Genomic DNA, 230686 nt, shown 5'->3' with positions numbered 1-230686 from the left:
CGTGATTTTGCTCGGTGAGCTGTCGAACAACTCCACGCGAGACCGCACCGAAGGCGTGAAGGAAATCCTGAAAAAATACCCCGACATCAAGATTGTCGAGCAGCAGGAAGGCGCCTGGGGACGGCAGAAAGGCATGGACATCACCAACAATTGGTTGACCCAGGGCAAAGACTTCAACGCCGTGGTCTCCAACAACGACGAGATGGCCATTGGTGCTGCCATGGCCCTCAAACAGGCTGGCAAGAAGCAGGGTGAGGTGTTTGTGGCGGGTGTTGACGGCACGCCTGACGGGCTGAGCGCAGTCAAGAAAGGGCAACTGACCGTGTCGGTGTTCCAGGATGCCAAGGGTCAGGGTGAAGGCTCCATCGACGCCGCCGTGAAGATGGCGAAGAAGGAAGCGCTGCCACAACAGGCCATCGTGATTCCCTTCAAGCTGATCACGCCGGAAAACGTCGACACCTTCAAATAAAAACCGACTGCCCGGGAGGGGCGCCTTGCGCTTTTCCCGGGCCACTGTCGTCCAGGAGCCTGTGATCATGTTTGCTTCCGCCACTGCTTCGAGCAACGCCAGCACCGACGCTACCGCCGACGCGGGCGTGCTGAACGCCGAATCGCCTTACCTGCTTGAAATACTCAACGTCAGCAAAGGCTTTCCCGGTGTGATCGCGCTCAACAACGTGCAACTGCGGGTCCGGCCTGGCAGCGTATTGGCGTTGATGGGTGAGAACGGCGCGGGTAAATCGACGCTGATGAAAATCATCGCCGGTATTTATCAGCCTGACGCTGGCGAGATTCGCCTGCGCGGCAAGCCGGTGACCTTCGATACGCCGTTGTCGGCACTGCAATCGGGCATCGCCATGATCCATCAGGAACTCAACCTGATGCCGCACATGAGCATCGCCGAGAATATCTGGATCGGCCGTGAACAGCTCAATGGCTTTCATATGGTCGATCACCGGGAAATGTACCGCTGCACCGCTGCGTTACTTGAGCGGCTGCGCATCGACCTCGACCCGCAGGAAATGGTAGGGCACCTGAGCATCGCCGAGCGGCAGATGGTCGAGATCGCCAAAGCTGTGTCTTACGATTCCGATGTGTTGATCATGGACGAGCCCACCTCGGCCATCACCGAAACCGAAGTGGAGCACCTGTTTTCGATCATCGCCGACCTGCGCGCCCAGGGTAAGGGCATCATCTACATCACCCACAAAATGAACGAAGTGTTCAGCATCGCCGATGAAGTGGCTGTGTTTCGCGATGGCGCTTATATCGGCCTGCAGCGCGCCGACAGCATGGACGGCGACAGCCTGATTTCGATGATGGTCGGGCGTGAGCTGACGCAGTTGTTTCCGGTGCGCGAGACGCCAATCGGCAGGTTGCTGTTGTCGGTGCGTGATTTATCGCTGGAGGGTGTGTTCGACGGCGTGTCATTCGACTTGCACGCCGGGGAGATCCTGGGCATCGCCGGCTTGATGGGCTCGGGCCGTACCAACGTTGCCGAAACCATTTTCGGCATCACCCCAAGCACCCGTGGCCAAATCCACCTCGACGGTCAGAGCATCCGGGTCAGCGATCCGCACTTCGCCATTGAGAAAGGCTTTGCGCTGCTGACCGAGGACCGCAAGCTCACCGGGCTGTTTCCATGTCTGTCGGTGCTGGAAAACATGGAAATGGCCGTCCTGCCGCATTACGCCGGCAATGGTTTCGTCAACCAGAAAGCCTTGCGAGCACTGTGTGAAGACATGTGCAAAAAGCTGCGGGTCAAGACGCCTTCGCTGGAGCAGTGCATCGACACGCTGTCGGGCGGCAATCAGCAAAAAGCCTTGCTGGCGCGTTGGCTAATGACCAACCCGCGAATATTGATTCTCGATGAACCCACACGCGGCATCGACGTGGGCGCCAAGGCGGAGATCTATCGGCTTATTTCGTTCCTCGCCAGCGAAGGCATGGCGGTGATCATGATTTCTTCGGAGCTGCCTGAAGTGCTGGGCATGAGCGACCGGGTCCTGGTCATGCACGAAGGTGAACTGATGGGCACCCTTGACCGCGCCGAAGCGACGCAGGAGCGCGTGATGCACCTGGCGTCAGGCAATTCGGTTCACTGACAGCCGCTTCATTGAAACGCTGTCCTTTGACGGGTCAGCCAACGGGCAACTACCCGACAAGAATAAGAGGCACGCATGAAGATGAACGCGATTCTGGACAATAAACCCGCCACCGCACCGAGTAAACACAAGCGCCGGTTGCCGACCGAACTGAGTATTTTTCTGGTCCTGATCGGCATCGGTCTGATCTTCGAGCTGTTTGGCTGGATCGTTCGCGATCAGAGCTTTTTGATGAACTCCCAACGCCTGGTACTGATGATCCTGCAAGTGTCGATCATTGGCCTGCTGGCCATCGGCGTGACGCAGGTGATCATCACCACCGGCATCGACCTGTCCTCGGGCTCGGTGCTGGCGCTGTCGGCCATGGTCGCGGCGAGCCTGGCGCAGTCTTCCGATTACACCCGGGCGGTGTTCCCGTCGCTGACCGATCTGCCGGTATGGATTCCCGTCGTGGTGGGGCTTGCCGTCGGGCTGCTGGCGGGGGCGATCAACGGCAGCATCATTGCCATCACCGGCATCCCGCCGTTCATCGCGACACTGGGGATGATGGTGTCGGCACGCGGGTTGGCGCGCTTCTACACCGAAGGTCAGCCGGTAAGCATGCTCAATGATTCCTACACCGCCATTGGCCAGGGCGCTATGCCGGTGATGATCTTTCTGGTGGTGGCGGTGTTTTTCCACATTGCCCTGCGTTACACCAAGTACGGCAAATATACCTACGCTATCGGCGGCAACATGCAGGCGGCGCGGACCAGCGGCATAAACGTCAAACGCCATCTGGTGATCGTCTACAGCATTGCCGGTCTGTTGGCGGGTCTGGCTGGCGTAGTGGCCTCAGCGCGTGCCGCCACCGGGCAGGCGGGGATGGGCGTGTCTTATGAGCTGGATGCGATTGCGGCTGCGGTCATCGGCGGCACCAGTCTGGCGGGCGGTGTGGGACGTATCACCGGCACTGTGATCGGGGCACTGATCCTGGGAGTGATGGCAAGCGGGTTTACTTTTGTCGGGGTCGACGCGTATGTTCAGGACATCATTAAAGGTTTGATCATCGTGGTGGCGGTGGTGATCGACCAATACCGTAATAAACGCAAACTCAAGCGCTAGGGCTGATGGAGAGACAAAAGGGCCTGGATTGGCCCTTTTTGTTTTGTAATGGGTTTGAACCGACTGGGTGGTGTCGAGTCAGACATTGCCACCCAGACGTAGGTTTTGCTCAATGCCACCGGGGTTTTCAGGGGGCATTGAGCGAATCTCGTTCAATTAGGTTGCCGAGCCGTGAACCCGGCCTTAGACTGCCGCCCCTCGTAAATTGAGTGCCAGGTGGCGCTTGGAGACTATGGCGCTTTTACGGCTACGCTGAGCCGCTCCTTTAATTCGCCTTAATGCACGTTTTTTTTATAGAGAAATCAATGACCAAGGAAAAGTTGCTGGCGATGCCGGCCGATGATTACATGAACGCCGAGCAGCACGCTTTCTTCGTCGAGCTGTTGCAGTCCATGAAAGTGGAAATCCACGGGCGCATCGAACAGAGCCGTATCGCCATCGAAAGCCTGGAGTCGCCGGCCGATCCTGCCGATGCCGCGTCTGTCGAGGAAGAGCGTCACTGGCTGGTGAATGTCATCGACCGCGACCAGCGCATGCTTCCACAGCTGGAAATGGCCCTTTCGCGCATTGCTGACGATACGTTTGGCTGGTGTGATGACAGCGGCGAGCCTATTGGCCTGAAACGTCTGCTGATCAGCCCTGCCACCAAATATTGCATCGAAGCGCAAGAGCGGCACGAACAGATCGACCGTCACCAGCGCCAGGCCTGACGCTACGCTGGCTTGCCCTGCGCCATAGCGGCTTCATTCCCGATGGTTGTTCAGCACACACTGTGTGCAAGTACACAGCAATCGACGAGTGAAGCCGCTTTTTCCGTTTATGGCCCCTTCCGTATTCGTTTTGAGAAAGTGTTGAGCGCGGCTTTATTACGCTCATGTCTAAGTACTTGCCCATTGCTCTGTAAGAGTTTGCTTTAAGCCCTGTTTGTTAATACATCAGTTTGCGTGGGAATCTTCTGAAACTAAGGTTGGAGGGTTGACGTAAGTGCAGTTACAAGCAAGCTGTATTGAATATGCCTGAATGTTTTTGTTCAACATCAGCTTTCAATACAGCATGCAAGGGATCTGCAATATGACTAATGAAAAAAACAACACTTTAAAACCGGATATTTCGCTAAATGCGTCACTGGCAGTCACTCTGCGCCTGGGCATATTTTTTGACGGCACAGGCAACAATCGCATCAACAGTCAGATCGGTGCGGATTGCCGGGCCATGGCGGAAATTTATCACCACAAACACATCAAAGAGTGCGGCGGACGCCACTCTGACCCCAACAGCAGCTATGCCAATGAGCTGACCAATATCGCTTTGCTGGCCGATCTATACAAAAAACAGCCTGTCGCAAGAAATAACGGCGATGGGCTCAGGGCTTATCATTCCATTTATGTCAGCGGTATCGGCACAACATCAGGAGGGCGAGACTTTATATCCGGGCTGAGTTTCGGTCGCGGCCATACCGGTGTTGTTGCAAAAGTTGTGATCAGTGTAAAAAAGATCCTGAAAGTGTTAGGCGAGTTTTCTGCGCACAACCCGGGTTGTGTCATTGCCGCGCTGGAACTGGACCTGTTCGGTTTTAGCCGCGGTGCTGCGGCCGCCCGTCACCTCGCCAACGAGGTACTCAAACAACACAATGGTCTATTCGAAAAAATCATGGCGCGGCGGGGGTTACCATTATCTGAAGCGTTCACCTGGGCCAATGCGTGTATTCGCCTGAAAGTGATTGGACTGTTCGACACGGTGGCGGCCATCGGCAGCATTTGTGACTTGGGGTCTGTCAGTGATTCGGTCAATAAGCGGGTCAATCTGTTTTTGCCTCCCGGTTGTGCGCAGGAAGTCATTCACCTAGTGGCGGGGGATGAGCAGCGGCGCAATTTTTCCCTGAACAGTATCGCGCCAGGGTGGGAGCGGGAAATCACAGTGCCAGGTGCGCATTCTGACGTCGGTGGGGGCTACCCGGCGCAACTGCAGGAGACACTCCTGTTGACGCGACCCCGGCGCAGCCAAGTGAGTTTGCAGACGCTCAGCGAGGACACTCATGCCTTTCGCGAGACCCAGGCAGAGCTTCAGGCCATGGACCGCCTCCGTTGGCTCGATCCGCGTGATGCCGAGGCACATCTGCAAGTGAAATGCTGGGAGCGTCACAGCCATTCGACCCGTGGCATGAAAGAGGTGTGGGCAGCGGTGAGCCTTGAACGAACGGTGTTTGGTCATCTTTCGCGGGTGTACTTACGGTTGATGCATGCGCTGGCGCTGGAACAGGGCGTCCCGCTGGTAGCAGTTCCGGCAACAGACGTGCTGAGTATTCCGCCGGAATTACGGGAAATTTCGCTCAGGTTGATCGAGCAAGGGCAGAAAGGGCGAATCGTGCTGAGCGAGTATGACGCCCGTGTTTTGTCCCGGCGTTATATCCATCGCTCCGCTCACTGGAATACCTTTGTAGGGAAGTCAACATTGTGGAGTGACAGTTTTTTCATTCATGCGCCCGGCAGTGAAGGGCGCACGAGGTTTCCAAATGACCAGCAGCCGGGCTATCCGCAATAGGCAGATAGCGGGCGGCGCCGGTGCCGTGGACCCTTGCCTGTTGGCTGAAACCTATTTGGTTTCGTGCAACAGTGCATTGAGTTCGTCCACCGCTGGCGCCCATTCGGCGTCCAGTTGCATCTGGTCTTTCAGAAACTTCTGCTGTGTAGGGGTCCAGAAATCGGCTTCCGAGACCTTCACGTCGTCTGCCAAAGGACCGTGTTGCTCGACGAACGCGTCGATGCTGGCCTGATCGGAGTCCAGACCCAGTTGGTCGAACAATGTTTCAAGTGTCGGTGTGGTGGTGTCCATGCTATCTCCTCGCCGGGCATGTCGCCCGCACTGGCATTTACGGTATGTTCAGGCCTGTGCTGCATGTGAGTCGGCTACCTGTCGAGAGTTCGACCTCTTTGTACGCATGTGCCCGCACGCCACGGATGCACTCAGCGCCGGTCGCAAGCACCCGGAGTGAGCCATGGCGGCGCAAATCCGGGGCGTAGTGGACGAAAGGTATATATCGCACAATGACCGCTAGCCGGTAGAATCCTCCGCGTGCCAGCGCCCGGCACGCAGGGTGCATCGTGTGATCGCCATCTATATTTGTTGCCTGGCGGCATGGCCGGGCGGGTTTCTTTCAGGTTGGGAGTTTGTACATTGGCAGTAAGTAATCTGGATACCCATGCTTTATTTGTGCTCGGTGATCTGCGCGCTAAATTGGTGAAACAGTTCCAGGCGCGTTTTGTTTATGTCCTGGAGCAGTCCGCCGAAGGCATCTACATGGCCGAAATCGACACCCAAAGCGCGTTGGTGGTGGACGATAAACCACGTCTTGAGCTTAAGGTCGGCGATCATTTCCGCGCGGCTGTACTGCCCAGTCGGGAAGGCGGCAAGTTCGAGTTAAAGTTTCGCGAGATCAAAATGACCGTTTACGGACTGGGCGAATACGCCTATGTCGACACTGCGGAAGGGCACGGGATTGTCTTCAAGGAGTCGCAAACCATTTTCATGGTGTTCGCGGCCAGCGAGCAGATCGCCAGCGGCCTGAGCAAAGTGCTGAAAGCAGCCGCCGGCAAAGCCGCCAAATGGCGCAAAGGCGAGCTCAATTTCAAACCGAGCGAATAAGCCGTTTCCAGCGCGAGGCTGTGGTGCGCTTGAAAGCTCCGGCAACTGCACCCTGCCGCGCTTTGGCTGCTACAGATCCGCCCGCTGCTATCAATTGCCGTCATGTTGACCGTTGCTGACTTCTGGCGGCACGTCGTCGCCGGCCATGCGCTGGCGGAATAACCCGGTGCGCGCCAGCAGCAGCGTGGTGACGGGAACCGTGATCGCCAGCAGGACCGGAATCAGCCAGGCGTGAATCACCGGGCTGGCTTTAAGCGCTGAGAAATACACGATCGAGGCCAGCGCAACGCACCACGCGCCGATGGTGGAAGCGAGCGCAGGCGGGTGCATACGCTGGAAGAAATCCTTCATGCGCAGCAAGCCGACGGCGCCGGTCAGCGCAAACAGGCTGCTGAGCACCAGTAAAATGGCTGTCAGCGCTTCCGCCCAAAAAGGCAACACATCCGGCGCATTCATTCGATCACCTCGCCACGCAACAGAAATTTGGCCAGCGCGAACGACCCTACAAAGCCAAACAGCGCAATCAGCAACGCTGCCTCGAAGTAGGAGTCGCTGGCGTAACGGACGCCCAGCACCAGCATCGTCAGCATCGCCAGGATGTACAGATAATCCAGCGCCAGCACCCGGTCCTGCGCGGACGGACCTTTGAACAGGCGGATCAGCGTCAGGACCATGGCGACGGCGAATATAAACAGGCTCAACAGAATCGCATTGGCAAGCAGAGCGCTCATTGGAAAATCTCCATCAACGGGCGTTCGTAGGCGGACTTGAAGTGCGCGATAAACGCCGCTTCGTCTTCCAGATCAAACACATGCATCAGCAGCACGCTGCGGTCCAGCGCGAGTTCGGACCAGACAGTGCCGGGCACCACCGTCGTAATCATCGACAGAGCCGCCAGACCGTTGGCATCGTGCAGGTCCAGCGGCACTTTGACGAACACCGAGCGTGGCGGCTTGTGCCCGGCGAGCCAGACCGTTCGAGCGACTGCCAGATTCGACACGATCACATCGCGGCCCACCACCATCAACAGCTTGAGCGCCACACCGGGTTTGCGCATGCGCACGGGCAGCGGTCGTAACGGCGCAAACATCAGCGGTGCGGCAACCCCGAACAACGCGCCTAACAGCAGGTTGCCGGGGCTCAGCGAAAGATTGAGCACCAGCCACAGCGCCCATAGCGTCAATGTCAGCAGCGGGGCGGGGAACAGTCGCTTCATGGCTGCACCCCCGGCGTCATGCTGGACGGGCCTGGCACAGGCTTCGCTGCCATTACTGACAACACGTACTGGCGCGGGTCATGCAGCGCGGCAGCCGTATCCTGAGTGTAATGCAGCAAGGCCTGTGCCTTGAAAGTCATGGCCACGCACAGGCCGAGCAGGATCACGATCGGAATGCATTCGTAGCGGCGCAGCGCTGGCGACGGACGCTCGTGAGGGGTCCAGAACCGCTGAACACCAATGCGGGTGAACGACAGCAATGCCGCGAGCCCGGAAAATATCAGCAGCGCAATCAGCCCCCAACTGGCCCCGGCAATCGGCTCATCCTGAGCGACATCCAGCCCCAGAGGATTGAGCAGCGCGCTGATCAGCGTCAGTTTGCCCAAGAAGCCCGACAGCGGCGGCAGGCCGATGATCAGCAGCGCACACACCACAAAACTCAGGCCCAGAAACGCCATCGTCCAGGGAATCACCTGACCGACGAGGGCTTTCTGCTGGTCGTCCAGATTGATGCCCGGAACCGGTTGCAGCGCCTCCATCGCCTTGGGCAATTGATCGGCGTCCTCTTCCAGCGGGATCTCGTTGGCCGAACGCGAGCGCTCGATCAGCTCAGCCAGTAAAAACAGTGCGCTCAACGCCAGCGTCGAACTGACCATGTAGAACAGTGCGCCAGCGGTCAGGCTGGGTTGAGCAAAGCCAATCGCCGATAGAAGAATCCCGGCTGACACCAGAATGCTCAAGCTGGCCATACGCTCCAGTCGCTGAGCGGCGATGATCGACAGGGCCGCCACCAACAGCGTCGCCATCCCGCCGTAAATCAACCAGTTGCCGCCGAAAAATGCCGAAGCCCCGGCCTGACCGGAAAACAGCAGCGTCCACAGTCGCAGCAAAGTGTAGGCGCCGACTTTGGTCATGATCGCGAACATCGCGGCCACCGGCGCACTCGCCGCAGAATAAGCAGGCACCAGCCAGAAATTCAGCGGCCACATGCCGGCCTTGGCCAGAAACGCCACCGCCAGAATCGCTGCGCCGGCGTGCAGCAGCCCCAGATCCTTCTCGGCCACCAGCGGGATCTTGACCGCCAGATCGGCCAGGTTGAGGGTGCCGGTCACGCCGTAGATCAACGCTGCGCCAATCAGAAACAGCGACGAAGCCAGCAGATTAACGGTGATGTAGTGCAGGCCCGAAGACACCCGCGCCCGACCGGAACCGTGCAGCATCATCCCGTAAGAGGCGGCGAGCAATACTTCGAAGAACACGAACAGGTTGAACAGATCGGCGGTCAGGAAGGCGCCGTAAAGCCCCATCAGCTGGATCTGGAACAGCGCGTGAAAGCTGGCGCCGGCCCGGTCCCAACGCGCCATTGCGAAAAGCAGCGCGCAGAAAGCGATGATCCCGGTAAGCACCAGCATCAGCGCCGACAGGTGATCGACCACCAGCACGATGCCGAACGGTGCCTCCCAGTTGCCCGGCAGATAAACCCCGATCGAGCCGGTGGTGCCGCTCTTTTGCACCCACAGCATCAGGCTGATCGAGATGACCAGGCCCAGTGCTGTCGACAGCAGGTTGATTCGCGCCTTGAGCGGGCGGTGTTTTTCGCCCAGCCAGAGCATCAAGGCCGCGGTGAGGACGGGGAGCAGAATCGGCGCGACGATGAGTTGATTCATCCACGTCATTCGCTGGGCTCCCGACCGTCCACGTGGTCGTTACCGGTCAAGCCGCGCGACGCCAGCAGCACTACCAGAAAGAGCGCGGTCATGGCGAAGCTGATCACGATCGCCGTGAGCACCAGCGCCTGGGGCAGCGGGTCGGTGTAATTGAGCAGATCCTGCGGGACGCCGTCCTTGATGATGGGCTCCTTGCCGATGAACAGGCTGCCCATGCTGAAGATGAACAGATTGACGCCATACGACAGCAGGCACAGGCCCATGACCACTTGGAAAGTCCTTGGGCGCAGAATCAGCCAGACGCCCGAGGCGGCGAGGACTCCGATGGCAATGGCAATGACTTCTTCCATCAGGCGACTCCTTTCACGTCGATTGGTTTGGGCAGCGAAGTGGGGCGATGGCTGCGCACCGACTGGTGAGCCAGCGCAGTGAGGATCAGCAGCGTCGAGCCGACAACCACCGCGTACACGCCGACATCAAAAAAAAGCGCGCTGGCGATGTGCATATCGCCGAGCAACGGCAGGGTCAGGTGAGCGGTGTGGGTGGTCATGAACGGGTAGCCCAGCACCATGGATCCGATGCCGGTGGCGAGGGCGAAAAACAGCCCGGTGCCCATCCAGCGCAAAGGGCGCAGGCTCATCTGCGCTTCGACCCACTGGGTGCCCGCCACCATGTATTGCAGAATGAAGGCCACCGACATCACCAGCCCGGCGACGAATCCGCCACCCGGCAAATTGTGGCCGCGCATGAACAGGTACATCGACACTATAAAAGCGATCGGCAACAGCAAACGCACCAGCACGGCCGGGACCATCATGAACCCCAGTGCGGTATCACTGGCGCTGCGCGGGTTGACCAGGTCGGTGACCACGTCCCGCGCGAGCAAGCGCTGCTGGGTGGGCAGCAGAATGCTTTCCTTGGGCGGGCGGAAGCGGCGTAAAAGTGCGAATACGGTCAGCGCCACAGCCGCCAGCACGGTGATTTCGCCAAACGTATCAAAGCCACGGAAGTCCACCAGCATCACGTTGACCGTATTGGTCCCCCCACCCAGCGACAGCGCGCGACTGAGGTAAAACTCGGAGATGGCGTTTGGCGTGGGGCGCGTGAGCATCGCGTAGGACAGCAGCGCCATGCCGCCGCCGACTCCCACGGCCAGAACGAAATCACGGATACGGCGGGCGCGTGCGCGATTGCGCGAGCGCGGCCCGGCGACGTTTTCATTGCGTCGCGGCAGCCAGCGCAGGCCGAGCAGAATCAACACCGTGGTCACCACTTCGACCACCAATTGGGTCAGGGCAAGGTCTGGCGCGGAAAACCATACGAACGTCACGCACGTCATCAGGCCGCACACGCTGACCATTGTGACCGCAGCAAGACGGTGATACTTGGCCTGCCAGGCTGCACCGACCGCGCAGGCAATCGCAATCAGCCAGAGGATGACGAACACCCCCGACCCCGGAATTTTTGGCCGATCTCCCCACGTCAGGCCACTTGAGTACATCGGGATGAAGCCTGCGAGCAATGCCGCGAAGACCATCAGAAACAGCTGCGCCTGCAAACGACGCGTTGTCAGCAGCCGTTCCAGGCGCTGCGCCAGACGCATGATGATCACCATCGAACGCTCGAACAGACGTTTGCCATTCAGCCGCCAGACCAGCGGAGGGCCGACGAACCGCTCGCGCTTGAGCGGTTTGCGCAACAGCAGATACAGCAGGATGCCTGCGCCCATGGCGATCAGGCTCATGATCATGGGCGCGTTCCAGCCGTGCCAGATCGCCAGGCTGTACTCAGGCAGCGTGCCACCCACCACCGGTTGTGCCGCGGCGGCAAGCAACGGCCCGACCGATTGCGCTGGAAACACCCCGACGATCAAGCACGCCAGCACCAGAAACTCCACCGGCGCACGCATCCAGCGCGGCGGCTCATGGGGCGTATGAGGCAGATCAGTGGCCTTGGGGCCGAAGAAAACATCCGCCGTGAAACGCAGGGAGTACGCAACGCTGAACGCGCCAGCGAGGGTAGCGATCACCGGCAGCGCGATCTCGACCCACTCGGTGGCGCTGATGAACACGGTTTCGGCGAAGAACATTTCCTTGGACAGAAATCCGTTGAGCAGCGGAACGCCCGCCATTGCGGCGCTGGCCACCATCGCCAGCGTGGCGGTGTAGGGCATGAGCCTTATCAGCCCGCTGAGTTTGCGGATGTCGCGCGTGCCGCTTTCATGATCGATGATGCCGGCCGCCATGAACAGCGAGGCCTTGAATGTGGCGTGATTAAGGATGTGAAACACCGCTGCAACGGCGGCCAGCGGGCTATTGAGGCCCAGCAACAAGGTGATCAGCCCCAGATGGCTGATGGTGGAATAGGCGAGCAGGCCCTTGAGGTCGTTTTGGAACATCGCGGAATACGCGCCAATGATCAGCGTGCAGGCGCCGGCGCCACTGACGATCCAGAACCATTGCTCGCTGCCGGACAGCGACGGCCAGAGCCGCGCCAACAAAAACACCCCGGCCTTGACCATGGTCGCCGAGTGCAGATATGCAGAGACTGGAGTGGGCGCCGCCATCGCGTGGGGCAGCCAGAAATGAAACGGAAACTGAGCGCTTTTACTTAGCGCGCCAATCAGGATCAGCGTCAGCAGCACCGGGTACAGCGCGTGCGCGCGGATCACATCGCCGGCCGCCAGCACGCGGTCCAGGTCGTAACTGCCGACCACATGGCCCAGCAGCATCATGCCGACCAACAACGCGAGGCCGCCTGCACCGGTGACCATCAGCGCCATGTAAGCGCCGCGTCGGGCGTCTGCGCGGTGGTGCCAGTAGCCGATCAGCAAAAATGAAAAAATGCTGGTCAGTTCCCAGAAAAACACGATTTGAATGAGGTTGCCGGACATCACCAGGCCCAGCATGGCGCCCATGAAGGCCAGGAAAAAAGCAAAGAAGCGCGGGACAGGATCGTCGGGTGACATGTAATAGCGTGCGTACAGCGATACCAGCGTGCCAATGCCCAGGATCAGCATGGAAAACAGCCAGGCGAAGCCGTCCATGCGTAACGAGAAGTTGAGCCCCAGACTCGGCAGCCAGAAGAACTCCTGCCGGATCACGCCTCCGTCGGCGATCTGCGGGTACCACAGCGCCACTTGCACGGCGCCGATCAGGGCGATCAAGCCAGCAAGAATCGATTCACTGTTACGGGCGTTGTGCGGCAAAACCGCTGCGATACAGCTGCCGATAAACGGCAGAAGCAGTAGAACTATCAGGGACATAGGCTTCTAATCTGCGGACAAATGTCAAGGATCATACGTTGCGCTCCCACGATCACCAAACGACAAGGTGTCGCAGAATCCTACAGGCTCTGTAGGTGCCATCTAATTGACAGCAGTAAAAGTATTCCGTTGGCGCGAGCGTTGTTCAGTCGCAGCCAGACCGGCGTCGTTTGGCGCCTTCCCTTATTTGAGCGACAATGCCCGCCAGTTTTTGGAGCGCCTTATGCCTGATTCCCTCGAAAGTCTGTCCGCCGACGCCGTCCTCGATGCCACCGGCCTCAATTGCCCTGAACCGGTAATGATGCTGCACCAGAAGGTACGCGACCTGCATGCCGGTGGTGTGCTGAAGGTCATTGCTACCGACCCCTCGACCCAACGCGACATCCCCAAATTTTGTGTGTTTCTGGGCCACGAGCTGCTTGAACAACGCTCGGCAGAAGGGGTTTACCTGTATTGGATTCGCAAGAAGCTTGACTGAGCGTCCCTCAAGATCGCGGCGTTCTGCGCTGTGGCGCTGGCCCGGTCTGGCGCCAGCGCCTACACTGCCGCGACTTCAGGGAGCTCACCATGCGCATAGTTGCTGACGAAAACATTCCAATGCTCGACGCCTTTTTTGAAGGTTTCGGTGAGATACGCCGCTACCCGGGACGTACCATCGACCGCGCCGCTGTCGCCGACGCAGACATTCTGTTGGTGCGCTCCGTGACCCCTGTCAGTCGGGAGTTGCTCGAAGGCTCAGCGGTGCGTTTCGTGGGCACCTGCACCATTGGCACTGACCATCTCGATCTCGATTATTTCGCCCAGGCGGGCATCCAGTGGTCCAGCGCACCTGGCTGCAACGCCCGTGGTGTGGTGGATTATGTAATAGGCAGCCTGTTGACCCTTGCTGAAATCGAGGGTGCCGACCTGAGCCAGCGCACCTACGGCGTGGTCGGGGCGGGACAAGTGGGCGGGCGGCTCATTGAAGTGCTGCGCGGTCTGGGCTGGAAAGTGCTGGTCTGCGATCCGCCGCGTCAGGCGGCCGAAGGCGGGGACTACGTCAGCCTCGACGAGATTGTTCAGCGCTGCGACGTGATCAGTCTGCACACGCCCCTGAGCAAGACCGGCGATCACCCGACCTGGCATCTGTTCGACCGCCCACAGCTTGAGCAACTCAGGCAGGGCGCGTGGCTGATCAACGCGGCGCGCGGCCCGGTGGTCGACAATATCGCCCTGCGCCATGTGCTGCTGGCGCGTGAAGATTTGCAGGCAGTGCTGGATGTCTGGGAAAAAGAGCCGTACGTCGACCCCGCGCTGGCGGAGCTGTGCGTCATCGGTACGCCGCATATTGCCGGTTACAGCCTCGATGGCCGGCAGCGTGGCACTGAACAGATTTATCAAGCGCTGTGCAAACATCTGGGCAAGCCCGCCGAGGTGAGTCTTAGCCAGTTGCTGCCCAAGCCATGGCTGGCACAGGTAACACTGGATGCCGCAACCGACCCGACATGGGCGTTGAACATGGTGTGCCGCGGCGTTTATGACCCACGCCGCGATGACGCTGATTTCCGTCGCAGTCTGGTAGGGGATGCCAACACCCAGCGCCTGGCATTCGATGCGCTGCGCAAGCACTACCCACCGCGTCGCGAGATAGAGGGGTTGCCGGTGATGCTCAATGGCGAGAACGCCGAACTGCGTCGACTGATCGAAGCCCTTGGCGCCGTCGTGGTGAGTGGTTGACTCAGTCGACGTATTTTTTGATGTATGACCACAGCGTGTCCGGCAGTCGCGGTGGCACCTGCTGCCAAAAAGCTCGCATGCGGGCGAGCGCGGCGTAGGCCTGATGCCAGGCCTCGGCGCGGTCGTTCGGGTCCTCGACCCGCCCATGTGTCAGCTCAGCGAAGCTCTTGAAGCTGCACGCCAGTGGCAGCAGCTCGCTACGCTCAATGCGGTGCGTCTGTTCTTCCAGCGTGACCATCGTGCCGTCTTCATTGATGAAGGCGATTGGTGTCAGGGTCTGGACCTTGTTGCAGCGACTGCTGCAGAGCAACTTTCGACTCTTGAGCATGCCGAATCCTCGTTCATACATCGAGATCTGTGAGCCGCTGACCCGCATGCAGGCTGTCTCGAAAGCGTTGAAAATAACCTCGGCGTTCTCGATGCTGGCTTCGATGCTGCCGATGTCGACAAAGCGCTCAAGCGTTTCATTCTCCAGGCTGTCGAGCGCCCGCTTGATAGTCGACATGTGCACAAAATCTTTTTTACAGCCGATCAGGTGCACATCGAATTGATAGTCAGCCAGGTCGGTGCCTGCAATGACAGTGGCGAAGGCTTTGGTGTCGAGCGCTGTCTCCAACACGATATTGAATTTGTTTTCATGGGCATGTTTGAAAACCCGGCTACACAGTTCCCAGATAAACGTCTCGGTGTGTTTATAACGATGAGTAACGCCTTCGTTAGCCATCTCGTTATACCGGGGGTGCAGTTCGCGATAGTTCTCCAGGTACAAGCGCACGTAGTTGGAATAACGGGGTTGTTTGAGCAGGGTATTGTTCAGCATGTAGGTCTTGCCGGAGCCTTGCACGCCGGCAACCACGAGGATTTTCGGACTCGGGTTACCGTCATCTCCAATGTCTTTTCTGACATTGAACAAGGTCCCTTCGAGCTGGGTGTAGGCATGGTCCATTTCTGCATCTGTGTACGGGTAATGAAGAGCAGTGGAGAGCATTTTTTCTTCCTTGATGGTCATATTGTTGATTGGATTACTTGAACCTTGGCGACGTAATCGCAGTAAAAAGCTGCGTGCAATCTGATAACTGTTGCCGGACATTGCGGTACATCCATTTCAACGACAGACCGTTCAAGGACACATTATTTACGGACAGAACGTTCAGTGGGGGACAAATTCAGCGCAGAAAAAACCCGGCGCGTTGGCCGGGTTCTCAATGAGGTCTAGCATCAATCTTGTTTTTCAGGCTTGACCCAATACTTTTCGCATTCCAGGCACGCTTTCTGGACCATCTCTTCGGTGATCAGGACTTCTTTCCCGTTTTTATCGAGAATCGCGCCGCCCACGTTGAGGTTGGGGTTTGCCTGTACGGCTGCTGTGTGATTGCTGCTTTCATGCAAGCTCATGGCCTGTCTCCTCATCAGGTTGTGCGCTTTCGAAACTACTCATGCTTGATGACCACACCGTGACATCGCTTCGCGCCCACAAGCACTCAATCAGCCACCGGAAAATACCGAAATCCACCATCCCCGGCGTGAGATCAATCTTGTCTGACGAGACTGCCCTGCGGTCATAAAATAACCGACTGAGATCAATTCCCCGAGTTCAGCGCAAGGCGACGAGCGTGCGGCACCGTGGCGGGTGTAGGCTCTGCGTTCGAGTTATTTCCTCAAGGCAGTTCTCTTTATGGTTTCAGTGCTCAACGGTCGCCAGCGCCATGCCATTCGTCTGGCGATGCGCATGATCGCGCCTTATCGCAAGCAGGCCATCGGTGCACTGGTGGCGTTGATCGTGACGGCCGGAATCACCTTGTCGATGGGGCAGGGCATCCGGTTGATGGTCGATCAAGGCTTCATGACTCGCTCGCCGACGCTGCTCAATGAAACCATTGGTCTGTTCATGCTGCTGATCCTGGCGCTGGCCGTCGGCACGTTTGCGCGGTTTTACCTGGTGTCCTGGATCGGCGAGCGGGTGGTCGCCGACCTGCGAAAGCAAGTCTTCGATCACTTGATCAATCTTCATCCGGGGTTTTACGAAAACAACCGCAGTTCCGAAATCCAGTCGCGGCTCACGGCCGACACGACCCTGCTGCAATCGGTGATCGGCTCATCGCTGTCGATGTTTTTGCGCAACGCGCTGATGGTCATCGGGGGCGTGATCCTGCTGTTCTTCACCAACCCCAAACTCACCAGCATCGTCGTGGTGGCGCTGCCGCTGGTAGTGGCGCCGATTCTGATTTTCGGCCGACGCGTGCGCAGCCTGTCCCGGGAGAGCCAGGACCGGGTTGCCGATGTGGGCAGCTATGTGTCCGAAGCCTTGGGCCAGATCAAAACCGTGCAGGCCTACAATCATCAGGCGCAGGACAAACAGCGCTTCGGCAACACGGCGGAACAGGCGTTCGAGACGGCGCGCAAGCGAATTTTGCAGCGCTCATGGCTCATCACCCTGGTCATCGTTCTGGTGTTGGGCGCGGTGGCGGTGATGCTTTGGGTGGGCGGGATGGATGTCATCGCCGGGCGGATCTCCGGTGGCGAGCTGGCGGCGTTCGTGTTCTACAGCCTGATCGTAGGCAGCGCGTTCGGCACATTGAGTGAAGTGATCGGTGAACTGCAGCGCGCCGCCGGTGCGGCCGAGCGCATCACAGAGCTGTTGCAGGCGCGCAGTGAAATCACGGCGCCGAGTAAGGACCTGCTGCGCTTGCCTGAACGGGTTAGCGGGCGCCTGGCATTGCAAAACGTGACCTTTGCCTACCCCTCGCGCCCGGAGCGGAACGCGATCGACGCGTTGAGCCTGGAAATCGAGCCCGGAGAAACGGTTGCGTTGGTGGGACCGTCGGGTGCAGGCAAATCGACGCTGTTCGACTTGCTGCTGCGCTTTTACGACCCACAGCAGGGCCAGGTACTGGTCGAAGGCATGTCGGCGGATCGTCTGGACCCCCTGGACCTGCGACGTTGTTTTGCCTGGGTCTCGCAGACGCCAGCGCTGTTTTTCGGCAGCGTCGAGGACAACATTCGTTACGGCAACGCCAATGCGAGCTTCGCGCAGGTCGAGGCCGCGGCAAAAATCGCTCACGCTCATGAGTTCATTCAACAGTTGCCCAAGGGCTATCAGACTCATTTGGGGGACAGCGGCATGGGGTTGTCTGGCGGACAGCGGCAGCGCCTGGCGATAGCGCGCGCGTTATTGGCCGATGCGCCGATCCTGTTGCTGGACGAGGCGACCAGCGCGCTGGATGCACAGAGTGAGCATTTGATTCAGCAAGCGCTGCCCACCCTGATGGAGGGTCGGACCACGCTGGTGATCGCGCATCGCCTGGCAACGGTGCAGAACGCGGATCGTATTGCGGTGATTGATCAGGGGCGTTTGATTGCGGTGGGAACCCACCAGCAATTGATCGCCACCAACGCGCTGTATGCGCGGTTGGCAGCGCTGCAATTCAATCAGGGGATAGAGCGGGTGTGATTTTTTACTTCAACTTTTGCGATCAGTGGTATTCGCACAAGTAAGCGGTGTCTACCGTGACTTTGAGCTGGAATTTGCTCTCGCCCGGCACTTCGAACGACTCGCCGGCGGCGAAGGTTTTCCAGTCACTGCTGTCCGGGAGCTTGACAGTCAGTGAGCCCGATACGACCTGCATGGTTTCAGGCTGGCCGGTGCCAAACTCATATTCACCTGGAGCCATGACGCCCACAGTGGCTGTTTTCCCTTCGATGGGCGTGAACGCAATGGACTTGACGGTGCCGTCGAAATACTCGTTGACCTTGAGCATGAAGGGTCTCCTTGGAAGGGCTTTAAAGGGCTTGAAAAGGCAGGACAGTATGCCGAACAGGTAAATGGGCGTCATCCGCTTTGAACAATGCGTCGCGTCTACGTTGCCATGATCAGCGGCAACAGGCGTGCGGTGTTGCGTGCGTCGTTCAAAGCGCGGTGCTGCTGGCCATTGAAGTGCATACCCGCCAGTTGAAGCGCGCCATTAAGGCCAGGCGCCTTCTGCAAATGACGCGCCTCGGCAAACCGTTGTTTGAGGTTGAGGTGGGGCAGGGTGCTCAGCGCGCTGGTCAACTGTTGCTGTCGCCATTGGAGTTCCAGTTGCTGACGATCATAATCGCCCCAACTGGCCCAGCCCGCGAGCTTGTGCTGGTGGTGACCCAACCAGCGCTCGAACTGCGGCCAGACCGTGCCCAAGGTCGTGGCGCTGTCTATGTTGCTCTGAGTGATGTGCGTCAACTCGCGGCAGAACAGCGTCAGCAGGGGGCGGCGCAATGGTCGGACGAAGCGTTCGAAATGGTCCACCTCGCGCCCGTCCTGATTGACCACGGTAGCGCCGATCTCGATGATTTCCATTTCTGCGACGGGCCACCCGCCTTCCTCGGTGGTGGCCTCCAGGTCAATCACCAGCCAATGGGGCATGTCGAACTCCAATTTCAACCCAGTACTCATGACCCGTGTTCACGAACTGAAGCGTAGTCATATTAAGCCCGCGTCGTCCAACCGCGATGCAGGCCCTGCTATTGTCGGACTCATCCCACACGCCATGGTTTGCGACGGCACGGGTTATTTTTGAGAAACAGTTGTTTTTTAGCGCTGAAGGCCAGCTTTCCTGACGGCTGGCATCGGCAGAGATTGCTGCGGGAAGTGTTTTCAGGCTTGATTCGGCTTAACAATCGCGGCTGATTTTGCGAAAGCTAAACTCGGCTTTATTTGATCATTGTCTAATTGTGTCGAAGCGCCTAATTTATCGGGATTCGATTCGCCAGAGGTGCTTTGTGTTGAGGTCTACGTCCCTGCGGATGGCTGTTAAAACGTCGTTAACAGTGCTCTTCAAAAGTTCGCTCCTGGCGATTGCAGCGCTCTGTGCGGCGCAGGCAGGCGCTGCGCAGTTGGTGCGTATTGGCGCGGCCCATTTCCCGCCGTACGCCATACGCCCTGAACGAGGCGCAGACACAGGTCTGCTGCCGCAACTGATTGTCGCGCTCAATGCGATGCAAAAAGATTTCCACTTTGAAATCGTGCCGACCTCGATCCCTCGTCGCTTCAGGGATTTCCAGCAGGCGCGGTTTGACATGGCGATTTTCGAGAACCCCGAGTGGGGCTGGAAAGACTATCCGCACGTGGCGGTCGACATGGGCCTGGAAGACGCCGAGGTGTTTGTCACCCACCGCATCAAAGGCCGCGATCAAAGTTACTTCGATCAGGTCAGCGGCAAACGGCTCGCCTTGTTCAGCGGTTATCACTATGCCTTTGCCAAGTTCAACGCCGATCCCAAATACCTGGCCGAGACTTACAACGCGACATTGACGTACTCCCACGACAGCAACTTGCTGATGGTGCTGCGCGACCGTGCCGATATCGCCTTGGTCACGCGCTCTTACCTCAGTGCTTTTATGGCAAGCAATCCTGATGATGCGGATCAGTTTCTAGTGTCTGACCGGGTTGATCAGGTCTATCGACACTTTGCGCTGTTGCGCCCGGACGGGCCTATTACCGGGGATCAGTTCAGCGCGTTGTTGCAGCGGCTGCGTGACAATGGCGAAATGTTCAAGATATTCGAGCCCTACCGGATCGCCGTCATGGCGCAGGCCAGCCATCGTGCAGTGGCAATAGATATGGGGGGGGAGTGAGCGCGAGTGGCTGCTGATGGCGAGGCAAACCTTCAGGCGTTTTGCCTCCTGGATTGGTCGTGGACCGGATGGGTTGACGAGGCCGCTGACCGGTTTAACCCGATTGCTGCCTCGTCGGTAGCGGACTCTTAGGGAGCCTTCGATTATCGGTCCCGAGCTTCTTTGGCATCCATCTCAGCGTTGCGCTCATGGACGCGTTTGAGTTGTTCTTCGGTCAGGGGCAGCTTTTTGGCTGAGTCTTTGAGCATCATCAGGCCGCCGACGATCGAACCGATTGCAACTACCAGAATTAACCAGGCATACCAGGGCATTTGGGCTCTCCTCTTGTGATACCTGTTGGAACAGCGGCGCTGTCCAGTGGTTCAATTGTAGGTGCCCGATGACAGGCCCGCGTCTTTTCGAGGCGGGCCTGTTTGCCACTCCGGATGTCAGAGGCCAGTAAGCATCGCGTCGGCAGGCGCTGCGGCGCGTGAACGTGCGGTGAGCAGGAAGTAGATGAAGCCCACCGCCATGAACGCCAGGAATATCAGACCGATCAATGCGTTGAACCACGCCATCGCGATCAGGCAAACCATTGCCAGAGCCAGCGCAATGCCCGGCACGACCGGGTAGCCCGGTGCACGGAAGGTGCGTTCGAGCAGCGGTTCGGTCTTACGCAGCTTGAACAGGCTGAGCATGCTCATGATGTACATCACAATTGCGCCGAACACGGCCATGGTGATCATGGCAGCGGTAAGCGTCATGCCGCTGAGGTTGATCAAACCGTCGCTGTAGATCGCTGCGATACCGATAAGACCGCCGACGATGATCGCCCGATGCGGCGTCTGGAAGCGCGACAGCTTGGCCAGCGAAGCCGGCAGATAACCTGCGCGGGCAAGGGCGAAGAACTGACGCGAGTAGCCGAGGATGATGCCGTGAAAGCTCGCCACCAGACCGAACAAGCCAATCCACACCAGCATGTGCATCCAGTTGGAGTTCTCGCCGACCACCGCTTTCATGGCCTGTGGCAGCGGGTCATTGATGTTGGAAAGGGTGCGCCAGTCACCGACGCCGCCGGCAAAGAACATCACACCTATCGCCAGCAGAACCAGAGTAATGATGCCGCTGATATAGGCCTTCGGAATCGTGCGCTTGGGGTCTTTGGCTTCTTCGGCGGCCATAGCGGCGCCTTCGATGGCCAAAAAGAACCAGATCGCGAACGGAATCGCAGCGAACATCCCCGCGATGGCGCCAGGGCCGAAGGTGTCGGACCCAGCCCAGCCGTTGAGCGCAAAATTGCTGAAGCTGAAGGCCGGAGCGACCACGCCCATGAACACCAGCAATTCCAGGACCGCGAGCACACAGACCACCAGTTCAAAGGTGGCTGCCAGTTTGACGCCGAGAATGTTCAGGGTCATGAACACGATGTAGGCGCCGACGGCGGCATGTTTGGGGTCGAGCCCAGGAAATTGCACGTTCAGATAGGCGCCAATCGCCAGCGCGATGGCCGGTGGCGCGAAGACGAATTCGATCAGCGTCGCCATGCCTGCGATCAATCCGCCTTTTTCACCGAAGGCCCTGCGGCTATAGGCGAATGGGCCGCCTGCGTGTGGGATGGCGGTGGTGAGTTCGGTAAAACTGAAAATGAAACAGGTGTACATCGTCGCGACCATCAACGAGGTCACCAGGAAGCCGAGCGTGCCGGCAACCCCCCAGCCATAGCTCCATCCAAAGTATTCGCCTGAAATGACCAGCCCGACGGCTATCCCCCACAAGTGAAGCGTACCCAGTGTGGGCTTTAGTTGCGTATTCATGCGTCTCTCCCTGGAGTCATTGGATCATTGGGCAAGTTGTTGCAGCGGTCATGCCAGTGGGCCGCAGGTAGGTCGTTATGTTTCAAAACCTGTCGCTTGCAGAACGTTTGTTACTGGATGTAAGCGTAGACGATCGTGATTGGTGCGCTCTGTGCGCATGGGTAGTGCAGAATCTGCCGCATCCAAGCCGCGCAGAATTCCCGATCATTGGGTCCCGCGCTCCGACATGTTCAGCTACAATGCGCGCCGATTTCGACTTGCCAGAGAACCCGCTCATGTCCGTCTGCCAGACCCCCATCATCGTCGCCCTGGATTTTCCTACCCGTGAAGCTGCGTTGAATCTGGCCGATCAGCTGGACCCCAAGCTGTGCCGGGTCAAAGTGGGCAAAGAGTTGTTCACCAGCTGCGCGTCCGACATTGTCGAGACCCTCAACGCCAAGGGCTTCGAGGTGTTCCTGGACCTCAAATTTCACGACATTCCCAACACCACCGCGATGGCCGTCAACGCCGCAGCGGAAATGGGCGTGTGGATGGTCAACGTGCATTGCTCGGGTGGACTGCGGATGATGGCGGCCTGCCGTAATGTGCTGGACCAGCGCAGCGGGCCAAAGCCGTTGTTGATCGGCGTGACCGTGCTGACCAGCATGGAACGTGAAGACCTGGCCGCCATCGGCCTGGACATCGAGCCGCAAGAGCAGGTGTTGCGCCTGGCAGCGTTGGCGCAGAAGGCTGGTATGGACGGTCTGGTTTGTTCGGCACTTGAGGCGCAGGCTTTGAAGCACGCACATCCATCGCTGCAGTTGGTCACGCCGGGGATTCGTCCAGCGGGCAGTGCGGTCGATGACCAGCGCCGTATCCTGACGCCGCGTCAGGCGCTGGATGCAGGTTCTGATTACCTGGTCATCGGCCGCCCGATCAGCCAGGCGGCCGATCCCGCCAAAGCACTGGCTGCAGTGGTTGCAGAGCTGGCGTAACCACGCCCGTTTTTCGAATCGCGTCCGCGTTACGGACTGTCTGGTTTCTGTAGGGGCCAACGTGTTGGCGAGGCGTCTTCCGGGTTGAATCCCGATTCAGGCCCCGCGAATCACTTCGGCCCCACAGGGTTTAAGATCAGAAGCCGTTGCGCTTGAGGATCGCGTCGATGCTTTCTTTTGCAGGCCGACCGTAAAACTTCAACAGCTCGGACGTCCTATTGGTGAAGAATCCGTCCACGCCATTGCTGCTGATCGCCTTGAAATCCACTGCTTCGTCGACGGTATACGGGTGCACAACCATGCCGCGGTCGTGGGCCATCTTGTTCATCCACGGCTGAACCAGGTCCATATAGCTCTGGTCACCGCCGTTTTTCAGGGCTGATGCGGGGCCGGTCCCAACCGCGCCGTGTGCCTTCGCCCAGTCCATCCAGCTCGCAAACTCTTCCTTGGATTTCACCTGTTGGCTGGCGTAGAAGGCGGCTTTGTCCTTGGCTCCCGACGTCTTGAACGTGGCATCTGAACTGGCTGCAATCGAGCCATCGCCCAGCCACAACAGCAGAACCTTCGGCACATTCGGCATGCTCTTCTGCAACAGCTCAAGGCTCGGTTTCTCGAACGTCTGCAGGACCACGCGGCCCGGCATGTGCGCTGTGTTCACATAACCCTTGGCTGCCGCCGGGCGCTCGCTCAACCAGCCACGCTGCTGCAGTTTTTTCTGCAGGTCTGCTTCGATGCCGGGAAACTGCGCCGGAACTTTGGTTTCGATGTACAGGCCAGGCTTGTTCTTGCCACCTTCTGCGATGTCGATCACTTCATCGAGCGTCAGGATTTTCAAACCGGCGTAACTGGCGCGAGCGCGATCAGGGTGGGCTTTGTTGAACCACGAGCCAGCGTCCAGACGCTTGAGCTCGTCGAGCGTGAAGCTGCTCAACGGCTGCCTGGCGCGATCAGGGAAAACATCGGCGATGTTGGTGGTGCGCTCCAGCGTGTCGTCGTGCAGCGCAATCAACACACCGTCCTTGGTGCGCTGAATGTCCATTTCCAGGTAGTCGGCGCCCAGCTCACGGGCCAGGGTGTACGAGGGGACGGTTTCTTCGGGCGCGTCGAACGATGCGCCACGGTGGGCAATGACCGCAGGCCACGGCACGCCGATCTGCTGCGCGATGGCCTTGCCTGGCTCGTTGGCCGCCATCGCTGCTCCCGATGACAGAAGTACACCGGCCAATGCGGCGCCGCCTAATGTTCTGGAAATTCGGTTGAACATGGTCTCGACATTCCTTATGTGCACGATTGATTCATGTAGGGGCAGGCCGTGAGTCATTCACTCTCCCCGGACGCTCCTTCAGAGCATTAGCAGCTACGCCACCTTCGAGCAACCCGGCTGGCATTGTGAGAGTGCCTCTTTCGCTCGGCAGGTGTTCTGCAAAGCGCCTGCAGCCCCAGCCCCTTAAACGCCCTCAAAGCTTAGTCCGAGCATGTTTCGATCCGATGTAACGTGAAATCGGGTCAGCGGTCTGCCAAAGCGTTCTGACTCGCGTTACTGTCTGCGTCATCGATTTTTTGTACGGAGCGGGGCGATGTCAGCGACAGTTTTGGTGTTGGTCGAAAGCGTGAATGAGTATTTGCCGATCCTTGAGGACGCCGGTTTTCGTTTGATTCTGGCGCCGACTCCAGCTACGCGAGCCGAAGCGGTCGCACAAGGTGGCGATCAGATTACGGCGGTGCTGACCCGTGGGCCGCTGGGTTTTTTTGAAGAGGAAATGGCCGCGCTGCCCAATCTGAAGATTATTTGCGTGATCGGTGCCGGCTATGAGCAGGTCGATTTGCCGGCAGCCGAGGCGCGCGGGATTACCGTCACCAATGGCGCCGGGGTCAACGCGCCCACCGTCGCTGATCATGCGATGGCGCTGCTGCTGTCGATGGTTCGCGACATCCCGCTGGCTGATGCGTCGGTGCGTCGCAGCGAATGGCGCAAGGTCACGCGGCCCACCTTTGCCAATAAGCGCATCGGTATTCTCGGGCTGGGTGCCGTGGGCCTGGCGATTGCCAAGCGTGCTCAGGGTTTTGACATGCACGTCAGTTACCACAGCCGCACGCCGCGCACAGGCGTTGATTTCGATTACTGCGAGACCCCTTTAGCGCTGGCCCACGCCTCGGATTTTCTGATCGTTGCCACGCCGGGCGGCGCAGGCACGCGGCACTTGATCGACAAAGCTGCGCTGGCGGCACTCGGGCCAGAAGGATTTGTTGTCAACATCGCGCGCGCCAGCGTGATCGCCACCGACGATCTGATCGATGCGCTTCAGCACGGGCGAATTGCCGGTGCAGCGCTGGACGTTTTTGACGATGAACCTCAAGTCCCTGACGCGCTGAAGACGCTCAACAACGTTGTGCTGACCCCACATGTTGCGGGGTTGTCGCCGGAAGCGTCACGCGGAACGGTCCAACTGGTCGCCGACAATCTGCTGGCGTTCTTTGCAGGCAAACCAGTGCTGACGCCGGTTCACAGCTGATCGAGCCATTTATTTCGCTGTTATTGAATATGTCTTTCAACAAAAACAAGGATCCCTTCATGTCCACATCCAACCCCACGAAAGTTGCGCTGGTCACGGGCGCTGGCAGCGGTATCGGTCGCGCGGTCGCTAAACAGTTACTCAAGGACGGATTTACGGTGGTGCTTGCCGGGCGTCGTATCGAGCCGCTGAATGAGCTCGCCGAGCAGGCTCGGGCTGCGGGCCAACAAGCATTGGCGGTGTCCACCGACGTGCGCGATCCGGCGAGCGTCGAGGCGCTGTTCGCACAGATCGAGCAGACCTGTGGCCGGCTGGACGTTTCTTTCAATAACGCCGGTATCGGTGCGCCAGCGGTGCCGATGGATGAGCTGTCATTCGAACAGTGGAAAAATGTCATCGACACCAACGTCAACGGGGTCTTTCTGTGCGTGCGTGCGGCGTTCGGCCTGATGCGTCGTCAGGTGCCGCAAGGCGGGCGGATCATCAATAACGGGTCCATTTCATCGCACACGCCACGGCTCTTCAGTTCGCCCTACACGGCAAGCAAGCATGCGGTGCTGGGGCTGACCAAAAGCACCGCGCTGGACGGCCGGCAGTACAACATCGCGTGCGGGCAGATCGACATCGGCAATGCCCTCACCGAAATGACCGAGCGCATGACCCATGGCGTGCTCCAGGCCAACGGGGTACTGGCGGTGGAGCCGACCGTGGACGTGCAGCATGTGGCCGAAGCGGTGAGTTACATGGCCGGGCTGCCGTTGTCGGCCAACGTGCTGAACATGACCGTCATGGCCAGCAGCATGCCCTTCGTAGGGCGCGGCTGATCGCGCAGGCGTTGGGTGGCGAGGGCTGAAACAAACACCGTTGTTTCGTCCAGCTATCCGAGGGTTCTGTCCAGGTTGTTGCCCGGAAATCCCTTCACACTGGCGCCATTACGATCACCGTCCATTGAGGAAAGACCATGAGCGAATTCGTCATCGCCCCCGTTGCCACGCCGTCGCTGGCTGTTGAAGGCACGTCCAGCCGTTTTCCGATCCGTCGTGTGTTTTGCGTGGGCCGTAATTATTCCGAGCACGCCCGGGAGATGGGTCACGACCCTGATCGCGAGCCGCCGTTCTTCTTCATGAAGCCCGCAGACGCCGTTGTCCCTGCTGAGGGCGATATCGCCTATCCGCCGTTGACCGAGGATTTGCACCACGAGATCGAGCTGGTGGTCGCCATCGGCAAAGATGGCGTCGATATCAGCCCTGAGGACGCGTTGAACCATGTCTGGGGCTATGGGGTTGGTTTGGACCTGACGCGGCGTGACCTGCAAGCCCAGGCGAAAAAGATGGGGCGCCCCTGGGAGTTCGCCAAGGCCTTTGACGCCTCCGCGCCCGCCACGCCATTGCGGCCAGTGAGCCAGATCGGTCATCCTGCGAAAGGCGCTATCTGGCTGGACGTCAATGGCGAGCGTCGGCAGCGTGGCGATCTGTCCGACCAGATCTGGGCCGTGCAGGACGTCATTGCTTACCTCTCGCAGTCGGTCGGTCTAAAAGCAGGCGACCTGATCTACACCGGTACACCGGCGGGCGTGGGTGCGCTGCAACAGGGTGATGTCGTTACCGCAGGCGTCGAGGGTGTGGGTGAACTGAGCGTGACCATCCGTTGATTTTCAGGTGCTTTCAATGACGGCGACTCAGTCCCGGATTCCCACATACGGCATGCAGCAACGCAGTGACCGCATGGATTTTTACATCCGTGACAAGTCTGCGCGGCCGGCACTGACCTCGCCGCACCGGCACGAATACTTCCAGATCCAGATCAACCTCGGTGGCGACACGGTGCAGCATATCGGGGGCGCAGTCAGGCCGTTTGCGAGCAACACTCTGGCCTTCATCCTGCCGCATCGGCTGCATGTGATTCCGCACCCTGAGGACGGCAATTTCGTACTGATCAATTTCGCCCAAGCGTTTCTGCTGCCGCACGTGCAATGCGACCCCATGGATCTGGAAGACATTGCCATCAGCCTGGCGCCGGAACTGGCGCCGTTTCGGTTTCAGGAGCATTTGGATTTTGTGCTTGGCGATGATGACTTCTCGCACGTTCTGGCGCTGCTGATGCAGATGCGCGAGGCCGATCAATCCCGGCAACTGGGCTCGGGGTCGATCCTGCGTGGCTATCTTCTGCAACTGATCGGTACGGTGTGCAATGTGTTCGAAGACGAGTTGCTGACCCTGGCGGCGAACAAGGCAGAGCGCAGAGGGCGGCGCGACGCCCTGGCGCGGGTGATGGACTGCATTCGGCAGAGGATCGCCGATCCGGGTTTGAGCCTGACGGAGGCTGCGGCTGCGGCGTTTCTTTCGCCCAACTACCTGACCCATCTGTTGCGCAAGGAAACCGGCAGCACGTTCTCTGAACTGGTGAGCGAGCGCCGCATGCGCCTTGCGCGTACGCAACTGATCAACAGCGACAAACCCCTGAGCCATATAGCCGAGGTCTGTGGATTTACCGATGAAGCTTATTTTTCAAGGCGTTTTCGCAAAACCCACGGCCTGCCGCCGGGACAGTTTCGGCGCGAACAGCGAGGCGGTTGAGTTTCGCAGGTGGGGGCGTCTTTGTAGGCATCATCGCGAGCAAGCTCCGTCCCGCAGCTCAAAATCCTGGAGACGCCGCCAATACCCTGTAGGAGCGCACGAGCACCGCGAGGCCGCGATGGGCTGCGCAGCGGCCCCGAAACCGGACGCCTCGGTCTTCCTGGCGCAAAGCCTTGTCAGCACCCGAGCGTCACGTCAGCGCAATCGGATGGCTTGGGTCAATTCGCCAAACAAGGTCGACACCGAGCGCAGTGCTCGGCAGTCGGGGCGCGTCAGCAGCCACAGCGCTGTGTCGTGGCCCTCTAGCCGCATACCGAGTTGCTCGAGCTCATCGCCACGCAGCAAAAAATCAGGCAGCGCTGCCACGCCCATGCCTGCCCGGACCAGTTGCGCCACTGCCAGCATCGAACTGCATTTATAGGCCGGATTGATACCCGGCCAGTGCTGGCGTCGCCAAATGACGGTGGGGTGATCGGGCAGGAAATCATCCGGCGCGATCCAGTGCATCTTCTCCAGATCCACAGACTCGGCACGGCGCAGATAGTCGGCGCTCGCGCACACTTGATACGACACCGTGCCCAGTTGCGAACCCACCAGGTGCTCGGGCGGACGATTGGTCAGGCGCAAGGCGATGTCTGCGTCACGGCGGCTCAGGTTGGCGAAGCCGCTGGACGTGTTGAACTCCAGCTTGAGCCCCGGGTAGTCGGGCATGAAACTGCTCAACGCCGGCAACAGCAGGCTTTGTAAAACCGCCTCGGTACACGTCAAACGGACCGTGCCGCTGACGATGTGCTGGCCTTGTTCAAGGCTGATCTGTGCCAGCTCAAGCGCCTGTTCGGCGCTTTGTGCCTGCTGCGCGAGGACCAGTGCGACGCTGGTCGGCGTATACCCGCTGCGACTCTTTTCGAACAGCGCCGTACCGAGCGACGTTTCTAGCCTGCGCACCGAACGAAACACCGTCGATACGTCGACTTTCAAGCGTTCCGCCGCCCGCGCCAGCGTTTTGCCGCGCACCAGCGCGAGGATCAGCGAGAGGTCTGAATGATTGATTCGATAGTGCATGGCTGCATTGATCACTTGCCTGAACGCCAATTTTTATTGCAGAGACGCAAGCTTATAGTGCCGTCCAGACACGCGGTAAAGCATTTTTATCTTCAAGGAGCGGTGATGAATCATCAGCAAGCTATACGCATTGCACTGGTTGGCGATTACGACCATAACGTGCCAGCGCACCAGGCGATTCCGGTAGCGCTAGGGCGCGTCAAGGAAGAACTGCGCGTGGATCTCACATGGCACTGGTTGCCGACCGTCGAGGTGGGTGATGGCCAGGGCTTGAAGGAATTCGACGGTATCTGGTGCGTACCGGCCAGCCCGTATCGGGACATGAACGGCGCGCTGACTGCCATCCGCTTCGCCCGCGAAAAACAGGTGCCGTTCCTCGGTACGTGCGGCGGGTTCCAGCATGCGCTGCTGGAGTACGCACGCAACCAATTGGGCTGGATCGACGCTGAGCACGCAGAGACTGCGCCGGACTCGGACCGCGCCATCATCACGCTACTCAGTTGCTCACTGGTGGATTCGTTCGCGCCGATTCGATTACTGGCCGGGTCACGCATCGCCGATGCCTACGGCGCGCTCGATGCCGAGGAGCGCTACCGATGCCGTTACGGCCTGCGGGAAGAACTGCAAGGCGAGATGTTTGCAGGACCGCTCACGGTTTGTGGCCGAGACCAGGCCGGTGAGGTTCGGGCGGTCGAACTCAAGGGGCATCGTTTCTTCGTGGCGACCTTGTTTCAGCCCGAACGCGCTGCGCTCAAAGGATGCACGCCGCCCCTGGTGAGGGCTTTCGTGCAGGCGTGCACGAGCAAGAAAGGAGCGTCTGATGATCATCGATAACGTATCCGCACCCTGCTACGCGGTGATTTTCACCTCGATCCGTACCGACGAAGACCCTGAGGGCTACAGTCTGGCAGCGCAACGAATGCTTGATCTGGCACGCCAGCAACCGGGATTTCTGGGCGTTGAATCAGCGCGTGAGGAAGGCGGTGTGGGTATCACTGTCTCGTACTGGTCCAGCGAGGCCGCAATTCTGGCGTGGAAACACCACCCCGAGCATGCGGTGATTCGTGAACGCGGGCGCTCGACCTGGTATCAGCGCTGCACTACTCGGGTGGCGAAGGTCGAGCGCCATTACGGCTATAACGCCTAGGGCACGCCTCTAAGGCATGACCGGCGGTATGTACGCCAGCGTGGTGCCCAGCGCCCAGAGCAAGAACAGCACCAGCGGCGTATGCACCAATAACTGCACGAAGGAGAACCCGATCAGATCCCGAGCCTTGAGCCCCAGTACGCCGAGCAACGGCAGCATATAGAACGGGTTGATCAGGTTGGGCAGTGCTTCGGCCGCGTTGTAGATCTGCACCGCCCAACCAAGGTGGTACTTGAGGTCGTTGGCGACCTGCATCACGTACGGCGCCTCGATGATCCATTTGCCGCCGCCGGACGGGATGAAGAAGCCCAGAATCGCCGAGTACACGCCCATCAACAGCGCATAGGTGTCGTGCGAGGCGATGCTGGTAAAGAACAGGGAGATGTGGTGCGCGACCGTTTGCGCATCGCTGCCCTTGACCGTGGTCAGCAGTGCGGCGATGGACCCGTACAACGGAAACTGGATCAACACGCCGGTGGTGGTCGGCACGGCACGCGCCACTGCATCGAGGAAGCTGCGCGGACGCCAGTGCAGCAGCGCGCCGACCATGATGAACAGGAAGTTATAGGTGTTCAGGCCGGAAATCGCCGTGATGGCCGGCTTGGTGGAGAACTCGTTGAACAACCAGCCAGACGCCAGAATCACCATCAGGATGATCAGCAGCGGGCTGTATTCAAGCCATTCGCCGGGACGGGTGCGCGGGGGCAACGGCGGCAGGCTGAAGGCTGGATCGACGCCGCAATCCTTGGCCTCGCGTGCGCTGTTCGGGCCGGGTGCCGTGGCGTACGCGACGATGATCGAAACCACGACCAGCGCCAGCAGCATCACGCCCGATTGCCACAGGAAAATCGTCTGGGTGAACGGTATGACACCGGTAATCGCCAGGATCGATGGCGGCAAGCTGGCCGGGTTGGCCTGCAACTGCGCCGCCGACGACGACAGGCCCAGCGCCCAGACAGCACCAAGGCCCAGATACGCAGCAGCGCCGGCTGCGCGATAGTCCATTTTCAGATCGGTGCGACGGGCGAGGGCACGCACCAGCAAGCCGCCAAACACCAGCGACAGCCCCCAGTTGAGCAGCGACGCCACCATCGAGATCAACGCAACCCAGGCCACCGCCGAGCGGCCGTTTTTCGGGATGCGTGCCAGGCGGTCGATCAGCTTGACCGCAGGCGGGGAGCTGGCGACCACGTAACCGCCGATCACGACGAAGGCCATCTGCATGGTGAAAGGGATCAGGCTCCAGAAACCATCACCGAAAGCCTTCGCGGCGTCGGTGGGTTTGGCGCCTATCACCAGCGTGGCCACTGTCACGATCACTACGGCAAGCGCGGCGAACACCCAGGAATCAGGGAACCAGCGTTCCGCCCATTTGGCGCAACGCAGGGCAAAGCGGGCATAGCGGCTTTCTTCGATATCAGCGGCCACGTGTGTTACCTCTTGGAATTATTGTGTTGGTGCTATTGAGATAGCTGTTTTTAGTGTTGGCGGTGGTGCGAAAAGGGTGTGTCTCAGATACAGCAAAGCCCCTTCATTGCTGAAGGGGCTGATGTCGCAAGCCCTGTAGAGCCAACTTGTTGGCGAGAGGGCAACATTCGGTGTGTCAGGTTCCGCCTCGCGAACAAGTTCGCGCCTACAGTTTTCGTTCGTATTCGGTCCGAATCTGGGGTGGTGCTGATTAAAACGTCATTTCAATCACGTCATCCGGCACGATCAGCTTGCCGGCGGTCTTGGCGATGATTTCTTCAACGGTCACGCCAGGCGCTGTCTCGCGCAGGATGAAGGCGCCATCTTCGATCTCCAGATACGCAAGGTCAGTCAAGACCTTGCGGATACAGGCGGCTCCGGTCAGCGGCAGGCTGCACAGTGGCAGCAGCTTGGACTCGCCGTCTTTGGAGGCGTGGGTCATGGTGACGATGATGTTGTCGGCACCGGCTACCAGATCCATCGCGCCGCCCATGCCTTTAACCAGCTTGCCGGGGATCATCCATGAGGCGATGTTGCCCTGAACGTCAACCTCGAACGCCCCGAGCACGGTCAGGTCGACGTGGCCGCCACGGATCATCGCGAATGATTGCGAGGAATCGAAAATCGAGGCGCCTTTGCGCGCCGTCACCGTTTGTTTGCCGGCGTTGATCATGTCGGCGTCGATGGTTTCTTCGGTGGGGAATTCGCCCATGCCCAGCAAGCCGTTTTCCGATTGCAGCATCACGTCGATGTCGTCGGGCACGTAGTTGGCGACCAGGGTCGGGATGCCGATGCCCAGGTTCACGTAGAAGCCGTCTTGCAATTCGCGCGCAACGCGCTGTGCCATTTGTTCGCGGGAGAGTGCCATTGTCTTGGGTCTCTTTTATTGTGTCCGGCCGCTCGGTTGGCCAGATTGTTTCAAGTTGAAAGCGCCAGGTTCAAAGCGCCTGGTAGAAACGCTTCGAGAACGACGAGCGCTTAGGCTTCTTTGAGCGTGCGTTTCTCGATGCGCTTCTCGAAGGTGCCCAGAACGACGCGGTCCACATAAATGCCGGGGGTGTGGATTTCGGTGGGCAGCAACACGCCGGGTTCGACGATTTCTTCCACTTCAACGACGGTAATTCGGCCTGCGGTGGCAACCACCGGGTTGAAATTTTGCGCGGTGTGGCGGTACACCACATTGCCGAAGTGGTCGGCTTTCCAGCCTTTAACGATGGCGAAGTCGCCGGTGATGGCTTCTTCAAGGATCACGTTGCGGCCGTTGAACTGGCGGGTTTCCTTGCCATCCGCGACGGGGGTGCCGTAGCCGGTGGCGGTATAGAAAGCGGGGATGCCGGCGCCGCCTGCGCGCATTTTTTCAGCGAGGGTGCCTTGGGGGGTGAGCTCGACTTCAAGTTCGCCGTTGAGCAACTGACGCTCGAACAAGGCGTTTTCGCCGACGTAGGACGCGATCATTTTGCGGATCTGGTGGTCTTCCAGCAGGATGCCCAGGCCGAAGCCATCGACACCGCAGTTGTTGGAGACGACGGTCAGGCCCTTGACGCCGAGGCGTTTGATCTCAGCGATCAGATTTTCCGGGATCCCGCAGAGACCGAAACCACCGGAAAGCACGGTCATGTTGTCGGTCAGCCCCGCGAGGGCCTCTTCATACGTTGCCACTCGTTTGTCGAGTCCAGCCATGATCAATCCCGCCTTTTTATAGTTGTCCGACAATCTGGCAGTCGGTACGCGTTCATCGCATCTTCTCTCGGGCTCAGTGATTTGTTAATTTTGTTTTTTTCATTGATTGATAAGAAAAGTAAATAAATGAATGTGAAGCAGCTTCGCGCTTTTCTGGCGGTCGCTCAGTGCCTGAGCTTTGCCCAGGCCGGGGAACGGCTGCACCTTTCGCAACCGGCACTAAGCCTGACGATCAAGGCCCTCGAGGAAGACCTCGGCGGTCAACTGCTGACCCGCACCACGCGCAATGTGAGCCTGACCCCTGAAGGCGAAACCCTGCTGCCCATTGCCCGCCAACTGCTGGCCGATTGGGACAACACAGAAGAACTGCTGCGCCAGCGCTTCACGTTGCAACTGGGCAAGGTCTCGGTGGCGGCCATGCCTTCATTCGCGGGCAATCTGTTGCCGGCTGCGCTGAAGGTGTTCCGTCAGCGTTACCCGAGGGTCAATGTCGCGGTGCACGATGTGATCAACGAACAGGTGCTGGAAATGGTAGACCATCGGCGCGTGGAACTCGGTGTCGGTTTCGAGCCGGAATCGAGTAACACGTTGTCGTTCACGCCGTTCTACACAGACCGGTTTGTGGCGGTGGTGCCGATGGATTCAACGCTCGCCGAGAAGGGGCTGGTGACCTGGGATGAGTTGCTGCACCACGACTTCATTACGTTGCAGCGACCTTCCGCAGTGAGATTGTTGCTGGAGCAGGACCTGCGCGTTCAGCACGGCAGGTTGTCGGTGGCCTTCGAAAGCCACCAGTTGTCCACCGTGGGCAGAATGGTTGCCAACGGTCTGGGCGTCAGTGCAGTGCCGTCGCTGTGCATTCAGCAAATGCAGGAACTGGGCGCGCGCTGCATCGCGCTGGAAGGCCCGATCATCGAACGGCGCATTGGTTTGATGACGCTGGCCGACCACAAAATGTCGGCCGCCGCGCAGGCATTGCGCGATGTGTTGATTGAGTGCGCGCAGGTTACTCAGGCCTTGTAGGAGCGCGCTTGCCCGCGAATGCGTTGTGTCAGGTCCATAGTTGTCATCAGACAGAATGCAAACGCGTTCCTAAAGATGGCCGTGAGACCCTGACCACACAGCTTCGCTGTCAAAAGTTTCACTGCGGCGCAATGTCGCATCCGGTATCGTTTGGTAAATTGATACAAGTTGTTTCGCTAGTGCTGATTACCACCAAATGATAAGGAGTCCGCTGTTGGACGCTTCTTCTGCTGTCTGGGTGTTGCACGACACCCAATTGATCGTCTGCTGCCTGATCGCAATCGCCACCATCATTGTTCTCATCAGTGCCACCAAACTCCCGCCGTTTCTGTCGATTCTGATCGGTACGTTCATTGCCGGGATCGGTGCCGGGCTGCCTGCCGAAGCCGTGGCCAAGGCGTTCAGTAAGGGCGCTGGCGGGATACTCGGCGAGGCCGGGATCATCATTGCGCTAGGTGCCATGCTGGGCGCGTTGATGGCGGAGTCCGGCGCTGCAGACCGGATCGCGTCCACGTTGCTCGGGCTGGGCAAGGGCAAGGCGCTGCCGTGGGTGATGGCGTTGGTGGCAATGGTCATTGGCCTGCCGCTGTTTTTCGAGGTCGGTCTGGTAATGATGGTGCCGATCATTTTCGTGATGGCGCGCCAGTCGGGTCAGCCGCTGCTGAAGATTGCGATTCCGGCACTGGCCGGGATGACCACGCTGCACGCGTTGATGCCGCCCCATCCTGGGCCATTGATTGCGGTCAGTGCGCTGCATGCCGACCTTGGCCTGACGATGTTGCTGGGGTTTTGTATCGCAGTGCCGGCGGTGATTCTGGCCGGTCCGCTGTATGGCAACTGGCTGTCAAAACGCATGCACATCCAAGCGCCTCCCGAGCTGGGGGAATTGTTTTCCGCCAAGCCCGGTGTCACGCGGCAACCGGGTTTTGGCATCTCTTTGCTGATCATTCTGCTGCCGGTGATGTTGATGTTGGGCAGCACGCTGGCCAAGATCGCCATGGCGCCTGAAAGCAGCGTTGCGTTGACGTTGAAATTTCTTGGCGAGCCATTGGTAGCGTTAGGTATCGCGGTACTCGCTGCGGTGATTTGCCTTGGCTGGGCCAACGGACTTTCCCGGGAACATGTGGGTGGGACGCTGCGCAAAAGTCTGGCGCCGATTGCGGTGCTGCTGCTGACCATTGGCGCAGGCGGTGGTCTGAAACAGACATTGCTGGACGCGGGTGTCAGCCAGACCATCAGCAAGGTGGCGGAGGGCGCACACATGCCCTACATCGTGCTGGCCTGGCTGATTGCGGTGGCGCTGCGTCAGGCCACTGGTTCCGCGACTGTTGCAACCACCACGACGGCAGGGATTCTGGCGCCTTTGATGGCCGGACTGGCGGCGACGCAAAGCTCGCTGGTGGCCTTGGCGATTGGTGCGGGGTCGGTGTTCTTCTGTCACGTCAATGACGCGGGCTTCTGGATGGTGCGTGAGTACTTTGGCTTGCAGCTCAAGCAGACGATCTGGGTCTGGTCGGTGCTGCAGACCATCGTCTCGGTTGTGGGGTTGATCGGCACGTTATTGCTTTGGCAATGGCTGACGTGAATTGATGCGGCAGGAGGGATCTGGAACAGCCATTGGAGCAAGGACTGCGCACCTGTTGAGCGAGGCTTGCCCGCGAAGCGTTTTGCCGGGCAGGTCATGAACGAACACGCTGTGGAGACCTCTTCACAGCCAAACCCCGCTCCAACGCCAAGTGACAATAGCGACTATCGAGACGGTTGATTTTTGCTGGACGGGCCTCAAGCGTAGCCTTGCATCCATTCCAGAAACGAGCCGAATGGAGGCTCTCATGAACCGTCTTGTTGCCCTTGCCCTGTTGCTTTCAGTCACCGTCGTATCTGGCTGTGCCGCAGGTAATCATCCCGAATCGCGTGCGTACACCCCGGCAGAAACCCAGCAACTGGCGCTTGAAGACCTGAACCGGCGCGGTCTTTCCTACGATGAATACCAGGCCCGTAAAGCCCGGCTGATGGCGCAGCCCGAACTGCAGCGGGTTCATGCATTCGATAACCGCGGCGAGTACAACGCCGAAGTCAATCTGCCCAATCGAGTCCGTCAGGGTTAAGGGATCGTCCTCAGCGGGCTGCCCTCTTGGGTAAATAACAGTTTCTAGAAATTATCTTTATTAAAAAACTGTACTGGCGAAAGTCAGCATCACTGTGCGTGTGTTTTGAGTCCCCGCTTGCGTAGCGTGGGGCCTTCGAATCGACCCGTTGATGGACTGCACATGTTTACCGCCGAACTGCTTGTTGCCTTCGTTTTATTTGCCTTCGTTTCATCGATCACTCCCGGCCCGAACAACACCATGCTGTTGTCGTCAGGGGTGAACTTCGGTTTCAACCGCACCGTTCCGCACATGCTCGGCATCAGTTGCGGTTTCGCCGTGATGGTCCTGGCAGTGGGTTTGGGGCTTGGCGCGGTGTTCAAAGCCTATCCACTGCTTTACACCGTTTTGCGCTACGCGGGCGCCGCGTATTTGCTTTATCTGGCTTACAAAATTGCAACGTCCGGCCCCGTTCGGGATACCGGCGGCCAGGAAGGGCGGCCCATGAGTTTCCTCGCCGCCGCTGCATTCCAGTGGGTCAATCCAAAAGCCTGGGTGATGGCGATTGGCGCCATTGTTGTGGCTCAATATTTGTGGACCATGATGTAGGAGTTTCAACCTAAGGAAGCATCATGGGATTTCGGGTCGTCAGCGCTGAAGAAAAGGCCGAGGCAATACGCTTGGTCGTCGAGATGAAATACTCAATACCCAAGGCATGCGAGCAGACAGGCGTTGGGCCCACTGCACTGCGGCGATGGGTTTGGCGATGGCGCAAGGAGCAGATAGGAGCGGCGCAAACCGCACGCCCGCAAGATCAGGATCTGATCGATTCGTTGCAGGCCAGACTTGCGCTGCTGGAGGCCGAAAATGATGTCCTAAAAAAGCAGTTGCCCTCTCATCTAAAGGTGCTGTTTGGCCGAAGACCATGATCGAGGGCGCGGGACAAGGTTTATCGGTTCGCCACAAATGTCGTGTGCTGGGTGTGCCCCGCAGCACCTATTACGCCCTGCGCCGCCCCAAGCCTCCAAGGCGCATTGATCGACAGCTTGAAATCAAAATCCGTGGTTTGCACAAAGACCACCGTGGCGCGTTGGGCAGCCGTGGCTTTGCCAAAGCGCTGAAGATCGAGGGTTTCGTAATCGGGCGCCATCGCATGCGCGGTTTGATGAAGAGCCTCGGGCTGGTCAGGCGTAAAGCGCAGTACAAGCATTATCGTCGTGTGACAAAGCCGTCCAGTGTTGCGCCGAATGTGCTCAAGCGCCGCTTCAACCCAGCACGGCCTAATACATTTTGGGCGGGCGATATCACGTACATAAGGGTCGGGGGCAGTTGGTTGTACCTGGCGGTCGTGATGGATCTTTTCTCACGCAGAATCGTTGGCTGGGCGTTTTCGAGAACAGCCGATACCGAGCTGTCGTTGCGGGCATTGAGGTTGGCAGTGGGGATGCGCAGGCCTTCCCCGGAACTGGTTTTTCACTCGGACCAGGGATGTCAGTACACCGCTGATCGATTTGTGGCCTATCTGAGGGAGAAGAAGATCGTGCAAAGCATGAGTAGACGCGGAAACTGCTGGGACAACGCCGTGGTGGAGCGTTATTTCAGATCACAGAAGCACGACTGGTCACCTGAAAATGGTTACACCAATCACTTTGAGGCAGAGCGGGACGTGATGGATTTTATTGCACACTACAACCATCGTCGTTGCCACACTGCCGCAAAGAACCTGCCGCCTGCTATTTTCGAAAAGCTGGCGGCCTAATACTCCTACGTAATGGTCCAAAAAAACTGGACCAGTACACATCAGCACCTACACGCCCATGAACGGCTACTTCACCAATGTGGCGATCATCGCGCTGGTGTTCGGCGTCGTGAACCTGCCCGCCGTGAGCCTTTGGGCGGGGTGTGGCAGCTTGTTGCGCAATGTGCTGCGCGATCCTTTCTGGCTGCGGGTATTCAACGGTGTGATGGCCGTTTTGCTGGTGCTGTCGTTGTACCCGTTGCTGGAGGGCTAAGGCCTTTTACAGCGCCAGTTGCAGGTGCCCGCCAGCGTCTTTGTGTCGTGCATGCGTGCGGTGCTGCAAGCTCAGTTGAAAATGTTCCAGACCTTCATGCAGCCGCTCGGTGAGTAGCTCATCGAGTTCGCCGCCCTCTGGGTGTGCTTCGTTGTAGCTGATCTGGCTGTCAATGGCATAAATGCCATGCAGCACTTCCTGGCATTTGAGTGCGGACAGTACCGGCTTGAGCGCGTAATCCACCGCCAGCATGTGGGCGATGCTGCCGCCGGTTGCCAGTGGCAGAACGACTTTGCCATGGAGTGAGCGCTCCGGCAGCAGGTCGAGCAGGGTTTTCAGTGCACCGGAAAACGACGCCTTGTAGACCGGCGTGCCGATCAACAGACCGTCAGCCTGTTTCACGGCTTCGACGAAGGCCACCACTGCCGGGCTGTCGAAGCGAGCGAACAACAGGTCCTCAGCGTTGAAATCATGGATGCGCACCGGGCTCACTGTCGCGCCACGGTCTTCCAGCCAGCGGGCTGCGTGTCTAAGCACTACACCGGAACGCGATCTTTGCGACGGACTGCCTGCAATTGAAACTACCCGCATAGTTTGAATTCCCTGGATCAAGTCATGCCTTTGCCGGGCGCGCCGTGCAACGAGGCATGAGTGCGAAAAAATGTCGTGATGAAAATCAACCCAGTACAGTGCTTAGCAGCATGCATGCCAGCGCGATCAGCAAGCTGGATCGCCCGAAAAAGCGGGTGTGCGCGCGGTTGGCTGGGTGTGGTGTGCCGGGGTAGGTGTGCAGAAGTCGGGTAACTGTTGATGGGGTGTGTCTCCAGCAACAGCAGGGGATGGTTTTTACGATGGCTGCGTAGCGGCGTTGAAACCAGACACCGCGGTTGCGCCTGATCAACCGCATGCGCAGGTTTTACTGCCGCTGCGCAACAGATCGCGAACAAGTTCACTCCTACAGCCCTTCGGGCAGAATCAACATCCCAAGCGCTCCGGGTAGCATCAAAATCCCGAACGCTGCGGACCGCACCAAAAATCCCAAATTCCGGTCAAAAAAAATCCCCGCAGCCTGCGCTTGCGAGGATTTTTCTGTTGCGTTCATGCCGTTAAATCTTGCGTTTACCGCGCCTCAATTCTTGAACATCGCGCCTGTCTGCACGATGTTGTTGGAGCCCAGCAACTGACTGATGAAGCGGTTCCAGCGTGTGATGTTGGCCGGACCGACGAACACCACGTCCTGTGCTTGGAGCTCGAATTGTTTGGCGAGGAGGTAGCCGGTGGGCTTCACGGCGTTCAGGTGGTAGACCGTCGATCCGTGGGTGGCATCCTCGCCTGCACGAATCACATACACCGCGTCGCCGTCGGCCGCGTCCGGGCTGAGGCCGCCTGAACTGCCCAAAGCCTCAAGCAATGTCACGCTGGTGGTGCTGAAGGAAATCACCTGTGGTCTTTGCACTTCACCCAAGACGTAAATCTTGTTCTTGGAGTTGCTGTTGAGGTGAAGGTAGTCGCCGTCCTTGAGGAAAATCCTGCTCAGTTGCGAGTCTTTGCGGTTGAGCGAATCCACATCGATCACGTAGTCCTTGCCGTCGCGGCGCAAGGTCAGGCCCGCGAGGTTGGCGTCTGTCAGGTCCATGCCCGCCTGACTGATCGCCTGCACCAGGCTCAGCGGAACATTGGTGATCGGTTGCGGACCTCCGGTCCTGAATGCACCGGACAGCAATACGCGCTGGCTGTTGTAACGCAGCACTTTGACGTCGACTTTGACCTCGGTGTATTGCGGCAACAGGCCCATGCGCAGTTGCTCACGGATCTGCGCAACGGTCTTGCCAGCGGCTTGCACACGGCCCACGTACGGGAAGAACACCGTGCCGTCGTTCAGGACCTCACGGCTGTTGGCGTCCAGTTGGTCAGTGGATCCAGGCGCTGTCAGTTCAGGGTGCTCGAACACCGTTACCAGCAAAGTGTCGCCTGGGCCAACCACGTATTCAGGGGTCTTGTAACTGAGCAATTGGGGGGGTAACGGTTTTGCCAGGGCGGCGGCACGCTGCTGTTGCTGTTTCAGCGTGGCGGGAGTGATTTTGATCAACGTGACATTCGGGCCGTCCGGGTCTTTTTCGGTGACTTCATCCAGGGTCATGTGCTGCCCTGGTGCAAATGCACAGCCTTGCAAAATCAGACTGGAAAGCAGCACAACAGCTAACGTTACTTTCATATGACGTTCCTTCCTATTAGGCGCGTTCTGGCACCACAGTGATTTCATTGCATCCCTTACAAACACCGAACTTCTGATTACAGGTACTCATGCAGGGGGTCACCTGCTGCAGAGCGCGTTACGTCCCGGCTGTTGTTGTTTTGGGTGAGGGTTGATCGACGCGATGAATGACGTTGTCGCTAAAAAGCGTTCTTGTTGACGAAGCCTTTGAAGAGCGTCAGCAGGATGATTTTCATGTCCAGCCAGACCGACCAGTGCTCGATGTACTGCAGGTCGAATTCCACGCGTTTGCGCATCTTGTCCAGGGTGTCGGTTTCGCCCCGCCAGCCATTGATCTGTGCCCAGCCAGTGATCCCCGGCTTGACCTTGTGTCGCAACATGTAGCCGGCGACCTGTTTGCGGTACTGCTCGTTATGCGCCACGGCGTGGGGCCTCGGGCCAACGATGGACATCTCGCCACGCAGCACATTGAAAAACTGCGGTAGCTCGTCCAGCGACGTCCGGCGCAGCAATGCACCCAGCGGCGTGATGCGGGCATCGTTGCGCGTGGCCTGAGTGACCCGTTTGTCATTTTCCTGAACGCTCATGCTGCGAAACTTCCAGACCATGATCGGCCGGCCGTCCAGCCCGTATCGACGCTGGCGAAACAGCACCGGGCCTGGCGAGGTGAGCTTGATGGTCGCAGCAATCAACAGCAGCGGCAGGGCGATCATGGTCAGGATGATGCTCGACAGCACGATGTCTTCGGCGCGCTTGACCATGCTCCAGGCACCGTCCATGGGTGAGTCGAAAATGCTGATGCTGGGCAGGCCGTTTATGCTTTCACTGCGAGCGTGCAACAACTCGAACATGAACACGTCCGGGATCACATAGACCGACGCGGTGGTGTCGCTCAACCCCCTGATCAACTGTCCCAGTCGGGTCTGGCTGTCCAGCGACAGGGTGATGTAGACCTTGTCGATCCTGCCTTTGCGTGCATCGATGAGCAGTTGGTCAAGCCCGCCCAGCACCGGGACCCGGCGACCGATTCGCGCCAGATCCATCTGCTGCGGCTGGTCATCGTAAAAACCCAGCAGGTCGAGGCCCATCCATGGCGCGCTTTCGATGGATCTGGCCAGCCGCTCGCTGCAATGGCCGGTGCCCACTACTGCAACACGGCGAATGTTGAAACCCTGACTACGCAGTCCTTGCAACAGGCTGCGAATCCCCAGTCGATAACCGCACAATGCGAGCAGCACCGTTGCAAACCAGGCCAACTGCGCGTGATCACGGACGCCGGTGTGGTTGAGCAGCAGGTAATCGGCGCTCAGCAACACCGCGAAGGTCAATGCCCAGTAATTGAGGACCTTGAGCAGTTCGCGGCCAATCCGTTCGCCACGCCATGAGCCGTAGAGCTGGTGACATTCCCCCAGCCAGTGAAAGACCAGCACCGCAAGCAAGATCTGAGTCCACGCCTCGGCGGTCAGTGCCATACCGTTGAAACGGGCCTGACAGGCGCCGCCCAGGACGATCACCGTCAGGTCCAGTAGACGGTGAGCGACCGAAAGCGACGATTGATGAGCCTTTAGGATGCCGCGCAACGGTGTGCTCATGACGGTGCTCGCTCAAACGGATTTGATCTGAACTACCCGGCCGCTCAGGTCGTTGCTGACCAGCGTCGGCCCCGCTTGCGGAGCCCGGGCCGCCGCAGGCACCCGGGACTGGCGGGCAACACTCAGGCGCTGTTCGACGAATTGGTGCATCTCGGTCTCGAAGCGTTCTTCGCTGAAGCGTTCGGCGTTGTTTCGACACGCCTGGGCCGTGATCCGCGCGCGCTCAGTCTCGAACTCGCTCACGGCGGCCACCAGCGACTCCACCGTCTGATGCTGGTAGAACACGCCGGTTGGTTGCGGGTGGTCCAGGCCGCAGACGGTTTCCAGCGCGCCGCCCTTGCCGAACGCAATCACCGGTGTCCCGCACGCCTGAGCCTCCACCGGGCTGATGCCGAAATCTTCTTCAGCGGCAAAGACGAACGCTCGAGCATTGCGCATGTGCTCCAGCAGCACCGCGAACGGCTGATAACCGAGCAAGGTGACGTTGGGCGCATGAATGGCTTTGGCCCTTTCCATTTCCGGACCATCGCCAATCACGATCAGGCGCTTGTCCGGCATCGCCGCGAACGCCTCGATGATCATTGGCATCCGCTTGTAAGGGACCATGCGCGACGCCGTGAAGTAGTAGTCCTGCTTTTGCTCTTGCAAGGTAAAAGCCTGGGTGTTCACCGGCGGGTAAATCACCGTGGACTCGCGGCGATAGGCTTTGGAGATACGCCCGCCGATGAAATATGAATTGGCGACGAAATCATCGACGCCGGCCGCCGTGCGCTGATCCCACATGCGGATGTAGTGCAGGATCATCCGCGCCAGTTTGCTTTTCAGGCCGCGCGCCATTCCTGACTCCTGCAGGTACTGGTGTTGCAGATCCCAGGCGTAGCGAATGGGGGAATGCACATAACTGATGTGCAACTGGTCTGGCCCGCTCAGTACGCCTTTGGCCACGGCATGGCTGCTGCTGATGATCAGGTCATAGCCGGACAGGTCGAGTTGTTCGATGGCCATCGGCATCAGCGGCAGATAGCGCTGATAACGGGTTCTGGCTTTGGGCAGGCGCTGAATAAAGGTGGTTTTAGCGACTTTGCCACCCAAATGGGCACGGTCTTCGTCGCTCAGGAAATCGATGACGGAAAAAAGGTCCGCCTCAGGCCAGATGTGAATCAGCGACGCCAGTACTCGTTCGGCACCGGCGTAAGTCACCAGCCAATCATGGACGATTGCAATTTTCATTGGAGTTCTCTGCTTTAGCGGCCGAAGAAAAGTTGCGCACGTCGAGCGGTGCTCGCGCGCAACCTCCCACTTCCTGTAGGTTTGCAGGCGCTACTTCAGACGCTCACAATCTGCGTCTTGGGATTGCGGTTATTGAGGCGTCTACCCAGCTGAATAAACGGTGTTTCGATCAGGCGAAAACTCAGGTGGGCAAACCCCAGGGTTAGCACAGTGGCAAATAGCGCAACGATCAGCGGCGAAGCGCCGGTGGGTTCGAGCAGCCAATGGCTCAGCATCAACATCGAGGGGTGCAGCAGGTACAGCGAGTAACTCACAGCGCCCAGCCATACCAGCGCTGGGTGATGCAGGCGAACGCTTCGCGTCAATAGCAGGAAACTGCTGATGGCCACGAAGTAGGTGAACAGGTAACGGCCCCAGGTCTCGCCGGTGCCCATGTCTTTGTTGTAAGCCATGATCAGCGTGGGCGGCAGCAACACGGCGAACCCGACCAGCAACAGCAGCAGATTGCGTGTGAGCTGGCGGCTGTGTTCGCCCAACAGCCACTGGCGCCACACCGAGCCAAAAAACATCAGCGACAATGCCAGCGGCAGGGCCACCGGCAGCTTGCGTTCGGTCACTGCGCGCACGGCTCCCATCGCCAGTGCCATCAGCAGAAACAGCAACGCGCAGCGGCTGCGGAACGCCACGTCGTCCAGCTTGCCGGCGACGAACAAGGCCAGGCACAGCGCGTAAAACACCACTTCGATGAACAGCGTCCAGTACAGGCCGATGACGTCATCAAAGCCCATGGCCGCTTGCACCATGCTCAGGTTGGCGATGACTTGCGGCCAAGCGGGCAGCGCACTGCCACTGATTTTGAGCATCACCAGAAACACCAGCAGCGATAGCCAGTAGGCGGGGTACAAACGCATGAAGCGGGAAATCAGGAACCGGCTTGGACCGTCGGGGCCGGGTTTGAGGCTGAACGGAATCACCACGCCACTGATCATGAAAAACCACAGCACCCCGAGTTTGCCCGGATCAATCAGGTAGTCGAGCACCCACACATGCCCGAGCAGCGGTGCGTAGAAGTGGGTGAACACCACCAGCAATGCCGCGATGCCGCGCAGTGCATCGAGATAGTCCAGACGTTTCATGCCCATGCCTCACAGCTTGCTCGACGAGGATTTGCGTTGCAGGTTGTCAGTGCCGCTGCTTGCACCGCGCCGGTCTTTGGCGGGGCTCGTCAGGAAATCGATGCGCTGCGAAACCCGTTGCGCCGAGTCTTCCCAGGAGAACCGCGCCACGTTGTTCAGGCCACGACGGCGCAGCGATCGGCGAAGCGTCAGGTCCGAGAGGATGCGCTCCATCGCCGCGGCGATATGGCTGACGTCCAGCGGGTCGAAATACAGCGCGCTGGCTTGCAGCACTTCGGGTATCGACGCCGCGTTCGCGGCCAGCACCGGGCAGCCACAGGCCTGTGCTTCCAGTGGCGGGATACCGAACCCTTCATAAAGAGAAGGGAACACAAATGCTTTGGCGCCCTGGTACTGGGCAATCAGCTCGGTATCGCTCAAGCGCCCCAGAAAACGAATGCGCGGGTCGCGCGATGCGAGGCTTTGCAGACTCTCGTCCGCGAAAATTTCGCTGGCGGCGCCGACGATGCGCAGCTCCAGATGGTCGTGGTCGCGCAGCATCAGGAAGGCCTGAATCATTCGGTTGAAGTTCTTGTGCGCGCTGGGCGATGACACTGCGAGCAAGTAGTGAGGTCCGTTCTTTACCTGAGCGCCAGGCTGAAAGGCAGCACTGACAGCGTTAGGCACCACGACTATTTTCTTTTCGGGGTAACGATAGAACTGCGAGATCTCCCCTCTGGAGAAGTTGCTCACCGTGAGCAGCGTTTTGATACGCGTCAGCATGATCGGCGTCATGGTCCGGTAAAGCAGGCGGAAGGAGCGGGTGTAACTCTGCGGATGCCGCACATACGTGATGTCATGGTGCGTGGCGATCTGGTTGCCGTACAGCAACGGCGCCGTGCTGCAGAGCGAGATCAGCAGCGGGCTGGCGTTGCGTTTGAGGTACAGCGGCAGGTCCAGCTGTTCCCACAGGTGGCCGCTGTTACGACCGATGCATTGCACGTCCAGGGCTTTGGCGCTTTCGTGCATTTTGATGCCGTGGGGCGCCACGAAAACCACGTCGTCGCGCAATTGCTTCAGCGCCAGGCAGGTTTGCTCGGCAAAGCGCTGTACACCGCGCAATTCCTGCGTGAGAAAACGTGCATTGATCACAATCATCGAGGGGCGACCTGTTGTAAAAAAAATGAGTCATTGCGAGAGAGCCCGGAAGAACATGGACACAGAATGTCGCTCTCGGCACGGACTGAAAGTCTTTTGACGCTGTCAGGGCAGGGCGAACAAGGCCGGCCGCGTACCGAGGGTTATGATTTTTGGAAACTCGGTGATGGGCACCTGCGCCGAGCAGCGACCTTCGTTGCACGACCACGGGATGCCGCTGTCGATGAGGCCGTCTTGCGGTTTTACGGTGTCGATGTACTTGACGTTTCCGCCCAGCACGCTGCTGGCTTCGACTTTTATCGGGCGCTCGAGGCCCGTCGTCCAGCCCACCAGGATCTGCTCGGAACCCTTGGCGAACCGCAGCAGGAATTGCGACTCTGTTTCTCGGCTTTTTTCTGCGTCGTAGCGAAACCCATGCAGTGTCGGGCTGATCGCCTTCAGGGTCAGGTACGCGGGTTTGACGCTGAGGTCCTGATTGAGCAAGCCGAAATTCTGTTCAGGGTCATGGCGGTCGGCGCCTTCGTTGAGCAAGCCGTTCCACCACAACCCCTTGATGTCTGGCAGCGTCTGGGCCAGGAAAAAACTGCGGGCCAGATAGGCCGATTGCAGCTGTTCACTGACGCCGCAATTGCCGTCGTTGCTCGGCCAGCCCATTTCCGTCAGGTACAGCGGTACAGGCCGGGCGGCGAGGGTTCGAAGATCTGCGTTCAACCAGCGCAACCAGGCGATCCATCGCTCCGGCGTGTGACGCTCCTCGTAGCGGCAATGCACGTACGGGTGCAGCGACAGGCCATCGACGTGTTCCAGAATGCCGGATTCGATCAGCCGATCAGCGAAACCCAGGTCCATGCCCTGACTGGTGACCGCGCCCGCAAGCACCACCATGGGCCGTTCGTTGGTGCGGATGCGCCGGACGCTTTCTTCGACCAGCAGGCTGTAGTCCCTGGCAAACGCTGGATCGACCGGGTTCTCCTTGTCCCACTCGTTCCAGATCTCATAAAAATCCACGCTGTCGGTCAGTTGCCGGGTCACGAACTGGACGTAGTTGCCGAACGCTTGCCTGACAGCCGGGACGCGCGGCTTGGCGTAGTTATCGTAAAAAGGGCTGCCATAGCCGAGCACCAGCAGGGGCCTCAAATGATGTTCCTGTGCTTTGCTCAAGTACGCTTGCCAGGCCGGTTCGATCCGCATCAAGCCTCGTCGGGGCTCGGCACTGGACCAGTAGGCGTCATCGCGCACCGAGTCCACGCCCGCAGCTTCAAGCATCTGCAACGCTTTGGCCGAAGTCGTGTTTTTGTTCATGAGGTGGGTATCCACACCGATGATGAACGATTCATCGGCAATCGCCGCACAGCTCAGCAACAAGACCAGCAGGAGAACCATCAACGGTTGTCGTGACGTTGTCAGGTACGTGTCGGGCATGGTGTGTCTCAATGAGGAGGCGCGGTCCGGAGCGCTTGCTCAGGTCAGTCTCGGGCCGTTGGCGAGAGACCGGCGGGGGTGCGATGCTTATTAAACGGTCTGGCTGGCGGTGTGGGGTGCCTGTCGGCTGTTGGTGCTCAGTACGGTCTGGTCGAAGATGCGCTGGTAACTGTCGAGCATCAGGTCCAGGTTCAAGAATGCAGCCACGCTGCCCCGGGCCTGAGCGCTCAAGCGCTGGAACAGGTCTGGCTGCTGATCCAGTCTGAGCATGGCGTGGCCCAGTGAGTGCGGGTCCTGGGGGTTGCACAACAATCCGTTGAGCGGCTCTTGAATGATTTCCGGTAAACCGCCCATCCGGCTCGCAATGACCGGCACCGAGTGCGCGCAGGCCTCGACCGCGACCATGCCGAATGGCTCGTTCCAGATCGACGGCACCACCGCGACATCAATCCCCCGGTAGAACGCGTCAGGCGTCTGATAGCCGACAAAACTGATTGCGGACGATGTCGCCAGCGCCTTGAGCTGCGCTTCATCGTCAAGCTGCCCGCGTCCTGCGATCTGCAGCGTGGCGTCGAACGGCAATCGCTGAAACTGCTCGATCAGCCAGCGCACGCCTTTTTGCTCGGACAACGTCCCCATGTAGCCGAAGCGCAGCGGCGTTTTTTTCAGTGCCGGGTTCGCCTGCCTTGCTGCGGCTCGAATATTGACCGGCGCAGCGTAAGGACTGGCGTTGTGCACCACGTAACCTCGCGCACCGTTGAAGTAGCCCTGCTTCTGAAGCTTTTCCAGCATGAAGTTGCTGACCCCGACCACCGTCGACACCTGCGCGGAACGGGCATCGTGGCTTCTTCGAAACTGCTGGCAACTGGCGCATTGTTGCTGGCAGCACTGGCCCTTTTTGAACATGTTGCTGCTGGGACACATCAAGTACATGTCGTGCAGTACCTGAACGATGGGCAGTCCTGACGCGGTAATTTCATCCCACACCGAGACCGACCAGCCCGCCAGGTTGTGGCACACGACTACCTGCGGTTGTTCCTTTTCGATGACCTGCCTGACGTAGGCCCGCATGGCGCCGTTGTAGCGGTCGCGCAGGTGCCAGCCCAGCCGGGCGAGACGGCCTGGACGCTGGTTGCTGAACTGCCAGTAGAAGTTATGCAGCCCGGCGCGGTAGACCTTGACCTGATTGATTACCTCGACTGCCAGCCCAGCGTCGGGACCGGTCGCGAGCACGCTGACCTCGCAGCCCCGCTGTTGCAAGCCTTCGGCGGTGCGTTGAAGAATGATCTCCGCGCCGCCGCCGATGTGGGGCGAGTACAGGCTGTTGATGAACAGTATTTTCATAAGGGGTACGACTGATTCAGACCCAGTACACCGGACTCACCGTCGCGGATGGCTTTTTCAATCAGGCTCAGGCGCGCTTCGGCACCGCGCCGCTTGGCGATCAGGCGCAGCAGGCGGAAGAACACCCAGCGGTTGAGGCCATAGAGCACCGAGGAGTTGGACCAGATGTTCTTGTCGAACCAGGCCTGGTTTCTCGCGCCGTAATAGGCCCGCAGATCCGAGCCACCCAGTAAAAAGCTTTCGTAAATGTTGTTGGTGCGCGCCTTGATGTTCCAGGAGCTTTCCAGATCATCGAGCAGTGCGTCTGGCACCAGGAAAATCCTGCCGCCGCCTGCGGTGATGCGCCAGGTGTATTCGCTGTCGTCTGCGTAGAGCATCAACGCGTCCAGCGGCAGACCGATGCGCCGATAAAGTTTTCGGTGGGCCAGCAAGCCGCCGTAGGTCGCGAACGGCAATTGCACCAGCGCCAGCTTGCGCTCCGGTTGCTTAGGCGCGCCCCACGGCAGTCGGCGCCAGATCTTGTACGGCAACTGCGCGATATGAAAACCGAAAAAGCTCGAGCGGCGTTGAATCGCGAAGCGGTTTGGCACACCTGCAGCAATGTCGGCTTGATGGGTGGGGCGAAAACCCAGCACGGCGGCTTTGTCTTGGCCGTCGATGGTTTTGCGCTGTTCAAGCACCTCATGCAGGGTGGCGATGGCGTTGATGGTCGGGGCGTTGTCGTCGTCCATCAGCCAGATGTGTTCGGCACCTGCATCCAGCGCCGCCTGTATGCCCACTGAGTAACCACGCGCCGAGCCGGTGTTTTCGTTCAGGTAAATCACGCTCACCTGGCCCGGCCAGATACGCTGCAGGGTGTCCAGCGGTGCGGTCGATGCGTTGCTCACGATGATCACGCGATCAATCAACGGACTTTCCAGCGAGCGGCTGACCAGCGTGTGCAGGTAATTGAAACGATCACCATAGGTGAGCGTCACCAACGTCGTTTTTTGGGTCATGGTGATTTTCCGGGGCGAAAGCGGACGAGGCGCTGTGCGGCTGCACAGCACCAGACAATCAGTAAGAGGTGAGGCGTGGTGTCTAGAGCGGGTGGACTCTCACGCCCGGGCTTCGGCGCGGGTCAGGCTACTGACAGGAAGTGTCACTTTCTGCTCACGTTGAAGGAGGTTGAGCAGAATCACTGCGCGTTCATCGCCGTCTGCCGTCAGAAAAATGGCTTCCACGTCGTTGAAACCTTCCGCCGTAATACGCACCGTCTCACCTTGCTGAAACTGCAGCTTGGGCGGCGGTGTTATCAGACGCTGGCGGATTTGATCGATCAACACATCCTGAACCGGAACGGGCATGCCGCCGAACGTCACGATGCGCGCAACGCCTCGGGTCGAGCGGATGGGATACCAGTTGTCCTGTGCCTGATCCATGCGGATGAACAGGTAGCCCGGAAACAGCTCTTCCTCGACAGCGGCACGCGATCCGCGTTTTTTCTCGCCCATCTTGATAGGCCTGTAACACTCGAACAGCTGGCGCTGCAAATGCTCCTCCGCACGGGCTTCCTGCCGAGGTTTGGTTTGAATCAAATACCAACGCGCTGGTTTATTGGCTTGAGACATGTTTATCACTCCACTGCAATCCGGTTCGACAAGGCAGAAGCACCGCCTGGATATTGTGCCATTCCGTGCAGCAAGTCCGGGTTGGCCACTGGCCTGTTTTTGTCCAGTGAATAACAGGTAAGCAATTGCTGGACCTGTTCGACAGAGTTGAACATCAGCACATCAATGATCGACAAGTTAGCGACGAAAGGCTGTCTGAACTGCCGGTAAATTACCGGGTTCATCCGGAAAAACCGCACCAGCAGCCGGTTGCGCGCAAAGTAATCGCGATCGTACTGCACCGACCCGCCTTCCGGGTTGATGAAGGTCGTTGCCTCAAGCATATGAGCGATGCGAACCATGCGCTCCTGTCGGTCGGCAGGCTGGCCCAGAATCAGCTCGGAACCGCGCATGATCGGCGTACCGATATCAAGAAAAGTACACATCGCGCGGATTGTATGCTCGGTATACAGCGCAATGTTGGGTTGTGCAAACCGTATCAAGCGTTCGATCAGCGGCATCACCTGAGCAAAATACGGCGCCTTGATGTAACAGGAGGTGATGAGCTTGATCAGACGTTCGGCTTCATCTTCGAAGTTGTCGCAGAGTTGCCGCTGATTAACCGCCAACTGGAAGCGGTCCTTCTTGAGCGGGAAGGTAATCAGCTTGGCTTCGTGATGATGCAGTATGCGGTTGCGGTTGACCCAGCCAGACCTTACGTACGGCAGATCGTCTCCCAGAACAAAAACGTCTGCTGCGGCAATCAGCTGGAAATAACCCAGATAGGGGAAGAGGTAGGGTTGCATCACTGCGACGGTCCTGGTCATTTACGTCTCCATGTTTTCTTCAAATACTGTTGTTGAGCTGTGGCGGGAACTTTTTTGTGAGGGCGCGGAGGTTAACGTGCGGCCGGATTACTTGCGAGCCGTTGTGTAGTCGTAACCGTAGGTAGCGCAGTCGTAGTCCGCCGTCGATGCCTTGCGCAGCACGCCGTTGAAAATAGCACCCTTGATGACGATGCCGTTCTGGCCCAGGCGACGCTTGCATGCTTCGATTTCTTTGGCGGTGGTCAGGCCGAAGCGTGTCACCAGCAAGCAGGTGCCTGACTGGCGACCGACCAGTGCCGCGTCGGTGACCGCCAGAACCGGCGGCGTATCGACCAGCACCAGGTCGTAGAGCGGCGCGAGGTCGCTGATCAGCTTGTTGAAGTTGTCGTGCATCAACAGCTCCGACGGGTTGGGCGCGGCAAAACCACAGGAGATGAAGTCCAGGTTGCGCACTTCGGTGTGGTTGATCACCTCTTTGCTTTTCAGGCGAGCGGCCAGCGCATCCGACAGGCCGTGTTTGGGCGTCAGATTGAACACTTTATGCAGGTAGCCTTTGCGCATGTCGGCATCGATCAGCAATACGCGCTTGCCGGTCTGGGCGATGATGACCGCCAGGTTGCTGGACACGAACGACTTGCCCACGCCCGGCGTAGGGCTGGTAATCATCAGCACGTTGTTGCGTGCTTCGAGCATCGCGAAATGCAGGCTGGTGCGCAGGCTGCGCAGCGACTCGATGGCCAGCTCCGTCGGCGCGCTGACACTCAACAGTGCGCGTTCAGGGTTGGAGCGGCCGCTCTGGGTGGTCTTGTCCATGCGCTCTTGCTGACGCGAGAACGGCAGCGATGCGTACACCGGCATACCCAGGTTTTCGATGACCTCCGGGTTGTCGACGCCACGGTAGAAAGCCTGGCGCACAAACACCGTCGCGACGGCAATCAGCAGGCCCACAAGGGTCGCGATAATAACGATGACTTTCCTCATCGGTTTTGCCGGCTCTTCGACGTTGACGTCGGCGTTGTCGATGATCCTGACGTTACCGATGCTGCCGGCCCGCAGAATGTCCTGCTCCTGGCTCTTGTCGAGCAGCAAGGTGTAGGTTTGCGTTGTCACTTGCATGTCACGTGTCAGGCGCAGCAGTTCTTGCTGAGTGGCAGGCAGCGCCTGGATCTTCTTCAGCAGCCCTTGTTTTTGCGACTCGATCTGGCCGATCTGGGTGACCAGTGCCCGATATGTCGGGTGTTCCGGGGTGTACAGGCGTTCGACTTCAACGCGCTTCATTTTCAGTTCGGACAAGGTGCCGTCGAGTTTCACCACCTGATCGAGCACTGCCTTGGTCTCGATGCTCAAATCCACCGATTTGGCGCCGGTCTGAAAGTTGTTGAGCGCGGTTTCCGACTGCTCCAGCTGTTTGCGCACAGCGGGCAATTGCGAGCGCAGGAATTCAAGCCGCTGGGCCGCTTCGGCCGAACTGCGCTCAACGTTCTGACGGACGTAAAGGCGGCTGACTTCGTTGAGAATACGTTTGGCCAGTGCCGGGTCGGGGTCTTGGATAGTCAGATAAACGATCCCGGAGTCCTTGCCGGCTTCGGCGATTTTCAGGCGGTCCTGATAATTCAGTGCGGCGGTCAGCGTGCGCTGGCGGACTACGCTGAATTCAGTGCCGGGACGCGCATTGAGGTTCGCGACCTGAATCTTGATGCCACTGCCTTCGACGCTTTGGTTGGTGGCGCCTTTTAGCAGCAGGTTTTTGTCGTTGTCGTACAGCGAAAACGTACCTGGCTCGTTCGCAATCAGGGTCATTCTGGCGCCAAGCAGGGCTTCGGGCACGTCCAGCTGGAAGATGTCCAGCTTCTCGCCGCCCCACGCGTAGCTGTTCAGTCCGAACATCGGGCTGGCCAGCGCGCCCTCATGATCGGGTTTGAAATTGCGGGCCAGGTAACCGCCGATGACCGGCGCGTAGTTGGGCTTTTGCACGATGTTGAGCTTGAGGTCGTCGACCACCTTGCCCAGAACGGCGCGGGACTTGATCAGCTCGATTTCAGTGGTCGCCTGCGACACCGACAGCGGCTTGCTGTTGACCTCGGTGCGGCCCTCGATGCCGATTTTTTTCGGCTCGATCTGGATCATCGCGTTGGCCTGGTAAATAGGTATTGCGAGGATGGCGTAAGTCAGCCCCAGCAGGGCGCACAGGCCGACGATCGATGCAATCATTCCCTTGTGATCGAATAGTGTGCGCAAGATAGTCGCCAAATCGATTCGGGAGTCTTGAAAGTCCTCCAACGAACTACGGTTCATGACGGTCATTTATCTTGATTCTCCTGACTGAAGATAAGGAAGCCAGTCGTCGACGCAACGCGAGAGCTGCTCGTAGGTCTGTTCAAAGGCCAATTTGGGGCGCCGGTAGGGGTCGGCTATTTCCAGTTCTTGCCATTTGCCAATCAAAAACGTTTTGCCGCGCACCTCTGGAGCGAGGCTGAGCACGCTTTGCAGCTGTTGCGGTTCCATCACCAGGACCAGGTCGGCCTGGTGCAGCATCTCGACGTCCATCTGACGGCTGCGGTGTTTGTAAACAGGCACGCCGTTGACCTTCAAGACGTCCTGGGCAAGCGGGTCCATGCTTGAGCTGAGCATGGCGTGGGTGCCCGCTGATGAAATCGACACGCCCTTTGTGCCGACGCGTTGCAGGAGCATGGCTTCAGCCATTGGGCTACGGCAGATATTGCCGACGCAGACCACTAATACGTTATTGAACATGACCTTTGCTTAATGTGGGCACCAGCCGTTTGCTGATGTTTGTGCTGAAATTAAGGGCGACTTGCGACAGCGCAATCACTTTGTTTTGTGGCGTCATGGCTGACAGTGAGTAGCCCACCAGTTGCATCAGAAAGTACTCATAGAGTTCCTGATTGCCCAAGCGGTTGTAATAGTTGGCCAGTGCGCCTGCGGTTTGCAGGCTCATGTGCAGTTTGCGTTTGTTGGAACGCATCGAGAATACGCCACCAGGGTGCAGCCGGTAGGCAGCCGGTTTGATTTCACCGAGAAACTTGCCCTTGCCAAACGCGCCCAGTAACGACCACCACACCAGATCATTGAGCGGTGCAGCCAGCAATTCCGGGGGCAGCGTATCGAAGACGTTGCGAAAGCAGGTGGTCAGGGTCGAAATCGGCCGGGCCTGCTGCAGTTCGAGCGCAGTGGCATCCCTGCGCAGTTTGCCCTGCAGTTGAACGCCGTACTGGCCATCTGCATCGAAGGATACGGCATCGTGGTACGTCAGCACGTAATCGGGGTGACTTTCCAGGAAGTCCACCTGGATTTGCAGCTTCTGCGGGTCGGTCCAGTAATCGTCGCCTTCGCAGAAAGCGATGTAGCGGCCTCGGGCAACCCCAAACAGGCGGGGTACTGACGGCTTGCCTTGCGAGTACTGATTCACTTGGCTGTAGAACGGACGGATGAGTGAGGGGTAGCGCTGCGCATAGTCAGCGATTACCCGCGCGGTGCCATCGGTGGAGGCGTCATCGTTGACCAGAATTTCGATCTCGAACGTGGTCTTCTGCGCCAGAAACGCCTCCAGCGTTTGTGCGATATAGGCTTCCTGGTTGTAAGCGGGGCAGACAATGCTCACCAGCGGGGCGGCTGACGGCTCGGCTTGGGTGTTCGTACGGGTAGCATCCATGGCTCATGTACTCAATTTGCTGAACAGGACTGAAATTTTTGTCACCAGCGGCTTATAGCTCGCTGCTACCACGATCAAGGTAATCAGGCCGGTGATCGCAAGGCCCATGAAGGTCGTCAAGCGGTCTTGACCGGCGACCAGTCGAAAAACCGGCTCGCTGATGACAAGGCCTACGGCGGTCATCACGCTGATGCGAATGACGTCTCGCAACCATTGGCCATTAATCTCCGGCGCCAGCTTCTGGTGAATGAAGGCAGGCCAGATAGCGAACGAAATCAGGCGCAAGACAAACCAGGCGATGGCGGCCCCGAGCGCGGCGTAGTAATGAATCGCCACAAACATCACCGGTACGGTAATCAGCGCTGAAATCACGCTGTATCTCATGTGCAGGCGCATCTGGCCATAAGCGTATTGCAGGTAAAACTGGAACGCGCTGGCGGCCATTATGGCGCTGCCCAGTGCGTACCACGGCAGGATCGAGCGGCACCACTGCGCAGCGGCCAGGTCGCCTGACCATGCGTAGACCAGTGAATCGGCGTGCAGTGCGATCAGCGCCGCCAGCGGGAACAGGAACGTGCAGATAAAGCGGTGCGCTGCCAGAAACAAAGCGTGCATCTCGTCCCGGCGGCCCTCGGCCATCAACACGGTCAGGCGTGGCAGCAGGGTCTGCGCGACCGGGTTGCTCAACATCATGATGCCGGTGGTGATCAGCGCCACCAGCGAAAAATAACCGTACTCGTGCAGCGGTAGCAGTTCCGACAGCAGCACTTTGTCGATCTGAGTCAGCAGAATCCACAGGATCGCGGCGCCTGACATATTCGCGGCGAAGGGCAGAATCGGTTTGACCAGCGCCCAGTCAAAGCCCGTATGCCAGGTAGGTGTCGGCATTTGCTGGTAAGCACGTGCGGCGAAGATCAAGGCTTCGATCAGGCCGACCAGCGCCTGGAAAACAAAAAAATCGATCGGGTCTTGCGAGTAGGTGCTCACCAGCAGTAACCCGCCGAAGTAGCGCAGGGTGGCGATGATCACGTTGGCCGCATTCAGCCACGCGTGTTGTTCCAGACCCTGAATGCCGCTTTTATAGAGGGTCGAATACAGGCGCAGCGCAATGATCACGCCCATCAGGGAGATGCAGTCGATCAGCGTCTGTGGGCTCATTTGTCTGGCGTTGAGCCAGTGAACGGCGATCCAGTCGCTGCCCAGGTACACCGCAATGCAGCACAGCGAGGCCAGCGGTAGAAAGATCACTTCAAACGAGCGCAGCAACCGGCCCGTACTGCGCTCCTGCGCTGGCGTGCCCTGTTGATGCGCCACTGCGCGCACCAGACTGGGGGACAGGCCCGCATCCAGCAGTTGCAGCCAAGCCTGGATCACGGCGAAGAATCCGATCAGCCCGTAGGCCTCGGCACCCAGATGGCCGAGGTAAAACGGCATGATCAGGATACCCACCAGTAACGCGTACGCCTGGCCTGCATAGCTCAGTGCAGTGTTGCGCACGACTGAACGTCTGGCGTCCCGGGTAGATCGGATCTGCATGACAGTCAGATGACCTGAGCGAGTGTGGGCACCTGGTAGTGCGCTTGGCCCAGGCTGCATTCGGCGATGATCGTGTTGATCACGCGGTCCTGATCTTCGCGTTTCAGGCCTGGGTAGATCGGCAGGCACAGCACGCGTTCGCTGAGTGCGCGCGAAGCGGTCTGTGCGGCCTGTGGCTGCAGGTATTCAAGGGTATCGAGCGAGGGATAAAAGTAGCGGCGGGGGTTGATGCCGTTGGTGTTCAGCGCCGCACGCACACGCAATAACTGCTGCTCATCAGCCAGCCCGATCGGGAAATAGCTGTTATTGAGTTCGCTGTCGGCTTCAGCGCGTTGCAGGTCAACGTAGTCGCTGAGCCGGCTGACGTAGTACGCGGACATTTCAGCGCGCTCCTGGAGGATATTCTGGATGTCGTCCAGAATGCACAGACCCATCGCGGCCGAGAACTCGTTGAGTTTGGCGTTGATGCCAAGCCCTTCGATCTTGTCCACACCCGTGATGCCGAAGTTGCAAAGCAAGTGGGCACGGCGTGCTGTTTCATCGTCGTTGGTGATGATCGCACCGCCCTCAATGGTGTGAAACAGCTTGGTGGCGTGGAAACTCAAGGTGCTGATGTCTCCCCAGTTCAGCACTGATTTGCCAGCGTGGCGCACCGCGAATGCATGGGCGCCGTCGTACACCACTTTCAGGTTGTGTTTGTGGGCAATGGCTTCAATGCGCTCAACCGCGCAAGGGTTGCCGAACACGTGAGTGCCGACGATGGCGGTGGTGTCGGAGACGATCCGGCTTTCTATATGGTCGGGGGAGATGTTCCAGGTGTCTGCGTCGATGTCGGCGAAGATCGGGCGGATGCCTTCCCACTGCAACGAGCTGCTGGTGGCCACAAAGCTGAAGGGCGTGGTCACGGCGCTGCCGCTCAGCCCCAGTGCGCGATACGCAACTTGTAGGGCGAGGGTTCCGTTGTTGGTGAGAATGACGTGCTTGACGCCCAGGTATTCGCGCAGCCGCGCTTCAAGCTCGAGCACCAGCGGACCGTGATTGGTCAGCCAGCCACGTGAATAGATGCCTTCCACATAGCCCTTGAACTTGTCGATATCGCCTAGATAGGTCTTGGTTACGTTAATCATCGAAGCCTCCATGTCGGACGAAGTGCGTAAGTCAGGTAGAGCGGCAAGTTTTGCTCAGGCTAGCCTTGGGTTGAAGCGGGTGGCTGACTGCCGGTCTTGTTGCTGATGCGTCGAGCGCGGCCCTGGTTGAACTTGAGGATCCAGCGCGTGGCCAGGCTGCCTGTGTGGGGATCGCCAAAATGAAACAACGCTGTGGCGCGCTTCACTTCAGGGCTGCACGCCTGATTGGCATGGAGGGTGCGATAACCCCAGAAAAAGTAGATGTTGCCGGGCTCCAGTTTCAGCACGTAAGGCTTGAGCCAGCCCTGATGCATGCCCTTGCAGATCAACCAGCGGGTGAAGCGGTTTTGCAACAGGGCCTTTTCAAGCACATTGAACAGCACCCAGCCGCGCACCCGGCGCAGGTTGGGAAACAGCATCAGGTCACCGCGCTCCGCGCCTTCAGTCGGGATAAACACGGGGATGAGCGCGGTCACCAGGCTGGCGTCGTAATGGAAGCAGTTGGATTCGCGTCGTCCGTGCACGCCTTGTACGCAGCGCAGCACCGGGAAGATCCGTTCGCTCGCAGCCTCGCGACTGGCGGCACGGCGATAGAGGCCCGCCAGCAAATGCTTGAGTTTTGGGTCGGCCCAGAACCCGGCAAGCACGCTGCCAGCGAGCTTTTGTTCACCGTGGTACGCGAAGTATTCACCATGATGTTGTCGCGCCTGGGCATCGGTCCAGTCGCGCAATTGTGCCAGCTCGTCATTGCTGACGGCGCCGGTCAGCTTTGCAAAGCCGTTGGCGTCAATTTCGTCAGCCAAGCGCTGAGCGTGCTGCTCATCCATGTCGAAAAGTAGTGGCATTGCATCGGTCTCTCGGGGGTAACTGGACACACGCTGGGAAGGTAATCAATGCGTGCAGTGGCGTCGGCGTCTCGCAAAGGCGTTAAGGCACGCTACCGCCCGAATCTGCAGACCCAGGGGGGCAGAGACAGCTTGTGCCAGGCGCTTGATTCATCCAGACGCTTGACTCATCGGGGGAGTGACTGCGAAACGATTCTTCAGGCAAAGCTACCGCCACGCCGAGCAAACTCAGTCAATATAGGAATTTCTTTTTCCAACACGTTTCCACCGGTGATCGGTGCGTGCCGTAGTAACTAACTTCGTGGGCAGAGCGAAAAGGTAATAACAGAATGAGGTCCGCACACTGCTCTAAGGCACTGCTGTTTTTCTGGAAAACATCTGACAGGTGTATATATCGGCGGCGGCGCTGATCCTGTCAAATTATTTCGCCAAGATTCTGTAATATTTTTAATAAGGCAGGAATTATTGAGATTAAGTCGTTGATTTAATAGGGCGTCAAAAAAACGACTTGGCCTCAGGTTCGGCGTTATGGCGTTATGGCGTTTTCAGGCGGTGTCGGGAGGCTAGCGGCAGGACGGTGGATAGACATTTTTCTAACGCCAGAAGATGGGCGTTTCTGGTCAGTAGCGGTTTTATGGCGCTCGTTAATTGAACTTGCGCAGAGGGTTTAATAATCAGATTCATGAATTATCGCGAAGCATTAGCAATAACGGGCGCGTGCGAAATTGTACCCGCCAGGTTGAAACAGCTAGTTGGTGCAGCGGCTGTTTATAGAGCGTACTTAAATGGATGTGTTTCGATAATATCCCGCCGAAAAGTAAAACTCTGGGCTGCGGGGCTTTTATAAGCGTGCTTCATTGCGCGCTGCACGGTTGCTCAGCCCACGGCGCTGCTCCATTATCCGATCCGGGCTACGCAAATTTGGGGCGGGAGAATCAATGAATATGCAGTCGAAAACCAATGGAGCGGTTGCCGAACGCCTGACGCGGGCGCGGGCCTTGATGAGTCGCGAGGGCATTGATGCCTGGCTTGTGCCATCGGCCGATCCTCATTTGTCGGAGTACCTGCCGGGCTACTGGCAGGGCCGTCAATGGTTGTCGGGTTTTCAAGGGTCGGTGGGCACGCTGATCGTGACCCAGGCCTTCGCAGGTTTGTGGGTCGACAGCCGATACTGGGAACAAGCCACCAAAGAGCTGGCGGGCAGTGGCATCGAACTGGTCAAGTTGCAGCCGGGGCAGTCCGGCCCTCTTGAATGGCTCGCTGAGCAGGCCAAACAGGACTCGGTCATCGCAGTCGATGGTGCGGTGATGGCGGTAGCGGCCTCTCGTACGCTGGCGAGCAATCTATATGCACGTGGCGCACGTCTGCGTACGGACCTCGATCCCCTGATCGAAATCTGGCGCGACCGACCGGCATTACCTGCGCAAGCGGTTTATGAGCATAAAGCGCCTCAGGCCACGGTATTGCGCCCCGAGAAGCTTCAGCGGTTGCGTAGCGCGATGAGCGAACGAGGCGCTGACTGGCATTTCATTGCGACCCTGGACGATATCGCGTGGCTATTTAACGTGCGTGGCGCTGACGTTTCCTACAACCCGGTGTTCCTGTCGTTCGCGCTGCTCGGACCTGACAGCGTCAGCCTGTTCGTCGCGTCCGACAAAGTTGACTCCGCGCTGCGTCAGACGCTCGCAAGTGAAGGCATCACGTTGCGTGAGTACACCCAGATTGGCGCAGCATTGCGTGAAGTGCCGGTGCAGGCACGCTTGCTGGTGGACCCGGCTCGGGTGACCTGTGGGCTTCTCGATTACCTCGATAGTGAAGTGACGCTGGTTGAGGGGTTGAACCCGACGACGCTCTTCAAATCACAAAAAACCGAGGCGGACGCCCAGCATATTCGTCAGGCGATGGAGCAGGACGGTGCGGCGCTCTGCGAGTTCTTCGCGTGGCTCGACACTGCGCTGGGTCATGAGCCTGTGAGTGAGTTGACGATTGATGAAAAACTCAGCGCCGCTCGCCAACGCCGTCCGGGGTACATCTCCCCCAGTTTTGCTACGATTGCAGGCTTCAACGGCAATGGCGCCATGCCGCACTACCGCGCTACAGAGGCAGAGCACGCGCAGATCGAAGGCGACGGTCTGTTACTGATCGATTCGGGCGGACAGTACCTGGGTGGTACCACCGATATCACGCGTATGGTGCCGATCGGTCAGCCCACCGCTGAGCAAAAGCGCGATTGCACACGCGTGCTCAAAGGTGTGATTGCCCTGTCCAAAGCCCAGTTTCCGCGTGGAATTCTCTCGCCATTGCTTGATGCTATCGCCCGCGCACCGATGTGGGCCGATGGCGTCAACTATGGTCATGGCACCGGTCACGGCGTCGGCTACTTTTTGAATGTGCATGAAGGCCCGCAGGTTATCGCCTACCAGGCGCCGGCGACCCCTCAAACAGCGATGCTGCCAGGGATGATCACCTCGATAGAGCCGGGAACTTACCGTCCGGGGCAGTGGGGCGTGCGAATCGAGAATCTGGTGATCAACCGCGAAGCTGGCAAAACCGAGTTTGGCGAGTTTCTGTCATTTGAAACGTTGACGCTGTGCCCCATAGACACGCGATGCCTTGAGGTCGGTCTGCTCACGCAGGAGGAGCGGATCTGGCTAAACGGCTATCACCATGAGGTGCGTACGCGCTTGAGTCCGCTGCTTGGAGGGACTGAGCTGGCGTGGCTCGAGGAGCGGACCGAAGAGGTCTAGCTACTGATGTGGCGCGGTCTGATGGCCGCGCCCTTGGCATCGTCGGTGTACCGATGATCGTAAGCTAAGCATCTGCGCTCGATCAGGGCGAGACCGGCTTTTTGCAGATGATGATCATGCTGCGGCTGGTATAACCGGCAGGATTGAGGCCAAAAGGGTAGTCGCCCGGGTCTTCGGATGCATCGCCAGACTTAGCGATGACCCTGTAGTTTTTCGACTCGCACGAGTCAGTTGCCAGTTCGTAGCAGCGATCCCAGGAGGAGGAGAGCCCGGAGCAGTTGATATGGATGCCGCGCTTGCCCTGCTTTATCGGTTTGGAAGTCGCTGCACATCCTGCGATGGATGCTATGGCTAGCATTATTATGATGTATTTCATTCTGTCCCTTACCTGACCCGAAGCACGGGCCAGCATCTAGCTTGAATTCGCTTACCTTGCCTAAGCCAACAATGCTGCCCATCGCGATTTTGCCAGCGTGGAAGTCGCAGTGGGCGTAAACATGGCCTAACAGCGTTACAAATGCTAGTGACATCGTGTAACGGGTTCGATTTCGCTTTTATTCCGATCAAGGCGTGGAAGGCGCATCGCAACGGCAGTCGGCCGATGAACTCCACTGCAACATCTATCGCCAGTGGGGTCCTGCTGATAGCTATATATAGAAGATACATGGTGAGACTTGCCAGTCCAAGGTGCACAGCACTTGCAACCTCAACGTCGATAAGGGCAGCGGGGCCCTGGCCAGGGGAAGCATTAACCCTCGTGTTGACGTTTTACTAGGCTGATGACTCAAATATGTGAACTTCTTGAATTAGGGGTTGACGGCCCTCAGGATCTGTCTATAATTCGCCCCACTTCCGGCGCGGACGAAACGGAAAACTCTTTGTTAATCAATGAGTTGGACGAAGTAAACGGTGAGGAAGTGCTTCGATTGAGTGGTTCGAATCGAAGGTGCAGAAAGGGGGTTGACAGCAGATTGTAACGCTGTAGAATTCGCCTCCCGCTGACGAGAGACGCTAAGTCGCTCACGGCGCAAGTGGTTGAAGTTGTTAAAGATTTCCAAGCGAAACTTTGAAAGCTTCTGAAAATAACCGCTTGACAGATACACGGGGCGCTGTAGAATGCGCGCCTCGGTTGAGACGAAAGATCTTAACCAACCGCTCTTTAACAACTGAATCAAGCAATTCGTGTGGGTGCTTGTGCTGTAAGACTGATGTCAACTGATTATCAGCATCGCAAGTTACTCCGCGAGAAATCATGGTTTAACCAACGATTGCTGAGCCAAGTTTAGGGTTTTCTCAAAACCCATGAAGTAATTGAACTGAAGAGTTTGATCATGGCTCAGATTGAACGCTGGCGGCAGGCCTAACACATGCAAGTCGAGCGGCAGCACGGGTACTTGTACCTGGTGGCGAGCGGCGGACGGGTGAGTAATGCCTAGGAATCTGCCTGGTAGTGGGGGATAACGTTCGGAAACGGACGCTAATACCGCATACGTCCTACGGGAGAAAGTGGGGGATCTTCGGACCTCACGCTATCAGATGAGCCTAGGTCGGATTAGCTAGTTGGTGAGGTAATGGCTCACCAAGGCGACGATCCGTAACTGGTCTGAGAGGATGATCAGTCACACTGGAACTGAGACACGGTCCAGACTCCTACGGGAGGCAGCAGTGGGGAATATTGGACAATGGGCGAAAGCCTGATCCAGCCATGCCGCGTGTGTGAAGAAGGTCTTCGGATTGTAAAGCACTTTAAGTTGGGAGGAAGGGCATTAACCTAATACGTTGGTGTCTTGACGTTACCGACAGAATAAGCACCGGCTAACTCTGTGCCAGCAGCCGCGGTAATACAGAGGGTGCAAGCGTTAATCGGAATTACTGGGCGTAAAGCGCGCGTAGGTGGTTCGTTAAGTTGGATGTGAAATCCCCGGGCTCAACCTGGGAACTGCATTCAAAACTGTCGAGCTAGAGTATGGTAGAGGGTGGTGGAATTTCCTGTGTAGCGGTGAAATGCGTAGATATAGGAAGGAACACCAGTGGCGAAGGCGACCACCTGGACTGATACTGACACTGAGGTGCGAAAGCGTGGGGAGCAAACAGGATTAGATACCCTGGTAGTCCACGCCGTAAACGATGTCAACTAGCCGTTGGGAGCCTTGAGCTCTTAGTGGCGCAGCTAACGCATTAAGTTGACCGCCTGGGGTACGGCCGCAAGGTTAAAACTCAAATGAATTGACGGGGGCCCGCACAAGCGGTGGAGCATGTGGTTTAATTCGAAGCAACGCGAAGAACCTTACCAGGCCTTGACATCCAGTGAATCTGCCAGAGATGGCGGAGTGCCTTCGGGAACACTGAGACAGGTGCTGCATGGCTGTCGTCAGCTCGTGTCGTGAGATGTTGGGTTAAGTCCCGTAACGAGCGCAACCCTTGTCCTTAGTTACCAGCACGTTAAGGTGGGCACTCTAAGGAGACTGCCGGTGACAAACCGGAGGAAGGTGGGGATGACGTCAAGTCATCATGGCCCTTACGGCCTGGGCTACACACGTGCTACAATGGTCGGTACAAAGGGTTGCCAAGCCGCGAGGTGGAGCTAATCCCATAAAACCGATCGTAGTCCGGATCGCAGTCTGCAACTCGACTGCGTGAAGTCGGAATCGCTAGTAATCGTGAATCAGAATGTCACGGTGAATACGTTCCCGGGCCTTGTACACACCGCCCGTCACACCATGGGAGTGGGTTGCACCAGAAGTAGCTAGTCTAACCTTCGGGGGGACGGTTACCACGGTGTGATTCATGACTGGGGTGAAGTCGTAACAAGGTAGCCGTAGGGGAACCTGCGGCTGGATCACCTCCTTAATCGAAGACTCAGCTTCTTCACAAGTTCCCACACGAATTGCTTGATTCATTGAAGAAGACGATAGAAACAGCCCGAAATTGGGTCTGTAGCTCAGTTGGTTAGAGCGCACCCCTGATAAGGGTGAGGTCGGCAGTTCGAATCTGCCCAGACCCACCAATTTTGTGTGGGAAACGCCTGTAGAAATACGGGGCCATAGCTCAGCTGGGAGAGCGCCTGCCTTGCACGCAGGAGGTCAACGGTTCGATCCCGTTTGGCTCCACCACTTACCGCTGTTTCGTTGTTAGAGTTTAGAAATGAGCATTCCGCTGATGAGGCGGTGAATGTTGATTTCTAGTCTTTGATTAGATCGTTCTTTAAAAATTTGGGTATGTGATAGAAAGATAGACTGGATGGCACTTTCACTGGTGTTCATTCAGGCTAAGGTAAAGTTTGTGAAATGCAAACTTTCGGCGAATGTCGTCTTCACAGTATAACCAGATTGCTTGGGGTTATATGGTCAAGTGAAGAAGCGCATACGGTGGATGCCTTGGCAGTCAGAGGCGATGAAAGACGTGGTAGCCTGCGAAAAGCTTCGGGAGTCGGCAAACAGACTGTGATCCGGAGATGTCTGAATGGGGGAACCCAGCCATCATAAGATGGTTACCTTACACTGAATACATAGGTGTATGGAGCGAACCAGGGGAACTGAAACATCTAAGTACCCTGAGGAAAAGAAATCAACCGAGATTCCCTTAGTAGTGGCGAGCGAACGGGGACCAGCCCTTAAGTTGTATTGAGATTAGCGGAACGCTCTGGAAAGTGCGGCCATAGTGGGTGATAGCCCTGTACGCGAAAATCTCTTTGCAATGAAATCGAGTAGGACGGGGCACGAGAAACCTTGTCTGAACATGGGGGGACCATCCTCCAAGGCTAAATACTACTGACTGACCGATAGTGAACCAGTACCGTGAGGGAAAGGCGAAAAGAACCCGGAGAGGGGAGTGAAATAGATCCTGAAACCGTATGCGTACAAGCAGTGGGAGCCCACTTTGTTGGGTGACTGCGTACCTTTTGTATAATGGGTCAGCGACTTATTTTCAGTGGCGAGCTTAACCGAATAGGGGAGGCGTAGCGAAAGCGAGTCTTAATAGGGCGTCTAGTCGCTGGGAATAGACCCGAAACCGGGCGATCTATCCATGGGCAGGTTGAAGGTTGGGTAACACTAACTGGAGGACCGAACCGACTACCGTTGAAAAGTTAGCGGATGACCTGTGGATCGGAGTGAAAGGCTAATCAAGCTCGGAGATAGCTGGTTCTCCTCGAAAGCTATTTAGGTAGCGCCTCATGTATCACTGTAGGGGGTAGAGCACTGTTTCGGCTAGGGGGTCATCCCGACTTACCAAACCGATGCAAACTCCGAATACCTACAAGTGCCGAGCATGGGAGACACACGGCGGGTGCTAACGTCCGTCGTGAAAAGGGAAACAACCCAGACCGTCAGCTAAGGTCCCAAGTCATGGTTAAGTGGGAAACGATGTGGGAAGGCTTAGACAGCTAGGAGGTTGGCTTAGAAGCAGCCACCCTTTAAAGAAAGCGTAATAGCTCACTAGTCGAGTCGGCCTGCGCGGAAGATGTAACGGGGCTCAAACCATGCACCGAAGCTACGGGTATCATCTTATGATGATGCGGTAGAGGAGCGTTCTGTAAGCCTGTGAAGGTGAGTTGAGAAGCTTGCTGGAGGTATCAGAAGTGCGAATGCTGACATGAGTAACGACAATGGGTGTGAAAACACCCACGCCGAAAGACCAAGGTTTCCTGCGCAACGTTAATCGACGCAGGGTTAGTCGGTCCCTAAGGCGAGGCTGAAAAGCGTAGTCGATGGAAAACAGGTTAATATTCCTGTACTTCTGGTTATTGCGATGGAGGGACGGAGAAGGCTAGGCCAGCCTGGCGTTGGTTGTCCAGGTTTAAGGTGGTAGGCTGGAATCTTAGGTAAATCCGGGATTCTAAGGCCGAGAGCTGATGACGAGTGTCCCTAGGACACGAAGTGGTTGATGCCATGCTTCCAAGAAAAGCTTCTAAGCTTCAGGTAACCAGGAACCGTACCCCAAACCGACACAGGTGGTTGGGTAGAGAATACCAAGGCGCTTGAGAGAACTCGGGTGAAGGAACTAGGCAAAATGGCACCGTAACTTCGGGAGAAGGTGCGCCGGTGAGGGTGAAGGACTTGCTCCGTAAGCTCATGCCGGTCGAAGATACCAGGCCGCTGCGACTGTTTATTAAAAACACAGCACTCTGCAAACACGAAAGTGGACGTATAGGGTGTGACGCCTGCCCGGTGCCGGAAGGTTAATTGATGGGGTTAGCTAACGCGAAGCTCTTGATCGAAGCCCCGGTAAACGGCGGCCGTAACTATAACGGTCCTAAGGTAGCGAAATTCCTTGTCGGGTAAGTTCCGACCTGCACGAATGGCGTAACGATGGCGGCGCTGTCTCCACCCGAGACTCAGTGAAATTGAAATCGCTGTGAAGATGCAGTGTATCCGCGGCTAGACGGAAAGACCCCGTGAACCTTTACTATAGCTTTGCACTGGACTTTGAATTTGCTTGTGTGATAGGTAGGGGAGGCTTTGAAGCGTGGACGCCAGTTCGCGTGGAGCCAACCTTGAAATACCACCCTGGCAACTTTGAGGTTCTAACTCAGGTCCGTTATCCGGATCGAGGACAGTGTATGGTGGGTAGTTTGACTGGGGCGGTCTCCTCCTAAAGAGTAACGGAGGAGTACGAAGGTGCGCTCAGACCGGTCGGAAATCGGTCGTAGAGTATAAAGGCAAAAGCGCGCTTGACTGCGAGACAGACACGTCGAGCAGGTACGAAAGTAGGTCTTAGTGATCCGGTGGTTCTGTATGGAAGGGCCATCGCTCAACGGATAAAAGGTACTCCGGGGATAACAGGCTGATACCGCCCAAGAGTTCATATCGACGGCGGTGTTTGGCACCTCGATGTCGGCTCATCACATCCTGGGGCTGAAGCCGGTCCCAAGGGTATGGCTGTTCGCCATTTAAAGTGGTACGCGAGCTGGGTTTAGAACGTCGTGAGACAGTTCGGTCCCTATCTGCCGTGGACGTTTGAGATTTGAGAGGGGCTGCTCCTAGTACGAGAGGACCGGAGTGGACGAACCTCTGGTGTTCCGGTTGTCACGCCAGTGGCATTGCCGGGTAGCTATGTTCGGAAAAGATAACCGCTGAAAGCATCTAAGCGGGAAACTTGCCTCAAGATGAGATCTCACTGGAACCTTGAGTTCCCTGAAGGGCCGTCGAAGACTACGACGTTGATAGGTTGGGTGTGTAAGCGCTGTGAGGCGTTGAGCTAACCAATACTAATTGCCCGTGAGGCTTGACCATATAACACCCAAGCAATCTAGCGACCCGAGAGGGCACAGATTGCGGTGACTGTGAAGATGACAGACGCTGAAAGTTTGCAGTACACGAACCAAACTACCTGATCACATACCCGATTTGCCGAAGCGAGGCCCTGGCGATAGGTGCAGCGACTTGGTACCCGAATTTCTTGACGACCATAGAGCATTGGAACCACCTGATCCCATCCCGAACTCAGCAGTGAAACGATGCATCGCCGATGGTAGTGTGGGGTTTCCCCATGTGAGAGTAGGTCATCGTCAAGATTAAATTCCGAAACCCCATCTGCTTACGCAGATGGGGTTTTTTTTATGCGCGCGAAAAACTATGCACTTGGCCGGACGCTCAAGAAAGCCCAATCCAAGGTAAGCTTCTGACCAACACATCCCCTAAAGCTGATAGAGCCATCGCCTCCATTGAACCGAGGCAGTAGTTTTGCAGATGGTGTTCTCTGTAATGACTCACCGGCCATGTTTATGGTGCTTGTTATGCCAGCCTACGCTGATCAAAACTCCGCTGTCGTTTTATGCGCAGCTTCCAATAACGACCTGGAAGATCTGGTAGCCATCAGGATTGAGGCCATGCGCGAGAGCCTTGAACGGCTTGGACGATTTAATCCAAATCGTGCACGCGAACGATTTCTTGGTACTTTCGAGGCTACCAGCACACGCCGTATAGAGGTATCAGGTTATCTGGTCGGATTTGTCGTTATCAGAGACCATCAGAACGAGCTTCTGCTTGATCACTTGTATGTCATACCCAGTGCTCAGGGAGCTGGAATAGGCTCTCAAGTTCTTACTCAGATTTTCAGAGAGGCTGATGAGATCGGGCGTCCGATTAAGGTTGGTGCTCTTAAGGAAAGCGCTTCAAATCGTTTTTACACTCGCCATGGATTCGTGTTCGTCGAAAGCGGTGAATTTGATAATTATTATGTCCGGGCTAACGGCAATGCCGTTAATTTGGGCGACTAGGCAGTTCTTGATACGGTGCCTCGTCAGAGGTTGCACCTTTAGATTGGCATCCACCTGTGCGGCAGTAGGTCGGTAATCTCATTCGCCCGCTGCCTCGGCAGGTGCGTGAGAACATCCTTAAAATACGTGTATGGATCATGACCATTCCGCCGCGCAGACTGGATCAAACTCATGATTGCCGCCGCGACTCGGACTGAAGTCATACACCACGGCCTTGAGCGCCGAAAACGGCGTGGTGCAGTAAGCCCAGACATAAGCGCGGTGCGTTTTCTTCTCTCCGGGCTCAAGGATCTACAACGGCGTCTCATCGGCGTGCACAACTTGCTGCGCCAGTACGGCCTTTCGAAAGGCATCGACCAGCGGCAGAAGCTGTATACAGGTCTATCCGACCCATTGGGACAGCGTTGAGCGAGGAATCGCTAAACCGCGGCGCCCGAAGATTTTCTCCTGCCGATACAGCGGCAAGCGGTCAGCGAACTTCGCCGACATCAACTGCGGTTGTAGCCGCGCGCTTGGGTTGCTGGCGTTTCTTTTCTGGAGCGAAAGCTGTTAGGAGGGCCTACAACTCGGCGTCGATGGCCTCAAGATCCGTGTTAAGCACGTCGTCGAGCAAGTTGCCTTGGTTCAACCGCCGTTCAGCCAGCGAGGCACCAATCCCCTGATTAACCAGGACTTTCATTAGGTTAGCCCGCCGATTGGTACAGAGACAACCGCAGTGAGGCTTCGCCGCACCGAATACTGCAATCACTCTGGCCCACGCGGTCTCGGTACCTGCGTGGATACCCATGGTCTCGGTGGCGAGCCAGATGGCATCGATGCGGATCACTTGGCAAGTTCACGGACAAAACGAGCACACTGTCAGGATCTGAGGATGGCCACTTAGCAGTCAGTTTTTGCTGCGCGAAAGGAACCTCGATGTTGACCGGCACTTGCTGATCGGCCGGGTTGTGGACGCAAGTTTCATCGGAACAAAAGCAGGCAAAGATAGCGCCTGATTGTCACGATAAGCAGGCATCCACTTTCGAACGAGTGGCGTTAATGCTGTGACGCAGGGCCACGCCAGCCAACATCAGTCGCCGCGATAAACGCACCCACTCGTGCATGTCTCGTGAATCCTTATCGCCGAAAGCTCAGGCAGCAGTGGCTTTAGCTCATTCCATATCCATTTCACCAGAACTTCGCTGGTTGGGTTTTCAAGCCCCGGAATATCGTTCAGATAGTTATGGTCGAGCCGCTCATATAGCGGCTTGAAAATCGTCTTGATTTCGGAAAAGTCACGGATCCAACCAGTATGAGGATCCGGTTCGCCGGCAAGATAAATGGCGATGCGAAACGAGTGTCCGTGCAAGCGCCCGCACTTGTGCCCCTCGGGTACATGAGGGAGGCGATGAGCAGATTCGAAAGTAAACTCTTTGAATATTTCCACAGTGTTTTTGGCCCTGAAAATTGGCGATCGCCGAGGCGATAAATGCAGACGGCGAGTTTACCAGCATTGGTCTGACCGTAGGGCGATCAGACCTGACCGAACGGTTAGATCAGCGGCAACAAACGGGCGCCAAGGCGGCTTGATTCAGCCAACTCCAGAAACTCATCTCCCAAGCGTTTGCTCTCAGCCATCGCTTTGCGCCAGTAGGCCTGGCGCTCTTTGTCCTTGCCTAGAAAACGCTTGAAATCGCTCCTGTCAGGCAGCTTTCCCAGTGGCAACGTTTCCAGATACTCCCTGGAAGGTGAAAGCAGAATCACATCCTGAAGCCGATCAACATTGCCGCGCCGCCAAGGCAGCGCCTTGTCAAACCATCCCGGAATGATCTTGTCCGTGAAATGCGGATACAGGACGATATCGTCGCCTCGGTAGGGCAGGTCCAGATGGTAATCAAGCAATCCACCATCACGAAATGTGCCTGGTCCTGCACCGGGGATGTCAATCACCCCTTGCATCACCATTGGGATAGAGCCTGAAGCGAGAAGTGCCTGTCGCAGGTTGGATGTAGCCAAAGGCAGGCAGCGAGAAGGGAAGTCTTCAAGCGGGTCGAGCGGTGGGGATAGACGCGCGTCATGCATGATCAAGCGTTCAAAGTGCCGCGACAAGCGCTGACGTCCCACCAGGTTATCCGCGATGACTGACGACAACCCCACGCTAAGGCTGCCCCTATGGTCGCGTGCCAACAGCCCGTAGCTTTTCACGATCAGGATGTTCAAGCGGTAATACGGGGCCTCCAGCACGCTTGCATCGTGCCCTTGCATCAGATTATCAAGCATCCTCACGCAACTGGCGGTCACCTGCGCCATAGTCACGCCCTTGGCGAAGCTTTGCGCATTGTAGAGCTCACCCAGTCGTATGATCCCCTGCACTGGATCGGGCAGGCACGCGCTCGCCAAACGCCAAGATCCAATTGATGCGCCAATCAGCGATCGTTCGCGAGGCGCCCTTAGCAGCCAATCGCCAAACAATGCCAGATCAAGCCCCTGAATGCCCAATGCCTTGGGGCCGCCTGCAGCACCCGGAACGATACCCACGTCGGCGGGTGATAAACCACGCTCGCGCACTCGAACCATGGCACGCTTGCCGGCCCTGATCGTCAGTGCTGATGATTTGATGTGAATGGCGCTCATGAACGCTCCGTTTTCGAACAGTGGCGAATTATAGCGAGTGCAGCCTGTGCGCAAACTCGATTGCGTGACATGAATCTGGTGATGGCATGTAGCCAGAAAATTCAGTTTGAATTAAGTTGGGATGGTTAAGGTGGGTCCCGTAAACACTGAAAACCAACGGAGATACACCATGAAAACCCTGACCGCTTTTTTCACTGCATCCGCTATTGCCCTCTCGGCTGGTGGTGTTCAGGCCAAGGATCTAGGACCGGATGAAGCTCTGAGACTGCGTGATGCGGGTACTATTCAATCCTTCGAAAAACTCAACGCCGCTGCGCTCGCCAAGCATGCCAATGCGACAATCACCGACACCGAGCTGGAAGAGCAATACGGCAAATACGTTTATCAGGTCGAACTGCGTGATGCCAAAGGCGTTGAGTGGGATATCGAAGTGGACGCCGTATCTGGCCAGGTACTCAAGGATCATCAGGACACGTAATGAGGGCAAATAAGCGTCCCTACCAGTATCTCGGGCTGATCGCGCTATCAATTTCAGCGCTGAGTAACGCCCGGGATCTTAATCAGGATGAGGCGCTTGCCCTGCGTCAACGGGGCATTATTCTGCCCCTTGAGCAATTTATCGGGCAGGCATTGGGACGCTATCCCGGATCCAAATTGCTAGAGGCCGAGCTTGAGGAAAAGCATGACGTGCTGATCTATGAGATCGAACTGCTAACGGCCGAAGGCGTGGTCCGCGAACTGAAGTTCGATGCGCGTGACACACGTTTGCTCAATGACAAGGAAGATGACTGATGCGCTTGTTACTGGTGGAAGATCATGTCCCGCTTGCCGACGAGTTGATCAGCGCACTCGGACGCCAGGGTTATGCGGTGGACTGGTTAGCCGATGGGCGGGATGCGGTTTACCAAGGCGCAAGCGAACCCTACGATCTGATCGTACTCGACTTGGGCTTGCCAGGCCTGCCAGGGCTTGAGGTGTTGAAGCAATGGCGCGCCGGAGGGCTGTCGACGCCCGTGCTGGTGCTGACCGCGCGCGGGTCCTGGGCTGAAAGAATCGAAGGTCTTAAAGTTGGCGCCGACGATTACCTCACCAAACCTTTTCATCCCGAAGAGCTCCAGTTGCGCATTCAGGCGTTGCTGCGCCGCGCTCGCGGTCTCGCCAACCACCCCACGCTCCAGGCAGCAGGCTTGCATTTGGACGAAGGTCGCCAAACGGTTAGCCGCGATGGTCTGGCGATCCAATTGACGTCGGCCGAGTTTCGGCTGCTTCGTTACTTCATGCTGCACCCAGAGCAGATCCTCTCGAAAAGCCACCTCTCCGAGCATCTCTATGACGGTGAAAGCGAGCGCGATTCAAATGTGATCGAAGTGCACGTCAATCATTTGCGCCGCAAGCTTGGCAAGACGGTCATCGAAACCCGGCGTGGCCAAGGCTATCTGTTTGGCGGGCAAGTGGCTTGAGATCAATCCAGGCGCGACTCAGTCTCGGCTTGATCAGTGTCTTGCTGATTGTCGGTCTTGTGCTTGCACAGACCAGCCTGTGGTTGTTTGAGCTGGGTCTGCAGCGCTATCTCGAATCCGGTTTGCGAAACGACAGCGAATTGCTTCTTGTGGCGCTGGTGAAAGGACCGAATGGCTTGCAGTTAGATGAGCATCGCCTGTCACCTGGTTATCAGCGCCCGTACTCAGGGCATTATTTTCGTATCGATTTTGAGGACGGCCACTGGCGCTCTCGTTCGTTGTGGGACCTTGAGTTGCCGCAGCCAGACGAGGACGGACTTTATGCCAACCTGAAACTCGAAAAAAGTGCCCAATCCTTGCTGTTGCTGCACAAGGACTACCGCAAGTTCGGCCAGCAGATATCCATCACCGTTGCTCAGGATTACAGCCCGGTGAAAGCCAGCTTTCAGCGCGTTCAGCAAATCGGCCTCGGGCTAGGGCTCGCTGCACTGGTGCTGATCCTGATCCTGCAGCGCGTGACGGTCAGAAGGGCGCTTCGCCCGCTGGACAAAGCCCGAGAGCAATTGCTGCAACTGCAACAGGGCCAGCGTTCCCAGCTCGATACTCAGGTGCCGCTTGAACTTGAGCCGTTGGTGGCGCAGATCAACCACCTGTTGGCCCACACCGAAGACAGCCTCAAGCGCTCGCGCAACGCATTGGGCAACCTCGGACACGCCTTGAAAACGCCTTTGGCGGTATTGATCAGTGTGGCTGAAGGCAGACGTCATGACGTACCTGAGCCCGTGCGACAAACGCTGCGTGAGCAATTACAGCAAATCCAGCACCGTCTGGAGCGTGAGCTCAATCGCGCACGGCTGTCGGGCGACGCTTTGCCGGGCAGCCATTTTGATTGCGATAGCGAGCTGCCTGGCCTGTTTTCGACGCTGCAGATGATTCACGGTGAACACCTTGAATTGCACAACGAGGTAGCCCCAGGGCTGACGCTGCCTTGGGATCGGGAGGACGTCCTGGAGTTGCTCGGCAATTTGCTCGACAACGCCTGTAAATGGGCTGACAGCACCGTCAGCCTGGACATCAGGCATCAAGATCAACGTTACCTGCTGTTGATCAACGACGATGGCCCTGGCATCCCTGAAGTGCGCCGCAATGAGGTGCTGGGTCGTGGGAATCGGCTTGACGAGCAGGTCGACGGACATGGCCTTGGCCTTGGCATCGTTAAAGACATCGTCGCGTCCTGGGGCGGAGATCTGCAATTGGCCGACAGCCCATCGGGTGGTTTGCAAATTCGTATCGAGCTGCCAGACCGTAATATTCCCGACGCCTGATTACTCCCGCCTGCCGTAACCCGCCATCGTCAGTGTCGACCTCAACTTTTGCGCGTGCTCGCCGTTAACCCTACAAGCGCCCCTTGGGCGTTAAGCACACAATAAAAAAGGTCACGGTACTTATGCGTCTGAATCTGAAGGCCAAGTTGTTATCGCTGGCAGTCCTGCCGGTTTTGCTGTTCGCCGTAATCATCAGCGCCAGCACCGTTTATATGCTCCGCGACCAGGCCAAACGTGAAGTCGACGACACGCGTCAACACCTGCTCGCCGAAGCCAAGGAAACACTGCGCAGCTACGTCGCGGTCGCCATAGGCACGATCAAGCCGTTCTATGACGCCTCGGCGCCGGGTGATATGGACGCTCGAGCGCAGGTGATAAAGCTGCTATCACAAGTGTCCTACGCCAAAGACGGCTACTTTTTTGGCTACGACTCCCAAGCGGTCAGGCTGTTCAAAGGCAGCAGCCCCGACGGCATCGGCAAAAGCTTCAAGGACGCCCGCGACCCGAATGGCGTCTACGTCAACATGGGGCTGGTCGATGTGGGGAAAGCGGGCACGCATTACCTCGAATACTCCTCGCCCTTGCCAGGTACTACAGCGCTTGTACCCAAGCTGGGTTACTCCGAATACCTCGCCAAATGGGACATGGTGGTTGGCTCTTCTGTCAATCTGGAAGGAATCGACGCGAAGGTGGCCGAGGTCGAGAAAAACGTGAACGAGCGTGTGCACGACATCCTCATCAGCATCGTTGGCATCACCGCGCTGGTGTTGCTGGTGATAGCAGTGCTGGGCATCTGGACCGCCACCAGCATCCTCCGGCCGCTGCACCTCATGAAGGCCAACCTGGACGATATCGCCGCGGGTGAAGGCGACCTTACCCGGCGCCTGGCCGTCACCAGCAACGATGAGCTGGGCGATCTGGCGGGGTCTTTCAATCGTTTCGTCGACAAGATTCATGGATTGGTCCGGCAGATTGCTGAAATGACCACCCAACTGACCGGCCTGGTAAGTGAAGTTTCTGACCAGGCTCAACGCTCTGAACAGGCAATGGAGCGGCAACGGCACGAAACCGATCAGGTCGCCACGGCCATCAATGAAATGTCCGCTGCCGCGCAGGAAGTCGCCAAGAGCGCTCAAGGCGCCTCTGTTGCCGCGCAGCAGACCGACCAAGAGGGGCAGGCGGCCAAGCGAGTGGTTGATGGCAGCATCCAGCAGATCCACGCGCTGGTGAGCGACATTCGCAATAGTGGTTCCTCGCTGGACAGCCTGCAAAACGACGTCACGTCTATCGTGGGTGTGCTGGGGGTTATCCGCTCCATCGCCGAACAGACCAATCTGCTAGCCCTCAACGCCGCCATTGAAGCAGCGCGCGCAGGTGAGGCCGGTCGAGGTTTTGCGGTAGTCGCCGACGAAGTCCGCGCGCTGGCCAGTCGCACCCAACAGAGCACCCAGGAAATCCAGGGCATGATCACCCGCCTGCAACAAGGAACCCACGGCGCAGTGGAGGCCATGCGTCGTTCCAGCGAAGCTGGCGATGGCACTTCGGCCAAGGCCAACGAAGCCGGGGCGTCGCTGGACACCATCGGCCAGTTGATCGGCACGATTAACGCCATGAACGCGCAGATTGCCAGCGCCGCCGAAGAGCAAACTGCCGTTGCCGAGGAGATCAATCGCAGCGTGCATCAGATTGCGGTTGCGGTGGAAAACGTGGCCGATGAGACCCGCCACAGCGCCAACACGTCGCGGCAACTGGCGGACCTTAACCAGCGTCTCGGCATGCTGGTCGGACAGTTCCGCATCTGATCGTTCAGTTCTTCATCTTTAGAGGGGCATGGTTCACGCCTTGCCCTTTTTTTCGTTTGGCATCAGGTAAGTGATCTCTCCCTTCCTCAGCGCATACGCGGTGGCACTCCTGTTGCGAATGGCGGACTAAGCATCAAGACGCGCGCAAAGTGCGGCTCGATGGACACGGAAGAGAAATGAACGAAACCACGCTTCAATACAAAACACTGATGCTGCTGTTGGTGCTGGTCACCATCGCTTTTATCTGGATCATGCTGCCGTTTTACGGAGCAGTTTTTTGGGCGGTAATCCTCGGGATCATCTTTGCGCCGTTGCAACGCCGTTTATTGGCGAAGTTTGGCTGGAAAAGAAACACCGCTTCGTTGTGCACGCTGCTTATCTGTCTGGTGATTGCGATCCTGCCAGTGATCATCATCAGTGCCTTGATGGTTCAAGAGGGTGCCGCGCTCTACAAAGGTGTCGAAAGCGGGCAGTACGATGTCGCTAAATACCTGGCCGAGTTCAAGGTACTGCTTCCATCGCCGGTGCAGCATTTGATGGACCGCATGGGCATGGGGGACTTTGAAGGCCTGCGCGACAAAGTGGCCAAGGGCGCGTTGCAAGGCAGTCAGTACCTTGCTACTCAGGCTTTCAGCTTTGGGCAGGGGACATTCGATTTTGTGGTCAGCTTCTTCATCATGCTGTACCTGCTGTTCTTCTTTCTGCGAGACGGGCAGGAGCTGGTGCGCAAGATCCGGGTGGCGTTTCCCTTGGCCGAGCCGCAAAAACGTCGGCTGCAACTCAAGTTCAACCGCGTGGTGCGGGCGACCGTGAAGGGCAACGTGGTGGTCGCAATCACTCAGGGTGCATTGGGTGGTTTGATCTTCTGGATTCTGGACATTCCCAGTGCGTTACTGTGGGCAGTGTTGATGGCCTTTCTGTCGCTGTTACCGGCGGTGGGGGCGGGCATCGTCTGGGCTCCGGTGGCCGCGTATTTCCTGCTGAGCGGGATGATCTGGCAAGGCGTAGTGCTGGGTCTGTTCGGCGTGTTCGTGATCGGTCTGGTGGATAACGTCCTGCGTCCGATCCTGGTGGGCAAAGACACGCGGATGCCCGATTACCTGATTCTGATGTCCACATTGGGCGGGATGGCGGTGTTTGGGCTGAACGGATTTGTCATCGGTCCGATGATTGCCGCCTTGTTCATGTCGACCTGGGGTTTGTTTACCAGTGCCAAGAAGCCCCCTCGGTTGCCGGGGTAGCTTTTTGGCTTTGGCTTTGGCGCGTGCCGTACCGAGATTTCCTGAGCGCCACAAAGTGCGACTTTGGCGGGCTGGACACTGAAGCGAAACGGTTTGGTTACTTTGCCAGGACAAAGTAACGGGCCGTAACGGGGGCAAAGGTGAGTCAGCGCCACCTGCGCAAACGGATGTACACCCCCATCCCAAAGCCCCCGAAAAACGCCCACAAAAAAACCCTGCTAAAGCGCAGGGTTTTTTGTACCTCAGAGATCCATCACAAGCCGGCGTGCTGCACCAGAGTCAGCAGCGGTTGCGGATAAACCCCGAGGAAGAACGCCAGCAGCGCAATCCCCAACAGCATCACACCACCCGCACGCTGCGCCCAGTTGAACGGGGCGTCGTGGCGCTGGATCTTCGAATCCTGCAAATACAGCGTCACCATCACGCGCAGATAGTAGAAAACACCAATCGCGCTACCCACCACCAGCGATCCGGTCAGCCACCACAAGTGCGACTCGACGCCCGTCGCGATGATGTAGAACTTACCGATGAAACCCGCCGTCAGCGGAATACCCGCCAGCGACAGCATCATGACCGTCAACACCGCAGTCAGGTACGGACGACGCCAGAACAGGCCTCGGTATTCAAACATCGCGTCAGCGTCACGACCGCTGTAAGGCGACGACATCAGCGTGATCACACCGAAAGCGCCCAGGCTGGTCAGCACATAGGTCACCAGGTAAACGCTGATGGCTTCAACCGCCATGCCCTTGCTCGCCACCATCGCGATCATCAGGTAACCGAAGTGCGCGATCGACGAATAACCCAGCAGGCGCTTGAGGTTGGTCTGCGTGAGCGCCAACAGGTTACCCACCAGAATCGAAGCCACCGCGATAACAGACATCACATCCGTCAACACGCCACTGCTGGCCGCTGGCGAGATCTGAAACAACCGCACCATTACCGCGAACACCGCCACTTTACTGGCCGTGGCGAGGAAAGCGGCGACTGGAGCAGGCGCGCCTTCGTACACGTCCGGCGTCCACAGGTGGAAAGGTACGAGCGAGAGCTTGAAGCCCAGACCCACCAGCATCATGCCCAGGCCCAGCGATGCAAGCGTGCTTGGCATGCCGGTGGCTTCAATCGCCTTGCCGATACCGCTGAAGCTCAACGTGCCCGCGTCTGCGTAGAGCAATGCCATGCCGAACAGCAGGAAAGCAGAACCTGCCGCTGACAGCACCATGTACTTGATACCGCCTTCCAGCGAGCGCTTGTTGAAGAATGCATACGCCACCAGCCCGTAGACCGGCACCGACAGCAGTTCCAGGCCGATGAACAACCCGGCCAGATGCTGCGCCGCTACCAACACCAGCCCGCCAGCAGCCGCCATCAGGATCAGCAGGTAAAGTTCTTCGCGGTTACCGGGATAACCGGCTTTGCCCTCACCCAGATACGCATGAGCGAGGGTGACGCAAGCCAGTGTGGAAACCAGAATGATCGCCATATACAAACAGGCGAACGCGTCGATCTGCAGCAGGGGCGTCACCACCAGCGGCGCGACCTTGAGGGCCGGATAGATTGACAGCAGGGCCAGGTTGAGTCCTGCAACAGTCAGCAGGAATGATTGGGAGTGATTGCGACGCCATGCGATCCCGAGCATCACCACAACAATGGTGATGCTGGTAATCAGCAGCGGCGCCAGCGCAATAAAGTGTTGAATCGTCAGGTCCATAGCGCTCTTACCGGGCCGAAGCGAGTTGAGTGAAGGCGGTGCCGAGCCATTGCTGCACGCCGTGCATGGTTGCGGCGGACATGTCGAGGATCGGCTGCGGGTAAACCCCGAGCAGAACCAGCAACACCGCCAGACCGAGCACCATCGTCAATTCCCGTCCATCCATACCCTTCAAGACGTCATCCGATTTGGACGGGCCGAAGTAGGCGCGATGGATCATGATCAGCGAGTAGACCGAGCCAAACACCAGACCAGACGTCGCGATGGCCGAGATCCAAGGCGTCGCGACGAAAGCACCTAACAGAATCAGGAACTCGCCAACGAAGTTACCGGTGCCTGGCAGCCCGAGTGACGCGGCGGCAAAGAACAGGCTGATCGCTGGCAGATAAGCAATCTTGTTCCACAATCCTCCCATTTGGCGCATGTCACGGGTGTGCAGGCGCTCGTACAACTGGCCGCTGAGAATAAACAGCGCCGCCGCCGACAGGCCGTGAGCGAGCATTTGAACGACGACACCCTGCAGCGCTTGCTGGCTGCCTGAGTAGATGCCGATCAGGACAAAACCCATGTGCGAGACGCTGGAAAACGCGATCAGGCGCTTGATGTCGGTCTGCGCAAACGCCAGGAATGCGCCGTAGAAAATACCGATCAGGCCAAGGGTCATCGCAATCGGCGCAAATTCCGCCGATGCGTTGGGGAACAACGGCAGGGCAAAACGCAGCAAACCATAGGCAGCGGTTTTCAGCAGGATACCGGCCAGATCGACCGAACCTGCAGTAGGCGCTTGAGCGTGAGCGTCCGGCAGCCAGGAGTGCAGCGGCACAATCGGCAGCTTCACCGCGAAGGCAATGAAGAAGCCCAGCATCAGGATGTATTCAGTGCCGCTGGACAGTTTGGCCTTCAGCAACTCGGCGTAGCTGAACGTGATCACGCCGGTCTGGTTGAAGTTGACCAGCACCAGACCCAGGATCGCCACCAACATGATCAGGCCGCTGGCCTGAGTGAAGATGAAGAACTTGGTTGCTGCATAGATCCGGGTTTTCTTGCCGTCTGCCGAGCTGTGACCCCAGAGCGCGATGAGGAAATACATCGGCACCAGCATCATTTCCCAGAAGAAGAAGAACATGAACAGGTCGATGGCCAGAAACACGCCAACCACACCGCCCAGGATCCACATCAGGTTGAGGTGGAAGAAACCAACGTTACGCTGAATCTCCTTCCACGAGCACAGCACCGACAGCACGCCGAGCAGGCCGGTCAGCAGGATCATCAGCAACGACAGGCCATCAAGCGCCAGGTGAACGCTGATACCAAAACGTTCGATCCACAGGTGCTTGAATTCAAGGGCCCACGTAGGATCGGCGCCGGGAGCGGGTGCGTAACTGAAGTCTCCAGTGCTCCACAGCCACAGGCCCAAAGCCGTTTCGAGGGACATCGTCAACAGCGCAATCCAGCGCGGCAGGGTAGGGCCGAAGCGCTCACCTTGCCAGCACAGCAGGCCGCCGATAAAGGGGATCAGGATTAGCCAAGGCAGAATCATGACGGGCTCAATTCCTTTCGCAAATTCGCAAGGTTCATGTCAGATCGACTCATCAGACCAGCACAATCGCGCCGAGTACCAGAACGGCACCTGCGGCGATCGAAGCGGCGTACCAACGCAGTTGACCGGTCTCGGTGCGGCTCATCAGGACATGACCGCCTTTGACCAGACGAGGGATTACACCGATTGTGTGGTCGAGCGGGTCGCCACGCAGGAGGTGACTGATCGCCAGATACGGCTTGACGAACAGCTTGTCGTAGACCCAATCGAAGCCCCACGCCGCAAACCACCAGGCAGAAAGGAAACGACCCGGACCGCTGTTGGCGATGGCCGTGGCCAGGCGACGCTTGCCCAGGAACAGCAACGCTGCCAGCAGAATGCCAGCCAGCGCGATAGCGCCCGAGGCGATTTCCAGACTGTGCTTGGCTTCGCCGCCTGCATGTCCGACGCTCTGTGGCAGCACGCCGGCCAGCGGTGGATGAATCCACGCCCCGATGAAGGTCGACAGCACGATCAGCACGCCCAGTGGTAGCCAGTGTGCAATGCCGTGGCCCGCATGCGCTTCGGTCTTCGCTTCGCCGTGGAAGGCGATGAAGATCAGGCGGAAGGTGTACAGCGAAGTCATGAACGCGCCGAGGAGGCCGGCGTAGAGCAGATAATCATGACCGCTGGCGAAGGCTTCCCAGAGGATTTCGTCCTTTGAGTAGAAACCTGCGGTCAGCAGTGGCAGGGCAGACAGTGCGGCGCCGCCGACGATGAAGCTGGCGTACGCCAACGGCAGTTTCTTCCACAGGCCGCCCATCTTGAAGATGTTCTGCTCGTGATGGCAGGCAACGATGACCGCACCGGATGCAAGGAACAACAGCGCCTTGAAGAAGGCGTGGGTCATCAGGTGGAAGATCGCGCCTTCCCAAGCGCCAACGCCCAGCGCCAGGAACATGTAGCCAATCTGGCTCATGGTCGAGTAGGCGAGGATACGTTTGATATCGGTCTGCACCAGCGCGGCAAAACCCGCCAGCACCAGCGTCACACCGCCGACGATACCGACCAGGTGCAGGATGTCCGGCGCCAGGGCGAAAAGGCCATGAGTACGGGCGATCAGGTAAACACCCGCCGTTACCATCGTTGCTGCGTGGATCAGTGCCGAAACCGGTGTAGGACCGGCCATCGCATCCGCCAGCCAGGTTTGCAGCGGCAGTTGCGCGGATTTACCGACAGCGCCGCCCAGCAGCATCAGCGTCGCCAGCACGATCCAGAAGTCGCCGACCTTGAAGTGCTCGGGCGCACGCACCAGCAATTCCTGAATGTTCAAAGTGCCCAACTGCTGGAACAGGATGAACAGACCGATGGCCATGAACACGTCGCCGATACGGGTCACGATGAACGCTTTGAGTGCGGCATTGCCGTTGTTGCGGTTGCTGTAATAGAAACCGATCAACAAGTACGAGCACAGGCCCACGCCTTCCCAACCGAAGTACAGGAACAACAGGTTATCGCCCAGGATCAGGAACAGCATGCTGGCAATGAACAGGTTGGTGTACGCGAAGAAGCGCGAGTAGCCGTCTTCACCGCGCATGTACCAGGACGCGAACAGGTGAATCAGAAAGCCCACGCCGACCACGACGCCAAGCATGGTGATGGACAGCCCATCGACATACAGCGCGAAGTTGGGCGCGAAGCCGTCCACCGACATCCAGCGCCACAGCACCAGGGTCATGTGCCCGCCTTCAGGAGGCGAAACGTTGAACTGCCAGATGACGTAGGCGGCGACGATGGCCGATAGGCCAATGGAGCCGACACCGATCACGGCAGAGAGGTTTTCCGACCATTTGCCGCGTGAGAACGACAGCAGTAGAAAACCGATCAGGGGGAATACGAAAGTCAGAAAGAGTAGGTTCATCCGCGCATCTCGCTGGCAGCATCGATATCGAGCGTGTGGAAGCGGCGGTACAGCTGCAGCAGGATCGCCAGGCCGATACTGGCCTCGGCAGCGGCAAGGCTGATCACCAGAATGAACATGATCTGACCGTCTGGTTGCGCCCAGCGGCTACCCGCGACGACGAAAGCCAGCGCGGCAGAGTTCATCATTATCTCCAGGCTCATCAACACGAAAAGTATGTTGCGGCGTACCAACAGGCCCGCCAGGCCGAGGCAGAACAGGATGCCGGCGACTGCCAGCCCGTGTTCGAGAGGGATTGCATTCATGGCTTTACTCCTTCGCCTCGCGGCCGAGGTGGAACGCCGTCACCGCTGCGGCAAGCAACAGCATCGAGGCGAGTTCAACCACCAGCAGGTAAGGGCCGAACAGGCTGATGCCAACTGCTTTCGCGTCAACAGTGGTATGGCCGATACCGGCGCCGGTCGGGTTGGCGAACAGCACATACAGCAGTTCGGCCAACAGCAGACCGCACAGCAGGATGGGCCCAAGCCAGATGCCGGGTTTGAGCCAGTCGCGTTCTTGCTGCACCGAGGCTGGGCCCAGGTTCAGCATCATCACCACGAACACGAACAGCACCATGATGGCGCCAGCGTAGGCGATCACTTCCAGCACACCGGCAAACGGTGCGCCAAGAGCAAAGAAGGTCATGGCCACGGCGATCAGCGAAATGATCAGGTAGAGCAGGGCGTGCACCGGGTTGGTGTTGGTGATCACCCGAAAGGTGGCCACAACAGCAATACCGGATGCGAAATAGAAAGCGAATTCCATCTTTCTTCCTTAAGGCAGCAAGCTCTTGACGTTGATCGGCTGGGCTTCGTTCTGCGCAGAGCCTTTGGGCTTGCCAGCAATCGCCATACCCGCAACGCGGTAGAAGTTGTAATCAGGGTTCTTGCCGGGGCCGGAGATCAACAGATCTTCCTTCTCGTACACCAGATCCTGACGTTTGAACTCAGCCATCTCGAAATCCGGCGTCAGCTGGATTGCAGTGGTCGGGCAAGCTTCCTCGCACAGACCGCAAAAGATGCAGCGCGAAAAGTTGATGCGGAAGAAGTCCGGGTACCAGCGACCGTCTTCGGTTTCAGCTTTCTGCAGCGAGATGCAACCCACCGGGCAGGCCACGGCGCACAGGTTGCAGGCCACGCAGCGCTCTTCGCCGTCGGGGTCGCGGGTCAGGACGATACGGCCACGGTAGCGCGGCGGCAGGTAAACAGCTTCTTCCGGGTATTGCAGGGTGTCGCGCTTGCGAAAGCCATGACCAAAGATCATGACCATGCTGCGCAACTGGGTACCGGTACCCTTAATGATGTCGCCAATATATTTGAACATGGGTCAAATCCTCACTGAACCGAGCCCGCTGGCGTGTTCAACAACACGATCGCAGCGGTCACCAGCAGATTGATCAGGGTCAGCGGCAGGCAGAATTTCCAGCTGAAATCCATCACTTGGTCATAGCGCGGACGAGGGATCGAGGCCCGCAGCAAAATGAAGATCATGATGAAAAACGCGGTTTTCAGTACAAACCACATGAAAGACAGCTGCGGCAGGATGTTGAACGGGCCGTGCCAGCCACCGAAGAACAACGTCACCAGCAACGCCGAGATCAGGATGATGCCAATGTATTCACCGACGAAGAACATGCCCCATTTCATGCCGGCGTATTCAATGTGGTAGCCGTCGGCCAGTTCCTGCTCTGCTTCCGGTTGGTCGAAGGGGTGACGGTGAGTCACTGCAACGCCTGCGACAAAGAACGTACAGAAGCCGAAGAACTGGGGAATGATGAACCACAGGTTGTCCGCCTGGTAGGCAACGATGTCGCCCATGTTGAACGAACCGGCCTGAACCACGATGCCCATCAGTGACAGGCCCATGAACACTTCGTAAGACACGGTCTGCGCCGAGGCTCGCAAGCTGCCGAGCAAGGCGTACTTGTTGTTGCTCGACCAACCGGCGAACAGCACCGCATAGACCGACAAACCAGCCATCGCAAAGAAGAACAGCAGGCCGATGTTCAGGTCCGCGATAACCCATGTCTGGGTAATCGGGATGATCGAGAAGCAGATCAACAGGGCGCTCATGGCGACCACCGGCGCCAGAGTGAAGATCACCTTGTCGACGAAGGGCGGGTTCCAGTCTTCCTTGAAAAACATCTTCAGCATGTCGGCAGCAATCTGGAACATGCCGAACGGTCCGACGCGGTTCGGACCGTAACGGTCCTGCCACCAGCCCAGCAGACGGCGTTCGACGAAGCTAAGCAGCGCGCCGCAGACCACAACGGCCAGCAACACCACGATTGCCTTGAGGGCCGCGATGATCGAATCGATCACTTCAGGGGTGAACCACGTCATTGCGCTGCCTCCTGCAGACCGTCCACGGTTTTGCCGAATACGGCCGCAGGAATGCCCGCCAGACCCGATGGCAAACCAACCAGTCCCGCGCCCATCTCTTCATTGATGCGCAGCGGCAGACGCAAAGTCTGGCCCGCAACGTTGAGGCTTAGCAGAGCACCTTCATTGACGCCCAGGCGATCCGCTTCGGATTTGGCCAGAGCGACGTAAGCCTGAGGGATGCGTTCCTGAACCGGAGCCGCTCGGGAGGACATTTCGTCGCTGCCGAACAGGTGGTAGAACGGCACGACCTGCCAGGTGCCCTGCGCTGGCGCAAAAGCACGCGGCACGTTGCTGAACCAGCTCAGATTGTCGCCGCTGCTTTCGATCAGGCGCACGCCCGGATCGCCGGCTCGCAAGTGACCGCCGACTTCGTCTTGGAACTTGTTCCAAGCCTGTGGCGAGTTCCAGCCCGGAGACCAGGCGAATGGCACTTGCTGGCGCGGCTCGACCGAGCCCGAATAGCCTTCCATCGAGAACGAAAACGCCGAGTCGACGTCCTGCGTAGTCCGTGGCTCGTGCACGCTGATGTTGGCGCGCATGGCGGTCCGGCCGCTGTAACGCAGCGGTTCGCGGGCCAGTTTCAAGCCCTTGATGCGGAACGCAGCAGACGGTGCGGCACCGACGATGCCCGCCAGCTGCGTGTTGCTCTTGGCAACGGCAGCGGTCACGTGGTCGAGTTGAGTCCAGTCCACCGGTTGATTCAGCAGGGTGGCGCGCAGGGCATGCAGCCAGCGCCAGCCTTCGTGAATCTTGATGCTGGCGTCCAGATACGTCGGATCGTAAACCTGGAAGAAGCGCTGGGCGCGACCTTCCTGGCTGACCAGCGTACCGTCACCTTCGGCAAAGCTTGCAGCCGGCAGCACCAGATGGGCGCGGTCTGAGGTTGCAGTCTTCTGATGATCGGCAACGATCACCACCTTCGCAGCCTTCAGCGCAGCATCGACCGTTGCAGCATCAACGCGGGTGAACAGATCGTTCTCCAGTACCACAAGCGCGTCGGCCTTGCCCGAAATCACCGCTTGCAGCGCATCATCCAGCGAGTCGCCACCGAACAGGGCCAGGCCCATGCTGTTGGCTTCCGGCACGATCAACGTCAGAGAGCCTTGCTTGTCGCGCAGCTTCAACGCCTTGGCGATGTTGGCGGCCGCTTCGATCAGCGCGTTGGAACCCAGTGAACTGCCGGAGACAATCAGCGGGCGTTTGGCGTCGAGCAGGGCGGTTGCGATACGTTGCGCCAGCTCCAGCGCTTCGCTGTCCAGACCGACGACAGCAGGTGCGCTTGGGTCAATGGCGTGTGCAACGGCGAAGCCGATCCGGGCCAGATCCTCAGGCGCTGCATGAACGCATTCTTCGGCGATGTCATCGAGACGGGTTTCAGCCAGGCTGGCGATGAACAGCGGGTTGAGCTCGTGCTGAGCGATGTTCTTCACTGCAGCGTCGAGCCATGGCTGGACTTTCATCGCAGCGGCCATGTCTTCGGCTTTGTTTTTGACCGACTGACGCAAGCCCAGGGCCATGCGCGCAGCGGTTTGCGTCACGTCTTCGCCAAGAATGAAGACAGCGTCATGCTCTTCGATTTCACGCATTGTCGGAATCGGCAGCGGGCTGTCTTTCAGAACCTTGGCGATCAGGCGAATACGTTCCAGCTCACCGGCTTCGATGCCGGAGTAGAAGTGCTCGGCGCCGACCAGTTCGCGCAGGGCGAAGTTGCTTTCAAGGCTGGCGCGGGGCGAACCGATGCCGATGATGTTGCGACCACGCAGCAACTCAGCTGCTTTGTCGAGCGCAGCGTCGAGGCTCAGCTTGACGTTGCCGTCGGCCAGCATCGGTTGGCGAGGACGGTCTTCACGGTTGACGTAGCCATACCCGAAACGGCCACGGTCACACAGGAAGTACTGGTTCACCGAGCCGTTGTAGCGGTTTTCGATGCGGCGGATTTCGCCATAACGCTCACCCGGGCTGATGTTGCAACCGCTGGAGCAGCCGTGACAGATGCTCGGCGAGAACTGCATGTCCCATTTACGGTTGTAGCGCTCGGAGTGGGTCTTGTCGGTGAACACACCGGTCGGGCAGACCTCGGTGAGGTTGCCCGAGAACTCGCTTTCCAGCACGCCGTCTTCAACGCGACCGAAGTACACGTTGTCGTGGGCGCCGAAAACGCCCAGGTCGGTGCCACCGGCGTAGTCTTTATAGAAACGTACGCAGCGGTAGCAGGCGATGCAGCGGTTCATCTCGTGGGAAATGAACGGGCCGAGGTCCTGGTTCTGGTGCGTGCGTTTGGTGAAGCGATAACGGCGCTCGTTGTGGCCGGTCATCACTGTCATGTCTTGCAGGTGGCAGTGACCGCCTTCTTCGCAGACCGGGCAGTCGTGCGGGTGGTTAGTCATCAGCCATTCGACGACGCTGGCGCGAAACACTTTCGCTTCTTCGTCTTCGATGGAAATCCAGCTGCCGTCGGTGGCAGGGGTCATGCAGGACATGACGATACGACCACGGGTGTCGTTTTCGTCGGTGTACTGCTTGACCGCGCACTGGCGACAGGCGCCAACGCTGCCAAGTGCCGGGTGCCAGCAGAAATAAGGGATGTCGAGGCCCAGCGACAGACACGCCTGTAACAGGTTGTCTGCGCCATCGACCTCAAGCGCTTTGCCGTCTACGTGAATAGTAGCCATGGTTCAAAGTTCTTCGTTGGCCCGGTGTCAGGGGGCGTGGCTAATGGAATCTCGGTGCTACCCGACTCAAACAGCCTGTCAAGGCGTCATCGGGTACGAAGTCGGCCGCTTGATTGGCTGCCGACTTTTTCTATCTTGTTATGCGCCAACCACCGTCGGACTGCTGACTTGAGTCAGGCTGCCCGGACGTGCCGGGGCGATACCTGCTTCGAACTCAGACCGGAAATACTTGATGGCGGCGCCCAGTGGTTCGACGGCGCCCGGTGCGTGAGCACAAAACGTCTTGCCAGGGCCAAGGAAGTTAACCAGGCCCAGCAGCGTCTCGATATCGCCCGGTTGACCCTCGCCTTGTTCGATGGAACGCAGGATTTTCACGCTCCACGGCAAGCCGTCGCGGCAAGGTGTGCAGAAGCCACACGATTCCTGGGCGAAGAACTCTTCCAGGTTGCGCATCAGCGAGACCATGTTGACCTTGTCATCAACAGCCATCGCCATGCCGGTACCCATCCGCGTGCCCACTTTGGCAACACCGCCTGCATAGAACTGGCAATCCAGATGCTCAGGGAGCAGAAAGCCTGTGCCTGCACCACCGGGTTGCCAGCACTTGAGCTTGAAGCCGTCACGCATACCGCCCGCGTAGTCTTCGAACAACTCGCGTGCCGGCAAGCCGAATGGCAATTCCCACAGGCCCGGGTTCTTCACCTTGCCGGAGAAGCCCATGATCTTGGTGCCCATGTCTTCGCTGCCCGGACGCGCGATGGCTTTGTACCAATCGTTGCCGTTGTTGACGATGGCCGGGACGTTGCAAAGGGTTTCGACGTTGTTCACGCACGTAGGCTTGCCCCACACGCCAACAGCGGCGGGGAAGGGCGGCTTGGAACGCGGGTTGGCGCGACGGCCTTCCAGGGAGTTGATCAGTGCGGTTTCTTCGCCGCAGATATAACGCCCGGCGCCGGTGTGCACGATCAGTTCGAAATCAAAGCCGGTGCCCAGGATGTTCTTGCCCAGCAGACCTGCGGCCTTGGCTTCAGCCACTGCGCGATTCAGGTGCCTGGCAGCAGTCACGTATTCGCCACGCAGGAAGATATAGCCACGGTAGGCCTTCAATGCGCGAGCACTGATGAGCATGCCTTCAACCAGCAGATGGGGCAGTTGCTCCATCAGCATGCGGTCTTTCCAGGTGTTGGGCTCCATTTCATCGGCGTTACACAGCAGGTAACGGATGTTCATGGATTCGTCTTTAGGCATCAGCCCCCACTTCACGCCAGTGGGAAAGCCTGCGCCGCCGCGGCCTTTGAGGCCGGAGTCTTTGACCGCCTGGACGATTTCATCGGGCGACTGCGTTGCGAACGCTTTGCGCGCCGCTGCGTAACCGTCTTTGGCCTGGTATTCGTCTAGCCACACCGGTTCGCCGTCATCGCGCAGACGCCAGGTCAGCGGATGGGTTTCCGGGGCGCGTTGAATCAGGTTGGCCGGGCCGAAGGATGTAATGGTCATACGTAACCCTCCAGCAAGGTGGCAACGCCAGCTGGCTGTAGATTGCCGAAAGTATCGTCGTCGATCATGACCGCAGGCGCCTTGTCACAGTTGCCCAGGCAGCAGGCAGGCAACAGGGTGAAGCGGCCGTCGGCGGTGGTTTGCCCCAGGCCGATGCCCAGCTTGCTCTGGATCTCGCTGACGATGTCTTCGTGACCGGCGATGAAGCAGACCATGCTGTTGCACACGCGAATGATGTGGCGGCCCACCGGCTGACGGAAGATCTGGCTGTAGAACGTCGCCACACCCTCAACGTCGCTGGCGGGAATGCCGAGCACGTCGCCGATGGCGTAGATCGCGCCGTCCGGCACCCAGCCGCGTTCCTTCTGAACGATCTTCAGGGCTTCGATGGACGCCGCACGCGGGTCTTCGTAGTGATGCATTTCGTGCTCGATGGCCGAGCGCTCGGTTTCGCTCAGGGCGAAACGATCTGTCTGGATAAGCGTGCTATTCATGCTTAGCGGTCCACGTCAGCCATAACGAAGTCGATACTACCCAGGTAAGCAATCAAGTCCGCGACCATGCTGCCTTTGATCACCGAAGGGATCTGTTGCAGATGCGGGAAGCTTGGGGTGCGGATCCGGGTACGGTAGCTCATGGTGCCGCCGTCGCTCGTCAGGTAATAACTGTTGATGCCCTTGGTCGCTTCAATCATCTGGAAGGATTCCTGAGCCGGCATGACCGGGCCCCACGAAACCTGCAGGAAGTGCGTGATCAGGGTCTCGATGTGCTGCAAGGTGCGCTCTTTGGGCGGCGGCGTGGTCAGCGGATGATCCGCCTTGTACGGGCCTTCAGGCATGTTGCGCATGCACTGGTCAATGATCTTGATGCTCTGACGCATCTCTTCGACGCGCACGATGCAACGGTCATAAGCGTCGCCATTCACGGCCAGCGGCACTTCAAACTCGAAGTTCTGGTAGCCCGAATATGGACGCGCCTTACGCAGGTCGAAATCGCAACCTGTAGAACGCAGGCCGGCGCCGGTGACGCCCCATTCCAGCGCTTCCTTGGTGTTGTAGGCAGCGACGCCGATGGTCCGGCCTTTCAGAATGCTGTTATCCAGCGCAGCCTTTTGGTATTCGTCCAGGCGTTTTGGCAGCCACTCGACGAAGTCCTTGACCAGTTTTTCCCAACCGCGCGGCAGGTCGTGAGCAACGCCACCGATGCGGTACCAGGCCGGGTGCAGACGGAAGCCGGTGATGGCTTCGATCACGGTGTAGGCTTTCTGCCTGTCGGTGAAGGTGAAGAACACTGGGGTCATGGCGCCGACGTCCTGGATGTAAGTCCCCAGGAACAGCAGGTGGCTGGTGATGCGGAAGAACTCGGCCATCATGATGCGGATGGTGTCGACCTTATCCGGCACCTTGATGCCAGCCAGCTTCTCGACCGCCAGCACGTACGGCAGGTTATTCATCACGCCGCCGAGGTAATCGATGCGGTCGGTGTACGGAATAAAGCTGTGCCAGGACTGACGCTCTGCCATCTTCTCTGCGCCACGGTGGTGGTAGCCCACGTCCGGCACACAGTCGACGATTTCTTCGCCATCCAGCTGCAGCACGATCCGGAACGCACCGTGAGCAGAAGGGTGGTTCGGGCCCAGGTTGAGGAACATGTAGTCCTCGTTGGTGCCGGAACGCTTCATACCCCAGTCTTCCGGGCGGAAACGTGCGGCTTCTTCTTCCAGCTGCTGTTTGGCCAGGGTCAGGCTGTACGGATCGAATTCCGTGGCGCGGGCAGGGTAGTCCTTGCGCAGCGGGTGACCTTCCCAGGTGGGCGGCATCATGATGCGGCTCATGTGCGGGTGGCCGGCAAAGTCGATGCCGAACATGTCCCACACTTCGCGCTCGTACCAATTGGCGTTGGGCCAGATGCTGGTGATGGTCGGCACGCTGAGGTCGCCCTCGGACAGCGCGACTTTGATCATCACGTCACTGTTCCGCTCGACCGAGAGCAGGTGATAGAAGACCGTGAAGTCAGCGCCCGGCAAGCCACGGCGCTTGGTGCGCAGACGCTCATCCACACCGTGCAGGTCGTACAGCATCGAGTACGGCTTGGGCACGTTGCGCAGGAAAGTCATGATTTCAAACAGCTTGGCGCGCTCGACCCACAGCACCGGCATGCCGGTACGGGTGTGCTGGGCGGTGAACGCCTCGGCGCCAAAACGGTTGTTCAGTTCAACGACGACATCTTGGTCGTCAGCCTTGTAAGGCGGGATGTACAGAGCACTGCCTGTAGTCATGGTTTTTTTATCGCTTTGGGTCAACGTAAAGAATGAAGCCAGCTACGCGTTTCTTTGTAAGGAACAGGTCTGGATCAGACTTCGTCGGGGCTGCGCAGGTTGGTGACTGCGATTCGCTGTTCGCGGCGCTGTTCCTTTTGCGACGGCATCTCGGCGCGATATACGCCTTGATCACCGACAACCCAGGAAAGAGGGCGACGCTCCTTGCCGATGGATTCCTGCAACAGCATCAAGCCTTGCAAAAATGCTTCGGGGCGGGGCGGGCAGCCGGGCACGTAGACATCCACGGGCAGGAATTTGTCCACGCCCTGGACCACCGAGTAGATGTCGTACATGCCACCGGAGTTGGCGCACGAACCCATGGAAATGACCCATTTAGGTTCGAGCATTTGCTCGTAGAGACGCTGAATGATCGGCGCCATCTTGATGAAGCAGGTACCGGCGATAACCATGAAATCCGCCTGACGCGGCGATGCCCGGATGACCTCGGCGCCGAAGCGTGCGATGTCGTGGGGCGCCGTGAAGGCGGTGGTCATTTCCACGTAGCAGCAGGAAAGGCCGAAGTTGTAGGGCCAAAGGGAGTTCTTACGTCCCCAGTTGACCGCACCGTTCAGCACGTCTTCGAGCTTGCCCATGTAAATGTTTTTGTGGACTTGGTCTTCTAACGGATCGGAAACGGTTTCCCGTTCGCCGATAGGGTACTGCTCGTTAGGAGCATCCGGGTCGATCCTGGTGAGATTGTATTGCATTGCCAAAGCCTCATTGTTTTAGCTTCGCTTGCCGGTTACGACGGCCTTCAGGCGCCCAGTCAAGAGCCCCCACACGCCATAGGTAGACAAGACCTGCCAACAGAATTGCTATGAAAACGAGAGCTTCGGCGAATCCGGTCCAGCCGCTTTCGCGAACGGACACAGACCAGGCAAAGAGAAAAAGGGCTTCAATGTCGAAGATCACGAAGAGCATCGCGACCAGATAGAATTTTGCGGAAAGACGCAGCCGGGCGCCGCCCGTTGGAAGCATGCCGGATTCGAACGGTTCGTTTTTGCTACGACCCCAGGCTTTGGAACCCAGGAGGCTGGAGAGGCCGAGCATGAAGGCACAGAGCCCGACGACACCCAAAAGGAAAATGGCGAAGCCCCAGTTGTGGGCAATCAAACCTGTCGATTCGGGCATGCTGGCAGTCCTTATCAGAGAGCAAAGGTCTCTGTGCTTGAAAAGAGATTAGGCAGTGACGATATGTCGCAGTGAATCAATCTCAGCGATTTTATGTGCAAACCAGAGGCAAGTAAATTTTCTGCATCAAATTTATTCACAGGATTAATGAGACAGGTCATGGTTTTATCACTAAGAGCCATGTGCTGCGGGCGTCACGCCTGTTTTCATTAATTGTGTTTCACACATCCTGTGACCGAGAACGTCAGTGTTAAATGATAATTAATATCATTTAAGTTTCATCAGGTTGTTTGTGCACCCCTTTTTCAACAAAGTTTAGGGGTCAAGTGCTAACCATAGCTTGGATAATTAAGGCCGTTAATTAATCTTTGCCTGTCTTGGATAGGAGCTGACGAGCCTGGGCGAGGCTTCGATCGAGGTCTGTCTGAGACACCGCCATCTCAGCCTCGCCCGGGCTAGTCAGCTGCCGCAAAAGCAGGCCATTGGCGCGAAAAAAAAGCCGCCTTTTCGGGCGGCCTTCTGTTCGGCGAGAATTGCTGCTTAGTGGAACTGGTCTTCTTCGGTCGAGCCGGTCAACGCGGTGACCGAAGATTTACCACCCTGGATCACAGTGGTCATGTCATCGAAGTAGCCGGTGCCCACTTCCTGCTGGTGCGCGACGAAGGTGTAGCCTTTTGCCGCGTCCGCGAACTCCTGTTCTTGCAGTTTTACGTAGGCAGTCATGTCGTTTCGGGCGTAGTCGTGCGCCAGGTTGAACATGCTGTGCCACATGTTGTGGATCCCCGCCAGCGTAATGAACTGGTGCTTGTAGCCCATCGCCGACAGCTCGCGCTGGAATTTGGCGATGGTCGCGTCGTCCAGATTTTTCTTCCAGTTGAAAGAAGGCGAGCAGTTGTAGGACAGCAACTGGTCCGGGTATTCCTTCTTGATCGCTTCGGCGAAGCGGCGTGCTTCATCCAGGTCTGGTTTGGCCGTCTCACACCAGATCAAGTCGGCGTAAGGGGCGTAGGCCAGGCCGCGAGCGATGGCTTGGTCAAGGCCGGCGCGCACTTTATAGAAGCCTTCCGGTGTGCGAGTGCCAGTCACGAACGGCTGGTCATACGGGTCGCAATCGGATGTCAGCAAATCAGCTGCGTTGGCGTCGGTACGTGCCAGGATGATTGTAGGAACGCCGGCAACGTCAGCCGCCAGACGTGCAGCCACCAGTTTTTGTACCGCTTCCTGAGTGGGCACCAGAACCTTGCCGCCCATGTGTCCGCATTTTTTTACCGAGGCGAGCTGATCTTCGAAGTGAACGCCAGCCGCGCCCGCTTCGATCATGCTTTTCATCAATTCGTAGGCGTTGAGAACGCCGCCGAAACCGGCTTCTGCGTCGGCCACGATCGGCGCGAAGTAGTCGATGTAGCCTTCATCGCCCGGGTTCTTGCCGGCTTTCCATTGAATCTGGTCGGCGCGACGGAATGAATTGTTGATACGTTTTACAACGGTGGGCACCGAGTCAACCGGGTACAGCGACTGGTCGGGGTACATCGATTCTGCCGAGTTGTTGTCCGCCGCGACCTGCCAGCCAGACAGGTAAATAGCCTGAATGCCCGCTTTGACTTGCTGCACCGCCTGACCGCCAGTGAGGGCGCCCATGCAGTTGACGAAATCCTTGTCCGGGCGGAAGGATGGTTTAGCGCCCTGCGTCACCAGCTTCCAGAGCTTGTCTGCGCCCAATTTTGCGAACGTGTGTTCAGGCTGAACCGAACCACGCAGGCGGACGACGTCAGCAGCCGAATATGTGCGAGTCACGCCTTTCCAGCGTGGATTCTCGGCCCAGTCTTTCTCGATGGCTGCAATTTGTTGTTCGCGTGTTTGTGCCATGGGGTAAACCTCGTCGCATCGTTCTTGAGTGGGTCTTGAGATGTAAGCGCCTGTGCTCCGCCAGATGAACGTCCCTGTGTGTCGCTGGCACGTCGATGGCCGCTCGCTGATCAGAAGAACCGTCAAGCCTGCATCAGGCGGGTGGCGACGTTTGAACGAAGGGATCAGAAGAGGAAAGCCTGGCAGGGCGGTGTCAGGACGTCTGCATTACCTTGGCTCGTGAATGCCATGTAGTGCATTCGTCAATGTGTTTCACCAACCGCCCAATAACGCTTCCGTCCCTTAGGAAAACTTCGTTCCAGTCGCGACCTCGTCAAAGTGCCTTTTGGGCGATACAGACACGAACCGGCTCAAGTTGGTTGGGTTAGAGCGTCGATCCGGAGGCTTTTGTGCAAGACTCTGATTAGCGGGAGCGAGGCAATGATGCAACGTCATTTTCGACTCGTCAAACGTTTTGTAGTGACTATTTAGCGGCACTACATATTTCCGGAAGCGACTCGCCGGTCAGTTTTTGGGCCTGCGGGTGTTGTGGGGAAGTACGGGCCGGGGGGCTCTTCAGCTCCTACAAGGGTGTTTCAGTTCAAACTGTCGACCTTCACCCGCAACGACATGTCGTCACGGCCTTGGGTAGAGTAACGGCGAATCACGCCTTGTTCGTCGGCGCGGGATTGATCACTGGTTCCGGCCAGTGTGATCCATTCGCCGAGCCTGCCGCTGACCTGCGTGTCGGTACTCTGTACCTTTATCGCGTCAGGCCGCTCCTCGTTCAGGCGGTCACGGTTGGTGCTGATGCTCAGATGGACAATGTCACCGGTCACGCTGGCGGTGACATAAAAGCCCTGGGTGACGTTGCGATACTCGGTGTTGCTCTGCGGATAACCGTAGCCGTCGGTTTGCGTGCTGGTGATTGGCACGCTCTGTCCGACCTGAATCAGCGCGGGGCTGCCTTCATTGGCCTGCACTTGCTGCACGCCGCCGTCACGGCTGGTAGAGCCGTAATTGATGATTCGCGTCTGGTTGCGTCCACTGACCTGGCCGTTCTGCGTGATCACCTGGCCGTTGACCGAATATCCAGAATTACTCTGGTTGCTGCTGTCGCTCGTGTCGACGCTGATCAACAAGCGTTTGGGCGCTGTGTCCAATTGACCGAGCAAGTCTCGGATTTCGCTGATCTTGCCGGGTTCCGCATTGATGATCAGCTTGTTGCCATACGCGCTGACCGTGCCTTCGTTTCCCAGAATGGACTTGACGGTGGGCAGCAGCTCATCGCTGGTGCGGTAGTTGAGCGGAACGACTTCAGTGGCTGCGACAGCAGTGAAACTACACGCCAACAGCAAAACAGCGAGCAGGGGAGGTAACGACATTTCGGTGATCTCCGCGATGGTGCATCAAGGCGTTAAGTTTGACAGTGTGTCGGCTCCAAAAGCGCCAAGTTGAATCGCAGACGGCAAAGCGCCCCGACACTTCCAGCATAGTCAGCTGAAAGCCGGGGCGTCCGCCACCTTGAATCGAGCGCTTCACCTACCCGTCCGAATGACGCTCGCCATTCAAACTCCTTACCGGTGACGCATCTCCCGGGCTATTTCGAGTTGCGGAGCATGTCTACGTGAGGCAGGCCCGCTTCCAGAAACTCGGCACTTACCACTGTGAAACCGAAGCGTTCATAGAACGCCGTGGCGTATACCTGTGCGCTGAGCTTCTGCTGTCGCAGTCCGCCGCGCTCCGCCTGTTCGATGGCCGCGTTGAGCAACGCGTCGCCCACGTTCAGGCCGCGCCAGTCCTTGAGTACCGAGAGGCGACCGATTTCGCCATCCGGCAACAAGCGCAAGGTGCCAATGGGGAAGTCCCCTTCGAACGCCAGAAAGTGCTGAGCGCCCGCATCTTCCGCGTCCCACTCGAGTTCGGGCGGAATCGATTGCTCGACGATGAACACGGCGTCGCGGATGCGGCGGATATCACTGTTGTCTTTGTGCCAGTTGGCCGTGTGTACGCGGATCTTATTCATCGGCAAATCCCAGACTTCCTTGTTTGACCAGTTCGCAGATCAGGTTGCGAGCGTCTTCATCGGCCAGCCATTGCCCGAGATTGTCCATGTGCAGCGCGTCAGCGGCGCAGATCAGCTTCAACAGCTCCCGAAGGTTGCCCGGCAGAAGACGGCTCTGGCCACTGGCGAACAGCAGCAGGTCGTCGTCTACTTCGGACCACGCCAACCGTGCACTTGGGTTGCGGATCAGCACGGCGCCCTGCTCCAGGCTGTCCAGCAGTTCGGTTTCTTCCAGTTCAGGTCCGACCACCAGCTCCGGATAACGTGGCTCGGTCATGAACTGGCCAAACCAGGTCAGCAGCAGGCGCTCATCACTCATATGTTCGTTCAGCAACGCTTTGAGACGGTCCAGTGCGTCGTGCTGAATCTGATGTGGATCGCTGACCGGCTGAGCATCGGCATCGGTATAGCGATCCTCGTCAGGGATGAACTGGCTGAGGAAGTCCGTGAAGTGAGTCAACACTTCGGCGGCGCTTGGCGCACGAAAGCCTACCGAGTACGTCATGCAGTCATCGACCGCGACGCCGCAGTGGGCCAGACGGGGCGGCAGGTATAGCATGTCGCCGGGTTCCAGCGTCCATTCTTCGGTGGCCTGGAAGTCAGACAGGATGCGCAGATCGGCATGCTCGAGCAGCGGAGTTTCGGCGTCGCACATCTGACCGATCTGCCAGTGACGTTTGCCGTGGCCTTGCAGCAGGAATACATCGTAGTTATCAAAGTGCGGGCCCACGCTGCCGCCTGGCGTGGCGAAGCTGATCATCACATCGTCGATGCGCCAGCTCGGCAAAAAGCGGAAGTGCTCCAACAGCTCGCTGACTTCTGGCACGAACTGGTCAACGGCCTGAACCAGCAACGTCCACTCGCGCTCCGGCAGTTGGCTGAATGCGTCTTCGGCGAACGGGCCGCGGCGCAGTTCCCATGGGCGCTCGCCATGCTCGATGACCAGACGTGATTCGACTTCTTCTTCCAGAGCCAGGCCTGCCAGTTCATCGGCGTCGATCGGATTCTGGAAGTCCGGAATGGCCTGACGGATCAGCAGGGGTTTTTTCTGCCAGTAGTCACGCAGAAAAGCGCGAGCACTGATGCCGCCAAGCAGCTGAAGAGGAATATCAGGATTCATGTGTAACCTATTGAAAAATTGCGTTTTGCTGAATGAAATAAAAACGCCCGGCTCAGCCGGGCGTTCAGAGCGTGGGCGCTACGATCAGATGCGCTGGGCTTGCGCCACGGCGTTACCGATGTAATTGGCCGGCGTGAGCTTCTTGAGCTCGGCCTTGGCTGCGGCAGGCATGTCGAGGCCGTCGATGAAAGTCTGCAGCGCTTGCGGGCTGATGCCCTTGCCGCGTGTCAGTTCTTTCAGCTTCTCGTACGGGTTCTCGATGTTGTAGCGACGCATGACGGTCTGGATGGGTTCAGCCAGAACTTCCCAGCAAGCGTCCAGATCAGCGGCAATCTTTTGCTCGTTGAGCTCTAGTTTGCTGATGCCTTTGAGGCTCGCCTCGTAAGCAATCACGCTGTGAGCAAAGCCCACGCCCAGGTTGCGCAGCACGGTGGAGTCGGTCAAGTCACGCTGCCAGCGGGAGATTGGCAGCTTGCTCGCCAGATGCTGGAACAATGCGTTGGCGATGCCCAGGTTGCCTTCGGAGTTTTCGAAGTCAATCGGGTTGACCTTGTGCGGCATGGTCGAGGAGCCGATTTCGCCTGCGATGGTGCGCTGCTTGAAATAACCCAGGGAGATATAGCCCCAGATGTCGCGGTCGAAGTCGATCAGGATCGTGTTGTAGCGCGCGATGGCGTCGAACAGCTCGGCGATGTAGTCGTGCGGTTCGATTTGCGTGGTGTACGGGTTGAAACCCAGGCCCAGCTCATCTTCGATGAAGGCGCGAGCGTTGGCTTCCCAGTCGATGTCCGAATAGGCCGACAGGTGGGCGTTGTAGTTGCCCACGGCACCGTTGATCTTGCCCAGCAGCGGAACGGCGGCGACCTGAGCGATCTGGCGCTCCAGACGGTAAACGACGTTCGCCAGTTCCTTGCCCAGTGTGGTCGGGGAGGCTGGCTGGCCATGGGTGCGCGACAGCATCGGCACCGCAGCGAAACGGATTGCCAGCTCACGGATGGATTCGGCGATCTGACGCATCAGTGGCAGCAGCACGGTATCGCGGCCTTCGCGCAGCATCAGGGCATGGGACAGGTTGTTGATGTCCTCGCTGGTGCAGGCAAAGTGGATGAACTCGCTGACCTTTGCCAACTCCGGCAGCTTGGCCGCCTGCTCCTTGAGTAGGTACTCAATGGCTTTTACGTCGTGATTGGTGGTGCGTTCGATCTCTTTCACGCGCTCGGCGTGTTCGAGAGCGAAGTCATCGGCCAGCGCGTCGAGGATGGCGTTCGCTTCGGCGGAGAAGGCCGGCACTTCAGGGATTTGGGGGTGAGCCGCCAGGCGTTGAAGCCAGCGAACTTCGACCAGAGCGCGAAAACGGATAAGGCCGTATTCGCTGAAAATAGGGCGCAGGGCCTGGGTTTTGCCGGCGTAGCGGCCGTCTACAGGGGAAACCGCAGTGAGCGAAGAAAGCTGCATGGGGTGTTCTCGGACAGTCGGGCAACGAAAAGGGGCGCGTATCATACATGAAAAATCAGCGGAGCCGACTTGGACTCGCCGCCGTAGATCGCGCAGTGCTTGGTAAAACGCGTGATGATGGCGCGGGGAAAATCAGCCGTGCATCAACGGGTACAGCTCTTTCAATAACTTGCGACGGCTTACTACCAGTTGCCAGCGGTGGCCGCCCACTTGTCGCCAAAGACGAGCGGAGCGAATACCGGCCAGCAACAGCGCGCGGATTTTCGATGCATTGTTCGGTTGTTGGAGGTTGCGCATGTCGCCGTGCACTTGAATCCGCTGGCGCAGGGTGCTCAGAGTGTCCTGATACAGCGCGCCAGTGGCCGCAACCACGTTCTCGTGCACGATGCCGAAGTGTTCAACCTGGGATTTGATTTGCGGCAAGCGTTTGCCGATGACTTCCAGCATGTCGTCGCGTTTGGACAACTGACGCTCAAGGCCGAGCATCGACAACGCGTAACGCAGCGGTTCGCGCTGCAGGGTGCCAGGGTCACGTTCAAGAGCGCTGGCGAGGGCGCGATAGCCTTCGCGAAGGTTCAGGTCGTCGCCACCGTACACTTCCAGGGTGTCCTTGGGGTCCAGCACCAACAGGCTGCCGAGCATACAGCCAACAGCGGCTTCACCGGCCTGCCCGGTCTTGGCGATGCGATCGACCAGCACCGCCGCTTGAAACACGCCGCCCAATGCAATCAGTTGCTCTTGAAGCGGACTCATCAATGTCCATCCTTGCTGTGCCAGGGTTCGGCAATTTCGATGACGCCGCCGCCCAGGCAGATCTCGCCATCATAGAAGACGACCGATTGGCCCGGCGTAACAGCGCGCTGCGGTTCGTCGAACGTGGCGCGGTAGCCGGTGGCGATGCGCTCAAGCGTGCATCGCTGGTCCCCTTGGCGATAACGCACTTTCGCGGTCAGCTGGCGTGGGGTGGTCAGATCAATTTCATTGACCCAGTAGATTTCCGACGCGAGCAGGGCACGGGAGAACAGCCACGGGTGTTCGTTGCCCTGGCCGACGATCAACTCGTTGTGCTCCAGGTCCTTGACCAGCACATACCATGGCTCATCACTGGCATCCTTCAGCCCACCAATGCCCAGGCCCTGACGCTGGCCGATGGTGTGGTACATCAGGCCCGCGTGGCGGCCGATGACCTCGCCTTCGGTGGTCTTGATTTCGCCTGGCTGTGCGGGCAGGTACTGTTTGAGGAAGTCGGTGAAGCGACGCTCGCCGATAAAGCAGATGCCGGTGGAGTCTTTCTTCTTGGCCGTGGCCAGCTCGTACTTCTCGGCGATGGCGCGCACTTGCGGCTTTTCCAGCTCGCCGACCGGGAATAGCGTCTTGGCGATCTGCTCGCCGCCGACGGCGTGCAGGAAATAGCTTTGGTCCTTGTTCGGGTCCAGGCCTTTGAGCAGTTCGGTGCGGCCGTCGATGTCCCGGCGACGTACGTAATGACCGGTGGCGATCAGGTCGGCGCCGAGCATGAAGGCGTAGTCGAGGAAGGCTTTGAATTTGATTTCGCGGTTACACAGGATGTCCGGATTAGGCGTACGTCCGGCCTTGTACTCTTCGAGGAAGTGTTCGAAGACGTTATCCCAATATTCCGACGCGAAGTTAACGGTGTGCAGTTTGATCCCAATGCGGTCGCACACGGCCTGGGCGTCCGCAAGGTCGTCCATGGCGGTGCAGTAGTCGGTTCCGTCGTCTTCTTCCCAGTTCTTCATGAACAGGCCTTCCACCTCGTAACCCTGCTCCATGAGCAGGAGGGCGGAAACTGAAGAATCCACGCCGCCGGACATGCCGACGATGACGCGCTTCTTCTCTGGTGTGGAAAAGGCTGAATCAGACATAGGAATTCAATGGGTGGCTTGGAAAAGGACGCGATTCTAGCAGGGTGTCGACGCCAAGGCGAAAAAGCTCTTCAGTCACGTACTACATCCAGACTGTGGATCGGGCCGGCAAGGTATTCATCGACGCAGCGCAGTACCAGCTCGCTGCGCCAGCGCTCTGGTTGGCCGGCCAGTTCATCGCGGGTCATCCAGGGCGCGCCGGTGATGCCAGTATCCAGCGCTCGCTCAGGATGATGTTTGACGGCTTTGGCCGAGAAGCAGACGCGCTGGTAAGTCACGCCATTGCTCGGCGCGGTGTACAGATAAATGCCGACTACGCCGGTCAATTCGACGTCCCAGCCGGTTTCTTCGAGCGTTTCACGAATCGCTGCGTCACGCAGTGTCTCGTTCGGATCCAGATGACCGGCGGGCTGGTTGAGCACCAGCTTGCCGTTCTTCAGTTCTTCGACGAACAGAAAGCGGCCGTCATCTTCAACGATGGTCGCTACGGTGATGTGTGGGTTGAAATCCATGGGCCTGCCTTATGAAGACCTGTAGGAGCATTCCGAGTTTGCGAGGGGCGCGATGCGGTGTGTCAGGAAAAACACGTTCGCGACCGTCGTAACCTCCGATTGCTCCTACAGCGATTGCGCTCATCCGCGAGCAAGCGGTGATCCGAAAGTAAAAACCCCGGCACGGGGCCGGGGCTTTAGTCTGCGTTAAAGCAACCTTACTTCTGCGCGTCAATCGCAGCATTAAGGGTGTTGCTCGGACGCATGGCCTTGCTCGCCAGTTCTGGAGTGGCGAAGTAGTAGCCGCCGATATCCAGAGGCTTGCCCTGCACGGCATTCAGCTCGGCGACGATGGTCGCTTCGTTGTCGGCCAGGGTTTTTGCTAACTGAGTGAACTGCGCTTGCAGCGCGGTATCTTCAGTCTGTTCAGCCAATGCCTGTGCCCAGTAAGTGGCCAGGTAGAAATGGCTGCCGCGGTTGTCGATGCCGCCGACTTTGCGCGATGGCGATTTGTTGTTGTCAAGGAACTGACCGGTAGCCTTGTCCAGAGCGGTCGCCAACACCAACGCTTTCGGGTTGTTGTAGGTAGAGCCCAGGTGCTCAAGGGAGGCCGCCAGCGCCAGGAACTCACCCAGCGAATCCCAGCGCAGGAAGTTTTCTTCTACCAGTTGCTGAACGTGCTTGGGTGCCGAACCGCCAGCACCGGTTTCGAACAGACCGCCGCCGTTCATCAGTGGCACGATCGACAGCATCTTGGCGCTGGTGCCCAGCTCCATGATCGGGAACAGGTCAGTCAGGTAGTCGCGCAGCACGTTACCGGTCACCGAGATGGTGTCCTTGCCAGCGCGGATGCGCTCCAGAGAAACCTTCATCGCGTCGACGGGAGACTGGATGCTCATGTCCAGGCCGTTGGTGTCGTGATCTTTCAGGTATTTTTCGACCTTGGTGATCATCATCGCGTCGTGAGCGCGCTCAGGGTCCAGCCAGAAGATCGCTGGCGTGCCGCTGGCGCGAGCACGGTTGACGGCGAGCTTGACCCAGTCCTGGACCGGCGCGTCCTTGGTCTGGCACATGCGCCAGATATCTCCGGCCTCAACAGCCTGTTCCATCAACACAGCGCCTTTGTCGTCGGTTACCCGGACAACGCCATCGGTGTCAATCTGGAAGGTCTTGTTGTGCGAGCCGTACTCTTCGGCTTTCTGCGCCATCAGGCCAACGTTTGGCACGCTGCCCATGGTGGTTGGATCGAAGGCGCCGTGTTTCTTGCAGTCTTCGATGGCCGCCTGGTAGATGGTGGCGTAGCAGCGATCCGGGATAAGGGCCTTGGTGTCTTGCAGGACGCCTTCGGTGTTCCACATTTTGCCGGAGTCACGAATCATCGCAGGCATCGAAGCGTCGACAATGACGTCGCTCGGCACGTGCAGGTTGGTGATGCCTTTGTCGGAGTTGACCATCGCCAGAGGAGGGCGGGTCGCGTAGACCGCTTGCAGGTCTGCTTCGATCTCTGCTTGCTTCTCAGCTGGCAACGACTTGATGCGCGAGTACAGATCGCCAATGCCGTTGCTGAGGTTGAAGCCGATTTCTTTCAGTACGTCGGCGTGCTTGTTCAGCGCGTCCTGATAGTACTCGGCCACGATCTCACCGAACATGATCGGGTCAGAGACCTTCATCATGGTGGCTTTGAGGTGGACGGAGAACAGCACGCCCAGCTTCTTGGCGTCTTCGATTTCCTTGGCCACGAAAGCACGCAGGGCTTTCTTGCTCAGAGTGGCGCAGTCGATCAATTCGCCGGCCAGTACTGAGGTTTTTTCCTTCAGCACGGTGGTGGTGCCATCTTTGCCGACCAGTTCGATTTTCACAGCGCCATCGGCTGCGATCAGCGAGGATTTTTCGCTGCCGTAGAAGTCGCCGTTGTCCATGTGAGAAACGTGGGATTTCGAATCTGCACTCCAGGCGCCCATTTTGTGCGGGTGCTTGCGAGCGTAGTTCTTGACCGAAAGCGGCGCTCGGCGATCAGAGTTACCTTCGCGCAATACCGGGTTCACGGCACTGCCTTTGACCTTGTCGTAGCCAGCCCGGGCGGCCTTGTCGGCTTCGGTGATCTCTTCGTCCGGGTAGTTCGGGACGTCGTAGCCTTTGTCCTGCAGTTCCTTGATCGCCGCTTTCAGTTGCGGGACCGAGGCGCTGATGTTCGGCAATTTGATGATATTGGCTTCCGGCGTAGTCGCCAGCGCGCCAAGCTCAGCCAGGTCGTCAGACACTTTCTTGTCACCCAGGCGCTCGGGGAAGCAGGCCAGAATACGGGCAGCGAGGGAAATGTTGCGGGTTTCGACAGAGATATCAGCAGAGGAAGTGAAGGCTTGGATGATAGGCAGGAGTGAGTAGGTGGCGAGGGCAGGCGCTTCGTCGGTGAAGGTATAGATGATCTTCGAACGGTTGGACATTTCGGGATAACTCTCTTCTTTGCTGAGCGTACACAAAATTTCGAGATGCGCAGGGTAGGCACTTTCGCCCAAGTATCGATGAGCCGAAAGTCGAGAATTTCGTCGCGTGATAGGGGGTGCATCAGTCGAGCGTCAAGCGGTTGAACTGCGGTAACAGTCCAGCCTACGGAGGGCTGAAGGTCTCGTTTCAGATAGCCAGGCCCCCCAATGACCCAATGGTCACCGGCCGCAGTATATCACCGGTCATGACCATAAATACGAGGGCAACCTGAACGCTCTACGGTCGCGAATACGATTTGTGAAACGTTTGTCGGCTTTGGAAAAACCGACAAAAAACCCTCAAAGCCCCGCGCTGCAAGCCCTGCGGCAACCTGTCGCAGGACCCCGTCGGGGCTATCAGAAAAATGAATCAGGAGTCAGTTTTCGACTAAAGGCTGTAAAGGCAGAGCAATTGCCTGTGGTCAGGGTCCTGACGAGAAAAAGCCGATCAGTTTATGGTGTGAGCTGACCGGCTTTTTCAGCTCTCGCGCTTGAACGGTCCGGCTCAGGCATGCTCTTTTTGATGCGCTTGATTGGTGTGTGGCTCTTGGTTCACCGCAGGGGAAACCGTTTCGTTCGCGGCTGTGATCGCAACCGCGTGCAGCCCCTTGGGTCCCTGGATGATTTCAAACTTGACCGGTTGGCCTGCTTTCAGCGTTTTGTAACCATCCATATTGATAGCCGAGTAGTGCGCAAACAGGTCTTCTGTCTTGCCGTCCTCGACGATGAACCCAAAACCCTTGGCATTGTTGAACCATTTGACCTTACCGCTTGCCATAGTCACATCCCTCTGCAAAGGACTCCGTTGGGAGTATCATCAACCTAATCCGCCGGACCTAAAAAATTTTGGTTGACTGCGCGGACCCTTTTTACCCAATGTGGGTTCTATTGTTTGTAACACCGTTTAGCCGATAGTCAAGGTCACGCGGCGGTCCATTTGAAAACCGGTCAGACTGCGACTCACTATTTCAATTCGCCTTCTAACGAACCTTTCTTTCCATGCATGCAATCAGCAAGATTCGACTAACATTCAATCAGGATGATCCGCAATCCCACGAGGATGACGCGGCTGGCATTGCAGTCCAGGATGCCAAGCCGATTTTGCAGGTGCCGCCTATGTATAAGGTGGTTTTGTTCAACGACGATTACACGCCGATGGACTTCGTTGTAGAAGTCCTCGAGGTCTTTTTCAACCTGAATCGTGAGCTGGCGACCAAGGTCATGCTGGCCGTCCATACAGAGGGACGGGCAGTCTGTGGATTGTTTACCCGCGACATCGCCGAGACCAAGGCAACGCAGGTCAACCAATACGCCAGGGAAAGCCAGCATCCGCTACTCTGTGAGATCGAGAAGGACGGTTAACGCCGGACACTTGGGTATGAGGTGAAGCTATGTTAAACCGTGAGCTCGAAGTCACACTCAATTTGGCTTTCAAGGAGGCCCGTTCCAAACGTCATGAATTCATGACAGTGGAACACCTGCTGCTGGCTCTATTGGACAACGAAGCTGCAGCCACCGTACTGCGTGCCTGCGGCGCAAACCTCGATAAACTCAAGCATGATCTGCAGGAGTTCATCGACTCCACCACACCACTGATCCCCGTCCATGACGAGGATCGTGAAACCCAGCCAACCCTGGGCTTCCAGCGCGTACTCCAGCGCGCAGTCTTCCACGTTCAGAGCTCCGGCAAACGAGAAGTCACCGGTGCCAACGTGCTTGTCGCAATTTTCAGCGAGCAGGAAAGCCAGGCCGTGTTTCTGCTTAAACAGCAGAGCGTTGCCCGTATCGATGTAGTCAACTACATCGCTCATGGCATTTCCAAAGTGCCTGGGCACGGTGATCAGTCTGAAGGTGAGCAAGATATGCAGGACGACGAGGGCGGTGAGTCTTCTTCTTCAGGCAATCCTCTGGATGCCTATGCCAGCAACCTGAACGAATTGGCCCGACAAGGCCGCATCGACCCATTGGTCGGTCGAGAGCTTGAGGTCGAGCGCGTTGCTCAGATCCTCGCCCGTCGCCGTAAAAACAACCCGCTGTTGGTCGGTGAAGCAGGCGTAGGCAAAACGGCTATCGCCGAAGGCCTCGCCAAGCGCATCGTCGACAACCAGGTGCCCGATCTGTTGATGAACAGCGTCGTGTACTCGCTGGACCTCGGCGCGCTGCTTGCCGGTACCAAATACCGCGGCGATTTCGAGAAGCGCTTCAAGGCGTTACTCGGCGAGCTGAAAAAACGGCCTCACGCAATCCTGTTCATCGATGAGATCCACACCATCATCGGTGCGGGTGCTGCATCGGGCGGGGTGATGGACGCCTCCAACCTGCTCAAGCCGTTGCTGTCTTCAGGTGATATTCGTTGCATCGGTTCTACAACGTTTCAGGAATTTCGCGGGATCTTCGAGAAAGACCGGGCGTTGGCGCGTCGCTTCCAGAAAGTCGATGTATCCGAGCCTTCGGTTGAAGACACCATCAGCATTTTGCGTGGACTGAAAGGACGTTTCGAGCAGCATCACAGCATCGAGTACAGCGACGAGGCACTGCGTGCAGCTGCTGAACTGGCCTCGCGCTACATCAATGACCGGCACATGCCGGACAAGGCCATCGATGTGATCGATGAGGCCGGTGCCTATCAGCGTCTGCAGCCGGTCGAGAAGCGCGTCAAGCGCATCGAAGTGCCGCAGGTTGAGGACATCGTCGCGAAAATCGCGCGCATTCCGCCAAAGCACGTCAACAGCTCCGACAAAGAGCTGCTGCGCAACCTGCAGCGCGATCTCAAGCTCACGGTGTTTGGTCAGGATGCGGCGATTGACGCGCTGGCTACGGCGATCAAGCTTTCACGAGCGGGCCTCAAGTCACCAGACAAGCCAGTCGGTTCGTTCCTGTTTGCGGGGCCTACGGGTGTCGGCAAGACTGAAGCGGCTCGTCAGTTGGCCAAGGCGTTGGGTGTGGAGCTTTTGCGCTTCGACATGTCCGAGTACATGGAGCGTCACACCGTGTCGCGTCTAATCGGTGCGCCACCAGGCTATGTCGGTTTCGATCAGGGCGGTCTGTTGACCGAAGCCATCACCAAGCAGCCGCATTGTGTGTTGTTGCTTGATGAGATCGAAAAGGCTCACCCCGAGGTCTTCAACCTGCTGCTGCAGGTCATGGACCACGGGACACTGACCGATAACAACGGGCGCAAAGCGGATTTCCGCAACGTGATCGTGATCATGACCACCAACGCAGGTGCAGAGACAGCGGCGCGTGCTTCGATTGGCTTCACGCATCAGGATCACTCCTCCGATGCGATGGAAGTCATCAAGAAGAGCTTCACGCCGGAGTTCCGCAACCGTCTGGATACCATCATTCAGTTTGGTCGCCTCAGCCATGAGGTCATCAAAAGTGTGGTGGACAAGTTCCTCACAGAGCTTCAGGCGCAGTTGGAAGACAAGCGCGTGCTGCTTGAGGTGACTGAGGCGGCGCGTGGCTGGTTGGCAGAAGGTGGTTACGACGCACAAATGGGGGCTCGCCCAATGGCGCGCTTGATCCAGGACAAGATCAAGCGTCCGCTGGCGGAAGAGATTCTCTTTGGCGAACTGGCCGAGCATGGCGGTGTTGTACACATCGACTTGAAGGACGGCGAAATCACGTTCGACTTCGAGACCACGGCAGAGCTGGCCTGACGCTTCACCGCACTAAAGCAAAAGGCGCCTGTGGGCGCCTTTTTGCTTATCTCGAAGCACCGCCGTCCCCTGTAGGAGCGCGCTTGCCCGCGATTGCGTTTCGTAAGCCGCCGGATGTATCCCAGGCAAACCGCAAGCGCGGGCAAGCGCGCTCCTACAGGCCATCATTTCGCGCGCACACAAAAACGCCCGGCATATATGCCGGGCGTTTTTGTTAAGACCTGCTTAACGGGCGCGGTAAGTGATGCGCCCTTTGCTCAAGTCGTAGGGCGTCAGCTCAACACGCACCTTGTCACCGGTAAGAATACGAATGTAGTTCTTGCGCATCTTGCCGGAGATATGCGCGGTTACGACGTGCCCATTTTCCAACTCCACACGAAACATGGTGTTGGGCAGGGTGTCGGCGACAGTGCCTTCCATTTCGAAGCTGTCTTCTTTCGACATGCAGTAAAGCCCTCGGTATCCAATGAATGGCCCGGTGCAACTGGCAGCCAGGCAAAAGCGGGCTGCATTGTGCCCGAAAAATAAGCTTTAAGCCAAGGGGTTCAGTAAAGAGTGACCCATCTCTGGTTTGTCAGCAGCTCGATGGCCCGGTATTGCGTCTTGTAATTCATCTTTTTGCAGTTCTTGATCCAGTAGCCCAGGTACACCGCATGCACCTCCAGCCGAGCGGCTTCGGCGATCTGCCAGAGAATGGCGTAACGCCCCAGGCTGCGGCGCTCTTCGCTGGGTTCGTAGAAGGTGTAAACCGCCGACAGCCCGTTGGGTAGCATGTCCGTCACGGCCACAGCCAACAGACGACCCTCTACCCGAAACTCGTAAAACCGCGAGAACGGCAGATCGCGAACCAAAAATGTCGAGAATTGATCCCGACTGGGTGGGAACATGTCGCCATCGGCATGACGCTGTTCGATATAGCGTTTGTAGAGGTCGAAATACTCTTCGCTGAAATGCGGCTTGGTACCGATGACTTCGATGTCGGCGTTGCGCTTGAAAATACGTTTCTGTTGTCGGTCCGGCTGGAACAGCGCCACAGGGATTCGGGCCGGCACGCACGCGCTGCAATTCTGGCAGTGAGGTCGATAGAGGTGATCGCCACTGCGACGAAAACCCATGTCTGACAGGTCGGCGTAAACCTGCACATCCATTGGCTGGCTGGGGTCCAGAAACAGCGTCGTCGCCTGCTCTTCAGGCAAGTAGCTGCAGGAATGGGGTTGAGTGGCATAAAACTTAAGCCGCGCCAGCTCTGTCATGATCAACCCTCGAGAAAAACCTTTGGTAAGAGTGTATGTCAGGGGAGTCAAACTCGCCTAGAGAGCCAATCGGCGCTGTTGGCCAGATCGAGGTGTTGGCTCAGGTATTGAGCAAACGCTGATCGGGGTATTGAGCGCGCTCCGAGGCTTTCGAGGTGATGTGTTGGCATCTGACAGTCGATCAGGACGAATCCCCAGTCTTTCAGGTGTTCGACCAGCGTCGCAAAGCCAACCTTGGATGCATTGTCGGCGCGGCTGAACATGGATTCGCCGAAAAACAACTGGCCTATCGCAAGGCCGTAGAGACCGCCGACCAGCGCGTCGCCGTCCCAGACCTCCACGCTGTGAGCCAGGCCGCGCTGATGTAATTCCAGATAAGCGGCTTGCATCGAATCGGTTATCCAGGTGCCGTCGGCATAGGTGCGCGGCGCGGCGCAGGCACGAATGACCGCTGCAAAATCAGTGTCGAACGTCACCCGGTAGCGTTGCTGACGCAGGACCTTGGCCAAGCTTCGTGAGACATGCAGCTCATCTGGCAGCAGCACCGTGCGCGGATCGGGCGACCACCAGAGAATGGGCTGGCCGTCCTGAAACCACGGAAAGCAGCCATGACGGTAGGCCCGGATAAGTCGGTCGGGCGATAAGTCGCCCCCGGCTGCCAGTAGTCCATCCGGATCTCGCATTGCCTTTTCCAGTGGCGGAAAATCGAGGCTGTTTCGTTGTAACCAGGTCAGCATGGCATCCAGACTTTACGAGAGGGGAGGGCGGTTGAGGTACATCGTGCAACTTGATGAGAGGCGTGCGGTCACACGCGGTTGTCCGCTTGTACACATGATGGCGTATTGGTGTTGTTTGGTCGCGGAGCGCTGCATGAGCGGGCCAGGTTGGTCGAGCAACCGCTACTCAGCGATAAAAACACGTCATAAGCCTTTGTCAGTAAAGAAAATGCATGCTCAAATTGCCCGTTGTCGCCTGCGCTTGAACATCTGCTTTGTGCAAGCCAGACTAACGTGGCACGTAGCGTGCAAATCCGTACAATGACCGACGTTGTTTAACCTCATTTCAAGTCACCTGTCGAGCGTGAGTTCAAGATTCTTTTCCGCACGCCGCTGACAGGATTTGGTCAGCACTATCTCGTCCATGCAGTCGTTCATAGTCAACCATCAGATGTTCGCGCTAGCGCGCAGGAATTGAAGCGTTTTGAAGAAATCCACCGCAGCAACCAGTCCCGTTCCGCTTTGGCGGCAGCACTTGCACTACCGGCTCAAGGAAGGTGCGCTGATCGCTTTTGGCGCCCTGTGCCTTTACCTGATGATGGCCCTGCTGACCTACGATCAGGGCGATCCGGGCTGGAGTCATACCAGCAGTTCCATGCAAGTCCAGAACGCTGCCGGCCGCGCCGGTGCGTTTTCTGCCGACATCCTGTTCATGGTGCTGGGCTACTTCGCTTACATCTTCCCGCTGCTGCTGGCCGTCAAGGCCTATCAGGTCTTCCGTCAGCGGCATGAACCGTGGCAGTGGAGCGGCTGGCTGTTCTCATGGCGCATGATCGGCCTGGTGTTTCTGATTCTTTCGGGCGCAGCCCTCGCGCACATCCACTTTCATTCGGCTGCAGGCCTGCCCGGCTCGGCGGGCGGCGTGCTGGGCGAAGTGCTGGGCGATCTGGCCAAGCGCGCACTGAACATTCAAGGCAGCACGCTGTTGTTCATCGCGCTATTCCTGTTCGGTCTGACCGTGTTCACCGACCTGTCGTGGTTCAAGGTCATGGACACCACCGGCAAGATCACTCTCGACCTGTTCGAGCTGTTCCAGGGGGCGATGAATCGCTGGTGGAGCGCACGCACCGAGCGCAAGCAGATGGTGGCGCAACTGCGCGAAGTCGATATGCGTGTCGATGAAGTGGTCGCACCGGTGGCGCCGGATCGCCGCGAGCAGGCCAAAGCCAAAGAGCGCCTGATCGAGCGTGAACAGGCCCTGACCCAACACATGGCCGAGCGGGCGAAGCATGTGCCTGCCGTCATCGCACCGGCACCGCCCAAAGCGCCGGAGCCCAGCAAGCGTGTGCAGAAGGAAAAACAGGCTCCGCTGTTTGTCGACAGCGCCGTGGAAGGCACGTTGCCGCCAATCTCTATCCTCGACCCGGCCGAAAAGAAGCAGCTCAACTATTCGCCCGAGTCACTGGCGGCTGTCGGTCATTTGCTGGAGATCAAGCTCAAGGAATTCGGCGTCGAAGTTTCTGTTGACTCGATTCATCCCGGCCCCGTGATCACCCGTTATGAGATTCAGCCCGCAGCCGGCGTCAAGGTCAGCCGCATTTCCAATCTGGCCAAAGACCTTGCGCGCTCGCTTGCCGTGACCAGCGTGCGGGTGGTTGAAGTCATTCCTGGCAAGACCACGGTCGGTATCGAAATTCCTAACGAAGACCGGCAGATCGTACGTTTCTCGGAAGTGCTCTCGACGCCTGAATACGACAATGCCAAGTCGCCGGTCACGCTGGCGCTGGGTCATGACATCGGCGGCAAGCCGGTCATTACCGATCTGGCCAAAATGCCTCACTTGCTGGTGGCCGGTACGACCGGTTCCGGTAAGTCGGTGGGCGTTAACGCCATGATTCTGTCGATTCTGTTCAAATCCGGACCAGACGACGCCAAGCTGATCATGATCGACCCGAAAATGCTGGAGTTGTCGATTTACGAAGGCATTCCGCATTTGCTGTGCCCGGTGGTCACCGACATGAAGGACGCGGCCAACGCGCTGCGCTGGTCGGTTGCCGAGATGGAGCGCCGCTACAAGCTCATGGCGAAGATGGGCGTACGTAACCTTTCGGGCTTCAATCAGAAGGTCAAGGACGCGCAGGACGCAGGAACCCCGCTGGTGGATCCACTTTACAAGCGCGAAAGCATCCACGACGAAGCACCGCTGCTGGTGAAATTGCCGACCATCGTCGTGGTGGTCGACGAGTTCGCCGACATGATGATGATCGTCGGTAAAAAGGTAGAAGAACTGATCGCACGTATCGCCCAGAAAGCCCGTGCTGCCGGTATTCACCTGATCCTCGCGACGCAGCGTCCGTCGGTCGATGTGATCACCGGTTTGATCAAGGCCAACATTCCGACGCGTATGGCGTTCCAGGTGTCGAGCAAGATCGACTCGCGGACCATCATCGACCAGGGCGGCGCCGAGCAATTGCTTGGTCACGGTGACATGCTTTATATGCCGCCGGGCACCAGCCTGCCTATTCGGGTTCACGGTGCATTCGTTTCCGATGAGGAGGTTCACCGTGTGGTTGAAGCCTGGAAACTGCGCGGCACCCCTGACTATAACGAAGACATTCTGGCGGGCGTTGAAGAGCCCGGCAGTGGTTTTGATGGTGGCAGTGGCGGCGGCGATGGCGAGGATAGTGAAAGCGATGCGCTGTACGACGAGGCGGTCAAGTTTGTGCTCGAAAGCCGCCGCGCATCGATCTCTGCTGTGCAGCGCAAGCTGAAAATCGGCTACAACCGCGCAGCCCGTATGATCGAAGCAATGGAAATGGCCGGGGTTGTCACCTCCATGAACACCAACGGCTCGCGTGAGGTCATAGCGCCAGCCCCGATGCGTGACTGATCCACGGTAAAGCGTCACGATTGACCTGACGGGGTGACAATGCGCCGTCAGCAATTAACTGAATTGAATGAGGGCTCCCATGCGTCTTATCCGCATGTTGTTGGTATCTGCACTGGCTTTTTCAGCTGTTTCGGCCCACGCCGACAGCAAGGACGTGGCTCGCCTGACTCAATTGCTGGAAACCTCGAAAACCCTCACCGGGCGTTTTTCCCAGCTGACCCTGGACGGCGGCGGCACGCAGTTGCAAGAGACCTCCGGTGAGATGACCTTGCAGCGCCCCGGGCTGTTCAACTGGCACACCGATGCGCCGCAAGAGCAGCTGATGGTGTCCGATGGCAAGAAAGTCTCGCTGTGGGACCCGGACCTGGAGCAGGTCACCATCAAGACCCTCGACCAGCGCTTGACGCAGACGCCGGCCTTGCTGCTGTCTGGCGATGTCTCGAAGATCAGCGAGAGCTTTGACATTACTGCCAAGGAAGCGGGTGGTGTGATCGACTTCGTGCTCAAGCCTCGCGCTAAGGACACCCTGTTCGACAGCCTCCGTTTGTCGTTCCGCAATGGCCTGATCAACGACATGCAACTGATCGACAGCGTCGGCCAGCGCACCAATATCCTGTTCACCGGCGTTAAGGCCAACGAGCCAGTGGCCGCGAGCAAGTTCCAGTTCCAGATCCCGAAAGGCGCTGACGTCATTCAGGAATAAGAGGCTCAAGCGTTTTCCATGGACTTGTTCAACAGTGAACCGATCACTCAACCGCTGGCCGCCCGATTACGGGCGACCAATCTGGATGAGTACGTCGGTCAGCAACACTTGCTCGCGCACGGCAAACCTCTGCGTGAGGCGCTGGAGCAGGGTGTGCTGCATTCGATGATCTTCTGGGGGCCGCCGGGGGTGGGTAAAACCACTCTTGCCCGGCTGCTGGCCAAGGTCTCGGACGCTCACTTCGAAACGGTTTCTGCGGTGCTGGCCGGGGTCAAGGAGATCCGTCAGGCTGTCGAAACCGCCAAGCAACAGGCTGGACAATATGGTCGACGCACCATCCTCTTCGTCGATGAAGTTCACCGTTTCAACAAGTCGCAGCAAGATGCGTTTCTGCCGTACGTTGAAGACGGCACGCTGATTTTCATCGGCGCTACCACCGAAAACCCCTCGTTTGAATTGAACAATGCGCTCCTGTCGCGGGCACGCGTGTACGTGCTCAAGAGCCTTGACGAGGTCGCGCTGCGCAAACTGGTCGACCGCGCGCTGACTGAAGAGCGCGGGCTGGGGAACCGACATCTCTCTCTGGGCGATGAGGGCTTCAAGATTCTGCTGGCGGCGGCGGACGGTGACGGCCGACGTCTGCTCAACCTGCTGGAAAACGCTTCGGACCTCGCTGAAGACGACAGTGAGATTGACGTCGAGCTGCTGCAAAGCCTGTTGGGCGACAGCCGTCGGCGTTTTGACAAGGGCGGCGAAGCGTTTTATGACCAGATTTCGGCGCTGCACAAGTCCATACGTGGCTCCAGCCCAGACGCTGCGCTGTATTGGTTCGCACGGATGATCGACGGTGGCTGCGACCCGCTTTATCTGGCGCGACGCGTTGTGCGCATGGCCAGTGAAGACATCGGCAACGCCGACCCGCGCGCGCTGCCGCTGTGCATGTCGGCGTGGGATGTTCAAGAGCGACTCGGCAGCCCCGAGGGTGAGTTGGCGGTGGCGCAGGCAATCGTTTATCTGGCCTGCGCGCCGAAAAGCAACGCCGTGTACATGGGGTTCAAGGCAGCAATGCGTGAAGCCACCGAACACGGTTCGCTGGAGGTGCCGCTGCACCTTCGCAACGCCCCGACCAAGCTGATGAAACAGCTGGGTTATGGCGAGGAGTACCGTTACGCCCACGACGAGCCGGACGCTTACGCTGCAGGTGAGGACTACTTCCCGGAAGAGCTTGAGCCGCGCCAGTATTACCAGCCGGTCCCGCGTGGCCTTGAATTGAAGATTGGCGAAAAACTCAAACACTTGGCGGCGCTGGACAGCGCAAGCTCACGCAAGCGGAGAAAATAATGCTCAAGACGATTCTTGCGGTGTCCATTGCGGGCATCGCTGGTACATTATTGCGCTTTGCTACTGGCCTTTGGGTGACTGCAAACTGGCCCCGGCATTTCTACGCGGCAACGCTGGCGGTCAACATTGTCGGCTGCCTGATCATTGGTGCGTTGTATGGTCTGTTCCTCCTGCGCCCCGAAGTGCCGGTCGAAATCCGTGCCGGTCTGCTGGTTGGTTTTGTGGGCGGCCTGACGACGTTTTCATCTTTTTCCCTTGATACGCTGCGTTTGCTGGAAAGCGGGCAGGCGCCATTGGCCATTGGCTACGCACTGATCAGTGTGCTCGGTGGGCTGCTTGCGACCTGGGCTGGCCTGTCTTTGACCCGAATTCTATAAACCCGATTCATAACGAGGCAACGATATGCTCGATTCCAAACTGCTGCGTACCCAACTTCAGGACGTAGCGGATCGCCTGGCTTCCCGTGGTTTCACATTGGACGTGGCCCGTATCGAAGCGCTGGAAAATCAGCGCAAGACGGTGCAGACCCGCACCGAGCAGCTTCAGGCCGAGCGTAACGCACGTTCCAAATCCATCGGCCAGGCCAAGCAGCGCGGCGAAGACATCGCACCGCTGATGGCTGACATCGACCGCATGGCCCAAGAGCTGAGCACTGGCAAGAAAGAGCTGGACGCGATTCAGTCCGAGCTCGATGCGATGCTCTTGAGCATGCCTAACCTGCCGCATGAGTCGGTCCCTGTGGGCGCAGATGAAGAAGAAAATGTCCAGGTGCGCCAGTGGGGTACGCCTGCGTCGTTCGACTTCGAGGTCAAGGACCACGTTGCACTGGGCGAGAAATACGGCTGGCTGGATTTCGAAACCGCCGCCAAATTGTCCGGCGCCCGTTTCGCCCTGCTGCGCGGTCCAATTGCCCGCCTGCATCGCGCACTCGCGCAGTTCATGATCACGCTGCACATCAACGAGCATGGTTACGAAGAGGCTTACACGCCGTATCTGGTTCAGGCGCCAGCCCTGCAGGGCACCGGTCAACTGCCGAAATTTGAAGAAGATCTGTTCAAGATTTCGCGCGAAGGCGAAGCGGATCTGTATCTGATCCCAACCGCCGAAGTGTCGCTGACCAACATCGTGGCCGGCGAGATTCTGGACGCCAAGTCGCTGCCGATGAAGTTCGTGGCGCATACCCCTTGCTTCCGCTCCGAAGCGGGCGCTTCGGGTCGGGACACACGCGGCATGATCCGTCAGCACCAGTTCGACAAGGTCGAGATGGTGCAGATCGTCGAGCCGGACAAATCCATGGAGGCGCTGGAAAGCCTGACCGGTAACGCTGAGCGCGTCTTGCAGTTGCTTGAACTGCCTTACCGCGTCTTGGCCCTGTGCACCGGCGACATGGGCTTCAGTGCAGTGAAGACCTACGACCTGGAAGTGTGGATCCCGAGCCAGGACAAATACCGTGAAATTTCTTCGTGCTCAAACTGCGGTGATTTCCAGGCGCGTCGCATGCAGGCACGCTGGCGTAATCCGGAAACCGGCAAACCTGAGCTGGTACATACCTTGAACGGTTCGGGTCTGGCGGTGGGCCGCACGCTGGTTGCAGTGCTGGAAAACTACCAGCAGGCCGACGGCTCGATCCGTGTGCCTGAGGTGCTCAAGCCCTGGATGGGCGGCGTCGAGGTCATCGGCTAATGGAATTCCTACCGCTGTTCCATAATCTGCGGGGCAGCCAGGTGCTGGTCGTCGGCGGCGGCGAGATTGCGTTGCGCAAGTCTCGCCTGCTGGCGGATGCTGGCGCTGTACTGAGAGTTGTTGCGCCCGAAATTGGAGCAGAGGTGCACGAACTGATTGTCAGCAGTCATGGCGAGGCATTGGTGCGTGGTTACCTCGAATCGGATCTGAATGGCTGCGTATTGATTATTGCGGCCACTGACGATGAGACGCTCAACGCGCAGGTGTCACACGATGCGCGCAAGCGTTGCGTGCCGGTCAACGTGGTGGATGCGCCCGCTTTGTGCAGCGTGATCTTCCCGGCCATCGTCGACCGCTCACCGTTGGTGATCGCGATTTCCAGTGGTGGGGATGCGCCAGTTCTGGCGCGCTTGATCCGCGCCAAGATCGAAACCTGGATTCCGCCAACCTATGGCCTCCTGGCTGGCTTGGCGGCGCGTTTTCGTCAGCAGGTCAAACACCTGTTTCCCAACGTCCAGCAGCGCAGGGCGTTTTGGGAGGAGGTGTTTCAGGGTGCAATCGCAGACCGTCAATTGGCGGGGCAGGGTGCAGAAGCCGAGCGCCTCTTGCAGGCGAAAATCGACGGTGATGCTCCGAGCGCTGCCGGCGAGGTTTATCTGGTGGGTGCAGGCCCCGGTGATCCGGATCTGCTGACGTTTCGTGCGTTGCGTCTGATGCAGCAAGCGGACGTCGTGTTGTATGACCGCCTTGTGGCCCCGGCGATTCTTGACCTGTGCCGTCGCGATGCGGACCGCGTGTACGTCGGCAAGCGGCGCGCCGAGCACGCTTTGCCGCAGGAGCAGATCAACCAGCAGCTGGTGATACTGGCCAAGCAAGGCAAGCGGGTTCTGAGACTCAAAGGCGGCGATCCGTTCATATTCGGGCGTGGCGGCGAGGAAATCGAAGAGCTGGCGGCGCATGGCATTCCGTTTCAGGTCGTGCCTGGCATTACTGCTGCCAGCGGCTGCGCAGCGTACGCGGGTATCCCGCTCACGCACCGCGACCACGCACAATCTGTGCGGTTCGTGACCGGTCACCTGAAAAATGGCACCACTGATCTGCCTTGGAGCGATCTGGTTTCGCCTGCGCAAACCCTGGTGTTTTATATGGGCTTGATCGGTTTGCCGATCATCTGCGAAGAGCTGATCCGTCACGGCCGTTCGGCGGACACCCCGGCAGCATTGATTCAGCAAGGCACCACGTCCAACCAGCGAGTGTTCACTGGCACGCTGGCCAATCTGTCGCAGTTGGTGGCGGAGCATGAAGTCCATGCGCCGACGCTGGTGATCATCGGTGAGGTCGTGACGTTGCGTGACAAGCTGAAGTGGTTCGAAGGCGCTCAGGCGAGCGTTTGATAGCCTTTAGTCTATAGGAGCCAACTTGTTGGCGAGACTGCCTCAAGGGTCGAACCCATTGGACGGCTTAGCGAACAAGTTCGCTCCTGCAGATTCAGTCTCGCTGCCAAATCCCGCGCCCGCTCAACCGCTCGCGATCGTGGGCGGTGGTCAAGTCCTGATGCGGTCCTTTCGGCACGATGCCTGTGGGATTAATCGTGCTATGACTGGCGTAGTAATGATGTTGAATGTGGTAGAAATCCACAGTTTCGGCCACGCCAGGCCACAGGTACAGCTCGTGTAGCCAGTTGCTCAGGTTCGGGTAGTCAACGATTCGCCGCAGGTTGCATTTGAAGTGGCCGTGATAAACCGCGTCAAAGCGTACGATGGTCGTGAACAATCGGATGTCCGCTTCCGTCAGGTAATCGCCGCAGAGGTAGCGCTTTTCACCCAGCACTGCTTCCAGCGCTTCCAGCTCGGCAAACACCTCATCAAATGCCTGCTCGTAAGCCCCCTGTGAGGTGGCAAAACCAGCACGGTAGACGCCATTGTTCACCGCTGGATAGATGCGATCATTCAGCTCGTCGATAGCCGGCCGCAATGCTTCGGGGTACAGATCCAGTCGATTGCCGGTCAGCCCGTCGAATGCGGTGTTGAACATGCGAATGATTTCAGCCGATTCATTGCTGACGATGCGCTGCAGTTTCTTGTCCCACAGCAGCGGAACGGTCACGCGGCCGGTGTAATTCAGCGTGTCCGCCAGGTAGCGCTGATAAAGGAATTCATGACCATCCAGCGGGTCGCCGCTTGAGCCTTTTTCAGTGTCGAAGGTCCACCCGTTCTCACGCATCAGCCAACTGACGACAGACACATCGAACAGGTCTTCCAAGCCTTTTAGCTGGCGGTAGATCAGTGTGCGATGCGCCCAGGGGCAGGCCAGCGAAACATACAAATGATAGCGCCCGGCCTCGGCCTTGAAGCCACCTTCGCCAGAGGGGCCCGGCGTCCCGTCAGCGGTGATCCAGTTACGGCGCTGCGATTGCTCGCGTTGAAAAGCGCCATCTTTGCTGCTTTCGTACCACTGGTCATGCCAGCGTCCTTCAACGAGAAGGCCCATGTCTGACTCCAAATTTGCGGATTAGCACGTGTTGGAGATCAGTCTAAGGGCAATCGTTCGAGAGAATGGCGCAAAGGGTGGAGCATGATGATCGACTAAATAGATGTGTCTCGATTGGCCCAGAACTGCTCGGCTTTTTCGAACGCCTCTGTACGAGTCAAGCCCAGGCCTTTGAGCGCCAGCGCCATGGTCGATATCAGCGCCAGTTGCGGATAGCTGTCCTGCACTTCACCTTTCCATACCGCGACCAGGTGCGCTGGCTCAAGCGTGGCCGGTTTGACGTGTCGTCGATCAGACAGCGCCGGCCATTCCTCATCCCACGGCTGCCCTCCGGTGGTGCCGTAAAGATGGCTGATGGTGTCGGGATTGATCTCGACTTCGCCGCCATCGCCCTTGACCACGATTGCGTGATCGCCGAGCAGGCTGCTGGCGTCACGATGAACTGCCTGATAACCCGGATGAAAAATGCTTTGCAGGCCGCAGCGTGCGCCCAGCGGATTGAGGATTCTCGCCAGCGAATGGATCGGTGAGCGCAGGCCAAGCGTATTGCGCAGATCGATCATGCGTTGCAGTTGCGGCGCCCAGTCCACCAGTGGCATGAATGCGAGATTACTCCGGTCCAGCGCTTCGCCGACCGCCTGCCAGTTCCGACACAGCGTAATGCCCAGCAGGTCCAGCAATTGCTCGCTATAGAGGCGCCCGGCCGTGTGTGCGCCGCCGCCATGCATCAACACCCGCACCCCGTTTTGTGACAGGCATTTGGCCGCCAGCAAGTACCACGGCAAATGACGTTTCTTGCCGGCATACGTCGGCCAGTCGATATCCACGTGCAGCGCAGGCGCATTGAGGCGCTCTCGCACGGCCTCGGTGAAGCCGGCCAATTCCTCGGCGCTTTCCTCTTTGTGGCGCAACAGCATGAGGAATGCCCCCAACTGGGTGTCTTCGACTTGTTCGTCGAGCACCATGCCCATCGCCTGTCTGGCCTCTTCGCGGGTCATGTTGCGCGCGCCGCGCTTGCCCTTGCCCAGGATCCGCACAAAAGGTGCAAACGGGTGCTCGACGGGCGTTTCGGTAACGAGAGCAGAAGGCGTATTCATAGGCAGTTAGTCGGCTTGGGCAGGCCCGCCAGCTTGGCGGCGAGTTTGGCGGGAGTGCCGTTGAACAGGTGATTGAGGTGCAGGCTGTTACCTTTGTCCTTGCCCAGCTTGAGTGCGGTGTATTTCACAAGCGGACGCGTGGCTGGGGAGAGCTGAAACTCGGCATAAAAGGCGCGCAGCAGCTCAAGGATTTCCCAGTGATCAGCCGTCAGGACGATGTCGTGTTCGACAGCGAGAGATTCTGCAACTTGCCGGGACCAGTCATTAAGGTCTGCAAGGTAGCCGTCCTTGTCCAGCGCCACAATGTGACCTTCGACGATGAGCTGTTTCATAGCCAGGTGTTTACTCTGTCGAAGCGGATCGAGAGTTCCACGAATGCCGCGTAATCTACAACCTGTACCCAGGCTTGAACGGGCAGGCCGCGCGCCGTTATGTCTTCATCGAGCGCGAACACCCTGGACTTTCCGCGTTGCGTCTCCAGCGCTTTGCAGGGGGCACTGGATTCGGTCAGCGCATAGATTGCATCGCCACACAGCAGCACGGCGTCCTGCTCACCCAGCAAACGCAGGCAACTGCTCAGTCGGGTGTCGGTGAAAGGCGAGTGAGAGAGCACGTGTAAGGTCGACATCAGAGCGTAATCACCTGTTCGTAGCGGTCAATGAGCGCGCCCAGTTCTTTGTCCTTCAGCACTGTCAGCGGCGATACGCTCAGGGCGTCGGCCGACAGACCGCGCTCCACAAGACTGGTGCTGCAGGCGTATAGATCCTCAACGCCGAACATTTCCAATGCCTTCAAATTGGCGGTCAGGTCCTTTTGCTGCAGCGCTGCGGGCTGTTGAAGGGCTGATAGCTGAAACACGCCGTCGTCGAGAAATAACATCCCGACAGGCAGGTCGTACGCGCCGCCCGCCAGCGCGATGTCCAGTGCCTCCCGGGCGCTCAGCCCGGCCCACGGCGCCTGCCTGCTGATAATCAGCAATGACTTCGCCATTTCAAGGCCCTCCGAAACAGATCAGTCGATCCGCTGATTGAATGCCATCGTGCAACTGCCCCAGGCCCGATAGCTCCCAGGGTGCAGGCACATTGGCCGAAGGGCGCTGATAGCGCAGGGCTTCTTCCTCATTCAGGACGCCACGACGCAATGCCGCTGCAATACAGACGACCCCGTCCAGCTGATGCTGCGTTACGAAGGCTCGCCACTGGGCGGCGATGTCTTGCTCATCCTGCGGCGCAACGATGTTTGCCGACGCGCTGTGCACGCCGTCTTGATAGAAAAACAGCCGCACAATTTCATGCCCCTCCGCCAGTACGGCCTCGGCAAACTTGAGCGCGCGACGCGAGGAGGGCGTATGCGCGGCGGAAAAAAGGGCGATGGCGAACTTCATGGTCGGCTCTGGCAGCGGGCTGGCAAGGGTGAAAGCCGCAATGATAAAGAAATCACGAACCCGAGGCAGCAAAAAGCCCGCCGAAGCGGGCTTTTTGTTGAAGCGTATGACTGATCAGTCGTCGCGGCTCATGATGCCGAAGATCTGCAACAGGCTGATGAACAGGTTGTAGATCGATACATAAAGGCTAATGGTAGCCATGATGTAGTTGCGCTCGCCACCCTGAATGATCGCGCTCGTCTGGAACAGAATCGCGGCAGAGGAGAACAGCACGAAACCTGCGCTGATCGCCAGTTGCAGGCCGCTGATCTGGAAGAACATGCTTGCCAGCACCGCACCCATCAGAACAAAGAAGCCAGCGGTGATGAAGCCACCGAGGAAGCTCATGTCCTTGCGAGTGATCAGCACGTACGCTGACAGACCACCGAATACCAGCGCGGTCATGGCGAATGCCGAGCTGACGACTTCAGCGCCCCCCTGCATACCCAGGTAGCGGTTGAGGATCGGGCCGAGGATAAAACCCATGAAACCTGTGAGGGCGAAGGTAGAAACGATACCCCATGCCGAATCACGCAATTTGCTGGTGAGGAAGAAAAGGCCGTAGAAGCCGATCAGCACTACGAACACGTTGGGGTAACGGACGTTCATCTGCTGGGATACGAATGCCATGACACCGCTGAAAACGAGGGTCAGGGCCAAGAGGCCGTATGTGTTACGCAGGACGCGGCTAACCTCTAGCTGCTCGACCTGCACGCTGTTATTGACTGCGTAATCCTGTTCGCGCATGGCGCAACTCCTGGTGGTTGAAATGTGAAGTTGCAAAGATCATAACAGAGGCATTGGGATAGGGTAGTCGCAGAGTTTGACAGCGTGTTTCATTCGGGTATTATGGCGCCCGCAACGCACTGGCCAGCTTGGTCAGAGCACGGGGAATTGGCAGAGTGGTTGAATGCACCGGTCTTGAAAACCGGCGAACGTTAATAGCGTTTCTAGGGTTCGAATCCCTAGTTCCCCGCCAAATCGATGTACAAGAAAGGGCTGATTTCATGATCAGCCCTTTTTTTGTGCCCGGTGATTCACCTCGTTCTTGCTTGAGCCGATCCGTAGCCAGCTACTGTGCATCGGGTGCGTGGTCACTCGTCATTGAAGGAGTAACAGATGAAAGGGATTTTGGTTGTCGTGCTGATTGCTTTTGCGTGTCTTGTGCTTACGACCTCGCCGGTCATAAAACGCTGGGCGGAAAATTACCTGGCGCCGCTAGCCACTGGGTCAGGATTGGCTAGTACGCCCAGCCCGCCGGAGGTCTCTCAAGTTGAGAATGCTAGAGTGGAAAGGGTTAACCCGATCAAATGTGATGGACGCAAGTATTGCTCGCAGATGACCTCTTGCGCCGAGGCCAAAAGCTTTCTGCAACAGTGCCCCGGTATCGAGATGGACGGCGACGGCGATGGAATTCCTTGTGAATCCCAATGGTGTCACTGAATAGGGCTGAGTTGATCTTCAGCCCTTTTTTTGTGCTGTACGTTCAACCCATTGCTGCTCACGCAACAGCACTTCAAGCTCGGCAAGCGGCAGCGGCTTGCTGAACAGATACCCTTGTCCGTGATCGCAGCCTTGTTCCGTCAGCAACGCCCACTGCTCTTTTGTTTCGATGCCTTCGGCGATCACTTGCAGGTTGAGGCTGTGGGCCAGTTCGATGATGGTCCGGGTGATGGCGGCGTCCTGTGGATTGCTTGTCACCTCGCGGACGAAGGCAATGTCGATTTTCAACTTGTCGATGGGAAACTTGCGCAGATACGCCAGGCTTGAATACCCCGTGCCGAAATCATCGATGGAAATCTTCACACCGATTGCGCGCAGTCGGTGCAGGCTGGCGATGGTGTGCGCTGTGTTCTCCATCAGCGAGCTTTCCGTGAGCTCCAGCTCGAGCCAGCGCGGTTCGATCTGACTGTCCTTGAGCGCGTTACTGATATCCGTGATCAGGTCGCCTTTAATGATCTGCTGCCCCGATACGTTGACGGCGACTTCAAGCGGCGGCAGGCCTGCGTGCTGCCAACGGGAAATTTGCTTGCAGACGCTGGTAATCACCCACTGTCCAACGCGGGAGATCAACCCCAGGCTTTCCAGCATCGGCACGAATACCGCTGGCGAGACGTTCGGCAGCCCAGGGCGAGGCCAGCGAAGCAAAGCTTCAAGCCCGCACACACTTCCGTCACTGAGCTTGATCTTAGGCTGGTAAAACAACTGAAAATCCTCGTCCTGCACCGCTTGCCGCAAGGCTGTTTCCATCTCCTGGCGCTCAAGCAGTTCGGTGTTCATCTGCGCGGTATAGAAACGGTAGGTATTGCGGCCGACCTGTTTGGCGCGGTGCATCGCGGTGTGGGCGTGTTTGACCAGGTTTTGTGCCTCGTCGCCGTCGTCCGGGTAAAGCGCAATCCCGAGACTGGCGGTCATTGAAGCTTCATGGCCGTTGAGCTTGTAGGGCTTTTGCAGCATGTCGCGCACACGGTCGATCATCCGGATAATGCTCGGCTGACCTTCGCGAACCATCAGAATCATGGCGAATTCGTCGCCGTTCATACGCCCCAGCGTGTCACTCACGTCGAGGCTATGGCTCAGGCGCTGGCTCAACTCGATCAACATCTGGTCGCCGATCAAGTGGCCCCAGGTTTCGTTGATCATCTTGAAATCATCCAGGTCCACCGTGACCACGGCCAGTTGCCAGTTGTTGATCGCCGCCTGGGTCAGGCCCATTTGCAAGGTGGTGTAGAACAGGTTGCGATTGGGGAGCCCGGTCAGCGTGTCGTAGTGGGCCATCTTCAGGAGGCGTTGTTCGGCCTCTTTGCGGTGCGTGATGTCGCGCACGATGCCGACGATGATCCAGTCGGCGCCGGTTTTGTAAGCCTGGCGATGAATCTCCACCGGCACGTGATGGCCGTCTTTGCAGCGGATGCGGCTTTCAACGGGCTCGACGGGCGCTTTGCCAGCGATGAGCTGGTCATACAACACTTCAAGTTCCTCGAGCGACGCGTCGCTCAGCTCGGCAGGACTCAGTTGCAGTAACTCATTTGGCGGGTAGCCCATGACCAGGGATGCGGTGCGGTTGAACTCGACCAGCGTCATGGTGGTTCGATTGATCAGAAAGATCGAGTCATCCGAAGCGTCCATCGCCGAGCGGAAACGCTCCAGATCAATGGTCCGCTGCTGAAGTTGCTCCTCAATGATCAGGCTGCGGCTTTTCAGGTAATCCCCGAATGCCTTGAGCCGTAACAGGTTACGGACCCGCAGCCACAGCTCTGTAGTTGACACCGGTTTGCTGAGGTATTCCTCGGCGCCGGTTTCCAGCCCCGCCAGCTTGGCGGTGTGTTCACTCAGAGACGTCAGCATGATGATCGGAATGTTGGCCGTTATCTTGCTGCTCTTGAGGCGGCTCGCCACCTGATAACCATCCATGCCGGGCATCATCACGTCCAGCAGGATAAGGTCGGGCGGGTCCTGCTCGACCATCGCCAAGGCCTGCTCGCCGGAGCTTGCCGTCAGCGTGCGATAGCCCTGGTTATTGAGCACCAGACTCAGCAATTTAAGGACATGCGCCTCGTCGTCGACTATCAGTAATGTGGCGGGTTGTTCTGGCATAGGCGAACTCAGGCGAGAGGCGGCGAGGGCGAGGTGTTTTGAAGCAACGTATCGATTACCCGATACAGCTCCTGATAACGCAGCGGTTTGACGATATAGGCATCACAGCCGGCAAGACGGGTTTTCTCTTCGTCCTCTTTCATCGCCATGGCAGTGAGGGCAACCACCGGAATCGCCGCCGTCCGTGCGTCCTTCTTGAGCAATGAAGTGGCGGCAAGGCCATCCATGCCCGGCAGCTGGAGGTCCATCAGCACCAACTGCGGTTGTAGCTCTCGGGCAAGCGCCAGACCGGTTTCGGCGTCAGCGGCACACAGTACGTCGTGCCCCGCATTGTTCAGCAGCAGGCAGGCCAGACGCATGTTGGCAGCGTTGTCTTCGACGATCAGGATCTGCGCCACAGCGCCTCCTTGGCAATCGGGCGCATCGGCAGCCAGGCCACAAAACGCGACCCGCTGCCTTCGCGGCTGGCCACCGCTACGCTGCCGCCGTGCAGTTCGGTCAACTGCTTGACCAGCGCCAGGCCCAGACCCGTGCCGTCAAATTTGCGCGCCAGGCCACTGTCTATCTGGCTGAATGCCTTGAATAACTTGCTCATGTCTTGTTCATCGATTCCGATCCCGTCATCAGTGACGCTCAACTCCAGAAAGTCCTCGTAGTCACCAGCAGGGACCGCAAAGCGATACACCGGCCAGTCGCCGTCGACGGACCCCGCCTGAGCTCGCGGCACGCTGCGCACTGCTAGCGTCACAGAGCCGTCGGGCTGGCTGAATTTCACCGCGTTGGAGAGCAGGTTGTAGACGATCTGCTTGGTCTTGCGCAGGTCCAGTTCGAGCAGGCCCAGGTCGCTGTCGATTTCAAGCTTCAACTGGATGCGCTGGCCTGCGGCTTTTTCGCGCACGATCAGCAAGCTGTTGCTCAACAGGCTGGCGAGTTCTACGGGTTCCAGCTCCAGCGCCATCATGCCGGCTTCGACTTTGGACAGATCAAGAATGTCGTTGATCAGCGACAGTAAATGCTGGCCGCTGGTGAAGATGTCAGTGATGTATTCGCGCTGGGTATCGCTCATGGCTCCGACCATGCCGTCCTTGAGCGCCTCGGAGAACCCGATCACGGCATTGAGTGGCGTGCGCAGTTCGTGGGACATGGTCGCCAGAAACTCGGACTTCATGTTGCTGGCGCGTTCGAGCTCGACGTTTTTTTCCTCCAGCGTGCGCTCGAAGCGTTTGCGCTCGGTCACATCCCGCGCGGCAGCAAACACCCCTTGCAGCTTGCGGTCGCGGTCGTGAAAGGTCGCTGCGTTATAAGAGACCACGGTTTCCGTGCCGTTGTAGGCGCGCACTGTGAGCTCGTAATCGCTGACCTTGTGTTCGCTGAGCACGCGCTTGATTGCAGCGTCGGCACGAGCCGGGTTGGTGAAGAAGTTCTTGCAAGGTGCACCAATCAGTTCGTCACGCGTGCGACCTGTGAGCGCCATCATCTGCTTGTTGACGTCGGAAATGATGCCCTGCGGATCGGTCATCATCAGTGCGTCGATGTTGGATTCGATCAGCGAGCGCGTATAGAACTGCTGATCGCGCAAACGCTGATCGAGCAGGGCCTGGGCCGTTTCCTCCTGTTTGCGCGCCGTGTTGTCGGTGCCGATCAACAGGTAGCCGATGATCTTTTCGGCACTGTCGCGCAGCGAGGTGACGGACACCATCGCAGACAAACGGCTGCCGTCCTTTCGGATGTACGTCAATTCGTAGTTGTCTTCGATGCCCCGCGAGGCTTTGAACACAAGCGCTTCAAAGCCCGGCGTGATGGGCGTATTCAGCTCCAGGCTCAGGGCGGCTGCTCGGGTGATCAGCTCAGCAGGATCGGAGATGTCGGCCGGCGTGATGAGATTGACCACGTCTTCGGACTGGTAGCCGAGCATGCGTTCGGCGCCAACATTGAAAATCTGAATGACGCCTTTTTCATCGGTCGCGATGCTTGAAAAGTAGGCGCTGTTGAAAATAGCGTCCTGAAGGGCGCCGGTCTTTAAAAGGGTTTTCTGACGCCTGAATTCGACGATTTTCTCTGCACGCGATTGCGCTTCGGCGGGCGGGCTGTCAGGAGACTGTTTGTCCATGTCTCGTATACCGTTTGCTCGCAAAGCCGCTTGCGATGAGTGGAGGTGCAGGCTAGGGATTATCGTTTGAGGAATATCGACGTAGAACGACGATAACAGACTAATTTAAATGAGTGTGTGCGAAAAGGGACGTGTTTTGCCCGGCGTTGTCGGGTTTTTCTTGTTTGAAAATAGAACCTGAAGGGGTATTGAAGAAGTGGCGGTCTGGTAATGGACCGCCACACATCTAATGCATCCTTTTGGATGAACTCAGCTTTCCTGCAACTGCTCTTCGTATTCCTTCACGTAATCGTCCGCCAGCGACTCTTTCTGTTTGTCATTGAGCAGCTTGCCCGCCATCTGGAAGAACTTCTGCTCTTCTTCCTTCAAGTGATGATGGACCTTCTCCGACAGCTTCTTCGCCGTGGCCAGCCAGGCCGGACTGGATATCTCGGTCTCGTCCAGCTCCTCCATCATCTCGTCCATCTCGTGGTGCTCGGAGATGCCGTGACGGCTGAGGTCCATGCCATTGTCGTGTTTCATCAGCGGGATATAGAAGCAACGCTCCTCGGCGGTCTCGTGGGCCTGCAATTCAGCTTTGAGCTGTTTGTAGGCTTCGGCGCGTTCAGCGCTGTCGCCGTGGGTCTGAATAAGCGCATCGGCGTAGCTACGCTGCCGCTCATGGCTTTCTCGCAACGCTTCGAAAATGTTCAACGGCAATCCTCCTGATGGCCTTCTGGATTAGAAGTGCTAATGGCTAGACACTCGCAGCAGAGGCAGGGTTCAAGAAGTCGCTGACCAGCCATCGCTCGGCTGTCGCATTCGCAATGCTGTGCCAATTTTCTCCGGCACCGGTGCGGCGCGTAAAACTTCGGATCAGCGCCGGTTATTCGCCATGGCCTCCGGCTTCCGGCACAGCTAGAATCGCCGCCTTGCCGAGTAGTGACGCTTTTCATGAGCCGCTTCGGCCCCGTTCGGAAACAGTCATGGCAAACGCACGCGCAACGTTCACCGAAGGTCGGGTCGCCCGCCATATTTTGGTGATGACCAGTACAATTGCGCTGAGTCTGCTTGCGGTTTTCCTGGTGGACATCCTCACGCTCGTCTATGTCGCCAAGCTCCATGATCCGGTGCTGCTGGCGGCGGTCGGGATCGCGAAGGTGCTGATCTTTTTCAACGGCGCGATTGCCAGCGGCTTTATCATTGCGGCGGCGTCGGTGCTCTCGGAGCGGATCAGCGAGCGCGAGACACCAGGGTTTGCCCGATTGACGGGCAGCCTGATGCTAATGGTCATGATCGCGTCCGGGCTCACGGCCGCCGTGCAGTTGGCACTGGTTTTCCCGGTGACGCACATGCTGGGCGCGGACGACGTTACTTACCCGGTGGTGCGCAGTTTCATCTGGCTGACCTTGCCGTTTACCGTCGCGCAGTCGGCGATGCAGATGTCGGCGCAAATCCTGCGGACCACCGGTGACAGTCGGCGGGCGCTGTGGGTGGTGCTGTCCGGCGCGGCCACGCTGGCGGTCGCCGATCCACTGTTCATCTTCGTCTTGGGTCTGGGAATCAAAGGGGCGGGGCTGGCGTACGCGTTGTCGGCCGTGGTGTCGGCCTCGCTTGGCGCGTTTTGGTTACGCAAGCGTGTCGGCTTGCTGTTTTCAACTGATTGGGCGCTGCTGCGAGAGCACATGCGGGTAACATTCAAAATCGCTTTGCCGGCGATCGTCGCCAATCTCGCGACCCCCGTCGGCCTGGCTTATCTGTTTTCGTCGCTGGCTGCTTACGGCACATCCACCTTGGCCGCCATGGCGGTGGTGGACCGGGTGATGCAGTTTGCATATTGCGCGTTTTTCTCCCTGCCGACCGCGCTGGCCCCGGTGCTGGGGCAGAACATTGGCGCCCGGCGTGATGATCGTGTCGGCACCGCCATCGTCTTTACGCGACGGCTGGTGGTGGCCTATGGTCTGGCGGTCTGGGGCGTGCTGATCCTGTCGAGCGGGCTGATCGCGGACCTGTATGAACTCGAGGGTCCGGGGCGCGCGATGTTCGTTGCGTTCTGCCAGATTGGCGGCGGGCTCTGGGCGATCATCGGGCTGGATTTCGTCGCTATTTCGGTGTTCGTTACGATGGATCGTTCTTGGCTGGTGGCGGCTTTCGCCTGGGCGCGGGCAACACTGGCCGCCGTGCCATTCATTTACGTCGGCACCCATCTTTTTGGGGGCAGCGGGGCGTTGCCCGGTATGTTTGCCGGCAATGCACTCATTGCAATAATCTCGATATTTACCGCATCCCTGACCGCGAAACGGTTTTTTCAACGCCGGGCTCAGCCTGCGTGAGGCAGGGACAACACACCTCAACGCTACGGATGTTTATGTCAGTCGATGAATCAGGGAGTGAATCAGGCGAAGTCGCACCGCCCAAGCGTCGCAAGGCGCCCAAAGGGGAAATGCGAAGAACCGCTTTACTGGATGCCGCCACGACCATTTTCGCCCGGGACGGCTACTCCAGCGCCTCGATGCGCGACGTTGCGGAGCTGGCGGGGATCACGACGGTCGGTTTGCTGCACCATTTCCCGAACAAGGTGGCGTTGCTCGGCGCGTTGCTCGAACGCAGGGATCAACGGGTGACGTCGCGGTTTGACGAGCTGACGCTGGAAATGACGCTTGAAGGCTTTATCAAATTTCTCAAACTGAGCATGGGCTTCAGTGTCGAGGATGCGGCGGAATGTCAGGCGTCGCTGGTGATGAATACCGAGAGCCTGTCGAACACGCACCCCGCGTGGTCGTGGTATCAGGAGCGGTTTCATCTCACTCACGCTCACGCGCGGGGCCACATTGCGGCGCTGATCGAGAAGGGAGAGATTCGGGCTGACGTAGACGCCAACGCCTTGGCTCAGGAGATTTTTTCGGTGATGGACGGCTTACAGATCCAGTGGCTGAGAAGCCCGGATGAGGTGGACGTCATGGCCGTTTTCGAGGTCTACGTACGGCGGCTGGGAAGGGATATTCAGGCTCATTCCTGAGCCTGAATCTGTTGCTCTCGAAGCTGGCTGCTCCAGCAGCCGCCGCCTCTAACGGGTTAGATCAATAGCGCTGAGTGGCGCTGACCTGCACTGCTTTGCGCAGCGGTAAAGGCAGCGGGTTGCTGTCGCGGGTGGTCAGGTGCTCGGCAAACAGGGTTTGCAACGTGCGGTCCAGCGGCAGGTTTTCCGAGTCCGGGCCGACCAGTATCTTGAACTTGCCCGCATCGACGTCCCAGCTGTCGGTCTTCTCGACGAAGTAGGCCAACGACCTCGAATCCACCGGGATGCTGACGGTCTTGCTCTCACCCGGCTGCAAATACACTTTGGTGAAGCCCTTGAGCTCTTTCTCTGGGCGATCAACGGCCGGCTTTTGCGGTTTGACGTACAACTGAGCCACTTCAAAGCCCGCCTTGTCGCCGCTGTTGGTCACTGTGAACGTCACGTCAACCGTGCTGCCTGGCACCAGAACGTTGTTCGAAAGCTTCAGGTCGCTGTAGTTGAACGTGGTGTACGACAGGCCGAAACCAAACGGATACAACGGCTTTTTGTGCGCTTTGTCGTAACCGCGATAACCCATGTAAAGGCCTTCGCTGTAGACCATCTCGGTCAGCGCGTTATCGCCTCGGTAAGCGGCTGGGTTGGGGTACGACGCATAGCTTGGGTTGTCTTCGATTTTCTTGTCGATGGTGATCGGCAATTTGCCCGACGGGTTGACCTTGCCGAACAGAATCTCGGCCAGTGCCTGCCCGCCTTGCTGACCTGGGTACCAGGCTTGCAAGGTGGCGCCGACTTTCTTCGCCCATGGCTGCATATCGGGAACGCCGCCACCGTGCATGACCACGACGGTGTTCGGGTTGGCTTTGGCCACGGCGCTGATCAGATCCGCCTGTTGGTCGGGTAATTCAAAACCGTGGTCGGAACCTTCGCCTTCGTTCTCGTAGTTGGTGCCGGTGGCAACGACCACGGCATCATATTTGGACAGGTCGGCAGGTGCTCGTAGCGAAGCCCAGCTCATCTGCACGCCGGTCAATCCACCCAGTGCCGGGATGAAATTGCCCTGCACGCGCTGGTATTCAAGCTTCACGGCGTAAGCCTTGCCTGCGCTCAGAGAGGCGGTTTTGCCGGATGTGGTCATGGCATTGACTACGTCTGCCGAGTACGGGACACCGTCGCTCTGCACCACCAGTTCATCATTGACCCACAGTTTGTAAGGGCCGTCGGCGCGAATCTTGAACACCTGAGGTCCGGAGATCACCGGTTTGATGGTGGTCGTGAAGCGGGCCGAGAAGGCACCAGCTGTCGGGCTGAAACCAGACACCGCTGTGCTGCCAGCGCTGGTCACGTTGGTCCCGGTCAACCAGTTCAGGTTTACACCTGGCTCGACGCGCGTCAGCGCCGGGTCACCGGAGAAGCGGGTGTTGGCGAAATACTCGGCCTTCACACCGGCATTGCTGATGCCGTTTTTACCTGTGGCCGGCTGATACCAGACCGAGGCTTCCGGGTTCAGGCTCATCTCGGACAGGTACGTAACGTTCGCGCTGCTCGACGCCAGTTGCTGCAGGCCGCTCAATTCAGTGACGTAGCTGTTGGGTGGCGAGTTGGCGGTGCCGAACGGCGACGCTGGCGCATGGTTGGCCCAATCGCCGATCACCGCGATTTTGGCTGAGCGAGCCAGCGGCAACAGCGGCTTGCCGGCGGTGGTATTTTCGTTGCGCAGCAGCACGATCGCCTCACGTGCGGTATTGAGCGCTGCGCGCATGCCGTACTCGGGATGATCGAGTGTCTTTGCAGTGTTGAGGTTTTCCTGAAAGTCGTAGCTGACAACGGCGCGCAGGTTGCGCTTGACCTTGTCATCAATGACGTTCTGCGTCAGTTGCCCGCTCCACACGTAGGGCATCAGATTGGCTTCAGTAAATTGCAGCCCCGACGGCATGTCGAGGTCAGTGCCGGCCCACGCGCCTTTGAAAGCGTTGTGGATGGCATTGAAGTCACTGATAACAGTGCCTTGGTAGCCCCATTCACCTTTGAGCACTTCGGTGATCAGGTGATGGTTTTCACAGGCGTAGTCGCCATTGACCTTGTTGAAGCCGCACATGATCGACGCGACATTGGCGTTCTTGACCATCGACTCGAAGCCCGGCAGATACAGCTCGCGCAACGTGCGTTCGTCCACCACGACGTTGATCGCCTGACGGTTGGCTTCCTGTTCGTTGGCCAGGTAATGCTTGCCGCTGGCCTGGATACCCTGGGCCTGGATGCCGTTGACGATGGCGGGGGCCAGGACCGCGCCGAGGAAGGGGTCTTCACCGCTGACGTATTCCGCCGCCCGGCCGTTGTATGGGGTCCGATAGAGGTTCACGCCAGGGGAGAGCATTTGCTGTCCGCCCGAGATGCGGGTTTCGTAGGCGATGGCCAGGCCGAACTCTTTGGCCCGGTTGATGCTCCAGGTTGCTGCCATCGCCGGTTGCGACGGGTATTGCGCGCCAAAGGTGGCGTTGTTGACGTGCACGCCCATGGAAGAGTCGTACGCCACGGTGCCCTTGATGCCCCACTTGAGCAGGGACGGAATCATATGACCATCGTTGACCCGCGTGAAGTTGATCTTCTCGGACTGGTTCATGTTGTCGAGGATGGAGCTGACACGCGCCTCGACTTCATTGCCGGTGGCCGGCGTTACCGCAGCAAGCGCAAGATTGGCCTGCACGATGCTGAACGTCAGCAGGCTCAGTCCCAGTGTGTGTTTGAAAGCTGCCAAGGCGGGTGTCCTTTTGGCCGATGCGATCGGCTGATTGAGAGGGTTCATGGGCGCTGCACCTGCGTCGGGGCGTCGTCGGTTTCCACTGGCGCATCCAGCAGGCTGTTCGCACCTTGCTGTTTGGAAGGGCCGATTTTGTCAGCCCCCGACAGCTGGTCGCGCTTGGCTTCGATCTGCTCACGAACATGTTGATCGGACGTACTGGCGTTTGCAGTGGAAGTTGTGTCTGCAGCCAGCGCGGATACGTGTATGGCGCACAGCAGTACAGCACCCATTACAGGCGGCATGAATCGCATCATCGATGTTATCTCGGGCGGTGGAATATTCAGTATTGATCGACCAGGACGGAGGAAGTCCTGCGGGCGTCGATGCATAAGTCTGGATGATGCACTTAAAAGTTCAGTCGCCGCAAAGACATTTAAAACGGGGAGTTAAGCTTTGGCGTAAATGAGGTTTTTTAGAGGTTTTTCGAGGGTGAGGAAAGGGTGGCGCTGGTAAGTCAGATGCGGTTTATGTGGAAAAATGACTGTAAAGTGCCATTTATTGCTTATTCCTAGCTATTTGTTAGCTTATTTATTGGATTTTGTAGCGTTTATACTCTTCACCATAAACCTAGTTGCAATTAGGTTTATGGCTCTGGTAAGCTTGGCGGCCTTTAGGAATACGCGTGTTGCTCATCGTATTTTTATTCTCTTATTACTGTTTAAAAACGCTGGCAGGCGCTAAGTCTGTATTTATCCAACGCCCTGACTGTTGGATAAAATAGCAAGTTTAAATGACTCGTCACTATCCAGATTTTGTCAAATCTGTGCGGTAGCCATGGTGTTTCGATAATGGATGGCGATAAGTTTTAATGGTCCTTGAGATTTTCGGTTTCGGCGGGATACCAACTTTTTAATTGTAGTTACTTTTTCAAAAAGTTGACGCCAAGGTATTACTGATCCTGTGTATATATAAACCTGGCACCGTGCGGGATGCGCTCGCTATAACCAATGATGATTTGACCATCCGGTCAGCATTGCCTAGGGTAGCGGGCCTTTTTCCGCCTGAGGTCTCTATGTCCCGCCGTTCCAAGCTTCCCACCGACGTCTATCTGCTGGGGTTGACGATTTTCTCGCTGGTGACCGCAGAGTTCATGGTCGCGGGGATGATGCCCGCCTTGGCTGAAGCGTTTTCGGTGAGCGTGTCGCAGGTCGGCAATCTGATTGCTTTGTATGCGCTGGGCATGGCGCTGGGCGGGCCGCCGGTTACGGTGCTGTTGCTGTCGCGGGGCATCAGTAACCGACGGGCGCTGGTCGGATTACTGGCGGTCTATGTCGGGGCTGGTGCGCTTGCCGCCGCTGCGCCTACTTATGAGGTGCTGGCGCTGGCGCGCATCATCATGGGAGTGTCCAGTGCCGCGTGCATTGGCCTGTGCCTGACGCTGTGTGCCGGCATGGTTGCGCTTGAGTTACGCGGCCGGGCGATTTCGGTGGTGCTGGCCGGGCTGATGCTTTCGCCCGTGGCCGGCGTGCCTTTGACTGCATGGGTCGAGCAACATGCGGGTTGGCGTGCCAGCGCCTGGCTGGTGGTGGCGTTGGCGCTGATCTGTACCGCGCTGGCGGCCTCTCGTTTGCCACCCAGTGCTGCGGGCAGCGAGCCTGCGCTGAGCCAGCAGTGGGCTGCGCTGAAAAACCGCAGTTTGTGGGCGGCTTACCTCACCAGTGGATTGATCATCGGCGCTACGTTTGCAGCCTTCAGTTATTGCACACCCATCCTCATTCACGAAGTTGGTATCGCGCCCGGACACGTCGCGCCGTTGCTGGCGCTTTATGGCGTGGCCAACCTGATCGGCAACATGGTGGTCGGGCGACTCGCCGAGCGGTACACGCTTCCCGCGCTGGCTTGGGGTCTTGTGCTGATGGTGCTGGCGCTGAGCGGCTTCGCGCTCGCTGGCGAATACCAGTGGTTGAATCTCGGCTGTTTCATCCTGCTCGGTTTGACCGGCGTGGCGCTGAACCCGGCGATGGTTGCACGAGTGATGAAAGCGGCTGAGCCAGGCGCGCTGGTGAACACGCTGCACACATCGGTGATCACTGCGGGCCTTGCGTTCGGCAGTTGGGCGGGGGGTACCGCCATCGATGCCGGTTATGGTCTGCGTTCACCCCTCTGGGTCGGGGCGGCCATGGCGCTTTTGGGGCTGCTGAGTCTGGCCCGGCCCGCTGCGTCTTGGCAGGGCGCTTGCTCGCGCTGAGGCCGTTCGATTGACCGCATGTCCACGGGGTGGCGAGCAGGTTTGCGGCCTATCCTTGTTGTCGGTAGGCTACGCGGCTGTCGATCAAGGAGTATGAGATGACGCAGTCCACCCCGCCGGAATCGGGCATCGAGCAACCCACTGTCACTCGACACCGGCGCGCACCCAAAGGTGAAAAACGCCGTGAAGAGTTACTCGATGCGGCGTTGCAGGTGTTTTCCCTGGAGGGATATACCGGCGCTTCCATTGCTCAGGTTGCCGGCATTGCAGGCATTTCTGTTGCTGGCTTGCTGCACCACTTTCCGAGCAAGGTTTCTTTATTGATGGGCGTGCTGGAGCGTCGCGATGCGGTCAATCAAAAGATCGCCGACGAGGTGCGCACCGACCACACGCTCACCGGTCTGTTGAGCAGTTTGCGGGCGATCAATCGGTCCAACGCCACGGCACCGGGCGTGGTGCGGGCCTTCACTATCCTCAATGCCGAAAGCCTGCTCAACAACCAGCCTGCATGGGAGTGGTTCCAGACTCGCTATCGCGTCATTCACGCGAGAATGCTGGTGCGCTTCCAAGCGTTGGTTGAGTCCGGCGAGGTCCTTCCCGATGTGGACCTGTCGGGCCTGATCGAGGAAATCCTGGCGATGATGGATGGCTTGCAGATCCAGTGGCTGCGTTTTCCGGAACGCTTCGACCTGGTTCAGCGTTTCGATAACTACATCGCACGGGTCGATGCCGCGATTCGCATTCAATAACACCAGCGCTAACGCCACGCGAATGAATTCGCGCCTACAGATGATGCTCTTCTGTAGGCGCCGACTTGCTGGCGAAAGGTCATTCAAAAAACCTGCGGGAGCGAATTCATTCGCCAAGAGGGTGGTGCATCCGACACGCTTGCATTGTCAGGCCAGTCCCTCGCGAATAAACCCGCTCCCCCAGGTTCTCATTCAAGCTTCAAAAGTGGCTCATCCCTGAGCCCGTGCTCTATCCCTGAATCAACGCATCAATTGCCAGTGGCGCTCGACTTGTCGGTGGTGGTGCCGGTGTCGACATCGCTGCCGTAACCGTCGCCATCGCTGGTGTCGCTGTCGTCGTTTTCGTTCTGGTGCATCACGCCGCCGGTGGTAACCGGTGGCAGGGTGACCAGTGTCGAATTCAACGCCGAACGCGGCAGCGGGTTGCTGGTGGTGGTGGACAGTTCCTGACGGAACGGGTTGACCAGTTTGGCGTTCAGGCGAATGTCCTGCGACGACGACCCGAGTGCGATGTTGAAGGTGTCGGCATCGACCACCCACTGCTTGCTCTGGGTATCGAAGTAGGCCAGCGAGCGATCATTCAGCTCAATGGTCACGCGCTTGCTTTCACCCGGCTTGAGGAAGACTTTCTTGTAGCCCTTGAGCTCCTTGATCGCGCGTTCCACTTTCGGGTTCTGCTGACCGACGTACAGCTCAGCCACTTCCGAACCGCCAACCTTGCCAGTGTTGCTCAGGTCGAACGACACCTTGATCGGTGCGCCAGCCACCGCAACGCCCGGCGTTACGCTGATGTTGCTGTAACCGAACGTGGTGTAGGACATGCCGTAGCCGAACGGGTAGAGCGGCTTGATGCCTTTCTTCTCGTAACCGCGGTAGCCCAGCATCAGGTCGTTCTTGTAGCTCATCTCCTTCAACTGCTCTTCGTTGTCGAAGTTCTTGAAGGTGGAGTAGATCGGGTTGTCTTCGATGTTGCGTTCGATACTGATCGGCAGCTTGGCCGACGGATTGACCTTGCCGAACAGAATCTCGGCAAGCGCCTGACCCCCGTTCTGGCCCGGATAGAACGCGTGCAACGCAGCTGGCACCTGATCGATCCAGTCGCTCATCTTCAGGCCGGTACCGCCGTGCATGGTGACCACGGTGTGCGGGTTGACCTTGGCGATGTTGTTGATCAGGTCGTTCTGGAACTCAGGCAGATCGAAGCTGTGGTCGAAACCTTCACCTTCGTATTCGTTGCTGTTACCGACCGCGACAACCACGGCGTCGTACTTGGACAGGTCTTGCGGCGCGACCAGCGAAGCCCAGCTCATCTGCACGCCGACCAGGCCACCCATGGTGGAGATGTAGCCGTTGCGGCGCGAGTATTCGAGTTTGATGTCGTAGGCCTTGCCGGCTTCAAGCTTGAGCTTTGCGAAGACCGGAATGGTCGGCGGAATGCTGTTGCTTGGCAGGTGCTCGCCATCACCGTTGTCGATGATTTTCTCGCCATTGACATACAGACGCACGGCGCCGTCAGCGCGGACCTTGAACACCTGTTCGCCGCTGACAGTAGGCGTGACCTTGCCGCTCCAGCGAATGGAGGTGGCCGAAGTGTCGCCATTGATCGGCAGATTGGCGTCGCTGGACCAGTCCAGGTTAACCCGTGTGTCGGTGCGCGTTGCCGCAGCATCGCCGGACCAGTTGGCGTTGCTGAAGTACTCGGCTTTCAGGCCTTTGACGTCGTTGCCGGCAGTGTTGGTGCTGGTCCAGACGCTTGCAGTCGGGTCCAGCGACAGGCCGTCGATGAACTCGACCTTGGCGTTTGGCGCGATTTGCTTGAGGCCGCTCAGCTCGCTGATGTAATGGCTGGCCATGACGTTGGCGCTGCCGAAACCGGTAGGCGGTGCGTACTTGGCAAGATCACCGACCACTGCGATGGACTTGACCTTGGTCTTGTCCAATGGCAACAGGTTGTCCTGGTTTTTCAGCAGCACAATACTTTCACGGGCCGTGTTCAGCGCGACCTTGTTGCTGGTGGCGCTGTTCATGTTGTGCGTGGTCAGCGGTGCTTTGCTGTCGAACTTGTACAGGTAGATGTTCTTGAGGATGCGGCGGACTTTATCGTCGATCGTCGCAGCGCTCAGCTCACCGCTGTCCAGGTGCGGCTTGAGCACCGTGCTGTTCATCTGGTAGCCCATCATGTCCAGATCGGTACCGGCCTGTGCAGCGTCAAGGCCATGCACCACAGCGTTGTAGTCGCTTTGTACGAAGCCTTTGTAGCCCCATTCCTTCTTCAGAATGTCGCGAATCAGGTGCGTGCTTTCGCAAGCGAAGTCGCCGTTCACCTTCTGGAACGCGCACATCATCATCACTGTCTTGCCGTTTTTCGAGGCGGACTCGAATGCAGGCAACGTCATCTCGCGCAGTACGCGCTCGTCGATGGTTTCGTTGAGGTTGAAACGGTTGGATTCCTGATCGTTGGCCGCGTAGTGCTTGGTGTTGGCCCACACGCCGCGCGATTGAATGCCGTTGACCACGGCAGGCACCAGGCTTGCACCCAGGAACGGGTCTTCACCCGAGAGGTACTCGAACGCACGACCGCTGTACGGCATGCGGTACAGGTTTACACCCGGCCCAGTGATGAACTGATAGCCACCGGTGGCGGTGTCATAACCCAGCGCGCGGCCAAGGTCGATGGCGCGGCGCGGGTTCCAGGTGGCGGCAAGGTTAGGGCCGGACGGGTAGACCACACCCTGCTCGTTGCCTTCGCTGGTGTAGCGAACGCCCACACCGCCGTCGGCGCCGTGGATTTGCGGGATGCCTTGCGAGGCGAGGGGTTTGACGTCCCAGCCACCGGTGCCGCCGATGTAGGCCAGCTTTTCTTCCTGGGACATCTTGGCCAGCGTTTTTTCAGCCGCTTTGTCAGCGCGAGCTTCACGTGCCGCTTGCTGCGTCGCGTCGGCGGCATGAACCTGAGATACCGCCAGTGCCAACAGGGCCAGAGCCGAGTGGGCACCGATCATTTTTTTATTACGCATTTAAAGCTCCAACACATTTAACTGAGTCAATTGGTCGCAGGCGACCACTAAGTTTTGTAACTTTTCCCGGGCAATAAGATGCCTTTATCGTGACTTTTATGTTTCAACTAAAAGACGATATTTGCCGTGTTTCGCTGATTTTATTTTATGAAATTCGTGTTGTAGATGGCTCTCGCATTACATCCAAAGTGCTAGTACGTAGTGGCACTTTGAATCGCTAAAACGGGTAAATTAAGACGTTTCTTGCAACGAAAAGTCAAACAAAAGGTGGAAATTGCGTGTTTTGACACTTTCTTTTACAAATATCTGAACCTTTGCTAAACCATTGGGTCAGTTGGTTTAAGAAATTCACGACGCTGGATGCCGTTTTTCTAATGGCACCTGGCTCTGCTTTCTTAGTTTGAGCGCCTGCGTTGATATTCTCGAAGCAGTGCGCTCTGCTTCTTTTAAATTTCAAGTGGAGAAAGTTTATGAAACTGCCCCTGATTGGTGCGGGTGTTGTTCTTGGTCTGTCGCTTTGTGGCGCTGCAATGGCCGCGCAATCCACGGACGCCGACGCAACCTCCGGCGTTGCGGACTCCACAGTAATGACCCAGACTCAAGCCCCTAAAGCGGTGAAGAAACAGAAAGCCGAGGTCACCAAAGGTGGTCGTCCGCTGAGCAGCACCTCCAGCAGCACCAGCAAGTCCGGCAGCACCTCGTCGAAATCCTCGAACTGATCGTTCGAGACCTTTCGATCGGCCCCTTCCCCAAGCAGGGGCCGCTTGCTCCTCCGATCTACACAGAATCCTTGCTTCCTATGTCCCCAACCCCCGTCGACGCTACCCAACTGCAGATTCCCGATGCCGAGCAGCTCTGCGCCTGGCTGGCGGAAAACGCAGGCCTCAAGCCTGCCGATCTGGAGCGTGCCCGGCGTTTGCTTGCCGAGTCCGAGGGCAGCGAGTTGCTTGCGTTGCTGACCCGGCTGGGGCTGGTCTCCGAGTTTGAGATGGCCCGCGCCTGGGCTGCATTGCTTGACGCCCCCTTGATCGTTGTCGACGCAGCGCCCGCGTTGATTGATCCGCTGCCTGCACTGACCGAGCGCTTCATGCGCCATTTTCAAGTGGTCCCGCTGGAGTGGCGTGACGAAGGGCTGCACGTGCTGGCCGCCAACCCTAATGAGATGTTTGCTTTCGAGGCCATCGCTTACGGTTGTGAAGTGCCGGTGTGGCTGTCGATTGGCCCGCGCAATGACGTTGAAACGCTGATTGAGCGTTATTACGGCCAGGGTCGTTCCGCCATGGGCACGCTGATTGAAAACCTCGACGAAGAAAGCGGCTCGCTGGAAGACATCGAGCACCTCAAGGACCTGGCCTCCGAAGCGCCTGTCATTCGTCTGGTCAACCTGATCCTGCAACGCGCCGTCGAACAGCGTGCGTCCGACATTCATATCGAACCCTTCGAAAGCCAGCTCAAGGTGCGTTACCGCATTGACGGCGTGTTGCACGAAGCCGAAGCGCCGCCGTCCAGCTCATCGGCGGCGGTCATCTCCCGGGTCAAGATCATGGCCCGGCTGGATATCGCCGAGCGCCGCTTGCCGCAGGACGGCCGCATCATGCTGCGCATGCAGGGCAAAGAGCTCGACTTGCGCGTCTCCACTGTGCCGACCAGTTTTGGTGAATCGGTGGTGATGCGCTTGCTTGACCGACAGACCATCAACTTCGATTTCCAGAGCCTGGGCTTTGACGGCGACCGCCTCGACGCTTTTCTCGATGTGCTGCAACGGCCCCACGGTATTTTGCTGGTCACCGGCCCGACCGGCTCGGGCAAAACCACCACCCTTTATACGGCGCTGTCGCAGCTCAACACCGCCGAACGCAAGATCATCACGGTCGAAGACCCGGTCGAGTACCAGCTCGAAGGCATCAACCAGATTCAGGTCAAGCCCTCCATCGGCCTCGACTTTGCCGGGGCATTGCGCTCCATCGTCCGTCAGGACCCGGACGTGATCATGATCGGTGAAATGCGCGATCTGGAAACCTGCCGTATCGCCATTCAGTCCTCGCTCACCGGTCACCTGGTGCTCTCGACGCTGCACACCAACAGCGCCGCGGCGAGTATCACGCGGTTGCTGGACATGGGCGTCGAAAGCTACCTGATTGCGTCCACGGTCAATGGCATTCTGGCGCAGCGCCTGGTGCGCCGCCTCGATCCCGAGACCCGCGAAGCGTTCGAGGCGCCGCAAGAACTGATCGATGAACACGAACTGCATCGCTACACCGACGAGCGTCCGATCCGGTTGTACCGCCCGCGTGTCGATGCGCCCGGTGGTGGTTATCGGGGTCGAAGCGCGATCACCGAGTTGCTGGTCATGAATGAAGAACTGCGCGGCCTGCTGATGCGCCACGCCGATGCCTCCACCCTTGAGCAGGCCGCACGCCGGGCCGGGTTGCGCACCTTGCATGAAGAAGGCCTGCGTCAGGCGGTTGCCGGCGTGACCTCGCTCGAAGAAGTGCTGCGCGTCACGAGGGGCGAATAACATGACCCCTTTTAAATACCGCACCCTTAATGGGCAAGGCGCCGAACAGCACGGCGTGCTTGAGGCAAAAGACAAAGACGCCGCCGTTGCGCTGCTGCAAAAGCGCGGCCTGATGGTGCTGCATATAGAAGCGTCAAGCCTGGGTGGGCTGCGTCAGGCGTTGGGACGCGGCACGTTGAATGGCGCGGCGCTGATGAGTTTTACCCAGCAATTGGCAACACTGCTGGGCGCCGGTCAGCCGCTGGAGCGCTCGTTGACCATCCTGCTCAAGCAACCGGGCCAGCCGCAAACCCGGGCGCTGATCGAACGCATCCGCGAACAGGTCAAGGCCGGCAAGCCGTTGTCGGTTGCGCTGGAAGAAGAGGGCCGACAGTTTTCGCCTTTGTACATCAGCATGGTGCGCGCAGGCGAGGCGGGCGGGGCGCTGGAAAACACCCTGCGTCAATTGAGCGATTACCTGGAACGCAGCCAGTTGCTGCGTGGCGAAGTCATCAACGCGCTCATTTATCCGGCGTTTCTGGTGGTCGGCGTACTTGGCGCCCTGGCGCTGTTGCTGGCGTACGTGGTGCCGCAATTCGTGCCGATCTTCCGTGATCTGGGTGTACCGATTCCGTTTATTACCAAGGCCATTTTGTGGCTCGGGCAATTTCTCGGTGCCTATGGATTGCTGGTGTTGGGATCGATCATCGCGTTGATCTGGGGCAGTGCCCTGCGACTGCGCGACCCGCAACGACGCCTGCGCCGCGACCGCCGTTTACTGAAAACCCGAATCATTGGCCCGCTGCTGCAGCGCATTGAAGCGGCCCGCCTGGCTCGCACCCTCGGCACGCTGCTGAACAACGGCGTGGCGCTGCTCCAGGCATTGGTCATTGCGCGGCAGGTCTGTACCAACCGCGCGCTGCAACAGCAGGTGGAGCAGGCGAGTGAATCGGTCAAGGGCGGTGGCACGCTGGCCAGTGCATTCGGTGCGCATCCGTTGCTGCCGGACCTGGCCCTGCAAATGATCGAAGTCGGCGAACAGGCTGGCGAACTCGACACCATGTTGCTCAAAGTAGCCGACGTGTTCGACGTCGAAGCCAAGCGCGGCATCGACCGCATGCTCGCCGCGCTGGTGCCGACGCTGACGGTGGTCATGGCCGCACTGGTGGCGGTGATCATGCTCGCGATCATGCTGCCGCTGATGAGCCTGACCAGCAATATCTGAACAACTTTCTTGAGGAAACATCGCAATGAGCCGTACTCGATTCGCTGCTGCACGATTCAATCCCGCCCCCAGTCGCCAGCGCGGTTTCACGCTGCTGGAAATGCTCGCGGTTATCGTCCTGCTGGGCATCGTCGCGACCATCGTTGTGCGTCAGGTGGGCGGCAACGTCGACAAGGGTAAATACGGCGCGGGCAAAGCGCAGCTCGCCAGCCTGTCGATGAAGGTCGAAAGCTATGGCCTGGACATGGGTTCGCCCCCGAAAAGCCTGCAGCAACTGGTGGAAAAACCAGCCAACGCCGCGGGTTGGGCTGGTCCGTACGCCAAGCCTTCGGACATCAAAGACCCGTTCGGTCATGCCTTCGGTTATCGCTTCCCGGGCCAGCACGGCTCGTTCGATCTGATCTTCTACGGCCAGGACGGCCAGCCCGGTGGCGAAGGTTACAGCGCCGACCTGGGCAGCTGGGAATAACACCGGCCCATGACGCTTCCTGCGACAAGCCGAGGTTTCACTTTGCTGGAGATGTTGGTGGTCATCGTCTTGATGAGCATCGGTATCGGCCTGGTGGGGTTCGGGCTGTCCCGGGGTTTGCACTCGGCCAGCGAGCGGCAAGTGGTGGCGCAGATGGTGCAGACGCTGCGTACCGCCCGCAGCGCCGCGATCATCAGCGGCGAGACGACCGAGGCCAGATTTGACCTCAAGCAGCGCACGTTTCAGGCGCCCGGTCAGCGTGTCCAGCAATGGCCGGCGGAGTTGGGCGTGCAGCTCAATACCGCAGCGGACCTGGATTCGGCATTTGCCTTTCATCCTGACGGAAGTTCCAGCGGCGGCAATCTGGTGTTGTTTGCCGGTGAACGCAACTGGCGCATCGACGTAGGCTGGTTGACCGGCAGCGTCAAAAGTCGAGCGTTGAGATGAGTCGCCCACACCAAGCGGGTTTTACCCTGCTCGAAATGCTCGCCGCGCTGGTGGTCATGGCCGTATGCAGCAGCGTGGTGCTGGTGGCGTTCGGGCAAAGTGCGCGCTCCTTGCAGCAGGTCGAGCGCAGTGACCGGCTCAGCCTCGCGGCGCGTTCGGTGCTTGATGACCAAGACATCGGCATCCTGCAATCTGGTCGCCGTGAAGGCGTGCTGGACGGCGATATTCACTGGACGCTGGCCGTCAGCGAGCAGGCCGCCAAAGCGGGTCAGCCACGCCTGATGCGCCTGGACCTGACGGTCAGCGAAGGCCGGCGTCGTGCGCAATTCAGCACCTTGCGGCTGGTCAGTCCTGCCAGCCCCGGGTCGCCGGGGAATGCATTGTGATCCGTCGACAACGCGGCTTCACGCTGCTGGAAATCATGATCGTCTTGAGCCTGTTGGCGGTTCTGTTGACGCTGGTCGGCGGTGCGATTCTGGGCGCCAACCGTGCGGTGCTCAAAGCCGACCGCTACACCGCAAGCCTTGATGAGCGTCGTGCTGCGCAAGCGTTTTTGCGGGCGTCTATCAGCCAGGCGCTACCGCTGGACATCTCGGACGACGACAGCGAAAGCTCAGGGTTTTTCGAAGGCTCCGAGCAGCGCTTGCAGTTTGTCGCAACCTTGCCAGGCACCCTTGGCGGCGGCATTCAGCTGCACACGCTGACGCTGGGCGGTCCTGAATCGGACCGCCATTTGCAGATCGCTTTTGCTCAGGTGAAGGGCAATGTGTTGCGCGCCTGGGGCGAGCCGCAAGTGTTGCTGCACGGCGTTCGCAGCCTGAGCCTGAGCTATCGCGGGTTGACTGCCAAAGGCGAGCCCACTGGCTGGATTTCGCAATGGCCGTGGCCCAACCGTTTGCCCCGTGCCGTGCGTATCAAGGTGCAAATGAAAGGCCCGGTGGGTTGGCCGACAGAAGTGGTCGCCCTGCGTCTGGACTTGTCTGGCGGGGCAGGGGGATGAACATGCAATCAGCCTTCAAGCCTCAACGCGGTATCGCCCTGCTTCTGGTGCTCTGGGCACTGGCGTTGCTCAGCCTGCTGCTGGGCGGTCTGGCCGGTTGGGTGCAGCTGGAAACCCGTCAGGCGCAGTGGCAACGCCAGCACACGCAAGCAGTGTTGGCGGCAGAAGCGGGGGTGAATCAGGCCGTGCAGGCGTTGCTCGACAAGGCCCATCGACCGCGCTGGATCGCCGACGGCCGTGGCATGCCGCTGCGGTTCGACGAGGCGCAACTGGTGGTCGGCGTGACCAGCGAGCGGGGCAAGCTGGACCTCAATGCGGCAGCGGTCGAAGACGTGGTACGTGTCGCTCAGGCCTGCGGCGCCAGCCGTGATCAGGCCGCGCAACTGGCTAAAGCCTTGCAGGCCAGACGTGGCGGTGATGAACCGCTGTTGCGGGTGGTGGAAGAACTGCGCCAACTGCCGGGCATGACGCAAACGCTCTATAGCCGTTTGCTGCCCGAGGTCACTTTGTGGAGTGGACTGCCGCGCCCGGAACCGGCCTTTGTCACCGCGCTGTTGCGCCGCGCCTTGAACATGCCGAATCAGGCTGCGGTGGGCGCTGATCCGGGCGAGGTCGTGACCATCGAAAGCCAGGCCCAATTGCCGAGCGGCTTCAGTGCCCGGCTCTACACCACCGTTTTATTGAACCCATCGGAGGGTAACGCTCAGCCTTATCGGGTGCTGCGTTGGCAAGAATGAGTCTTTTATCTTCACCGCGACTGGCGCCGCTCAAAGCGCGCCTCGACGTGATCGCCAGGCAATGGCGTATCAGCCCTGCGCAGCGCTATTGGCAGCTGTGGCTGGACGAATTGCGTGCCTGCCTGCCTGCGCGCGTGCGCCAGTGGCTGGCCGACGAAACACCGGTGCAAACCTGGCAATGGCCGTTGAGTGAGCCGCTGCCGGCACGCCGCGCCGATGCCCGGCAATGGCTGCTGTTGCCAGCCCGTACGGTGATGGTCCAGCGCCTGCAACTGCCGTTGGCCGCCGCCCGCGATCTGGCGTCGGTGGTCGGTTATGAACTGGACAAGTTCACTCCATTCCCGCGTGACCAGCTGTATTACGTCGCGCGTCAGGACGGTCGCAGCGCAGGCTTTTTGCAGGTCACGCTGGTGGCGATTGCCCGCGATCGACTGGACAAAATACTGAGCGAGTGCGCAGCGTCCGGTCTGGTACTCAATGGCGTCGATGTGATCAGCGGCGATGGCACGGCCCTGGGAATCGACTTGTTGCCCGACCCGATGCGCCCTGCTCAAAGCCGCAGCGGTCGCGGATGGCAAGGCAAGCTTGCGTGGTTGTGCGCCGGCTTGCTGCTGGCCTTGATGGTGCTGTGGCTGCAGGACCGCCAGCAATTGCTGGAACAGATGCAAGCCACGGTTCGGGCGCAGAGGGCCGATGTCGCTCAGGTTCAGGCGTTGCGTCAGCAACTCACCAACACCCGTGGCGCGGCGCAATACCTGGCCCAGCGCAAAGCCGCGCAGCCTACGATGGCGGCGTTGCTCAGCGAGCTTACCGCTTGCCTGCCCCGGGACACCTGGATCGATCAGTTTGAAATCGATGACAGCGCCGAGGTCTCATTCAGTGGCCAAAGCGCCAAGGCCAGCGCCCTGATCGCGCGCCTGAAAGACTGCCGTAGCCTCGAAAACCCGCAGTTTCAGGGTGTTATCCAGCCTGACGCCGACACCGGCAAAGACCGCTTCTCACTGCGCGCCCACTTACACCAGGAGGCCGCCGATGCGCCGACCGCTGACACCCCGTGAACGTCGCGGCGCCGCGCTGATTGTGCTGGCGCTGGTGATCTGCGCGGCCTACTGGCTGCTGATCGACAGTTGGTTCACTGGCCCGCTGCGTGACATCGACGAGCAAGCCGAGCAATTGCGTAGCCAGCAGCAACGCTACGCTGGCCTGCTGCAACAAGGCGATGCGCTGCGCGAGCAATTGCAAAAAGCGCAGCAAGACCCTGCCAGCAACACCAGCCTGTTACCCGGCGAAGACCCCAGCGCCGTGGCCGCCGATCTGATGCAGCGAGTGGCCGACCTCATCGTCAGCCATGCCGACACTGGCGCCGGTTGCAGCCTGACTCAGCGCATGCCGATTACCCCGGAGCAAGAGGGCGGCGAGCCTTATCGCCAGGTCAAAGTCAGCCTGACGCTGGAGTGCGGCATCGAGCCGTTGATGGCGATCCTGCATGAGCTGGAGTATCAGCGTCCGTTCTTATTTGTCGACGACATCAGCCTGCGCCGCGACGCCAACGCGCCGCTCAAAGGTGGCGCCGGCAAGCTGGTCGCGCACCTGCTGGTGCGCGGTTATCTGCAACCTGCCCAGATTGCCCAGATTGCCCAGGCTGCACCGGTTGAGCAAGGCGCCGCCGCAGAGCAGGGCGCGCCATGATCGGCTCATTGAAAACTGTCGAAGTGGCTCTGGCCGGCGTCGCGGCACTGTTGATGCTGTTGATTGCAGGTGTACTCGGCGGGATCGGCGATTCTGCCGACTGGCTCCCTGCGCGTGCACCCCGTTCAAACGCGCAGGCTCAGTCAGCTCCACATGTCCCCGTTGCTGAACTGGCGAGCCTGTCGAACACCTGGACGTCGCCATTGTTCAGCACCGACCGCAGCCCGGACATCGCTTTGCGCAAATCCGGGCAGGCATCGAGCCTGGCCGGCCTGACACTGACCGGCGTCATTCTCAATGGCGATGTGCAGGTGGCGTTTATTCGTCAAAAGAGCGGCCCGGCCCTCAAGGTCCATCGCGGTGAACGCCTGCCTAATGGCTGGACACTGGATGCTCTGACGCCTTTGCAAGCGCGCTTTGTCCTTGATGGCCGCACCGAATCATTGAGTCTGCCGGTCTTGAAACTGCCGCCGCCCTCGACCCAAGCCCCTATTTCCCTTTCCAATGAGTCCGCCCCATGAGGGCCACTTCAGGAGTGAGTAACATCGCTACTTTGCGCACACCCTTGCTTTGCCTGGCCACCGCTGTCGCCCTCGGCGGCTGCGCGACCTCGCCCAACACACTCGATCCAGACAGCGGGATGCTGCGTGAAGCGCTACAAGGAACAGGTTCGCAACGCCCGCCGGTAGACCCGCGCAGCGAGCAACTGCCGATCGAGCCACAACCATCCCAGGGTGCTACTGCGCCGACCCGGCAGGTGATCAAAGGCAATCAGCGCTTCGTTCGCACGCCGTCGGTGAAGGCGGTTGCCCAGCCGGTATCACCGCCTGGCGGCGCAGGCGGCGACATCGTCTTCAACTTCACCAACCAGCCCATTCAGGCGGTGGTCAACAGCGTCATGGGCGATTTGCTGCACGAGAGCTACAGCATCGCCGAAGGCGTGAAGGGCGATGTCAGCTTCTCGACCTCCAAGCCGGTGGATAAGCAACAGGCGCTGTCAATTCTGGAGACCCTGTTGTCATGGACCGACAACGCGATGATCCGCCAAGGCAATCGCTACATGATCCTGCCGGCCAGTCAGGCGATCACCGGCAAGATGGTCCCGCAGATGTCCACCGCGCAGCCATCGGCCGGGTTGTCGGCGCGGCTGTTTCCGCTGAGCTACATTTCGGCCACCGAGATGCAGAAATTACTCAAGCCGTTTGCACGCGAGAACGCCTTCCTGCTGGTGGACCCGGCGCGCAACGTGCTGAGCCTTGCCGGTACGCCCGAAGAACTGGCGAACTATCAGCAGACTATCGACACCTTCGACGTCGATTGGCTAAAGGGCATGTCGGTGGGCGTATTTGGTTTGCAGCGCGCATCGGTCGGCGAGCTGATGCCGGAACTGCAGAAAATGTTCGGCCCCAACAGCGGCATGCCGCTGGCCGGCATGGTGCGCTTTTTGCCCATTGAGCGGACCAACTCGGTGGTGGCGTTTTCTTCGCAGCCCGAGTACCTCAACGAAGTCGGCAACTGGATTCACACCATCGACGAGGGCGGCGGCAACGAGCCGCAAATGTACGTCTACGACGTGCGCAACATGAAAGCCACGGACCTGGCCAAATACCTGCGGCAGATCTATGGCAACGGCGCGATCAAGGAGGAGTCGGCGGCCAAAGTGGCGCCCGGTTTGCGAACCCGTTCGATGTCGTCTTTGACCGGCAACAGCAGCGGTTCAGGCTCTATGGGCGGTGGAATCGGCGGCAACAGCACCAGCGGCGGCATGAGCAGTGGCGGCTTGAATGGTGGGATGAATGGCGGGATGAATCAGCAAGCGTCCGGTGCAGATGACCAGGCGGAGGGCGACGACGAAAGCGCCGACAGCGAGAGCAGCGATAGCGCAGATAGCTCTGGTTCGGACGAGTCCGGCAGTGGCAAGAAAAGCCTCGACGCCGGCACGCGCATTTCGGCGCAGAAGAGCAGCAATCAATTGTTGGTGCGTACCCGCCCGGCGCAATGGAAAGAGATCGAGGCGGCGATCAAGCGTCTGGATAATCCACCGTTGCAGGTGCAGATCGAGACGCGGATTCTGGAGGTCAAACTCAGCGGCGAACTGGATCAGGGCGTGCAGTGGTACCTCGGTCGTCTGGCCGGTAACTCCACCAGCACCACCGTTGCCAATACCACTGGCAGCCAAGGCGCGCTGGGCGGTGGCGGGGCATCGCTGGGTGCCAGCGATTCGCTGTTTTACTCCTTCGTCAGCACCAATCTGCAAGTGGCCATTCACGCACTGGAAACCAATGGCCGCACGCAAGTGCTGTCGGCGCCGTCGCTGGTGGTGATGAACAACCAGAACGCGCAGATCCAGGTGGGTGACAATATCCCGATCAGCCAGACCACGGTCAACACCAGCACCTCCGACACCACGTTAAGCAGTGTTGAATACCTGCAGACCGGCGTGATCCTCAATGTGGTGCCGCGCATCAATCCGGGTGGTCTGGTGTACATGGACATCCAGCAGCAGGTCAGCGATGCCGACGACAGCGTGCTGGTCAACGGCAATCCGCGGATTTCGACCCGCTCGGTGTCCACCCAAGTGGCAGCCCAGAGCGGACAGACCGTATTGCTTGGCGGTTTGATCAAGCAGGACAACAGCGAAAGCGTCAGCAGCGTGCCGTATCTGGGTCGCATCCCGGGGCTCAAGTGGCTGTTCGGCAACAGCACCAAATCCAAGGACCGTACTGAATTGCTGGTGCTGATCACGCCACGCGTCATCAACAGCAGCAGCCAGGCGCGACAAGTGACTGACGATTACCGCCAGCAAATGCAACTGCTTCGCCCGCAAGCGGCGCAGACCATGCCGATGTACTGATCCAGATGAACCACGCGGCGCCAGATGCGCCGCGCACTCGCCCCACGGTCGCTTGTGCGCTAAAAACTCTTTAGGAACGCACGAGCAACGCGAGGCCGCGATGGGGCGCAAAGCGGCCCTGAAACCAGACGCCTCTGCTGTATCTGATACCCCCCGTGCTCAGGTTTTACTGCCGCTGCGCCAGATCGCGAACAACGTGTCAGACCTCAGCAACCAACCGGGCAGGGCGCGAGGTAATGGCGTAACGGCCGACGCCGAAGCTCACTGCTGCGCTAATCAACAGCATCAGCAACGTGCCCCAAGCCGCTTTTGACAGCTGGCTGGCGGCGACTTTTGCGGCTTGACGCGCTTTTTGCTCAGACAATGAAAGGGCGCGTGCACCGGTGTGCACGACCTGAATCCAGTGTGCGAGCGCCGTCAGATACCCGTCTTGGCCCAAATGCACCCCCATTCATGGTGCATTCGCACTCCTCATTCTTCACATCGACTGCACTATGCTGCACCTCTCAGGTCCGATAAATGGGCCGCCCGTCCCGGTTGCCGTCCTTGTGGAGACGCAGTGAATGAGTGAGGCCGTGCTTGCCAGTGAAACCAATCGTCGTCAGTTGCAGCAGATCATCTCGGGACTGTCCGACGGGGTGATCTTGATCGAAACCGATCAAACCATTCTTTGGGCAAACGAAGCTGCACTGCACATGCACGGCGTCGACAAGCTCGAAGATCTGGGTGCTACGGGCGATGAGTACCGCGAGCGTTTTGCGCTGCGCTACCGCAATAACCATCCCCTGGATGTCGACCAGTACCCGATCAGCCGGGTGGCAGCGGGCGATACATTCAGTGACGTGATCGTTGAAGTGAGCGCCGTCGGCAATGAGCAAGAGCGCACACGTGTGCACCGGATTCGCAGCATGATTCTTGAAGACCGCAACGGCGCCCCCGAGTCGCTGGTGCTGATCATGGCCGATGCCACCGAATGGGCCAGCGCCGAACAGCGTTTCGAGAAGACCTTCAACGCCAACCCCGCGCCCGCTGTCATCTGCCGCCTGAGCGACTTGCGCTACATCAAGGTCAATCAGGGGTTTCTGGAAATGACCGGCCACATCCGCGATAACGTCATTGGCCGCTCGGTCTATGAGCTGGATGTGCTGGAAAACGCCGAGCGCAAAGACCTCGCCATCGAGCGTCTGAATCAGGGCGCGACCATCCCGCAAATGCAGGCCGAGCTGAAACTGCCAGGGGGCGGAACCAAGCTGGTGATCGTTGCCGGGCAGGCGCTGGACATGAACGATGAGGACTGCATGCTGTTCTCTTTCACTGACCTTGAGCCCCGTCGCAAAGCCGAAACGGCCTTGCGTCAGAGTGAAGAGCGCTTCGCCAAAGCCTTCCGTCTGACGCCTGTGCCGACGCTGGTGTGCAGTGCTGATCGCCAGCAGGTAGTGGACGTCAACGAGGCGTTTCTCAACACCTTGGGTTACAGCGCTCAGGAGTTGATTGGCCGGTCGGTGGTGGAGCTGGATTTCATCGACGGCAAAGGTGCCGCCGAGCAACTCTTCGATGGCCTGCAGAAGACCGGCAATCTGGAAGGGCTCGATCTCAAGGTGCGCAAGAAAGGGGATGAGCTGATTGACTGCGTCCTGGCGGCCGACACAGTGAGCATTCAAGGTAACCCCTGCTATTTGCTGGTGCTGATGGACATCACCGAACGCAAGCGCTCGGAGCTTGAGCTGGTCGAGGCGATTGAGGAGGTGATGCAGGATGCGTCGTGGTTCAGCCAGACGCTGATTGAGAAGCTGGCCAATGCCAAAAGCGTCAATACCCCTCGGGCGCCAAGCGCCTCGTTCACTGACCTGACTGCGCGGGAGCGTGAGGTGTTGGGCCTGATTTGCGAAGGCCTGGCCGACAAGGAAATCGCTGCACGGCTCAAGCTGGCCCCCAACACCGTGCGCAATCACGTTGCGACCGTCTACTCCAAACTCGACGTCCACAGCCGCAGCGAAGCCATCGTCTGGGCGCGCGAACGCTACCTGTTTGCCGGGCACAAACGAGGGAAGGAGAAAGGCTGAATGATTTCTGCCGGTATTCGGCAGAATCAAAAGCTTCGCGAACAAGTTCGCTCCTACAGCCCTTCGGGCGGAATCACAACCGCAGTAGCGCCGCACGTTTTGGCGGAATCAAAATTCCGACTGCACCGCAAGTTTTGGCGGAATCAAATTCCGGGTGCGCCGCAAACCCCTGTAGGAGCGCACGAGCAACGCGAGGCCGCGATGGGGCGCGCAGCGGCCCTCAACTCTGAGATCAGACGAATTAATCCGCGCACTGATTCAGGTGCAAATGCACTAGCTCATCCCCTTAGAATTCACCTGTTGCCCCTTGGCTGTTTTTCCTAATCTGAGCCCATGCCGGACAACCAGAGATTGCGCGTCCGGCCGTCAATCAAAAAAGGAAAACATCATGAGATCCGAGCATGTCAAAGGTGCAACAGAGCAGGCCGCTGGCAAGGTTCAGGACGTTTTTGGGAGTCTGACTGGCAACGACAGCCTGAAAATGGAAGGCAAAGCGCGGCAGGCAGCCGGTGAGTTGCAGGAGCATTACGGTGACGTGCTAGACGACGTATCGTCTTTCGCCAAGCGTCGTCCGCTGGCCAGTGTCGCGATTGCCGGTGGTATCGCGTTTTTGCTGGCGCGTTTGTTGATGCGTCGTAAGGGCTGACCGCCGGGAATAGCATCATGAGTCATCGAAAGGGGCCGTTTGAGCGGACGTCATTGACGTCTCCTCAATCGGCCCCTTCGTCGTTTGTGCGGCTGAAGATTTTCGTTTCAGACAGCATTGCGACAGCAACCGCCATCCAATTGCGGGCTGACATCTGAGTCATGCTGGGTATGATGGGCCCGACGTTTTTTTACAGGGTCTTGCCGCAATGATGAAGTTCTTCGCCGCGCTGTTGTGCGTTTTTTCCGGCCTGGCGCATGCCCAGCCTGCCTTGCTTACCGATCTCGCCTTGCCGTACCTCGCGTCGGCGCCTGCCCAGACGCCTTCCGGTTCTGCCGAGACGCCGCTGGTTATCTTCCTGCATGGATACGGCAGTGATGAACGCGACCTGTTTGACATTAAGGAAGATCTGCCCGCTGATTACACCTATCTCTCCGTGCGTGCGCCGCTGGACGTCGACGGTGGTGGTTACAAGTGGTTCAGTCAGGACACCGACGCCGCCGATTACGAAGGCGTTACCCGTGATGTCGACGCCAGTACCGCGCTGCTTACCCAATTCATCGAACAAGCCAGCAAGAAATACGGCGCGAAGCCTGACAAGGTCGTGCTGATCGGCTTCAGTCAGGGCGCGATGATGAGCTACCAGATTGGCTTGCAACACCCCGAACTGGTGCGTGGTATTGCGCCGCTGAGCGGCAAGATCCTGTCGGCGCTCAAAGCCCGCCTCAAAACGGATGACTTCAAGGGTCTGAAGGTATTTATCGGGCACGGCACTGCCGATACTCGCGTTGCTTACACAGGCGCAACCGACGCCAAAGGGGTGCTGGATAATCTGAATCTGGCCCCGGAATTTCACGCTTATCCCGGATTGGGACACAGCATCAACGGCAGCGAAATCAGCGACCTGAACGCCTGGTTGAAATCGACATTGGGCTCTGAGGCGCGTTAATCGCCTCGATGGGCTTGCTCGCGGGCGGACGTTTCTGCGGACGCCCAGATTCAACTAAAGGCCCCGGTCATGCACTGTGGAAGCGCGATGTCACCGGGAGTAACGGGTTACTGACTGTCGAGCGGGTGGACAACGATCCCGCGCAACTGGAGCGCTTCATCGACGGGCTGAAGCTGTTTGGGCTGGGTGCTTCGTGGGGCGGATTCGAAAGCCTGGTGATCGTCGCCAACGTAAAGGACCGGGTCAATACGCAGGACAAAGCGCTGAATCCATCGCTGCGTTTGCACATCGGCCTTGAGGACGTCAGCGCCCTGATCGAAGACCTCGAGCGAGGGTTTGCGGCGATTCGGTACGCCTAGGCTCGGCACACACCTGCTGCGTGCCCCTGGTGGGAGGGAGCTTGCTCGCGAAGCAATGGTTCCGACGCTAGAGGTGCGTCGGATGTACCGGCCTCTGGCGAGCAAGCTGCCTCCCACGGTCCTGCGGCTAATCAGGGATCTACCGGAAACTTCGCGGCTTCTCGGGGTTTCGGTTCTGGCCGCAGGCCGCAGGAGCGTGGCTTGTGTCTGGGCCGCACTCGGACGATCTGCCGGGCACCGGCAGTAAATTCTCCGCACTCGATACGTCAGGGAAAACTCGGTCGCATGGTCTCAGGGCCGCTTCGCAGCCCATCGCGGCCTCGCGTTGCTCGTGCGCTCCTACATTGATTTGCGGCGTTCATGGGATTGACTCTGGCCGCAGGCCGTAAAAGCGTGTTTGGGATTTTGATTGTTGCCGGAGGCCGTAGGAGCGCGCCCGCCCGCGATTGCGGTGCGTCAGGTTCATCACCGTCGACTGACACAACGTCATCGCGGGCAAGCGCGCTCCTGCAAGTGGTTCAGCCGCGTGAGTTCTTCAAGAACGCCAACAACGCCACCAGCGGAAAAGCGCTGCCAGCGATGACAATCCATAGCCAGCCGCCGTTGTGATAAAGGCTGCTGGCAATCGCTGACCCGATCGCGCCGCCGATGAAAATACTGGTCATGTACAGCGCGTTCAGGCGGCTGCGGCTCTTGGCGTCCAGCGCATACACGGCGCGCTGGCCGATCACCATGTTCATCTGCACGCAGAAATCCAGCACCACGCCTGTGATTGCCAGGCCCACCACCGCAAACGCGGGATGCACCAGACCTGGTAAAAAGCTCAAGGCGGCAAACACCAGCGCGCACAGGCTGGCGACGCGGGAATGCCCGGCGTCCGCCAGGCGCCCGCTGATGGGTGCCGCGATGGCGCCGATGGCACCGACCAACGCAAAAATGGCGATCTGGGTTTGCGACAGGCTGTAACGGCCTGCCAGTTCAAGCGGCACGGCGGTCCAGAACAGGCTGAACGTGGCGAACATGCACGCCTGATAAAACGCCCGCTGTCGCAGCACCGGCTGAGTGCGCAGTAGCGTCCACAACGAAAAAATCAGTTGGCCGTATGAGGCGCTGTGATCAGGCTGGCGCTTGGGCATAGTCGTCGCCAGCACCACGCTGATGATTGCCATCAAGGCTGCCGCCGAGCCGAAAACGGCGCGCCAGCCGAAGTGGTCAGCCACCAGACTCGACAACGGTCGGGCCAGCAATATCCCCAGCAACAGCCCGCCCATGATGCCGCCAACCACCCGGCCGCGTGATTCCTCAGGCGCCAGGTGTGCCGCCAGCGGCACCAGAATCTGCACTGATACCGAACTGAATCCCACCAGCAGTGACACGATCAAGAACACGTTGGGCTGCTGGGCAAATGCCGCGCCCAGCAGGCTCACAATCGCCACGCCGGTGGTGACGATCATCAGCTTGCGGTTCTCGAGTAAATCCCCCAGCGGCACCAGGAAGAACAGCCCCAGCGCGTAGCCGATTTGCGTCAGGGAGACGATGAAACTGGCCAGGGTGCTGCTCAGGCCGATATCCGGCGCGATCAGGCCGATGATCGGTTGGGCGTAGTAAATATTGGCCACGATGGCGCCGCAGCAAAAGGCGAACAGCATCGCCAGGCCCTTGGTCATGGTTGGGGCGCGATGGGGCGCGTGGGGCAGGGAGGTCATGGAGATTCTCGATTTTCCGCAGTGCCGGAAGGCTAACGCAGATTCGTAGCGTTAAGAAGGATGGTCGGATTGATATTTTGTATGGCTGAAACAGATGGATGGCATAGCGCCCCCTCTGTAGGAGCGAACTTGTTCGCGAGGCGATGTAACTGATACACCGCATCGCCAGGCTCGCCAACAAGTTGGCTCTACAGAAGAGATATGTGCAGGTCAATCCACGTCAATATCCAGCCGTTTCAAGCACGAGGCGAGGGTGGTCGGCTTGATCCCGAGCAACTCGGCCGCGCCCCTTTGCCGAACAGCTTGCCGTTGGCAGCCTTGAGCGCGGCGTGCAGGTTGTTGCGCTCCAGGTCGCGCATTTGTGCTTCGGTGAGAAACCCTTCGCTCGCAGCGCTGGTGATCACAGGTGAAGCCAGCGCTTTGGCTTCCTCCGGCAAATCCAGGTTTAGATCGGCGCCGGCGGAGGTGATCAGCTCCAGTCATTCGGAGTGCGTCGCGCCACTCATCGGCGTCCCACCAGTGGCTTACTTGACGGTTCTTTGTAACGAGACAATACTTCGCGCAGATTCATATAGATGACTAGATAAATAAAACAGCGAAGTGTTCGAACATGAACCGCCTTTCCAGCGACGTCCGCCTCCCGCTCTATCAACGCTTGCGAGATCAATTGGCTGAGCAGATCGCCAATAACCGCTGGCGTCCGGGGGAAGCGATCCCCACCGAATCCGCACTGTCCAGCGAGTACTGCCTGTCCACCGGCACCGTACGCAAAGCCATCGACATGCTGGTCAGCGAAAACATTCTCGAGCGTCAGCAGGGGCGCGGCACCTTCATCCGGCGTCCGCAGTTCCAATCCTCTCTGTTCCGCTTCTTCCGTTTTCAGACCGCGTCCGGCGAACGTCAGGTGCCGGAAAGCCGTGTGCTTTCCATCGAGCCGGTGAGCGCTCCTTCCGCCGTTGCGCAAGCGCTGGGCCTGCCGCTGGAGGCAGCGGTGATCCGCATGATTCGTCTGCGTTTGCTGGATGGTCAACCGGTGCTGGCGGAGGAAATCTGGCTGCCACGCGAGCAGTTTCAGGCCCTGCTTGAAATCGATCTGACCCAGCAGGGCCCGCTGCTGTACCCCATCTATGAAGCGTTCTGCGGGCAGGTCGTGGCGTACGCCGAAGAAAGCCTGACGGCCGAAGCTGTCAGCGAAGTACACGCCCGTCTGCTGCACGTCCCGGTCAACAGCCCGGTGGTGGTGATCGAGCGGCTGGCGCGCAACTACGCCGGTCAACCGCTGGAATGGCGCCGCTCACGCGGGCATGCCGAGCACTTCCGTTACACCGTAGATATCCGCTAGCCGCGTTGCACTTCTGTAGGAACCAACGTGATGGCGAGGCATTCGACCGGGGTGTATCAGGCACGCCGCCTCGCGAACAAGTTCGCGCCTACAGGGTAGCGCCACACAACAACTGCCAAACGCACACTCATAAGGACAAAAACCATGTTCAGTTGGTATCGCCAAGTCACTCCCCGGGAGCGCAAAACGTTTTGGGCCTGCTTCGGCGGATGGTCGCTCGACGCCCTTGAAGTCCAGATGTTCGGTCTGGCCATTCCTGCACTGATCGCAGCGTTCGCCCTGAGCAAGGGCGATGCCGGACTGATCAGCGGCGTTACGCTGGTGACGTCGGCCCTCGGTGGCTGGGTCGGCGGTACGCTGTCCGATCGTTACGGTCGGGTGCGTACATTGCAATGGATGATCCTCTGGTTTTCGGTGTTCACGTTTCTGTCGGCTTTCGTCACCGGCTTCCACCAATTGCTTGTGGTCAAAGCCCTTCAGGGGTTCGGCATCGGTGGCGAGTGGGCGGCCGGCGCGGTGCTGATGGCCGAAACCATCAACCCCAAATACCGTGGCAAAGTCATGGGCACCGTGCAAAGCGCCTGGGCCGTGGGCTGGGGCCTGGCCGTGGGCGTGTTCACCCTGATCTACTCGTTCGTGCCGGCCGATATCGCCTGGCGTGTGATGTTCCTGGTCGGCCTGTTGCCGTCCTTCCTGATCATCTGGGTGCGCCGCAACGTCGAGGAGCCAGACAGCTTCCAGCGCCTGCAAAAAGAGCACGCCATCCCGCAGAGTTTCTTTAAATCCCTGGCCGGTATCTTTCGTCCCGAACTGATCCGCGTGACCTTGCTCGGCGGCTTGCTGGGCCTCGGCGCCCACGGCGGCTACCACGCGGTGATGACCTGGTTGCCGACGTTTCTGAAAACCGAACGTAACCTGTCGGTGCTCAACTCCGGTGGTTACCTGGCCGTGATCATCTTTGCGTTCTGGTGCGGTTGCGTGGCCAGCGGCTTTTTGATCGACCGCATTGGGCGGCGCATGAATATCGTGTCGTTTGCGCTGTGCTGTGTGATCACCGTTCAGTGCTACGTGTTCCTGCCGTTGACCAACACGCAAATGCTGTTCCTGGGCTTTCCGCTGGGCTTCTTTGCGGCGGGCATTCCGGCCAGTCTCGGCGCGCTGTTCAACGAGCTTTACCCGGCTGATGTACGCGGGGCAGGGGTTGGTTTTTGCTACAACTTTGGCAGGGTACTGTCGGCGGTATTCCCGTTTCTGGTGGGGCATATGAGCGAATCGATGTCATTGGGTTCAGCCATCGGCATCGACGCGGGCATCGCCTACGGCGTTGCCGTCATCGCTGCGCTTTGCTTGCCGGAAACCCGCGGCCGCAGCCTGGAAGCTACCTCGGCGGCTGCGCAGGACTCTGCCAACCCAGAGACCGCTCGCGCCTGATGTTTTACCTGTGCGGTGTGGGCTTTGTTCAACGGCCTGCATTGCGCGTTCTCTCGATAGACGATCACACCACCGGATACCTGCATGCCTGATAGCTGTTCTGCGCCAATTCTCGGCATCGATGCACATGCCCACGTGTTCAGCAGGGAGCTGGATCTCACCGCCGCACGACGCTACACCCCCGACTACGATGCAACGCTTGGGGTGTACCTGAATCACCTGCGCGACCACGGTTTGAGCCATGGCGTGTTGGTGCAGCCAAGCTTTCTTGGCACCGACAACACGTATCTGCTCAAAGCGCTGCAACACGCGGCCGGGCAGATACGCGGGATAGTGGTCGTCGAGCGTGATATCAGCCGTGAGCAGTTGGACGCGATGGACCGTCTGGGCGTGGTCGGTGTGCGTCTGAACCTCATGGGCCAGGCGCTGCCGGACTTTGACGAGCCTGCCTGGCGAGTGTTTTTCGGGCATCTCGCCGAGCTGGACTGGCACGTCGAGCTGCACCGTCAGGTCGAGGATTTGCCGGGTTTGATTCGCGGCTTGATGCCGTTCGGGATCAAGATCGTGGTCGACCACTTCGGGCGTGCCGATGCGCGGCTGGGGATGGATCAGCCAGGCTTTCGCGAACTGCTGGCGCTGGGGCAGAGCGGGCAGGTGTGGATGAAGGTCTCGGGCATTTATCGACTCGGCGGTACCGCGCAGCAGAACCTTGATTTCGCCCGTGCAGCGATGCCCTTGCTGGAGCAGGGTTTTGGCTCGCGCCGTCTGGTGTGGGGCAGTGACTGGCCGCACACCCAGCATGAAAACAGCATCGGTTACGGCACGGTGGTCGAGCAATTGCAGGCGCTGGAATGTTCGGCGCATACCATGCGTTCGCTGTTGATCGAGGCGCCGCAGGCGCTATTCGATTTCAACGTGACCGAGGCCTGAAGCCTGCGCAGGAGGCTATTTGTTGGCGAGGCGTTCTGGCGACGCCACGCGAATGAATTAGGCGCCTACAGAGTAGAGCCTTGCGCGGCTACAGATTCAAACCGCTCAGGATTTCGGCTCTTTGGTGCCCAATACATCGCGGATGCTGTCCACAACGTTGCTGTCCTTGATCACATCATTGAGCCAACCTTCCAGCGGCATGTTGCCCCACTTGATGGCACGCTCGATCAGGTACGGCACCGGGCTTTGCGGCTCGGTGTTTTTGAAGAACTGCGCGACGCTGGCGAGCATCGTGAAGGCTTCATCGCGGCTGATGGGCGTGGTACGCAAGGGTGCCGGCGAAGCGTCCGGGGAGGGCGTGGTCATGGCGGCACCTGCGGTGTGGGCAACGGCGGCTTGAGGGGCGGAGGGCGCAGGTTCGACAGGCGCAGGATGCAGTTCGATGCCCCGGTCCTTGAGCAGCTTTTGAGCCAGTTGCCCGGCGCGCGAAAGGATGTCGCTGAGCGCCGCAAAGCTTGGCGCCTCCGGACCAAAAAACGTGTCGGCGGTCGTCTGGAGTTGCTGGCACGCCTTCAAGCTGTCGGCAATCTCGGCAGCCTTCATGCGCAGGTGATCGGAGTCCGTGAGCACCACCGAGCGCTGGAAGATTTCCGCGTTGATCTTGCCTTCTTCAACGGCGGTTTGCATGGCCTTGGGGTTTTGCAGCGCCAGGTTCTCGACGTAACGGGATTCGTCGTAACGCTGCAGGCCGAATTGCTGGCCCTGGGTGATTGGCAGCCCGCCGACCATATCCGTCAGCGAGGCCTTCAGCCAGGCGAGGCGGGCGCTGCGCTCTTCAACGCCATCTTCAAGCGACGGAAACAGGTCCGCCCAGAACGTCTGCAAAATTCGCTCGGCCAGGGTCAGGCCGAAAGTGATACCGAGGAAATGGTACCGGTGCGCCAGGGCTTCACTGAGCCAGGCAACCAGCATCAGGTCCTTGCTCTGTTGTGCAAGGCCTTGCGCTGCCAGCGTGATCGTCAGGTCCCAATCCGAAGATTTCAGATCGGTCTGCCAGTCACCCTGGGTGAGGTAATCGGGGTCTGCTCGACGAGCTTCTTTGACCTGATCGAACAGGGTGGAGAAACTCAGGTCTTCGCCACTGCCCCCGTTGATGGGTGCGGTCAGGTCCGCCAGCGAAAGGTCGTTGAGAAATTCAGACATGGGTCACTCTGATTCAGGGTTAAAAAAACACCGTACCCATGCAAGGGTACGGTGCTGAACACGGACCGCTTTCACGGCCCGATGTCGTCAACGGCTTATGCGAAGACTTTGTTGGCCGTGCGATCCCAGCCGCCAGTGACGTTACCGCCACCTTGACCATCGGAACGGCTCTGTTGGGTATAAGTGGTCTTGATACGGGCGAAGTTGAAGCTGATTTCTTCAATCGGCAGGTCGCTGACCGCTTTGTCTTCGCCATCTTGACTCCCACCGGCAACCGCTTTGACCGACGACACCACAACCTCTTCCAGGTTGATGGTCAGGTAGGTCAGCTTGTCGCCGCCTGCGCGGTTGACGTTGAGCTGGATCTTGGCGATATGCGTGCCTTTGCAGCAGGCTTCGAACAGCTTGGCGGAGGCTTTGTCCACGGCTTTACGAATGCTGAAATCGCTCAGTGCAACGCGCTCGGAAGAAGCACCGCCCGAAGAACTGGCAGTAGCGGACGTCGCCTGAGTGGCGCCGTACTCGTAGCCCAGCACTTCAATCCAGTCCTTGTGCTTGTCGTCCAGAACTTCACCTGGAATGCCGTCGATTTGGATGTATGCGTCAAATGCCATTTCTTACGTCTCCTTTCCTTCATTTAAGGGCCTGCATCACCTGCGAACAGGTCGCAGCCCTTTGCTTTAACCTTCTTGAAATGATCAAGAAAGGCTTCGTTACCGCTGCCCCGGCCTCATGTTTCGATGACCCAGGCGCCGGTTTTCTTCAATTAGACCGCGAGCTCAATTGAGCGCGCGCACTTCGATCTCTACCCGTCGGTTTGGCTCAAGGCACTGAATCAACTGAGCCCGCGGCTGCTGCATGTCGCACTTGACCAAGGGCTTCTCGCTGCCTTCGCCCACGGCGTCCACCAGTTCGGACGGCACGCCTTTGCCCACCAGATAAGTCTTGATGGTCTGCGCGCGCTGCTTGGACACCTGCAGGTTGCCTTGTCGGTCACCCAGTTGGTCGGCGTGACCGGCGATGATGATCTTGCCGATGTTGGGGGTGCTCAACAGCTTGCCGGCAATCGCGCTCAACTGGCCCTGGCCTTCGCTTTTCAGGCTTTGGAAATCAGCACGACCGAAGGCGAACAAGGTGTCCGATTCCAGCGTGATGGTTTCAATCGAGCGCAGTGTCTGCGTCAGCAAGCTGTTGATGTAGTTGCGAGAGCTTGAGGTCAGAAACGCGTTGTCGAGGATGCGCGGCACGTCGAGTTCGTGAATCTGATCGCTGTAGAAATTGATCTGCCGGCTTGCGTATTCATAGTCCTGATTGGAGCCTGGTCCGCTGTTGGCGGTGATCGTCTTGCCGGTCTGGCGGGCAATCGCCGGGTACCAGTAATCGGGCATTCTGGCTTTCAGGAACACGGGATCCGCCTTCTCCCGTTGCGCACGGGACAGCATCACGTAAGTGTCCAGGGTGGCCTTGCCGAAGTCGGCGATGGACTGCGCGCGGTTGTCGACGGGCAGTGCTTTGGGCTCGACACTGTCGACGCCTGTTACCGGCTGCAAATCCTTGGCGTTGCGCTGATAGACCTTGATCGTGGTCAGCAGGTACAGGGAGCGGGTCAGGTTGTCGGCGGTTGGCTTGAGCATCACGCTTTCGAGGCGCGAGAAATACCGGGTGCGCAGCAGCGGCTCGACGTCGTAACCCTGATAAAGGCCCAGACGCAGGCGCAACGGCACACCCTCATCGTGGTGCTGAGCGTAATAGTGCGCGGTCCAGAAGCGCATCCGGTCCAGGGTTTGCCAGTCGGTGTATTGACCGGTGGCAGCGCTGTCATCGGCGGCGGCCTGCGTAAGCTCCGTGGAAATACTTTGAATGGTCTGGTGGTTGTTCCAGTACGACCAGCCCCACAGACCGCAGACCAGCGAAGCCACCAGGCCAGCGCCGCCGATCCATGCCGCCTTGCGCCTGCGCTCGCGGTGATTGGTGGTGTACAGCGCGACCAGGTGCTGGTCGGGAATGATGACTTTGCGAAACAGGCTGTTGATGAACAGCGGCCGTGGCTCGGCCTGGCCATCGACGATGGCGTGATCGCTTTCCAGCGAAAAGCGCTCGGTGACTTCACGCGTATGCAGCCCCAGTTCCGGCTGATCGGCGTCCAGTGCACTGGTGAAATAGAACCCGCGCAGCAACTCGGCGCTCTGGTAAGGATTGGCCCGCAACAACGCATCGACGAACAGCTGCAACCGTGGCTTGAGCGCGGCAAGCTCCAGCGGGAAGCGATACACCGCCGAATCCTGGCGGGTGATCTGGATGTCCTGCAGGGCCAATTGCTGGTTGGCGACCTCTTGCCAATAGCTGATCAGCTCATCCATCGCCACGCCAAAGCGCTGGCCCCAGTCGGCCTGTTCGAAACCTTTGTGGGCGAACGTCTTGCCCATGACTTCGCCACGGGCCACGTCGTCCAGCTGACGATAGAAGGGTGCGAACCCTGGCACCAGATCGCATTTGGTGAACACCAGGTAGACCGGCAGGCGCACTTCCAGCAGCGAGTGGGTTTCCTGAATGCGTTCACGCAGGCGCTTGGCGATGCGTTCCTGGTCCTCAATCGAGGATTGCAGGATGTCGTGGATGCTGACAGTCACGATCAAACCGTTGAGCGGTCGACGCTGACGGTGCTGGCGCAACAGCTGCAAGAATGCCCGCCATTTGCCGGCTTCTTCCTGGTCGTGCATGTAGCGTCCGGCGGTGTCCAGCAGCACGGCCTCGGAGCTGAAAAACCAGTCGCAGTTACGCGTGCCGCCCAATCCTGCAACGCGTGCGCCTTCACGCTCCGCATACGGGAAGTTCAGGCCTGACTGGTAAAGCATGGTGCTTTTGCCCGCAGCCGGCTGGCCCACCACCAAGTACCAGGGCAGCGCGTACAACGCGTCTTTGGCCTGGGTGCCGCGTGGTTTATTGCTGTGCAGGCGCTCGATGCTTTGCAGCAGGCGTTCGCGCAGCAGGCTGACTTCTTCGCGGTCGGCGGGGCTGGCATTGAGCACCGCCTGATCGGCGTCTTCGCGCAGCAGCCCTTCAAGGTTGTGATGGCGCGACACGCCCCGGTACAGCAGCAGTACATAACCGGCTGACAGCAGCAGGAACACGCCGATCCCGCTCAGCAGGCTGTTAAGTGAGCTGAACCCGAACGCACGGCCGATGCCCCACACGACGAAAATCGCCAGGAAGAAGCACACCCCCAGAATGTAGGGTTGGTAACGCAAGCAGTAATACTTGATTTTGTTCATACAGACTTCAAATCCAGGGCGTCGACAAAACGGTCGATAACGTCACGAAGGGGGCGGTCGATTTCGGGAAACGCGTTGACGCGGTGGTGCTCGTCGAAGGCGTCGAAAGACGCCAGAACGTCGTAGCTTTCTGCGCGATCGCCGGTGCCGGTGAGCACGCGGTACAGCGCATTGGTGTTGCGCGAAGGGAAGCAAAACAGCTGGGGCCGCATGAAGTCGTCGGCCAGCACACTGATTTGCGGCGCCGCGTGGCTGGACTTCATGCGCGTCAGCCAGTTGATCCACAAATCGGCGGTCGGGTTCTTCAAACCGCGTTCGGCGGGCAGCGGCAGGCAAATACCGCCCGTGCTGTCCGGGTGCACCTGGCGTTTGAGCGCGTGCAGCCTGGTCAGCACGGCGTTGGTGACGAACTCCGGGTACGTGCTTTCCAGCGCGTTGGCGATGTCGCGCAGGCTGAAGTTCACCAGAAACTTGTTGTGCACGCGCCGAAACAGCTCAAAGTCCTGACCCTGCAACGGCCGCAACGCCTTGATGCGCTCGAACAGCACAGCGGACTGTTCGCCCTGAATCGCCATGTGCAGCAGCGGCTTGATCTGCGCATTGAACAGCTCGCTCAGGGTGAACGGGTTCGCCAGGTTGGCTGCCTCGCTGGCCTTGAGGGTCTGGAAAATGAAGAACGGATAGCGCCGGGCGCTGGCGTCCCGCGAGCTGATGAAACCGCCCAGCAGCCAGTTGCCGGTGCGTGCCCGGTAACTGAAAAAGCACACCGGCAGGCGGTCGAACAGCTCGCGCCAGTCCTCCCGATGCTGCATGCCCGCCAGCGCGCCTTGCAGCCATGCGTCGAACTCACACACCTCGTCAGCGGCGCCGTGCAGGCTGACGAAGTCCGGGCTCGCGGGGAGCTTGCCGAAGCAGCCAATCATCGGCTGCGCCCCTGATTCATCGTGCAGGTGCTCACTTGGTCCGTCCTTCAGGAGCGTTCAGCGCACTCAGCGCCTTGACGTTGGCCAGGTCGGTGAGCTTGACGCCACCGTAGTTGCGGACCGCCAGACTGACTTGACCGCTTGGCGTGCTCCAGCTGAAACGCTGCTGAATGCCATCCAGATCGTCGACCCGTGCGCTGTCGTTCATGCGCAGCAAGCCCCAGCGACCCGGGTAGTCGAACACGGTGATGCGTTCGCCACTGAGGGTCACAACATCCAGACGCGCACCCGGCGCGGTGGTCGTGCCGGGCCAGGAGAAGCGGCTCCAGCTGGTCTTGCCGTTGCGGTAATGCTGCACCTGACCGTCCAGGGTGAAGATGATATCGGTGAAGAACGCCGACGGCTCCAGCATGATCTCGAAGCCGTTGTCGCGGTCCGACAGGCTGGCGATGACCTGACCGAGCGAGCTGGCCTTGTCGATGCTGTTGACCATGTTCGGGTTAACCAGCGGCGCAGACTTCGCGCCGCTGCTCATGCCCAGGCCTTCACCGCCGGAGAGGTTACCGATTTCATTGCGCTTGAAGTTCGGCAGCAGGCCCGATTCCGGGTCGACGAAGCGCTGCAGATCCTTGACCGATGCTTCGTTGCGACTGCCAGCGGCGATGGGGTAACGGTGAGCCATGACTTGTTCCCAAGGCTTGGCAATCTGCTGTGCCCAGGCTTTGGCGATCTGCTCGCCGGCCGGGTCGCGCAGGGTTTCCCAGGTGAACTGGATCGGCAAACTGAACAGGCTTTGCAGCGAGGTGGACAAGCCGCCCTGGCTGGTATCGACGGTGGTCTCCACGTAGTTGCGCACGCTGGTGACTTCGCTCGGCTGGCCTTCCAGTGTTTCGCTGATCAACTGCTTGCTGCTTTTGCCGACGTCCTGCGAGCGCTGGATGTTGTTCATCCGCACCTTGAGTTTGCGCAGTGCAGCCAGGTAGCGGTCCATGATCGTGCTGTCGGCGCCTTCGGCATTTTGCGCGGCGAACACGCGCGACACCGGCTCGAAGCGTTTCGCCAGGCTGCCGTCGTCCACCGCAGGCAGCGGCGAGACCAGCGTGCTCGGCGATACCTTCTGATCATCGAGAATGCCCGTGACCTTGCCCCAGAACCCGTCATCACGCTTGACGCCCGGCTGCTGGGTTTCCCGCAGCGCCGGAACATCCCACTGGGTGTTGTCGTTGACCGCTGCCAACAGGCGCTTGATCGGCGAGTTCTGCACATCGCTGAGCAACGATAATTGCTGCGTGGCGTTGGCCATGTCGGTGAAATGGCGCACGCCGATGCTGTCGACCAGGGTGTACCAGGCCTGCGTGTAGTCGCGTTTGTAGCGGCTCATGAATTCACGGATGAAGTTGGCTTTCTGCACAACGCTGTCACCGCCATCGCCATCGAGTACCCAGTCCGACTCGTTGTGAAGATTGCCCGACACCAGCTTGATCAGCTCAGGCTTGACGAACTCCTCCCAGCCCTGACGGGTGAAAATCGCCGGCACCGCTTCGCTCCCGTAGAGCAATTGACGACCCGGCAATGGCACCAGATCGCTCAGGCCCACGGCCGGGAACTGGCGACTGGATTCCAGTTGCAGACGCAGGTATTCGCGGTCCACCAGCGAGCTTGAAATCATAAAGGACTTCAGGCTTTTGCGGGTTTCGCTGATCAGTTGCTCGTTGCGCGGCAGGGTAGGGGCCTGGCCGTTTTTGAGCAGCTGCACGTACACCGGTGCATTGTCCTGAATGACCTCGTCGCTGACCGGGTTTGCTTCATCGGCCGTGTTGGCCCATGCCATGGGCAACGCTGCGCTGACGAATTCCGGCTCTGGGTGCGCGGTAGGCTGAGTAAGCATGAGGTAGAGCTTCAGCGCGTTGTATGACTCGATGATGGACGCGACCTGCCGTTCATCCAGTTTGCCGAGCATTTCTTCAGACAAGGACAGCCCGCCCGTGGTGGCCGACAGCTCGGCTGCATCACTGGTGGTGGCCGGGTTGGCGCTTGACGGGTTGCGCAAGGCTGCCAAGGCGTCGTTGCGCGTCTGATTCACAGCGCCTCTGCCGGCGTTGCTCAGGCGACCGGTCACGTCGCTGGTGCTGCGCGGAATGCTGCTCAGGCTGGTAGGGCGGCCAACGCCTGCCGCAGCGTTTTGCAGACTGCGGTCCAGCGCTTTCTGACCCTGAGCACGTGCCTGCGCGGCTTTGCTGCCAGCCTTGCCCGGCGCTGTGACGACAGCGTTTTGCGGATCCATGGTTTTGGCGAATTCGTTGAATTCCCGCATGCGCAGTTGCAGGTTCAGGACAATCGGCTCAAGCGCTTGAGTGCGCAGTTGCTGCAGGTAGGCGGTCTGCGTGGCGAGGTAAATGTCGTCGCCCCGGTACAGGCCGCCGCTCAGTTGCAGCGGCACGCCCTTGGCCCGGTAGCGCTCGATGGTGGCCAACTGATTGCGCAATAGCTCCAGGCCTTTGCCGGAGGCGAGCAATTGCGCGCGGTCCGGGGATTGCTCAAGGTCGGTCAACTGTTGACGCAGAGACGCCAGCCACTCGCGGTTGTTCTGGAACGACAGGCTCTGCCAGCCGATGAAGGCCAGTCCGGCAAACAGCGCCACGGCAATCACCACCGGGCTCCACGACTTTTTGCCCATGCGCGACTGATGCAGGGCCAACTCACGGTCCGGGAAAATAACCCGGCGGAAGGTGTCGGTGATGAAGTAACTGCGGTCGCCGGTTTTCTTGCCGCTGTCAGGCGTCAGTGTCGGCTCGCCCTCTGGCAGCAGCGCGAAAGACTCGGCCAGGTCGTCTTCATACACATGGCTCAGTTGCTGTTCGGTTTGCAGCGCGCTGGTGAAATACAGCCCGCGCAGCAGCAACTGCGTGCCGCCATGCCCGCTCTGTGCAAAGTGCTGAAGAAACTGCTCCAGCGCCACTGACAGTTCGGCGAAATAGTTGGGGAAGTTGAGCAGAGTGCTGTTGGCATCAGCGCCCAGCGCGACCATCTGCGCATCGACGTGACGACGAATATGGCGGTGCAGATTGGCAAGCTTGGCTTCCAATACAGGGCGCAGGCCCTGATTGCGAATCTCCGACAAACCGAAGGTCATGCCCAACGGCTGCTGACGCTCGTGCAGGTCCAGCCCCTCGAACGCCTGACTGAACCCCGGTATCTGGTCGGTCTTGCTGAGCATCAGATAGATCGGGGGGTTGGCGTCCAGGCACTCGGTGTATTCCTCGATACGCGACACCAGTTGCGCAGCCAGTTCGTTGCGTTCATCGGCGCTGCCAGCCAGCAATTCAGGCAGGCTGACCACCAGCACCAGACCGTTGACGGCCGCTTTGCTGCGCTGCTTTTTCAGCATCCGCAGGAACGCCGCGAACTCGCTCGCCGACTGGTCGTCACGCAGGTAACGGCCGGCTGTGTCGATCATTACCGCTTCAGGGCTGAAGTACCAGTCGCAGTGCTGGGTGCCGCTCTGGCTTTCGTTGGCGCTGCTGGCAATGCTGGCCGACAGTCCCGAACGGGTCAGCAGCGACGTCTTGCCCGCCGCCGACATGCCGATCACCAGGTACCACGGCAAATCATACAAAGCCGATGAACCACCGCCGCCGGCAGAACGGTCCGTGCGCAGCATCGCGATGGCGTGCTTGAGGCGCTCGCGCAGCACTTGCTGGTCGCGGAACTCACCGGTGGATTTGAGTGAGCGATCGACTTCGATCTGCACCAGGTTTTCAAGGTTGCGTTCCGCGCGGATGCGTCGGTATTGGCGCAGCACGATGATCAGCACGTAGAAGGCGCTGATGATGATCATCGCCTCAGGGGTGTGCTCACGCAGCGCTGCAATGCGTGGCGCGACCAGCCAGCACAGCAACAGGCTCACCGCCCACAGCATGGGGATGAGAAACCAGAAACTTTTTAACGAACGCAATAGTGTCTTCATGTCTTCCTGACCCGGTTACCTGACCTGTGCTCAGGCACTGAACAGCTGGCTGATGTGTTCTGCCAAAGCGGCAACGTCTTTGCCCAACAGCCAGTCGAGCGTCAGGTAAACCCCGACGCAGACCAGCGCGATGAGCGCCAGGTACAGCCACACGGGGACTTCATGACGAAGCATTTGCGAGACCTGATCCGGCAATGCCCAGTCAGGCGACAGCGCTTTGGGGGTCTTGCGATACCGTGCGATGTCCTGGCCCAGCGTGTTGGCCAGGTAGCGCAGCTGATCCTTCTGACCGAGGCTGAACTTGCCCTCGAAACCCAGTGCCAGGCACAGGTGGTACACCTCCAGCACGTCCAGATTGCGTTTCACGTCGGCGCGCAACGATTCGATCTTTTCGAAGAATCCTTCGCCCGCCAGATGCACGCCGAAAAACCGGAATTGCAGCGGTTGCAATTCGAAGTGGCGGCGCAGGGCGTTGTCGCCGGAACGCAACACGCTTTCATCGAGAAACGCACACAGCGCGTACTGCGTGTCCTTGACCTGGTCAACGCTGTAATTGGCGTTGCGCGCATCGCGTTCCAGAGCGGTAAAGAAGCTGTCGACACTGGCCTCGAAGGCCGTCACCGAGGTCACTTGACGTCCTCTGCGCACGATCAACGCCATGCTGATGAAGTCCTGCACGAGGTCTTTGAGGCTCGGTTTGTCAGTGGCGGCCACTACGGCGCCTTGCATCACAGCTTCGGTCATTTGAGTACCGCCATCAGTTCAAGCTTGAGGTTGGTGAAAGCGCTGGGCGCGTAAAAGGAGATCGCCTGAGCGGTCATCATTCGCTCATAGACCCGGCCATGCGGTTCGATGGAGAAGTAGTGATTGTCCAGTCGCACCGGGATTGCATTGGGCAGGCGCGTCGAGTGGTTGAGCGTGACGCCCGGCATGGCGCTGTTGACCACCACTTCGATGTCTTCGGGCGAGCCGACCTTGAACGCACGCGGTACCAGTTCCAGCACGCTGGCGCCGGGCATGTCGGCGTGCACCGAGAGGTAGAAGTCCGCTTCGGTCAGGCGTGGGTCGTGCAACTGGCCCTGCCAGTACGACGGCTTGGTCTGGGTCAGGTTGATGACGATGCACTGGTTGGGGATCACGTTGTCCAGCAGCACGCGGATCATCTCGTCCAGCTTGACCAGCGAAGCCGCCGGATCATGGTGGTCGTACTCGGGAATGTCGTTGAGCTGGGTGTCCAGCGAGAAGGTCAGCAACCCGCCCGCCAGCTCCGCCAGAAACAGATACAGGCGCTCGGGGTGCAGGCGTGGATGTGCCAGCAGGTGCGCAAGGTTCGGGTACGCGCGGTTGACCGTGTTGAGCAGCCAGAACAGGGTCACGTCACTGGAGCCGAACTCGGCGATCTGGTCGGCACGTTCGCGACGACGACCCGACAGCGCCTTGCTCTTGGATTGCAACGCACCCAGCAGGCGCTTGCCCAGGCCGACCAGTGTTTCGTGGGTGCCGACGTGCAGTGTCGGGTGCACGAAATGCGCGTCCAGGTTGAAGCCACCGATGTTATTGCGCGACAGCCGGGCAACCGGGCAGTAGCTGTAGCCGTCCAGATTGTCGCCATCAATCAGCATCACCACGTTCAGGCGCAGGCTGGTGATTTCGTTTTCCAGATCGCCTTCGTTGAGGTCGGGCAGGGTGTCGAATTGCTTGCGAAAACGGCGTGCGCTCTTCTGCTCCTGACCGTCTTCAACGTAATTGAGGCCAAAGGGCTCAGGCAGTTTCAGGGCGGCGTAGATCTTGAGGTCATTGCCTTTGAGCAGGTCTTTCAGGTCGCGAGCGGCCGGCAAGGGATCGTGCTGTGGCGCATCGAACAGGCTGCCATCAGGGAACACCAGTTTGAGGCGCTTGAGTTGCAGCGAGCCTGACGCCAGCGCTTCCTCGTCAATCTGCAGGGCTTGTACGCCCCAGTGAAACGGGGTGCTGCGCAGTGTCGATTCGGCCAGCTGGTGCTGGTGAAACTCATCCTGATACTGGAAATGCTGTGGCAAAAGGAACATGCCCTCCGACCACATCACGCGGCTTTGCTTACTCATTTAGCGCCTTCCAATAAAGAATTGAATTGTGAATCGACTGCTTTTTTCGTGGCGCCGGTGGCCGAGTCCTGGGCCTGTTGAACCGCCGCGTCCTGCACTTGCTGCGTCAGCGTCGGGCTGGCGGGCGTCGCGGGTGTGACGGGTTGCCCGGGCACGGTGTTGGCCTTGGCAAACTGCGCTTCGGTCTTGGGTTTGTTCAAGACATCCACGCCACGCACGGCCAGCACGTAGTTGTTGTCCACCAGCACGCGCAAGCCATCGGAGGAGAACCAGATGCCGTCTTTGCGCAGCGAGTTGGCGTCGAATGCGACCTTCCAGCGGCTCTTTTCATCGGTGCGGAAAAACGCGGCCACGCCGACGTAACCGGTGGCCGTATTCAGTGGCCACTGATCGATCTGGCCCATGCCCGGCAGCAAGGTGATTTCGCGGTTGTCGAGCAAGGTGTTGCCGAGCGCTTTTTTCGGGTCTTCCCAGAGGCTGTCGGCGTCGATCGAGGCGAAGCGCTCCAGGGAGGTCAACTGGTAGACGCGCAACACCACCGAAAGCGGTTTGCCGGAGTCGTCGGGGTTCAGCTGATTGCCGCCGTCCGAGGTCAGGATGACCTTCTCGGTGTCGCCAAACAGCATGTCGCCTGCCCACGTGTCGTCGACGCGCTTGCCGACGCGGTCAGTAATGCCGCAGCCCGCCAGCAGCAGGGCCATTGCCGTTGCCACCAGGCAGGTTGCCAATGCCGGCCGCGTGCGACGCGTCCCTTGATGTGTGTTGTCCATGACTGCTACCTATGGGTGATCGATCAGGTCAGGCTGTAGGCGAAATCGCCATCGCTGCCCAGTCCGATGGTCAGGCTTTGAATCGGTTTGTCTTGCGCCATGCGTTCGAGCACGCGCTGAGAAAGTTCCGGCATCAGTGTTTTCGACAGGATGTTGTCGATGTTGCGCGCGCCGCTGTCGACCTCGGTGCAACGTGCAGCGATGGCCTTGATCAGCGCGTCGTCGTAGCTCAATACCGCTTGGTGGTTGCGCTCGAAACGCTTGGCGATGCGCGCCAGTTTCAGGCCCACGATGCGCTCCAGAATCTCGTCCTGAACCGGGTAGTACGGCACGATGGTCAGTCGACCGAGGAACGCCGGCTTGAAGACCTGATTCAGCTCGTCGCGCAGATCTTCGACGATCTCGTCGGGCGTCGGCGGCTGATCGGTATTCAGGCAGCGCTGCATGATGCGGTCGGTGCCGGTGTTGGACGTGAGGATGATCACCGTGTTGCGGAAGTTGATCTCGCGGCCTTCGCCGTCGTCCAGCACGCCTTTGTCGAACACCTGGAAAAACAGTTCGAGCACGTCCGGGTGGGCTTTTTCGACTTCGTCGAGCAGCACCACGCTGTAGGGTTTGCGGCGCACGGCCTCGGTCAGCACACCGCCTTCGCCATAGCCGACATAACCCGGTGGCGAGCCTTTGAGGCTCGAAACGGTGTGGGCTTCCTGGTACTCGGACATGTTGATAGTGATGACATTGCGCTCGCCGCCGTACAGCGTGTCGGCCAGCGCCAGGGCTGTTTCGGTCTTGCCGACGCCGCTCGGACCGAGCAGCAGGAACACGCCAATCGGCTTGTTCGGGTCTTCCATGCGGGCGCGGGAAATCTTGATGCGTTTGCCGATTTCATGCAGCGCATGGTCCTGGCCCAGCACGCGCTCGCCCAGCAGTACGGGCAGGCGTTGCACGGTGTCGATTTCATCGCGCTGCATCTTGCCCAGCGGGATGCCGGTCCAGCCGGAAATGACTTCGCCGATGGTGCCGCCATCAACCAGTGCGTGAACCAGCGGTTGCTCGCCCTGAACGCTGGCGAGTTCGGCGCGCACCGCTGCTATCTCGCTGGCGTCCGGCTTACCGTTTTCCGGCGTGCTCAACGCACCGAGCTTCTCCACCAGTTCCAGTTCGCGCTGCCATTGCTGTTCCAGCGTCTGGCGAGTGCTCTGTTCGGTGTTCAGCTGTTCGGTCAGGGCAGTCAGGCGGCGTGTGTGGTCGCTGCCTTTGGCGGCTTCCTGCTCCAGCACGGTGATTTCAGCCTGGAGGTTATCGATCTGCCGTTTGCAGTCTTCCAGCGCGCCTGGCTGTGCCGACTGGCCCAGCGCGACGCGGGCGCAGGCAGTGTCGAGCACGCTGACGGCCTTGTCCGGCAACTGCCGACCGGTGATGTAGCGATTGGACAAGCGCACGGCCTGTACCAGCGCTTCGTCCATGACCGTGACCTTGTGGTGCTCCTGCATTTTTGCCAGCAGGCCACGCAGCATGTGGATGGCTTTGTCTTCGTCAGGCTCTTCGACCTTGACCACCTGGAAGCGGCGGGCGAGGGCTGCGTCTTTTTCGAAGTACTTTTTGTACTCGGCCCACGTGGTGGCGGCGATGGTGCGCAGCTCGCCACGAGCCAGCGCTGGCTTGAGCAGATTGGCCGCGTCGTTTTGCCCGGCCTGGCCGCCTGAGCCGATCAACGTGTGAGCTTCGTCGATGAACAGAATGATCGGGTGCAGGCTGCGTTTGGTTTCTTCGATGACCGACTTGAGGCGGTTTTCGAACTCGCCTTTCACCCCGGCACCCGCTTGCAGCAAACCGAGGTCGAGGGTGTGGATAGCCACGTCCTTGAGCACCGAAGGCACGTCGCCCAGCACGATACGCAGCGCCAGGCCTTCGACCACGGCGGTCTTGCCCACGCCTGCTTCACCGGTGAGGATCGGGTTGTTCTGACGACGGCGGGTGAGGATGTCGACCATCTGCCGAACCTCGAACTCGCGGCCCAGTACCGGATCGATACGGCCGTCCCGCGCGCTTTGCGTCAGGTTGATGGTGTATTGATCCAGCGCAGGGGTTTTGCCATTGCCTTTGACCGGGTTGCTGCCATTGGCATTGGCGCTCGCCAGAGGCTTGGCCAGTGCGGATTCCGCGCTACCTTCCACCAGCGCGCCAAGGTTCAGGCGCAGGTCGTCGGCGTTGATTTTTTCAAGCTCCGGCGCCGAAGCCATTACCACGCGTCGCAGCTCGTCATCGTCAAGCAATGCCTGCAGCAGATGCCCGGTGCGGATCTGTGCCTGGCCGAATTCGATGGACGCCAGTACCCACGCCTGTTCGATCATTCGCGTGATGTGCGGCGACAGGGCAGGGGTGCGCGTATTGCCCTTTTTGAAGGTGCCAAGCGCCGTCACCAGCTGTGCTTGCAGGCGGTCGGGCACTACGTCGTAGTGACGCAGGATCGCCGGCAGGTCGTTGTCGTTGTTGTCGAGCAGTTGCAACAGCAGATGCTCGACTTCGACGTCGTAGTGATGCTCCGACAGGCACAGCGCTGCAGCGCTTTCTGTGGCGGTGCGGCTGGTGTCGTTCAGCTTGGCGAACAGGGACTTCAGGTTCACAGGGAGACCCCATCAAAAGGAATGTGATAAACGGCGCAACGGGACGGTTCCGCGTCGACGCCCGGACGTTTGAGCCAGCCAAGCCAGCCCAGGGCAACATTGCCCTGGCGACCCAGGCGGGCAGGAGGTACGGCTTCGCGCTTGAGCGAGGGTGCGAGCTGAAAATCCAGTTCGGCGCCCACGTAGAAACGCACCAGTTCAACCACTTTCTGGTAGTCGACCGTGCCGGGCTGAAAGCGCTGATAATCGGCAAGCTCCAGCGGACCGACTTCGATGCGTACGCAGGACTGGTAGTCCCAGACGCGATTGCCGGCCACAGCGCTTTGCCCCAGTACCGCGTTCTTGCGGCCCAATTGCGTGCATTGGCTGGCGTCGAGTTTCAACCAGCGCCCGGCGAACTGCGCGACCTTGAACGGCAGCGAAAAATAAAAGCTCAGCATGACTTCCAGGTTCAGTGCGTTGCGTGGCTTCTGCGCGAACATCCCCGAGAAGTAACTGAACAGTTCCCGACGCAGCGGTGAGCCGTCCTTGTCGAATTTCTGCTTCTGCGCTTGCGGGCCGAACCCCACGAGATTGAGCAGGTAGCGGTCGAAGCCCGAGGTGCCGTTGCGCTCGTACTCGATGTAGAACTTGTACTTCTGCCAGGCCTCGTAAAACAGCGTGGTCATGCGGTGCGAAAAAACGTCGAGAAACGCGTGCGCCGCGTCATCGCGATACTGAATATGGCGTTCCATCAACAGCTCGGTGTACGGACGCGGCAACACGCCGGACGGCCCGACCAGCCCCATGAACGTGACCTGCACCTCGGACAGCGGCAGCCCTGCGGTCGACACTTTGCCCGGACGCTCGAACTGCAAATCGCTGACTTCACTGGCGGGGAAGTTGAGCGACAGCTGCGAACGAAAGCGCAGAGGGTCTTCGTGCGGGCGCGTTTCCAGGTCCATTCGCCCGGTTCTGCTGTAATGCAGGCGGAGCAAACGCACCAATTGGAAAAATTCGAATCGGTGCGGCTCAGCCCTTGCCTGGTCGATCAGACCAGGGGTTGATCGCCGGTTCGTGGGGGCCATTGGACGACTCTCTTTTCGCGCTGCAAGGTGCGAAGGGTTAATTGGGTAAAACTGTTCATCGTGCAGTACTGACCGAAGAAGTGGTCGAGCACCATGCCGAACAAAAACACGCCACTGCCGGTGTACTGGCTTTCATCGAGCTTGAGGGTGATGCCCACGCCGCGAACGAAGTTCGGACGCGGATGACCGATGCGCGCAACCACCGGCTCACTGCTGACCGAGACGATGCCGTTGATCTGTTTGCGGATGGCCGACACGTTGCGGTAGTTGTAGAGCGAGAGCAGTTCCAGCAGCACGTCGCGGCCATTGGCGACCAGCGACATGTGGTTGAGCGAAAGGTGTGAAATCAGTCGCCAGATTACCCCGTTGCCCAGCGGTACACGCACCGTGGCGGTGGGTTTGCGCAGGCAGCGAATGTCCTTGATGACCGACGCTGCAGGAATGCTGAAATCCCCGCGCTCGCCACCAAAAGGCAGCATCAGTGGCAGGTCGCGATTGCTGCAGGTGATGCGGATACTCAAGGTGTCGTGGTTGGAGTCGATCAGTTCCAGGTCGCGGTCCACGACCCGGATGAACATGTTCGATCCGTCGCGCTGCTGGGTTTGCACCGCACGGCGGCGGGCAATCCAGAAACTGCTGCCCGGGCCTTGATCGCCACGCGGCTCGAAGAACGGATGACAGGTGCCGACCTGATCGATGCCGCCGACTTTCTTCACTCGGCGCACGCGATCGATCGATACCACTTCCGACGAGCTTTGCAGGCGCACGTCTGGCGTAACGGCGTACTCGTGCTGGGCGTGGGTCAGCTTGATCGGCTCTGCCTGCTGACGGAACAGGTTGATGATCGGCGTGCAGTTGAGCTTGAAGTTGTTGCGCCCGATGTTCTGCGTCAGACGCACCAGGCGGTCGGTCAGGTCGTACTCGGAGAAGTAGAAGTTGATCTCGATATTCTCGATGTTCTTGCCCGCCAGAATGCGCGCAAACCCCGAGAGATCGAAGAACATGAACTTGTCCGGAAACGTGAAGTACTCATGCAGCAACCGGTAGCCCAGAAATGAGCGTTCCGAGTAATCCACCAGCCCTTCGTCCCGGGCATAACCGACCGACTTCAGTGAGCCGACAGGCAACACGACTTCGCGGGTTCGGCCCTCGTCTTCGAACGACAGCGTGGCTTTGGCCAGGTTATTGAACAGCAACTCATAGAGCTGCAGCATCAGCGTGCTTTCGCCGTCGAGGAAGAAGCGCAGGCTGTCCATTTCCATCACGCCAAAATGCACGTCGGACGTAGCGTTAAGGCCGATGCGCAGGCGTGCAACCAGATCCGCGCTGTGACCGTTGAATGCCGAGCGCTCCATCTCGATGAACGAGGCGTGCTGCACGTTGATCGGCCACAGCTCGACCGGGTAGCACGTGCGGAATTTGCAGACCACGCCTTCAACCTGATTGGCGTGCAGTTCGGTGTGCCGCGCCACGCGGTAGGCCTCTGTGACCTTCTCCTGCTTGCCGAGGTTGAACTCCACAATCGACATCGACGGAGTAGGGCGCAAGTAATGCGGGTACAGCACCTCCAGAAACGACTCGACGATTTCCGGAAACTCGTCGTCGAGTTTCTTGTGCACGCGCGCTGCCAGAAACGAAAACGCCTCGATCAGGCGTTCGGTATGCGGGTCTTCGCAGTTATCGCCCTCGATGAGCAACCGCGACGCAATTTTCGGGTACTGGCTCGCAAACTCCTGGCCCAGAAAGCGCAGGTGCGAGAGTTCCTTTTCGTAATAGGGCAGCAGATCGTCGAGCATCAGTTGAGGTTCTGCACTTTGTATTCCTGGGTGTTGACCTGCAGCACGGCGTCGAAAGAAACCTGACGCGAGATATCTTGCAGACGCAGTACCGCGTCCACGCGAAATGTCAGCATGCGTTGGCCGGTTTGTTGAGCAAGGAGTTGCACTTTGACGCTGCGAAATCGTCGGTCACCGAAGGTGATCGCTTTTTCCAGTTGCCGCTGAATCAATAAACGGTCTTGCGGGTCGAGCACGCTGCGGCTGGTGAAATCCGGCATGCCGTAGTCGAGGATAGTGCCGTTGAGAATGGCGAAATCCTCGAGCTCGGCAGCGACTAGCGACTGGCGAGTGTTCACCAGAATCTCGAGGTCGCGCACGATGCTGGCCTTGTAATCGGCCAGCGAGCACAGCCGCTGTGATGACGCTTCAACGGATTGATGCGGACGGTCGTCGAGCAATCGGTCAAGCAATGAAGGCAGCATTTTGTGTTGATTACTCATGCTGCCTCCCTGGCAACGTCACCGTTTAGCCGCGTGTCGATTGCGGCAGTTCAGCGACCAGACGCAGAGAAGCCGTCAGCTCGTCGAGTTGGTAGTGCGGGCGCAGATAGGTCACGGCCTTGTAGACGCCAGGCTTGCCGGGTACTTCGAACACTTCGGCACGCGCTTCGCGCAGCGGGAACTTGGCTTTGGCTTCCTGGCTGGCGGTGTCGTCCAGCAACACGTAGCTGGACAGCCACTTGTTGAGGAACATTTCCACGTCTTTGCGGGACGCGAAACTGCCGATCTTGTCGCGCATGATCGCCTTCATGTAGTGAGCGATACGCGAGGTGGCGAAGATGTATTGCAGCTGCGCCGAAAGACGCGCGTTGGCGTTGGCGATGTCGGTGTTGTACTGCTTTTGCTTCTGCGCCGATTGCGTGCCGAAGAACGCTGCGTAGTCGGTGCCTTTGCAGTGCACCAGCGGGATGAATCCCAGGTCCGACAGCTCTTTTTCACGACGGTCGGTGATGGCGATTTCGGTCGGGCACTTGAGGGCGATTTCGCCGTCATCGGTCTTGAACGTGTGAGTCGGCAAGCCTTCAACCAGACCGCCGCCTTCCACACCGCGAATCGCCACGCACCAGCCGTAACGCGAGAACGCATCAGTGACGCGAGTGCCCAGTGCGTAAGCAGCGTTCATCCACAGGTATTTGTTGTGGTCGCGGCCATCGACGCTTTCCACGAAGTTGAATTCTTCAACCGGCGTGGTATCCGGGCCATACGGCAGGCGACCGAGAACGTGTGGCAAGGTCAGGCCGACGTAGCGGGAGTCTTCCGAGGCGCGGAACGACTTCCACTTGGCGTATTCAACGGTGTCGAAGATCTTCGCCAGGTCACGCGGACCGGACATGTCGGTAAACGAGTCCCAGCCGAACAGCTCAGGCGATGCAGCCGAAATGAACGGCGCGTGCGCAGCGGCGGCAACGTGGGAAATCTCTTCAAGCAGGTACATGTCTTCCGGGCTGCGGTTGAACTCGTAATCGCCCAACAACATGCCGAATGGCGCGCCACCGAAGGTGCCGTATTCTTCTTCGTAGATCTTCTTGAACAGGGCGCTCTGGTCGAATTCGGACGAGGCCTTGAGGTCGCGAACCAGGTCTTTTTTCGACGCATTGAGCAGCTGGATCTTCAGCGTGGTGCTGGTCTCGGTCTGGTCGACCTGGTATTTCAGACCGCGCCACGACGCTTCCAGTTGCTGGAATTCACGCGCATGCATGATCTCGTTCATCTGCTCTGACAGCATCGCGTCGATCTCGGCGATGCGTGCGTCGAGCACGGCGATCAGGTCTTTGCTCGGGGTCATTTCGCCTTCGAGCACCTGACCGACCAGTTCGCCGATCAGGTCGCGGGTGCGGGTGCGCTCGGTTTCGGAGCGCGCCACGCGGCTTTCGGAAATGATGCTGTCCAGAAGAGAGGATTGCGGGGCGAAGTTTTCCACTTCAACCAGATCGCTGTCCTGCTGAGTCACGGGTTGCTTATCGGTCATCGTCAGGCTCCTCCTTACTCTTTGTGGTCAGTGGCGGGAACGGCGGCTTCGCGACCGAATTCCTTGCCCAGGGTTTTCAACTTCTCGGTGTTCTGCAACACGTCCATAAGCAGCTCTTCAAGCTTGTCGTTGCCGCCCATCTTGTTGCGCAGGTCAGCCAGTTTGTTGCGCACTTCGAGCAGCTTGCGCAGCGGCTCGACCTGCTTGACCACGTTCTGTGGCTCGAAGTCTTCGAGGGTATTGAAATTCAGCTCGACGCCCAGCTGCGTGCCGTTTTTGGCCAGGGTGTTGTCGACCCGGTACGTCAGGCGGGGCTTTATGCCCTTGAGGACGCCGTTGAAGTTATCGCGGTCGATGAAGATGAACTTGCGATCCTTGAGCTTCGGCAGAGGCTCCAGCGGGTTGCCGGAGAAATCGCCCAGCACACCCACGACAAAGGGCAGCTCTTTCTTTTCCTGAGCGTCACCGATATCAACGTCGTAGGTGATATGAACCCGAGGCGCGCGGACGCGGTCGAGTTTGTGCTGGGTACTTTCCTTCTTCGCCATCGTGGTCTCCTGAGCGAGCTACTCGCTGAAAGTCATTTGCATCCGTGCCTACAATTGGGCCGGCGCGTTACAGTCCTTCGATTGTCAGCAGAAGGCGCTGACGGATTTCATCGTTCATTTCCAAGATGTTGTCGTGGCCCACCAGTTCTTCGAAGCTGGTGTTGCCGGCAATCTGGGTACTGCTGCGGATGACCGATTCATCGGGCAACTCTGCACGCACCGGAGAGCTGATGACACAAAACGGCAAGTCGCCAAATTCCTTCAATCGCTCGAAACTGACCGGAAAGCGCAAGCCTTCGAACAGGCGGCTGACACCGGGCGATTTGCTCAGGCAGTAGAACAGCACCAGGTAATGCACTACGTAACGATACAGTTCGGCGCTGCTGCGATTGGGGTCTTTGATGACGTTGCGAAATTGCGCCAGATCGAACGAGCTGAAACCCACCACCCAGCGCACGGGGCTGGTGATGCGGATGGTCTGGCCGCTCTGTTCGAGAACCTTGTCGTACTCCAGCGCAAACAGTTGCGGCGTAGTACTGATGAGGTTGAGTGGCACTTCCAGTTCGTTGACCAACTGGAACGGCGCGGCGGAACCGATGCGGTCGAAGAGTTCTTTGAACTCTTTGAAGTGGTGCTGGGTTTCCCGACCACTGCTGCGCGGCGCGCCCTGCAAGTACTCACCGAAGAGCGTTTGCGGGCGAATCAGCAACGCGAGCGTAGACAGGTAGTCCGATGCCTGCGCCTTGAGCGCGTCGGAGATAGCCCGGGTCTGCCTTCGCAGCTTGATCAATGCTTCAACATCAAACGTCTGAGTCATCGGTACATCGTCCTTGAACCCCTCCCGATCACGTCCCGGTGAACCCGGGCGGACGAAAGAAGCTACGAATTTCTCACTGCACACCCGCTCGCCATGCGCCATTGCCGATGACCGTCATCGCTAATCGCACTGCCACGTTAAGCAGGAGAGGAATGCTGGCAAAGAGGTGTCTAGTAGCCAGTACTGTGGTCTATGTCTGTCAAATATGTAGGAAAGTTCCCACAAGGATACGATCTTTTCTCAAGGCTGTTACATTTCGCAATAATGACCTAAGGCCACTACGTGTCATTTTCTTGCCTGAAAATCTGCTCAAACACACGTGTTTGAAGGCTCTCAGCCTGTTTTTTGGCACGGATTCACGCATCAAAATAAGTGTGAAAAAGATTAAACGGTTCACCTGATCAAACAGCGTGAGGTCGGTTATAGGTTCTGCTCTTGAGCGGAGTGACTTCAGAGCTGAGGCGGATTCTGCTGTTCGGCTGCAGCAGAGGGCGGGTGACTTCGGTGGCGAGCGACCTGTCCGCTTCAGTCGATCCCGACCGCAGCCGCTGGTAATAGGAAGTTACATCCAAACGGATAACGCGGTATAACGCCGTCAGCGTGGCGCGTAGCGGGGGACTGTGCGGTGTGTCACGCGTGCGCAGACGCTTTCGGGCGTTTGTTAAATGGACTTTGTGCCCGCTAAGGATTGCCATCGGCGACGCACCCCTGTGAGCCTGTCTCATGAAAACCTTGAAGCTCATTGCAGTACTGATCGTGTTGCCGTTGTGTCTGGGCTTGTTCGGCGCGTGGGAATTACAGCGCAGTACCGAGAACAGCCTCTACCTGATAGATACCCGGGCCAATCTCAAAGACATCCGGTCCCAGCTTGAAGAGATGGCGGCCAAACCCGGTTCACGTTCGATTAGCATCGACTTTGACGGCCAGCGGGTGGGGGTCGAACTGGCACTCTCCCGCGTGACAGAAGCCGAGAGTGAACTCAACACCCTGCAACCTCTTGATAGTGTGATGAACGGCTTGGCCAAGGCGGTCATCGCGCTCGGCCTGCTGGCGACACTCGTCGGTGCCGCGGGGATGCTCGGGTTGGGATGGGCTGGCTCCCGGGCGCTTCGCTCACGCGAGCAATTACTCGCCACGTTCAGCCGTGTAAGCCGGATTCTGCCCTTTGTGCTGGTGGGCCACATCATTGCCATGGCCGCAGCCGTGGCGGCCATTCTGGCGTACGAGGGCCTGGGGCTTTGGCACATGGGCCGTATGTCCTCCGGGGAGTTGAAACTGATGCTCGCTGCGCTGATGGTCGGCGCGGTTTGTCTGTACTCGATCTGGACAGTGGGCAAGCAGCTGGGCGTCATGCTGAGCATGTTCGAGTCCACACCGATGCAGGTGTTGGGGCAAGCCGTCAGCCCTCAGGAGGCTCCGGGCCTCTGGGCTTTTGTTAGCGATCTCGCTGAACGACTCGGCGCACTGGCCCCGGATCACATCGTGTTGGGCATGACAGAGGGTTTTTACGTCACCTCCAGCGACGTCGACCTGCTTCCGTCCGCCACGCAGCTTAAGGGCCGAACCCTTCACGTGCCGATGATGTACCTGGGTTTGCTTGATTCAGCAGAGACAAGCGCGGTAATCGGTCACGAACTCTCGCATTTCGCGGGGGCGGACACTGAGTACAGCCTGCGCTTTCTTCCGATCTACGATGGCATTGGCCGCAGCCTGGGCGTGATCGCCAGCACCATGCTCAGCAGTGACTTACTGCAGCGCACGATCCTGCGTCCGGCGTTCATGCTTGGCGTGTATTTCATGGAGCGTTTCGATCACGCGGTCAATCACTGGAGCCGTGTGCGGGAACTGGCGGCCGATGCTGCGGGCGCGCAACTGTCTGGCAATGGGGCGGCGGCGTCAGCGCTGTTACGCATCTCTGCCATTGATCCTGTGTTGCAGGAGTCGGTATGGGGGCACGTCGCCAAAGCGACCAATCCAACCCCAGAGCACACGATGACGCGCGACTTGCCGACCACGGTGCTGCATGAGCTCGGCATTCAACCGCTGACCCTGCCGGAAGAAGAACTCGCCACTCAGTTGCCGCATCCCTCCGATACCCATCCCTCCAATGGCGAGCGTATTGCGTCACTGCAGGTGAGTGTCGCAGACGCCGTCGTCAATGGCACCCGAGCTGTGGACGCCGCGCAGGCGTGCGTTGCGCTTGATGGATATTTCGCGGACCCGCAGGCGCTCCGTGCCCGTATCACCGAAGACTTTCTCAATCACTACGTGAGCCGTGACGCTGCGGTCGTCGAGGAACTGCGCACCCACGCCAGTAACGTGACAGGCGATGTGGTCCTGCACGAAGGCGCTCGCGTACGGGGCATCATCACGTTGATCATCTTGGGATTATTCGTGCTCGTCGGAGTCGCCGTGCTGGCGTTGCCGTTCCTGTTTCCGGAAAAGCTGGGCGGCGAAAAGGCCATGATCTTTATCGTCGGCGGTGCGTTGATTGGCGTGATGCTGTTTGTGCTTCCGTATTCGCTGCGTCTGTACCGGCGCGCTGACAAAACTGCACTTTCGCTAACGCCCGACCACTTCGCGTTTGCCAACCTCAAGGCGCCGATCCCCACTCGGCACATCGCCGACTTTGGTTTACAAGTGGGGCAGGGTGTAGTGCTGAATATCCTGCTGGAAGACGACGCGCCGTTGCCTGAAGTGGCCTCGCGCTCGTTCTTCGCGCCGGGGGCCAAAGTCCTCAAGAAACAACGCTGGGTGCAATTGCAACTGACGCAGTTTTGCCGCGACAACAAAAAACTCAAGGATCAGGAGCTGGCGGACTTGATCGGTACCTACCTCAGCGCGGGCACTGCGCGGCACATACTGCAGCAGCGGTTTGAGAAGACGTAGTTTCAAGAACGCTGTCTGGCCGACCGGTACTCCCGCACCCTGCAGTTTTCAGTCTGTGAGTGACGCCACGTAAAGCTGTTCGTAGCGCGTCATGGTGTCAGCCAGTCGCTGCCTCAGGTATGCATTCGCATGCCCGAGGGCAGCCAGAATCTGCTCGGACTCGACCAGATAGGACGCTCGCTTGGCCTTCGCCCAAGTGGCCGGCGCCGATTGGAGATTGGTGATCCTGTCGCACAGTTTGATGGACGCCGCTTCACAGGAGTGGCTGGCGATACCCTGGAAATAACGTGCTTCGGAGAACGGCACGATCAGGTTCTTGCTCAGACTCGCCACAGTTGAAGAGACCTCTGCGCCAAAGACTTCTGTCAGCGCTTGCTGCGTCGTGGGCGTGTCTTCCAGAACGTCATGCAGCAACGCGGCAGGAACAGCGATGGCCAGATCACCGACCGAGGACTCCCGGGCTGCGAAAATCAGCTCATTGGCAACCATCGCGACGTGGGTGGTGTAGGGAAGATCCGACCCCGTCATTTTCTGCCCAAGGTGGGCGTGAGAGGCGTACAGCCAGGCTTTGTTGTAAAGGCGTTGCAGGTCGTCAACAGGCATTGGGACTGGCTCCAGAGCAGGTCTTTTTTGCGGGGAAAACTTTCAGATTGCATTCCAGCGGGCAACTGGATTTTCAGGCCGTGGGCGATCTGATCGCCGATGCAGTGGGGCGTCTTGCGGGTGAATGGAGCTACCGTTGCAATAGACGATCCCTGATATGTTTAGCGCCCAGAGCATCCTGTGTCTTCGAGTGGAGGGTCAATACTGACATGGAATTTCGCGGATGAAGCTTCTGGATCGTTTGAAAGGGTGCTTTGGCCGCATACCGAATGCGGATGAGCCCGAGGCGGTTCGGGTTCCGCCACCGAGCGACGAAGGCGAGACGTTGTCGCGAGTTGCGCGAAACCTGAGTTGCCCTGAAGTCGAGTCGGACATTGTGTCTCTGACGCATGCGGCGCAATCGGCGAGACAGCCCAGCGAGCCCGCTCCTCGGGCTGCGGACATGGACGAGCTGCTGTCCTATCTACCCAAGCTTTACCCGGACGGAGTTGCCATCAAAACCTATGTCTTTCGCGGATGCTGGCCCGAGTACTTCGATGTCGTGAAAGACTTCTACCGCGTCATGGCCAATGAATGCTGGACCGATATCGATTACATCGCCCATGGCGCTGCGGTTATGTTGGTCAACGAGACCTGCATCGCCCAGGCGAGCCTGGCAGATATCCAGACCATGCTGACGCTTTGCCTCAGGGGAGAGCGCTTTTGCGATGGACATCATGGTTCGGTTATCGAGAAGGGTTATGTGCTGAATGTGTTGAAAAGGTTGGCGGTGTTGCGGGAGGAGGTGGGTGGTGAAGTTTGCAGGGGCTTGAGCTAGCTCTTTGGCTTGGCTGATGTTTGTTTTGGTGGATGGCTTATGGCGAGGGAGTGGGGTTATGGGTTTTGCTGGGTCGGTTGAGGTCGTGTCTGGGTCTCAAGGGGAGGTTGGAGGATTCGGACTCGTCTTCTGACTCTGTGGAGGGAGGGTTGCGCTGGCGGGAGCTGCCGGAGGAACCGTTGTCGACGCCGCCGCCCGGTTGTCAGTCGGTTTGGGAAAGAGATGCTGGGTTACTTGTCAGGTATCTGGGCTAAGCCGAGGTTGGATATAGACAGTCGGTATTGGTGCAGTTGCGCTTCCTGCCGCGTCCTTGGTGGCGGGGGTGGCCGTTAGCTTTGTTTCAGGTGTATTCGTACAATGGGTCGTAGTTCACACTGGACTGATAAGGCGGTCGGCGACGCTTTGAAGATTGAGGATAGTAAATGATCGGCTCCCAGAATATTAAGGAGATTAGTTGGGCTTTTTTTGGGGTCTTGATTTTTTTTATGGCATTTGGGCCTTCAGGTTTAAAGTATTTTTGGCAAGTGTTCTTTGTTATGGCTTTACTTGCATTCGTATGTAATATATATCTTGTCTATGTGTGTGAGAGCATTGTTTTTTATTTGGCTTCGATAGTTTTTTCGGTTGTCGGCGCATTTTCTTATATGGCCTGTACGGCGGCTTACATGATTGGTGCAAGTTTCTGGGGGAGAACAAGTATTGCTGCCCTAATGGTAGGGCTTTTTCCAATGGGCGTCACATTGTTATTGTATTTGATCTTGGTAAATGGTAAGCCGTCATTTCATCCATTTGTTTATGATGGAATTAAGGTACAGCCACGTCCGCAAAACAAGCAAAAAACATCCAGCGCCTACAGCCTTCTTTTGGTGGCCGGCGCAACCACCTTGGCGGCAAGTATTTTTACCAAAACTGTCGGTTTCCTCACTACCGGTGTGGTTGTCCTGTTTGGGACGCTAGCTGTTTCCGTGACATTCTTATTTTATGCACGCCACATAATCCGAGTCCTACGCACCCTTCGCATCCAACAAAAAACCATGCCCATCCCCTACACCTTCATGCAGATCGATGAAATTCGTGAAGCTCGCAGTCGTTGGTGGCTGAGCAGATTTTTCAAGTGGGTCGCTTCCTGGCGCAAGTCGCCGGGTGGCTGATGTACGTTTGGTGGACGGCTTATGTCGAGGGAGTGGGGTTATATGGATTTGCTGGGTTGGTTGAGGTCGTCTCTGGGGCTCAAGGGGAGGCTGGAAAAGTTTTTGCGGGATTCGGACTCGTCTTCTGGTTCTTTGGAGGGAGGGTTGCGCTGGAGGGAGTCACCTGATGAACCGTTGTCGCGTGTGCAGCAAAATCTCAGCTGGTTGCCGGTTTATCAGGCGCCTGAACCGTTTTCGACGCCGCCGCCCGGTTGTCCGTCGGTTTGGGAAAGAGATGCTGGGTTACTTGCCAGGTATTTGGCCTATGTGACCGCCGCCGAGAAAATTGGCTGGCGAGCGCTGTCGCAGGCTTCCCGGGAAACAGGGCGTGAGCTTGCAGCCGAATGGCGGTCGAGAGGGATCGATCTTTCCTGCGCCAAAGCCACCGAACAAAGTGAGGGGATTTACTGGTACTTCCAAGGCGCAGCCATCGCTTCACTGTTCGCGGACGGGCCGAAATCGGATGCTTTCGCCCGCTACAGGAAAGATGTTGAATCGTATCGGCGGTGGCGCATGGCGGGCGGTCAGGTGCAGTTGTTTGATGAGTATGTGAGCGTGATTGCTTCTGAAGCACAGCTCAGGCCGGGCACAGAGTGATTTGCTGAGTGGCACCTGTCTGAGCTTGCCCGCGAAGGCAGTGTGTCAGTCGATATGTTCGTTTCAGACCATCGTGTTCGCCAGCGAGCCGGCTCATACGGATTGTGTATACGCCGACGATTGTTTGCGTTGCCAAGATCCCCTGTAGGAGCGCGCTTGCCCGCGAAAGCAATCTGCCTGTGACGAATGGTTTGCCTGACGCACCGCTTTTTCGCGGGCAAGCGCGGTCCTACAGGTAAGTAGCGGCTACCGAAGAGGCGCGTTCGACGCAGGACCTCTGAGAGGTTGCTCGCGATGAGGACTCCATTCCTCCATGTATTCCGATTGCCTTTGAGAGTGCGTAGTCATAATCAAGATGTAACTCTGCTCGATACTGATTAAGGCGCTCCGCCCAACCGTCTCCATTTCCGGCATTTGGCACCGCAGATATGCGGGTCATCACTGCTCTTGTCGGAATGGTATTTTTCATTCCAGGGGCCGTGATCCTATAACTTCAACCCATTTGGTTCCAAGGGATCAACAACTACCCTCGCGGCAAGTCCCTAGTCCAAAGGTGATTTCAGTAATAGGGTTTATTCGTCGGCGAAGTATGCTTAGATATCTATATTCTTACACAAAAAATATTGTGACCATACATTTTGCAATATGCAAAAAGATAAGGCTCGTAAAGCAGGGCCTGAGTTATAGTGTTTTTTTCATCATTTCTTGGATTATCTGGTAAGTTTTAGTGTTTCGCCCGTCGGTAAGCTCAACATAGAATTTGCTGTATGCCTTCGAAAGGTCATCATATTGCTGCAGGTCTGTATCCGCTAGCAACTTGTAACCTGGAATATCTCTTGGTTCCATTTTTTCATGAATCATTTCATTTTCAGCATCTATAATTAAAGGCTTCATCTGTTCATATAGGCGCAATGCAGCGCGGTCTTTTGACTTGTAAAATTCGAGTTTTTCACGTAAGTCCAGCGCCGCCTGCTTTAATGTTGCAGTGTTCATGTGGATTCCTAATTATCGATTTCGCCATTTAGTTTCAAGGAAGCAACAACTACACTTTTCGGCAAGTCTCAGGTCCAAAGGTGATTTCAGTAATAGGCTCGGCCTGGCTGCTGGAGTAGCGGTAGGTGATCTTGTTCCCAAGTTCAAGCAAGAGCAGATAGGCTGTCTGGCTGCACAGCGCCTTCTGGATCTGCTGAGTAAGGTAGCTCTCGTAGTACACCCGCTCACCTGGCCGATTATCAAAGCCATAAAGCGTGATCTTGTAGAGCACGTTGTGATTGGCGTAGGAGATGTTGTCGATACGGGTTATCGGGTCCAGCATGATGGGAAGTTGTTTCTGTTGCTCAGCAATGACGCTTTCAAGCGCTTTTTCGCTGTCCTGGGCATAGGTCGGTGAGATGCAGGCCATGGTTGCCGCTAAGGCAAGCGCGAATGGGCTCAGGCGATACAGGGTCAAATTGATGTTCCTTGTTGTCATTCGCAAGCCTATTGATTCGGACGTGTGTTTTTTGGGTAGGAGGTTTTGCAGTGTGAATTTGGCTCGGGATGACCCTGGCAACTGGATCTTCAGGCCGCATCCGCGATGGATGGCTATGTAGTAAGCGTCCACTGGCGCTTTTAGCGGTCAACTGTATTCAGAATCATGCTGTCAACACAAACCAGTGGTGTTGTTGGTTCTATGTGAGCTAAGCCTACCAAATTGCTCGGTTGTTAGGCTCATATTTATCGAACTCCTGCATTTCTTAGTGTTGGGATCAGTTTCTATTTATCAAATGATACGGTAGTGATTTTTCCATTTTCACAGTTAACGGAATAGCTAACTCCGTTCCAGTTGCCAGAAATAAGTTCCTTATTCTCGCTTATGTATACATTCACATACGGCTTATCTTTTTGCGTGCCATGTGGGCTTTCTTCGATTTGCCAGAGAATTTCTCCATAAAATCCGATGCCAAAAACATTCCTGTTAAATATTATGCCGACTGGGGTTTCACTCTAACCACTATGAAATTATGGTGCGTGAATGCCTCTTCTATACTGTGCAGTATACCGATCATATGCCCGTCGATGGTGAGTTTTCTATTGGAAATAACAAATGGTATTTTGTTCATTGGCCGAGCCTTACTGTGTTGTTAAATGTGGACGTTGGCAAGCGTTGGAGGCGCTAGTATTGCGTAGCATTCCCTATCCCTCCGAAAACTGGATTAACCACGCCGGTTCTGACTCGATTTCCTGCTGGTACTGATACTTCCGAGATAAAGGGTGGGAGTTCAGGGAGTGCAAGTTTAGATTTAATTTCTGCGGCTGTGAGTCCTTCACTATTCGCCCCAAATAATTTTCTGGCTCCACCTAATATCTGAAATAGCTCTTCGCGGATAGAGAAATCGTCAAGTGCTGATTTCGAAATGCATTCGTAATGCTGATACTTTTCCTTCAGTTTGGTAAGTGTTAATCTTTGGGGTATTTCCTTTGGCTCCCATACTTTTTCATCGGATTCACTCCGAGTTGCGTTGGTATGATGTCCGATATGACTGAATACCAATTCCATAGACGTCCTCCCGGAACCTCAAACTGCGAACGCTCTTTGTCCGTTCCAAGGGGCTCCACGGTGAAGGTGTGAAGAAAATTAATGTGCTATACGTGATTCTGATGTCTTGATTTAAATAATCTTAAAGCGTCGGACTCTCCACCTGTGAGTTGAATGTAGAAGGCTGCGTACGCCTCCGACAAATCATTGTACTGTTGTAGTTCAGTTTCAGTTAAAGCTTTATAGCCCGGTATATCTCTGATCTCCACTTCTTGCAAAATAGCTCCACGTTCGGCACGATCCAGTAAATTTTCAAGCTGAGCCAGTAATGCTGCTGCAGTCGTATCAATAGCGACATAGTTATTTAGGACGCGACGCAGCTCTCCAGCAGTTGTTTTTAACTCGGGCATGTTCATTACGTATCCCTTATTTAAATTGGTGGCTGCTATCCTCGGTTGAAAGTATTCGCCTCTGTACGGATCATACTTGCTACGATTAAAATCGCATGAGATGCTTTCTATATATCATATTTTTTTCTATCCTCACGAAAGAGCTTTAAGGCCGGGGATTCTCCCCCCCGTAACCTCTATTGAAAAACGCGCAAATGCCTCTTCAAGGTTGTTATATCTCTGCAGCCCTTTTTCACTCAGCCTGTATCGACCTGGAATTTGTCCCCATTGTATAGGTGTGTTGAATCTTCCTGTTTTTATTAGATTTAATAGCGGCTGTAAGTCTGCCTGCAATTCAGCAGCCTCGTGATCTTGCTGTGCATAGATTTTGAGGTTTTTCTCTAGCTCGATAGCGGAACTTTCAACGTCTTTAATATTCATTTTAATTTCCAATGGTGCCTATTTTTTCTGCGGGGGCCCAATAGGATCTATTGGGTATCACATATTGTAGTGCGCCCACAGTTTTCTCCACTGCCACTCAGCCATCTATTTATTGCGCATTCCCGATCCAAGGCTCGCCCTGCGCGCACCAATGCTTTCCACGCTGCCAACCACACCCGCTTTCACCGGCCCACGCGTGAGGTAGGTGACGATTGCTGTGAGCAGCAGCACTATCAGTTGCTCCTTTCTGCGAACAAGTAAGTGGGCGACGCTTTCGGGGCGTCCATCGATCAGAGCACCAGAGCCGCTTGGCAGGTCGGGTTCTGGGACTTGTAGCCATTTTCGGCATGCCACGCGGTTGTTATGCGTTCTTGGAGGACCGAGAGGCGGGCGGGAAGGTCTTGGTAGAAATATTCGTCGATGGCGCACATGCCTTGGCCTAGCCACAGACCCATCAGAATCAAATTACCGACCTGCAAACCTAGCCGCCACCGCCACCGACAGCGGCTACCGGTCATCGCCGAATCGGAAAACACCCGTTACGCCTCTAAAGATTGAGCTGGTTGCTACGCTACCGCCCAGAATCCTGGAGACTTCTTTGACCAGTTTCAGTAATACCGGGAGGTTCTGCTCGATCTTAATCGACGCTCATTTGCGTTTCAGATATTACTGAACGAAGGGTAGGAGAGGGCGATGGCCCGGCGAAAATTGTCGATGCGGCTGCCCCCCCACGTAGCCATGGGCTTGGGCGCCACTGCCCTATCGCCGCGGGGGAGCCCTGCCAAACGTTGTGAGCGCTTTGCGGCCCTTCGCTGAAACTTGATTGGACTGGCTGAATTTATCAAGGCTCTGCCAAAGATCGCCAAAAATTATGATAGAAAGTTGTCTCTGTTGCTCGGCAATCACGCCTTCAAGCGCTTTTTAGCTGTTCCGGTCATAGGTCCGTGAGATACAGACCAGGATTGCCGCTAAGGCAAGCATGAATCGGTGTAGGCGATACAGGGTCACATTGACGTTCCTTGTCGTCTTTTTATCTAAATTTTTGCTGACTGCCGCTCACCCCCTGTTGTCGTGAGTCCCGCAACAACTTGAGTCGATTAGCCTCGCTGCTGGATGTTTCCAGTCCCAGCTGCTGCCATATTCGCGGATAGATTCCGTGAATTAAATAGCCGTCCCTCTTCTACTACCCGGCTTCTGGATCAGCAACTCGTCTAGCTCTCTGTGGCGGCATTTGGTGACGAACGCCAGTGCGGCATTGAGATCCTTTTGAAAAAGGTCAAACTGCGCACGGTCAATTTCGTAATATTCCTCATACTCAATCCTGTCATTTCTAACAGGAAATGAAACATAGAACTTTCCGGACGTTTCCTCTATACCTAGTGAGAAGCGTTCCTCGCGGTTAAAGTAGATGTCTGTAAAATCCATAATGTCCTCTACGGTAGTGGAGTTGTTGTAAATCGATCCGCGGATATCTCTCACTGATGCCGGCAAGTGTCCTCGATCACGTCGTGCAGAAGCGCGGCGGGCATGGCGATTGCCATATCACCGATGTCACTTTCCTGGTCCGCAAAAATCAGCTCGTTCGCGACCATTGCAACATGGGTGGTGTACGGCAGATCTGCCCCCTTCATCATCTGACCGGCGTGAGCCTGGGAGGCGAAGAGGCAGGCTTTGTCGTACAGGTGCCGCAGGTCGGTAGACGTCAATCGTTTAACCCCGGAAGTGGGTGTTTGCTAAATCGCGCTGCCTCGGTTCCAGCCTGGCTTTTCCATCAGCAACTCGTCGAGTTCACGTCGGCGGCAGCGGTTTACGAATTGAACTGCTGAGGCAAGATCGTTCTGGAACCGTTCGAACATGTGCCCGTCAATTGCATAATATTCTTCGTAGTCCGCGAAGCCGCTGCTTACGGGTAATGACACGTAGAACTGGCCTGAGGTTTCTTCGACTCCCAGAGAGAACATTTCTTCTCGGTTTACCTGGATTCGCTTGTATTTCATGTTCAGCAACCTACATTTTTGCGAATTCGTCTGTGAGCGGCGCCTGATCGTGAAGCTGCTCCGCCAGATGCTGAATATGTGCTGACCATGCCACCTTGGCGACCCATTCTTCCGGCATGCCTGACACACCGTACAGCGCACCGGCCAACTGCCCCGTGACGGCCGCAACCGTATCGGCATCGTCTGCGAGGTTTGCTGCGAGCAATACCGCATCCTTGAAATTATCGGTAGTCCAGACTGCCCAGAGTGCGGCTTCCAATGTATCAATGGCATAACCGGTGGAGCGGATCTGGTCGCGGGTTTTGTCTTTGTATTCACCCGCATTTATGATCATCGCCCGGGGTTGCAGCGGTCGAACCCTTGGCGCGCATAACTCCGTTTTGTCTGCGCCGTTCAGCGCCAGATGCAATTGCGCACCCAAAAGCTCGCAGCAACTTACCGCTTCCAGAGCACGATGGGTTGCGCGACTTTGGCTTTGGCTGTCCCGCCACGTGGCAGCCAGGCTATGACGCCTGAAAATAGCCGTCGGTGCCAATCGCATGATGGAACCGTTGCCAGCGGTATTGGGTTCCGTGTTGCCAAGCCAACCCAAACCTTGTGTTAGCCATCCATCCAGCGCAGCCCGCGTGGCATTACCGATGTCGAAACAAACACCGTTGACGCTGTTAGATCCCTGTTTGTACCACTGGCAGAGCCGGTCCAGATAATCGCTGGAGTCGAAGTGTTGGTGAGCGAGATACGTTTCCGCCAGGCACAGCGCCATGCTCGTGTCGTCCGTCCACTCGCCAAGCTTGAGATGGAAGGGGCCTGCGCCTTCCAGGCCATGAACGTGTTTTTTGTCACGGGGCAGAAACTCAAGTGTAGTACCCACCGCGTCGCCTATGGCGAGACCCAGTAGCGCTCCCTTGGCTCTGTCCAGCGACTGATCATGGGTGAGCGAGGAACGGCGGGCGCGTAAACATTCAGGTTCGACGTAGGTGTCGCCGCGCGGTGTAGCTTGCGGCAAAAGAGAGTCATATCGATGGGCGTATTCGCTGACAAATAACGTTGGGCTGCGCAGGTCGATCATGGGATTTTCTTGCCTCCTTGGTCTGGAATGCTTGCGTCACGTAGGAGCTTATAGGTTCGCGGGTACGAAATCCGGGCCGTTAGGCTTTCCTCGGCGATTGCCAGGCGAGTAGATGATAGCTTCGGCACCATGGGATTTTCGTATTTGTCCCTGTACTTCCATCTGCTGGATTTCGATGCAAATAATCAACTTGATATCTCAGAAGGACAAATCGATGCTGACGATCTTTTTGCTCCAACGCTTCGCTATCGCTTGTCTCGTCTGGTGCTAACCGGTTGAGGAGGTCCTCTACACTGGACGAAATTAAAACATATCCCCGGCCTTCATTCGCTGCGTCGTGTACCCATTAATGTACCGCTCCAGTTGCCTTATCGATGCAAAACTGATCGCCCATCGGCGACTCGCCGAATGTGTAGGTGTTGTCCGGGATTCGTGCGGAATGCAGCTCGTTCCTGTGGAAGATGTTGTATCTGTCGCCTGATAGGCCATAGATGAGGTAGTAGGTCCCGGTCCGGGTCGCGAGTTGTGTACCTCGGGGGAAGACTACTGCTCCGCCTAGATCGGTTGTTAGATCCAGCAATAGATCCTCAGTCTCAATGACGCATCCCTCCGGCAGAGGTTTGTTAATCAGGCGAGAGGTTGGGTTTGCGCAATGATCCCCGAGTGCTTCAGATGGTCTTTTGCTGATTGTAATCATGTTGCCGCTTCTGACCTGATGACCCGGTGCCGATCCTTCAAATTATTACGCGCCATCAGGAACGTAGTCAGGGCCGTTGAGCCTGTCCCGAACGTGGTGAGCCGTGCGCACCAGGGGATCCCACAAGCCCGCAGTGCTGTCCCACGGAGCGCTGGCCCAGCGTTGGTCGGAGGTCAACTCGGCCCTGCGGTCTGCCGTGATTTCTGTCATCGGCTCGGCATCGCTGCTCTTGTGGTGTTGAAGCTGAGACTGCCGCCACCCTGCGGTAAGCTTGTTGACTTACAATCATCCAGTCCCGGTCGCTACCCGCAGGCTACTAAAGATTATTAGGCACGAAGTCGGGACCTTCAAACTTATCCCGAACGCCTAACGCCATGCGCATCAATGGCTCCCAGAGACCTTGCTTACTGTTCCACGACTCGCCTGCCCACCGCGTGTCGTTAATCAATTCAACTTTGTTGACCTCAAGTTCGTGCTTGAGCGTACCTGCGATGCCGTCTGTATCCATTTCAAAAAGCTCACGATAATTGCCGTCAGGATTTGACTTCTTTTGGGTCAAGCAATAGTGGTAATACTGGATCCAGTCGGATACAGCATAAATCGCTCGATTTTTGTCTGGGTAGGTTCCCAGAGCCTTCAACATTGCTGTTGCAAATTCGCCGAGAAACGTTTCATCTTTGGTCCTGATCCAATAGTCGAGCACTAGTAAGTCGAAGGCATTGTGTACATTTTGTGGTTCTTTTGTGTCTGCCTTGGCTTCTTGAAAATAGAAAGGCTCGCCGACGATAAATTTGTCGAGTGCGCCGTCCGCTAGCGCGATAAGTAGCACATTGTCCAAGCTATCTGTCATTGGATTTGAGTCCTTGCGCAGTCAATTGCACTAATAGCCACCGCTATCTTTTATTTGGTGGTTTCGCTGCTGCTCATAGTGGGGGCGGCATTCATCATGAGCATCCTTTCGATTCCAAGGGCCAAAGCCTGCCCGGCCCACGTGACGGAACTTTCCGGCAGCATACTGGTGATCCGCGCCGATCGGGTAGTGCGGGACAATGCTCAAGCCAATCACCCGACATCGGAGCCTGGTTATCCCGAGGCTTGAATTCGCGCATCCATTTCAGAGACTGGCGTATTGCGCCCGGTAGGCCAATGTACAGATTTGCAAGCGCATGCTCATTTTTGGCTCGATTCAAATAGCGTGCAAGAATGCCATCGAGCAACGACTAACGGATGCGTTTATGACACTGCCCCACTTTATCTACCATCCCGATCCCATCGGTACCGGTTCGGTGCAACCTTCTTCAGCCACTTGCGTGAGTTGCGATCAGGCGCGCGGCTACATCTCCGCGGGGCCGGTATACGCCGTTGATGAGTACGAAAACTGCATCTGCCCTTGGTGTATTGCCGACGGGAGTGCTCACCAGCGCCTCGGCGCGACGTTTGTGGATGACGAAAGTATCGGCCTGGATGGCGACGACACGCTGAGCGAGGCGCAGATCGCCGAAGTCTGTCAGCGCACGCCTGGTTTTAACGGCTGGCAGCAAGAATGCTGGTTCACTCATTGCGACGACGCGGCCGAATTCATCGGTAAGGCCGGCCATACAGAGTTGCTTGAAGTGGGGCCAGCAGCCATCGCCGCCGTTCAGGACTCAACAGGATTGGAGGAGGGGCCGCAGTGGCAAACGTTTCTCACTGCGCTCAACAAGGATCATGGCCCTACCGCCTACCTGTTTAAATGTCGCCACTGCGCCACGCTAGGCGCTTATCAAGACAACCATTGACGCCCAACGTTGAAGGCTATGAATAAAACCGAATGGCAAGCCCTCAAGCTCAGGCTTAAAAAGTACTTTGTTCAACGTCGGCGAAGGATTTTTACAATAAGTCTGTGGCCAGTCAGCCTACAAACGTTGCTTCGTTTTTTGGGAGATGGCAGGCGGAGCGGCCGTGACCCTCGCTTATGGCGCGCTGGCTGCAGGCGCAGCGCCTTTAGCAGCGGTCTTAGTCGTTGGTTGGGGGGTAGGGCTTGGGGTGCAATATGTGATGATCCATTATGGGATCGATAAGCGAATTGAAAATGCTTTGAAGCGTTGAAAAGGATTCTGGCTAATGATTTTGGACTCCGATTATCTTAAGCGTGGTGCTTGGGTCTGTTTCAGTGTGCTTGTATTTGCCATGATTCTCGGGCTCTCTGTTGTACCGTTCTTCTGGTCTGTCTATTTATTTATTTTTATCTTGAAGGTTAGCTGGTTTCTTTACCTGATCTATTTTTGTGAGAGGTTCACATTTTATCTGTGGTCAGTCTTAGCCAGTGTGCAGGGTTTTCTGATCATACTGGCGAGCAGTATCGCCTATTCTTCCGCCGCCGACGTATGGGGGGCAGCAAGTGCTGCAGCCTCTATTGCAGGCTTGTTACCTACGGCTTTAGTACTTTTGGTTTTTTATATAATCACTCACACAAAACCGTCGTTTCATCCATTTGAATACAGTGGAAACAAGGTAAGGGTGGTGCCGAAAGTTAGCCAGAGTACTTCAGCAAGGTATCCTGTTGCCTTGTCGGCTGGTGCATCTACGCTAGCGGCGAGTGTCTTTATCAAATTTTTTGGCGTGTCGGCGGCGGGAGTCATTGGTGCGGTCGTTCTGTCCACCTGCGCTTTAGTCATTCTCTACCATATGCGTCATACAGTTAGAGCACTACGCACTCTAAACATGAGCGAAAAAAAAACCTCAGTGCCCTATACGTTTATGCAAATCGACGAGATTCGCCAAGCGCGCAGTCGCTGGTGGATCAGCAGATTTGTCAAGTGGGCAGGTTCCCGGCGAAAGTCCCCGAGTGCCTGATTGTCGATGATTCCAATGCGCAGGTTTACGCCTGATCTCGTGTTACTCGGTTTAAGGAGTAGTTGAAGCGATGGATGTTTCCTCACTGTTTTCGGCGCAGAACAGGCGCCTGTTCAAGCTGACCATGGCCCTCAAGGGTGGCCAGGAGTTGTTGCTTGAGTCCTTTGCCGGGAGTGAAGGTCTATCGACTGATTTCGGGTTTCAGCTGGATCTCATTTCCGATGACGCGAGCGTAAAACTCAAGTCCGCCATCGGGCAGGCGGCGACGATTGAAATCCAACTCGCCACCGGCGGTAGCCGTTATATCAACGGCCACGTGCTGAGCTTCGGGAACAACGGCAGCGATGGCGGCATGTCGAGCTACTCAGCCTATGTGGGTTCATGGTTGAGCCTGATTGCGCAGCGGTACGACTCTCAGATCTACCAGGATCAGACTGTCGAGGACGTAATTACCAAGGTTTTCAGTCGGTATGAAGGCCTTGCCAAATATGAGTTTCGTGTCAATCGGACCTTGAAACCTCATAGCTACATCACTCAGTACCGCGAGAGTGACAGTCACTTCGTCATGCGATTGCTAGAGCAGGAAGGGCTGTTTTTCTACTTCGAGCACACGGCCGACAGTCACACCCTCGTCATCATGGATGACTCTACTGTGTTTACGCCGCTGCCAGAGCAGCCGCAGGTGCGTTTCCACACAGCGTCGGTCACTGAAAATGCAGACTCCATCACCCACTGGACGTCTGCTCGAGAATTCCAGGCCAGCAAGATCTCTGTGCAAACGTTTGATTACCGGCAGCCGGGTAATCGCCTCCCCGTGACAATGAACAGCCTCAACCAACTGGGCGTGTCTGGCACGATTGACTGTCATGGCTAGCACTCCCGACTTCGACCGCCATCCTACGATTAGATATCCGGTGCCATGCATTTTCTCATCATTTTTACGCTCGGCAATGATTGGCGAAATAGTGTCGATCAATTTGTTGTCGCCTATAACACCCCGCGAGCGCTCGACTTACGGTCATTCCAAGGCACGGAACTGAATGAAAAAACTTTGCAACAGGATTCGTCTCGCTGCTTTGCCCATCGCAAAATCGATCGACCGGGTTGACAGTGGGAGGTGCATCAGTGTCTCCTTTGCCGCTGCGAAACATCGTAACGATTTTGAGACTGTGATGCCGTTCGCGCTTCTGTGGGGCCTGTGGCACTTTCGAGTTGCGGAGCGGTCCCAATGTTCAGCAATATTTCCACGCTGGGCTTGTTGGGCTGTTGATGGTTTGCGCTCGCGCGTCACCGGCATTGATGCCTGCTCTCATTTACTCTTACTGATGCGCGCGAAGCTCGTGTCGTCCCTGATTTTGGGGCTGCCTACACGGCCGATTGCGAACTTGTACCGTGGCGAGTCATCGGTCCGTGATCGACGATTCAACAAGGCTCCGGCCCCCTTGTCGGCTCGTAACCTGTTGTTGCTGAGCATGGCGGTAGCGTTCTGCCCCGTGCCATCAAGGAGATTTACATGATGATGGACCTGGCTCCACTGCTACTTCCTCAGAATAGGGGGTTGTACCCTTTGGTAAGCGTTGTCAGTCAAGGGAAGGTTCTCCTTGAACCCTGCTCAGAATGGGAAGCTTTATTTAAGGCCAACGGCTGCATGCTGCTGTCGGTCTGTGAGAATCCTGGCGTTGGAGTCAAGTCGACTACCGCCGAGGCAGGAACCACCGGCGGCGATATCGCCACCACCGTTCTGTGCCAATCGGTGCGCCCTAGCACCTATTTCTCTGACGTCTGCAATTTCCAAACGGCTAGCATTAGAAACTCGTCAAGGACTAAGAGACATACTGGTAGCGAGTTTTTGCCTCCGATCAAGCGGCAGGTGAGGGGACACTCGTGACTAACTTTTTGACGCCTCCAACGTCAGCACCGCTGCGATGCGACCGCAGGCAACCTGGGTTGCTCGGAGGCGGACAGCAGGGATTCGCAGGCGAAACAGCAATGAATTTTTACATGCGCCCTCCCAACCTCGCGGGACTGTACGTTACTGATAATTACACCGCGGCGCTGCTACTAATAAGCCAGCTTTCATCGCCAGATCAAGATATGAGTTCTGCGGAAGCCGAGAGCTCGGCTCTTCTCCTCAGGGAACTGTTGAAGGTAATGGAGGGTGCAAAAGATGTCTCCGTCGAAGCTCTTCAATCATTGCAAAAAGCAGCAGCGGCAATCCCGACGATTGGGCCTTTAATGTTTTCTCCTGGAAACATTCCAGGAACCATCGCGAGCGCGTCCGGACTCGTAATGGCAGCAGCTAAAACTAAAAAATTATCAGATATGCTTGACTTGACCTCAGCGCAACGTACGAAACTTCGTAAGTGGGCCAGTCGCAGGGGTGGCCCAAATGTTAATGAAGCGGGAAAAATTCTAAAGGGACGGATTAAGGTGTTGCGCAAAGCTGGACAGTTAGTTTTGGAGATACCACTGACCCTTGAATCAAAAGATTATAAGATCTTGGGCGAGATTGGGAAACCGGCTGTGACTATCCCTGCCGCAGCAGTGCAAGGCGAGCTTAGCAAAAGAGTTTATCTGCACGCCAATGCTGCGAGAGGTGGCCTAAAATTATTAACAGGCGGCACGGTTGGCGCCGCGTTGGCGGTCGGGCCACAAGCGTATCTCGATTGGACTAGTTCCACTACCAATGAAGAGTTTTATAGAAAGTCCGCAGAGAGTCAGCCCACTAATGCCGTGTCGTTTGTGGCAGGTGCCGCTGTCACGTTTGCGATTGGTTTGACGGGTGCGCCTCTCATAATAGTTATAGCGGTTGGTTGGGGGGCAGGATTACTAGCCCAGCATGCAATGGCCAAATATGGCTGGGATAAAGATGCTGAGGACTGGTTGCTCAAATGAGTACGATATATGATCCAGATGCGCGTACTGTCAAGCAGATCTCGCTAGTGATACTTATATTTTCCCTTTTCCTTGGCTTGATCGGTGTCTGTCGCTTGCCTGGAGATGGATGGGTTTACGGACTGCTCTCAGTAGTTGTTTTTGTTTATATGTTGTATTTGAGATATTGGTGTGAGAGCTACACTGTGTTCGCGCTGAGCTACTTTACTCTAATGATTTTTTTATTGGCACTTGCACCCGCTTGGGTAAGTTATACCGTGGTTACGGATGAATTGGGTAGATCGCGTCTGGAGGGAGGGGGCGTCGCCTGCTTGTTGTTCGGCTTCATCGCTATTCTGTATGGTGTTATTTATTTGACGCCTACGCAAAAATTTCCATTTGATATTGTTGGCAACAAGGTTGCTTCTGCTGCGTCCAATACATCCAGTTTAAAGTGGGGTGTGATTGCAGGTCTTGGTACTTTGGTCGCTGGTTCAGTGATAAGGTCAGTCACTCCATTTACTACAAGCATCCTAATCATTCTACTCTTCGCATTTGGGTGCATTGCAACGCTGATCCATGCTCGCGATCGCATCAGAGGCCTACGCACTCTTCGCATGCAACAAAAAACAATGCCCGTGCCCTACACGTTCATGCAAATCGACGAGATCCGTGAAGCTCGCAGTCGCTGTTGGATAAGAAGACTGTTTAAGTGGGTCGCTTCCTGGCGCAAGTCGTCGGGTATCTGATTTTCGATGATTCTGGCGCGCAGGTTGTAATGCCTGATCGCGTGTTACCGGATATAGGAGTAGTTGAAACGATGGAACTCTCGTCACTTTTTACTGCACAGAACAGGCGCCTGTTCAAGCTGACTATGGCCCTCAAGGGTGGCCAGGAGTTGTTGCTTGAGTCCTTTGCCGGGAGTGAAGGTCTGTCGACTGATTTCGGGTTTCAGCTGGATCTCATTTCCGATGACGCGAGCGTAAAACTCAAGTCCGCCATCGGGCAGGCGGCGACGATTGAAATCCAACTCGCCACCGGCGGTAGCCGTTATATCAACGGCCACGTGCTGAGCTTCGGGAACAACGGCAGCGATGGCGGCATGTCGAGCTACTCAGCCTATGTGGGTTCATGGTTGAGCCTGATTGCGCAGCGGTACGACTCTCAGATCTACCAGGATCAGACTGTCGAGGACGTAATTACCAAGGTTTTCAGTCGGTATGAAGGCCTTGCCAAATATGAGTTTCGTGTCAATCGGACCTTGAAACCTCATAGCTACATCACTCAGTACCGCGAGAGTGACAGTCACTTCGTCATGCGATTGCTAGAGCAGGAAGGGCTGTTTTTCTACTTCGAGCACACGGCCGACAGTCACACCCTCGTCATCATGGATGACTCTACTGTGTTTACGCCGCTGCCAGAGCAGCCGCAGGTGCGTTTCCACACAGCGTCGGTCACTGAAAATGCAGACTCCATCACCCACTGGACGTCTGCTCGAGAATTCCAGGCCAGCAAGATCTCTGTGCAAACGTTTGATTACCGGCAGCCGGGTAATCGCCTCCCCGTGACAATGAACAGCCTCAACCAACAAGGAGATGTCCCGTCCTACGAAATTTTCGACTACATGGGGCAGTACACACACGGCACGCCTGAGGATGGAGAAACTTTGGTGCGCAACCGCATTGAGGCGCTTGAACTCAAGGGCAAGACATTTGTGGGTTCAAGCAACTGCCGTGCAATGCGTCCGGGTTATACGTTTGAGTTGACGCAGCATTATGAACACGACTCAGGATCGGCCGATGATCGGCAGTTCTTGTTGATGAGCATCGAGCACCGGGGCAGTAACAACTACACCTCGGGAAGCCAGGCCGGTTACGGCAACAAATTTTATTGCGTAAGAAAAAAAATAAAATTCCGTCCACAAATGGATTTGCTCCAACCAGCAATTTCCGGCCCCCAAACCGCAATCATCGTCGGCCCACCCGGCGAGGAGATCTACACCGACGAAATGGGTCGCGTAAAAGTGCAATTCCACTGGGACCGCTACGGCCAGTTCGACGACAAAAGCTCCTGCTGGGTCCGCGTCGCACAGTCCGGCGCCAGCGGTGGTTTCGGCAGCATGCAGATCCCGCGGGTTGGCGACGAAGTGGTCGTGGTTTTCCTCGATGGCAACCCCGACCGTCCTCTGGTCATGGGCAGCCTGTACAACAGCCAGAACACCCCGCCATGGTCGCTGCCGGCGAACAAGACGCAGAGTGGATTTTTGACGCGGTCGATGAAGGGTGATGGCGGAACGGCCAACGCTTTTCGCTTTGAAGACAAGGCCGGTGCAGAGCAGATCAGCTTGCACGCCGAGCGCAACATGGACACCGAGATCGAGCTGGACGAGACCCATAAGGTCGGCAACAACCGCTTGGTGACTGTCGACGGCACGCACACCGAGATCGTCAAGAAAGACACAGTGATGAATGTTCAGGAAGGCTCATTGACGATTCAGGTCGATAACCAGTTCATCCAGGTCAACGCCAAGCAGCACATCATTCTGCAGGTGGGGGAGAGCAGCATCACGCTGACGCCGGATGGGATTGAGATCAAGGGCAAGGTGATCAGTACGGTCAGTTCGGGTACTACCCAAATCACCGGTGCCGAGGTGCGGGTCAATGATTGAGGTGTCGGCTCAATGAATCGGACGAGTATTTACGATCGCATTTCCGAAAAACGTTTGGCGCTGGAAGAGGCGGCACGCGAGCAAGCGATGTTGCCCGTGGCTATCCCTGAGCCCGAGCTTGAGCCCGAACCTGTTATTGCGCTGCAGGACGCACCGAGCAGTTTCTCGTTCGGCGGGTTCAATCTGCTGTTTCCGACCGGCTTCAATTTTCGCGACATCCAGACCACGCTTGAGCATGAAGGCGAGCCTATCGTCCTGACGATCAAGCGACGTGACGTCCGCCAAGGCCAGTCACTGACGCAAATGTTCGAAGAGTCCATGCAGCCGTTTCGCAAGCTCTATCCACAATTGCGGATCATTCGGGAGCGTGACTGCACTGTCGCGGGCAACGCGGCGAAGTCGGTGGATTTCCATTTTGTGATGGGCCACGGCGAGCGCCATAGCCGGCTGGTCGGTGCTCTCGTGCCGGTCATAGGGCGAGATGACCCGCAGTGGCTGAGTATTTCTTGTGTGATTGATCCGACCAAGCCGGTGTTGAGTCTATGGCTGGCAGATTTCGACGGTATTCTCGATGGTCTCGCCGTTCGCTGATCGCTCATCTCTTTTGTTGATTTCAGGAATTTACATCACATGGATTACGAGTTGCAGGAAGGAAGCATCGCGCTGCCCACAGGTTTTCAAGACCGCACGGTGAATATGTTCGTCTTGGGGGCAAGTGTTCCGGCGCCCCTGAGCATCACCATTTCCAGAGACATGCTGCTGCCTGGCGAAGTGCTCAAATCCTACGTGGATCGACAGGTCAAAATGCTTGCTTCCAAGCTGCGCGGCTACACGCTGCTGGGCAAAAAGACTGTTTCCGTGTCGGCGTCCTCACCTATCGAGGGCGTCCAGATCGATGCGTATTACATGACGGATGGCCGGCCGTTTTATCAACGTCAGGCTGCCTTTCTGATCGAGACAGGGCGCGCGATCATCTTTTCGACAACGGCGCAGGCCGACTTCAGTGCCGAGCAGAATCAGGACTGGATTAATCTGCTGGCCAGCTTCCAGCCCCGCGAGCCTAGCGTGACCAATACCGACGCCAGCGAACAGGAGTAAAGCTCATGTTCGAAGCGGCCAGGTTCGGTGACGAGATTTCCCATACCAGTGCGCTCGGAGGGTTTCTGATAGGCGCAGCACTCGGTATTGCGTTGGTTGCGACGGTTGCTATCGCAACGTTCACCTGCGGATTCGGTGTGGCGCTGCTGGCAGGGCTCGCGGCCGGCGTGGGCGGTAGCCTGCTGACAGCTGCGGGGGAGGCGATAGGAAAGATGTTTTCCTCACCTTCCGGGACCATTGTCACGGCGTCTGACAATGTGTTCGTGAACAGCCGAAAAGCTGCCCACGTCGAAAAGAGTATTGGTGCCTGCGACAAACACCCAGGCCCCGTGCAAGTTGCTGAAGGGTCGACCAACGTCTTCATCAACAGCACCGCTGCGGCGCGCAAAGGGGACAAGATCACCTGCGGCGCTACCATCTCAAGTGGTTCTGGCAACGTTTTCATTGGCGGTGGTACCCACCGGTATTTACCGGTGGATGACGAAATCCCTGGCTGGCTGCGCACCACTGTCGACGTGCTCATGGCCATCGCAGGTGCCGCGGGCGGCATCGCGCAATTGATCAAGGCGGGCAGCCAGGCAGGCATGAAGGCAATCATGCCTTGTGTCATGAAGTTCACGGCAGGGTTCGTGGCAGGTGAAGTCGCCAGCCGGTACGTCATAGGCCCTGTCATAGACCGCGCCGTCGGTGGCCAGACCGGCAACCCTGTCGACACCACCACCGGACGTAAAGTCATCCCCGATGAAACAGACTTTAGCCTTCCGGGCCTGATGCCCATTGAGTGGTCACGCTTCTACGCCAGCGACCTGACTGTGGAAAGCGTATTGGGTAAAGGTTGGGTGCTGCCATGGGAGCAGAGCCTGCGCCGAAGCGGCGGGTTTGTTTACCTTACTGACAATCAGGGTCGCAGCGTTCCGTTTGTAAATGTTCAGCCCGGCGAGCGCATTTACAACCCTCATGAGCAGGTCTATCTGGTTTGCACCGAGGGCGGTCACTACCTCCTACAAACCCTCGACAACATCTTCTTCTACTTCGGCGAAGTCCCCGACGACAACGCTGAAGTACCGCTGCAACGGATCGAAAATGCTCTCGGCCACTACCTGCATTTCACCCGGACCACTGAGGGCACCCTTACAGACATCAGCGCAACGGGCGGCGTGCGGGTGCATTTGCATTACGACAACCCTTTGGGGCGCCTGACCGACGTCAAACGCGTCGTCGACAACGAAGCCGTTGAAACCCTCGTCCAGTACCGCTACGACGACAACGGTCAGCTCATCGAAGTGATCAATCGCAATGGCGATTCCATGCGCCGGTTCAGCTACGCCGAAGGCGTGATGGTCAGCCACAGCAACGCGCTGGGCCTGAGCTGCAATTACCGTTGGGAAACCATCGACGGTCAGCCCCGTGTGGTCGAGCACTGGACCAGTGACGGCGAGCACTTTCATTTTCGCTATGACGTGAAGGCCCGCGTCACCTGGGCCACCGATGTTGCTCGGCGTGAACTGGAAATTCACTACAACGCTGATCATCGCGTGATCGCGAGCCGTGACTTCGGTGGCGAGCGCTACGTTATCGACATCGATGAAACCGGCAACATGACCGGTCTCACGCTGCCCGATGGCAATACTGTCGAGCTCAAATACGACGATTACGCACGCCTCGTCGAAGAAACCGACCCGCTCGGTCGAAAGATCACCTATCAGTATCACCACTTGACCACCTTGGTGACGCAGGTCAGTTACCCCGACGGCAGCGTCTGGAAAGCCCGCTACGACGACAAAGGCAACCTGATCACCGAAACCGACGCCCTCGGCCACACCACCGAATACCTCAACAGCGACGATGGCCTGCCTCACACCATCATCGACGCCACGCGCAAATCCAAATACCTGTGGTGGAACACCCTGGCGCAGGTCGAGCGTTTTCAAGACTGCTCGGGCAAAAGTACCTATTACCGTTACGACCAGCGCCAGCACCTGGTTGCCGTGACCGATGCGCTGGATCAGACCACAACCCTTGAGCGCAAACCCGACGGCGAAGTGTTGCGCATCGAGCACCCGGACGGCACCGCCGAGTCGTTTACCTACAACGCCCTTGGGCAAGTCCTGACGCACACAGACGGCAAAGGCCAGACCACGCGTCTGCTGCGTACTGCACGCGGACTGCCTGCCAGCCGACAGGACGCCAAGGGCCAGCGCATCAGCTACGAGTACGACAAGGCGATTCGCCTAACCGCGCTGGTCAACGAAAACAACGCTGCTTACCGATTTGCCTACGACGCCTCGGATCGTTTGATCGAAGAACAACGCATCGACAACCTGACCCGACGTTTCGCCTACAACGTCGGCGGGTATCTGACTCAGGCTGAAGAAACCGGCTACGGCGAACGTGCTGAACGGCCACAACGCACGACGGAATTTGAGCGCGATCAGATTGGTCGCCTGGTGGCGAAAGTTAACAGCGACGCCCGTCAGGATTACGCCTACGACGAGGCAGATCGGCTGCTCAGCATCGAGCGTCTGCCTTCCAGCATCGGCAAACAGCTGGGTGTGGCGGCAGAGAAACTGGATTTCGCCTACGACCTGCTGGGCCGCCTGACCAAAGAGACCACCCCAAGGCGCTTTGGCCTACGAATACGATCCGCTGAGCAACCTGACCACGTTGACGTTGCCGACTGGCCAGCACCTGAATCACCTGTACTACGGCAGCGGCCACCTGCACCAACTGAACCTTGACGGTCAGTTGATCAGCGACATGGAGCGCGACGACCTGCACCGCGAAGTGCTACGTACCCAAGGCAAATTGACCAGCTGTTTTGGTTATGACGCCATGGGTCGCAAGAGCTGGCAGTTTGCATCGTCGTTGCCTGCGGAAAAGCTCTCGCGCATTCACAACCCAGGCATCACACCTGAACTGCTGGTCGAGCACGCCTACAACCCGATCCATCGCCGTCACGAATACGACCCGGCCGGGGAGTTGACCAAAACCCTCGACAAACTGCGCGGCGAAATCAAATACGAATACGAAGCCAACGGCCAACTCCACAGCCGTGATACTGGGCAATTGGTCGACAGCGAAGAGTTTCGTTATGACGCGGCGGCCAACCGGCTGAACTTCAACACTAGCCAGTTCGATCACGTCAAAGACAACCGCATCAAGCAGTGGCGAGACCAGGAATATACCTACGACGTCTGGGGCAACCTGGTTGAAAAGCGGGTAGGGCTGGGCAAGCTGCAGACCTTCACTTACGACTGCGAAAATCGTTTGGTCAAAGCGGAAACGCTGGTTGACAGCAAGCTTGAAAGTGTCGGCACCTACCGCTACGACAGCCTGGGCCGCAGGATCGGCAAGACCTCAGAAAAAGACGGCAAAACCGAGCAGAAAACCTTCCTCTGGCAGGGCCTGAGGATGCTGCGCGAAGAACAGCCGGGAAAGAGCAGCCTCTACATTTACGAACCAGGCAGCTACGCGCCGCTTGCCCGGGTCGATCAAAGTGAAGGCGAGGCAGAGAAGCTTTATTACTTCCACACCGACCAGATCGGCACGCCGCTGGAAATGACTGACGCCGACGGCGAAATTGTCTGGCAGGCGACGTACAAGGCGTGGGGCTCCATTGAAACCTTGGCGGTAAACGAGGTTGAGCAGAATTTAAGGTTTCAGGGTCAGTATTTCGATGGTGAGACTGGGCTGCACTACAACACGTTCAGGTATTACGATCCTGAGGTGGGGCGGTTTATTACGCAGGATCCGATAAGCATCCTTGGCGGTGCCAACTTGTACCAATATGCGGTAAACCCTTTGAGTTGGCTCGATCCGCTTGGGTGGGCCGGTAATCCTGCAAACGCTACTCACATAACCTATGAGGGGATAAAAAATGGCAAGCCTTATATTGGATATGCGAGCAAGCCCGGGCTTGGGCACTCTGCTGAAGATGTTTTAAGATATCGATATCCTAATACTTCAGCTTTCAATAAGGCACCCCAGCCCCTATTTGTCGGCGATGGGCAAACCGGTAAAAATACTGCCAGAGGTCTAGAGCAGCGGCTATTTGAGGATCGAGGCGGCTTAGCAAAGACCTCGAATCTACAAAACCCAGTGGGCATAAACAACCCCAATAGAGCTAACTATCTGTCCGCAGCAGATGAATATCGTACACAATCTGGCAGTTCAAAGTTTAAAACAGGAGCAGCGTCATGTTGAAAAGCGTCAAGTGGACAGAGGATGGCGTCGTAGTTGTCAAGATTTGTGAAGGCGTTTTTACATTGGCCCAAATGAGGAAAAACGGCCTAATGGAGTTTTTCGACGTGTTTAGAAAAAATGATAATTGGGAGGATGTGGATCTGAGTAAGAGTAAATTGATTTTTTGTATTTTTGTTGCTGAAAAGCGACTAAGGTCAATTTTTTTTAGATTTTTGGAAAAGCTCGAAGTTCGGATAAACACCAAGCCTATAATAAAAGAAATGTTATCGTTCGAGTGGCTTGCAGAAAATACTTATACTGCAAATTTGATAGAGTTGACTGATGGCTACTCCAGTGTAGGTGCTCGTCTTCTAAAAGCGAATCTGTCAGTTGATAAAGATCTTGAAACGATAGAGACGCATGAGTTTTGTGGTGTTATTGGTGATCCCGAAAAGCTTTTGGCCAGGCTAAAGTTTTTCCACGAAACGGGAGTAAACTGGGATGAAGAAAAAAAATTTATATATCCATCTCTGAGCAGGCCATCCGGGTTTCCTGGTAACTGAGATATGTTTCGAGGAGACTATTAATATGGATGAGTTCTCTGGCAATGGCAGCCCCGAGACCCTTGGGGCTGGAGCGACATAAGAGTCTTCCCCTGTACCTAAAAATAAACTTGTGGACGACCTGGCTATTTCTCTCAGGGGGGAATATGCCTAGTGGGCAGGCAATATTTTATAGTGTCGCCAAAATAAATGACGTGAAGGGCATATTAGTGCCGATAACTAAGTCTAAGTCGAAAATATTTCATATTCAAAGGTTCTATATTCTGACCTCGTATTGGATGTGCGAGTCAGCCAGGCCTAGGGCATGCAACTCAAGATGTATTGGATTATAGATATTCCAATACTGCACGTTTTGATTATGATCCTGTCCAGTTTTTGGGTCGCCAGGCCACACTGAGGCTAATTTGATTGATCTTATTGACGATTATACTAACATTGGTGCCGAGATAGTTAAGCCCTCGCTAACGACTGAGGAGACTTTACAGTTGATTTATGACTATGAATCGTGTGGTATGGCTGGAAATTCTGAAAGGATTTTAAATAGATTAAAGTTTTATCATGACACTGGTGTGAGCTGGGACGAATCTAAAGTATATGTATTCTCTGGCATTAAACCGCCGAGACCTTCACGCTGAAGAATTTCAAGGAGTATTTATGGCCGTTGTAGATGTGGCTGCATTACACCAGCAGCTCGATTTTTTAGATGGGCATGAGGAGTTTTTGGAAAAAGTTAAGCCAGTGATGTCTGATCTGGTGCGGAATCTCGAAAATTTGCCGTTTACAAGTTTGGGTAAAGGTACGCTGCCTGTTTTTAAAAATTGTATCATTAGCATAAATCGCTTCGAGGAATACATTGAGACGGTGGAGCGAGAGTCTCTATTGGAAGTTTTATATGGGCTGGGTGAGGTAGTTGGACTGTCTAGGGAGAGTGAGTTTGCCGAAGAGTGGCGTGGCGATTGGTAGGCTGAATTCTGATTATTAATTTAGATTCGTAGTAGGCTTGAATAGTTGGCTCTTTAATAATTTATAAGACGTAGTGACTCCCGGCTCTGTCTCAGTAATTTTTATCCCTAATTCCGCGATTGGTTAATTTTGCGTTGCGTTCACAGGCTAAATCCGATTCGCGGTTTATTTACTTCTTCAGCAAACTCTCAACAACATCTTCTTCTACTCCGGTGAAATTCCTGACGACAACGCTGAAGTCCCGCTGCAGCGCATCGAAAACTCTCTCAGGCACCACCTGCATTGATCTGCACCGCGAAGTGCTACGTACCCAAGGCAAGCTCACCAGCTGTTTCGGCTACGACGCCATGGGCCGCAAGAGCTGGCAGTTTGTATCGTCGTTGCCTGCGGAAAAGCTTTCTCGCATTCACAACCCCGGCATCACACCTGAACTGCTGGTCGAGCACGCGTACAACCCGATCCATCGCCGTCACGAATACGACCCGGCCGGGGAACTGACCAAAACCCTCGACAAACTGCGCGGCGAAATCAAGTACGAGTACGAGGCCAACGGCCAACTCCACAGCCGTGACACCGGGCAATTGGTCGACAGCGAAGAGTTTCGTTATGACGCGGCGGCCAACCGGCTGAACTTCAACACCAGCCAGTTTGATCACGTCAAAGACAACCGCATCAAGCATTGGCGAGATCAGGAATATACCTACGACGCCCGGGGCAACCTGGTTGAAAAGCGGGTAGGGCTGGGCAAGCTGCAAACTTTTGTTTACGACTGCGAAAATCGCCTCGTCAAAGCTGAAACGCTGGTTAATAGCAAGCTCGAAAGTGCCGGTACGTATCGCTACGACAGCCTCGGAAGACGGGTCGGCAAGACAGCAGAAAAAGACGGCAACACCGAACAGAAAAACTTCCTCTGGCAGGGCCTGAGGATGCTGCGCGAAGAACAGCCGGGACAGAGCAGCCTCTACATTTACGAACCAGGCAGCTACGCGCCGCTTGCCCGGGTCGATCAAAGCGAAGGCGAAGATCAGAAGCTTTACTATTTCCACACCGATCAGATCGGCACGCCGCTGGAAATGACTGACGCGGACGGCGAAATCGTCTGGCAGGCGACGTACAAGGGGTGGGGCTCCATTGAAACGCTGGCTTTGAACGAGGTTGAGCAGAATTTAAGGTTTCAGGGTCAGTATTTCGACGATGAGACCGGGCTGCACTACAACACATTCAGGTATTACGACCCGGAGGTGGGACGGTTTACAACGCAGGATCCGATTGGGTTATTCGGCGGGTCTAATCTGTATCAGTATGCTCGCTCTACGATTATCTGGGTTGACCCATTGGGACTTAGTCCCTGCAATGCACCTGGTGGATATAAAACTGGTGCCGTAGATCCACATGGAAACCTATCACCGGGGGTCAATAGGGCGGCGGGACACTCTCCGAGCAAAGCTGATGGTGTGGTCCAAAGCCACCACCCAATTCAGGACGCATGGGCAAAACAAAGAATTGACGGATATCAGCGTAACTCTGCTCCGGCAACGCTCCTGCAGTCCAAGTCTGGCAGTCCCCATGCTGCAATCAGTGCCGCTCAACGAACCAGAAGAGCAGCAGCAGGGGGGTGGGATAACACACTGAAGCAAGAGTTTAATACAAGTTATAAGGAGATGCTTGATTCGGGTGTGCCCACATCGCAAGCGAGAAAAGCACTGGGGGACGCATATAAATATTTTGATGGGCTTAGAACGAAAAATATGGAAAATCCATTTTTTGATATCTAATTTGTTAACTCGCGAATGAGGGCTTTAAATATGAATGAAAGTCAGGTGCGGGAAAAACTCAAAGAAATTGAGGTTAGTCTTGGGGGTAAGCTTTCTGAAGATTATAAAAAGTTCTCTTCTGAAGTGGTACAAGGGGATGATGTTTATGAGCTGAAGCTTGTGTCAGGGGGGCAAGTATATATTTATGGTTGTGCAGAGTTGCTTGAAAGAAATGCAACGTATGAAGTGCAGGTATATGAGTCTGACTATTTTCTTATCGGTCAAGATGGAGATTTAGGATATTTTTTAAGTTTAAAAGGAGGGAGTGAAGTCTATAGCTTAGATTTGGGAGCTTTAGGGTCGTTAACTATGAATAAAGAAGCTGATGGTATTTATGGGCTGTAGATATTAGCGCTAGCAACATGAACGGTACTACACCTACCAATTACTGGTCAACGATCTGGTATCAAATTGATTGCGCTACAACGTCGACATTCTGATGTCGGCCGACGGCGCCAGGGGGCTGGTTGGCATCTACAAGATAGCGTTTATTTCGCTTGGTGATGAGTAATGGGCGCCGACATTTTCTCATTCGCTCTATTTGAACTGGGGATGTTGAATGGCGTCAGATTTAGTGTGCCGTCGATGCGTGGCTTTCAGTGGAAAAAATCTAAGAGTGACTTAGGATCTACTCTAGATCTGACCTCGCTGGTCAAACAGGTCAACTAGCCCGACGGAGTACCTGGAAAGGCCATTACGACAACAAGAGCAACCTGATTGAGGAATACGATGCGCTAGACCCGCGCACCGAGTATTTCGACAGGGATGATGCTTTGGTACACACCATCATCGATGCCAACCACAAGTCGAAATTCATCTGGTGGAACATCCACGCACAGTTCGAGAAGTTTCAGGGCTGTTCTGGAAAGTGCACCACTTACCATTGGGACAAAAGTTGGTTAGGGCCTGACGGTCTGCGGCGAGTTCATAACAGCGCGCCGCAAAGTATGAGTCGCGGTCCTTTTAATACTTGAAAAAACACCTATTGGAAAGAGCGGTCTTTAGATTTTTGAGAGGTGATCATGACTTATATCGATGTTATTGAAAACGAAATGAATTTGAGCAGTGATGAGCCTGCATTTGCCGGAGGCGCGAGCGATGAAATTATAGCTGAGTTTGAAAAAACGTTAGGGGTTGAGTTTCCTCCCTCTGATAGGCTGTTCCTTAAAAAATTTGGTACGTTATCTTTTGGTGGTAGCACATATTATGGTATTACTAAAAACGGGCTCACAGCCGCGGAGGTCCCCTGCGTGTTTTTTGCAACAAAGGATGCTCGAGATGCGGGAGACGCGGATTCAAAAATGATCGTAGTCAAGGCATCGGGGTACGGTCCCTTATTCTCTATCGATACTTCTCAGCTTAGCCCGTCGGGCGAGGCGGTAGTAGTATTGACGGAGCTGTCTTTTAAGCGAGATGGTGCCAAAGAAGTTATGTACGAAAGTTTTGAAGCGTTTTTCTGCGACACTGTTCGCACCTCAATAGCGGAGCTTTAATTATTCGGAATACGCTTACCGCCGGCATTATCTTTGTGCTACTTGGAACATGTCATCGAAGAGCCCTAACGCCAGGTTGGGGTAGCGGCGGTTCAAGGGGTATTACCAAAAGTCGATTATTGCGCCTAAGCGGACCGACTAGTTAGGCACAGCGTCGGTGCGCTTAGATTTCAGATAGCCACTCACCGGATGCCAAGATGCGGCCATTTCAAACGTAGGCAGCTATCTCGCACCCAGCTTCGTCACTGGCCCTCGGGGCAGTCCTTGGGGCTGGTCGGCAGTCCCGTCGATCTCGCAACAGTCCGCAAGGTACTGCTGGACTCAGGCAAAAATCATATGGTCTCGCTTTTATGCCAGCGATCTTGCCGTTGAAAGCGTTCTGGGCCGAGGCTGGGTGCTGCCCTGGGAACAAAGCCTGCGCAGAAGCGGCAGCTTTGTGTACCTCACCGACAACCAGGGCCGCAGCGTGCCCTTTGTCGACATCGAGCCCGGCGAAAGTATCTACAACCCCTACGAACAGATTTATCTGGTCCGATCGCCCGGCGGTCACTACCTCCTGCAAACCCTCGATAACACCTTCTTCTACTTCGGCGAAGTGCCGGACGACAACACGCCGGCGCCCTTGCAACGTCTGGAAAACGCCCTCGGGCATTACCTGCATTTCACCCGAACGGCCGACGGTACGCTTACCGACATCAGCGCCCCGGGCGGCGTGCGGGTGCATTTGCATTACGACAACCCTTTGGGACGTCTGACCGACGTCAAACGCGTCGTCGACAACGAAGCCGTTGAAACCCTCGTCCAGTACCGCTACGACGACAACGGTCAGCTCATCGAAGTGATCAATCGCAATGGCGATTCCATGCGCCGGTTCAGCTACGCCGAAGGCGTGATGGTCAGCCACAGCAACGCGCTGGGCCTGAGCTGCAATTACCGTTGGGAAACCATCGACGGTCAGCCCCGTGTGGTCGAGCACTGGACCAGTGACGGCGAGCACTTTCATTTTCGCTATGACGTGAAGGCCCGCGTCACCTGGGCCACCGATGTGCTCGGGCGTGAACTGGAAATTCACTACAACGCTGATCATCGCGTGATCGCGAGCCGTGACTTCGGTGGCGAGCGCTACGTTATCGACATCGATGAAACCGGCAACATGACCGGTCTCACGCTGCCCGATGGCAATACTGTCGAGCTCAAATACGACGATTACGCACGCCTCGTCGAAGAAACCGACCCGCTCGGTCGAAAGATCACCTATCAGTATCACCACTTGACCACCTTGGTGACGCAGGTCAGTTACCCCGACGGCAGCGTCTGGAAAGCCCGCTACGACGACAAAGGCAACCTGATCACCGAAACCGACGCCCTCGGCCACACCACCGAATACCTCAACAGCGACGATGGCCTGCCTCACACCATCATCGACGCCACGCGCAAATCCAAATACCTGTGGTGGAACACCCTGGCGCAGGTCGAGCGTTTTCAAGACTGCTCGGGCAAAAGTACCTATTACCGTTACGACCAGCGCCAGCACCTGGTTGCCGTGACCGATGCGCTGGATCAGACCACAACCCTTGAGCGCAAACCCGACGGCGAAGTGTTGCGCATCGAGCACCCGGACGGCACCGCCGAGTCGTTTACCTACAACGCCCTTGGGCAAGTCCTGACGCACACAGACGGCAAAGGCCAGACCACGCGTCTGCTGCGTACTGCACGCGGACTGCCTGCCAGCCGACAGGACGCCAAGGGCCAGCGCATCAGCTACGAGTACGACAAGGCGATTCGCCTAACCGCGCTGGTCAACGAAAACAACGCTGCTTACCGATTTGCCTACGACGCCTCGGATCGTTTGATCGAAGAACAACGCATCGACAACCTGACCCGACGTTTCGCCTACAACGTCGGCGGGTATCTGACTCAGGCTGAAGAAACCGGCTACGGCGAACGTGCTGAACGGCCACAACGCACGACGGAATTTGAGCGCGATCAGATTGGTCGCCTGGTGGCGAAAGTTAACAGCGACGCCCGTCAGGATTACGCCTACGACGAGGCAGATCGGCTGCTCAGCATCGAGCGTCTGCCTTCCAGCATCGGCAAACAGCTGGGTGTGGCGGCAGAGAAACTGGATTTCGCCTACGACCTGCTGGGCCGCCTGACCAAAGAGACCACGCCCCAAGGCGCTTTGGCCTACGAATACGATCCGCTGAGCAACCTGACCACGTTGACGTTGCCGACTGGCCAGCACCTGAATCACCTGTACTACGGCAGCGGCCACCTGCACCAACTGAACCTTGACGGTCAGTTGATCAGCGACATGGAGCGCGACGACCTGCACCGCGAAGTGCTACGTACCCAAGGCAAATTGACCAGCTGTTTTGGTTATGACGCCATGGGTCGCAAGAGCTGGCAGTTTGCATCGTCGTTGCCTGCGGAAAAGCTCTCGCGCATTCACAACCCAGGCATCACACCTGAACTGCTGGTCGAGCACGCCTACAACCCGATCCATCGCCGTCACGAATACGACCCGGCCGGGGAGTTGACCAAAACCCTCGACAAACTGCGCGGCGAAATCAAATACGAATACGAAGCCAACGGCCAACTCCACAGCCGTGATACTGGGCAATTGGTCGACAGCGAAGAGTTTCGTTATGACGCGGCGGCCAACCGGCTGAACTTCAACACTAGCCAGTTTGACCACGTCAAAGACAACCGCATCAAGCAGTGGCGAGATCAGGAATATACCTACGACGCCTGGGGCAACCTGGTTGAAAAGCGGGTAGGGCTGGGCAAGCTGCAAACTTTTGTTTACGACTGCGAAAACCGATTGGTTCGTGCCGAGACTCTGGTCAACAGTAAGCTCGAAAGTGTCGGTTCTTATCGCTACGACAGCCTGGGCCGCAGGGTCGGCAAGACGTCAGAAAAAGATGGGAAAACCGAACAGAAAACTTCCTCTGGCAGGGGCTGAGGATGCTGCGCGAAGAACAGCCGGGACAGAGCAGCCTGTACATTTACGAACCAGGCAGCTACGCGCCGCTTGCCCGGGTCGATCAAAGTGAAGGGGAGGCACAGAAGCTTTATTACTTTCACACCGATCAGATCGGCACGCCGCTGGAAATGACTGACGCCGACGGCGAAATCGTCTGGCAGGCGACGTACAAGGCGTGGGGCGAGGTTGAAGCGTTGACCGTCAGTAACGTAGAACAAAATCTGCGATTCCAAGGGCAGTATTTCGACGACGAGACGGGACTGCACTACAACACGTTTCGGTATTACGATCCGCAGGTAGGGCGTTTTATCACGCAGGATCCGATTGGGTTGGATGGGGGGATGAATCTCTATAAATATGTCCCGAGCCCGACAGGTTGGATCGACCCTTGGGGGTGGGAATGCTGGTCAACTGCACGGAAAAATTACTGGAAAAATACGGCAACTGAAGAAATGAGTAAGCCCGTTTCCATCTATTCTCCGCGAAATCTAGCAACAATGGCCGGGGGGCAGCCGCCGAACATAACTGCAAAAATAAGAAACCTTAAGACAGGGAAGGTAAGTGTTAAGGACTTACCCTATGAACTGCATCACACGGACGTTCCACAACGTGTTGGCGGCGAAGGCGTACATAGCAGTTCCAACCTAACTGAGCTTGATCGCTGGCAGCATGCTGATGTGGACAAGTTTAGGCACGCAGGTTCCGAATTGTTGGAAGTGATTAAGGGAGTGAACTCATGGTAGATGTGGATAAGAGCTATATTTTATTTAGTTCAGTAGTCATCGAGATTGCATCGAAAAAATTTAATGCCGGGGTCAGTCATGAGGAAGCTGAGCCGTTTGTAAAAGCGCTGTATGAAAAATATATTGGTTTAAATTTGCCGCAGCCGGATTTGACTTGGATTTCGGCAACGCCCAAGTCAGCAAAAGCTTGGGTTGCAGATGAGCTAGAGGGTAAGTTCACTAGTTACGGGCAACGCCCTCGTTGGCTCCACGCACCAAGTTGGCGATATTTAAATGGTGTGCCAATGTCATTTGTACGACAGTTCTCTGTCGAGGCTGGAGGGGATGATTATTATGGTGGAGTCATGACGTATGTCTTTTTTGGAAGGAATTTTATCGGGGGGGAGGATTGGGAGCTAGTCGTAAAAATGATTCAACAAGATGAAGATGAGGCCGGCTCCACTTTCCTATAGTTGTCACTGCGAGAAAAGTTATCCCCCGACTAATCAAGGCCGGCAGCTAGACGGGCATGAAAGCCATCATGCCGTGCGTCATGAAACTCACCGCAGGCTTCGTTGCGGGCGACGTTGCCAGTCGCTACGTCTTCGGCCCGGCCATCGAAGGTGCTATCGGGAGGCTGACCGGTAATCCAGTTGACCTGACCACCGGACGCGAGGTCATTCCCGATGAAACCGACTTCAGCTTGCCGGGCCTGATGCCGATTGAGTGGTCCCTTTTCTATGCTAGCAATCTTGCGGTTGAAAGCGTTCTGGGCCGAGGCTGGGTGCTGCCTGGGAACAAAGCCTGCGCAGAAGCGGCAGCTTTGTTTACCTCACCGACAACCAGGGCCGCAGCGTGCCCTTTGTCGACATCGAGCCCGGCGAAAGTATCTACAACCCCTACGAACAGATTTATCTGGTCCGATCGCCCGGCGGTCACTACCTCCTACAAACCCTCGACAACATCTTCTTCTACTTCGGCGAAGTCCCCGACGACAATGCTGAAGTCCCGCTGCAACGCATCGAAAACGCCCTCGGCCACTACCTGCATTTCACCCGGACCACTGAGGGCACCCTCACAGATATCAGCGCAACGGGCGGCGTGCGGGTGCATTTGCACTACGACAACCCTTTGGGGCGCCTGACCGACGTCAAACGCGTCGTCGACAACGAAGCCGTTGAAACCCTCGTCCAGTATCGCTACGACGACAACGGTCAGCTCGCCGAAGTCATCAACCGAAACGGCGATTCGATGCGCCGGTTCAGCTATGCCGAAGGCGTGATGATCAGCCACAGCAACGCGCTGGGGCTGAGCTGCAACTATCGCTGGGAAACCATTGCCGGCACACCTCGCGTGGTCGAGCACTGGACCAGTGACGGCGAGCACTTTCATTTTCGCTATGACGTGAAGGCCCGCGTCACCTGGGCCACCGACGTGCTCGGGCGTGAACTGGAAATTCACTACAACGCTGATCATCGCGTGATCGCGAGTCGTGACTTCGGTGGCGAACGCTACGTTATCGACATCGACGAAATCGGCAACATGACCGGTCTCACGCTGCCCGATGGCAATACTATCGAGCTCAAATACGACGACTACGCACGCCTCGTCGAAGAGACCGATCCGCTTGGTCGAAAGATCACCTATAAGTATCACCACTTGACCACCTTGGTGACGCAGGTCAGTTACCCCGACGGCAGCGTCTGGAAAGCCCGCTACGACGACAAAGGCAACCTGATCACCGAAACCGACGCCCTCGGTTACACCACTGAATACCTCAACAGCGACGATGGCCTGCCGCACACCATCATCGACGCCACGCGCAAATCCAAATACCTGTGGTGGAACAGCCTGGCGCAGGTCGAGCGTTTTCAGGACTGCTCGGGCAAAAGTACCTATTACCGTTACGACCAGCGCCAGCACCTGGTTGCCGTCACCGATGCCCTGAATCAGACAACAACCCTTGAGCGCAAACCCGACGGCGAAGTGCTGCGCATCGACCACCCTGACGGCACCGCTGAGTCGTTTACCTACAACGGCCTTGGGCAAGTCCTGACGCACACAGACGGCAAAGGCCAGACCACGCGTCTGCTGCGTACTGCACGCGGACTGCCTGCCAGCCGACAGGACGCCAAGGGCCAGCGCATCAGTTACGAGTACGACAAGGCCATTCGCCTGACGGCGCTGGTCAACGAAAACAACGCTGCTTACCGCTTTGCCTACGACGCCTCGGATCGTTTGATCGAAGAGCAGCGCATCGACAACCTGACCCGACGCTTCGCTTACAACCTCGGCGGGTATCTGACTCAGGTTGAAGAAACCGGCTACGGCGAGCGGGCTGAACGGCCACAACGCACGACGGAATTTGAGCGGGATCAGATTGGTCGCCTGGTTGCAAAAGTTAACAGCGACGCCCGTCAGGATTACGAGTACGACGAGGCAGATCGGCTGCTCAGCATCGAGCGTCTGCCTTCCAGCATCGGCAAACAGCTGGGTGTGACGGCAGAGAAACTGGATTTTGCCTACGACCTTTTGGGCCGCCTGACCAAAGAAACTACGCCCCAAGGCGCGTTGGCCTACGAATACGATCCGCTAAGCAACCTCACGACGCTGACGTTGCCGACTGGCCAGCACCTCAATCATCTGTACTACGGGAGCGCCCATCTGCACCAACTGAACCTCGACGGTCAGTTGATCAGCGACATGGAACGCGACGACCTGCACCGCGAAGTGCTACGTACCCAAGGCAAATTGACCAGCTGTTTTGGTTATGACGCCATGGGTCGCAAGAGCTGGCAGTTTGCATCGTCGCTGCCTGCGGAAAAGCTCTCGCGCATTCACAACCCAGGCATCACACCTGAACTGCTGGTCGAGCACGCCTACAACCCGATCCATCGCCGCCACGAATATGACCCGGCCGGGGAACTGACCAAAACCCTCGACAAGCTGCGCGGCGAAATCAAATACGAATACGAAGCCAACGGCCAACTCCACAGCCGTGATACTGGGCAATTGGTCGACAGCGAAGAGTTTCGCTATGACGCGGCGGCCAATCGGCTGAACTTCAACACCAGCCAGTTTGACCACGTCAAAGACAACCGCATCAAGCAGTGGCGAGATCAGGAATATACCTACGACGCCTGGGGCAACCTGGTTGAAAAGCGGGTAGGGCTGGGCAAGCTGCAAACTTTTGTTTACGACTGCGAAAACCGATTGGTTCGTGCCGAGACTCTGGTCAACAGTAAGCTCGAAAGTGTCGGTTCTTATCGCTACGACAGCCTGGGCCGCAGGGTCGGCAAGACGTCAGAAAAAGATGGGAAAACCGAACAGAAAAACTTCCTCTGGCAGGGGCTGAGGATGCTGCGCGAAGAACAGCCGGGACAGAGCAGCCTGTACATTTACGAACCAGGCAGCTACGCGCCGCTTGCCCGGGTCGATCAAAGTGAAGGGGAGGCACAGAAGCTTTATTACTTTCACACCGATCAGATCGGCACGCCGCTGGAAATGACTGACGCGGACGGCGAAATCGTCTGGCAGGCGACCTACAAGGCATGGGGCGAGGTCGAAACGTTTGCCTTTAATAAGGTTGAGCAGAACCTGCGCTTCCAAGGCCAGTACTTCGACGGAGAAACAGGGCTGCACTACAACACGTTCCGGTACTACGATCCGGAGGTTGGGCGGTTTATAACCCAAGATCCGATCGGCTTGGCCGGTGGGTATAACCTTTATCGATATGCGCCGAATCCGAATATATGGATCGATCCATGGGGTTGGGCTTTTAAAAGTGTGAATTTCGAAGGTTCGAACGAGCTGTTTCCTGTGTCTGGGAATCAGAAAAATATTGTGACAATCGAAATGCAAGGATCTCGCGGCAGAGATTTTACGGAGGCTTATAAGCAGGCTGGCCTGAAGGAAGCTGATGTTAAAGCGCAAGGCAAATATACATGGCACCACCTTGACGATTTCGATCCTAGAACCGGTAAATCTACTATGCAGCTGGTTACAAGATCTGCACATGAAGCATCTCTCCCTCACACAGGATCTGTGGCCCAGTTTGAGAAGCATTTCGGGTTGCCTTCTGGTTCTTATGGCGGGAAAGATGCCGTCGGTATTTCGCAATCTAAAGGGTGGCTAAAAGGGCGGGCGCCTAGCGCTGCCGCATCAACCTGTTGAAACTGGAGGTCACATGCAAGTATTTGTGCTAATGCAACCTGAAAAAGAAATTGAACCGTCATCCATAGCCACATTAGAAAAGGCTGTTGGATTCAAACTGCCGGCTTCATTTATTGAACTGTACCTAAAGTTTAATGGAGGCATTCCCAACAGGAGTTGGGTTGTTACAGAGGACGGATACGAGCCGATGCAGATATCAGACTTCAAGCCTATTTGTTTTGATGGGGCGGAGAACGCAAGCGATACTGGATTTATTGAGGGGTGCTACAAGCTGATGTGTGAACGGCAGGTAATCCCACATACGCTTCTACCGTTCGCTGTCGATGATGGTGGTAACTTCTTCTGTCTGGATATGCTCAATGGTTCCGTTGTTTTTTATGCTGTGGATACGTTTCGTGAGGAGGTAAGCATGGCTGCGAATCAAATTGCCGCTCAAAGAATGGTCGCTAAATCGTTTGATCAATTCATCACAGAGCTTGAAGAAGAACCACAGTTCTAGGGAATCACTACCAAGCTGCAATGCAGGTCGTGGGATTGGCGAATCCTAATGCATCACCGCTCTTTAACAAGTTTAGATAACTTCTCTAGCAATTTCGGTTAGACGCGGCGCTTAGGCCTAAACCTAACGCTTCGATTGATAGTTCTCAGTCTTCTCCGAAGGGCGTCTTCGCCGTAAGTAAACCAGCTAATTCAGCAATTCTTTGGAGGGGCGCCGCGCAGACCGAAAGCTGGGTGCAACTGCTCGCCAGCTTCCAACCCCGGCATACCCAGGATTCACCTGCTGAAACTGCCGAGCAGGAATAACCATGTTCGAAGCCGCTCGATGGAACGACGAAATTGAACACACCGGCGCACTGGCCGGGTTTTTGGTAGGCGCAGTCGTCGGTTTGGCGATTGCCGCTTATGCCGCCACCCTTGTGTGCTCGGGAGGGACCGCTGCTTTCCTCATGCCCATCGCATTGGGGCTTCTCGCAAGTGCGCTGCCGGCTTTGGGGGAGTATTTCGGCAAGATGTTCAGCTCGCCGGCAGGGGAGATTCAGCTTCCCGGCTGCTCTACCGATGTGTTCGTAAACAGCCGCGACGCCGCGCATGTGGAGCTCAGCCTGGGCCGGTGCGAAAAACACCCGGCGCCGGTTCAGGTCGCCGAGGGTTCCTCCAACGTCTTCATCAACAGCGTGGCGGCTGCGCGCAAGGATGACAGGCTGACCTGTGGTGCACGGATTTCAGGCGGCTCGGACGATGTGTTTATCGGGGGCGGCACGGTTCAATACCTCCACATCGACGACGAAATTCCGGGTTGGCTTCGCGTCGTGGTCGACGTGCTGATGATCGTGGCGTCGATGGGTAAAGCGTTGGTATCAGTCGCCAAGCTGGGTCTGACGCAAGGGTTGAAGGCTGCGGGGCCGTGCGCGCTGCGCTTCGGCGCTACCGTTGCCGCCAGCTAACTCTCGGGCACCTACATCATTGGCCCGGCAGTAGGGAAAGTCTTGGGCGGTTTTATCGGCAACCCCGTCGACCTCACAACAGGCCGCAAACTGCTGCTGGACTCAGGTGAAACCGACTTCGTACTGCCCGGCCTGATGACGATTGAATGGTCCCGCTTCTACGCCAGCGACCTGACCGTCGACAGCGTACTGGGCCAAGGCTGGGTCTTGCCCTGGGAGCAGAGCCTTCGCCGCAGTGGCAGCTTTGTGTACCTCACCGACAACCAGGGCCGCAGCGTGCCCTTTGTCGATGTTGAACCCGGCGAGCGCATCTACAACCCCTACGAGCAGATTTATCTGGTCCGCACCCAGGGCGGGCACTACCTGCTGCAAACTCTGGACAACGTGTTTTTCTACTTCGGCGAAGTGCCGGACGACAACACCTCGGTGCCGTTGCAGCGTTTGGAAAACGCTCTCGGGCACTACCTGCATTTCACCCGGACCACTGAGGGCACCCTCACAGATATCAGCGCAACGGGCGGCGTGCGGGTGCATTTGCACTACGACAACCCTTTGGGGCGCCTGACCGACGTCAAACGCGTCGTCGACAACGAAGCCGTTGAAACCCTCGTCCAGTATCGCTACGACGACAACGGTCAGCTCGCCGAAGTCATCAACCGAAACGGCGATTCGATGCGCCGGTTCAGCTATGCCGAAGGCGTGATGATCAGCCACAGCAACGCGCTGGGGCTGAGCTGCAACTATCGCTGGGAAACCATTGCCGGCACACCTCGCGTGGTCGAGCACTGGACCAGTGACGGCGAGCACTTTCATTTTCGCTATGACGTGAAGGCCCGCGTCACCTGGGCCACCGACGTGCTCGGGCGTGAACTGGAAATTCACTACAACGCTGATCATCGCGTGATCGCGAGTCGTGACTTCGGTGGCGAACGCTACGTTATCGACATCGACGAAATCGGCAACATGACCGGTCTCACGCTGCCCGATGGCAATACTATCGAGCTCAAATACGACGACTACGCACGCCTCGTCGAAGAGACCGATCCGCTTGGTCGAAAGATCACCTATAAGTATCACCACTTGACCACCTTGGTGACGCAGGTCAGTTACCCCGACGGCAGCGTCTGGAAAGCCCGCTACGACGACAAAGGCAACCTGATCACCGAAACCGACGCCCTCGGTTACACCACTGAATACCTCAACAGCGACGATGGCCTGCCGCACACCATCATCGACGCCACGCGCAAATCCAAATACCTGTGGTGGAACAGCCTGGCGCAGGTCGAGCGTTTTCAGGACTGCTCGGGCAAAAGTACCTATTACCGTTACGACCAGCGCCAGCACCTGGTTGCCGTCACCGATGCCCTGAATCAGACAACAACCCTTGAGCGCAAACCCGACGGCGAAGTGCTGCGCATCGACCACCCTGACGGCACCGCTGAGTCGTTTACCTACAACGGCCTTGGGCAAGTCCTGACGCACACAGACGGCAAAGGCCAGACCACGCGTCTGCTGCGTACTGCACGCGGACTGCCTGCCAGCCGACAGGACGCCAAGGGCCAGCGCATCAGTTACGAGTACGACAAGGCCATTCGCCTGACGGCGCTGGTCAACGAAAACAACGCTGCTTACCGCTTTGCCTACGACGCCTCGGATCGTTTGATCGAAGAGCAGCGCATCGACAACCTGACCCGACGCTTCGCTTACAACCTCGGCGGGTATCTGACTCAGGTTGAAGAAACCGGCTACGGCGAGCGTGCTGAACGGCCACAACGCACGACGGAGTTCGAGCGCGATCAGATTGGCCGTCTGCTCGCCAAACTCAACGATGACGCCCGGCAGGATTACGCCTACGACGATGGCGACCGTCTGCTCTCCATTGAGCGACTTCCTACCGCCACCGGTAAGAAATTGGGCGTCTCCGAAGAAAAACTGGATTTTGCCTACGACCTGCTGGGCCGCCTGACCAAAGAGACCACGCCCCAAGGCGCTTTGGCCTACGAATACGATCCGCTGAGCAACCTCACCACGCTGACGTTGCCGACAGGCCAGCACCTGAATCACCTGTACTACGGCAGCGGCCACCTGCACCAACTGAACCTCGACGGTCAGTTGATCAGCGACATGGAACGCGACGATCTACACCGCGAAGTGCTACGTACCCAAGGCAAGCTCACCAGCTGTTTCGGCTACGACGCCATGGGCCGCAAGAGCTGGCAGTTTGCATCGACGTTGCCTTCGGAAAAGCTTTCCCGAATCCACAATCCCGGCATCACCCCGGAACTGCTGGTGGAACACGCCTACAACCCGATCCATCGCCGTCACGAATACGACCCGGCCGGGGAGTTGACCAAAACCCTCGACAAACTGCGCGGCGAAATCAAATACGAGTACGAGGCCAACGGCCAACTCCACAGCCGTGACACCGGGCAATTGGTCGACAGCGAAGAGTTTCGTTATGACGCGGCTGCCAACCGGCTGAATTTCAACACCAGTCAGTTCGATCACGTCAAAGACAACCGCATTAAGCATTGGCGAGATCAGGAATATGCCTACGACGCCTGGGGCAACCTGGTTGAAAAGCGGGTAGGGCTGGGCAAGCTGCAGACTTTTGTTTACGACTGTGAAAATCGCCTCGTCAAAGCTGAAACGCTGGTTAATAGCAAGCTCGAAAGTGCCGGTACGTATCGCTACGACAGCCTCGGAAGACGGGTCGGCAAGACAGCAGAAAAAGACGGCAACACCGAACAGAAAAACTTCCTCTGGCAGGGCCTGAGGATGCTGCGCGAAGAACAGCCGGGACAGAGCAGCCTCTACATTTACGAACCAGGCAGCTACGCGCCGCTTGCCCGGGTCGATCAAAGCGAAGGCGAAGATCAGAAGCTTTACTATTTCCACACCGATCAGATCGGCACGCCGCTGGAAATGACTGACGCGGACGGCGAAATCGTCTGGCAGGCGACGTACAAGGGGTGGGGCTCCATTGAAACGCTGGCTTTGAACGAGGTTGAGCAGAATTTAAGGTTTCAGGGTCAGTATTTCGACGATGAGACCGGGCTGCACTACAACACATTCAGGTATTACGACCCGGAGGTCGGGCGGTTTATAACGCAGGATCCGATTGGGCTTTTGGGTGGGGATAATCTTTATCAATATGCACCTAACCCTCAATCGTGGCTAGATCCGGTCGGTTGGATGGGCGTCCGACCCCAAAATGTATATCATTCTTTTGATAGCTTTAAAGTGCCCTCCGATCTACGGTATTCAAGTGACTCTGTTCAGTTCAATCGTGCCAATCAAAGCTTCATAAAAAACATGAATACTGACTCAGCATTTCGGCGGGACATGTTGGGTCGATATCCTCAATTGGAAAGTTGGATGAAAAGCCCCAAGATGGCTAAGAGCCCTTCAGGCTTGACTTGGCACCACCATGAAGATGTTGGCGTTTTGAAACTCGTAGACAGGGCAGATCATGGGTCGAAGCATGGGATCTACCACCCCACAGGCAAAGGCGGTCGGGACACGTGGGGAGGAGGTGAGCCAGGAAGAAAAGGCAAGCTGAACGGAAAAACCGGAAAATCACTCAAAGGAAGCTGCTGATGGACACGTTAAAAGTAAAAGAGCCTATTTCGATTAATGAAATAATCGAGGCGATACGTTCTGGGTATGACTTTGATGATGATTTATGCCTCTACGCTTCTGAAGAAGTAGATCAAATAAAAACTGAAATCATTTGCTATCTTGACGACTATCCAGAGGTTATTAACGATGAAGATCAATATAGCGAATTCATAAATAAACATCATCTTCATTTGCTTTATTATGGTGAGCAATTCAAGGATGTCATGCTCAACGTACTTCATCAAAGGCAACATGCATCATCTGATGAGATCATTAAAGCCTTGAATTATTATATGGAGAATGACGATTTTCTGGATTTGAAATGATTCTCGTCAGTTGGCACGTATTTTCAAGTGTCCATCGGCTCGGCGCTTTATAATTTTGAGTTTTATGGTGGGTGAAATCGCGATGGAATACTAGTATGGAGACAAGATGCAGGCTCATCTCCATACTCACATCAACCTTGAGACTGCTCTTTAAAGCGTGCTCAGCATCCCAAACATGTTGGCAGAACAACTATGAATCCGCCTCAACTCCGCATCTCGCACAAGCTATATCTAGCTAACGTCTAAAAGTAGCAAGTCTATGTGGGTCAAGCCTTCGTGCCTCTTCCGCTGGGGCCATCTCTCGCTGCACTACCTCATCGCCATCGTTACTATGCCGTGCCATCGGCGGTGATCGGGAACGCTGTTGTGGGCTCGGGCGAATGTTACATTGTGATGCCAACGCGTGGTCGATGACCGTGCCGTGGAAACCTTGGTCCAGTACATATAAGGCGACAACAGACAGCCTGTATATCTACGAACTTAGAAGTTACGCGCTGCTGGCTCGCTTTGATCAAAGTGAAGGCCAGGATCAGAAGCTTTACTACTTCCACACCGATCAGATCGGCACGCCGCTGGAAATGACTGACGCCGACGGACAGATCGTCTGGCAGGCGACGTACAAGGCGTGGGGCTCCATTGAAACCTTGGCGGTAAACGAGGTTGAGCAGAATTTAAGGTTTCAGGGTCAGTATTTCGATGGTGAGACTGGGCTGCACTACAACACGTTCAGGTATTACGATCCGGAGGTGGGGCGGTTTATAACGCAGGACCCGATTGGGTTGTTGGGAGGAGATAATCTTTATGCGTATGGGTTAAACCCCATTGGGTGGATTGATGCTTTGGGTTTAGCAAGCTCGAACCCAGGAGTATACGATGTGTTTTTCGAGGCCAAGTTACCGTCGCGAGAAATGTATAGACTCCCGGACCCAGTGCATTTTGGCGAATCAAATCGCCAACTGCATTATGCGATGAAAAACGATCCTGCTTTGAGAGCGAATCTCGAGGGTAGATACCCAGGGATCGAGAAGCATGTTGCGCCGACAACTCGAGGTACGTTCAGAGGAAAGGCTTTCCCTGGCACGACGTGGCACCATCACGGCCAAGTTGGAGGTTTATTGCAGCTGGTAGACATGAAAGACCATAAATCTCGTCACCTTGACTATCACTCCAAGGGAGAGGGTGGGCGTAAGCGGTGGGGTGGCGGTAGTGCTTGCAGATAATCGAAGGAGAACGGACATATGATAGTTTATAAAAACCTGGCAACTTTGATCGTAGATACTGAAAAACTTGACAAGTTCGGAACCCTTTATGTTGATCGGGAAAAGTGGCGCGCGGACCCAGCGCATGTAGAGATCTTGCTTTTGATCGGGGATGATGAGCTAGAGGATCTGGATGAGGAAGGTAATCCTGTACTAGCAACGCAGAACGATGCTCGGTATTTCTTTGACGTCGAAATCTTCCAAAGCGTTATTGATTTGCAGAGAGGAAAAAAAGAAGGATCTATTATTGACGACTATATTCATGCTATCAATTACTATTTAGAGAGCGATGATTTTTATTGAAGTATGGGCGGGAGCGAGGCCTAGGATTAAATATAAGGAACTACTAAGTGCGTAATAATTTTCGTGCTTAGCCAGATGTGCATTAATATTGCACTTAAGCTTAAAACGACTGCAACCGCTTGCTGTAGATCGAGCGGTTGCCGACCGCCATTGGTTAAAAGCTCGGCATTGGCAAAGATAATCTGGAATTTTACTACGACTTTCTTGGCCGGCTGATCAAAGAGACCATACCGCAAGGTGCGCTGACCTAGAGATAGGAGAGCCTTAGTCAGAAAAGTGCCTGAAGACCCTAGACGATAGATCGAAGTCCCGCTGCAACGCATCGAAAATGCTCTCGGACACTACCTGCATTTCACCCGAACGGCCGACGGTACGCTTACCGACATCAGCGCCCCCGGTGGCGTGCGCGTGCACCTGCACTACGACAATCCGCTTGGCCGCTTGACCGACGTCAAGCGGGTAGTGGGCAATGAAGCCGTTGAAACCCTCGTCCAGTATCGTTACAGCGACGACGGCCAGCTGAGTGAAGTGATCAACCGCAATGGCGATTCGATGCGTCGGTTCAGCTACACCGACGGCGTGATGATCAGCCACAGCAATGCTCTGGGCCTGAGCTGCAACTACCGCTGGGAAACCATCGACGGTCAGCCTCGCGTGGTCGAACACTGGACCAGTGACGGCGAGCACTTTCATTTCCGCTACGACTTCGCGCAGCGCACGTCCTGGGCGGTCGATGTGCTGGGCCGTGAGCTGGAGGTGCGTTACAACGAGGACCGCCTTGTCATCGCCAGCCGCGATTATGGCGGTGAACGCTACGCCATGCACCTGGACGAAGCCGGTAACCTGATTGGCATCACGCTACCCGATGGCAATCAGCTGGCGTTCAAGTACGACGACTTCTCCCGCCTGATCGAAGAGACCGATCCGCTGGGCCGTAAGATCCGCTACAAACACCACTTCGGTACGACGCTGGTCACCGAAGCCACTTACCCCGACGGCAGCGTCTGGAAAGCCCGCTACGACGACAAAGGCAACCTGATCGCAGAAACCGACGCCCTCGGTTACACCACTGAATACCTCAACAGCGACGATGGCCTGCCTCACACCATCATCGACGCCACGCGCAAATCCAAATACCTGTGGTGGAACACCCTGGCGCAGGTCGAGCGTTTTCAGGACTGCTCGGGCAAAAGTACCTATTACCGTTACGACCAGCGCCAGCACCTGGTTGCCGTGACCGATGCTGTGAATCAGACAACAACCCTTGAACGCAAGCCCGACGGCGAAGTGCTGCGCATCGAGCACCCGGACGGCACTGGCGAGTCGTTTACCTACAACGCCCTTGGGCAAGTCCTGACGCACACCGACGGCAAAGGCCAGACCACGCGTCTGCTGCGAACTGCACGCGGACTGCCTGCCAGCCGCCAGGACGCCAAGGGCCAGCGCATCAGCTACGAGTACGACAAAGCCATTCGCCTAACCGCACTGGTCAACGAAAACAACGCGGCTTACCGCTTTGCCTACGACGCCTCGGATCGTTTGATCGAAGAGCAGCGCATTGACAACCTGACCCGACGCTTCGCCTACACTGTCGGCGGGTATCTGACTCAGGTTGAAGAAACCGGCTACGGCGAGCGGGCTGAACGGCCACAACGCACGACTGAATTTGAGCGAGATCAGATTGGTCGCCTGGTGGCGAAGGTCAACAGCGACGCTCGTCAGGATTACGCCTATGACGATGGCGACCGCCTGCTCTCCATTGAGCGACTTCCTACCGCCACCGGTAAGAAACTGGGCGTCTCCGAAGAAAAACTGGATTTCGCCTACGACCTACTAGGCCGCCTGACCAAAGAGACCACACCCCAAGGCGCGTTAGCCTACGAATACGATCCGCTGAGCAACCTCACGACGCTGACGTTGCCGACAGGCCAACACCTCAATCATCTGTACTACGGCAGCGGCCACTTGCACCAACTGAACCTCGACGGCCAGTTGATCAGCGACATGGAACGCGACGATCTGCACCGCGAAGTCCTGCGCACACAAGGTAAGTTGACAAGCTGTTTCGGCTACGACGCCATGGGCCGCAAGAGCTGGCAGTTTGCATCGTCGCTGCCTGCGAAAAAGCTTTCCCGACTCCACAATCCCGGCATCACCCCGGAACTGCTGGTGGAACACGCGTACAACCCGATTCATCGGCGCCACGAATATGACCCGGCAGGGGAGCTGACCAAAACCCTGAATAAATCGCTTGGGAAAGGCTCTAATATTAAGTCAGCGGGAGGACGTAATGGATAAAAAGCACGCAAGTATCGAGCTGTATTCACCGGGAATCATCATATTTGATCCGCTGGTACTTGATGGTTTCCTTGTCGAAAATGATGTGATCGGGTCAAATGTTTTTAATGCTTTTTTAGAAGATGAGGTTTTAGGTCGTGCAGCAATTGATGAAGGAATCCTAATTCCTGTCTATCAGATACCAGAGGACGAGTACTCAGTACTTATTGACGGCGAAGCACTTGGCGAAAAAAATCGAGTTGGTTTAAAATTTGATTATCCCGGAATCTCACTCGAAGTGAGTTCTGGTATCGTTGTTGTTGCTGATCTGAATGCGTTAACGGACTGGGATTCAGATTTCTTTAAAAACTACAAAGCTAATTATCAGGGGCGGCTACCAAATAGTGACTACTTGGAAGTTGCAAGTGGATTGTATAGCGTTACAGTTTCGGGTTATGTGGGGTTGCAATCACCTTTAAAGTATCGTGGTTACGGGCTAACGTTTTTCCCTACTGTACGGTTCAAGAAAAGCGATCAGAAGTCCGCAGTCGATGATCGAGATTTTACATTGTAATGCTCTGTGCTGCATGGAGTGATATTCTTTATAGCAGTTGTTCTAGACCTGGGCTCTGTGTGCGCTACTGATGGTTTTATGTGTCGTCGACGTTCGCCCTAATTATGACTGAGAAGAAATGTAAAATGTTCACAAGGCAAGATTTGAGGGAGAGCTTTTCTGTAGTTGATGAGGGGCCCGTGGGATATTATTTTTTTCAGCATAAACTCCCAAAAGCGACCTATAGCTACAGCCTTAAAACCGCTCTTGATCGAGACGTGTTGACTGTGTCGGAGGATGCTAATGATAGAAAGTTTGCGGCGGAGATTCTAGATCAAGCGCCGCCATGGCTTTCACCATCAACGCCAGATATTTATACGCTGGCGAATAATGAGTATGGGTTTACGCACGCTATCGCTGTTCCTAGCACCTACCATGCTTGCCTGAAAGGACAACTGGAATCTAAACGTGGAAAGTTGTTTCTGTGCATGCCTATCTATCAATGTGAGTTTTCGGGAGAGGAGACTGAGTCCGAATTTAAAGAAATGATGACTCGCATGGTTCCTGTCTTTCGTTGGAGGCGGGATGCATCCCCTAAACTGAAAGTTTATTTTGATAACCCTAGAATAGGTAGTGGGGCAGGAAAGAACGGTTAGCTTATAAAGTTTCCAACGCTTATTTCTGAGGTTGAAAATTTGAATGGGGTAGTGAATGGGTTTATTGAGGTTACTAATTAGAGAGGTCAGGTTGTAGAAGTGTTATCACCCAGAAAAGATGTTTACACATTTATCAGAAATAGAGCGAATGAAGAAAGTATGGGTTTCGCTAAGCTTATGCAGTCGTTGGCTGAGTTTGCAAAAATCTAGATTGTAGTTAGATGGGCATGCCCAGTTTATGGTGGAGAGTACGTGCTGAGCCATTTTAATGAAAGTGGAAAAGCGTAAACACACCATTATATTGGTAAAAAATACGAGAAAGATGCTGATGCGGTTATTTAGCAGGTTAGTGCTAATGTTATAGCTAATATATTGAGTGCGGCAGACGAAGAAATCGAACGTAAGCTTGATAATTAAAACGCGAACTGCTGGTCATCTACCCCACAACCCATCTGCTGCCCGCGCGATTACCAAGCCAACCTCCAACCCCACACCCCCCAACACCACGCACGCACCTAACACCCCACCATCAACCAAATGAACAATTAGTCATCACCGCACACAACCAACTTTCATGCGGCATTCATTTGTTGTTCATCTGCCGCACGCGCAGCCTTGGTCTGTCGAAATCTACCCTGTGCAACAGGGACTTTTTCACTACTGAGGTTTGCGTCATGAACGCCAAGTCGTTACTGCTGGTGCCAATGTTGAGTTTGGTCGCTGTACTTTCCGCTTGTGCAGGCTCGATGCCCAAAGCTGACCCGAGCGAGGCCTGGATCGGCCTGCAGGAAGAGCCCGATGGTGTCCTCATGGCTGAAAACCTGGACGGTAAGCGGCTTGATGACGGCCGTTATTTTGAAGTCAAACCCGGCGCGCATACGCTGGATGTGAACCTGATCGTCGACGGTTACGGCGATGACGATCAGATGAATTGCCAGAGCGGTCTGAAGTTCGATCAGTTCAAGGCTGGCGAGCATTACAAGCTTGTGGAGTCGAGCCTGGGCGAGGCGTACAGCGTGAAGCTGGAAGACTCGAGCGGTAAACAGGTTGGTCACAGCAAGGACTTCACTTGCATGCCGGGTTAACAGAACGCTCCCTTCGACGGTCTTCGTTGAGCCCACAGTGAAAGCTGTGGGCTTTTTTTGCACCACGCTTTTGTCATCAGGTTTGGTCGGATAGGCAGAAATGCCCAGGCCGCAAATAATGCGCGGTGTCAGATTCCAGTCTCTAATCCTTGCGCTGGGC

At 57.4% G+C, this 230686-nt stretch carries 197 protein-coding genes, 3 tRNA genes, 3 rRNA genes and 15 pseudogenes (1 of these 218 cut by a window edge); 104 read left to right on the top strand and 114 right to left on the bottom strand.

Annotated elements, in window-relative coordinates; all coding sequences use genetic code 11:
• The 5 genes from OYW20_RS16770 to OYW20_RS16750 all read left to right on the top strand — a co-directional run.
• Positions 1-469 carry the 3' portion of a sugar ABC transporter substrate-binding protein gene (locus OYW20_RS16770; RefSeq protein WP_268797064.1) on the top strand. It extends 461 nt beyond the left edge of the window, so the window shows 469 of its 930 coding nt (coding positions 462-930); the start codon falls outside the window, past its left edge; the stop codon is at positions 467-469.
• A 67-nt stretch (positions 470-536) separates the two neighbouring features.
• Positions 537-2105 carry a sugar ABC transporter ATP-binding protein gene (locus OYW20_RS16765; RefSeq protein ID WP_268797063.1) on the top strand — a complete coding sequence of 523 codons (1569 nt, stop codon included), beginning with the start codon at positions 537-539 and terminating at the stop codon, positions 2103-2105.
• An 81-nt stretch (positions 2106-2186) separates the two neighbouring features.
• The gene (locus tag OYW20_RS16760; RefSeq protein WP_268801163.1) at positions 2187-3209 is read left to right on the top strand and encodes an ABC transporter permease; all 1023 of its coding nucleotides are present in this window, start codon (positions 2187-2189) and stop codon (positions 3207-3209) included.
• A gap of 305 nt (positions 3210-3514) precedes the next feature.
• Positions 3515-3919, top strand: coding sequence for a TraR/DksA family transcriptional regulator (locus OYW20_RS16755; RefSeq protein ID WP_268797062.1), 405 nt, complete (start codon positions 3515-3517; stop codon positions 3917-3919).
• 361 nt (positions 3920-4280) lie between these two features.
• Positions 4281-5750 (top strand): T6SS phospholipase effector Tle1-like catalytic domain-containing protein, encoded by a 1470-nt coding sequence (locus tag OYW20_RS16750; protein WP_268801162.1) that lies wholly within the window; start codon positions 4281-4283, stop codon positions 5748-5750.
• 51 nt (positions 5751-5801) lie between these two features.
• Here OYW20_RS16750 and OYW20_RS16745 read toward each other — a convergent pair whose 3' ends face one another.
• A complete protein-coding gene (locus OYW20_RS16745) occupies positions 5802-6041 on the bottom strand; it encodes a DUF2789 domain-containing protein (RefSeq protein ID WP_268797061.1) in 240 nt (79 codons plus the stop codon).
• 342 nt (positions 6042-6383) lie between these two features.
• On the opposite strand from OYW20_RS16745, the gene OYW20_RS16740 reads away from it, so the two are divergent.
• The gene (locus tag OYW20_RS16740) at positions 6384-6851 is read left to right on the top strand and encodes a hypothetical protein (RefSeq protein WP_268797060.1); all 468 of its coding nucleotides are present in this window, start codon (positions 6384-6386) and stop codon (positions 6849-6851) included.
• Positions 6852-6941: 90 nt separating this feature from the next.
• On the opposite strand, the gene OYW20_RS16735 is transcribed toward OYW20_RS16740, so the two are convergent.
• From OYW20_RS16735 to OYW20_RS16710, 6 genes are read right to left on the bottom strand one after another with little or no spacing between them, the layout of a single operon-like run.
• Entirely contained in the window at positions 6942-7307 is a 366-nt protein-coding gene (locus tag OYW20_RS16735; RefSeq protein WP_268797059.1) for a Na+/H+ antiporter subunit G, read from the bottom strand.
• Positions 7304-7582, bottom strand: a complete 279-nt coding sequence (locus OYW20_RS16730; protein WP_268797058.1) for a K+/H+ antiporter subunit F — start codon at positions 7580-7582, stop codon at positions 7304-7306. The genes OYW20_RS16735 and OYW20_RS16730 overlap by 4 nt, the downstream gene beginning before the upstream one ends.
• Positions 7579-8067, bottom strand: a complete 489-nt coding sequence (locus tag OYW20_RS16725) for a Na+/H+ antiporter subunit E (protein ID WP_268797057.1) — start codon at positions 8065-8067, stop codon at positions 7579-7581. Before OYW20_RS16725 ends, OYW20_RS16730 begins: the two co-directional genes overlap by 4 nt.
• Positions 8064-9743 (bottom strand): monovalent cation/H+ antiporter subunit D, encoded by a 1680-nt coding sequence (locus OYW20_RS16720; RefSeq protein WP_268797056.1) that lies wholly within the window; start codon positions 9741-9743, stop codon positions 8064-8066. Before OYW20_RS16720 ends, OYW20_RS16725 begins: the two co-directional genes overlap by 4 nt.
• Positions 9740-10084 (bottom strand): Na+/H+ antiporter subunit C, encoded by a 345-nt coding sequence (locus tag OYW20_RS16715; protein WP_268797055.1) that lies wholly within the window; start codon positions 10082-10084, stop codon positions 9740-9742. Before OYW20_RS16715 ends, OYW20_RS16720 begins: the two co-directional genes overlap by 4 nt.
• Positions 10084-12999 (bottom strand): monovalent cation/H+ antiporter subunit A, encoded by a 2916-nt coding sequence (locus OYW20_RS16710; RefSeq protein WP_268797054.1) that lies wholly within the window; start codon positions 12997-12999, stop codon positions 10084-10086. Before OYW20_RS16710 ends, OYW20_RS16715 begins: the two co-directional genes overlap by 1 nt.
• Positions 13000-13222: 223 nt before the next feature.
• Here OYW20_RS16710 and tusA point away from each other — a divergent pair, with 223 nt between their 5' ends.
• Complete coding sequence (tusA, locus tag OYW20_RS16705) at positions 13223-13477, top strand: sulfurtransferase TusA (RefSeq protein ID WP_268797053.1); 255 nt, start codon at positions 13223-13225, stop codon at positions 13475-13477.
• Positions 13478-13566: 89 nt separating this feature from the next.
• Entirely contained in the window at positions 13567-14715 is a 1149-nt protein-coding gene (gene pdxB, locus OYW20_RS16700; protein ID WP_268797052.1) for a 4-phosphoerythronate dehydrogenase PdxB, read from the top strand.
• A 1-nt stretch (position 14716) separates the two neighbouring features.
• Here pdxB and OYW20_RS16695 read toward each other — a convergent pair whose 3' ends face one another.
• Positions 14717-15703: a zeta toxin family protein gene (locus OYW20_RS16695; protein ID WP_268797051.1), complete on the bottom strand. Its 987-nt coding sequence runs from the start codon at positions 15701-15703 to the stop codon at positions 14717-14719.
• Positions 15704-15933: 230 nt separating this feature from the next.
• On the bottom strand, positions 15934-16110 hold the full coding sequence (locus OYW20_RS16690) for a PA1571 family protein (RefSeq protein ID WP_268797050.1): 177 nt from the start codon (positions 16108-16110) through the stop codon (positions 15934-15936).
• Positions 16111-16390: 280 nt separating this feature from the next.
• Here OYW20_RS16690 and OYW20_RS16685 point away from each other — a divergent pair, with 280 nt between their 5' ends.
• Positions 16391-18166 (top strand): ABC transporter transmembrane domain-containing protein, encoded by a 1776-nt coding sequence (locus OYW20_RS16685; protein WP_268797049.1) that lies wholly within the window; start codon positions 16391-16393, stop codon positions 18164-18166.
• Positions 18167-18188: 22 nt separating this feature from the next.
• Here the strand turns inward: OYW20_RS16685 and ppnP are convergent, their stop codons facing one another.
• Both ppnP and OYW20_RS16675 read right to left on the bottom strand, forming a co-directional pair.
• Positions 18189-18473, bottom strand: a complete 285-nt coding sequence (gene ppnP, locus OYW20_RS16680) for a pyrimidine/purine nucleoside phosphorylase (RefSeq protein WP_268797048.1) — start codon at positions 18471-18473, stop codon at positions 18189-18191.
• 98 nt (positions 18474-18571) lie between these two features.
• Positions 18572-19114 carry an exonuclease domain-containing protein gene (locus OYW20_RS16675; RefSeq protein ID WP_268801161.1) on the bottom strand — a complete coding sequence of 181 codons (543 nt, stop codon included), beginning with the start codon at positions 19112-19114 and terminating at the stop codon, positions 18572-18574.
• Positions 19115-19494: 380 nt separating this feature from the next.
• On the opposite strand from OYW20_RS16675, the gene OYW20_RS16670 reads away from it, so the two are divergent.
• The gene (locus OYW20_RS16670) at positions 19495-20325 is read left to right on the top strand and encodes a substrate-binding periplasmic protein (RefSeq protein WP_408005417.1); all 831 of its coding nucleotides are present in this window, start codon (positions 19495-19497) and stop codon (positions 20323-20325) included.
• Between the two features lie 143 nt (positions 20326-20468).
• Here the strand turns inward: OYW20_RS16670 and OYW20_RS16665 are convergent, their stop codons facing one another.
• Both OYW20_RS16665 and eat read right to left on the bottom strand, forming a co-directional pair.
• The gene (locus OYW20_RS16665; protein WP_268797047.1) at positions 20469-20636 is read right to left on the bottom strand and encodes a DUF2897 family protein; all 168 of its coding nucleotides are present in this window, start codon (positions 20634-20636) and stop codon (positions 20469-20471) included.
• A gap of 117 nt (positions 20637-20753) precedes the next feature.
• Entirely contained in the window at positions 20754-22118 is a 1365-nt protein-coding gene (gene eat, locus OYW20_RS16660; protein ID WP_268797046.1) for an ethanolamine permease, read from the bottom strand.
• A gap of 275 nt (positions 22119-22393) precedes the next feature.
• Between eat and pyrF the strand changes: the two genes are divergently transcribed.
• Entirely contained in the window at positions 22394-23092 is a 699-nt protein-coding gene (pyrF, locus tag OYW20_RS16655; protein WP_268797045.1) for an orotidine-5'-phosphate decarboxylase, read from the top strand.
• A gap of 136 nt (positions 23093-23228) precedes the next feature.
• On the opposite strand, the gene OYW20_RS16650 is transcribed toward pyrF, so the two are convergent.
• Positions 23229-24356 carry a glycerophosphodiester phosphodiesterase gene (locus OYW20_RS16650; protein WP_268797044.1) on the bottom strand — a complete coding sequence of 376 codons (1128 nt, stop codon included), beginning with the start codon at positions 24354-24356 and terminating at the stop codon, positions 23229-23231.
• A gap of 313 nt (positions 24357-24669) precedes the next feature.
• Here OYW20_RS16650 and OYW20_RS16645 point away from each other — a divergent pair, with 313 nt between their 5' ends.
• From OYW20_RS16645 to OYW20_RS16630, 4 genes are all read left to right on the top strand, one after another.
• The gene (locus OYW20_RS16645; protein WP_268797043.1) at positions 24670-25605 is read left to right on the top strand and encodes a 2-hydroxyacid dehydrogenase; all 936 of its coding nucleotides are present in this window, start codon (positions 24670-24672) and stop codon (positions 25603-25605) included.
• A gap of 59 nt (positions 25606-25664) precedes the next feature.
• Positions 25665-26429 carry an SDR family oxidoreductase gene (locus OYW20_RS16640; protein WP_268797042.1) on the top strand — a complete coding sequence of 255 codons (765 nt, stop codon included), beginning with the start codon at positions 25665-25667 and terminating at the stop codon, positions 26427-26429.
• 137 nt (positions 26430-26566) lie between these two features.
• Positions 26567-27256 carry a fumarylacetoacetate hydrolase family protein gene (locus OYW20_RS16635; RefSeq protein WP_268797041.1) on the top strand — a complete coding sequence of 230 codons (690 nt, stop codon included), beginning with the start codon at positions 26567-26569 and terminating at the stop codon, positions 27254-27256.
• 16 nt (positions 27257-27272) lie between these two features.
• Complete coding sequence (locus OYW20_RS16630) at positions 27273-28181, top strand: helix-turn-helix transcriptional regulator (protein WP_268797040.1); 909 nt, start codon at positions 27273-27275, stop codon at positions 28179-28181.
• A gap of 195 nt (positions 28182-28376) precedes the next feature.
• Here the strand turns inward: OYW20_RS16630 and OYW20_RS16625 are convergent, their stop codons facing one another.
• A complete protein-coding gene (locus OYW20_RS16625; protein ID WP_268797039.1) occupies positions 28377-29243 on the bottom strand; it encodes a LysR family transcriptional regulator in 867 nt (288 codons plus the stop codon).
• A 105-nt stretch (positions 29244-29348) separates the two neighbouring features.
• On the opposite strand from OYW20_RS16625, the gene OYW20_RS16620 reads away from it, so the two are divergent.
• Complete coding sequence (locus OYW20_RS16620) at positions 29349-30077, top strand: CTP synthase C-terminal region-related (seleno)protein (RefSeq protein WP_268797038.1); 729 nt, start codon at positions 29349-29351, stop codon at positions 30075-30077.
• Positions 30064-30390, top strand: coding sequence for an antibiotic biosynthesis monooxygenase family protein (locus OYW20_RS16615; RefSeq protein ID WP_268797037.1), 327 nt, complete (start codon positions 30064-30066; stop codon positions 30388-30390). The genes OYW20_RS16620 and OYW20_RS16615 overlap by 14 nt, the downstream gene beginning before the upstream one ends.
• Before the next feature lie 9 nt (positions 30391-30399).
• On the opposite strand, the gene OYW20_RS16610 is transcribed toward OYW20_RS16615, so the two are convergent.
• The 3 genes from OYW20_RS16610 to OYW20_RS16600 all read right to left on the bottom strand — a co-directional run bounded on the left by OYW20_RS16610 (position 30400) and on the right by OYW20_RS16600 (position 33537).
• Positions 30400-31818 (bottom strand): short-chain fatty acid transporter, encoded by a 1419-nt coding sequence (locus OYW20_RS16610; protein WP_268797036.1) that lies wholly within the window; start codon positions 31816-31818, stop codon positions 30400-30402.
• Positions 31819-32068: 250 nt separating this feature from the next.
• Complete coding sequence (locus tag OYW20_RS16605) at positions 32069-32725, bottom strand: CoA transferase subunit B (RefSeq protein WP_268797035.1); 657 nt, start codon at positions 32723-32725, stop codon at positions 32069-32071.
• A 110-nt stretch (positions 32726-32835) separates the two neighbouring features.
• Positions 32836-33537 (bottom strand): CoA transferase subunit A, encoded by a 702-nt coding sequence (locus tag OYW20_RS16600; protein WP_268797033.1) that lies wholly within the window; start codon positions 33535-33537, stop codon positions 32836-32838.
• 126 nt (positions 33538-33663) lie between these two features.
• On the opposite strand from OYW20_RS16600, the gene OYW20_RS16595 reads away from it, so the two are divergent.
• The 7 genes and pseudogenes from OYW20_RS16595 to OYW20_RS16570 form a co-directional block, all read left to right on the top strand.
• The gene (locus OYW20_RS16595; RefSeq protein ID WP_268797032.1) at positions 33664-34560 is read left to right on the top strand and encodes a LysR family transcriptional regulator; all 897 of its coding nucleotides are present in this window, start codon (positions 33664-33666) and stop codon (positions 34558-34560) included.
• A gap of 214 nt (positions 34561-34774) precedes the next feature.
• Entirely contained in the window at positions 34775-36145 is a 1371-nt protein-coding gene (locus OYW20_RS16590) for a GntT/GntP/DsdX family permease (protein ID WP_268797031.1), read from the top strand.
• A 247-nt stretch (positions 36146-36392) separates the two neighbouring features.
• On the top strand, positions 36393-36668 hold the full coding sequence (locus OYW20_RS16585; protein ID WP_268797029.1) for a hypothetical protein: 276 nt from the start codon (positions 36393-36395) through the stop codon (positions 36666-36668).
• A 162-nt stretch (positions 36669-36830) separates the two neighbouring features.
• Positions 36831-37223: pseudogene (locus OYW20_RS16580) on the top strand (LysE family translocator); the annotation flags it as partial.
• Positions 37224-37279: 56 nt separating this feature from the next.
• Positions 37280-37576, top strand: coding sequence for a transposase (locus OYW20_RS26360; RefSeq protein ID WP_408005416.1), 297 nt, complete (start codon positions 37280-37282; stop codon positions 37574-37576).
• Entirely contained in the window at positions 37573-38406 is an 834-nt protein-coding gene (locus tag OYW20_RS16575) for an IS3 family transposase (RefSeq protein ID WP_268797028.1), read from the top strand. The genes OYW20_RS26360 and OYW20_RS16575 overlap by 4 nt, the downstream gene beginning before the upstream one ends.
• A 40-nt stretch (positions 38407-38446) precedes the next feature.
• A pseudogene (locus tag OYW20_RS16570) lies at positions 38447-38659 on the top strand (LysE family translocator); the annotation flags it as partial.
• Between the two features lie 6 nt (positions 38660-38665).
• On the opposite strand, the gene ssuE reads toward OYW20_RS16570, so the two are convergent.
• From ssuE to OYW20_RS16480, 18 genes are all read right to left on the bottom strand, one after another.
• The gene (ssuE, locus tag OYW20_RS16565) at positions 38666-39250 is read right to left on the bottom strand and encodes an NADPH-dependent FMN reductase (protein WP_268797027.1); all 585 of its coding nucleotides are present in this window, start codon (positions 39248-39250) and stop codon (positions 38666-38668) included.
• Between the two features lie 364 nt (positions 39251-39614).
• A complete protein-coding gene (locus OYW20_RS16560) occupies positions 39615-39761 on the bottom strand; it encodes a hypothetical protein (protein ID WP_268797026.1) in 147 nt (48 codons plus the stop codon).
• 27 nt (positions 39762-39788) lie between these two features.
• Positions 39789-40874 carry a polysaccharide biosynthesis/export family protein gene (locus tag OYW20_RS16555; RefSeq protein WP_268797025.1) on the bottom strand — a complete coding sequence of 362 codons (1086 nt, stop codon included), beginning with the start codon at positions 40872-40874 and terminating at the stop codon, positions 39789-39791.
• A gap of 179 nt (positions 40875-41053) precedes the next feature.
• A complete protein-coding gene (locus OYW20_RS16550) occupies positions 41054-42466 on the bottom strand; it encodes an undecaprenyl-phosphate glucose phosphotransferase (RefSeq protein WP_268797024.1) in 1413 nt (470 codons plus the stop codon).
• Positions 42467-42478: 12 nt separating this feature from the next.
• Positions 42479-43696 (bottom strand): glycosyltransferase family 4 protein, encoded by a 1218-nt coding sequence (locus OYW20_RS16545; protein ID WP_268797023.1) that lies wholly within the window; start codon positions 43694-43696, stop codon positions 42479-42481.
• Between the two features lie 95 nt (positions 43697-43791).
• A complete protein-coding gene (locus OYW20_RS16540) occupies positions 43792-44832 on the bottom strand; it encodes an acyltransferase family protein (RefSeq protein ID WP_268797022.1) in 1041 nt (346 codons plus the stop codon).
• 9 nt (positions 44833-44841) lie between these two features.
• On the bottom strand, positions 44842-45969 hold the full coding sequence (locus tag OYW20_RS16535; RefSeq protein ID WP_268797021.1) for a glycosyltransferase family 4 protein: 1128 nt from the start codon (positions 45967-45969) through the stop codon (positions 44842-44844).
• A 105-nt stretch (positions 45970-46074) separates the two neighbouring features.
• On the bottom strand, positions 46075-47391 hold the full coding sequence (locus OYW20_RS16530) for a hypothetical protein (protein WP_268797020.1): 1317 nt from the start codon (positions 47389-47391) through the stop codon (positions 46075-46077).
• A 90-nt stretch (positions 47392-47481) separates the two neighbouring features.
• The gene (locus tag OYW20_RS16525) at positions 47482-48735 is read right to left on the bottom strand and encodes a glycosyltransferase family 4 protein (protein ID WP_268797019.1); all 1254 of its coding nucleotides are present in this window, start codon (positions 48733-48735) and stop codon (positions 47482-47484) included.
• Positions 48732-49733 (bottom strand): glycosyltransferase, encoded by a 1002-nt coding sequence (locus OYW20_RS16520; protein WP_268797018.1) that lies wholly within the window; start codon positions 49731-49733, stop codon positions 48732-48734. The genes OYW20_RS16525 and OYW20_RS16520 overlap by 4 nt, the downstream gene beginning before the upstream one ends.
• Before the next feature lie 99 nt (positions 49734-49832).
• Entirely contained in the window at positions 49833-50345 is a 513-nt protein-coding gene (gene rfaH / locus OYW20_RS16515) for a transcription/translation regulatory transformer protein RfaH (RefSeq protein WP_268797017.1), read from the bottom strand.
• 5 nt (positions 50346-50350) lie between these two features.
• Entirely contained in the window at positions 50351-51151 is an 801-nt protein-coding gene (locus OYW20_RS16510) for a WbqC family protein (protein WP_268797016.1), read from the bottom strand.
• An 87-nt stretch (positions 51152-51238) separates the two neighbouring features.
• Complete coding sequence (locus OYW20_RS16505) at positions 51239-53455, bottom strand: polysaccharide biosynthesis tyrosine autokinase (protein ID WP_268797015.1); 2217 nt, start codon at positions 53453-53455, stop codon at positions 51239-51241.
• Positions 53456-53905 (bottom strand): low molecular weight protein-tyrosine-phosphatase, encoded by a 450-nt coding sequence (locus OYW20_RS16500; RefSeq protein ID WP_268797014.1) that lies wholly within the window; start codon positions 53903-53905, stop codon positions 53456-53458.
• The gene (locus OYW20_RS16495) at positions 53895-54824 is read right to left on the bottom strand and encodes a glycosyltransferase family 2 protein (RefSeq protein WP_268797013.1); all 930 of its coding nucleotides are present in this window, start codon (positions 54822-54824) and stop codon (positions 53895-53897) included. Before OYW20_RS16495 ends, OYW20_RS16500 begins: the two co-directional genes overlap by 11 nt.
• A gap of 3 nt (positions 54825-54827) precedes the next feature.
• Positions 54828-56360 (bottom strand): lipopolysaccharide biosynthesis protein, encoded by a 1533-nt coding sequence (locus OYW20_RS16490; protein WP_268797012.1) that lies wholly within the window; start codon positions 56358-56360, stop codon positions 54828-54830.
• A 5-nt stretch (positions 56361-56365) separates the two neighbouring features.
• A complete protein-coding gene (locus OYW20_RS16485) occupies positions 56366-57487 on the bottom strand; it encodes a DegT/DnrJ/EryC1/StrS family aminotransferase (protein WP_268797011.1) in 1122 nt (373 codons plus the stop codon).
• Positions 57488-57546: 59 nt separating this feature from the next.
• Entirely contained in the window at positions 57547-58332 is a 786-nt protein-coding gene (locus OYW20_RS16480; protein WP_268797010.1) for a hypothetical protein, read from the bottom strand.
• Positions 58333-59270: 938 nt separating this feature from the next.
• Between OYW20_RS16480 and OYW20_RS16475 the strand changes: the two genes are divergently transcribed.
• Positions 59271-61079 carry an aminopeptidase P family protein gene (locus OYW20_RS16475; protein WP_268797009.1) on the top strand — a complete coding sequence of 603 codons (1809 nt, stop codon included), beginning with the start codon at positions 59271-59273 and terminating at the stop codon, positions 61077-61079.
• A gap of 82 nt (positions 61080-61161) precedes the next feature.
• On the opposite strand, the gene OYW20_RS16470 is transcribed toward OYW20_RS16475, so the two are convergent.
• Positions 61162-61455, bottom strand: a complete 294-nt coding sequence (locus OYW20_RS16470; RefSeq protein WP_268797008.1) for a hypothetical protein — start codon at positions 61453-61455, stop codon at positions 61162-61164.
• Positions 61456-62392: 937 nt separating this feature from the next.
• Here OYW20_RS16470 and OYW20_RS16465 point away from each other — a divergent pair.
• The 6 genes from OYW20_RS16465 (at position 62393) to OYW20_RS16440 (ending at position 68298) form a co-directional block, all read left to right on the top strand.
• Positions 62393-63929, top strand: a 16S ribosomal RNA gene (locus OYW20_RS16465).
• Between the two features lie 80 nt (positions 63930-64009).
• A tRNA-Ile gene (locus tag OYW20_RS16460) sits at positions 64010-64086 on the top strand.
• A 30-nt stretch (positions 64087-64116) separates the two neighbouring features.
• Positions 64117-64192 (top strand) — tRNA-Ala (locus tag OYW20_RS16455).
• Positions 64193-64424: 232 nt separating this feature from the next.
• Positions 64425-67312, top strand: a 23S ribosomal RNA gene (locus OYW20_RS16450).
• Positions 67313-67477: 165 nt separating this feature from the next.
• A 5S ribosomal RNA gene (rrf, locus tag OYW20_RS16445) occupies positions 67478-67593 on the top strand.
• Together the 16S, 23S and 5S rRNA genes with 2 tRNA genes alongside form the textbook arrangement of a ribosomal RNA operon.
• A 222-nt stretch (positions 67594-67815) precedes the next feature.
• Complete coding sequence (locus OYW20_RS16440) at positions 67816-68298, top strand: GNAT family N-acetyltransferase (RefSeq protein WP_268797007.1); 483 nt, start codon at positions 67816-67818, stop codon at positions 68296-68298.
• A 38-nt stretch (positions 68299-68336) separates the two neighbouring features.
• On the opposite strand, the gene OYW20_RS16435 is transcribed toward OYW20_RS16440, so the two are convergent.
• The 5 genes and pseudogenes from OYW20_RS16435 to OYW20_RS16415 all read right to left on the bottom strand — a co-directional run bounded on the left by OYW20_RS16435 (position 68337) and on the right by OYW20_RS16415 (position 70911).
• On the bottom strand, positions 68337-68471 hold the full coding sequence (locus tag OYW20_RS16435) for a transposase domain-containing protein (protein ID WP_268797006.1): 135 nt from the start codon (positions 68469-68471) through the stop codon (positions 68337-68339).
• Positions 68470-68787, bottom strand: a pseudogene (locus OYW20_RS16430) (IS66 family transposase); the annotation flags it as partial. The gene OYW20_RS16435 and the pseudogene OYW20_RS16430, both read right to left, overlap by 2 nt.
• Positions 68788-68857: 70 nt before the next feature.
• Positions 68858-69085, bottom strand: coding sequence for a hypothetical protein (locus OYW20_RS26355; protein WP_408005523.1), 228 nt, complete (start codon positions 69083-69085; stop codon positions 68858-68860).
• A gap of 282 nt (positions 69086-69367) precedes the next feature.
• Positions 69368-69724, bottom strand: coding sequence for a 6-carboxytetrahydropterin synthase QueD (gene queD / locus OYW20_RS16420; protein WP_268797005.1), 357 nt, complete (start codon positions 69722-69724; stop codon positions 69368-69370).
• A gap of 104 nt (positions 69725-69828) precedes the next feature.
• On the bottom strand, positions 69829-70911 hold the full coding sequence (locus tag OYW20_RS16415; RefSeq protein ID WP_268797004.1) for a patatin-like phospholipase family protein: 1083 nt from the start codon (positions 70909-70911) through the stop codon (positions 69829-69831).
• Positions 70912-71080: 169 nt separating this feature from the next.
• On the opposite strand from OYW20_RS16415, the gene OYW20_RS16410 reads away from it, so the two are divergent.
• The 7 genes and pseudogenes from OYW20_RS16410 (at position 71081) to OYW20_RS16385 (ending at position 76739) form a co-directional block, all read left to right on the top strand.
• Positions 71081-71389: a PepSY domain-containing protein gene (locus OYW20_RS16410; protein WP_268797003.1), complete on the top strand. Its 309-nt coding sequence runs from the start codon at positions 71081-71083 to the stop codon at positions 71387-71389.
• Entirely contained in the window at positions 71389-71703 is a 315-nt protein-coding gene (locus OYW20_RS16405) for a PepSY domain-containing protein (protein ID WP_268797002.1), read from the top strand. Before OYW20_RS16410 ends, OYW20_RS16405 begins: the two co-directional genes overlap by 1 nt.
• Complete coding sequence (locus OYW20_RS16400; protein WP_268797001.1) at positions 71703-72371, top strand: response regulator transcription factor; 669 nt, start codon at positions 71703-71705, stop codon at positions 72369-72371. The genes OYW20_RS16405 and OYW20_RS16400 overlap by 1 nt, the downstream gene beginning before the upstream one ends.
• A complete protein-coding gene (locus OYW20_RS16395) occupies positions 72368-73696 on the top strand; it encodes a sensor histidine kinase (protein ID WP_268797000.1) in 1329 nt (442 codons plus the stop codon). The genes OYW20_RS16400 and OYW20_RS16395 overlap by 4 nt, the downstream gene beginning before the upstream one ends.
• A 122-nt stretch (positions 73697-73818) precedes the next feature.
• Positions 73819-74592, top strand: a pseudogene (locus tag OYW20_RS26350) (cache domain-containing protein); the annotation flags it as partial.
• Positions 74593-74676: 84 nt separating this feature from the next.
• Positions 74677-75498, top strand: a complete 822-nt coding sequence (locus OYW20_RS26345; protein WP_408005522.1) for a methyl-accepting chemotaxis protein — start codon at positions 74677-74679, stop codon at positions 75496-75498.
• A gap of 176 nt (positions 75499-75674) precedes the next feature.
• Positions 75675-76739 (top strand): AI-2E family transporter, encoded by a 1065-nt coding sequence (locus OYW20_RS16385; RefSeq protein WP_268796998.1) that lies wholly within the window; start codon positions 75675-75677, stop codon positions 76737-76739.
• 253 nt (positions 76740-76992) lie between these two features.
• Here OYW20_RS16385 and nuoN read toward each other — a convergent pair whose 3' ends face one another.
• The 23 genes from nuoN to cspD form a co-directional block, all read right to left on the bottom strand.
• A complete protein-coding gene (nuoN, locus tag OYW20_RS16380) occupies positions 76993-78450 on the bottom strand; it encodes an NADH-quinone oxidoreductase subunit NuoN (RefSeq protein ID WP_268796997.1) in 1458 nt (485 codons plus the stop codon).
• A gap of 7 nt (positions 78451-78457) precedes the next feature.
• On the bottom strand, positions 78458-79990 hold the full coding sequence (nuoM, locus tag OYW20_RS16375) for an NADH-quinone oxidoreductase subunit M (RefSeq protein ID WP_268796996.1): 1533 nt from the start codon (positions 79988-79990) through the stop codon (positions 78458-78460).
• Between the two features lie 52 nt (positions 79991-80042).
• On the bottom strand, positions 80043-81890 hold the full coding sequence (nuoL, locus tag OYW20_RS16370) for an NADH-quinone oxidoreductase subunit L (RefSeq protein ID WP_268796995.1): 1848 nt from the start codon (positions 81888-81890) through the stop codon (positions 80043-80045).
• Positions 81887-82195 carry an NADH-quinone oxidoreductase subunit NuoK gene (nuoK, locus tag OYW20_RS16365; RefSeq protein WP_268796994.1) on the bottom strand — a complete coding sequence of 103 codons (309 nt, stop codon included), beginning with the start codon at positions 82193-82195 and terminating at the stop codon, positions 81887-81889. The genes nuoL and nuoK overlap by 4 nt, the downstream gene beginning before the upstream one ends.
• 4 nt (positions 82196-82199) lie before the next feature.
• Entirely contained in the window at positions 82200-82697 is a 498-nt protein-coding gene (gene nuoJ / locus OYW20_RS16360) for an NADH-quinone oxidoreductase subunit J (RefSeq protein WP_268796993.1), read from the bottom strand.
• A 9-nt stretch (positions 82698-82706) separates the two neighbouring features.
• Positions 82707-83255, bottom strand: a complete 549-nt coding sequence (gene nuoI / locus OYW20_RS16355; protein ID WP_268796992.1) for an NADH-quinone oxidoreductase subunit NuoI — start codon at positions 83253-83255, stop codon at positions 82707-82709.
• An 11-nt stretch (positions 83256-83266) separates the two neighbouring features.
• Positions 83267-84274: an NADH-quinone oxidoreductase subunit NuoH gene (gene nuoH, locus OYW20_RS16350; RefSeq protein WP_268796991.1), complete on the bottom strand. Its 1008-nt coding sequence runs from the start codon at positions 84272-84274 to the stop codon at positions 83267-83269.
• The gene (gene nuoG, locus OYW20_RS16345) at positions 84271-86988 is read right to left on the bottom strand and encodes an NADH-quinone oxidoreductase subunit NuoG (protein ID WP_268796990.1); all 2718 of its coding nucleotides are present in this window, start codon (positions 86986-86988) and stop codon (positions 84271-84273) included. The genes nuoH and nuoG overlap by 4 nt, the downstream gene beginning before the upstream one ends.
• A 138-nt stretch (positions 86989-87126) precedes the next feature.
• Positions 87127-88485 (bottom strand): NADH-quinone oxidoreductase subunit NuoF, encoded by a 1359-nt coding sequence (nuoF, locus tag OYW20_RS16340; RefSeq protein WP_268796989.1) that lies wholly within the window; start codon positions 88483-88485, stop codon positions 87127-87129.
• Positions 88482-88979, bottom strand: coding sequence for an NADH-quinone oxidoreductase subunit NuoE (gene nuoE / locus OYW20_RS16335; RefSeq protein WP_268796988.1), 498 nt, complete (start codon positions 88977-88979; stop codon positions 88482-88484). The genes nuoF and nuoE overlap by 4 nt, the downstream gene beginning before the upstream one ends.
• 2 nt (positions 88980-88981) lie before the next feature.
• Positions 88982-90763 (bottom strand): NADH-quinone oxidoreductase subunit C/D, encoded by a 1782-nt coding sequence (nuoC, locus tag OYW20_RS16330; RefSeq protein ID WP_268796987.1) that lies wholly within the window; start codon positions 90761-90763, stop codon positions 88982-88984.
• Between the two features lie 74 nt (positions 90764-90837).
• Entirely contained in the window at positions 90838-91512 is a 675-nt protein-coding gene (locus OYW20_RS16325) for a NuoB/complex I 20 kDa subunit family protein (protein ID WP_155583991.1), read from the bottom strand.
• 10 nt (positions 91513-91522) lie between these two features.
• Complete coding sequence (locus OYW20_RS16320) at positions 91523-91936, bottom strand: NADH-quinone oxidoreductase subunit A (RefSeq protein ID WP_268796984.1); 414 nt, start codon at positions 91934-91936, stop codon at positions 91523-91525.
• A 540-nt stretch (positions 91937-92476) separates the two neighbouring features.
• Positions 92477-93802: an isocitrate lyase gene (gene aceA, locus OYW20_RS16315; protein ID WP_268796983.1), complete on the bottom strand. Its 1326-nt coding sequence runs from the start codon at positions 93800-93802 to the stop codon at positions 92477-92479.
• 575 nt (positions 93803-94377) lie between these two features.
• Positions 94378-95166 (bottom strand): secretin N-terminal domain-containing protein, encoded by a 789-nt coding sequence (locus OYW20_RS16310; RefSeq protein ID WP_268796982.1) that lies wholly within the window; start codon positions 95164-95166, stop codon positions 94378-94380.
• Between the two features lie 215 nt (positions 95167-95381).
• Positions 95382-95807 carry a GNAT family N-acetyltransferase gene (locus OYW20_RS16305; RefSeq protein WP_268796981.1) on the bottom strand — a complete coding sequence of 142 codons (426 nt, stop codon included), beginning with the start codon at positions 95805-95807 and terminating at the stop codon, positions 95382-95384.
• Positions 95800-96966, bottom strand: coding sequence for a ribosomal protein uL16 3-hydroxylase (locus OYW20_RS16300; RefSeq protein ID WP_268796980.1), 1167 nt, complete (start codon positions 96964-96966; stop codon positions 95800-95802). Before OYW20_RS16300 ends, OYW20_RS16305 begins: the two co-directional genes overlap by 8 nt.
• A gap of 84 nt (positions 96967-97050) precedes the next feature.
• Positions 97051-98421, bottom strand: coding sequence for an adenylosuccinate lyase (purB, locus tag OYW20_RS16295; RefSeq protein WP_268796979.1), 1371 nt, complete (start codon positions 98419-98421; stop codon positions 97051-97053).
• 132 nt (positions 98422-98553) lie between these two features.
• Positions 98554-99174 (bottom strand): high frequency lysogenization protein HflD, encoded by a 621-nt coding sequence (gene hflD / locus OYW20_RS16290; RefSeq protein ID WP_268796978.1) that lies wholly within the window; start codon positions 99172-99174, stop codon positions 98554-98556.
• On the bottom strand, positions 99174-100304 hold the full coding sequence (gene mnmA, locus OYW20_RS16285; protein WP_268796977.1) for a tRNA 2-thiouridine(34) synthase MnmA: 1131 nt from the start codon (positions 100302-100304) through the stop codon (positions 99174-99176). The genes hflD and mnmA overlap by 1 nt, the downstream gene beginning before the upstream one ends.
• A gap of 71 nt (positions 100305-100375) precedes the next feature.
• Complete coding sequence (locus OYW20_RS16280; RefSeq protein WP_268796976.1) at positions 100376-100816, bottom strand: NUDIX hydrolase; 441 nt, start codon at positions 100814-100816, stop codon at positions 100376-100378.
• A gap of 197 nt (positions 100817-101013) precedes the next feature.
• Positions 101014-103239, bottom strand: coding sequence for an NADP-dependent isocitrate dehydrogenase (locus OYW20_RS16275; protein ID WP_268796975.1), 2226 nt, complete (start codon positions 103237-103239; stop codon positions 101014-101016).
• A 544-nt stretch (positions 103240-103783) separates the two neighbouring features.
• Entirely contained in the window at positions 103784-104056 is a 273-nt protein-coding gene (cspD, locus tag OYW20_RS26010) for a cold shock domain-containing protein CspD (protein WP_328284786.1), read from the bottom strand.
• 221 nt (positions 104057-104277) lie between these two features.
• On the opposite strand from cspD, the gene clpS reads away from it, so the two are divergent.
• Entirely contained in the window at positions 104278-104640 is a 363-nt protein-coding gene (gene clpS, locus OYW20_RS16265; protein WP_268796974.1) for an ATP-dependent Clp protease adapter ClpS, read from the top strand.
• A 29-nt stretch (positions 104641-104669) separates the two neighbouring features.
• The gene (gene clpA, locus OYW20_RS16260; protein ID WP_268796973.1) at positions 104670-106940 is read left to right on the top strand and encodes an ATP-dependent Clp protease ATP-binding subunit ClpA; all 2271 of its coding nucleotides are present in this window, start codon (positions 104670-104672) and stop codon (positions 106938-106940) included.
• A gap of 225 nt (positions 106941-107165) precedes the next feature.
• On the opposite strand, the gene infA is transcribed toward clpA, so the two are convergent.
• From infA to aat, 3 genes are all read right to left on the bottom strand, one after another.
• Positions 107166-107384: a translation initiation factor IF-1 gene (gene infA, locus OYW20_RS16255; protein WP_003405083.1), complete on the bottom strand. Its 219-nt coding sequence runs from the start codon at positions 107382-107384 to the stop codon at positions 107166-107168.
• Positions 107385-107485: 101 nt separating this feature from the next.
• Positions 107486-108193, bottom strand: coding sequence for an arginyltransferase (locus tag OYW20_RS16250; protein WP_268796972.1), 708 nt, complete (start codon positions 108191-108193; stop codon positions 107486-107488).
• A 47-nt stretch (positions 108194-108240) separates the two neighbouring features.
• Positions 108241-108930, bottom strand: coding sequence for a leucyl/phenylalanyl-tRNA--protein transferase (gene aat, locus OYW20_RS16245; RefSeq protein ID WP_268796971.1), 690 nt, complete (start codon positions 108928-108930; stop codon positions 108241-108243).
• Between the two features lie 463 nt (positions 108931-109393).
• Between aat and ftsK the strand changes: the two genes are divergently transcribed.
• The 6 genes from ftsK (at position 109394) to cysG (ending at position 116920) form a co-directional block, all read left to right on the top strand.
• The gene (gene ftsK / locus OYW20_RS16240) at positions 109394-111799 is read left to right on the top strand and encodes a DNA translocase FtsK (protein ID WP_268796970.1); all 2406 of its coding nucleotides are present in this window, start codon (positions 109394-109396) and stop codon (positions 111797-111799) included.
• Positions 111800-111878: 79 nt separating this feature from the next.
• Positions 111879-112502 carry an outer membrane lipoprotein chaperone LolA gene (gene lolA / locus OYW20_RS16235; protein ID WP_268796969.1) on the top strand — a complete coding sequence of 208 codons (624 nt, stop codon included), beginning with the start codon at positions 111879-111881 and terminating at the stop codon, positions 112500-112502.
• Positions 112503-112520: 18 nt separating this feature from the next.
• Positions 112521-113843 (top strand): replication-associated recombination protein A, encoded by a 1323-nt coding sequence (locus OYW20_RS16230; RefSeq protein WP_268796968.1) that lies wholly within the window; start codon positions 112521-112523, stop codon positions 113841-113843.
• Complete coding sequence (gene crcB / locus OYW20_RS16225) at positions 113843-114220, top strand: fluoride efflux transporter CrcB (RefSeq protein WP_268796967.1); 378 nt, start codon at positions 113843-113845, stop codon at positions 114218-114220. Before OYW20_RS16230 ends, crcB begins: the two co-directional genes overlap by 1 nt.
• A 25-nt stretch (positions 114221-114245) precedes the next feature.
• Positions 114246-115526 carry a serine--tRNA ligase gene (serS, locus tag OYW20_RS16220; RefSeq protein WP_268796966.1) on the top strand — a complete coding sequence of 427 codons (1281 nt, stop codon included), beginning with the start codon at positions 114246-114248 and terminating at the stop codon, positions 115524-115526.
• Positions 115526-116920, top strand: a complete 1395-nt coding sequence (gene cysG, locus OYW20_RS16215) for a siroheme synthase CysG (protein WP_268796965.1) — start codon at positions 115526-115528, stop codon at positions 116918-116920. Before serS ends, cysG begins: the two co-directional genes overlap by 1 nt.
• 94 nt (positions 116921-117014) lie before the next feature.
• On the opposite strand, the gene OYW20_RS16210 is transcribed toward cysG, so the two are convergent.
• The 7 genes from OYW20_RS16210 to OYW20_RS16180 form a co-directional block, all read right to left on the bottom strand.
• Complete coding sequence (locus tag OYW20_RS16210; protein ID WP_268796964.1) at positions 117015-118016, bottom strand: glutathione S-transferase family protein; 1002 nt, start codon at positions 118014-118016, stop codon at positions 117015-117017.
• 95 nt (positions 118017-118111) lie between these two features.
• Positions 118112-119113 carry a glycosyl transferase family protein gene (locus OYW20_RS16205; RefSeq protein WP_268796963.1) on the bottom strand — a complete coding sequence of 334 codons (1002 nt, stop codon included), beginning with the start codon at positions 119111-119113 and terminating at the stop codon, positions 118112-118114.
• Positions 119110-119445: a TusE/DsrC/DsvC family sulfur relay protein gene (locus OYW20_RS16200; protein WP_268796962.1), complete on the bottom strand. Its 336-nt coding sequence runs from the start codon at positions 119443-119445 to the stop codon at positions 119110-119112. Before OYW20_RS16200 ends, OYW20_RS16205 begins: the two co-directional genes overlap by 4 nt.
• On the bottom strand, positions 119442-119741 hold the full coding sequence (tusB, locus tag OYW20_RS16195; protein ID WP_268796961.1) for a sulfurtransferase complex subunit TusB: 300 nt from the start codon (positions 119739-119741) through the stop codon (positions 119442-119444). Before tusB ends, OYW20_RS16200 begins: the two co-directional genes overlap by 4 nt.
• Positions 119741-120103 (bottom strand): sulfurtransferase complex subunit TusC, encoded by a 363-nt coding sequence (gene tusC / locus OYW20_RS16190; protein ID WP_268796960.1) that lies wholly within the window; start codon positions 120101-120103, stop codon positions 119741-119743. Before tusC ends, tusB begins: the two co-directional genes overlap by 1 nt.
• A 1-nt stretch (position 120104) precedes the next feature.
• The gene (tusD, locus tag OYW20_RS16185) at positions 120105-120497 is read right to left on the bottom strand and encodes a sulfurtransferase complex subunit TusD (protein WP_268796959.1); all 393 of its coding nucleotides are present in this window, start codon (positions 120495-120497) and stop codon (positions 120105-120107) included.
• Between the two features lie 114 nt (positions 120498-120611).
• Complete coding sequence (locus OYW20_RS16180) at positions 120612-121283, bottom strand: Bax inhibitor-1/YccA family protein (RefSeq protein WP_268796958.1); 672 nt, start codon at positions 121281-121283, stop codon at positions 120612-120614.
• A gap of 141 nt (positions 121284-121424) precedes the next feature.
• Here OYW20_RS16180 and OYW20_RS16175 point away from each other — a divergent pair.
• Both OYW20_RS16175 and OYW20_RS16170 read left to right on the top strand, forming a co-directional pair.
• A tRNA-Ser gene (locus OYW20_RS16175) sits at positions 121425-121515 on the top strand.
• Between the two features lie 140 nt (positions 121516-121655).
• Complete coding sequence (locus OYW20_RS16170) at positions 121656-121979, top strand: excalibur calcium-binding domain-containing protein (protein ID WP_268796957.1); 324 nt, start codon at positions 121656-121658, stop codon at positions 121977-121979.
• 18 nt (positions 121980-121997) lie between these two features.
• On the opposite strand, the gene OYW20_RS16165 is transcribed toward OYW20_RS16170, so the two are convergent.
• From OYW20_RS16165 to OYW20_RS16150, 4 genes are all read right to left on the bottom strand, one after another.
• Positions 121998-124133, bottom strand: coding sequence for a putative bifunctional diguanylate cyclase/phosphodiesterase (locus OYW20_RS16165; RefSeq protein WP_268796956.1), 2136 nt, complete (start codon positions 124131-124133; stop codon positions 121998-122000).
• Positions 124134-124141: 8 nt separating this feature from the next.
• Positions 124142-124531, bottom strand: a complete 390-nt coding sequence (locus OYW20_RS16160) for a response regulator (RefSeq protein WP_268796955.1) — start codon at positions 124529-124531, stop codon at positions 124142-124144.
• Positions 124516-126243, bottom strand: coding sequence for a PAS domain-containing sensor histidine kinase (locus OYW20_RS16155; RefSeq protein WP_268796954.1), 1728 nt, complete (start codon positions 126241-126243; stop codon positions 124516-124518). The genes OYW20_RS16160 and OYW20_RS16155 overlap by 16 nt, the downstream gene beginning before the upstream one ends.
• A 249-nt stretch (positions 126244-126492) precedes the next feature.
• Positions 126493-126936 (bottom strand): hemerythrin domain-containing protein, encoded by a 444-nt coding sequence (locus OYW20_RS16150; RefSeq protein ID WP_268796953.1) that lies wholly within the window; start codon positions 126934-126936, stop codon positions 126493-126495.
• A gap of 272 nt (positions 126937-127208) precedes the next feature.
• Between OYW20_RS16150 and OYW20_RS16145 the strand changes: the two genes are divergently transcribed.
• The gene (locus tag OYW20_RS16145) at positions 127209-128555 is read left to right on the top strand and encodes an MATE family efflux transporter (protein ID WP_268796952.1); all 1347 of its coding nucleotides are present in this window, start codon (positions 127209-127211) and stop codon (positions 128553-128555) included.
• 35 nt (positions 128556-128590) lie between these two features.
• Entirely contained in the window at positions 128591-129241 is a 651-nt protein-coding gene (locus OYW20_RS16140) for a TetR/AcrR family transcriptional regulator (RefSeq protein ID WP_268796951.1), read from the top strand.
• A 61-nt stretch (positions 129242-129302) separates the two neighbouring features.
• On the opposite strand, the gene OYW20_RS16135 is transcribed toward OYW20_RS16140, so the two are convergent.
• Complete coding sequence (locus tag OYW20_RS16135) at positions 129303-132044, bottom strand: glycoside hydrolase family 3 protein (RefSeq protein ID WP_268796950.1); 2742 nt, start codon at positions 132042-132044, stop codon at positions 129303-129305.
• Positions 132041-132283, bottom strand: a complete 243-nt coding sequence (locus OYW20_RS16130) for a hypothetical protein (protein ID WP_268796949.1) — start codon at positions 132281-132283, stop codon at positions 132041-132043. Before OYW20_RS16130 ends, OYW20_RS16135 begins: the two co-directional genes overlap by 4 nt.
• A gap of 770 nt (positions 132284-133053) precedes the next feature.
• On the opposite strand from OYW20_RS16130, the gene OYW20_RS16125 reads away from it, so the two are divergent.
• Both OYW20_RS16125 and OYW20_RS16120 read left to right on the top strand, forming a co-directional pair.
• Complete coding sequence (locus OYW20_RS16125; RefSeq protein ID WP_268796948.1) at positions 133054-134229, top strand: MFS transporter; 1176 nt, start codon at positions 133054-133056, stop codon at positions 134227-134229.
• A gap of 98 nt (positions 134230-134327) precedes the next feature.
• On the top strand, positions 134328-134978 hold the full coding sequence (locus OYW20_RS16120) for a TetR/AcrR family transcriptional regulator (protein WP_268796947.1): 651 nt from the start codon (positions 134328-134330) through the stop codon (positions 134976-134978).
• A 248-nt stretch (positions 134979-135226) separates the two neighbouring features.
• Here the strand turns inward: OYW20_RS16120 and OYW20_RS16115 are convergent, their stop codons facing one another.
• Complete coding sequence (locus tag OYW20_RS16115; protein WP_268796946.1) at positions 135227-137995, bottom strand: beta-glucosidase; 2769 nt, start codon at positions 137993-137995, stop codon at positions 135227-135229.
• A gap of 470 nt (positions 137996-138465) precedes the next feature.
• Between OYW20_RS16115 and OYW20_RS16110 the strand changes: the two genes are divergently transcribed.
• The 12 genes from OYW20_RS16110 to gspD all read left to right on the top strand — a co-directional run bounded on the left by OYW20_RS16110 (position 138466) and on the right by gspD (position 148913).
• On the top strand, positions 138466-138714 hold the full coding sequence (locus OYW20_RS16110; RefSeq protein ID WP_268796945.1) for a hypothetical protein: 249 nt from the start codon (positions 138466-138468) through the stop codon (positions 138712-138714).
• Between the two features lie 80 nt (positions 138715-138794).
• Complete coding sequence (gene gspE / locus OYW20_RS16105; protein ID WP_268796944.1) at positions 138795-140513, top strand: type II secretion system ATPase GspE; 1719 nt, start codon at positions 138795-138797, stop codon at positions 140511-140513.
• Between the two features lies 1 nt (position 140514).
• Positions 140515-141717 carry a type II secretion system inner membrane protein GspF gene (gene gspF, locus OYW20_RS16100; protein ID WP_268796943.1) on the top strand — a complete coding sequence of 401 codons (1203 nt, stop codon included), beginning with the start codon at positions 140515-140517 and terminating at the stop codon, positions 141715-141717.
• Positions 141718-141742: 25 nt separating this feature from the next.
• The gene (gene gspG, locus OYW20_RS16095) at positions 141743-142186 is read left to right on the top strand and encodes a type II secretion system major pseudopilin GspG (protein ID WP_268796942.1); all 444 of its coding nucleotides are present in this window, start codon (positions 141743-141745) and stop codon (positions 142184-142186) included.
• 9 nt (positions 142187-142195) lie between these two features.
• Positions 142196-142633, top strand: a complete 438-nt coding sequence (locus OYW20_RS16090) for a Tfp pilus assembly protein FimT/FimU (protein ID WP_408005414.1) — start codon at positions 142196-142198, stop codon at positions 142631-142633.
• Positions 142630-143019: a type II secretion system protein gene (locus OYW20_RS16085; RefSeq protein ID WP_268796941.1), complete on the top strand. Its 390-nt coding sequence runs from the start codon at positions 142630-142632 to the stop codon at positions 143017-143019. The genes OYW20_RS16090 and OYW20_RS16085 overlap by 4 nt, the downstream gene beginning before the upstream one ends.
• Positions 143016-143633: a prepilin-type N-terminal cleavage/methylation domain-containing protein gene (locus OYW20_RS16080; protein ID WP_268796940.1), complete on the top strand. Its 618-nt coding sequence runs from the start codon at positions 143016-143018 to the stop codon at positions 143631-143633. The genes OYW20_RS16085 and OYW20_RS16080 overlap by 4 nt, the downstream gene beginning before the upstream one ends.
• A 2-nt stretch (positions 143634-143635) precedes the next feature.
• Positions 143636-144370: a type II secretion system protein GspK gene (locus OYW20_RS16075; RefSeq protein WP_268796939.1), complete on the top strand. Its 735-nt coding sequence runs from the start codon at positions 143636-143638 to the stop codon at positions 144368-144370.
• Complete coding sequence (locus OYW20_RS16070; protein ID WP_268796938.1) at positions 144367-145428, top strand: PilN domain-containing protein; 1062 nt, start codon at positions 144367-144369, stop codon at positions 145426-145428. The genes OYW20_RS16075 and OYW20_RS16070 overlap by 4 nt, the downstream gene beginning before the upstream one ends.
• On the top strand, positions 145403-146059 hold the full coding sequence (gspM, locus tag OYW20_RS16065; RefSeq protein WP_268796937.1) for a type II secretion system protein GspM: 657 nt from the start codon (positions 145403-145405) through the stop codon (positions 146057-146059). Before OYW20_RS16070 ends, gspM begins: the two co-directional genes overlap by 26 nt.
• Positions 146056-146580, top strand: a complete 525-nt coding sequence (locus OYW20_RS16060) for a general secretion pathway protein GspN (RefSeq protein WP_268796936.1) — start codon at positions 146056-146058, stop codon at positions 146578-146580. Before gspM ends, OYW20_RS16060 begins: the two co-directional genes overlap by 4 nt.
• On the top strand, positions 146577-148913 hold the full coding sequence (gene gspD, locus OYW20_RS16055; RefSeq protein ID WP_268796935.1) for a type II secretion system secretin GspD: 2337 nt from the start codon (positions 146577-146579) through the stop codon (positions 148911-148913). The genes OYW20_RS16060 and gspD overlap by 4 nt, the downstream gene beginning before the upstream one ends.
• Positions 148914-149112: 199 nt before the next feature.
• On the opposite strand, the gene OYW20_RS16050 is transcribed toward gspD, so the two are convergent.
• Entirely contained in the window at positions 149113-149364 is a 252-nt protein-coding gene (locus OYW20_RS16050) for a hypothetical protein (protein ID WP_268796934.1), read from the bottom strand.
• A 112-nt stretch (positions 149365-149476) separates the two neighbouring features.
• Between OYW20_RS16050 and OYW20_RS16045 the strand changes: the two genes are divergently transcribed.
• The 4 genes and pseudogenes from OYW20_RS16045 to OYW20_RS16030 all read left to right on the top strand — a co-directional run.
• Positions 149477-150976: a helix-turn-helix transcriptional regulator gene (locus tag OYW20_RS16045; RefSeq protein WP_268796933.1), complete on the top strand. Its 1500-nt coding sequence runs from the start codon at positions 149477-149479 to the stop codon at positions 150974-150976.
• 388 nt (positions 150977-151364) lie between these two features.
• On the top strand, positions 151365-151622 hold the full coding sequence (locus OYW20_RS16040; protein WP_268796932.1) for a CsbD family protein: 258 nt from the start codon (positions 151365-151367) through the stop codon (positions 151620-151622).
• A 208-nt stretch (positions 151623-151830) separates the two neighbouring features.
• Positions 151831-152571 carry an alpha/beta hydrolase gene (locus OYW20_RS16035; RefSeq protein ID WP_268796931.1) on the top strand — a complete coding sequence of 247 codons (741 nt, stop codon included), beginning with the start codon at positions 151831-151833 and terminating at the stop codon, positions 152569-152571.
• A 62-nt stretch (positions 152572-152633) separates the two neighbouring features.
• Positions 152634-152930 (top strand): annotated as a pseudogene (locus OYW20_RS16030) (PLP-dependent transferase); the annotation flags it as partial.
• Between the two features lie 518 nt (positions 152931-153448).
• Here OYW20_RS16030 and OYW20_RS16025 read toward each other — a convergent pair.
• Both OYW20_RS16025 and OYW20_RS16020 read right to left on the bottom strand, forming a co-directional pair.
• On the bottom strand, positions 153449-154636 hold the full coding sequence (locus OYW20_RS16025; RefSeq protein WP_268796930.1) for an MFS transporter: 1188 nt from the start codon (positions 154634-154636) through the stop codon (positions 153449-153451).
• A 236-nt stretch (positions 154637-154872) separates the two neighbouring features.
• A complete protein-coding gene (locus tag OYW20_RS16020) occupies positions 154873-155040 on the bottom strand; it encodes a hypothetical protein (RefSeq protein ID WP_268796929.1) in 168 nt (55 codons plus the stop codon).
• 206 nt (positions 155041-155246) lie between these two features.
• Here OYW20_RS16020 and OYW20_RS16015 point away from each other — a divergent pair, with 206 nt between their 5' ends.
• The 3 genes from OYW20_RS16015 to OYW20_RS16005 all read left to right on the top strand — a co-directional run bounded on the left by OYW20_RS16015 (position 155247) and on the right by OYW20_RS16005 (position 158339).
• Positions 155247-155978, top strand: a complete 732-nt coding sequence (locus OYW20_RS16015; RefSeq protein WP_268796928.1) for a GntR family transcriptional regulator — start codon at positions 155247-155249, stop codon at positions 155976-155978.
• 144 nt (positions 155979-156122) lie between these two features.
• A complete protein-coding gene (locus OYW20_RS16010) occupies positions 156123-157409 on the top strand; it encodes an MFS transporter (RefSeq protein WP_268796927.1) in 1287 nt (428 codons plus the stop codon).
• Between the two features lie 84 nt (positions 157410-157493).
• A complete protein-coding gene (locus OYW20_RS16005; RefSeq protein WP_268796926.1) occupies positions 157494-158339 on the top strand; it encodes an amidohydrolase family protein in 846 nt (281 codons plus the stop codon).
• A 105-nt stretch (positions 158340-158444) separates the two neighbouring features.
• On the opposite strand, the gene tssA is transcribed toward OYW20_RS16005, so the two are convergent.
• From tssA to OYW20_RS15930, 15 genes are all read right to left on the bottom strand, one after another.
• Positions 158445-159542 carry a type VI secretion system protein TssA gene (gene tssA / locus OYW20_RS16000; RefSeq protein ID WP_268796925.1) on the bottom strand — a complete coding sequence of 366 codons (1098 nt, stop codon included), beginning with the start codon at positions 159540-159542 and terminating at the stop codon, positions 158445-158447.
• A gap of 95 nt (positions 159543-159637) precedes the next feature.
• Positions 159638-160156, bottom strand: coding sequence for an Hcp family type VI secretion system effector (locus OYW20_RS15995; protein WP_268796924.1), 519 nt, complete (start codon positions 160154-160156; stop codon positions 159638-159640).
• 165 nt (positions 160157-160321) lie between these two features.
• Positions 160322-162814, bottom strand: coding sequence for a type VI secretion system membrane subunit TssM (tssM, locus tag OYW20_RS15990; protein WP_268796923.1), 2493 nt, complete (start codon positions 162812-162814; stop codon positions 160322-160324).
• Complete coding sequence (tagF, locus tag OYW20_RS15985) at positions 162811-163737, bottom strand: type VI secretion system-associated protein TagF (RefSeq protein ID WP_268796922.1); 927 nt, start codon at positions 163735-163737, stop codon at positions 162811-162813. Before tagF ends, tssM begins: the two co-directional genes overlap by 4 nt.
• A 31-nt stretch (positions 163738-163768) precedes the next feature.
• Complete coding sequence (locus tag OYW20_RS15980) at positions 163769-167704, bottom strand: type VI secretion protein IcmF/TssM N-terminal domain-containing protein (protein ID WP_268796921.1); 3936 nt, start codon at positions 167702-167704, stop codon at positions 163769-163771.
• A gap of 30 nt (positions 167705-167734) precedes the next feature.
• Complete coding sequence (gene icmH / locus OYW20_RS15975; RefSeq protein ID WP_268796920.1) at positions 167735-168448, bottom strand: type IVB secretion system protein IcmH/DotU; 714 nt, start codon at positions 168446-168448, stop codon at positions 167735-167737.
• On the bottom strand, positions 168445-169788 hold the full coding sequence (gene tssK / locus OYW20_RS15970) for a type VI secretion system baseplate subunit TssK (RefSeq protein WP_268796919.1): 1344 nt from the start codon (positions 169786-169788) through the stop codon (positions 168445-168447). The genes icmH and tssK overlap by 4 nt, the downstream gene beginning before the upstream one ends.
• Positions 169785-170558: a type VI secretion system lipoprotein TssJ gene (gene tssJ / locus OYW20_RS15965; protein WP_408005413.1), complete on the bottom strand. Its 774-nt coding sequence runs from the start codon at positions 170556-170558 to the stop codon at positions 169785-169787. The genes tssK and tssJ overlap by 4 nt, the downstream gene beginning before the upstream one ends.
• A 23-nt stretch (positions 170559-170581) precedes the next feature.
• On the bottom strand, positions 170582-173185 hold the full coding sequence (gene tssH / locus OYW20_RS15960) for a type VI secretion system ATPase TssH (protein ID WP_268796918.1): 2604 nt from the start codon (positions 173183-173185) through the stop codon (positions 170582-170584).
• Positions 173182-174252: a type VI secretion system baseplate subunit TssG gene (tssG, locus tag OYW20_RS15955; RefSeq protein WP_268796917.1), complete on the bottom strand. Its 1071-nt coding sequence runs from the start codon at positions 174250-174252 to the stop codon at positions 173182-173184. Before tssG ends, tssH begins: the two co-directional genes overlap by 4 nt.
• Complete coding sequence (tssF, locus tag OYW20_RS15950; RefSeq protein WP_268796916.1) at positions 174216-176048, bottom strand: type VI secretion system baseplate subunit TssF; 1833 nt, start codon at positions 176046-176048, stop codon at positions 174216-174218. Before tssF ends, tssG begins: the two co-directional genes overlap by 37 nt.
• A complete protein-coding gene (gene tssE / locus OYW20_RS15945; protein ID WP_268796915.1) occupies positions 176048-176530 on the bottom strand; it encodes a type VI secretion system baseplate subunit TssE in 483 nt (160 codons plus the stop codon). Before tssE ends, tssF begins: the two co-directional genes overlap by 1 nt.
• A 25-nt stretch (positions 176531-176555) precedes the next feature.
• Positions 176556-178058: a type VI secretion system contractile sheath large subunit gene (tssC, locus tag OYW20_RS15940; protein ID WP_268796914.1), complete on the bottom strand. Its 1503-nt coding sequence runs from the start codon at positions 178056-178058 to the stop codon at positions 176556-176558.
• 14 nt (positions 178059-178072) lie between these two features.
• Positions 178073-178606, bottom strand: coding sequence for a type VI secretion system contractile sheath small subunit (tssB, locus tag OYW20_RS15935; protein ID WP_268796913.1), 534 nt, complete (start codon positions 178604-178606; stop codon positions 178073-178075).
• A 67-nt stretch (positions 178607-178673) separates the two neighbouring features.
• Positions 178674-179423: a hypothetical protein gene (locus tag OYW20_RS15930; protein WP_268796912.1), complete on the bottom strand. Its 750-nt coding sequence runs from the start codon at positions 179421-179423 to the stop codon at positions 178674-178676.
• A gap of 723 nt (positions 179424-180146) precedes the next feature.
• Between OYW20_RS15930 and OYW20_RS15925 the strand changes: the two genes are divergently transcribed.
• Positions 180147-182312, top strand: a complete 2166-nt coding sequence (locus OYW20_RS15925; RefSeq protein ID WP_268796911.1) for a M48 family metallopeptidase — start codon at positions 180147-180149, stop codon at positions 182310-182312.
• A 48-nt stretch (positions 182313-182360) separates the two neighbouring features.
• Here OYW20_RS15925 and OYW20_RS15920 read toward each other — a convergent pair whose 3' ends face one another.
• The gene (locus tag OYW20_RS15920) at positions 182361-182915 is read right to left on the bottom strand and encodes an HD domain-containing protein (RefSeq protein WP_268796910.1); all 555 of its coding nucleotides are present in this window, start codon (positions 182913-182915) and stop codon (positions 182361-182363) included.
• Positions 182916-183321: 406 nt separating this feature from the next.
• Here OYW20_RS15920 and OYW20_RS15915 point away from each other — a divergent pair.
• The 3 genes and pseudogenes from OYW20_RS15915 to OYW20_RS15905 all read left to right on the top strand — a co-directional run.
• Positions 183322-183732, top strand: a pseudogene (locus OYW20_RS15915) (DUF6508 domain-containing protein); the annotation flags it as partial.
• 422 nt (positions 183733-184154) lie between these two features.
• Positions 184155-184883, top strand: coding sequence for a hypothetical protein (locus OYW20_RS15910; protein ID WP_268796909.1), 729 nt, complete (start codon positions 184155-184157; stop codon positions 184881-184883).
• A gap of 42 nt (positions 184884-184925) precedes the next feature.
• Positions 184926-185519, top strand: coding sequence for a hypothetical protein (locus OYW20_RS15905; protein ID WP_268796908.1), 594 nt, complete (start codon positions 184926-184928; stop codon positions 185517-185519).
• A gap of 681 nt (positions 185520-186200) precedes the next feature.
• Here the strand turns inward: OYW20_RS15905 and OYW20_RS15900 are convergent.
• The 13 genes and pseudogenes from OYW20_RS15900 to OYW20_RS15845 all read right to left on the bottom strand — a co-directional run bounded on the left by OYW20_RS15900 (position 186201) and on the right by OYW20_RS15845 (position 193480).
• The gene (locus tag OYW20_RS15900; protein WP_268796907.1) at positions 186201-186512 is read right to left on the bottom strand and encodes a hypothetical protein; all 312 of its coding nucleotides are present in this window, start codon (positions 186510-186512) and stop codon (positions 186201-186203) included.
• 49 nt (positions 186513-186561) lie between these two features.
• Positions 186562-186969, bottom strand: coding sequence for a hypothetical protein (locus tag OYW20_RS15895; RefSeq protein WP_268796906.1), 408 nt, complete (start codon positions 186967-186969; stop codon positions 186562-186564).
• A 705-nt stretch (positions 186970-187674) separates the two neighbouring features.
• Positions 187675-188058 carry a hypothetical protein gene (locus tag OYW20_RS15890; RefSeq protein ID WP_268796905.1) on the bottom strand — a complete coding sequence of 128 codons (384 nt, stop codon included), beginning with the start codon at positions 188056-188058 and terminating at the stop codon, positions 187675-187677.
• Positions 188052-188117: pseudogene (locus tag OYW20_RS26340) on the bottom strand (hypothetical protein); the annotation flags it as partial. The gene OYW20_RS15890 and the pseudogene OYW20_RS26340, both read right to left, overlap by 7 nt.
• Before the next feature lie 27 nt (positions 188118-188144).
• The gene (locus tag OYW20_RS15885; protein WP_268796904.1) at positions 188145-188453 is read right to left on the bottom strand and encodes a hypothetical protein; all 309 of its coding nucleotides are present in this window, start codon (positions 188451-188453) and stop codon (positions 188145-188147) included.
• 126 nt (positions 188454-188579) lie between these two features.
• Positions 188580-188867 (bottom strand): hypothetical protein, encoded by a 288-nt coding sequence (locus tag OYW20_RS15880; RefSeq protein WP_268796903.1) that lies wholly within the window; start codon positions 188865-188867, stop codon positions 188580-188582.
• Between the two features lie 105 nt (positions 188868-188972).
• Complete coding sequence (locus OYW20_RS15875; protein WP_268796902.1) at positions 188973-189098, bottom strand: hypothetical protein; 126 nt, start codon at positions 189096-189098, stop codon at positions 188973-188975.
• Positions 189099-190028: 930 nt separating this feature from the next.
• Complete coding sequence (locus OYW20_RS15870) at positions 190029-190292, bottom strand: hypothetical protein (RefSeq protein WP_268796901.1); 264 nt, start codon at positions 190290-190292, stop codon at positions 190029-190031.
• 65 nt (positions 190293-190357) lie between these two features.
• Positions 190358-190573, bottom strand: a pseudogene (locus OYW20_RS15865) (HD domain-containing protein); the annotation flags it as partial.
• A gap of 27 nt (positions 190574-190600) precedes the next feature.
• Positions 190601-190864: a hypothetical protein gene (locus tag OYW20_RS15860; RefSeq protein WP_268796900.1), complete on the bottom strand. Its 264-nt coding sequence runs from the start codon at positions 190862-190864 to the stop codon at positions 190601-190603.
• A 10-nt stretch (positions 190865-190874) separates the two neighbouring features.
• A complete protein-coding gene (gene tri1, locus OYW20_RS15855; protein WP_268796899.1) occupies positions 190875-191933 on the bottom strand; it encodes an ADP-ribosylarginine hydrolase Tri1 in 1059 nt (352 codons plus the stop codon).
• Positions 191934-192675: 742 nt separating this feature from the next.
• On the bottom strand, positions 192676-192840 hold the full coding sequence (locus OYW20_RS15850) for a hypothetical protein (RefSeq protein ID WP_268796898.1): 165 nt from the start codon (positions 192838-192840) through the stop codon (positions 192676-192678).
• Positions 192841-192946: 106 nt separating this feature from the next.
• Positions 192947-193480 (bottom strand): hypothetical protein, encoded by a 534-nt coding sequence (locus OYW20_RS15845; protein ID WP_268796897.1) that lies wholly within the window; start codon positions 193478-193480, stop codon positions 192947-192949.
• A gap of 96 nt (positions 193481-193576) precedes the next feature.
• On the opposite strand from OYW20_RS15845, the gene OYW20_RS15840 reads away from it, so the two are divergent.
• From OYW20_RS15840 to OYW20_RS15700, 29 genes and pseudogenes are all read left to right on the top strand, one after another.
• Positions 193577-193729 carry a hypothetical protein gene (locus OYW20_RS15840; RefSeq protein WP_268796896.1) on the top strand — a complete coding sequence of 51 codons (153 nt, stop codon included), beginning with the start codon at positions 193577-193579 and terminating at the stop codon, positions 193727-193729.
• A gap of 136 nt (positions 193730-193865) precedes the next feature.
• The gene (locus tag OYW20_RS15835) at positions 193866-194408 is read left to right on the top strand and encodes a CbrC family protein (RefSeq protein ID WP_268796895.1); all 543 of its coding nucleotides are present in this window, start codon (positions 193866-193868) and stop codon (positions 194406-194408) included.
• A gap of 325 nt (positions 194409-194733) precedes the next feature.
• Complete coding sequence (locus tag OYW20_RS15830; RefSeq protein WP_268796894.1) at positions 194734-195465, top strand: hypothetical protein; 732 nt, start codon at positions 194734-194736, stop codon at positions 195463-195465.
• A 70-nt stretch (positions 195466-195535) separates the two neighbouring features.
• Complete coding sequence (locus OYW20_RS15825) at positions 195536-196339, top strand: type VI secretion system Vgr family protein (RefSeq protein WP_268796893.1); 804 nt, start codon at positions 195536-195538, stop codon at positions 196337-196339.
• A 1115-nt stretch (positions 196340-197454) separates the two neighbouring features.
• On the top strand, positions 197455-198360 hold the full coding sequence (locus OYW20_RS15820; protein ID WP_268796892.1) for a C40 family peptidase: 906 nt from the start codon (positions 197455-197457) through the stop codon (positions 198358-198360).
• Complete coding sequence (locus tag OYW20_RS15815) at positions 198357-199088, top strand: hypothetical protein (protein WP_268796891.1); 732 nt, start codon at positions 198357-198359, stop codon at positions 199086-199088. The genes OYW20_RS15820 and OYW20_RS15815 overlap by 4 nt, the downstream gene beginning before the upstream one ends.
• A gap of 71 nt (positions 199089-199159) precedes the next feature.
• A complete protein-coding gene (gene tssI / locus OYW20_RS15810; protein WP_268796890.1) occupies positions 199160-201007 on the top strand; it encodes a type VI secretion system tip protein TssI/VgrG in 1848 nt (615 codons plus the stop codon).
• Positions 201008-201019: 12 nt separating this feature from the next.
• Positions 201020-201598: a hypothetical protein gene (locus OYW20_RS15805; protein ID WP_268796888.1), complete on the top strand. Its 579-nt coding sequence runs from the start codon at positions 201020-201022 to the stop codon at positions 201596-201598.
• Positions 201599-201637: 39 nt separating this feature from the next.
• Entirely contained in the window at positions 201638-202105 is a 468-nt protein-coding gene (locus OYW20_RS15800) for a DUF1795 domain-containing protein (RefSeq protein ID WP_268796887.1), read from the top strand.
• Positions 202106-202110: 5 nt separating this feature from the next.
• Positions 202111-205942: pseudogene (locus OYW20_RS15795) on the top strand (RHS repeat-associated core domain-containing protein); the annotation flags it as partial.
• 359 nt (positions 205943-206301) lie between these two features.
• On the top strand, positions 206302-206850 hold the full coding sequence (locus tag OYW20_RS15790) for a hypothetical protein (protein WP_268796886.1): 549 nt from the start codon (positions 206302-206304) through the stop codon (positions 206848-206850).
• Positions 206851-207504: 654 nt separating this feature from the next.
• Complete coding sequence (locus OYW20_RS15785) at positions 207505-207813, top strand: hypothetical protein (protein ID WP_268796884.1); 309 nt, start codon at positions 207505-207507, stop codon at positions 207811-207813.
• Positions 207814-208097: 284 nt separating this feature from the next.
• Positions 208098-209588, top strand: a pseudogene (locus OYW20_RS15780) (RHS repeat-associated core domain-containing protein); the annotation flags it as partial.
• Between the two features lie 30 nt (positions 209589-209618).
• The gene (locus tag OYW20_RS15775; RefSeq protein ID WP_268796882.1) at positions 209619-209972 is read left to right on the top strand and encodes a hypothetical protein; all 354 of its coding nucleotides are present in this window, start codon (positions 209619-209621) and stop codon (positions 209970-209972) included.
• A gap of 677 nt (positions 209973-210649) precedes the next feature.
• Entirely contained in the window at positions 210650-211120 is a 471-nt protein-coding gene (locus tag OYW20_RS15770; RefSeq protein ID WP_268796881.1) for an SMI1/KNR4 family protein, read from the top strand.
• A 267-nt stretch (positions 211121-211387) separates the two neighbouring features.
• Positions 211388-214849, top strand: a pseudogene (locus OYW20_RS15765) (RHS repeat-associated core domain-containing protein); the annotation flags it as partial.
• On the top strand, positions 214843-215301 hold the full coding sequence (locus tag OYW20_RS15760; RefSeq protein WP_268796880.1) for a hypothetical protein: 459 nt from the start codon (positions 214843-214845) through the stop codon (positions 215299-215301). The pseudogene OYW20_RS15765 and the gene OYW20_RS15760, both read left to right, overlap by 7 nt.
• Positions 215302-215321: 20 nt before the next feature.
• A pseudogene (locus OYW20_RS15750) lies at positions 215322-218605 on the top strand (RHS repeat-associated core domain-containing protein); the annotation flags it as partial.
• A 78-nt stretch (positions 218606-218683) separates the two neighbouring features.
• The gene (locus OYW20_RS26335) at positions 218684-219001 is read left to right on the top strand and encodes an HNH endonuclease (protein WP_408005521.1); all 318 of its coding nucleotides are present in this window, start codon (positions 218684-218686) and stop codon (positions 218999-219001) included.
• A gap of 13 nt (positions 219002-219014) precedes the next feature.
• Positions 219015-219500, top strand: coding sequence for an SMI1/KNR4 family protein (locus OYW20_RS15745; RefSeq protein WP_268796879.1), 486 nt, complete (start codon positions 219015-219017; stop codon positions 219498-219500).
• Between the two features lie 307 nt (positions 219501-219807).
• A pseudogene (locus tag OYW20_RS15735) lies at positions 219808-223863 on the top strand (RHS repeat-associated core domain-containing protein); the annotation flags it as partial.
• Positions 223840-224046 carry an HNH endonuclease gene (locus tag OYW20_RS26330; protein ID WP_408005520.1) on the top strand — a complete coding sequence of 69 codons (207 nt, stop codon included), beginning with the start codon at positions 223840-223842 and terminating at the stop codon, positions 224044-224046. The pseudogene OYW20_RS15735 and the gene OYW20_RS26330, both read left to right, overlap by 24 nt.
• Positions 224046-224393, top strand: a complete 348-nt coding sequence (locus OYW20_RS15730) for a DUF7716 domain-containing protein (RefSeq protein WP_268796876.1) — start codon at positions 224046-224048, stop codon at positions 224391-224393. The genes OYW20_RS26330 and OYW20_RS15730 overlap by 1 nt, the downstream gene beginning before the upstream one ends.
• Positions 224394-224854: 461 nt before the next feature.
• Positions 224855-225613 (top strand): annotated as a pseudogene (locus tag OYW20_RS15725) (RHS repeat-associated core domain-containing protein); the annotation flags it as partial.
• Positions 225614-225631: 18 nt separating this feature from the next.
• The gene (locus OYW20_RS15720; protein ID WP_268796874.1) at positions 225632-225955 is read left to right on the top strand and encodes a DUF7716 domain-containing protein; all 324 of its coding nucleotides are present in this window, start codon (positions 225632-225634) and stop codon (positions 225953-225955) included.
• A 306-nt stretch (positions 225956-226261) separates the two neighbouring features.
• Positions 226262-228244 (top strand): annotated as a pseudogene (locus tag OYW20_RS15715) (type IV secretion protein Rhs); the annotation flags it as partial.
• Between the two features lies 1 nt (position 228245).
• The gene (locus OYW20_RS15710; protein ID WP_268796873.1) at positions 228246-228806 is read left to right on the top strand and encodes a hypothetical protein; all 561 of its coding nucleotides are present in this window, start codon (positions 228246-228248) and stop codon (positions 228804-228806) included.
• Positions 228807-228931: 125 nt separating this feature from the next.
• The gene (locus tag OYW20_RS15705) at positions 228932-229441 is read left to right on the top strand and encodes a hypothetical protein (RefSeq protein ID WP_268796872.1); all 510 of its coding nucleotides are present in this window, start codon (positions 228932-228934) and stop codon (positions 229439-229441) included.
• A 674-nt stretch (positions 229442-230115) separates the two neighbouring features.
• Positions 230116-230526 (top strand): PA0061/PA0062 family lipoprotein, encoded by a 411-nt coding sequence (locus OYW20_RS15700; RefSeq protein ID WP_268796871.1) that lies wholly within the window; start codon positions 230116-230118, stop codon positions 230524-230526.
• Positions 230527-230686: the final 160 nt, after the last annotated feature.

It is taken from the genome of Pseudomonas sp. BSw22131 (assembly GCF_026810445.1).
Classification (GTDB): domain Bacteria; phylum Pseudomonadota; class Gammaproteobacteria; order Pseudomonadales; family Pseudomonadaceae; genus Aquipseudomonas; species Aquipseudomonas huanghezhanensis.
This window is presented reverse-complemented; position numbering and strand designations above follow the sequence as displayed.

Coding starts and splice junctions, on each gene's coding strand:
- OYW20_RS16475 (WP_268797009.1), top strand. CDS start 59,271: ATGAATATGCAGTCGAAAACCAATGGAGCGGTTGCCGAACGCCTGACG.
- OYW20_RS16755 (WP_268797062.1), top strand. CDS start 3,515: ATGACCAAGGAAAAGTTGCTGGCGATGCCGGCCGATGATTACATGAAC.
- OYW20_RS16635 (WP_268797041.1), top strand. CDS start 26,567: ATGAGCGAATTCGTCATCGCCCCCGTTGCCACGCCGTCGCTGGCTGTT.
- OYW20_RS15705 (WP_268796872.1), top strand. CDS start 228,932: ATGTTCACAAGGCAAGATTTGAGGGAGAGCTTTTCTGTAGTTGATGAG.
- gspG (WP_268796942.1), top strand. CDS start 141,743: ATGAGCCGTACTCGATTCGCTGCTGCACGATTCAATCCCGCCCCCAGT.
- crcB (WP_268796967.1), top strand. CDS start 113,843: ATGCTCAAGACGATTCTTGCGGTGTCCATTGCGGGCATCGCTGGTACA.
- OYW20_RS16400 (WP_268797001.1), top strand. CDS start 71,703: ATGCGCTTGTTACTGGTGGAAGATCATGTCCCGCTTGCCGACGAGTTG.
- OYW20_RS16155 (WP_268796954.1), bottom strand. CDS start 126,243: ATGGACAAACAGTCTCCTGACAGCCCGCCCGCCGAAGCGCAATCGCGT.
- OYW20_RS26335 (WP_408005521.1), top strand. CDS start 218,684: ATGCAAGGATCTCGCGGCAGAGATTTTACGGAGGCTTATAAGCAGGCT.
- OYW20_RS16025 (WP_268796930.1), bottom strand. CDS start 154,636: ATGACCTCCCTGCCCCACGCGCCCCATCGCGCCCCAACCATGACCAAG.
- OYW20_RS16485 (WP_268797011.1), bottom strand. CDS start 57,487: ATGATTAACGTAACCAAGACCTATCTAGGCGATATCGACAAGTTCAAG.
- OYW20_RS16230 (WP_268796968.1), top strand. CDS start 112,521: ATGGACTTGTTCAACAGTGAACCGATCACTCAACCGCTGGCCGCCCGA.
- OYW20_RS15820 (WP_268796892.1), top strand. CDS start 197,455: ATGAATTTTTACATGCGCCCTCCCAACCTCGCGGGACTGTACGTTACT.
- gspF (WP_268796943.1), top strand. CDS start 140,515: ATGACCCCTTTTAAATACCGCACCCTTAATGGGCAAGGCGCCGAACAG.
- nuoM (WP_268796996.1), bottom strand. CDS start 79,990: ATGATTCTGCCTTGGCTAATCCTGATCCCCTTTATCGGCGGCCTGCTG.
- OYW20_RS26360 (WP_408005416.1), top strand. CDS start 37,280: ATGGGATTTCGGGTCGTCAGCGCTGAAGAAAAGGCCGAGGCAATACGC.
- clpA (WP_268796973.1), top strand. CDS start 104,670: ATGTTAAACCGTGAGCTCGAAGTCACACTCAATTTGGCTTTCAAGGAG.
- cysG (WP_268796965.1), top strand. CDS start 115,526: ATGGAATTCCTACCGCTGTTCCATAATCTGCGGGGCAGCCAGGTGCTG.
- OYW20_RS16130 (WP_268796949.1), bottom strand. CDS start 132,283: ATGCCGCCTGTAATGGGTGCTGTACTGCTGTGCGCCATACACGTATCC.
- OYW20_RS15800 (WP_268796887.1), top strand. CDS start 201,638: ATGGATTACGAGTTGCAGGAAGGAAGCATCGCGCTGCCCACAGGTTTT.
- OYW20_RS15920 (WP_268796910.1), bottom strand. CDS start 182,915: ATGCCTGTTGACGACCTGCAACGCCTTTACAACAAAGCCTGGCTGTAC.
- OYW20_RS16210 (WP_268796964.1), bottom strand. CDS start 118,016: ATGGGCCTTCTCGTTGAAGGACGCTGGCATGACCAGTGGTACGAAAGC.
- OYW20_RS16165 (WP_268796956.1), bottom strand. CDS start 124,133: ATGCCAGAACAACCCGCCACATTACTGATAGTCGACGACGAGGCGCAT.
- mnmA (WP_268796977.1), bottom strand. CDS start 100,304: ATGTCTGATTCAGCCTTTTCCACACCAGAGAAGAAGCGCGTCATCGTC.
- OYW20_RS16310 (WP_268796982.1), bottom strand. CDS start 95,166: ATGTCGTTACCTCCCCTGCTCGCTGTTTTGCTGTTGGCGTGTAGTTTC.
- OYW20_RS15840 (WP_268796896.1), top strand. CDS start 193,577: ATGAGCATCCTTTCGATTCCAAGGGCCAAAGCCTGCCCGGCCCACGTG.
- OYW20_RS16120 (WP_268796947.1), top strand. CDS start 134,328: ATGACGCAGTCCACCCCGCCGGAATCGGGCATCGAGCAACCCACTGTC.
- OYW20_RS16730 (WP_268797058.1), bottom strand. CDS start 7,582: ATGAGCGCTCTGCTTGCCAATGCGATTCTGTTGAGCCTGTTTATATTC.
- tssF (WP_268796916.1), bottom strand. CDS start 176,048: ATGCTCGACGATCTGCTGCCCTATTACGAAAAGGAACTCTCGCACCTG.
- OYW20_RS16325 (WP_155583991.1), bottom strand. CDS start 91,512: ATGCAATACAATCTCACCAGGATCGACCCGGATGCTCCTAACGAGCAG.
- tusC (WP_268796960.1), bottom strand. CDS start 120,103: ATGGCGAAGTCATTGCTGATTATCAGCAGGCAGGCGCCGTGGGCCGGG.
- hflD (WP_268796978.1), bottom strand. CDS start 99,174: ATGAGTCCGCTTCAAGAGCAACTGATTGCATTGGGCGGCGTGTTTCAA.
- OYW20_RS15905 (WP_268796908.1), top strand. CDS start 184,926: ATGGATTTGCTGGGTTGGTTGAGGTCGTCTCTGGGGCTCAAGGGGAGG.
- nuoK (WP_268796994.1), bottom strand. CDS start 82,195: ATGAATGCAATCCCTCTCGAACACGGGCTGGCAGTCGCCGGCATCCTG.
- OYW20_RS15880 (WP_268796903.1), bottom strand. CDS start 188,867: ATGAATATTAAAGACGTTGAAAGTTCCGCTATCGAGCTAGAGAAAAAC.
- eat (WP_268797046.1), bottom strand. CDS start 22,118: ATGAATACGCAACTAAAGCCCACACTGGGTACGCTTCACTTGTGGGGG.
- OYW20_RS15995 (WP_268796924.1), bottom strand. CDS start 160,156: ATGGCATTTGACGCATACATCCAAATCGACGGCATTCCAGGTGAAGTT.
- OYW20_RS15925 (WP_268796911.1), top strand. CDS start 180,147: ATGAAAACCTTGAAGCTCATTGCAGTACTGATCGTGTTGCCGTTGTGT.
- OYW20_RS15890 (WP_268796905.1), bottom strand. CDS start 188,058: ATGGAATTGGTATTCAGTCATATCGGACATCATACCAACGCAACTCGG.
- OYW20_RS16040 (WP_268796932.1), top strand. CDS start 151,365: ATGAGATCCGAGCATGTCAAAGGTGCAACAGAGCAGGCCGCTGGCAAG.
- OYW20_RS15885 (WP_268796904.1), bottom strand. CDS start 188,453: ATGAACATGCCCGAGTTAAAAACAACTGCTGGAGAGCTGCGTCGCGTC.
- OYW20_RS16670 (WP_408005417.1), top strand. CDS start 19,495: ATGGCTGTTAAAACGTCGTTAACAGTGCTCTTCAAAAGTTCGCTCCTG.
- infA (WP_003405083.1), bottom strand. CDS start 107,384: ATGTCGAAAGAAGACAGCTTCGAAATGGAAGGCACTGTCGCCGACACC.
- OYW20_RS15930 (WP_268796912.1), bottom strand. CDS start 179,423: ATGACTCAGACGTTTGATGTTGAAGCATTGATCAAGCTGCGAAGGCAG.
- tri1 (WP_268796899.1), bottom strand. CDS start 191,933: ATGATCGACCTGCGCAGCCCAACGTTATTTGTCAGCGAATACGCCCAT.
- serS (WP_268796966.1), top strand. CDS start 114,246: ATGCTCGATTCCAAACTGCTGCGTACCCAACTTCAGGACGTAGCGGAT.
- OYW20_RS16110 (WP_268796945.1), top strand. CDS start 138,466: ATGAAACTGCCCCTGATTGGTGCGGGTGTTGTTCTTGGTCTGTCGCTT.
- OYW20_RS16650 (WP_268797044.1), bottom strand. CDS start 24,356: ATGTTCAACCGAATTTCCAGAACATTAGGCGGCGCCGCATTGGCCGGT.
- OYW20_RS16765 (WP_268797063.1), top strand. CDS start 537: ATGTTTGCTTCCGCCACTGCTTCGAGCAACGCCAGCACCGACGCTACC.
- tssJ (WP_408005413.1), bottom strand. CDS start 170,558: ATGGACAACACACATCAAGGGACGCGTCGCACGCGGCCGGCATTGGCA.
- OYW20_RS16560 (WP_268797026.1), bottom strand. CDS start 39,761: ATGAACGCAACAGAAAAATCCTCGCAAGCGCAGGCTGCGGGGATTTTT.
- OYW20_RS16495 (WP_268797013.1), bottom strand. CDS start 54,824: ATGGATGCTACCCGTACGAACACCCAAGCCGAGCCGTCAGCCGCCCCG.
- OYW20_RS15850 (WP_268796898.1), bottom strand. CDS start 192,840: ATGACAGAAATCACGGCAGACCGCAGGGCCGAGTTGACCTCCGACCAA.
- OYW20_RS16690 (WP_268797050.1), bottom strand. CDS start 16,110: ATGAGCTTGCATGAAAGCAGCAATCACACAGCAGCCGTACAGGCAAAC.
- OYW20_RS16035 (WP_268796931.1), top strand. CDS start 151,831: ATGATGAAGTTCTTCGCCGCGCTGTTGTGCGTTTTTTCCGGCCTGGCG.
- OYW20_RS26345 (WP_408005522.1), top strand. CDS start 74,677: ATGACCACCCAACTGACCGGCCTGGTAAGTGAAGTTTCTGACCAGGCT.
- OYW20_RS16620 (WP_268797038.1), top strand. CDS start 29,349: ATGAATCATCAGCAAGCTATACGCATTGCACTGGTTGGCGATTACGAC.
- OYW20_RS16685 (WP_268797049.1), top strand. CDS start 16,391: ATGGTTTCAGTGCTCAACGGTCGCCAGCGCCATGCCATTCGTCTGGCG.
- OYW20_RS15980 (WP_268796921.1), bottom strand. CDS start 167,704: ATGAAGACACTATTGCGTTCGTTAAAAAGTTTCTGGTTTCTCATCCCC.
- OYW20_RS15745 (WP_268796879.1), top strand. CDS start 219,015: ATGCAAGTATTTGTGCTAATGCAACCTGAAAAAGAAATTGAACCGTCA.
- OYW20_RS26330 (WP_408005520.1), top strand. CDS start 223,840: ATGGCTAAGAGCCCTTCAGGCTTGACTTGGCACCACCATGAAGATGTT.
- nuoJ (WP_268796993.1), bottom strand. CDS start 82,697: ATGGAATTCGCTTTCTATTTCGCATCCGGTATTGCTGTTGTGGCCACC.
- OYW20_RS16505 (WP_268797015.1), bottom strand. CDS start 53,455: ATGACCGTCATGAACCGTAGTTCGTTGGAGGACTTTCAAGACTCCCGA.
- ppnP (WP_268797048.1), bottom strand. CDS start 18,473: ATGCTCAAGGTCAACGAGTATTTCGACGGCACCGTCAAGTCCATTGCG.
- tssA (WP_268796925.1), bottom strand. CDS start 159,542: ATGTCTGAATTTCTCAACGACCTTTCGCTGGCGGACCTGACCGCACCC.
- OYW20_RS16180 (WP_268796958.1), bottom strand. CDS start 121,283: ATGCGCGAACAGGATTACGCAGTCAATAACAGCGTGCAGGTCGAGCAG.
- OYW20_RS16115 (WP_268796946.1), bottom strand. CDS start 137,995: ATGCGTAATAAAAAAATGATCGGTGCCCACTCGGCTCTGGCCCTGTTG.
- OYW20_RS16005 (WP_268796926.1), top strand. CDS start 157,494: ATGCCTGATAGCTGTTCTGCGCCAATTCTCGGCATCGATGCACATGCC.
- OYW20_RS15860 (WP_268796900.1), bottom strand. CDS start 190,864: ATGAAATACAAGCGAATCCAGGTAAACCGAGAAGAAATGTTCTCTCTG.
- OYW20_RS16010 (WP_268796927.1), top strand. CDS start 156,123: ATGTTCAGTTGGTATCGCCAAGTCACTCCCCGGGAGCGCAAAACGTTT.
- tusB (WP_268796961.1), bottom strand. CDS start 119,741: ATGTCGACCTTACACGTGCTCTCTCACTCGCCTTTCACCGACACCCGA.
- OYW20_RS16280 (WP_268796976.1), bottom strand. CDS start 100,816: ATGGATTTCAACCCACACATCACCGTAGCGACCATCGTTGAAGATGAC.
- clpS (WP_268796974.1), top strand. CDS start 104,278: ATGCATGCAATCAGCAAGATTCGACTAACATTCAATCAGGATGATCCG.
- OYW20_RS16530 (WP_268797020.1), bottom strand. CDS start 47,391: ATGCCCGACACGTACCTGACAACGTCACGACAACCGTTGATGGTTCTC.
- nuoH (WP_268796991.1), bottom strand. CDS start 84,274: ATGACGTGGTTCACCCCTGAAGTGATCGATTCGATCATCGCGGCCCTC.
- OYW20_RS15775 (WP_268796882.1), top strand. CDS start 209,619: ATGAATGAAAGTCAGGTGCGGGAAAAACTCAAAGAAATTGAGGTTAGT.
- OYW20_RS16045 (WP_268796933.1), top strand. CDS start 149,477: ATGAGTGAGGCCGTGCTTGCCAGTGAAACCAATCGTCGTCAGTTGCAG.
- OYW20_RS15805 (WP_268796888.1), top strand. CDS start 201,020: ATGAATCGGACGAGTATTTACGATCGCATTTCCGAAAAACGTTTGGCG.
- pdxB (WP_268797052.1), top strand. CDS start 13,567: ATGCGCATAGTTGCTGACGAAAACATTCCAATGCTCGACGCCTTTTTT.
- nuoF (WP_268796989.1), bottom strand. CDS start 88,485: ATGACCATTACATCCTTCGGCCCGGCCAACCTGATTCAACGCGCCCCG.
- tssB (WP_268796913.1), bottom strand. CDS start 178,606: ATGGCGAAGAAGGAAAGTACCCAGCACAAACTCGACCGCGTCCGCGCG.
- OYW20_RS16275 (WP_268796975.1), bottom strand. CDS start 103,239: ATGTCCAACCGTTCGAAGATCATCTATACCTTCACCGACGAAGCGCCT.
- tssI (WP_268796890.1), top strand. CDS start 199,160: ATGGAACTCTCGTCACTTTTTACTGCACAGAACAGGCGCCTGTTCAAG.
- gspM (WP_268796937.1), top strand. CDS start 145,403: ATGCGCCGACCGCTGACACCCCGTGAACGTCGCGGCGCCGCGCTGATT.
- icmH (WP_268796920.1), bottom strand. CDS start 168,448: ATGACCGAAGCTGTGATGCAAGGCGCCGTAGTGGCCGCCACTGACAAA.
- OYW20_RS16510 (WP_268797016.1), bottom strand. CDS start 51,151: ATGACCAGGACCGTCGCAGTGATGCAACCCTACCTCTTCCCCTATCTG.
- OYW20_RS15845 (WP_268796897.1), bottom strand. CDS start 193,480: ATGACAGATAGCTTGGACAATGTGCTACTTATCGCGCTAGCGGACGGC.
- ssuE (WP_268797027.1), bottom strand. CDS start 39,250: ATGCGGGTAGTTTCAATTGCAGGCAGTCCGTCGCAAAGATCGCGTTCC.
- OYW20_RS15730 (WP_268796876.1), top strand. CDS start 224,046: ATGGACACGTTAAAAGTAAAAGAGCCTATTTCGATTAATGAAATAATC.
- OYW20_RS15870 (WP_268796901.1), bottom strand. CDS start 190,292: ATGGATTTTACAGACATCTACTTTAACCGCGAGGAACGCTTCTCACTA.
- nuoC (WP_268796987.1), bottom strand. CDS start 90,763: ATGACTACAGGCAGTGCTCTGTACATCCCGCCTTACAAGGCTGACGAC.
- OYW20_RS16490 (WP_268797012.1), bottom strand. CDS start 56,360: ATGCAGATCCGATCTACCCGGGACGCCAGACGTTCAGTCGTGCGCAAC.
- OYW20_RS16320 (WP_268796984.1), bottom strand. CDS start 91,936: ATGCCCGAATCGACAGGTTTGATTGCCCACAACTGGGGCTTCGCCATT.
- OYW20_RS16555 (WP_268797025.1), bottom strand. CDS start 40,874: ATGAAAGTAACGTTAGCTGTTGTGCTGCTTTCCAGTCTGATTTTGCAA.
- OYW20_RS16440 (WP_268797007.1), top strand. CDS start 67,816: ATGCCAGCCTACGCTGATCAAAACTCCGCTGTCGTTTTATGCGCAGCT.
- OYW20_RS15770 (WP_268796881.1), top strand. CDS start 210,650: ATGACTTATATCGATGTTATTGAAAACGAAATGAATTTGAGCAGTGAT.
- OYW20_RS16735 (WP_268797059.1), bottom strand. CDS start 7,307: ATGAATGCGCCGGATGTGTTGCCTTTTTGGGCGGAAGCGCTGACAGCC.
- OYW20_RS16540 (WP_268797022.1), bottom strand. CDS start 44,832: ATGAAACGTCTGGACTATCTCGATGCACTGCGCGGCATCGCGGCATTG.
- OYW20_RS16250 (WP_268796972.1), bottom strand. CDS start 108,193: ATGACAGAGCTGGCGCGGCTTAAGTTTTATGCCACTCAACCCCATTCC.
- OYW20_RS16200 (WP_268796962.1), bottom strand. CDS start 119,445: ATGAAACAGCTCATCGTCGAAGGTCACATTGTGGCGCTGGACAAGGAC.
- OYW20_RS16145 (WP_268796952.1), top strand. CDS start 127,209: ATGGCAAACGCACGCGCAACGTTCACCGAAGGTCGGGTCGCCCGCCAT.
- nuoN (WP_268796997.1), bottom strand. CDS start 78,450: ATGGACCTGACGATTCAACACTTTATTGCGCTGGCGCCGCTGCTGATT.
- aat (WP_268796971.1), bottom strand. CDS start 108,930: ATGCTGACCTGGTTACAACGAAACAGCCTCGATTTTCCGCCACTGGAA.
- OYW20_RS26355 (WP_408005523.1), bottom strand. CDS start 69,085: ATGGGTATCCACGCAGGTACCGAGACCGCGTGGGCCAGAGTGATTGCA.
- OYW20_RS16125 (WP_268796948.1), top strand. CDS start 133,054: ATGTCCCGCCGTTCCAAGCTTCCCACCGACGTCTATCTGCTGGGGTTG.
- OYW20_RS16015 (WP_268796928.1), top strand. CDS start 155,247: ATGAACCGCCTTTCCAGCGACGTCCGCCTCCCGCTCTATCAACGCTTG.
- OYW20_RS16525 (WP_268797019.1), bottom strand. CDS start 48,735: ATGAAAATACTGTTCATCAACAGCCTGTACTCGCCCCACATCGGCGGC.
- OYW20_RS16140 (WP_268796951.1), top strand. CDS start 128,591: ATGTCAGTCGATGAATCAGGGAGTGAATCAGGCGAAGTCGCACCGCCC.
- nuoG (WP_268796990.1), bottom strand. CDS start 86,988: ATGGCTACTATTCACGTAGACGGCAAAGCGCTTGAGGTCGATGGCGCA.
- OYW20_RS16090 (WP_408005414.1), top strand. CDS start 142,196: ATGACGCTTCCTGCGACAAGCCGAGGTTTCACTTTGCTGGAGATGTTG.
- OYW20_RS16550 (WP_268797024.1), bottom strand. CDS start 42,466: ATGAGCACACCGTTGCGCGGCATCCTAAAGGCTCATCAATCGTCGCTT.
- OYW20_RS16750 (WP_268801162.1), top strand. CDS start 4,281: ATGACTAATGAAAAAAACAACACTTTAAAACCGGATATTTCGCTAAAT.
- tssE (WP_268796915.1), bottom strand. CDS start 176,530: ATGAGTAATCAACACAAAATGCTGCCTTCATTGCTTGACCGATTGCTC.
- OYW20_RS16050 (WP_268796934.1), bottom strand. CDS start 149,364: ATGGGGGTGCATTTGGGCCAAGACGGGTATCTGACGGCGCTCGCACAC.
- tssK (WP_268796919.1), bottom strand. CDS start 169,788: ATGAGTAAGCAAAGCCGCGTGATGTGGTCGGAGGGCATGTTCCTTTTG.
- OYW20_RS15835 (WP_268796895.1), top strand. CDS start 193,866: ATGACACTGCCCCACTTTATCTACCATCCCGATCCCATCGGTACCGGT.
- OYW20_RS16645 (WP_268797043.1), top strand. CDS start 24,670: ATGTCAGCGACAGTTTTGGTGTTGGTCGAAAGCGTGAATGAGTATTTG.
- OYW20_RS16085 (WP_268796941.1), top strand. CDS start 142,630: ATGAGTCGCCCACACCAAGCGGGTTTTACCCTGCTCGAAATGCTCGCC.
- nuoL (WP_268796995.1), bottom strand. CDS start 81,890: ATGAACCTACTCTTTCTGACTTTCGTATTCCCCCTGATCGGTTTTCTA.
- OYW20_RS16600 (WP_268797033.1), bottom strand. CDS start 33,537: ATGGCTGGACTCGACAAACGAGTGGCAACGTATGAAGAGGCCCTCGCG.
- OYW20_RS15825 (WP_268796893.1), top strand. CDS start 195,536: ATGGATGTTTCCTCACTGTTTTCGGCGCAGAACAGGCGCCTGTTCAAG.
- OYW20_RS15910 (WP_268796909.1), top strand. CDS start 184,155: ATGATCGGCTCCCAGAATATTAAGGAGATTAGTTGGGCTTTTTTTGGG.
- OYW20_RS15710 (WP_268796873.1), top strand. CDS start 228,246: ATGGATAAAAAGCACGCAAGTATCGAGCTGTATTCACCGGGAATCATC.
- OYW20_RS16545 (WP_268797023.1), bottom strand. CDS start 43,696: ATGAAAATTGCAATCGTCCATGATTGGCTGGTGACTTACGCCGGTGCC.
- gspE (WP_268796944.1), top strand. CDS start 138,795: ATGTCCCCAACCCCCGTCGACGCTACCCAACTGCAGATTCCCGATGCC.
- gspD (WP_268796935.1), top strand. CDS start 146,577: ATGAGGGCCACTTCAGGAGTGAGTAACATCGCTACTTTGCGCACACCC.
- OYW20_RS16760 (WP_268801163.1), top strand. CDS start 2,187: ATGAACGCGATTCTGGACAATAAACCCGCCACCGCACCGAGTAAACAC.
- OYW20_RS16665 (WP_268797047.1), bottom strand. CDS start 20,636: ATGCCCTGGTATGCCTGGTTAATTCTGGTAGTTGCAATCGGTTCGATC.
- OYW20_RS16725 (WP_268797057.1), bottom strand. CDS start 8,067: ATGAAGCGACTGTTCCCCGCCCCGCTGCTGACATTGACGCTATGGGCG.
- OYW20_RS16585 (WP_268797029.1), top strand. CDS start 36,393: ATGAACCGTCTTGTTGCCCTTGCCCTGTTGCTTTCAGTCACCGTCGTA.
- OYW20_RS16405 (WP_268797002.1), top strand. CDS start 71,389: ATGAGGGCAAATAAGCGTCCCTACCAGTATCTCGGGCTGATCGCGCTA.
- OYW20_RS15900 (WP_268796907.1), bottom strand. CDS start 186,512: ATGAACACTGCAACATTAAAGCAGGCGGCGCTGGACTTACGTGAAAAA.
- OYW20_RS15790 (WP_268796886.1), top strand. CDS start 206,302: ATGTTGAAAAGCGTCAAGTGGACAGAGGATGGCGTCGTAGTTGTCAAG.
- OYW20_RS16675 (WP_268801161.1), bottom strand. CDS start 19,114: ATGCCCCATTGGCTGGTGATTGACCTGGAGGCCACCACCGAGGAAGGC.
- OYW20_RS15830 (WP_268796894.1), top strand. CDS start 194,734: ATGATTTTGGACTCCGATTATCTTAAGCGTGGTGCTTGGGTCTGTTTC.
- purB (WP_268796979.1), bottom strand. CDS start 98,421: ATGCAGCTTTCTTCGCTCACTGCGGTTTCCCCTGTAGACGGCCGCTAC.
- OYW20_RS16305 (WP_268796981.1), bottom strand. CDS start 95,807: ATGAATAAGATCCGCGTACACACGGCCAACTGGCACAAAGACAACAGT.
- OYW20_RS16435 (WP_268797006.1), bottom strand. CDS start 68,471: ATGAGTTTGATCCAGTCTGCGCGGCGGAATGGTCATGATCCATACACG.
- OYW20_RS16695 (WP_268797051.1), bottom strand. CDS start 15,703: ATGCTCTCCACTGCTCTTCATTACCCGTACACAGATGCAGAAATGGAC.
- OYW20_RS16500 (WP_268797014.1), bottom strand. CDS start 53,905: ATGTTCAATAACGTATTAGTGGTCTGCGTCGGCAATATCTGCCGTAGC.
- aceA (WP_268796983.1), bottom strand. CDS start 93,802: ATGGCACAAACACGCGAACAACAAATTGCAGCCATCGAGAAAGACTGG.
- OYW20_RS16060 (WP_268796936.1), top strand. CDS start 146,056: ATGATCGGCTCATTGAAAACTGTCGAAGTGGCTCTGGCCGGCGTCGCG.
- OYW20_RS16535 (WP_268797021.1), bottom strand. CDS start 45,969: ATGATTGTGATCAATGCACGTTTTCTCACGCAGGAATTGCGCGGTGTA.
- OYW20_RS16520 (WP_268797018.1), bottom strand. CDS start 49,733: ATGACCCAAAAAACGACGTTGGTGACGCTCACCTATGGTGATCGTTTC.
- OYW20_RS16630 (WP_268797040.1), top strand. CDS start 27,273: ATGACGGCGACTCAGTCCCGGATTCCCACATACGGCATGCAGCAACGC.
- nuoE (WP_268796988.1), bottom strand. CDS start 88,979: ATGAATAGCACGCTTATCCAGACAGATCGTTTCGCCCTGAGCGAAACC.
- OYW20_RS15700 (WP_268796871.1), top strand. CDS start 230,116: ATGAACGCCAAGTCGTTACTGCTGGTGCCAATGTTGAGTTTGGTCGCT.
- OYW20_RS16070 (WP_268796938.1), top strand. CDS start 144,367: ATGAGTCTTTTATCTTCACCGCGACTGGCGCCGCTCAAAGCGCGCCTC.
- OYW20_RS16605 (WP_268797035.1), bottom strand. CDS start 32,725: ATGGCACTCTCCCGCGAACAAATGGCACAGCGCGTTGCGCGCGAATTG.
- OYW20_RS15720 (WP_268796874.1), top strand. CDS start 225,632: ATGATAGTTTATAAAAACCTGGCAACTTTGATCGTAGATACTGAAAAA.
- OYW20_RS16075 (WP_268796939.1), top strand. CDS start 143,636: ATGCAATCAGCCTTCAAGCCTCAACGCGGTATCGCCCTGCTTCTGGTG.
- OYW20_RS16640 (WP_268797042.1), top strand. CDS start 25,665: ATGTCCACATCCAACCCCACGAAAGTTGCGCTGGTCACGGGCGCTGGC.
- OYW20_RS16205 (WP_268796963.1), bottom strand. CDS start 119,113: ATGAATACGCCTTCTGCTCTCGTTACCGAAACGCCCGTCGAGCACCCG.
- tssC (WP_268796914.1), bottom strand. CDS start 178,058: ATGACCGATAAGCAACCCGTGACTCAGCAGGACAGCGATCTGGTTGAA.
- OYW20_RS15815 (WP_268796891.1), top strand. CDS start 198,357: ATGAGTACGATATATGATCCAGATGCGCGTACTGTCAAGCAGATCTCG.
- tssG (WP_268796917.1), bottom strand. CDS start 174,252: ATGGCCCCCACGAACCGGCGATCAACCCCTGGTCTGATCGACCAGGCA.
- OYW20_RS16480 (WP_268797010.1), bottom strand. CDS start 58,332: ATGCCACTACTTTTCGACATGGATGAGCAGCACGCTCAGCGCTTGGCT.
- OYW20_RS16575 (WP_268797028.1), top strand. CDS start 37,573: ATGATCGAGGGCGCGGGACAAGGTTTATCGGTTCGCCACAAATGTCGT.
- lolA (WP_268796969.1), top strand. CDS start 111,879: ATGCGTCTTATCCGCATGTTGTTGGTATCTGCACTGGCTTTTTCAGCT.
- OYW20_RS16385 (WP_268796998.1), top strand. CDS start 75,675: ATGAACGAAACCACGCTTCAATACAAAACACTGATGCTGCTGTTGGTG.
- OYW20_RS15785 (WP_268796884.1), top strand. CDS start 207,505: ATGGCCGTTGTAGATGTGGCTGCATTACACCAGCAGCTCGATTTTTTA.
- OYW20_RS16595 (WP_268797032.1), top strand. CDS start 33,664: ATGAATGTGAAGCAGCTTCGCGCTTTTCTGGCGGTCGCTCAGTGCCTG.
- OYW20_RS15760 (WP_268796880.1), top strand. CDS start 214,843: ATGGTAGATGTGGATAAGAGCTATATTTTATTTAGTTCAGTAGTCATC.
- OYW20_RS16135 (WP_268796950.1), bottom strand. CDS start 132,044: ATGAACCCTCTCAATCAGCCGATCGCATCGGCCAAAAGGACACCCGCC.
- OYW20_RS16625 (WP_268797039.1), bottom strand. CDS start 29,243: ATGCACTATCGAATCAATCATTCAGACCTCTCGCTGATCCTCGCGCTG.
- tssM (WP_268796923.1), bottom strand. CDS start 162,814: ATGAACAAAATCAAGTATTACTGCTTGCGTTACCAACCCTACATTCTG.
- rfaH (WP_268797017.1), bottom strand. CDS start 50,345: ATGTCTCAAGCCAATAAACCAGCGCGTTGGTATTTGATTCAAACCAAA.
- OYW20_RS16710 (WP_268797054.1), bottom strand. CDS start 12,999: ATGTCCCTGATAGTTCTACTGCTTCTGCCGTTTATCGGCAGCTGTATC.
- cspD (WP_328284786.1), bottom strand. CDS start 104,056: ATGGCAAGCGGTAAGGTCAAATGGTTCAACAATGCCAAGGGTTTTGGG.
- tusD (WP_268796959.1), bottom strand. CDS start 120,497: ATGAAGTTCGCCATCGCCCTTTTTTCCGCCGCGCATACGCCCTCCTCG.
- nuoI (WP_268796992.1), bottom strand. CDS start 83,255: ATGTTCAAATATATTGGCGACATCATTAAGGGTACCGGTACCCAGTTG.
- OYW20_RS16415 (WP_268797004.1), bottom strand. CDS start 70,911: ATGAGCGCCATTCACATCAAATCATCAGCACTGACGATCAGGGCCGGC.
- tagF (WP_268796922.1), bottom strand. CDS start 163,737: ATGATTGGCTGCTTCGGCAAGCTCCCCGCGAGCCCGGACTTCGTCAGC.
- OYW20_RS16170 (WP_268796957.1), top strand. CDS start 121,656: ATGAAAGGGATTTTGGTTGTCGTGCTGATTGCTTTTGCGTGTCTTGTG.
- OYW20_RS16720 (WP_268797056.1), bottom strand. CDS start 9,743: ATGACGTGGATGAATCAACTCATCGTCGCGCCGATTCTGCTCCCCGTC.
- OYW20_RS16715 (WP_268797055.1), bottom strand. CDS start 10,084: ATGGAAGAAGTCATTGCCATTGCCATCGGAGTCCTCGCCGCCTCGGGC.
- pyrF (WP_268797045.1), top strand. CDS start 22,394: ATGTCCGTCTGCCAGACCCCCATCATCGTCGCCCTGGATTTTCCTACC.
- OYW20_RS16615 (WP_268797037.1), top strand. CDS start 30,064: ATGATCATCGATAACGTATCCGCACCCTGCTACGCGGTGATTTTCACC.
- OYW20_RS16745 (WP_268797061.1), bottom strand. CDS start 6,041: ATGGACACCACCACACCGACACTTGAAACATTGTTCGACCAACTGGGT.
- OYW20_RS16410 (WP_268797003.1), top strand. CDS start 71,081: ATGAAAACCCTGACCGCTTTTTTCACTGCATCCGCTATTGCCCTCTCG.
- tusA (WP_268797053.1), top strand. CDS start 13,223: ATGCCTGATTCCCTCGAAAGTCTGTCCGCCGACGCCGTCCTCGATGCC.
- OYW20_RS16470 (WP_268797008.1), bottom strand. CDS start 61,455: ATGAAATACATCATAATAATGCTAGCCATAGCATCCATCGCAGGATGT.
- OYW20_RS16300 (WP_268796980.1), bottom strand. CDS start 96,966: ATGAATCCTGATATTCCTCTTCAGCTGCTTGGCGGCATCAGTGCTCGC.